This is a genomic window from Enterobacter sp. ODB01, from assembly GCF_001623605.1.
Taxonomy (GTDB): domain Bacteria; phylum Pseudomonadota; class Gammaproteobacteria; order Enterobacterales; family Enterobacteriaceae; genus Enterobacter; species Enterobacter kobei.
The window spans coordinates 1,605,689-1,836,374 of sequence record NZ_CP015227.1; the positions used below are offsets into that span (position 1 = coordinate 1,605,689).

The following is a 230,686-nucleotide window of genomic DNA, read 5'->3' on the forward strand; positions in this document are numbered from 1 at the left end:
CTTCGCGACGATTCCTTTTCGCGGTTTGTTTTTCTGCCATGTTACAAAATACCCCTGAAAATAAGCACTTGCCAGGCTGGCATCCACACAGCGACCGCAAACGGACGTTTGCGGTTTGTTATTGCATTATGGCGCTGTGAGATACGTGTTTGTTGGGCGTTTATTTGCGCCCGGAATGGCCGAAGCCGCCTTCGCCACGGTCGGTGGCGTCAAAATCTGCCACCAGGTTAAATTCTGCCTGAACCACCGGCACAAAGACCATCTGCGCGATACGCTCGCCCGGTTCAATGGTGAAGCTGTCCTGACCACGGTTCCAGACGGAAACCATCAGTTGACCCTGATAGTCGGAGTCGATCAGGCCAACCAGGTTGCCCAGCACAACGCCATGCTTATGGCCAAGGCCAGAGCGTGGCAGGATGACTGCCGCCAGAGACGGGTCAGCAATGTGAATGGCCAGGCCCGTCGGGATCAGGGTGGTGGCACCCGGAGCCAGTTCTACGGCGTCGTCGAGACAGGCGCGCAGGTCAAGTCCGGCAGAGCCGGAGGTGGCATAGGTTGGCAGCGGGAATTGCTCGCCAACACGCGGGTCCAGAATCTTAACGTCGATTTTTTTCATCATAACGGGTAACGATCTCGTCCAGTAATTGTTGGCCCAGGAGTTCCTTGCGCTCAAGCGGTAAGATTTTATCTCCATCCTGCCAGAAAAGGTGCAGTGCGTTGCTGTCGCTGTTAAATCCTTGCGTGGCCAGCGATACATCGTTCGCGCAGATTAAATCGAGGTTTTTGCGCGTACGTTTTTGCCGAGCATATTCTTCCACATTATTCGTTTCTGCGGCAAACCCAACAACGTAGGGACGATGGTTTTTTAGTGCGGCGACGCCGGCAACAATGTCCGGGTTTTTCACCATTTTTAGCGTTAATTCATCGCCTTGCTTTTTGATTTTCGCATCAGAGATGGTCTCAGCGCGGTAGTCTGCCACGGCCGCACAACCGATGAAAATCTGCTGGCGTTGCGCATGAGCCTGCACGGCGGCTTCCATCTCCAGGGCGGTGGTGACGTTAATGCGCTGCACAAAAGGCGGCGTAGGCAACGAGACCGGACCGCTTACCAGCGTGACGTTGGCGCCGCGTTTTGCGGCAGCGGCGGCAATGGCAAAACCCATTTTGCCGGAACTGTGGTTAGTGATGTAACGCACCGGGTCCAGCGGCTCGCGCGTAGGGCCCGCGGTAATCATGATGTTGAGATGTTGCAGATCGTTGACAGGCGAGAAATGGGCGGCGGCCATGTCGACAATCGTCAGTGGGTCAAGCATGCGGCCCGGGCCCACATCGCCGCAGGCCTGGCTGCCGCTGTCCGGACCCCAGATAAGCAGGCCGCGTGACGCCAGCATCTCCAGATTATGCTGGGTGGCCGCGTTACGGTACATCTGCTGGTTCATCGCAGGCACAACGGCGACCGGGGCAGGTGTAGCGAGGCATATGGTTGAAACCAAATCGTTCGCCATACCGGCCGCCACTCGGGCAATCAAATCAGCCGTGGCAGGGGCAAGAATCACAAGATCTGCCCACTTCCCAAGCTCAATGTGGCCCATTGCGGCTTCGGCGGCCGGGTCGAGCAGGCTGTCAGATACCGGGTACCCTGACACGGCCTGCAGGCTCAGGGGAGTGATAAAGGCTTTGCCGCCTTCGGTTATCGCGACCCGCACATCCGCCCCGCGCTCGCGCAGACGACGCACCAGCTCCGGCGCTTTATAGGCAGCAATACCGCCGCTTACGCCAAGAACGATTTTTTTACCGGCCAGGCTCATCATGATTCTTTCCTGTTGGGTTTCACCAGAGAGCGGGCATTTTATCACAATCCCCTGAGCGCGGTGATTTTGTCCTTAGCTCACTTTGCGAGGCGCTACGCAAGAACGATACGAGGCCGTCGAGTGCCTGACTGGCCTGTGGCAGCATGTGGGTAAAAAGGGAGAAAGAGCATGGAAGAAGAGGATGAACTGCTGCTGCCGCGCGAAAAGTTGCTGCGCAACGGCGTCACCCCATTAACAGACGATGAGCTGCTGGCGCTCTTTTTGCGTACCGGGACCCCGGGGAAAACGGTCTTTACGCTGGCAAAAGAGCTGATCGCTCATTTCGGTTCACTGTATGGCTTGCTGACCGCCGACCTGGCGCAGTTTAAGCACATTGGCGGGATCGGCGTGGCGAAATATGCTCAGCTGAGGGCGATTGCCGAGCTGGCCCGCCGTTTTAACAATGTCCGCCTGGAGAAGGAGGCACCGATCCTGACGCCAGCGATGACGCGAGAATTCCTGCAAAGTCAGTTAACCGATGTTGAACGCGAGATCTTTATGGTGATCTTTCTCGACAACAGGAACCGGGTGCTGAAACACAGCCATCTTTTTTCGGGTACCCTGAACCATGTTGAGGTACATCCGCGTGAAATTGTGCGCGAAGCGATAAAAGTGAATGCAGCGGGCGTGATCCTCGCGCATAATCACCCCTCTGGCTGTGCAGAACCGAGCAGAGCTGACAAAGAAATGACCGAGCGCATTATCAAATGCTGTCAATTCATGGACATTCGTGTGCTGGATCATCTGATAATTGGCCGCGGAGAGTACCTTTCTTTTGCCGAACATGGCTGGATTTAGGCTATTTCTGGCGATCCATCGGGATCTTTGTCTGTTCGGGACTTGAGCACACCGCCGAGTCAGCGTATACTACGCCACCTTTGAGAATCTCGGGTTTGGCATTTGGGCCTGGCAATCGAGAGTTCACTTAGAACTATGCGATGACCGGGCTGTAAAGCCTGACGAGGCGCCGATACCCCATACGAAGCTCGAGCTAATTTGATTTTTGGAGAATAGACATGTCCCGAGTCTGCCAAGTTACTGGCAAGCGTCCGGTGACCGGTAACAACCGTTCCCACGCACTGAACGCGACTAAACGCCGTTTCCTGCCGAACCTGCACTCTCACCGTTTCTGGGTTGAGAGCGAGAAGCGTTTTGTCACCCTGCGTGTATCTGCTAAAGGTATGCGTGTAATTGATAAGAAAGGCATCGATACAGTTCTGTCTGAACTGCGTGCCCGTGGCGAAAAGTACTAAGTACTTAAAGAGGAAATAAATCATGGCTAAAGGTATTCGCGAGAAAATCAAGCTGGTTTCTTCTGCTGGTACAGGTCACTTCTACACCACCACGAAGAACAAACGTACTAAGCCGGAAAAACTGGAACTGAAAAAATTCGATCCAGTTGTACGCCAGCACGTACTGTACAAAGAAGCTAAAATCAAATAATTTTAGCCTCCTTGTATTGAAAAACCCCGCAACTGCGGGGTTTTTTGCATTCTGCATCTCAACGGAGGAACCATGCCTGAATTACCTGAGGTAGAGACCAGCCGCCGCGGCATTGAGCCCCATCTGGTCGGCGCGACGATTCTTCATGCTGTCGTTCGCAATGGACGTCTGCGCTGGCCGGTGTCCGATGAGATCCACGCGTTAAGCGATAAACCCGTGCTTAGCGTGCAGCGCCGCGCGAAATACCTGCTGCTGGAGCTGCCTGACGGCTGGATTATCATCCATCTGGGGATGTCCGGGAGCCTGCGCATCCTTACTGAAGAACTGCCCGCGGAAAAGCACGACCACGTCGATCTGGTGATGAGCAACGGCAAAGTGCTGCGTTACACCGACCCACGGCGCTTTGGCGCGTGGCTGTGGACTAAAGAGCTGGACGGGCACAACGTGCTGGCGCATCTGGGCCCGGAGCCGCTCTCAGACGCGTTTAATGCGGAATACCTGAAAGCGAAGTGCGCGAAGAAGAAGAGCCCGATTAAGCCCTGGCTGATGGATAACAAGCTGGTGGTCGGCGTGGGGAATATCTATGCCAGCGAATCGCTGTTTGCCGCCGGGATCCATCCCGATCGGCTGGCCTCTTCACTGTCGGCTCAGGAGTGCGAGCTGCTGGTCAGAGTGATTAAAGCGGTATTGCTGCGCTCGATTGAGCAGGGCGGAACCACGCTGAAGGATTTCCTGCAAAGCGACGGCAAGCCGGGCTATTTTGCTCAGGAGCTGCAGGTGTATGGCCGTAAAGGCGAGCCATGCAGAGTCTGCGGAACGCCAGTTATTGCCACGAAGCACGCACAGCGCGCCACGTTCTACTGCCGTCAGTGTCAGAAATAGCGCTACTTTAGCTTTTCTTGCAACGCCTGGTGGACGTTTACCGGCAGGAAGTGGGTAACGTCCCCGTGATGGCGCGCCACCTCTTTCACCAGCGAAGAAGAGATAAACGACCACTCTTTGGACGGCATCAGGAATACGCTTTCCAGCTCCGGCATCAGGTGGCGGTTCATGTGCGCCAGCTGCATCTCATACTCGAAGTCTGCCACCGCGCGTAACCCGCGAATCAGGATGTTTGCCTGCTGGGCACGGGCGAAGTTTGCCATCAGGTCGCTGAAGCCCACCACCTCTACGTTCGGCAGGTGTGCAATCGCATCGCGGGCAAGCGCAACACGCTCGTCGAGGTCAAACATGGGTTTCTTGCTGGGACTGGCGGCAATCGCCAGAATCACCGTGTCGAACATGCACGCCGCACGGGTGATGATATCAAGATGACCGTTGGTGATCGGATCGAAGGTACCCGGATAAATCGCTTTTGTGCTCATGGCTCACGTTTTCTCTGAGTAGCCGCGGCAGAGCGCCCACAGCTCGGTGTATTTGTTAAAAGTATACTGAGCATTCACGACTGCCAGTAACCAGCCCTGTTTACCGTCCAGCACGCCGCCGCGCAGCAGCAGCGTTTTCAGAAACGCACCCAGCGTATGGGTAAAAATCCCGGTCAGCGTCGCCTTCTTGCCGCGCTGGTGGCGCTCCTGCGCCCATGCGGTCGCATAGTTGAGCTGTTTACGCTGGAAGCTGGCGAAATCCCGGCAGGTCAGATGCAGCAGGTCGCCGGATAAGGCAATCACCTGAGCGTTGTCGCAGGCCAGGGATTCATGCACCAGATTATCGTTGTACTGATAGCGCTCGCGCTCATAGAGGCGCATTACGCGGTCTGGATACCAGCCGCTGTGGCGCATAAAACGGCCCAGGAAGTAGTTACGACGGGCAATGCTGTAGACCGCTCCAGGCTGTGGCGCGGCAAGCACGGTCTGAATGGCTTGCTGGAGTTCCGGGGTGACACGCTCGTCGGTGTCGATCATCAACACGTAATCACCGGTAGCATACTTTTGCGCGCGCTGGCGCTGGATGCCATAGCCTTGCCAGTCCGTATTGATAAAGACCTTTGCACCCGCTGCGCGGGCAACGTCCACCGTGTTGTCCGTGCTGCCGGAGTCAAGGACGACGATTTCGTCAGCCCAGGCGATCGAAGCCAGGCAGTCCGGAAGCAGGTCGGCGGCGTTTTTGGCGATCATCACGACCGACAGACGCGTTGACATTAGTGGCTCCGCTGAGGCAGATAAGGTTGCAGAAGCTGCAGAAGACGGGTGAGTGCGCCCTGGTTCTGATGCAGCACTTCGACGGCATGGCGACCGTACCACAGACGATAATCTTCGTCCGTCAGAAGGGTCGACACCTCTTTGACGACGGAGTCCGCGTCGGTCACGGTAATTAAACCATCGGCCTGCTGCAATTTGGCGCAGATATCTTTGAAGTTAAACGTGTGCGGACCCATCAGCACCGGAATGGCGTGCGCAGCTGGCTCGAGCGGGTTATGGCCGCCGCGTTCCACCAGGCTGCCGCCGACAAAGGCGAGGTCGGCAATGCCGTACAGCAACATCAGCTCGCCCATGGTATCGCCAATCACCACCTGGGTGCTGCCGGAAGGGATCTCACCGCTGCTGCGCAAGGTGAAGCTGAAGCCGCCTTTCTGCACCATTTCACGGGCATCTTTAAAACGCTCCGGATGGCGGGGAACGAGGATCAGCAGTAAATCAGGGAATTTTTCCAGCAGCTTGCGGTGCGCCTGCAGGATGATCTCTTCTTCGCCATCATGGGTACTGGTTGCAATCCAGACCTGACGACGCGGGGCCCACTGGCGACGCAGCGTGATCGCGCGGGCGGCGAGTTCAGGGGTAACAGAAATATCAAATTTCAGGCTGCCCGTTACCGCAAGCTGGTTGCGTTTCAGGCCCAGCGCGATAAAGCGTGCGGCATCTTCTTCATTCTGCGCGGCAATCAGGGTGATTTTGCTCAGGAGACGGCGCATAAATTTACCCAGCTTGCCGTAGCCTTTCGCTGAGCGCTCTGACAGGCGCGCGTTGGCAATCACCAGTGGAATTTTACGGGCATGCAGGGCGGAAATCATGTTCGGCCACAGTTCAGTTTCCATCACGATCACCAGTTTCGGGCGAACGGTATTCAGGAAACGATTCATGGCGCAGGGCAGATCGTAAGGGAGGTAGACGTGATGAACGTCTTTGCCAAAGGCGGATAACGCGCGCTCTGAGCCGGTTGGCGTCATCGTCGTGACGGTGATGGGCAGCGACGGGTAGCGGTGACGCAGGGCGCGAACCAACGGGATCGCTGCCAGCGTTTCACCAACAGAAACGGAATGCAGGAGAATACCGTCCGGGGCGACTTTATTGCGGCAAAAGCCATAGCGCTCAGCCCAGCGTTTACGGTACGCAGGCGCTTTACGGCTACGAAGCAACAGTCTCAGCCACACCAGTGGCTGAATGATGTAGAGCAGGGCGGTATACAACAATTCCAAGCGATTATCCGTTTTTTAGTTTCGGCCGGGAAATTCTAAGCATTTAAGCGTGCTAAAGCTATCTCTTATGCCAGATACCGTTTTAAACGGAAGTAGCGTCGACCCAGACGCCAGCGCAAACGCGGACTTTTAGCACTTTTCCAGATAAGCTTCCAGATCCCGGTATCAAAGAACTCTTTGATAATCATGGTCTTCTTCGCCTCATCCTTCATGTTGTCGAAGGTGTGAATGATCCCCAGCCCCTCTTTGGCGATTTGCCAGTGGCAAGCCGGGATATTTTTCACTTTATCCGGGTAACGCTGGTTAATGGCGTCAAGCATCTGCAGGATTTTCATGTAATGACGGGCGGAGCGAATCAGCGTGTCGTCATTATCCGGAGTATGCGATACCGAAGCAGAGTGAATGTAGTAGTCATAAAAGCGTTCGCTGGTGTACTGAACGCGTTCCGCGGCAAGCAGCACTTCGGTCGTCCACGGAATATCCTGATGGCGAAGGCCGGGTTCAAAATGGAAACTGTGTTTACGAATAAAGTCGTGGCGATAGATGTTTAACCAGGTGACGTGCAGGAACTTTCGTGAATCCAGCGCCTTCTTTAACCACGCCGGGCCAGTCATGACATCCGTCGAGGCGAGTTTATCTTCAGGGAAAATAGGGCGAGAGGGTTTCTTGTTGTTTTCCCAGACGTAGTTCCCATTGCAGGTCGCGACATCCAAATCCTGCGTGACGGCCATATCCAGAAGACGCTGGTACATGCCCGGCTTGAAGACATCATCAATATCCGGGAAAGAGAGATACTGACCCGTTGCTACGGCCAGGCCGGTATTACGCGCGATGGATACGCCCTGATTTTGCTGTTCAATCACCTGCAACTGCGGCAGTTTTTCACGCCAGCTTTCGACGATCTGCATCGAACGGTCAGTAGAGCCGTCATTGACAATAATGACTTCCATGCTGTCGATGCGTTGATTCAGAAGGCAGGTAAAGAACTGATCCAGAAAAGCTTCACCGTTATATACGGCAACCACCACGCTTAATAATGGCGCTGAATTTTGCATAAGAAACCTGATTATTTTTGATTGTCTACCAAAGCAATATATTGCCGGCAAATGGCATTGATGCCGAACGACGCAATGGTTGCACCGCCAACGACCGGCGGGGAGGTATAAATATCGACCAGCGTTTTTGCCAGTGATTCGTCGTTTAACTCTGACAGCCCGCGCGCCAGGTCTCCCGTGAGGATTTCAGCGGGGCCTCCTGGACAATTTGTACTGACCGGCGGGGTCTGGCAGATAATGGATTCGACCAGCACATTACCAAAACCTTCGCAGTCAGAACTTAACACTAAGAGCCGCGCCCCTTTTATCCAGGGGTAGGGGTTGGCGTCGAATGGGCGGAAAACCGTTTTGTTTTCAATACCCAAATCTCTGGCAAGCTGCTGTAATTTTTGGATTTTGGCGTCGGATCCATTGCCCATCATGACCAGTGTAGTGTCAAGTTGACTCAGTGCGAACGCACGTAAAAGCCGATCGTGACGTTTGTGCTCATGGAAGCGGCCAACATGAATGATGTAATCCTTCCCTTGCATTTCAAAGGGAGCATCAGCCAGACGCTGAATTTCAGGGATATCAAACGGGTTATGGATTACCGCTTTGCGTCGAAGCGTGAGCGCCAGCGTCTCTGAAAGATCTTTCAACACGGCGCCTGAAACAGCGACAACATTACGATTTTCGTAGGTATGACGAATTTTAAGATGCTTAAACCAGCGAGAAAGCCCGCGGCGATGGCGCAAATAGGAGAACGAGAACATGCCATGCACGCAAAACCAGACTTTATCGCGTTCCAGCGCACGGCAGTGTGCAACAATGCGGTCGGTTTTGTGCAAATGAGAGAACACAACGTCAAATTTTCCGCTGCGTTCAGCCCGCTCAATAGCCCGATCCAGCAGATGGGCGCGGCGTGGGATCTCCGTCAGCTTTCGCCACGGTTTTTTGCAGGTATCCTGAACAACCTGATAATCAATGCCTTCCGGGATGGCGTAATCGCACACTTTCCGCAGGGAGAAGAGAGAGACCTGATGTCCCATTTCTATCAATCCACTGGAAAGTGTAAGAACCGTTTTTTCAGCTCCCCCACCGGGTAAACCATCAATAATCATTAGGATGCGCATTTTTAATCCAGTAATTTTTGATAAAGCGAAATAAGCTGACTTGACAGTTTTTCGGGGGTGGCGTCTTTCACACGTTCCCGTGCCGCGCGTCCCATATTGTTATTTTTTTCCAGAGAAGGAATGGCGGATATCGCTTCCTTCAATGTCTTGATATCAAGGGCGTCGCAATAAAATCCGTTCTGGCCTTGCTGAATAAATTCAGCGCCTCCGCAACTCTCTGAAGTTATGACGGGTAAACCGCAGGCCATTGCTTCAAGAATGACGTTAGGAAAGGGATCATACAGCGTTGGCAACAGTAAACCATCGGATAGCTGATAAAAAGGAAGCGTTTCTTTTTGCATCCCCAGGAAACGGATTTGCCCTTCGCAGCCGAGTGAACGGGCAAGATCGCGATAACGACGTTCTGCTTTATCCTGTCCAACCACAATCAGCCATGCCGCTGTTCCAGCGATAGCCCGTATGGCGCTGGCCAGGCCTTTTCGTTCGAACCCGGAGCCGACAAAACAGAACACCACGGCATCGGCTGGCAAACCAAATTGCTGACGCAACGCGGCACGTTGTGCCTCCTGAGCCGGAACGAAGCGGCTGGAATCAATAGAATTATAAATTACATGTATTTTTTTTGCGTCAATATCAAAATCTTCGACAATTTCGCGTTTGATCATCTCCGCATTACAGATAACCGCTTTGAGTTCCGGTGCCTGGTACATCTCTCGTTCGGCATGCATCACATAGCGGTGATAGCGATCGACCATCAGCATCTTTGCACGCCAGGCGGGTAGAATGCGTGCACGCTGCAGTAGCCAGCGGCGGTGGACGCCATCGCCTGCGCGGTAGATGTCACAGCCCGGGATTCGCTCGTGGCTTTGCACAATATCAAACTGTTGTTGTTGCCACAGTTCACGTGCGGCATGAGCAAAACCACGCTCGCGGCTGATGCGGCCCCACTTTCGCGGATCGCAAATGTGGATATGCCAGTCGTCCTGCTTTTCTCCCTGCCATTCACGGGTGATGACATTCAGCTCAAGATTTTGGTTGCTTAACGCGGTGAGCGCGCGGGAGACGAACCGTTCCGCTCCGCCATCAGGACGATATTTTTGGCGCACAATAGCCAGACGATGGTGTTTCATGACAGATATCTCTTTGCAGCAGAGACGACAGCATCCACGGGAATGGCGTCGAGATAGCGCTCTTTAGTGTTGGTATCAATGGCGTCCGGATCGGGGAGCGGGCCGAAGTCGCCAGCCCAGATAACGTCGCCGTTGACCTGCCACGGAGACCAAAACGTCAGTTTGGAAGGGCCAAAGAGTGCCACGCAGGGCGTCTGCAGCGCGGCGGCCATATGCATCGGAACCGAATCAACCCCAATGAACAGGCAGGCATGATCGATCAGCGCTGCAAGCTGGCGCAGCGTTAATTGACCGGCCAGCGAGACGACGCCGGTCTTCGGGGACGCGGCGAGAATGCGATCGATCATCGCCATCTCTTTTTTATCCGGCCCGGCCGTGAGTACGACGGTATGCCCATCTTGCTGCAGCGCTGTAATCGTTTGCGCCATTTTGTCTTCATCCCAGCATTTGAAGAACCAGCGGGATGTTGGCTGAATCACGATATAGTTATCACTTACACCCTTTTTCTCCAGCTGTTGGCGGGCGAAGTGCCAGTCATCTGCGCTGTAGGCCATGGTGACGGCGGGCTGCGCTGCGACCTGTAATGGAGACAGAATGGAGAGGTTTTGCTCGACGGTGTGCAGAGACTGGTGATTTGCAACGGAGACTAAATCGCTGAGACAAAAACGCCAGAATGCATTGTTGCGTTTGTTAAAGGCAAATCCGAGACGAACCGGCGCGCCGGTGAAGCGAGTGACAATAGCGCTACGCCACTGATCGGCAAGGTTAATCACCAGATGATAATGTTGCTTCCTTAACGCACACAGCAACTGCCACTCTTTCTGTAGATGCTTGAGTGTGCCCAGGTGCTTCCATTTACGATCGATTCCATAAATGGTGCCAATTGCCGGATGCGCGGCGAGCATGTCGCGCGTTTCTTCATACAAGAGCACATCAATTTGCGCGTGTGGCCATTGTTGACGTAATGAATCAATGACGGGGGTGGTCAATAACATATCGCCATGATGGCGGAGTTTGATCAGTAAAATGCGCAAATCAGGCGTGTCAGGTAAGTTATTCATCATCATCTTATCGGCGTTGTACTGTTGGCAATTCTAATAGACCTGATAGCGACTTGCACTCTTTCTCCATAATCTCAGGAATTTCCCTGCAAGGGTTTACTGATGGTTTGGAGAGTGCGTAACATAGCGCTAACTTCCCTGTCTTGCGGACTCATTATGAAAAAACCCGCGTTTATCATCACTATTGATACTGAGGGCGATAATCTCTGGCAGAATCACCGCGTCATTAAAACGGAAAACGCGCGCTATCTGGCCCGGTTCCAGACGCTGTGTGAACGTTTCGGCTTTAAGCCCGTGTGGCTGACAAACTATGAGATGGCGATCGAGCCCGTTTTCATCGACTTCGCCAGGGACGTGATCGCTCGCGGCCAGGGGGAGGTGGGCATGCACCTCCACGCATGGAATAGCCCGCCTGAGCACGATCTCACGGGCGATGACTGGCGCTGGCAGCCTTATTTGATTGAATTTTCAGACGAGGTGATGCGCGAGAAAGTGCTGTTCATGACCCGCCTGCTGGAAGAGACGTTCCAGACCAAAATGTTAAGCCACCGCGCCGGGCGCTGGGCGTTTGATAGCCGTTATGCCAGGCTACTGATTGAACTGGGGTATCAGGTTGATTGCTCGGTGACGCCGCGAGTGAACTGGCGCAATGCGAAGGGGCTCCGCAAGGCCATGGTGGGACGGATTACCAACATTTTCCGGACCGTGCCTACTTTATTGACGTTAACGACATTTCCCGGGCGGGCACGAGCCCTTTACTCGAAGTGCCGATGAGCATTCAGTATAAACATCCTGCCTGGCTGAACACGATCAAACAGGGTTACGATCGTCTTCGTGGTAAATACCGCTCACCTTCTGTGAACTGGTTACGTCCGACGGGTGGTAATGCGTCGCAGATGATTGAGGTTGCGCAGCAATGCCTTTCTCAGGGAAATGATTACGTCGAGTTTATGCTCCATTCGTCGGAATTTATGCCCGGGGGCAGTCCTACGTTTAAGGACGAGGCGGCGATCGAGGGGTTATACCAGGATCTGGAAGCGCTGTTTAGCTGGTTATCCGACAAGACGGTGGGGATGACGCTGGCGGAGTTTTATCAACACAAGAAAAAATAATGCCCGCATGGCGGGCATTATCACTTACTGGCGTTGTCTGGTTTGTGAAAAGAGTGTACTCAGCGCAAACACGGTGACAAAGAAGATGAGCGCCTCTGAGCTCAACAAAATGACGTCCGTCAGACCATAGAGCAATAAAAGAAGCATGGTCGTCAGCAGCAGACCATTTTTATTTTTAAGTGCGTACACGATCATCGAGATATAGAAAAAGAATAATATTACCAGCCCAGGGATCCCCTGAAGAGAGTATTTTTCAATGAACTCGTTGTGCAGATGAATCCGGGTAAATTCAAGCGCTGCCGCGAGATGTGGATGTCCATTTTTCACATATTGCTGTGACCAGACTTCGCGGTCTTCGACTGACTGCCCCATGGGGTGGGCAAGTCCGTTTTGAGCACCAATAATCCACATAGAAAAACGTGCACCGAGTGAGGTGGCGTCATATCCTTTTTGATAACGTTCTATTTCAGATTGTGTTTGTTGTATCTTAGGCAGAATTAACGGCTTGTAACTCACAACCACTATACCTGCCACAATACATAAGAAAATCAGCGTTGATTTCAGATGGATTCTTCTGAAGTGGTAGAGTGTGAGTACAATCGCCAGAAGCAAATATAATCCCATTGCGGCGCGCGTAGCCGTCAAAAGGATGACGAAATAAGAGATCAAGATGGTGAGCCCTGCGGCCACATACAGCTTTCTGTTTTTCTGAAGATAAAGGCTGTATACAAACGCCAGTGACAGTACGGAGTAAACATAGGCCGACACGGTTGGACGATTGATGGCCATCTCAACACGTTCCATACCCTGTGACGCTTGCCATAAGCCATAACCAGTAGCAAGGACAAATCCTGCACCAGAGGCATACAAGAAATATTTCAGGAAGGCTGTTTTATCAATATAAGATTTGAACCGGTCAAGATAGAAAACGAGAATACTCGCCAAAATCAATTTCTTGCTGGCGCCAAGGTAATCGCTATAAGCGTTCAAGCCTTCGTTATGATATTCATAGGCCATATACCAGATAAGATTGAGCAACCCAATCAGCAAAATGGGTAGCGCAATCGAAAAGGGACGAAGGGTGATTTTTTTATATTCGCACGCCAGGCCGATAATGCTGGCATAAACCGCAATATAGAAGAATTCACGCTGTTTCCCTGAGCTCAGTAACGCCAGCGCAAGCGAAATGAGGCTCAAAATAAGCGTCAGTTGATAGAGCCGCAGTTTTACTTTTTCCATAATGCCTCAATAACCCTTTTTTTGTAGCTGAAACGAACATCGCTGGAGAAGAAAAAAAAGAACGAATAGAGTCTTTTTACCCGCTGTTCAACCAATTTGAGTTGCACGTCGGTCAGATGTTGCCGGTGGTTGCTGTAAATATCAAACCAGTGGCAATTGATGAGATGCCTGAATGATTGCGGGAATATCTTTTCCATCTGTAATGTGCATTCTACAAGCGTAGCGATTTTACTGGTGTCAAGACGGCTCGATAAACTATCGTTACGTTTGATGTAATAATAGTGCCCCTTCCGCTGGAAGACTATTTTACTCGATTGCATCAACATGCCGGGAAACACGGCGAAATCTTCATAACAGACCATTGAAGGGATCGGGTTGTTTTCGTACAGCTTCCGATGAACGAATTGCCCGATGAGGTGCGCCTGAAAGTCTTTATGCTGAAGGAAACGCGTTATTGCCTGGTGTTGTGATAAAGCAACGGGAGAGAACCCCTGCCAGTCAGCGGTGATTTTATGCGTATCGCGTATTTCCAGCAGGCGCGTCAGGAGCATATCAGGCCGCTGTGCTTGCAGAAATGCCACGGCGTCACGGATGCTGCCCGGTTTCAATCGGTCATCGCTATCCAGCATGGTAATGTACTCACCTGACGCCAGAGAGAGTGCGCTGTTTCGAACATGACCGACGTTACGGTACTCAACGTATCGGGATTGCGCATTCGGAAGCTTTGGCAACCACGTCTCAATAATATCCTGTGTGGAATCATTGGAACTGTCATTAAAGATAATGATTTCTACATCATCGCCCGCATTATCAATCGCGTTTTGCAGGCTTTGTAGCGTTGCGTCAAGCGTGTCCTGGGCGTTATGTGCGGCAATAATGATGCTTAGAAAAGCCATAACAATTAGTTTCCCTGGGCATCAACGGTATATGCGGCCGCGTTAGCCGTTGGTAACGCGCAAATGAAATGTCTAATGTTGTCCAGCGATTTATCTGTTACAGAGAAGAGTTCTTCCCGGCTTTGTGAGAAGTAATAGCGAGTCTCAAAAACATACGAGCAAATATTGTCATCATTCCCAACCAGCAGTACGTTGCCAAGCGGACGCTGTTCATAGTGGCAACAGGGTCCAAACAGTAAGATTACCGGCACGTCCACCGCGTCGGCAACGTAGACATTTCCTGAGTCGGACGCGATATAACAATCCATTTTTGAAATGGCCCACGGGAGTTCTTCAAGCGAAATTTTGCCAATCAGATTGATGAAGTTGGGCAATTCGCCATACGCGCGGGTGATATCATCCATCCACGATTGTTCGTTCGGGGCGCCAAACACATAAAACTCGCAGGGCAGGTCGGCGAGATGATCGGCAATCCGCTTCCAGATGCCCGGCGGGACGGTTTTCGCTTTATTTCCTGCGGCAATACTGATGCCAATGCGGATCACGCCGGGTTTATCAAGGATTGCCGGATATGTCGCGGGTTTAAAAAGTGGTCTGGTGGCGTGCTTTGGTGAGTCTTTCCAGGTCAGCGTGCGGTCGGCAAGCTTGAGATAGTTCGTCACCGACAATGTCTTTTTGCCGTGTTCAACGGTACCGTCTGCCGTTGCATAGAAAATTCCGTGATACCACCTGCGTGTGTATGTGCTTAAGAACTGTTTGTTTTTGGCGTTACAAACGGAGGCAAAAAAAAGATTTACGCTGTTAGGCTGCAGAAGATACACATTGTCATAGCGGTTCATGATCCGGCAGGCAAAGCAGAGCTTTCGCCACAGGTTACGCTTATGCTGTTCGATGAAAAAAATCTCGTCGATCGTCTCATCATGCTTCGCCAGTGCACCTACGCTGCGACTAATAAGTACGTCGCTTTTTTGCAGGTATGCCAGAAGAGGCGTTGCATTAACAAAATCGCCGATTTTTGCTGTCTGAATAACCAGGTTTTTACCTGTGTCTTTGCGAAACAGCTTTCGGATGAGTTTCACCGGAAAGAGTAAAATCAGCAGAAATACATAACTCATGGGTTAAATATCCCTGTCAGAAAGCCGATGGCTGCCCTGTAAAAATGAAAAAATAGCATCTGCGCTAATATCCTTCGTGTGTTGCGTTGGGCTGACCATCTGGTGCTGGTTTTTACCGTAGCCCCCAATCAGACCCGGATCGGTCGGGCCGAATATCGTAATATTCGGGCGATCCAGCGCTGCGGTTAAATGGCTTAATCCTGTATCCACGGAAACGACGGCATTCGCCCCCGCCAGTTCTGCGGCCACCTGCGCCAGCGTGAGTCTTGGCAATACCTCAACGTGCGAAAAACCGGAGGCCAGACGTTCTGCACGCTGTCGCTCATGTTCAGCGCCCCAGGGCAGTTTAATATGGATCCCGGTAGGTTGCATTAGTTCAATCAGTCTTCGCCAGTGCGTTTCCGGCCAGTGTTTATCGTCGCGCGTTGTGGCATGGAGGAAGACAAGATAAGGCTGAGTACAGGGGTCTGTATTGCGCAAAAAGTGCTGCGCAATGGCGTAGTCGCCCTGGGATTCCGGTTTTACATAGCCAAGACTCTTGGCAAACAGTTCACGGGTACGCTCCACCGCGTGCTGTTGTTTTGCAATACGGTGGCGACGGTTATAGAACAGGCTCGCCAGCGGCTCGCGGGCGGAGTGCCAGTCCATGCCATGCTTTACGCCGTGTGCCAGACGCGTCACCAGCGCGGCGCTTTTCACCAGCCCCTGCGCGTCGATGATCGCGTCGTAACGCTGCGCCTGAACCGCTTCGCGGAAGGCGGTGCGCTCGGTTTTAATCGGTGTGGAGAACCATGCTTTGCGCCAGCGGCGAATGGCCACCGGGATCACGCGGTCTACTGCTTCATGCCAGGTAGGGATCTGCGCGAAGCCTTCTTCCACCACCCAGTCAAAACGGATGCCCGGAATGGCCTGCATCGCGTCCGTCAGCGCAGGCAGCGTATGCAGAACATCACCCATAGAGGAGGTTTTAACGATCAATACCCGCATCCGTTACCCTTCTTCGCTCAACAGCAGTTCGTTGAGTTCTTCGAGAACACGCTGCGGCGTGATGTCGATCAGGCTCTGGTGATAGCCTTCTGCGGCATCGCCTTTGCGCACCTTGTGGTAGCCGGTAATCAGGCGAATGACGCGCGCTTTGTGCGACAGCGGCGGCGTGAAGTCCGGGCTGCTTGGACCATACAGCGCGACCAGCGGGCGGTCCAGCGCGGCAGCGACGTGCATCAGGCCGGAATCATTGGTCACCACGGCTTTACAGGCGGCGATCAGAATAACAGCTTGTTCGAGCTGCGTTTCCCCGGCCAGGTTTCGGCACCAGGCCTGCTGCTCTGTGCTGAGCGTGGCGAGAATTTCATTGCCTGCTTCGTGGTCTTTTGCCGAGCCAAACAGCACAATCTGATAGCCTTCGTCGATCAGCTGTTTTGCCAGCTCCGCATAGTGATAGTGCGGCCAGCGTTTTGCCGGACCGAACTCCGCACCAGGGCAGAAGCCAATCATCGGGCGTTCAGACGAAAGACCAAACGCGTTGCAGGTCTGGGATTTCTCGCCGTCATTAACCTGAAGCTGCGGCCAGAGCAGCGGCTGCGGCAGATCTTTCGCACTGCGCATCACGCCTTTGTCGTAGGCCAGAGCCACGTAGCGCTCCACCATTAGCGGCCAGGCCTCTTTGTCCAGCACCCGCGCGTCGTTCAGCAGGCCGTAGCGCATTTCACCGCGCCAGCCGGTACGGTGCGGAATACCCGCAAAGAAGGGCACTAAGGCAGATTTGAAAGAGTTCGGCAGGACATACGCGCGATCGTAGCGCTTCTCGCGCAGGCTATGGCCGAGCTTGCGGCGTTCGCCGATTTCCAGCGCACCGTGGCCGAGCGGCATCGGGATCGCCTCGTTCACTTCCGGCATACGCGATAACAGCGGACGGCACCACGCGGGTGCCATCACGTCGATCATCGCCTGGGGATAGCGCGCCTTGAGCGTGCGATAGAGACTTTGCGACATCATCATGTCGCCCACCCATGACGGGCCGATCACCAGAATTCTCATACTTACGCGTCGCGGTTCAGCCAGGCCATATATTCCGTTACGCCTTCGGCAACGGTCTTGAACGGCTTGTCGTAGCCAGCTTTACGCAGGTTAGTCAGGTCTGCCTGGGTGAACGCCTGGTAGCGGCCTTTCAGCTTATCCGGGAACGGAATGTACTCAATGCTGCCTTTTTTGTGGTACGCCAGCGTCGCGTCTGCCACTGCCTGGAAGGATTCCGCGCGGCCAGTCCCCAGGTTGAAGATGCCGGACACACCGTTTTCCCAGAACCACAGGTTGACTGCAGCCACATCGCCCACGTAGACGAAGTCGCGCTTAAAGCCGTCGCTGCCTTCGAACAGTTTCGGGCTTTCGCCATTATTCAGCTGGGTATTCAGGTGGAATGCCACGCTCGCCATGCTGCCTTTGTGCCCTTCGCGCGGCCCGTAGACGTTGAAGTAACGGAAGCCGACAATCTGGGAGTTCGCTTCTGGCAGAATCTGACGCACGTATTCGTCGAACAGGAATTTGGAGTAACCGTAGACGTTCAGCGGTTGCTCGTATTCGCGGGATTCGATGAAGTCTGAGGTACGCCCGCCGTAGGTGGCAGCAGAAGAGGCGTACAGGAACGGAATTTCACGCTCCAGGCAGTAGTGAAGGATCTCTTTGGAGTACTGATAGTTGTTGTCCATCATGTACTTGCCGTCCCACTCGGTGGTGGATGAGCACGCACCTTCGTGGAAAATGGCTTCAATCTCGCCAAACTCTTCACCTGCCATAATCTGGATAAGGAAGTCTTCTTTATCCATGTAGTCAGCGATGTTCAGATCCACCAGGTTAACGAACTTGGTGCCATCTTTCAGGTTGTCCACCACCAGGATGTCGGTGATGCCTTTGTCATTGAGAGCCTTAACAATATTGCTGCCGATAAAGCCTGCGCCGCCGGTAACGATGATCATAACGGTAACCTTTGAAGTGTGGAGTCCGGGGACAATCCCGAACGCTAATGTTTCTATCATATCATCACAATGCCCTGTCTTCAGCCATTCACCGATATGCGGTAGGGGTACACGTGATTTATGCTGCAAAAACGACAAGAGATACTGCGTCATCTCGTCATGAACTATAGGTTTGGGTAATATGTCCCGAAATTTGCCGAGTCTGGAGAATTGCAATGCGTGGTGATTTTTACAAACAGTTAAACAGCGACCTCGACACCGCACGTGCGGAAGGGTTGTTCAAGGAAGAGCGTATTATCACGTCTGCTCAGCAGGCGGACATCACCGTTGCCGACGGCAGCCATGTGATCAACTTTTGTGCGAACAACTACTTAGGTCTTGCGAATCACCCTGAGCTGATTGCCGCAGCGAAAAACGGCATGGATACTCACGGTTTCGGTATGGCCTCCGTACGCTTTATTTGCGGTACCCAGGATAGCCACAAGCAGCTTGAGCAAAAGCTGGCGAGCTTCCTTGGAATGGAAGACGCGATTCTCTACTCCTCCTGCTTCGACGCCAACGGCGGTCTGTTTGAGACCCTGCTTGGCGCAGAAGATGCGATTATCTCCGACGCCCTGAACCACGCCTCCATCATCGACGGCGTACGCCTGTGTAAAGCGAAGCGTTTCCGCTACGCCAACAACGACATGGTTGAACTGGAAGCGCGCCTGAAAGAGGCCCGTGAAGCGGGTGCTCGCCACGTGCTGATCGCCACCGACGGCGTGTTCTCCATGGACGGTGTGATCGCTAACCTGAAAGGTGTCTGTGACCTGGCGGATAAATACGACGCGCTGGTCATGGTCGATGACTCTCACGCGGTCGGTTTTGTCGGCGAAAATGGCCGCGGTTCCCACGAATACTGTGACGTGATGGGCCGCGTGGATATCATCACCGGTACGTTGGGCAAAGCGCTCGGCGGCGCGTCCGGTGGTTATACCGCTGCGCGTAAAGAGGTGGTTGAATGGCTGCGTCAGCGCTCCCGCCCGTATCTGTTCTCCAACTCCCTGGCGCCGGCCATTGTTGCCGCCTCCATCAAGGTACTGGAGATGGTGGAGTCCGGCGCGGGGCTGCGCGATCGCCTGTGGTCGAACGCCCGTCTGTTCCGTGAAAAAATGAGCGCCGCAGGTTTCACCCTGGCCGGTGCCGATCACGCCATCATCCCGGTGATGCTGGGTGATGCGGTCGTGGCGCAGCAATTTGCTCGTGAACTGCAGAAAGAAGGGATTTATGTCACCGGGTTCTTCTTCCCGGTGGTACCAAAAGGCCAGGCGCGTATCCGCACCCAGATGTCTGCGGCGCATTCGCCTGAACAAATTGAACGTGCGGTGGAAGCCTTTACCCGCATCGGCAAACAGCTGGGCGTAATTGCCTGAGGACGTGTGATGAAAGCGTTATCCAAACTGAAAGCGGAAGAAGGGATTTGGATGACCGACGTGCCGGAGCCGGAAGTCGGTCATAACGATCTGCTGATCAAAATTCGTAAAACCGCCATCTGCGGTACTGACGTTCACATCTACAACTGGGATCAGTGGTCACAGAAAACCATTCCGGTCCCGATGGTTGTCGGTCACGAATATGTGGGTGAAGTGGTTGGCATTGGTCAGGAAGTCAAAGGCTTCCAGATTGGCGACCGCGTCTCCGGTGAAGGCCATATCACCTGCGGCCACTGCCGCAACTGCCGCGGCGGGCGTACGCACCTGTGCCGTAATACCATTGGCGTGGGCGTAAACCGCCCGGGCTGCTTCGCGGAATACCTGGTGATCCCGGCGTTTAACGCGTTCAAAATCCCGGACAATATCTCTGACGATCTGGCCTCCATCTTTGACCCGTTCGGTAACGCGGTACACACGGCACTCTCCTTCGACCTGGTGGGTGAGGATGTGCTGGTGTCTGGCGCGGGCCCCATTGGCATTATGGCGGCAGCCGTGGCGAAGCATGTGGGCGCGCGTAACGTGGTGATCACCGACGTGAACGAATACCGTCTGTCGCTGGCGCGTAAAATGGGCGTCACCCGCGCGGTGGATGTTTCCAAAGAGAGTCTGACCGACGTGATGGAAGAGCTGGGCATGACCGAAGGCTTTGACGTAGGTCTGGAGATGTCCGGTGCGCCACCGGCGTTCCGCACCATGCTCGACACCATGAATCACGGTGGCCGTATCGCGATGTTGGGTATTCCGCCGTCAGATATGTCTATCGACTGGAACAAGGTCATCTTCAAGGGGCTGTTCATCAAAGGCATTTATGGCCGTGAAATGTTCGAAACCTGGTACAAGATGGCGGCATTAATTCAGTCAGGTCTGGATCTGTCCCCGATTATTACTCACCGCTTCTCAGTTGATGAGTTCCAGAAAGGCTTTGACGCGATGCGTTCAGGCCAGTCTGGGAAAGTGATCCTGAGCTGGGATAAGTAATCAAAAAGGGGCCAGCGGCCCCTTTTTTTACTGATTTTTTTTCTCTTCGTCCGTCAGGTAACGCACCTTGCGGGTATAGTCCTGACCTTTGAACAACAGTTTGTTTTCAGGTGATTCAAGATACTTTTGCCATTCTGAGAGCGGAAAACCACCGTGCGCACCAATCACCTCTTTCGGCACAACGGCTTCCTGTCCGCCAATCTTCTTGGACACCGGCCAGTTCATCCAGTCGCCCAGGTTAACCGTTTTTAAATCCAGCATGTCCAGTAGCGCGGCGAGCGGCAGCTGATCCGTCGGCGGTTGCGTGTCTTCCATCAGTTCCCAGGTATCCTGGAACAGCGTGAGCCACAGCGGGCAGATACGGCGCCAGGTCTTTTTAGTGGCCGCAAGAAACGCACCGTTAACATGATCAACCAGATACGGGCGCACCGTCTCTTTGTAATACGCCGGGACTTTCTCCGCTGGCGCGCCGTCCAGCTTGGCAATCATTTTGCCCTGGCGGAAGCTGGAGTAGATGTGCATCTCGGCCATGTTGATTTCTGGCATCTTCAGCAGGTTGAGATCGGAATCGATCATCAATACGCCTTCACCTCGCGCCTGCAGCGGGGCATTAAGCTTCACCAGGCGGCTAAGGTAGATCTGCTTGTAGCGATAACCTTCTTCACGTTTTGGCAGGTCGAGGGTCACTATGCGGGTTTTCGGCGGCAGATTGCCAAACGCGGATTCTGGTTGATCGCTGACAATCACAATCTCGCTGACGTCGGTGGCATATCGCTCTGCAAAGGTCGCGGACAATAACGCCTCTTCGACGAAATCCGCACCGGTGCAAGGGATCACGATAGAGTCAACCGCCACGAGATCGCGCGTGACCGGAAGGGAAGCGTAGGGAATGTTATGTCGCCCGGTGATGTGGCGGTAGCGAGCATTCAGGAATTTAAACATGTTCTTCTCGTTTGGTTATTGCGCGCCAAGAACGGCCTCGACACCGTTAACATAGCTTTCAATGGCATACACGTTGCAGACATTCTGATGCGCAGCGGCGGCGAGCCGGGTGCGCAGATCGGGATCCTGCCAGATATTATCCAGGTGTTGAGCAAGTTGCGACACATCGCTCCACGGGAAAAGCAGCCCGGTCGATGCATGATCGATCAATTCTGCCGTGCCGGTCACCTTGGAGCCAATGACGGGGATATTCAGCAGCATCGCTTCCAGCACGACGCGGGGCAAGCCTTCGCTCTGCGAGGCCAGAATAAACGCGTCAAAGGTCGCGAGGTAGTCAAAAGGCGTGTTCTGGAAACCGGTGAAAATCACATGCTCAGCAATACCCAGCGCATCAGCTTGTGCCGCCAACGCACCGCGTTCAGCCCCCTCACCGACCAGCACCATCTTCCACCTCGCCTCGGGATGTTTCTGGTTGAACTGTGCCAGCGCTTCCAGCGTGTGGTGGTTTGCTTTGCGAGGGATTAATGAGCCAATGCTGCCGAACACGAACGTGTCGTCATCAATGTTCAGGCGATTACGCATCGCGCGTCGGTCGGGTAAAGGCTGATGGATGTCGATGGCATTGTTGACCGTCGTACACAGCTCGGGTCGGACCCCATGCTGAACTAACACGCGTTCTACGCCATGTGAGACGGCGATGATTTTTGTGGCATGGGTATTCACCAGCTTCACCAGCGGCGGGGTCAAAACAGGTTCAATTCGACAGTGCTGGATTATCCGCGCATGCACGTTTGCACCTGCCAGATAACCCTCTTCGTTAGAGCCCGGCTGGTTGTTCATATAAAGTGTATCGAAACCGCCATCCCTGAAAATCGTCTCGATTTTGCTAACGTTGGGTCGAATACGCCAGAGCGTATCAACATGACGTGTAAATGCCTTCCGGGCGCTGCGGGAGAAAAACAGCAGGCTACGTCCCAATTCTTTGGCAATCTTCGCCCATGCGGGCTGCTTATGTTGAGGGATGACAATTAAGGGAATGCCAATACTGTTCAGCACCTGGCCGATGGTTTGCCCTTCGGCCCGGCTGTAGTCACTGTAAAAACAACAGGTAATATCGAACTTTTCGCGGTTAATGCGCTTCAGAAGTTCGAGCATACTGTTGGTGCCTCCTCCCCATTCTTTACCGGTATCGAGGAGCAGAATTTTGTGTCGCTGCGGCATTTTTCTACCTTAATCGCCTGTCACTGAGAATGGCTCACTGATACTTTCTTACCCCATCCCTGCCACTGGTGCTGGAAGTATTGCACCAGCGTACTCTGGCTCACGCTTTCGCTGATGACCGCGAAGAAGCGGGTTGCATGCACCGGTTCAGGCGGTTGTTTCAGCTTGCAATTCTTCACGCCACGGAACGGGTTACGCGGCTGCGTTGCGGGTGGTTGTGCACTACCCGGGCGAGACGTATCGACCTGCGGCTCATTGAGCAGATCGCTCGGACGTACCAGTGTGATATCTGGAGGCAAGGTCGGCAACATCTGTTGTAAAACGCGCACCGTAGAAGGATGCGGGTGGCCGATGGCAATGGCTGAACCATTGCGTCGGGCGAGCTGCACGGCGCGATTGAACTGCGCGCGAATGTCGGCCTCGTTCTGAGTATCATCCAGGAACACCTTGCGCTTGATCACCTTCACCCCCGTTCCCTGAGCGGCACGCATCGCCTGGCTGTTGCCGATGGTCATGCTGTCGAGGAAGTAGAGGTTGTAGCGTTCCAGCGCCCGCATCACTTTTAGCATGCCGTACAGGCTGGAGGTCATCGCGCTACCCATATGGTTGTTCAGGCCAACGGCATACGGCACGTTGTTGTAAGCGTCACGGATGATGCGCTCGATCTCATCGCTGCTCATATCCGGACGAAGCGTATCTTTTTCCAGCGGCTGTTTACTGAGCGGTGCCATCGGCAGATGGATGAGGACCTGATGTCCGCTGTTGTGGGCTTTAGTCGCCATCTCACGGGCGTGAGGCGCATTCGGAAGGACGGCGACAGAGATGGCTGGCGGCATCGCCAGCACCTGATTTTCATAGTGCGGACGATAACCGAAGTCATCAATCACAATCGCGAGTTTACCTGCGTATACCGGTGCAGCCAGCGCCAGCGCGCTGACGACGGAGAGAACCATTCGACGAAATTGAAGCAAAACTTATCTTCCCAACCACGGCTGTGGATTGACCGCCTGACCCTGACGACGAATTTCGAAATAGAGTGACGGGCGGCCCTGACCGCCACTGCTGCCCACAAGGGCGATGGGTTGGCCTGCGCGCACCTGTGTGCCAACGCTGACCAGTGCGCTCTGATTGTAGCCGTAAAGACTCATGTCGCCTTTACCGTGCTCAACCACTACCACAAGACCGTAACCCTGCAGCCAGTCGGCCAGAATCACTCGTCCATCGGCAATGGCTTTCACTTCACTACCTTCAGACGCACCGATAACGATCCCTTTCCAACGTAGCTCACCCTGCAGCTGTTCGCCATAACGATGCAGAAGTGTACCGCGAACGGGCCAGTAGGCCTGACCGCGTGGGGAACCCAGACCGCCGGTACGCGACATCAGGGAACGTTCGCTTTCGCTTGGCTTGTAGGTGGTACCTTTGCGGGAGGCTTCCTGCTGCTTGTCGCGGACAGCCTGTGCCTCGCGGGCCTCTTTTTCGGCACGCGCTTTCGCCGCGGCTTCGGCACGGGCGATACTGTTACGCAGTTTTGATTCGTTGGCACGCATTTCACTCAGCTGGCTCTGACCTTGCTGAATGGAGGACTCAAGACCGGAAAGGGTTTTCTTGCGCTCGTTACGGGCCTGCTCAAGTTTCGCCTGCTGCGCTTTTTGTTCGTAGAGCAACGTCTGCTGCTGACTCTGCTTCTCTTCAAGCTCAGCTTTTTGGGTGGAGACCTCTTCACGCGTCTGTTTCAACTGCGCAATGGTCTCCTGACGCGCCTGGTTCAGATAACCGAAGTAGGCCTGCAGACGCTGACCGCGCTGGCTCTCTTCACCGCTGAGGATTAACTGAAGGCCGGTGTGTTCACCCTGTCGGAAAGCGGCATCAAGCTGTGCGGCAAGATTGCGCTCCTGTGCATCACGCTGGCGCTCCAGTTTGGCAATCGACGCGTTCATCTCGTCGATCTGTTTATTCAACTGAGCGAGGGTATCTTGCGTTTCACGGAGCTTACGGGCTGCGGCCGAAATAGCTTCTTCCTGCTGCTTAAGCTGGGCGAGCAGGGCGGAACGTTGCTGTTGTTGCTGGCGTACCGCACGCTCTTTAGCGGCGATATCCGCCTGAATGGATTTCAACTGGTCGCGATCGTCCGCGTGGGCGGATGCGGCGCACAGCAATACGCCAGCGCTGAGTGCGCTGGCGCAAAGCAGGGGTCTGACTGATAACCTAAGCGGCTTCACGACCCATGTGATTGAAAAAATCGCCTTTCCCCTCATGGGGAGGGATTATTCCACGATGAACAGCGGCTTACCAGTCATCTCTTCAGGGATCGGCATACCCATCAGCGACAACATGGTTGGCGCGATGTCAGAAAGCTTGCCGCCTTCCACTGCTTTCAGTGATTTATCACCGACATAAATCAGCGGAACAGGCAGGTTGGTGTGAGCGGTATGCGCCTGGCCCGTTGCCGGGTCGCGCATCTGTTCCGCGTTACCGTGGTCAGCGGTGATTAGCAACTGACCGCCTACGGACTCAACCGCTTTTGCAACCTGCTCAACGCAGTGATCCAGTGCTTCAACCGCTTTCACGGCGGCTTCCATCACGCCGGTATGACCGACCATGTCGCCATTCGGGTAGTTACAGATGATGGTGTCGTACTTGCCGCTCTTGATGGCCGCGACCAGTTTTTCAGTCAGCTCAGCAGAGCTCATCTCTGGCTGCAGATCGTAAGTCGCGACTTTCGGTGAGTTGATCAGAATGCGCTCTTCACCTTTGAACGGCTCTTCCACGCCGCCGTTAAAGAAGAAGGTCACGTGCGCATATTTTTCGGTTTCGGAAATACGCAGCTGCGTTTTGTCATTCTTCGCCATCCACTCGCCGAAGGTATTAGCCAGCGAGGCTGGTGGATACGCGCATGGGGCTTTGATGTCTGCCGCGTATTCGGTCAGCTGGATGAAGTCGAGGTTTACCACTTTCTTACGGGCAAAACCGTCGAAGTCGCTGTTGACGAAAGCACGGGTGATTTCACGCGCGCGGTCAGCGCGGAAGTTCATGAAGATCAGCGCATCGCCATCTTCCATGGCGGCATCGGGCTGGCCTTCAGCACGAATCACGGTCGCTTTCACGAATTCATCGTTTTCATCACGTGCGTATGCGGCTTCCAGGGCTTCAACGGCCGTCGGGAACTGGAACTCACCTTTTGCCAGGGTCATCAGGTCATAGGCCTGTTCAACGCGATCCCAGCGGTTGTCGCGGTCCATGGCGTAGTAACGACCAATGATGGAGGCGACGCGGCCTTTGCCCAGTGTGGCAAATTTCTCTTCGAAGGCTTGCAGAGAGCCTTTTGCGCTGCGCGGTGGCGTATCGCGACCATCCAGGAAGGCGTGCAGATAGATTTTTTCTGCACCGCGCTCGGCGGCCAGTTCAACCATCGCCATGATGTGATCTTCGTGGCTGTGAACACCGCCCGCGGAAAGCAAGCCCATGATGTGAACGGCTTTACCTGCCGCAACGGCTTTATCTACCGCGCCGCAAAGAACCGGGTTCGCGAAGAAGGTGCGTTCTTTGATTTCGACATCCAGACGGGTCAGGTCCTGATAGACGATACGGCCCGCGCCCAGGTTAACGTGACCGACTTCGGAGTTGCCCATCTGGCGGTCAGGCAGACCGACTTCCAGACCGGATGCGTCGATCAGGGTATGGGGACGTTTCGCCCACAGCGCATCCATCACCGGGGTTTTTGCGCTGAAAATAGCGTTATCCTGGCTGTCTTCACGGTAGCCATAGCCATCCAGAATCACCAGTACCATAGGTTTTTTAGAAACCGACATTGCAACAACCTCATGCTCAAGAGTCAAAATTTGCGTAATTTTACTACAGCTGAATCGATCAAATAGCCGCAGAAGATCAAAGAAAGCGCAGGGGCAAGGCGCTGACCGGACCATTTTGAGGCATTTTTTTAGGTGGCATGCCGCAGAAAATGGATTAGGTTAGGGTCGCTGGCTGTATTTGCCAGAACGCACAGGTATACTCCTGTCCTGGTTTTTTTATCACTTAGTCGGGAGTAGTTACCCTCCATGCAAGAAATTATGCAATTCGTTAGCCGCCATCCGGTTCTGAGCATCGCGTGGATTGGCCTGCTGGCTGCTGTGCTGTTCACCACATTTAAGAGCCTGACGTCTAAGATTAAGGTTATCACCCGTGGTGAAGCGACGCGTCTTATCAACAAAGAAGATGCCGTCGTTGTCGATCTGCGTCAGCGTGACGATTTCCGTAAAGGTCACATTGCAGGCGCAATCAACCTGTTGCCAGCTGAAATCAAAGCGAACAACGTGGGTGAGCTTGAAAAACACAAAGCCCAGCCAATTATCGTTGTTGATGCAACCGGTATGCAGGCGCAAGAATCTGCCAGCGCGCTTTATAAAGCGGGCTTCGAAAATGTAACGGTACTGAAAGAAGGGATCTCCGGCTGGAGCGGGGAAAATCTTCCTTTGGTTCGCGGTAAATAAGGAGTTCAGTCATGGCCAATATTGAGATCTACACCAAAGCGACGTGCCCGTTCTGCCACCGTGCGAAAGCGCTGCTGAACAGCAAAGGCGTCACGTTCAAGGAACTGCCGATCGACGGTGACGCGGTTAAACGCGAAGAGATGATCCAACGTAGTGGTCGTACGACGGTTCCGCAGATTTTTATTGATGCGCAGCACATTGGCGGCTGTGATGACTTGTATGCGCTCGACGCCCGTGGTGGACTCGATCCGCTGCTGAGCTAAGAGACTTTAGGACAATTAAAAAGGGTTTTTCCATGTCAGAACAAAGCAATAATGAAATGATTTTCCAGATCCAGCGCATCTACACGAAAGATGTCTCTTTTGAAGCGCCAAATGCGCCGCACGTTTTCCAGAAAGACTGGCAGCCAGAGGTTAAACTTGATCTGGATACCGCATCTACCCAACTGGCAGATGACGTGTATGAAGTTGTACTGCGTGTGACCGTGACCGCCTCTCTGGGCGAAGAAACCGCGTTCCTGTGTGAAGTACAGCAGGGCGGCATCTTCTCCATCGGCGGCATCGAAGGCAACCAGATGGCGCATTGCCTGGGTGCATACTGCCCGAACATCCTGTTCCCGTATGCGCGCGAATGCATCACCAGCCTGGTTTCTCGCGGTACATTCCCGCAACTGAACCTTGCGCCAGTTAACTTTGATGCGCTGTTCATGAACTATCTGCAGCAGCAAGCTGGCGAAGGTGCTGAACAACATCAGGATGCCTGATGAGCACTGTTAATGCTTCAATGACTGTGATCGGTGCCGGCTCATACGGCACCGCTCTTGCCATCACGCTGGCAAGAAATGGTCACGACGTGGTCCTGTGGGGCCACGATCCAAAACATATCGCCACGCTGCAGCACGACCGTTGCAATGTGGCGTTTCTCCCGGACGTTCCGTTCCCTGACTCTCTGCACCTGGAAAGCGATCTTGCGACCGCGCTGGCGGCCAGCCGCAACATTCTGATTGTCGTCCCGAGCCATGTGTTTGGCGAAGTGCTGCGTCAGATTAAGCCGCTGATGCGCCCGGATGCCCGTATTGTCTGGGCAACCAAAGGTCTTGAAGCGGAAACCGGACGCCTGCTGCAGGACGTTGCCCGCGAAGCGCTGGGTGATGCGATCCCGCTGGCGGTCATCTCCGGTCCAACCTTTGCCAAAGAGCTGGCTGCTGGCCTGCCGACGGCGATCTCGCTGGCATCGACTGACCAGGCTTTCGCCGACGATCTCCAGCATCTGCTGCACTGTGGCAAGAGCTTCCGCGTCTACAGCAACCCTGATTTTATCGGTGTCCAGCTGGGCGGTGCGGTGAAGAACGTGATTGCTATCGGTGCCGGGATGTCTGACGGTATTGGCTTTGGCGCCAACGCCCGTACGGCGTTGATTACCCGCGGCTTAACCGAGATGTCCCGTCTTGGCGAGGCGCTGGGCGCCGATCCGGCCACCTTTATGGGGATGGCGGGTCTGGGCGATCTGGTGCTGACCTGTACCGACAACCAGTCTCGTAACCGCCGCTTTGGCATGATGCTCGGACAGGGCAGCGATGTAAAAAGCGCGCAGGAGAAGATTGGACAGGTGGTGGAAGGCTACCGCAATACCAAAGAAGTCCGCGAATTGGCGCACCGGTTTGGTGTCGAAATGCCAATAACCGAGGAAATTTATCAGGTATTGTATTGCGGAAAAAATGCGCGCGAGGCAGCATTGACCTTATTAGGTCGTGCGCGCAAGGACGAGCGCAGCAGTAAGTAGTCGGAACCATTGTCACCTGAATGACCCAGCCAGCGCAGAACTGGCTGGTCATTAATTTATCGTCTGGAGTAAGCAATGCCGTGTGAAGAACTGGATATCGTCTGGAACAATATTAAAGCCGAAGCCCGGGCGCTGGCCGACTGTGAGCCTATGCTGGCCAGTTTTTACCACGCTACGCTACTCAAACACGAAAACCTTGGCAGTGCTCTCAGCTACATGCTCGCCAACAAGCTGGCCTCCTCGATTATGCCTGCTATCGCCATCCGCGAAGTGGTGGAGGAGGCATACGCCGCTGACCCGGAAATGATCGCCTCTGCCGCCTGTGATATTCAGGCCGTGCGTACGCGTGACCCGGCGGTAGATAAATACTCTACGCCTCTGCTATACCTGAAAGGCTTCCACGCCCTGCAGGCGTATCGCATCGGCCACTGGCTATGGAATGAAGGCCGCCGCGCGCTGGCAATCTTCCTGCAAAATCAGGTCTCCGTGACCTTCCAGGTCGATATTCACCCGGCAGCGAAAATTGGCCGTGGAATTATGCTCGACCACGCCACCGGCATTGTTGTGGGTGAGACGGCGGTGATTGAAGACGACGTTTCGATCCTGCAGTCGGTTACCCTTGGCGGTACCGGTAAAACCAGCGGCGATCGCCATCCGAAAATTCGTGAAGGGGTGATGATTGGCGCGGGTGCCAAAATCCTCGGCAATATCGAAGTCGGACGCGGCGCGAAGATTGGTGCAGGGTCGGTTGTGCTCCAGCCGGTTCCGCCGCACACCACCGCGGCTGGCGTACCGGCGCGTATCGTCGGCAAACCAGACAGCGATAAGCCGTCCATGGATATGGATCAGCACTTCAACGGTATCCACCATACGTTTGAGTATGGTGACGGCATTTAACTTCTGAGAATGGCGCCCGGGTACCCCAGCTGGCGCCATGCTTCATACACCACCACCGACACTGCGTTCGACAGGTTCATGCTGCGGCTGTCCGGCATCATCGGAATTCGGATTTTCTGCTCCGCGGGCAGGGCATCCAGAATCGTGGCTGGCAGGCCGCGGGTTTCCGGGCCAAACATCAGATAGTCACCGTCCTGATAGCTCACGGCGCTGTGCGCTGGCGTGCCTTTGGTGGTCAGGGCGAACATGCGCTGCGGCTTTTCGCTTTCCAGAAACGCGGCGTAATCATGATGGCGCACGACGGCAGTAAATTCATGGTAATCCAGCCCCGCGCGACGCAGACGCTTGTCGTCCCACGTAAAGCCCATCGGCTCAATGATGTGCAGACGAAAGCCGGTGTTGGCACACAGGCGGATGATATTGCCGGTATTCGGCGGAATTTCTGGTTCGAATAAAACGATGTTAAGCATGCTGCCCCCTTAATTGCGGGGGCAGAATAGCAGAAAAGTGAGGAATTACGCGACGCCAGGTTCCTGCGCACGGCAACGCAGCATTTTGTAGCACGTTGCCGCTGCGGCGACCAGGGCAGGCACGCTGAGGATCATCAAAATACTGTCCGCCTGCCACTGCAGGGAAAGCAGCTGAGCGCTGGTCATGGTTCCCGCCACGCCGCCAAAGCGGCCGATCCCCTGCATCCAGGCAATACCCGTTGCGCGGCACTCTGTTGGGTAAAAAGTCGCTGCCAGGGTTTGCATGCCCGATTGCGCCCCGTTCATCGCGATCCCCATCAGGAAAATCAACCCGCCAAACAGGGCGATATGATTATGCTCAATGCCCAGTAACAGAATGAGACCCATTGTCAGCACAAAGCCACCCGCGACCACTTTGTGTGCCTCCCAGCGATCCATCATCCAGCCCGCGAGCAGAATGCCTGCGGTACCGCCGAAGGTGAACAGCGAGGTGAGCCAGGCGGATTCCGCCAGCGCATAGCCCATCCCCTGCATCAGGGTCGGCATCCAGCTCAGCAGGACGTAGTAAATCACCAGCCCCATAAAGTAGGTGACCCACAGCATCAGTGTGCCGGGCAGCCAGGGCATGGAGAAGAGCTGCGCCACGCTCCCTTTCTCAGAAGCGACTTTTTCCTCGGCCAGGAAAAAGCCGGTAACGCTCTCCAGGGTATTGCGGCTGAACCGGCTGGCGATACGGCGGATCTGCATGACGTCCTTCCCGCGCTGCACCAGAAACTTCACCGACTCCGGCAAGAACAGCGCCAGCAGCAGCGTCAAAATCAGCGGCGCAATTGCACCCGTCAGCAGCACGCTTCGCCAGCCATGGTGGGGAATAAGCCACGAAGAGATCGCACCACCCCCTGCGGCACCCAGAGGGAAGCCGCAGTACATGGTATTAATCGCCATGGCGCGGCAGCGCTGGGGGGCGAACTCGGAAATCAGCGTGATGGCGTTTGGCATTGCGGCACCGAGGCCAAGGCCCGTCAGAAAGCGCCACAGCGTCAGCGTATTCAGAGTTTGCGCCCAGGCCGTGCCCAGGCTTGCAAGGCCGAAGAACAGGCAGGAGAAGACCAGCACGCGCTTGCGCCCCATCTTGTCCGATACCGGGCCTGCAATGAGGGCACCCAGCGACAAGCCCAGCAGGGCTGCGCTCAGCACCGGCCCCAGATCCTGTTTATGTATCCCCCATTCTGCCGACAGCGTAGGGGCGATGTAACCCATTGCTGCGGTATCAAATCCATCGATCGCCAGAACCAGAAAGCCCAGTACGATAAGAAGCCAGTGAAACCCTGAAAAGGGACTCTCATCGATCACCTGCTGAATATCCACCTTGCCTGAATACGTCATATGCTCCTCTCCGATGTGATGTTGTTTTTGTATTCTTGTATTTGCTTGTCTATACAATTGCGGAGGGAGCAAATATGTCAAATTTTCTTATCCAATTTGTTATCCAAGTGTTATTTCCGGCAAAAAAAAGCGCCCGAAGGGGGAACCGGGCGCGTGAACAGCGGTGTTAACAGGAGGGGTATTCAGGCAGCGTTTCCCTGCGCAAGGGGAGCCAGCGCCGCCGGTAATCGACTTAACTCCTGCACCAGAGAGTCTTTGCTGATTTCGCTAATGGTTTTCGCACCGGTCAGCGTCATCGCGACTTTCATCTCTTTTTCGATCAGGTCAAGCAGGTTCGCCACGCCAGCCTGACCCGCCGTCGCCAGCGCGTACAGATACGCACGGCCCAGCAGCACGCTGTCGGCGCCGAGCGCGATCATGCGTACCACATCCAGCCCGTTGCGAATGCCGCTGTCGGCCAGAATCGCGATATCGCCTTTCACCGCATCGGCAATGGCGGGCAGCGCGCGTGCGGAGGAGAGCACACCGTCGAGCTGACGCCCGCCGTGGTTTGAGACCACAATGCCGTCTGCGCCAAAACGTACCGCGTCGCGGGCATCTTCCGGGTCGAGGATCCCTTTGATCACCATCGGGCCGTCCCAGAATTCGCGGATCCACTCCAGGTCTTTCCAGGAGATGGACGGATCGAAGTTGTTCGCCAGCCAGCCGATGTAATCTTCCAGCCCGGTCGGTTTACCGAGGTAAGCCGAGATATTGCCCAGATCGTGCGGACGTCCGTTCAGACCCACATCCCACGCCCACTGCGGGTGCGTCACCGCCTGCCAGTAGCGGCGCAGAGCGGCATTCGGGCCGCTCATGCCGGAGTGGGCGTCGCGGTAGCGCGCGCCCGGCGTTGGCATATCGACGGTAAAGACCAGCGTGGAACAGCCCGCCGCTTTGGCGCGCTCCAGCGCGTTGCGCATAAAACCGCGATCGCGCAGGACGTACAGCTGGAACCACATCGGACGCTTGATGGTCGGCGCGACCTCTTCAATCGGGCAGACGGAGACGGTAGAGAGGGTAAACGGAATACCCCTGGCATCCGCGGCCGCCGCCGCCTGCACTTCGCCACGACGGGCGTACATACCGCACAGGCCGACGGGGGCGAGGGCGACCGGCATGGAGAGCGTTTCGTTGAACAGCGTCGTCTCAAGGCGCAGGTCAGACATATTCTTCAGCACGCGCTGACGCAGGGCCACCTCTGACAAGTCTTCCACATTGCGGCGCAGGGTGTATTCGGCATACGCCCCGCCGTCGATGTAGTGGAACAGGAACGGGGGCAAAATGCGCTGCGCCGCGGCGCGATAGTCACTGGCTGCTGAAATGATCATGCTTTGTTCTCCCTGGAAATATCACTGTCGCCAGGCAGACGGGTAATACGCGCCTGTCGGGCCTGGTCTTCATCGAATCGTTTGATGGTGGTGTGAACGAAGCCGAGATGCGCCATCATCGCCTTGCGTGCGGCCTCGGCATCACCGGCCAGAATGGCGTTAAGCACCGCCTCGTGTTGTTCAGTCAGCTGGGCAAACACCGGCGGAACCAGGTACATGCGCTGGCGGCTTTGTTTGACAGAGGATTGCAACAGGTCGAAGAACCCGCGCATGGTCTGGAGCAGAACCACATTGTGCGACGCTTCGGCAATGGCCAGGTGAAAACGCACGTCAGCCTGGGAGGCGATATCCGGGTCGCTGCTTTGCGTGGCCTCAAAGCAGGCTTTGAGCTTCTCTTTGTCGGCCTCGGTTGCCCGCATGGCCGCATGCCAGGCGGTGCTGGTCTCGATGGCGTGACGCGCTTCGAGGATGTCAAAGCTGTAGTCCGGGTCATTTTCCATCAGCGTCTTCAGCGGCTGAACGATGTTTTGCTCGGACCAGTCGTCATGCTGCCAGCGCACAAAGGTGCCGCCGCCGCGACGGCTCACCAGTACCCCTTCGCTGACCAGCGTGGCCAGCGCTTCACGCAGGGAATTACGCGATACACCAAGCTGGGCGGCGAGCTGGCGTTCAGCGGGCAACTTCATGCCCGCTTCCAGCTGTTGTTCTTCAATCAGCGCCCGTACGCGAGAGGCTATCTCGTCGGACAGGCGTCTGGGCATCACTATCATGGGATCATCCAGGTTAAGACATAAGCCTGCAGGGTGGTGATCACCCCGACCATGCAGGTGAATATCAGGCTGTGTTTCACGGTAAAGCGGAACAGATCCGACTCTTTACCGACCAGTCCCACCGCCGCACAGGCAATGGCGATGGATTGCGGGGAGATCATTTTCCCGGTCACGCCGCCGGTGGTGTTCGCAGCGACCAGCAGGACATCCGACACGCCAATCTGCTGGGCCGCCGTAGCCTGCAGTGCAGCAAACAGGGCGTTCGACGAGGTATCTGACCCGGTCAGGAACACACCCAGCCAGCCGAGGAACGGTGAGAAGAAGGTGAAGGCGTGGCTGGTATGGGCCAGCGCCAGTGCCAGCGTCGATGACAGGCCGGAGTAGTTTGAGATAAACGCGAACGCCAGCACCATGCCGATGGAGTAAATCGGCAGCATCAGCTCTTTAATCGTCGCTGCGAAGGTCTGCACCGCGGCGGCAGGCTTCATGCGCAGCCACACCACGGAAAGGATCGCGGCAAACAGGATGGCGGTCCCGGTGGCGGAGAACCAGTCGAACTTATAGACCGCGGCATACGGTGTGGCGGCATGCACGACTGGCGGCATGCGGGCGACCATTTTGTCGAGGAACGGCACGGAGATGTTAATCACCATGTCGTACAGCGCGCCGCCCGGGGCGAACAGGGCTTTAAACGGCGGGATGCTCCACAGCGTTACCGTTGCGGTCAGGAACAGGAACGGTGACCAGGCACGGATCACCTGCCCTGCGGTATAGCCCGTGCGTGCCAGGGTTTGATCGACCTGCGAGGCACCCATGTCGGCGAAGCGGAAAATACGTACCGGCTGCCAGCGTTTCAGGAACAGGGTCAGGCAGACCAGCGAGACCAGCGACGAGATAATGTCCGGCAGCTCCGGACCGAGGAAGTTTGAGCTGAGGTATTGCGCGATGGCGAACGAACCGCCCGCCACCATTACAGCAGGCCACGTCTCTTTCACGCCGCGCCAGCCGTCCATAATCGCCATGATCCAGAACAGCACGATGATGGTCAGGAACGGCAGCTGGCGACCCACCATCTGGCCGATCTCAAAGCTATCCAGCCCGGTCACCTGTCCGGCGACCAGAATCGGAATCCCCATTGCGCCAAACGCCACCGGGGCGGTATTCACAATCAGGCACAGGCCCGCGGCATAAAGCGGGTTAAAGCCGAGGCCCACCAGCAGGGCGGCCGTAATGGCGACCGGTGCGCCAAATCCGGCGGCACCTTCCAAAAACGCCCCGAAGGAGAAGCCGACAATCAGCATCTGCAGGCGCTGGTCCGGCGTGATGGAGAGAATCGACGAGCGAATGATGTCGAACTGCCCGGTTTTCACCGAAATTTTATAGACAAAGACAGCGGCGATGATGATCCACGCAATTGGCCACAGACCGTAGAAGAAACCGTAGACAACGGAGGCCAGCGCGCGATCGACCGGCATTTTGTAGAAGAACAGCGCCACCAGCAGAGCGATGGCAACGGTGTACGTCGCGGCAAGGTAGCCCTTCAGCTTGAGCTTAATCAGCGCAAAGAAGAAGAACAGGATTGGAAGCGATGCGATCAGGCTCGACAGCCAGATATTTCCGGCCGGGTCGTAGTTTTGTTGCCAGAGGCTCATGCAGGTCTCCTGGGGACCAGATAACCTGCGCGGCGGGTGAGTCTCCGCTCATCTCTGCATCACAGGTTATGTAAAAGTGGTCCTGCCAATGATGTGTTGTAGGGTTAATGACAATGAATGGTTAATCAGATGTTATGGGGTGGCAATGGTTTTGTGAGCGGAAATAATGGAATTGTGAACCAGGGGAGGATTGATTGCGCAATTGGTTGGACCAATTCACGCGAAGGGGAAAAGAGTAGGCCGGGTAAGCGCAGCGCCACCCGGCATGAAATCAGAATGCGGTCTTACAAAAACCCGTCATCTCTTTCAGGCCCATTTCACGGCCAAGCTCGGTCATCGGGTGCACGACCACCAGGCCACGGACGCTTTTCTTCAGCTTGCCCATGTCAGCCTGTTCTTTTTTGGTGATTGCGCGGCGGTGTGGCATGTTCATCAGCTTCTGCGCTTCGTTGCTCAGCTTCTGACCTTTTACTTCGCGCAGGCGCTCGATCTCTGCCTCCAGCTTCGCGGTCTCTTTCTCCAGCTCGGCGTACTTCTCGGCGGAATCGACCAGTGACAGACCCGCCATCTGGTGACGGATCAGATCCAGGCGGTCGCTCAGGCGTTTAATTTCGTTCTTTTCGACTTCTTTCATGACAAATAACTCTGAAAACGGGGAATTTACAGGGAAGGATACACCAATGTGAGCAGGCTTACTTCTGAAACGCTTTTTTTAAGCTGATCCGGGAAATCAGCTCAGTCAGGGAAAGGACCATCGTGGAGCGGACAACCTGCTGATAACGCAGCTTTTGCATTGCATATAGCTCAGGGTCGCTGCTGTCGAAATGAGGGGCAGGGGGCAGCGCGGCCACGCAGTGCAGCTCGCCGAAGGGCCCCAGGATCTCATCATCGGTAAAGGCGTATTCGTTACCGTCATGATTGAGCTCCTCACGTAGCGCCATTAACAGCTCTGCATCTTCGTACTCTTGCCGGTTCAGCACGCCAAGACCGTAAATCAGCTTCAGACGCACCGATAAATCGCCCAGCGGTCCATCGCCGTCCAGTAACGGTTCTACAGCATATTTTACCGCGTAGTCGTCTTTGCGAAACACCTGAAGCACCAGGATATTTACCGCCTCGGTTAACAGCTCGACGGCGGCAATCAGGAAGCTTCGTACGGTTTTGCCAGCATTCAGACGCTCAAGCACACGATTTTCAAAGGCCTGGGTTTGTTCCATTATTGCCTGCATATCTGACAATCTGTTATCTGGGCGCAGGCTAACCTGCGCCACACTGTGCATCATTTGGTTGCGTTGTATGCGTTAACCGCCTCCACAACCACGTCGCTATTGGCGTCCAGACCGGAAATCTGCGCCAGCGCAGCCTGCGCGCCTTTGTCATCAATCAGCTGAGCCAGCTCGATCGCCTGCGGGTCCTGATCGCTGCGGTAGTGCATTGCAGCGGCAATCCCTTTCACCAGGTTGGCATGCGGCAGACCGTATTCCAGCGTGCCGAGCAGCGGCTTAATCAGACGGTCGCCTGCACTCAGCTTACGCAGCGGTTGACGTCCCACGCGCTCAACATCATCTTTCAGATACGGGTTTTCAAAGCGACCGAGGATTTTCTGGATGTAGGCTGCGTGTTTATCAGCATCAAAACCGTAGCGTTTGATCAGCACCGCGCCGCTCTCTTCCATGGCCCCTTTTACCACCGCGCGGATTTTCTCATCGAGGATCGCATCGCGAATGGTCTGATGACCGGCCAATTTTCCGAGGTACGCGGTTATAGCATGCCCGGTGTTCAGCGTGAAGAGTTTGCGTTCGACAAATGCCATCAGGTTATCGGTTAATTCCATTCCCGGAATAGTTGGCAGCGCACCTTTAAACTGAGTTTTATCGACGATCCACTCGCTGAAGGTTTCCACGGTCACTTCCAGCGGGTCGTGGGTGGCGGATGCTGACGGCGGAACGATGCGGTCCACGGCGGAATCCACAAACCCAACGTGCGCGTCGACCCAGGCTTTATCTTCGTCAGCCACGGCCGCCATGACATGGCCTTTCAGCTGTGTGGTGCCGCGTACCATGTTTTCACAGGCGATGATGTTCAGCGGGGTGTCGATGCCCTGCGCTTTACGTTTTGCCAGGCCTTTAGCCACCGCCGGGGCGATACGCTCCAGAACCACCGGGCCTACCGCCGTGGTGATAAGGTCAACGCTGGCAATCAGGTCGATTACGTCGTCGCCAATGCTGCTGACCGCGTTCACGCCTGAGACGGTATCGACCTGCTCGTTTTCGCCCACCACATGGACCTGATAGCTATGACGGGCATTCAGGGCATCCAGGACCACCTGATTCACATCGGCGAACGTCAGCGTAATGCCCGCGTCTGCCAGCAGTTTGCCGATAAAACCACGACCGATGTTACCTGCGCCAAAATGTAATGCTTTCATAGTGTTAACCTTCATCAATGTTTTTACCCGAGAGGGCTGGGGTGAGGAGCTTTCTCCCCCTCACCCTAGCCCTCTCCCCGGGGGAGAGGGAAGAGGCGCTGTTATTTGTTCAGCAGTGCCAGAACTTCTTCAACGCTGGTGGTTTTGGCCAGACGCTCGATAACGGACTCATCGTCCAGGGCGTTGGTCAGGCTGGTGATCACCTGGATATGCTCGTTGTTGCGAGCGGCGATACCAATCACCAGACGGGCGATGTCATCTTCTTCTTCACCGAAGCGTACGCCATCAGGATACTGACAGAACACCACACCGGTTTTCAGCACGCGGTCTTTCGCCTCAACGGTACCGTGTGGAACCGCGATAGATTCACCGAGATAGGTTGGGGTCAGTTTTTCGCGCTCCAGCATCGCATCGACATATTCAGGCTGAACGTAACCGCCTTTTACCAGCTGTTCACCGGCAAAGCGAATCGCTTCTTCTTTAGTAGCCGCGGTACGGCCGAGGAAGATGTTCTCCGCACCCAGTTTAAACAGGTGGGCATTACTCTCGTCAAAGCTATCCTGCAGGCTGGTGCGCACTTTCACTTCGTTATCTTCATGACGCTGCGCGGCAACCAGACGTTCGGTCAGGCTGGTGTACAGGCCGCTGTCGAGGAAGTTAGTCAGCGAAATGTGCTGTGCCTGCGGTACCTGACGCATGGCGCGTTCGGTCAGATCGCGGTGGGTGATCACCAGGTCAACGTCCGGCGGCAGACTGTTAATTGCGCTGTTGGTCACGGAGATGTTGGTCAGGCCCGCATCCTGTACTTTCTTACGCAGCACGCCGGCACCCATTGCGCTGGAGCCCATACCAGCATCACAAGCAACGATGATTTTACGCACGTGGCTCAGGTCGTTAGAGACATCGCCAGCCGCCAGCGGGGTCGCGCCTTTGGATTCCGCTTTCATGTCGTGCATACGGCGGGTTGCCGCTTCGATATCGTCATCTTCTTTCACTTTGCTGGTTTTCAGCAGGATAGAAGAAACCACGAAGGAGACCGCCATGGCCGCACAGATAGCCGCGATGTTAGCGAAGTAGGCACCTTTCGGGGTCATCGCCAGCACGGCCAGGATAGAGCCCGGAGAAGCAGGAGAGACCAGACCGCCGCCCAGCACGCTCAGGGTGAACACGCCGGTCATACCGCCGAGGATAACGGCCAGGATCAGGCGTGGGTTCATCAGCACGTACGGGAAGTAAATTTCGTGGATACCGCCCAGGAAGTGGATGATAGCCGCACCGCCAGCAGACTGCTTAGCGCTGCCGCGACCAAAGAACATGTATGCCAGCAGAACGCCCATACCCGGACCTGGGTTCGCTTCAATCAGGAAGAAGATGGACTTGCCGAGATCGTGAGACTGCTGAATACCCAGCGGCGAGAAGATACCGTGGTTGATGGCGTTATTAAGGAACAGAATTTTCGCCGGTTCAACGAAGATAGACGCCAGCGGCAGCATGTCGTGCGCCACCATAAAGTTAACGCCTGCCGCCAGAATTTTGGACAGCACTTCAACCGCAGGACCAATGCCGAGGAACGCCAGAATCGCGAGGATCATCCCGATGATGCCCGCAGAGAAGTTGTTCACCAGCATTTCGAAGCCGGATTTGATCTTACCATCTACCCAGACGTCGAATTTCTTAATCGCCCAGCCGCCCAGAGGACCGGCAATCATGGCACCGAGGAACATCGGCATATCCGCACCGACGATAACACCCATTGTGGTGATGGCACCCACAACGCCACCACGGTCACCGCCTACCAGACGACCACCGGTGAAACCGATCAGCAGCGGCAGGAGGTAAGTAATCATAGGGCCAACAAGTTTCGCCAGCGTTTCGTTAGGCAACCACCCTGTCGGAATGAACAATGCGGTGATAATACCCCACGCGATAAACGCGCCGATATTTGGCATCACCATGTTGCTGAGGAAACGACCAAAGCTTTGAACTTTGATCTTGAAATCGGATGACATAAAACACCCCTTCTTATGTTTACGCTTAGGCTTGCGGCCCGAGGTTTATCGTTAATGTGCGGCGGCAGAGGTAGCCGGGCCCTGTTCTGATGCTGTGAAATCTGGCACTGAATCGTTCAACTGTCCAGACAGTGAAAATTTGTGTGACATATGTCACGTAAATGTAGGGGGTGTGGCATTTAATGACGTGATACGAATCACAAAATTAGTGGGTAAAAAAAATACGATGGCGAAAAACAAAGCAAAAACCACGCGTTTTTGTGATTGCGATCGCATTTTTGTTTTGTGGGTTTGTTTCTGGATTGTGACTGATTTCACAAAATATTTTTATGCAGATTTCTCTGGCTGTGATCGGCGGCAAACTCTGCTTTGCGAATTGGCGTCAGGATAGTCTTGAGTGACACGTAAAGCTAAAAAACCACTTTTCATGTGTGGTATGGCGAAAAGTTAAAAGGTGGATTACGCTCTTAATGTAAGGTTAAGTATATTATTATTCAGGTTATATTTTGACACGTTTATAAACTTGCATGGAGATATTATAAAAACCGATACTCCCCGGCTCTGAAATAACCAGTGTGCCTTTTAAATTTAAAAATAAATTAATTAGGCTGCGTGCTGTTTTATTCGTTTAATGAGTTGACGTTGTTTAAGTGAGGAAAATATGTTTCTCAACTATTTTGCGTTGGGCGTATTGATTTTTGTATTTCTGGTGCTTTTTTACGGGATTATCGCTATTCATGATATCCCTTATAATATGGCTAAAAAACGTAATCATCCCCATGCCGATGCGATTCATACGGCAGGCTGGATTAGCCTGTTCACCCTCCATGCCATCTGGCCGTTTCTGTGGATTTGGGCCACGCTCTACCGTGAAGATCGCGGTTGGGGCATGCAGAATCACATTACAAAGCCAGATGAGGTCCCGGGCATGGATGCGCTGTCCAAACGCGTGGCCGAATTAGAACAAAAGCTGGCGGCGGTACAGCCCACTGCTGATCAGAACACGCTGGAGCGCTAATCATGGATCTGTTGATTATTTTGACCTATGTGGCATTTGCCTGGGCGATCTTTAAAATATTCCGCATTCCGGTAAATAAGTGGACGCTCGCCACCGCAACGTTGGGTGGGGTATTTATTGTTGCCGGACTGATTCTGTTAATGAACTATAACCATCCGTATACCTTTACGGCGCAAAAAGCGGTTATTTCCATTCCGATTACACCGCAGGTGACGGGCGTGGTCACCGAAGTGACTGATAAAAACAACCAGCTCATTAAAAAAGGCGAAGTGTTATTTAAACTTGATCCGGGCCGCTACCAGGCGCGGGTCGATAGACTCAAGGCCGATCTGGTCACCGCAACCCACAATATCGATAGCCTGAAAGCGCAGCTTGCAGAAGCCGTCGCTAATACCACGCGCGTCTCGGCAGAGCGTGACCGCCTGTATAAAGATTATCAGCGTTACCTGAAAGGCAGCCGGGCGAAGGTGAACCCGTTTTCTGAAAGCGATATCGACAACGCGCGGCAGAACTATCTGGCGCAGGATGCGCTGGTGAAAGGTTCTGTGGCTGAACAGACGCAGATTCAAAGTCAGTTAGACAGCATGGTGAACGGTGAACAGTCGCAGATTGCCTCATTACGCGCCCAGCTTGCCGAAGCGAAATACAATCTCGATCAGACCGTGGTGCGCGCGCCGAGCAACGGCTATATCACCCAGGTGCTGATCCGTCCGGGGACCTATGCCGCCGCGTTACCTCTGCGTCCGGTCATGGTCTTTATTCCTGAACAGAAACGTCAGATTGTGGCGCAGTTCCGCCAGAACTCGCTGCTGCGTCTTAAGCCGGGTGATGAAGCAGAAGTGGTGTTTAATGCGCTGCCGGGCCAGGTATTTACCGGGAAACTCACCAGCGTCCTGCCGGTGGTGCCGGGAGGGTCGTACCAGGCGCAGGGGGCGTTGCAGGCATTGACCGTCACACCGGGCACGGATGGCGTACAGGCGCTGATTGAACTGGAGCCTAACGCCGACGTCGATGCGCTACCAGACGGTATCTATGCCCAGGTGGCGGTCTATTCAGACCATTTCGCCCACGTCTCGGTGATGCGTAAAGTGTTGCTGCGCATGACCAGCTGGATGCACTACCTCTACCTCGATCATTAATCCCGCCAGGGCAGGAATGCGACATCCATACCTGCCCTTTTTTCATCCCGTGATCCATACTGACCTTTTCCCAGCATCAAGGATCAGGCAATGAAACTCATCGGTAGCTACACCAGTCCCTTCGTGCGAAAAATCTCGATTCTCCTGCTGGAGAAAGGGATGACATTCGAATTCGTCAATGAACAGCCCTACAACGCTGAAAACGGCGTCGCGCAGTACAACCCGCTGGGAAAAGTTCCGGCGCTGGTGACGGACGAGGGTGAATACTGGTTCGACTCCCCGATTATTGCGGAGTATATCGAGCTGTTGGGCGTGGCCCCGGCAATGCTGCCGGCTGACCCAAAAGCGACGCTGGCGGTGAAGCAGATTGAAGCCCTGGCCGATGGCATTATGGATGCGGCGCTGACTTCCGTGCGTGAGCAGGCAAGGCCCGCCGCACAGCAGTCAGAAAACGAACTGCTGCGCCAGCGGGAAAAAATCAACCGCAGTCTGGATATGTGCGAACAGCTCATCCGGGAGGGAAAAATTCACACCGACAGCCTGAACCTGGCCACCATCGCCATTGCCTGCGCCATCGGGTATCTCAATTTCCGCCGCGTGTCCCCCGGCTGGTGCGTTGACCGACCGTTGCTGGTGAAGCTGGCTGAAACGCTCTTTAGCCGCGAGAGCTTTGCCCGTACCGAACCGCCAAAGGCTTGACGCGGGTTATAACACTTCGCAGCAGGAGGCGGTACAATCTCTCCACATGTTAACTCCCTCTCCCGTCGGGAGGGGGGAAGATATTTACTCGCCAGGCGCTTTCATGACTACTCATCATTCGCTCTACAGCCAGATCCCCGCTACCGATCGTCTTCTTCGCGAACCTCGCATTCATGCTGTTGTGGAGCGTTTCGGCCATACCGCGACGGTTGAGATGTTACGCCTGCTTCAGGACGAAGCCCGATGCGCCATTCAGGCAGAAAATAGCTTGCCCGACTGGTGTAGCGCGTGGGAGCTGGAAGTGGAACATCGGCTGGACAAGAACGCGCAAAGCGCATTACGCCCGGTGATCAACCTTACCGGTACCGTGCTGCACACCAACCTGGGCCGCGCGCAGCAGGCGGAAGAGGCCGTGGCTGCGGTCGGGCAGGCCATGCGAACGCCGGTGACGCTGGAGTACGATCTGGACGGCGCAGGACGCGGGCATCGCGATCGTGCCCTGGCGGATCTGCTGTGCCAGCTGACCGGTGCAGAAGATGCCTGCATTGTGAATAACAACGCCGCAGCGGTGCTGCTAATGCTGGCGGCCACCGCCAGTGGCAAAGAGGTGGTGGTATCCCGCGGCGAGCTGGTGGAAATTGGCGGGGCGTTTCGCATTCCGGACGTGATGCGCCAGGCGGGCTGCACGCTGCATGAGGTCGGTACCACCAACCGTACCCATGCGAAAGATTATCGCGCAGCGGTGAATGAAAACACCGCCCTGCTGATGAAGGTTCACACCAGCAATTATCAGATTGAAGGCTTCACCAAAACGGTTGATGAGGCCGAGCTGGCGGAAATTGGGCGCGAACTGAATATCCCGGTGATTGCCGATCTCGGCAGCGGTTCGCTGGTGGACCTGAGCCAGTACGGCTTGCCAAAAGAACCGATGCCGCAAGAGATGATTGCGGCGGGCGTCAGCCTGGTGAGTTTTTCCGGCGACAAACTGCTGGGCGGGCCGCAGGCCGGGATTATCGTCGGCAAACGCGAGCTGATTGCCCGGCTGCAGCAGCATCCGCTCAAGCGCGCCCTGCGAGCCGATAAAATGACCCTTGCCGCGCTGGATGCGACGCTTCGGCTCTATCTCCATCCGGAGAAGCTGGCCGACCGCCTGCCTGTGCTGCGTCTCTTAACCCGTGATGCCGCCTCGATTCGTGCGCAGGCCGAGTTATTGCTGCCGCGCATCGCCCCGCACTACCCTGATTTTGACGTTCGGATTGAGCCCTGCCAGTCGCAGATTGGCAGCGGTTCGCTGCCGGTGGACAGGCTGCCGAGCGAAGCGCTCACGTTTACCCCGCGTGACGGGCGCGGCAGCCACCTGGAGGCCCTGTCGTTACGCTGGCGCGCCATGCCTGTGCCGGTTATCGGGCGGATTTACGATGGACGAATGTGGCTGGATCTGCGCTGCCTTGATGATGAAGAGCAATTTCTGGAGATGTTGATGAAATGATTATTGCCACCGCCGGTCATGTCGACCACGGAAAAACTACGTTGCTGCAGGCGATTACTGGCATAAACGCCGATCGTCTGCCGGAAGAGAAAAAGCGCGGCATGACTATCGACCTGGGCTATGCCTACTGGCCCCAGCCAGACGGCCGCGTGCTGGGTTTTATTGATGTACCAGGGCACGAGAAGTTTCTGTCTAACATGCTGGCGGGGGTGGGGGGTATCGATCATGCCCTGCTGGTCGTGGCCTGCGATGACGGCGTGATGGCGCAAACCCGCGAGCATCTGGCAATCCTCCAGCTGACCGGCAACCCGCAGCTGACCGTAGCGCTGACGAAAGCTGACCGCGTGGATGACGCGCGCGTCGGCGAGGTGCGCGAAGGGGTGCAGGCCACCTTACGGGAGTATGGCTTTGCCGATGCGCCGATTTTTGTCACCGTGGCCACCGAAGGCCGCGGCATCGACGAACTTCGTCACCATTTGCAGCAACTGACGTCACGTGACCACGCAAGTCATCATCGCTTCCGTCTGGCGATTGATCGGGCATTTACCGTAAAAGGGGCGGGCCTGGTGGTCACCGGTTCCGCGTTGAGTGGTGAAGTGAAGGTGGGCGATAGCCTGTGGCTGACGGGCGTTAACAAACCGATGCGCGTGCGCGGCTTACATGCACAGAACCAGCCCGCAGAGCAGGCGCATGCCGGGCAGCGGATCGCGCTGAATATTGCCGGAGATGCGGAAAAAGAGCAGCTTAACCGCGGCGACTGGCTGCTGGCCGATGCTCCGCCAGAGCCGTCTGAACGCGTGATTGTCTCTCTGCAGACGAATGTGCCGCTGACTCAGTGGCAGCCGCTGCATATTCACCACGCGGCCAGCCATATCACCGGACGCGTGTCGCTGCTGGAAAACGATCTTGCTGAACTGGTTTTCGATTCACCGCTCTGGCTTGCAGACAACGACCGTCTGGTTCTGCGGGATATCTCCGCGCGGGAAACGCTGGCCGGGGCACGGGTGGTGGCGCTTAACTCGCCGCGACGCGGCAAGCGTAAACCGGAATATCTGCAATGGCTGGCCGCGCTGGCACAGGCCCCTGATGATAACGCCGCGCTGCGGGTGCATCTCGATCGCGGTGCGGTGAACCTGGGTGATTTTGCCTGGGCACGCCAGCTGAGCAGGGAAGGATTAGACCCGCTGACCCGGCAGCCGGGCTTTATTCAGGCCGGTAATAGCCTGTTGAATGCCCCGGTTGCCGCACGCTGGCAGCGCAAAATACTCACCACTCTCGCGACGTATCATGAACAGCATCAGGATGAGCCTGGTCCGGGGCGTGAGCGTCTGCGCCGCATGGCGCTGCCGATGGAAGACGATGCGCTGGTGCTGCTGCTGATTGAAAACATGCGCGAAAGCGGGGTGATTAAAAGCCACCACGGCTGGCTGCACCTGCCGGATCACAAAGCCGGATTCACCGCAGAGCAGGAGGTTATCTGGCAGAAAGTGGCTTCGCTGTTTGGTGATGAGCCGTGGTGGGTTCGCGATCTGGCGCGCGAAACGAACACCGACGAGCAGGCGATGCGTCAGGTATTACGCCACGCGGCGCAGCAGGGGCTGATAGTTGCGATCGTGAAAGATCGTTATTACCGTAACGATCGCATTGTGGCGTTTGCTAACCTGATCCGCGAGCTGGATCAGGCGCGCGGCTCTACCTGTGCAGCCGATTTTCGCGATCGGCTGAACGTAGGGCGCAAGCTGGCGATTCAGATCCTGGAATATTTCAATCGTATTGGGTTTACGCGTCGCCGCGGTAACGACCATGTTCTGCGAGATTCGTTATTATTTCCTGAAACTCCGTGACCCCCGTCGTAAACACCGTTACCGGTTGGCGAGAAAATCGCCAGCCGGGACTACCCTTGTTGTACACCAACAGCAAGGAGACGGTCATGACAAACAATCCTCCCTCTTCGCGTATCCAGCCTGGCGAGTATGGTTTTCCCCTCAAGCTAAAGCCTCGTTATGACAACTTTATTGGCGGCGACTGGGTGGCCCCCGTCGACGGCGAATACTATTCCAACCTGACCCCCGTTACCGGCCAGCCGCTGTGTGAAATAGCCAGCTCCGGCAAGCGCGATATCGATCTGGCGCTGGATGCGGCGCACAACGCGAAAGACAAATGGGGGCATACCTCCGTTCAGGATCGGGCAGCCATTCTGTTCAAAATCGCTGACCGGATGGAGCAGAATCTGGAACTGCTGGCGACGGCAGAAACCTGGGATAACGGCAAGCCGATCCGGGAAACGATGGCGGCAGACGTGCCGCTGGCCATTGACCACTTCCGCTATTTTGCCTCCTGTATTCGCGCTCAGGAGGGCGGAATCAGCGAGGTCGACAGCGACACCGTGGCGTATCACTTCCACGAACCGCTGGGCGTGGTAGGGCAAATTATTCCGTGGAACTTCCCGCTGCTGATGGCGAGCTGGAAAATGGCGCCCGCGCTGGCAGCAGGCAACTGCATTGTGCTCAAACCGGCGCGTCTGACCCCGCTTTCGGTTCTGCTGCTGATGGAAATCGTTGGCGATCTCCTGCCGCCGGGCGTGATTAACGTGGTGAACGGTGCGGGTGGCGAGATAGGGGAGTATCTGGCTACGTCTAAACGTATCGCCAAAGTGGCATTTACCGGGTCGACGGAAGTGGGCCAGCAGATCATGCAGTACGCCACCCAGAACATCATTCCGGTGACGCTTGAGCTCGGGGGAAAATCCCCGAACATCTTCTTTGCAGACGTGATGGAAGAAGAGGATGCCTTCTTTGATAAAGCCCTGGAAGGGTTTGCGCTGTTTGCGTTTAACCAGGGTGAAGTCTGTACCTGCCCGAGTCGCGCGCTGGTGCAGGAGTCTATCTATGAACGCTTCATGGAGCGCGCCATTCGCCGCGTCGAATCTATCCGCAGCGGGAACCCGCTCGATAACGTTACGCAGATGGGGGCGCAGGTCTCACATGGACAGCTGGAGACCATCCTCAACTACATTGATATCGGCAAGAAAGAGGGCGCAGATATCCTGACCGGCGGACGCCGTAAGGTACTTGGTGGCGATCTGCAGGACGGGTATTACCTTGAGCCGACGATCCTGTTTGGCAAGAACAATATGCGCGTCTTCCAGGAGGAGATTTTCGGACCGGTGCTGGCGGTGACCACCTTCAAAACGATGGAGGAGGCACTGGAGATTGCCAACGACACGCCGTATGGCCTGGGGGCGGGCGTCTGGAGCCGCAACGGAAATCTGGCCTATAAAATGGGCCGGGGCATTCAGGCCGGGCGCGTCTGGACCAACTGCTATCACGCCTATCCGGCACACGCCGCATTTGGGGGTTATAAGCAATCCGGCATCGGGCGTGAAACCCACAAGATGATGCTGGAGCATTACCAGCAGACGAAATGTTTGCTGGTCAGCTACTCCGATAAGCCGCTGGGCCTGTTCTAGTCGCCCTGCTCAGGCCGTCCCTGGGCGGCCTGAGCAATTTGCTGGCGCAGGCAATTGAGGACGCCATCAAGGACGTACTGCACACGCCAGGGCTGGTATTCACGTTTGCGGAATATTGCGGTCAGATCGAGCCACCACTCTTCCTGATGCGGGAAGCAGGGAACCAGCATGCCTTGCGCTAATTCTTTTTTCAGGCTCTCTTTAGGTGCGAATACGATGCCAAGGTTATTTCTTGCCAGCTCCAGCGCCGTCTGCGTGTTGTCGCAAATATAATTTCCGGTCACCCTGTAATCTTGCACGTTATCACTACCATGGGTACGAAAACGCCAGATATTTGCATCGTCGACCAGCATGGAATCGATCAGAATACATGAGTGATTAATTAAATCGTCAGGTCCGGCTAACGGATGATTATTTAAATATTCCTGAGTGGCGAATGCCGTAACGGAATATTTTGTTAATACGCTGGCGACCAGATTTCCATCTTTTGGCTGTGCATAGGTAATTAAAATATCGCAGTCATCCGGGAAGGAAACGCCTTCTGAAAATTCATTGCGGTCCAGGTTGTACGTTTTCAGGGAGATACGAATGTCGCCGATGTCTTTTATCTGATGGATGACATGGCGCGCGAGGTAGGTGACAATTCCCGTGGGCGCGTAAAGGGTCACTTTGCCCCGCTTTTCATGCTTATAATCGGCAATGAAATTCACGAGCTGATCGTTTTTGTCCAGCGAAGCGTCAATATAGGGAAGTAACGCTTCACCAAACTGAGTAAGCGCAAGCTGACGGGTCGTGCGCTCAAAAACCTTTAGTCCAACCCGCGCTTCAAAATCAGAGAGATATTTACTGACGTTAGCCTGCGCCATACCCAACAGGGCAGCAGCATCACCAATGCTGTGAGTGGCGGCGATGACGGAGATTATTTTTAATTCGCGTGGCTTAAGCTGTAATTTACTCATCATGCGCACCCATCTATATCATTATATATATAATATTATATAAACCGCAGCGTTGCATTGGCAAATTTGTAACCATTATTATTCGCCCCGCTTGTTTGGCGTTTAAATGGATTACTTTGATGACTATTAAATACAATTTACTTATCGCTGCCACGTTATTTGCAGCCACGTCTGCGATGGCCGGTGACTTTTCAATAGGGGCGGGGGCTGTATTTAATGAGTCGCCTTATAAGGGATATAACGAAAATACCACTGCGGTGCCGTTAATCAGTTACGAAAGCGATCGTTTTTATGTGCGCCAGACCACGGGCGGCTGGATCCTGTGGAAAGACGCAAAAAATGAACTCAGCCTGACCGCATCGTGGATGCCGCTGCATTTTGATCCCGATGACAATGACGACCATCAGATGAAACAGCTTGATGAGCGTAAGGCGTCCGCTTTCCTCGGTGGCGCGTACTATCACCATGAAAGCTGGGGTTCTTTGAAAGTGGCGGTCTCTGGCGATGCCACGGATGAAAGCGGCGGCATGATTGGAGAAGTCTCCTACTTTCGCCCCATCAGGATGGAACGCCTGACCCTGACGCCATCTGTGGGTGTTTTTTATACCGACGAAAGCTATAACGACTACTACTACGGCGTATCCGGCAACGAGTCTCGCCGCTCAGGTCTGAAGCAATACACCGCCGGTGACAGCTGGACGCCATACGTTGGCCTGGCGGCTAAATATCAGTTAACCCAGAAGCTGTACCTTAACGCCAGCGCGGTCTACACCGTGTTGCCTGACGACGTGAAGAACAGCCCGATGATCGACCGCGACGACAGCTTCGTGCTGATGACCGGGCTGACCTGGCGCTTCTGATACCTTAAAGCCGGTTTACTCCCTCTCCCCGTGGGTGTGTACAGTCCGGGGGGAGGGCAACAGACCGCAAATATTCAGCCTTCATCCACCCATATCCGCATCTCCCCTTCTCCCCGGTTTGCCCAACTGAACCAGGGAATAAAGGTCAGCGTCTGGAGCTGACGCTGTACCGGCGAGCGATCGTACTGCCAGAGCGCATCCGTATCCTTCGCGTGATAACCGCGCCCCTCCGCCTGTATCAACATTTTGTGCGCGAAAATGCCTTTGCCTTCAAATACCCGGAACGCACTGTTTTCAGGCAAAGAGAGGTTATGCAGATTTGCGCCGTTATCAGCTTCTTCCAGACAGTAAACCAGGGGCCCGCGCTGAAGCGCGACTTTACCTGCCTGCTGGCGCACCTGCGGGTTACCGTACACGCGGCGAACCGGCATAGGGAGTGTCAGAGTCAGCGTGTCGCCCTCATGCCAGCAACGGTTGAGGTAAAGATATCCACGAACGACCTCACCGGTGACGCGTTCACCATTCAGCGAAACAGCCGGTTCGGCGCACCAGTCCGGCAGCCGCAGGGCCAGCGTGTGAGTCACCGGAACAGGCGAGGTTATTTCGATGGTCACCTGATCCTGCCACGGATAGTTACCGCTAATACGTAGCCGGAGTGTGTTTTCATCAATCTGTATGGCGACATCGTTCCCCACATACAGGTTGATCAACAGGGCATCCGGGCGAACGGTATAAATGTAATGTCCCAGTGAGGTCAGCACGCGGGCGATATTCGGCGGACAGCAGGCGCAGCCGAACCATCGCTGGCGGACGGGCTTCACGTGATCGTAGATATGGTTGAACGCCAGCGTTTTCGGATGTACCTCCAGCGGGTTCACATAGAAGAAGTGTTTTCCGTCCAGCGCCATGCCGCCGAGTACCGTGTTGTATAACGCGCGCTCCATCACGTCGGCGTAGTGGCTGTCTGCCTCCATCTCGAGCATCCGGCGGGCAAACATCATCAGGCCAATGGAGGCGCAGCTTTCCGCGTACACCGTATCGTTGGGCAGATCGTAATCGCTGCTGAATGCCTCGCCGCTACTTTGCGAGCCAATCCCGCCGGTAATGTACAGCTGGCGCTGCGCCATGTTATTCCACAGCCGCAGGCAGTCCTGGCGTTTACCTTCGTCGCCGCTCAGGCGCGCCAGATGCGCCATGCCCGCCATCAGGTAGACAAAGCGTACCGCATGGCCGATGGCCGTTTGTTGTTCAGCAAGAGGTTGATGTGCCTGGCTGTAGGCTTTGTCCTTGACCATCCACGCAGGTCCATAGGTATTCCAGTATGACGTTTTGCCACGCTTCTCGTACTCGATATCGTAGAAGTGAGGCTGGGTGCCGCGTTCCTCAATAAAGTATTTCACCAGATTGAGGTAGCGTGGTTCCTCCGTGACGTCGTACAGCCGCATCAGCGCCAGCTCGATTTCCGGATGGCCAGGATAACCGTGCAGCTGCGTTTCGCCAGGGCCAAACACGCTGTCGATATGGTCTGCCAGCCTGCACACCACATCCAGCAGGTTGCGTTTACCGGTTCCCTGAAACCAGGCCACGCCAGCCTCAATCATATGCCCGGCGCAGTACAGCTCGTGGCATTCAGCCAGATTGGTCCAGCGCGCCTCGGGGGCCTTAACCGTAAAGTACGTATTGAGATAGCCATCTTCACACTGTGCTGCGGCAATCAGTTCAATGACCTCGTCGGCGGTTTTTTCCAGTTCAGCATCCGGTTTCTGACATAGCGACCACGCCACGGCCTCCAGCCATTTCGCCACGTCGCTGTCCTGAAACACCATCCCGTAGAATTCACCCTCTTCAAGACCCGCGGCAATGCGGAAGTTGGTGATGGCGTGGCTGGGTTCAGCCTCTGCCACGCGATCGTTCAGCGCATCCCACTGGTAGGGGATCACCACATCACGGACCAGTCGTTGATACTGCCCGAGAAACGGGTCATTGATTTTCAGTTGGTGCAGATCGGGTTCCATTACGGACATCGTATTCTCCTCAGGAAGGGACATGACGCTGGCGCAGATCGGTGGCAATGCGCGACATCAGTGGATTGTTAAGCCTGCACCAGCGGATAGTGACCGCCAGCAGCAGATGGAAAAGGGCAGGCAGCAGTGTCTCCATGGCGGTGATGCCCTGTAACGAGGCTGGCGTCTGGTTACCCATGCCCGGCTGATAGGCTACGGTGATAAACACCAGGCTGATGATCCCGGCGCTGGATGCCCATGCGAGCTTGATGAAAAACAGGTTGAAGGCGAAGTTCATGCCCGATGAGCGCACGCCGTTTTTCCATTCACCGTAGTCATCGGCAAAAGCCATCAGCGAGAAGTGTAGTGGCAGGGTAAAACCGAGGATCACGCCGTTGCTTAAAATAATCACCAGCCAGAGCGTCTGGTGCGCCGGGCCTCCCGGCAGAAACCACATGCCCACCGCAAGCGCAGCGAGCACCAGGTTGGTGTAGTAGTAGAGTTTGACGGTATCAATACGGCGCGACAGCGGATTGACGATCACCGCGCCCAGAATGGCCGCAAAAGTCACCATCGTGAAAAATAGCGAGGTATAGGCCGTGCTGCCCTGCAGGACGTAGGTGATGAAGTACATGTATCCGCCGCCGCGAATGTTGAAAACGTTGATCAGCAGAAACGACATCACCAGCATCAGGAGCAATTGATCGTTTTTACGCAGGCCCGCAAGGTGCTCGCGTAAGGTGAATTTACCCATCAGCGCCAGCGGAACGCGCTCGCGAACCCAGAAGAAGCAGCAGAGAAACATCACCACGGCGACAGCACACAGGACGCCGACGCCAAGCTGATAACCCTTTGCGGCATCGCCCTGACCGAGCTCCGCGACCAGCCATGGCAATCCCACAGAGACCAGAAATCCCGCCACGCCGCACAGCACAAAGCGCCATGACTGGCAGGCGATCACCTCGTTGTGTCGGGTAGTCATGGTGTTAATCAGCGCGCAGTAGGGCACGTTAATGGCGGTATAACCAACGGACAACAGCAAATAGGTACCAAACGCCCAGGCGATTTTCACCCCCATGCTGGCTTCCGGTACGGTGAACGTCAGCACGCCAATAACCCCGATGGGGAGCGCCACCCATAGCTGCCAGGGACGAAAACGTCCCCAGCGGCTCTGCGTGCGGTCAGCAATCACGCCCATCACCGGATCGGAGATGGCATCAAACACACGAAGAGCAATAAATAGCGTGCCCACGAGCGCGGGAGTGAGGCCAAAGACATCGGTATAGAAAAAGGTCAGGAAATTCATGATCAGGCAGGTAATTACCGTCCCGCCCGCATCACCCAGGCCGTAGCCAATTTTTTCGCGGACGGACAGCCGGTCATCTGCCGCCCCTTGTGTCACGTCTGATTCAGTAATCGGTGTGGAAGTCATGAAGTAACTCCTCAATGAACGAATTTATTATCGTATTTATGCAAGGTACCCATTTATTCTGCATTGAACGGCAAGGCCAACAAGGGAAGGGAAAAGTATAAAAAGGTGACGATTCCGACCTGATGAAGAAAATGTGATTTCGATCGGACAGTTATTCAGATATTAGTTAATAATCAATGCGTAAATTGAATATTGATGGCAATAAAAGCGGAATGGTGAATATCCATGCTCGAATTATCCATAGCGCTTCCGATTAAGGTCCAAAATGGCGGGCTATTTATTTCCCGGGGCGTGGGTCGCCATCCTGCGCGGAAATTAACATCGTGGGAGATTATTTTTGTCGAAAAAGGGACATTAACGATCCAGGAAGAAAATACGGTGTTTGAGGTGCGTGCGGGGGAGACGTTACTGCTTTGGCCTGACAGGCGACACGTGGGTGTGGGCGAATTCCCTGTCGATCTTAAATTTTACTGGCTGCATTTTGAGATTGAACATTATCCCTCTTCACAACCCAATCTGGCGATAGAACAGCATTGTCGCGTGAGGGACGCCCAGTCTGTCATTTCTCTTTTCCGCCAGTTCTTAAGCGAGCAGGAGAAATTACAGCGAACCATGGCGCTTGAAATCATTTTACTGCTGATCTTACAGCAAATTTCCCGTCCTTCCGGATATGAAGACAGCGCCAATGAAGCCGGTGCGGCCATGGCGTGGAAGGCGAAACAGCTTATTCGCACACAGTTTCATTTACCGCTTTCAACGTCGCTACTGGCAAAAGAGCTGCACTGCAATGCGGATTATCTTGGGCGAGTATTTCGCCGGACATTTCATTTAACCCTGACGGAGGCCATTCATCGCCAGCGTGTCCGGGCGGCAGAAAAATTACTGCTCAACGAGGCCGCATCATTAACCGAAGTAGCGACACGCTGCGGTTTTAATGATGTGGGCTATTTTCGACAGATTTTTTCTAAGCACACCGGTCTAACGCCCGCCGTCTGGAAACGGCGGTACTGTAAAGAGCATATTAATTCTGGTTGACCTGCCTCGGGGTCGCCAGATTATGCCCGCTGTGCAGCATCATCTGGCGTAACGCGTCACTGACCGTCTTCGAGCCAGGCTTTTTCGATTTCTTCGGCGAGAATTTTGACGCCTGCTTCAATTTTTTCCGGATCGGGCACGTAGTTCATACGCATGCACTGGTGCGTGTGCGGCCACGGCTTATCCAGACCCGGGAAGAAGTAATCACCCGGCACCATCAACACACCGCGTTTTTTCAGACGCTGGTAGAGCAGTTCGGTGGTGATCGGCAGGTCCTTAAACCACAGCCAGAGGAAAATCGCCCCTTCAGGTTTGTGGATCAGGCAGCGCTCTTCCGGCAGGTAGCGGCGAATCGTCGCGATGGTTTCCTGAACGCGCTGATAATAAAACGGCTTGATAACCTCGTTAGACAGACGCAGCAGGTCGTTGCGCTTAATCATTTCACACATCATTGCCGGACCGATGCCGCCCGGTGAAAGGCTGATAATGCCGTTCATATTGGTAATGGCGGTGATGATTTTCTCGTTGGCGATGATGATGCCGCAGCGGCTACCCGGCAGGCCCAGCTTAGAGAGGCTCATACACAGCACGATATTCGGGTTCCATAGCGGACGCGCTTCGCTGAAGATAATGCCCGGGAACGGCACGCCGTAGGCGTTATCGATCACCAGCGGAATGCCGTGCTGATTTGCCAGCGCATCCAGCTTCATCAGCTCGTCGTCGGTAATGACGTTGCCCGTCGGGTTAGTCGGACGGGAGACGCAGATCATGCCCGTCTCTTCACCGATATGCAGATGTTCAAAATCGACGTGATATTTGAACTGGCCTTCCGGCAGCAGCTCAATGTTAGGTCGTGCGGAGACGAACAGATCCTCTTCCAGACCGGAATCGGCATAGCCGATATACTCCGGGGCCAGCGGGAACAGCACTTTTTTGGTCGTGCCGTCGGCGCGACGTCCAGCGAACAGGTTAAACAAGTAGAAAAACGCGCTCTGGCTGCCGTTTGTTAGTGCAATATTCTGTGGTTCGATATCCCAGCCCAGCTCGTCACGCAGCATTCCAGCGAGGAGCGCCAGCAGTTCAGTTTTGCCCTGAGGACCGTCGTAATTGCAGAGCGCATCGGTCGCTTTGCCGTTTTCCAGCATCTGAGCGAGCAGCGTCTGGAAATAGGTATTCATCTCCGGAATTTGAGCCGGGTTTCCGCCGCCGAGCATGATTGCGCCCGGTGTGCGCAGCCCGTCGTTGAGGTCCTCCATCAGGCGAGTAATGCCTGAATGGCGGGTGAATTTGTCGCCGAAAAGTGAAAACGTCATAGCAGGTGATCTGTCGAGCTTATTTTGAAAGTGGGTAACCATAACGCTAGCACCGTGTTGGTGCAAATCGGGTGGTGTGGTCGGATTTGTTGTTTTATGTGGCGGGTAAGGATTTATTCAGTGAATTGTTCTGGCGATTTTTTCTCCTCTCACCCGGCCCTCTCCCCTGTGGAGAGAGGGTTAGGGTGAGGGGGGGATTATTGATTACCAGCCCATACCACCATGACTTTATCGCCCTTGTGCTCGCGGACAAAGCCATACCCTTCTTTCAGCGACAGCGTGGTTTGCTTGCCTTCGCCGATCGCCGGGTGACGGGCGCGGAACTGACCCAGCATTTGCCAGTGGGCGACGGTTGACGCCTGCGTGCCCGTGACATCCTGCCAGTTCATATCCGAACGGGTGCCCTGAAGCGGGTCGGAGCCCGTCGGGCCGAACGGACGTTCGGATTCATCCCCGTAATAGATTTGTACGCTGCCCGGTGCCAGCAGGAGCAGCTCAGCCGCGCGCTGACCACCTTCGCGGAACAGGCGTGTGTCATGGGAGGAGAGGTAGCTCAGAACGTTGAAGCTTTGCAGCTTTTCTGTCATCTGCTGCCACGTCAGGTCGATATCGGCCAGGCAGTTCACCGCCTTTGCCGCCTGCTCCTGATAATCAAAGTTGATCATCGCATCGAAACCGTGGCGGTAATAATCACTCAGCATCACCCCGTGACCCCAGGATTCCCCGGTCATCCAGAACGGTGCGTTGTCGAGCTTTTTGTCCGGGTTCGCCCCTTTCCAGGCCGCCAGTGCCTGACTTGTCTGATCTTTTAGCTGCTGCCAGGCCGCAAGCTCGACGTGCTTCGCGGTATCGACCCGAAAACCGTCGATTCCGTAGTCTCGTACCCACTGGCTGAGCCAGTGAGTCAGATAGTCGCGCGGGGTATATCCCGGGATGGCCTTTGCGTGGGTATCGGGTTTGTGTTGATAAAAATTGGGTAACCCGGAAGGGACGGTGGATTCCGTTTTCAGGTCGGGCAGGAACGCCAGCGACATCGTCAAATCATCAAAGCCAGGGTTGTCGTAATCACCGATGTCGGTACGGATCCATTTCTTGCCCCACCATTTTTCCCATGCGGCTTTGTCGCTGAAGTTAATGTAGTCATTGAAGCTGTGCCAGGTTTGGCCTGCACCTGGCTTCCAGTCGGTCCAGTGTTCACCCAGCGTTTTTTTCAGCTCATCACCCTGTAAATACAGCGCGCCAAACTGATACGCCTGCATGTCTGCTAGCGTCGCGTAGCCCGTGTGGTTCATGACGATATCGAACAGGATGCGGATACCACGCTTGTGTGCTTCATCGACAAGATGGCGCAAATCTTCTTCGGTACCCATGTTGGCATCAAGCTTTGTCCAGTCCTGGGTGTAATAGCCATGATACGCATAGTGAGGGAAATCCCCTTTGGTCCCCCCGCCTACCCAGCCGTGGATCTGCTCAAGCGGAGAGCTTATCCAGAGCGCATTCACCCCCAGTTGCTGTAAATAATCGAGCTTGCTGGCAAGTCCCTTGAGGTCGCCACCGTGGAAGGTGCCAATCTCCTGCATGCCGTCTTTATGGCGGCCATAGCTGTTGTCGTTGCTCGGGTCACCGTTCACATAGCGGTCGGTCAGGACAAAATAGACGGTGGCGTTCTGCCAGCTAAACGGTGCGGGTTTATCCGTTTCGGCGCGCTCAAGCAGCAGCAGGCCATTACTGCCAGCGGCGGGCTGCAGGGTAATGTTTCCGTTCTGTACCGTCGCGGTCTGTTTGCTGTAGAAATCACGCACTACTGTCCCTTCCGGGAAAGTATCGCTAACGTTCAGCGTCAGCGGTTTACCATCCCACTTCGGACACTGGCGGATAGCGGTTGCCACCGGTTGTTCTGCTGCACTCTGAATTGTCAGCAGCATTGTGGGCGTGCCGGAGCGAGTATCAATCCGCATCTGATATTCACCGTCGCGGAAAAGGCGCCACTGCGGCGGCGTGCTATCGCAGGGTTTGAGCGACAGCATCTCATTGAGTTTTATCGCCTCTGATGGCTGCCAGCACGTCTTGTCAAAACTCAGCGTAAGAAGACGCGTACCCTTCGCAAGCTTTGCCTGGCTGGTGAAAATCCCGGTGCCTTCGGCGCTAAAATTATTAAACCCCTGTGATGACCAGTCAGCGTGTGCCAGTGCGGGTAGCATCAGAAAAGCCAGAGCGGTGCGTTTCATTCCATTTTCCTGTCGCGGCATTTTTAACCAGTTTGCCATCAGGCGGAGGGTAAAAACTCATCCTCCAGCGCTTTCTGCCAGGAGGATGGGTGAGGATGAGTGATCCCGCGCAAAATTAGGCAGTTATCTGCGATATCGCGCACAAATTTTCAGGAGTGCTGTTTTTATAAGCAAGTTTCAGGTGACATAGTTTCGGATTTGGACTATTTCTATACGTGCTCTTGAAGTCTATTTTTGATATGATTTGAGATTCCGCTCTCAAATTTGTGAAAAAAATAAGGTGTTAGGATGATGACATCCGACCAGGAGACCTAATGATATCGACTCCCATTCGACGATATGGGGCTGCGATACTCATGTTACTCACCATGGCATTTTCAGGTGAGGTGCTTGCGAAGACGCACACGGATACAACGAGTAAGAAAGCCCACGTAATAAAGACGACAAGTAGTAAGGTTAGCAGTAAACAAGAGTATTCTCGCAATAGTGCAAAGAGTAGTTCACTTCCTGATTTGCGAAAATACCCTTCCGGAACACCAAGGAAAAAAGCGTTTCTCCGGACGGTAATGCCTTACATCACGAGTCAAAATGCCGCGATTACTGCGGATCGTAACTGGCTGATTTCCAAACAGTACGATAGCCGCTGGTCGCCTTCAGAACGCGCGCGTCTGAAAGATATCACGAAGCGCTACAAGCTGAGCTGGAACGGTAACACCCGTCGTGTGCCGTGGAATGCTCTCCTTGAACGTGTCGATATCATCCCGAATAGCATGGTTGCGACCATGGCGGCAGCCGAAAGCGGCTGGGGAACGTCAAAGCTGGCGCGTAATAACAACAATCTTTTCGGTATGAAGTGTGTGAAAGGTCGTTGTAATAATGCGCCTGGCAAGGTGAAAGGCTATTCTCAGTTTGAATCAGTCAAAGATTCCGTGGGTGCCTATGTGGTCAATCTGAACACGCACCCGGCCTACTCATCTTTCCGTAAATCACGTGCTCAGTTGCGTAAAGCGGATCAGGAAGTGACGGCCAGTACGATGATCCACAAGCTGAAGGGTTATTCGACGAAGGGGCAGAGCTATAACAACTATCTGTTCGCGATGTACCAGGATAACCAGCGCTTAATCGCCGCCCATATGTAATCACTAAAAACGCCTTCTAAATGAAGGCGTTTTCTTTTCTATATCAGCACCTCGCTGTGGCGATCCCGATACTCTTTTGGCGTGGTGTCATACTCTTTGCGAAACACCGAATAGAAATATTGCAGCGACGGGTAACCGCACATCTGCGAGATTTCGTTGATCGACAGTGATGTTGAGATGAGCAGGCTGCGGGCTTTCTCCAGTTTCTCCGCATGGATGACGGCATGAATGGTTTCGCCCACTTCTTCTTTGAAACGCTTCTCCAGATTCGAACGAGAAATGCCCACCGAATCCAGAACCTGATCGACCTTAATTCCTTTACAGGCGTGGTTGCGAATATAGTGCATCGCCTGAATGACGGCCGGGTCACTCAGGGAACGATAGTCGGTTGAGCGACGCTCCACGACGCGGACAGGGGGTACCAGCAAACGCTGAAGCGGCAGAGACTCTTTATCCAGCAGACGATGCAGCAGCTTCGCTGCCTGATAGCCCATCTGACGGGTGCCCTGTGCCACAGAGGAGAGCGCCACGCGGGAGAGATAGCGGGTGAGTTCTTCGTTATCAATGCCAATCACGCACAGCTTCTCGGGCACCGGGATATGTAAATGCTCGCAGACCTGCAGCACGTGGCGGGCGCGGGCGTCGGTGACGGCAATAATGCCGGTTTGCGGGGGCAGCGTTTGCAGCCAGTCCGCCAGCCGGTTTTGCGCGTGCTGCCAGTTTTCCGGAGCCGTCTCCAGCCCCTGATACACTACGCCGCGATACTTCTCCTGCGCGACCAGCTGGCAAAACGCATGCTCGCGCTCGACTGCCCAGCGCTTGCCGCTGGTAGCGGGTAAACCATAGAACGCGAAACGATGGACGCCTTTCTCTTTTAAATGAAGAAAAGCGGCTTCGACCAGTGCATGATTATCGGTGGCGATATAGTGAACCGGCGGGTAATTTTCGGGGGAATGGTAGGAGCCGCCGACGCCCACGATCGGGACGTCGACGTCGGTCAGCAGCTGTTCAATGACGGGATCGTCATAGTCAGCGATGACGCCATCCCCCAGCCAGTCTTTGATGTTCTCCAGACGGGTGCGGAAGTCTTCCTCAATGAAGATATCCCACTCGGATTGCGACGCCTGCAAATATTCACCCACGCCTTCCACGACCTGACGGTCGTAGGCTTTATTGGCATTGAATAACAACGTAATGCGGTGACGCTTTTCAAACATGGCTCACTTCCCAATTAAGTCACAATACGGTTATCAGGCTCGTCGCTTGGTGGCAGAGTCCATCCAGACTGCCAGTAAAAGAATGGCCCCCTTGACGATATACTGCCAAAACGTCGGGACGTCCATCATACTCATCCCGTTATCCAACGACGCCATGATAAATGCCCCCATGACCGCACCCGCCACGCTACCGATACCGCCGGCGAGACTGGTGCCGCCAATGACGCAGGCGGCAATCGCATCCAGCTCGGCGATGTTACCCGCGGAGGGCGAACCGGCACCCAGACGCGAACTGAGGATCAACCCGGCGATGGCGACCATCAGGCCGTTAATGGCGAACACCGCGAGCTTAGTGCGCTCGACGTTGATCCCCGAGAGACGGGCAGCTTCAAGGTTGCCACCGATGGCATAAATGCGGCGGCCAAACGCGGTGCGCGTCGCCATAAACATCCCGCCCAGCAGTAACAGCGCCAGCAGCAGGACCGGTGTCGGAACACCGCGATAGTCGTTAAGAAGCCAGATGGCGCCCAGCACAATGACCGCAGTCAGCGCATGGCGTCCTACCACGGAGGTTGATGCCGGTGACGCCAGCCCCAGCGCCTGACGACGCATGCGCCCCCGCCACTGCCAGGCGACAAACGCCAGCAAACCTAACACGCCAATCGTAAAGCCCACGCTATCGGAGAGGTAGCTCTGACCAATTTGCGACATGGCGGCGCTGGTGGGGGAGACGGTAGTGCCGTTGGTAATCCCGATTAAGATCCCACGGAAGGCCAGCATACCCGCCAGGGTAACAATAAACGACGGGACTTTGCGGTAGGCAACCCACCAGCCGTTCCAGGCCCCCAGGACCAGACCCAGTACCAGCGTCACCGCCACGGTCAGCGGCAGCGGCCAGCCAAGCCAGACGTCGAAAATAGCCGCCACGCCGCCGAGCAGGCCCATCATCGAGCCTACAGACAGGTCAATTTCTGCCGAGATAATGACGAACACCATGCCTACGGCCAGGATCCCGGTAATGGCGGTCTGGCGGAGCAGGTTAGAGACGTTACGCGCGCTTAAATATGAGCCATCGGTCATCCAGGTAAAAAACAGCATGATGACGATAATTGCTGCGATCATCACGAAGACCTGCAGGTTCAGCGCTTTTAGCCCTGCGAACGCACCGGGCGTCGGAACGGCGACTTTGATATCAGACGGATTGCTTTTCGACATGACGTTCGCTCCTTAAAGCGGCTTCCATCACCTGCTCCTGCGTCAGGTTCTGGTTAATCAGGTTGGCTTTCAGTTTCCCCTCGTGCATCACCAGCACGCGGTCGCTCAGGCCGAGCACTTCGGGTAACTCAGACGAAATGACAATGACGGCAATCCCTTGCTGAACAAGCTGATTAATCAGTTTGTAGATTTCATATTTGGCACCGATATCAATCCCGCGCGTTGGCTCATCGAGGATTAATATGCGTGGGTTGAGAAGCAGGCAGCGCGCCAGAATCGCTTTCTGCTGGTTACCGCCACTCAGGCGGCCAATCGCCAGTTCCGGGGAGGACGTTTTGACCTTCAGCCTGGCAAGCGACTGAAGAATGCACTGCTGCTCTGCGGCATCGTCCAGGCTGCTCAGCGCGCCGGAGAACCGATCGAGTGCCGCAAGCGTGATGTTTTTCCCCACCGCCATGACCGGTACGATGCCGTCTTTTTTACGATCTTCCGGCACCATAGCAATGCCGCGGGCAATCGCCTGCTGGCAGTTGTCGATTTTCACTGGCTGGCCGTCGATATAAATCGTCCCCTCCCAGCGCCCGGGCCACACGCCAAAGAGACACTGTACGGCCTCCGTGCGTCCGGCGCCGACGAGGCCCGCAATCCCGAGAATTTCGCCGCTGTGAAGAGAAAACGAGACGTTATTCACGCGTTTAATGTGGCGGTTAACGGGGTGCCACGCGGTCAGGTTTTCCACACGCAGCACTTCCTCGCCTCTGGCGTGTGGCTCATTCGGGTAGAGCGCCGTCAGCTCGCGGCCTACCATCATGGTGATGATGTCATCTTCACTCATGCCTGCCGCTTCGCGCGTGCCGATGTGTTGCCCGTCGCGAATGACACAGATGGTGTCCGAAATGGCTTTAACCTCGTTTAGCTTGTGCGAAATGTAGATACAGGCGATGCCGTGGTTTTGCAGATCGCGGATGATATTGAGCAGAACTGCGGTTTCCTGTTCGGTGAGCGAAGCCGTGGGCTCATCGAGGATCAGCAGCCGTACCTGTTTGTTCAGCGCCTTAGCAATTTCTACCAGCTGCTGTTGCCCCAGACCCAGATCGCCCACGCGGGTATCCGGTGAAATATTGAGGCTCACCTGCGCCAGCAGCTTTTCACAGCGGAGCGTCATGGTGTCGTAATCCAGTACGCCGTGGCGGGAAATCTCGGCTCCAAGGAAGATGTTTTCCAGCACGGTGAGATGCTTCACCAGCGCCAGCTCCTGGTGGATAATGGCGATCCCTTTACGTTCGGTATCGCGAATGTGTGTCGCCTGGATCACTTCACCGGCAAAGACAATTTCGCCTTCGTAACTGCCGTGTGGGTAGATCCCACACAGAACTTTCATCAACGTTGATTTGCCCGAACCGTTCTCGCCGCACAGCGAAACCACTTCGCCGGGGTTCAACCGGAGGCTGACGTTGTCGACGGCCTTCACTGCGCCGAAGCGCTTGGTGATGCTTTTCATTTCAAGTAAATAAGGCATACCTGCTCCACATAACCCGAGGGAAGAACAGTACAACGTGATGCGCCCCCGCAGAGCGGGGGCCGCGCTGGATTACAGTTCGCTCTTCTTGTGGAAACCGTCTTTAATCACGGTGGCGTCAATGTTCTCTTTATTGACTTCAATTGGCGTGAGCAGGCGAGCCGGAACATCTTTCAGCCCGTTATTCAGCGTCGCGTCTGCTTTAGGCTGCTTGCCATTGCCCAACTCCACGGCGATTTCCGCCGCGGTATTGGCAAGCTCGGTAATCGGTTTGTAGACCGTCATGGTTTGTGTGCCAGCGATAATGCGTTTTACCCCTGCCAGGTCGGCATCCTGCCCGGAGATAGCGACTTTCCCGGCCAGCCCCTGGGCGCTCAGCGCCTGGATAGCACCGCCTGCGGTGGCATCGTTGGAGGCCACGACCGCATCAATTTTGTTGTTGTTGGCCGTCAGCGCGTTTTCCATAATTTTCAGCGCGTTTTCTGGCAGCCATCCGTCGGCCCACTGATCGCCAACCACCTTAATTTTCCCATTGTCGATGTAGGGTTTAAGGACTTTCATTTGTCCTTCACGGAACAGTTTGGCGTTGTTATCTACCGGAGAGCCACCCATCAGGAAATAATTGCCCTGAGGCACTTTGTCGATCAGGCTTTGCGCCTGTAATTCACCCACTTTTTCATTGTCGAACGAAATATAATAATCAATATCCGCATTATTAATCATGCGGTCATAAGCGAGAACTTTTATGCCCTCTTGCTTCGCTTCTTTCACTACGTTACTTAATACCTGGCCGTTATAAGGGATAATGACCAGGACATCGACACCACGGTTAATCATATTCTCGATCTGTGACATTTGCGTTTCTTCATTGCCATTCGCTGACTGAACAAAGACATTCGCACCGAGTGATTCCGCTTTTTTCACAAAGATATCGCGATCTTTTTGCCAGCGCTCCAGGCGCAGGTCGTCAATCGCCATGCCAATTTTGACCTCTTTGGCATGTCCTGCAAAGCTTACAAGGAGGAGAGTAGTGCAGATCGTTAGGGTCAGGTTCTTTATCTTCATAATTATTAGGCCTTTTGTAGGGGTATGTGTTGCTGAGATAAAAGAAACATTCACTGCTGGGACGCAGCAAATTTTTAACGCGGAAAGGCAGGCTGGCAATTACAGATTTTTATCTTCTCATTACGATATTTGGTTTATTTCTGAATTTATGACCGCGATCGGATTTTAAAATGCGTAACGTCTTAATTACATTTGATTCTGGAATTTACGCCGAAAAATAGTTTGCCTGCGCATTATTTTGCGAGCCAGCGCACAGTTGTGCATTCTCTCAATAGCAGTGTGAAATAACGTAATTGAGCAACCCAAAATGTCTATTCACTATTACTCCTGTATCAACGACTCGCCGCATACCCTGATTATGGAGCTCAATATGCAAGCTTATTTCGACCAACTCGATCGTGTTCGTTACGAAGGCCCAAAAACGACCAATCCTTTAGCATTTCGTCACTACAACCCGGATGAGCTGGTACTGGGTAAGCGCATGGAAGACCATCTGCGCTTTGCCGCCTGTTACTGGCATACCTTCTGCTGGAACGGCGCCGATATGTTCGGTGTGGGTTCCTTTGACCGCCCATGGCAGCAGCCGGGTGAAGCCATCGAGCTGGCGAAACGCAAAGCCGATGTGGCATTTGAGTTCTTCCACAAGCTGAACGTGCCGTACTACTGCTTCCACGATGTGGACGTCTCGCCGGAAGGTGCGTCTCTGAAAGAGTACCTGAACAATTTCGCGCAGATGGTGGATGTGCTGGCGGCAAAACAGCAGCAAAGCGGCGTGAAGCTGCTGTGGGGCACCGCAAACTGCTTCACTAACCCACGCTACGGCGCGGGCGCGGCAACCAATCCGGATCCGGAAGTGTTTAGCTGGGCGGCCACGCAGGTGGTGACGGCCATGAACGCCACGCATCAGTTGGGCGGCGAAAACTATGTCCTGTGGGGCGGTCGTGAAGGCTACGAAACCCTGCTCAACACCGATCTGCGCCAGGAGCGCGAGCAGATTGGCCGCTTTATGCAGATGGTTGTCGATCATAAGCACAAAATCGGCTTCCGTGGCACGCTGCTGATTGAGCCGAAACCGCAGGAACCGACCAAGCACCAGTATGACTACGACGTGGCGACGGTGTATGGCTTCCTGAAACAGTTCGGTCTGGAAAAAGAGATTAAAGTTAACATTGAAGCCAACCACGCCACGCTGGCGGGCCACTCTTTCCATCACGAGATTGCGTCTGCGATTGCACTGGGCATCTTTGGCTCTGTCGATGCTAACCGCGGCGATGCACAGCTGGGCTGGGATACAGACCAGTTCCCGAACAGCGTGGAAGAGAATGCGCTGGTGATGTACGAAATCATTAAAGCGGGTGGTTTCACTACCGGCGGCCTGAACTTTGACGCCAAAGTACGTCGTCAGAGCACCGACAAATACGATCTGTTCTACGGCCACATTGGCGCGATGGACACCATGGCGCTGGCGCTGAAAGTCGCCGCTCGCATGATTGAAGACGGTGAGCTGGATAAGCGTGTTGCGAAGCGCTACAGCGGCTGGAACAGTGAGCTGGGTCAGCAAATTTTAAAAGGCCAGTTATCACTTGCGGAGATCGCGAAGTACGCTGAACAGCAGCAGCTGGCGCCGCAGCACCAGAGCGGGCACCAGGAGTTGCTGGAAAACCTGGTCAACCACTACCTGTTCGATAAATAACAGCACGTAGGCCCGGTAAGCGTTAGCGCCACCGGGCATTTCTGTTAAAGGAGTCACCGTAATGTATATCGGGATCGATCTTGGCACGTCGGGTGTGAAAGCCATCCTGTTAAGCGAGCAGGGCGATGTGTTAGCTACGCAGACGGAAACGCTGCAGGTTTCACGTCCGCATCCGCTGTGGTCGGAACAGGACCCGGAGCAGTGGTGGCAGGCAACGGACCGTGCCATCAAGGCGCTAGGCGAGAAACACCCTCTGCGTGACGTCAAAGCGCTGGGGATTGCCGGGCAAATGCACGGTGCAACGCTGCTGGATAGCCAGCATCGCGTGTTGCGTCCTGCGATCCTCTGGAACGATGGCCGCTGTGCAGAAGAGTGTGCGCTTCTTGAGGAACGTGTACCCACCTCCCGCCAGATCACCGGCAACCTGATGATGCCCGGTTTTACCGCACCGAAACTTCTGTGGGTACAGCGTCATGAACCTGAGATTTTCCGGCAGGTGGCGAAAGTCCTGCTGCCGAAAGATTATTTGCGTTTTCGCATGACGGGTGATTTCGCCAGCGACATGTCTGACGCGGCGGGCACGATGTGGCTCGACGTGGCGAAACGTGACTGGAGCGAGGCGATGCTGGATGCCTGCCATCTGACCCGCGCCCATATGCCCGCGCTGTTCGAAGGTAGCGAGGTGACAGGCACGCTGCAGCCAGCCGTTGCTGAACGCTGGAATATGCCAGCCGTACCGGTGGTGGCCGGAGGCGGTGACAATGCGGCGGGGGCCGTCGGTGTCGGCATGGTGGAGGCAGGGCAGGCGATGCTGTCGCTGGGAACGTCCGGTGTCTATTTTGCCGTTAGCGACGGGTATCGCAGCAACCCTGAAAGCGCTGTGCACAGTTTCTGCCATGCCCTTCCGGGGAAATGGCATTTGATGTCAGTGATGCTCAGTGCCGCATCTTGCCTGGACTGGGCGGCAAGACTCACCGGCATGGCCGATGTTCCGGCGCTCATCTCCGCCGCGCAGCAGGCGGATGACACCGCGGGTACGATCTGGTTTTTACCGTATCTTTCCGGCGAGCGAACGCCGCACAACAACCCGGAAGCGAAAGGGATGTTCTTTGGTTTAACCCATCAACATGGTCCGGCAGAGCTGGCGCGTGCGGTTCTGGAAGGTGTGGGCTATGCGCTGGCCGACGGCATGGACGTGGTGCATGATTGCGGCCTGAAACCGTCGAGCGTCACCCTGATTGGCGGCGGCGCGCGGAGCCCTTACTGGCGACAGATGCTGGCTGACATCAGCGGATTGCAGCTGGATTTCCGCACTGGTGGCGATGTCGGGCCCGCGCTCGGCGCCGCACGGCTGGCACAGATAGCCATGAACCCCGAAAAACCGCTTTCACAATTGTTACCGCAGCTTCCGCTTGAACAGGCGCACTTGCCTGATGCAGCACGCCATGCCCGCTATGCGCAGAGGCGCGACGTGTTCCGCAAAATCTATCAGCAGCTGCTGCCGCTGATGTCGTAAACATCCGCCGGGTGGCGCTGCGCTGACCCGGCCTACCACTCCCAGTCCATCTGGCTAACTTACAAACCTGCGCGTATCGATTCTTTGCAGCAGCATCGACAGCAGCAGGCTGATGACCAGCGTGGCGGCAAAAATCCAGATGATATCCAGCACCGGCCAGCTCTTTAGCTCCACGCCTCTTGTTCGCAGGGCGTGGATCACCAGCGCGTGAAAACCATAAATTCCGAGCGAGTGCCGCGAAATCACGCTCAGTACCGGGAGTGGCCGCGCGTTGAGCGTGTTTTTAACGAGCGTAAGCAGCGAGACGGCACAGAGAAACACCATCGGTCCGCAATACAGGTACCAGGTATCGGCAAAATTACCGCGCCATTGCAATTCGTGCAGCGTCCCGCGCGATATCACCGCCACGCCTGCGATAAACAGCAACGCAGAAAGCCAGTTCAGACTACGTTTTTGCGTCTCCATCATCCCGATGGCGCGCCCCAGCATGCCGTAAAGCACGTAATAGAAGGTATCGCCGTTGATATAGAGATTGACCGGCAACCATTCAAATCCGTCGATTTTCTGCGAGACCGTATTCGGGTTGGCGATGAGGCCAATCACCACCATCAGGGCCAGCAGCATTTTCCCGCTGACGTTTTTCACCTGAATAAGAGGAGAGACGAGATAGATAACGATAATGGCGAAGAAAAACCACAGGTGATAGAACACTGGTTTTTGCAGCAAATATTTGAGTGATAGCCCGGCGTTAATTGAGGTGAACAGGGTGATATAGAGCAAGGCAACGGCGCTGTAAAACCCCAGACAGGCCGCGATGCGGGTGAAGTGCCTCGGTTGCGCGCTACGTTCGCCAAAAAAGAGAAAGCCGGAAATCATAAAAAACAGCGGGACGCTGACGCGAGACGCAGAGTTGAGAATGTTGGCAATGTCCCAGTTAACAGAGCTGATGCTGTGCGCATTCGTGACATACCAGGTCGTCGTGTGGATCATGACCACCATCAGACACGCTATTCCTCGCAGGTTATCAATCCAGTTAATTTTTGACGCCATCAGTTCCTCGTGTTCCCTGTAAATGGAGTGTGACTGCCATTGTCCAAAAGTCTTCGTTTGGAAAATTCTGAGTTTTATCAGCAGGCTTGCCGGAAGACCGCGAGATTCGCAGAATGGCGGACCTTAATCTATAAAAGCTTTGATACTAAAAATAACAGCCACTGACCAGGACGGTAATAAAAATGATGATGAAGCGAGTGGCGTCACTCTTTCTGCTGCTCATGCTGGCAGGTTGCAGTACGCCACAAGAAGCACCTGTGCAAAAAGCACAGCAGGGCAAAATGAGCCCGGAACGTTCACTGAACATGGAGGCAATCTGTAAAGATCAGGCTGCACGCCGCTATAACTCGGCCGTTCAGAAGATTGATGTCACCGGATTTGAGCGCTTTCAGGGAAGCTATGAGCTGCGGGGCCATACGTCGCGTAAAGAGGGCTTTGTCTGTTCGTTTGATGCAGACGGCCAGTTTTTACACCTCTCCATGCGCTAGCCTGCTCGCATAATCAACAGCCAGACGTCGCCCACGTTCTGGCCTGAAGGCTTATTTCCCAATTTTCCCTAAACAACCCCGTTTCGTACTGTATATCTTGCAGCCAGCGGGTATACTGGTCCCTTCCATTTAAAACCACACGTATCCAGCACGAAATACTATGCAAAAGTTTGATACCAAGACCTTCCAGGGCCTGATCCTGACCTTACAGGATTACTGGGCTCGTCAGGGCTGCACCATTGTTCAACCTTTGGACATGGAAGTCGGCGCCGGCACTTCACACCCGATGACCAGCCTGCGCGCGTTGGGACCAGAGCCAATGGCGACCGCGTATGTGCAGCCTTCCCGTCGTCCGACCGATGGTCGTTACGGTGAGAACCCGAACCGTCTGCAGCATTACTATCAGTTCCAGGTGGTGATTAAGCCATCACCCGACAATATTCAGGAACTGTACCTCGGGTCGCTGAAAGAGCTGGGTATGGATCCAACCATTCACGATATCCGTTTCGTGGAAGATAACTGGGAAAACCCAACGCTGGGTGCCTGGGGTCTGGGTTGGGAAGTGTGGCTGAACGGCATGGAAGTGACCCAGTTCACTTACTTCCAGCAGGTTGGCGGTCTGGAATGTAAGCCGATCACGGGTGAAATCACCTACGGTCTGGAACGTCTGGCGATGTACATTCAGGGCGTAGACAGCGTTTACGACCTGGTCTGGAGCGACGGCCCGCTGGGTAAAACCACCTACGGCGACGTGTTCCATCAGAACGAAGTGGAGCAATCCACCTATAACTTCGAATACGCGGACGTGGACTTCCTGTTCACCTGCTTCGAGCAGTACGAGAAAGAAGCGCAGCAGCTGCTGGCGCTGGAGACTCCGCTGCCGCTGCCTGCTTACGAGCGTATTCTGAAGGCCGCCCACAGCTTCAACCTGCTGGACGCCCGCAAAGCCATCTCCGTGACTGAACGTCAGCGCTACATTCTGCGTATTCGAACCCTGACCAAAGCCGTTGCTGAAGCTTACTACGCGTCCCGTGAAGCCCTTGGCTTCCCGATGTGCAACCGAAACAAATAAGAGGCGGCCATGTCTGAGAAAACTTTCCTGGTGGAAATCGGCACCGAAGAGCTGCCACCAAAAGCCCTGCGCAGCCTGGCTGAATCTTTTGCTGCGAACGTGACCGCCGAGCTGGATAACGCTGGCCTGGCGCACGGTAAAATTGAGTGGTTTGCTGCGCCGCGTCGTCTGGCGCTGAAAGTGGCAAATCTGGCGGCGTCTCAGCCGGATCGTGAAGTCGAAAAACGTGGCCCGGCTATTGCCCAGGCGTTCGACGCGGAAGGCAAGCCGAGCAAAGCGGCTGAAGGCTGGGCGCGCGGTTGCGGCATCACCGTTGACCAGGCCGAGCGTCTGACCACCGACAAAGGCGAGTGGCTGCTGTATCGTGCGCATGTGAAAGGCGAGAGTGCAGAAGCGCTGCTGCCGGACATGATTGCCACGTCGCTGGCGAAATTGCCGATTCCTAAGCTGATGCGCTGGGGCGCGTCTGACGTCCACTTCGTGCGTCCGGTGCATACCGTGACCCTGCTACTGGGCGACACCGTTATTCCTGCCACCATTCTGGGCGTGGCGTCCGATCGCGTGATCCGCGGCCACCGCTTTATGGGTGAGCCGGAGTTCACCATCGACAATGCCGACCAGTATCCGCAAATCCTGTTGGAGCGCGGCAAGGTCATTGCTGACTACGAACAGCGTAAAGCCAAAATCAAAGCGGACGCGGAAGAGGCGGCGCGCAAGATTGGCGGTAATGCCGATCTGAGCGACAGCCTGCTGGAAGAAGTGACCTCTCTGGTTGAATGGCCGGTGGTGCTGACTGCGAAGTTCGAAGAGAAATTCCTGGCCGTTCCGGCAGAAGCGCTGGTGTACACCATGAAGGGTGACCAGAAGTACTTCCCGGTCTACGCCAACGACGGCAAGCTGCTGCCAAACTTCATCTTCGTCGCCAACATCGAATCGAAAGATCCGATCCAGATTATCTCCGGTAACGAGAAGGTCGTTCGTCCGCGTCTGGCGGATGCCGAGTTCTTCTTCAATACCGACCGTAAAAAGCGTCTGGAAGATAACCTGCCGCGTCTGCAGACCGTGCTGTTCCAGCAGCAGCTGGGTACGCTGCGCGACAAGACCGACCGCATTGCGGAGCTGTCCGGCTGGATCGCCCGCGAAATTGGTGCCGACGTCAACCATGCGACCCGTGCGGGCCTGCTCTCCAAGTGCGACCTGATGACCAACATGGTGTTCGAATTTACCGACACCCAGGGCGTGATGGGCATGCACTACGCGCGTCACGATGGCGAAGCGGAAGACGTGGCTGTGGCACTGAACGAGCAGTATCAGCCGCGCTTTGCGGGTGACGAACTGCCGTCTAACCCGGTCGCGTGCGCCGTGGCGATTGCCGACAAGATGGACACCCTGGCGGGTATCTTCGGTATCGGCCAGCATCCAAAAGGGGACAAAGACCCGTTTGCGCTGCGTCGTGCTGCGCTGGGCGTGCTGCGCATCATCGTTGAGAAGAACCTGAACCTGGATCTGCAGACACTGACCGAAGAAGCGGTGCGTCTGTACGGCGACAAGCTGACCAACGCGAACGTGGTGGACGACGTTATCGACTTTATGCTCGGTCGTTTCCGCGCCTGGTATCAGGACGAAGGTTACACCGTTGACACCATTCAGGCGGTGCTGGCGCGTCGTCCGACCCGTCCGGCTGATTTCGATGCGCGTATGAAGGCGGTTTCCCACTTCCGTACGCTGGAAGCGTCATCTGCGCTGGCTGCGGCTAACAAGCGTGTCTCCAACATTCTGGCGAAATCCGACGAAACGCTGAACGAACGCGTGAACGCCGCAACCCTGAAAGAGCCGGAAGAGATTGCTCTGGCGATGCAGGTTGTGGTGCTGCGCGACAAGCTCGAACCGTACTTCGCGGAAGGCCGCTACCAGGAAGCGCTGGTGGAACTGGCGGAACTGCGTGACGTGATCGACGCCTTCTTCGAGAAAGTGATGGTGAACGTAGAAGATAAAGACCTGCGTATCAACCGTCTCTCTATGCTCGAAAAACTGCGCGAGTTGTTCCTGCGCGTGGCGGATATTTCGCTGCTGCAGTAATGTGCCCACTGTCATAAACATGTGAGCCGTCTTTCTTGCCGGGTGGCGCTACGCTTACCCGGCCTACATTGTGTAACGGGTTGCACGTTTCATTGTAGGCCCGTGCAAGCGTAGCGCCGCCGGGCGAAACTGACAAAATGCACTTTGCCAGCAGTTTGAAAACCCGCTTCGGCGGGTTTTTTTATGGGGCTTTTGTAGGCCGGATAAGCGCGGCGCCTTCAGGGTATCGGCAAAGTAGTCCTTCCCAAAGGGCTGAGGGAGTATAAGTCGCCCAAAATTTAACCTTGAAACCTTCAACACATTACCGTTATCCTTAACCTCGTTAAATTTCTCGCGCTGGAGTGCCCCCCAAAAATGAACAAACACGACTGATGAATTTCGATCCTTGCTAAACGCCACCGCGTCGGCAGGGGATGTTTTGATTTCATTCAGGAGTGCTTATGGCTCATTTAGCGCAGTCCCCTTCTTTTATTTTGCATCAGGTCACCTGTCAGTTTGCGACGGGGGATATCCTTTTTGGTCCGCTGAATCTTTCTCTGGAACCGTCTCTGTGCGCGCTGGTGGGCCGCAACGGCAGTGGGAAAACACGTCTGCTGCGCCTGCTGGCGGGGCTTGATGAACCCGCAAACGGGCATATCGAACGAACCGGAACACAGGTTTATGTGGCGCAGCAGCAGGATATTTTGCCACACACGACGCTGGCTGAATTGCTCGGATACGAGGCAATCTTCGCGGCGCGAGCACGTGTCGACAGCGGAGAGTATCAGCCTGACGATCTGGAAACGCTTGATGGCTTCTGGGATTTAGCAGAACGCCTGAGCGAGGCGTTTGCCCGGGCGACACTGTCGCCGTTTGATCCGGATAAGCCAGCCGCTGAACTCAGCGGTGGCGAGCGTGTCCGCGCGTTGCTGTGCGGGGCGTTTACGGCGCAAGCGGATTATCTGCTGCTGGACGAACCCACTAACCACCTGGACCGGCAAGGCCGGACATGGTTCTACGACCAGCTTGCCCGTTATCAGGGCGGTGTACTGGTGGCCTCCCATGACCGTGAGCTGCTGGCGCAGGTGCCGCGTATTCTTGAACTGAGTGGCGCGGGTCTTCGCAGCTATGGCGGGAATTATGCGGATTATCAAACCCAGCGCGATGCTGAGCAACAGGCTGCCCGCGCGGCGCTGGAGCACGCGGCGACGGCGCGCAAACGTACCCGCGCGCGCATGCAGAAAGAGCATGACGACAGCCAGCGGCGGTCGGCAAAAACATTACGCACCGTCGATACCCTTAATATCGCATCGTTCGAACGCGTTAAATATAAAGGCGCGGCAAAGGAACGTATTGGCAGCTGGAAAAAGCAGCATAACGAGCAAAATGATGCCCTGAACGCTGCCGTAAACAAGGCGCGTGAGCGGGTAGAAGACGATAACCCGGTGATGTTTACCCTGCCGGGGAGTCAGATTCCGGAAGGAAAACAGGTGCTGGTGATGGAAAATCTGGTGCTGCCGCATGTGCCCGTTCCCCCACTCAACTGGCGGATGGATGGTCCGATGCGCGTGGCGTTAAAAGGACCAAACGGCTGCGGGAAGTCGACGCTGTTAAAAGCGATTCTCGGCGAAATCAGCCCGCGTTCAGGGACCTGCAACGTTTCCGTCAGCTGCGCTTATCTCGATCAACATCTGTCCCGGCTCGATCTCTCGCAGTCGGTCATGACCCACCTCAACCTGGGCAATACGCCCCTTGAAGAGGGGGTATTACGAACCCGTTTAGCACAGCTTCAGTTGGGGGCCGATAAAGTCGCGCTCCCGCTGGCGGAACTGAGCGGCGGTGAGCGTCTTAAGGCGGCACTGGCCTGCGTATTATGGCGTGCTGAGGCCACGCAGCTCCTGTTGCTGGATGAACCGACCAACCATCTTGATCTGGCCTCGGTTCAGGCCATTGAAGCGGCATTGGCCGGTTTTCCGGGAGCACTGCTGGTAGTGTCACACGATGACGCTTTTTTAAAAGGGTTAACGTTGTCGCACGAGATGATCTGGGAAGAGGCGGGCTGGCGTTGCGAAAGTCTTTAAACACAAGCCCCCGCGAAGGCGGGGGCGTTCAAACGTCACTACGCTATCTGTTTGCTGAGTGCAGGGTTGGCCTGAATCAGGCGCATCAGCTTTAACTCGGTTGGCGTGGGTCTCTCACGTTTTGACTCCCACTCCAGCACCATCGCTACGCTGACACCCATCGCTCTGGCGAATTCTTCTGTCTTCAGACCTGTCCCTTTGCGCAATTGCTCATATTCTGTAAAGGGATTGGCTTTTTGTTGCAGGGTAATCGTCTGCGGTACATCTTTAAAAATGATCTGTTCCAGACTGCTCAGCAGCTCAAACTCAGGATCTTTATATTCCATTGAGAACTCCTCTTAAATCTCACATCGTGATCAAGAACATCAGAGAGCCAATTAAGAATAGTCCCTAATACAAACCCAGGATCGTCACGGGTGTGATTAATCGTGCGGTAACGATCGCTTTATCCGATTCAGCTATATGGATAGTTATGCTAATTACCTGATTAACCATAAGGAGGGCCCGTCAGGTATTTTTTTGTAAATGATAAGAAATAAATCGGCAATAGGCGTTTTACATGAAAAGAGTATCTTGCAAGGCTGACCTGGACTATCCTTGTAAGCCGTCGGGCACGCGTGTGCCGGTGTGCGCTTTTTTGGGTGAAAGGAGTAATAAAATGGCGACAGGAAAGTCCTGCTCTCGCTGGTTTGCGCCTATTGCGGCGTTGTTGATGGTTGTTAGCCTGAGTGGGTGTTTTGATAAAGAAGGCGATCAGCGCAAAGCGTTTATCGATTTTCTGCAGAATACAGTGATGCGCAGCGGCGAGCGGTTACCGACGCTGACTGCGGATCAGAAAAAACAGTTTGGTCCCTTTGTGTCCGATTACGCCATTCTTTATGGGTATTCACAGCAGGTGAGCCAGGCGATGGATTCCGGTATCCGCCCGGTCGTGGATAGCGTAAACGCCATCCGCGTTCCACAGGATTATGTGACTCAGCGTGAACCGCTGCGCCAGTCCAACGGTGCGCTCGGCGTGCTGAGCCAGCAGCTACAGAATGCGAAAATGCAGGCTGATGCGTCACGTTCTGCGCTGAAGCAGGGTGACGATCTCAAACCGGTCTTTGACAAAGTGTATGAGAAAGTGGTGACCAAACCGTCTGAAGCACTGCAACCGCTGATTCCGGCCGCGCAAATTTTCACGCAGCAGCTGGTTCAGGTGGGTGACTTTATCGCCCAGCAGGACACTCAGGTGAGCTTTGTTGCCAACGGCATCCAGTTCCCGACTTCGCAGCAGGCAAGTCAGTACAATACGCTGATTGGGCCACTGGCCTCCCAGCATCAGGCCTTTAGCCAGGCCTGGAGTGCCGCCGTCACGGCCACAGAATAAACCGAAAAAACCCCGCGTCAGGCGGGGTTTTTTTATGCATTGCGAAAATAACGCTTGTCATTCCTCTACCACATCGGTATAACTATTCCCGTCGGTTTGTTACACAGACCTAAAGCAGTTTAGTAAAGCAGTCCAGATTGTTATCCATAGATACCCTTCGTTGTGACCCTTCCTTCATCGCTTAAAAATCTGTAACGCAATCCATCAAGCCGGAAGGCACAATATATTTGTTAATTAAGGTAATTCTATGTCTGCTAAAATGACTGGTCTGGTAAAATGGTTCAACGCTGATAAAGGTTTCGGCTTCATCACTCCTGACGATGGCTCAAAAGACGTGTTCGTACACTTCTCTGCTATCCAGAACGATGGCTACAAATCTCTGGACGAAGGTCAGAAAGTGTCCTTCACCATCGAAAGCGGCGCTAAAGGCCCAGCAGCTGGTAACGTTGTAAGCCTGTAAGCTTCCAACCCAGTAGCACAAAATTTAAAAACCCGCCTTCTGGCGGGTTTTTTCGTTTCTACTGTTGGATCTGCGGGTTAACGCAGTTTTTATCCACTTTTCCACTCAGCGCGGCAATCAGGTTGTCCACTGCGGTAGCCGCCATGTTGTAGCGTGTCTCGTGCGTGGCAGAGCCGATGTGGGGCAGGGCGACGACGTTTGGCATTTTCAGCAGTGGAGAATCCACCGGCAGTGGCTCCTGCTCAAACACGTCCAGACCGGCGGCGTGGATCTCGCCATTTTGCAGGGCTTCAATGAGCGCCTGCTCATCCACAACCGGGCCACGACCCGCGTTGATAAAAATGGCGGATTTCTTCATTTTTTCAAATGCGGATTTGCCAATCAGGTGACGTGTTTCATCCGTCAACGGCAGGATCAGGCAGACAAAATCGGCTTCCTGCAACAGCGTATCCAGCTCACAGTAACGCGCGTTAAAACGTTCTTCCGCTTCACCGTGGTGACGGCGCGCGTTGTACAGTATCGGCATGTTGAAACCAAAATGCGCGCGCTGTGCCAGCGCCAGCCCGATACGTCCCATACCCACGATGCCCAGCGTTTTTCCGTGAACATCCACGCCGAACCAGTCCGGGCCAATGCTTTTTGTCCATTCGCCTGCTTTAACGCGCTCGGCCACTTCAACCACGCGACGGGCGGTGCTGAGCACCAGCGCCATCAGCGTGTCGGCCACGGTTTCCGTCAGGGCATGCGGCGTGTGCATCAGCAGGATTTTGCGGGCGCTCAGGGCATCCACGTCGAAGTTGTCATAACCTACTGAAACAGTTGAAGTAGCACGAAGCTTCGGCATTTTCTCCAGCAGGGCGATGTCCACTTTCTCGCTTGAACCCAGCAGGCCTTCGGCGCTGGCGAACGCATCGGCATGCTGTACCACGGTCTCCGGACTCAGGTTTTTCACCTGCGTGACGGTGAAGTGCTCTTCCAGGCGTTTCTGCAGATCTTCCGGCAGTGCTTTATACAAAATGACGGACGGCTTCATGCTAATCTCCGTTGATTTTTAAGGATTCAGGCGTGGCGTGCGCCGACGGGGTGCTGTTGATTATTAGCAGGCTTAACAATCAGAGTAAGCCACACGGAGGCAAAAAGCGCCACCCCCATAAAGATGTACGATGCGGATGGGCTGCCGGTGGCTCCGTTCAGGTAACCAACAAACCAGGAGCCGCAGAACGAACCCAGCGCGCCCATGCTGTTAATTAATGCCATGGCACCGCCCGCCACGTTACGCGGCAGCATCTCCGGGATGATGGCAAAGAATGGACCGTACGGGGCGTACATGGCGGCACCGGCAATGACCAACAGGGTATAAGAAGCCCAGAAGTGATTCGCGCCCACGGCCCAGGAGCCGATGAAGGCAAAAGCAGCAATCAGCAGCAGCGGCCAGACGAACACCTTACGGTTTTGCAGCTTATCCGACGCCCAGGAGGCGACGATCATGGCGATGGTCGCAGCCAGATACGGTACGGACGAGAGCCAGCCCACTTCAACCATGCCGAGGTTTTCGCCGCCGCTGCGGATGATCGACGGCAGCCACAGCACGAAACCGTACACGCCGATACTCCAGGTAAAATACTGCGCGCAGAGCAGGATCACGTTACGGGAGCGGAAGGCTTCACCGTAGTTACGTACCGCCTTCAGACCTTGCTGCTCTTTATCCAGCTGCGCCTGGAGCGCCGCTTTTTCATCTTCGGAAAGCCATTTCGCTTGGGCAGGTTTATCTTTCACCAGCACCCACCAGCAGAATGCCCAAATCACTGCCGGAACCCCTTCGATGATGAACATCTCGCGCCAGCCGAAGGACTGGATCAGGTAGCCGGAGACCACCGACATCCACAGTACGGTGACCGGGTTACCGAGGATCAGGAAAGTATTCGCGCGTGAGCGTTCAGATTTGGTAAACCAGTTGCTGATGTAAATCAGCATCGCGGGCATGACCGCCGCCTCAACGACGCCAAGGATAAAGCGAATGGCGGCCAGGGCAGGAATATTGTTCACCACGCCGGTAAGTGACGCACAGGCGCCCCACAGGATCAGACAAATGAAGATCAGCTTACGCACGCTGCGGCGTTCGGCGTAAATAGCACCGGGGATCTGGAAGAAGAAATACCCCAGGAAGAAGAGGGCGCCCAACAGGGATGAGACGCCCTTAGTGATCCCGAGGTCTTCGGTGATCCCAGCCGCGGATGCGAAACTGAAGTTGGCACGATCAAGGTACGCCAGGCTGTACGTGATAAACACGATTGGCATGATGTACCACCAGCGTTTTACTGCATTGGTCGAACTGTTCATAGGCTTGCCTCTGTTGTTGAGGTTGTTACCGCCGTTGTCTGTAGGGTACACGGTGGTTTAATTATTGGGTGCGGCCTGTTGCCCTCACCCTGGCCCTCTCCCACGGGGAGAGGGAATTTACATGCCGAGCTGTGCTCGTGTCGGTAATCCTTCGCTGTCGCCCTGCACCTGAATGGCCAGTGAGCCAATCTTGTTGCCTCGTGCAACCGCCTGCTGCAGCGGTTTGCCTTCCAGCAGCGCGCTAATGACGCCCACGGCAAAGCCATCGCCCGCGCCGACGGTGTCGACGACGTTCTCGACCTTCACCGCCGCGACCGCGCCTTGCTCGCCTTCGGCTGTTTTAAACCATGCGCCATCGGCGCCGGTTTTCAGCACCACCGCTTTTACCCCTTTATTCAGGTAGAAGTCAGCAATGCCTTCCAGTGTATTTTCGCCGGTCAGGATCATCCCTTCTTTCAGGCCCGGCAGAACCCAGTCCGCCCTGAATGCCAGCCGGTTAAGCTTCTCGATCATTTCCGCTTCGCTTTTCCACAGCACCGGGCGCAAATTTGGATCGAAAGAGATCGTTTTGCCCAGCGACTTCATGGTCGTTGCCGCATGATCCAGCAGCGAATACGAGCTGGCAGAGAGTGCCGCCGCCACGCCGCTCAGGTGCAAATGGCGCGCGGAGGCAAAATAATCGGCGTGGTAATCTTCTACGGAGAGATGGCTGGCGGCCGACCCTTTACGGAAATACTCCACGATGGGATCGGTTCCATTTTCAACTTTAGACTTAAGCTGAAAGCCGGTGGGGAAGCGTCCGTCGAGCGTGACGCCTGCGGCATCAATCCCCTCTTTTTTCAGCGAATCGATAACGAAGTGGCCAAAGCTGTCATCGCCCACGCGGCTGACCCAGCCGACGTTCAGGCCCAGACGCGCCAGGCCGGTTGCGACGTTCAGCTCTGCGCCCGCCACGCGTTTGACAAAGTGCTCTACCGCGCTCAGCTCGCCCGTTTCGGTGGCCACAAACATCGCCATGGCTTCGCCAATCGTGATGACATCCAGCGTCTTGTGCATGATTTACTCCTCGCGCAGCAGGTTGACGTAATGGCGGGTAACGGCGGTTAAATCCGCCCCTTCCAGCGGGAACTCGATACCGCGCGGGGCATCGGCAGGCAACTGGCCAAGCAGATCCAGCCAGCGGGAATCGGCACTATCCGGCGCGACGGCGCGAAAGTTATCTTTATGCGGAACGGCGGCTTTAACGTGGATATAGCTCACGGCAGGCGCCAGATGACGCGCGGCCTCTTCCGGGGAGTCACCGACCCACAGCCAGTTGCCCATGTCAAAAGTCAGCGTGACGGGAAGCGCCCTTTCACGACAGGCGGCCTGAAAGCGTTGCATCGGTGCAAGCTGGCCGCAGTCGGTCTGATCGTTTTCCACAACCAGCGCTATACCGCTGGTATTGAGCAGAGTACGTAAGGCATCGAGAGGCTGCGTGTCGCTAAAATGGCCCAGGGAAACCTTCAGCCACAGCGCGTTCAGGGTGCTGGCTTCTGAGAGATACCGCGGCAGGTTCGGGTTGAGGGTGCCATCGGGCATAAACAGGGCGGCAGGTGCTGAGTAACACGCCAGCAGCCCCAGAAGCTCAATGGACTCACCGAGCGCAGGCAGCGCCAGTAACTCTTCGCTATTGAACAGCTCGCGGCGGATCTCCACGCCGTCGGCGCCTGCACCCGCAATAACGGGAAGCATCGCCCGCTGACCGCCCGCCTGTCGCACCTGCTCCGCGCCATACGCGGCGGTGACCACCATGATTTTCCTGCCCATCTTCGGACTCCATCGCAACATATCAATACTATTACGCTAGATGGAACCGGTTCCAAAGAAAAGCTCAGGATGTCGAATTTATGATCGCTATCACAAGGGGAAATTAACGTGCGGTGGAGCCGCGGACGATCAGCTCGCCGGAGAAGACCTGCTCGCGTACGGCCTCACTGGTGCCTTCAATACGACGAACCACTTGTTCTACAGCAGCATAGCCAATCTGCCAGGTGGGCTGTTTGAGGGTGGTAATGCCGACGCCAGCCAGCTCCGCCCACTCCAGTTCATCAAACCCCAGCAGACCGATATCGCTGCCCCAGTGCAGGCCAATACGCTTGAGCGAGCGGGCAACCTGCAGGGTTAGTGCCCCGTTGGCGGAGATAACGGCTTTGCGCATCCCGCGATGGCGCGTGTGGAACTGGCGTAGGGTATTGTCGAGCTGATCGGCTTCGTGAAGCGGCGTTTCGGCATTTTCGGCGATCACGCCAGGATAACGCGCCAGCGTGGCACGAAATGCAGCCAGCCGATCGCGTCGGGTATTTACCATGCCCAGCGGTTCGCTCAGAAAGAGAATCGCCTCGAAACCTTGTTCAATCAGATGCTCGGTCGCGGTCGTGGCAGCCTGGGTGTTATCCAGCCCGACCACATCGCAGGCAAATTCCGGGATTTTACGGTCGATGAGGACCATGGGCAGGGAGGATTGCTGCAGACGGTTCAGCCCCTCTTCACGCATGCCCACCGCGTTGACCACAATCCCTTCCACCTGATAGCTGCGCAGCAGATCGAGATAGTGCAACTCCTGGTCGACCTCGTTGTTGGTATTACAGACCAGAGGCGTAAAACCTTTTTCGCGGCAGGCGGCTTCGATACCGCTGAGCACGTTTACAGAGTAGGGGTTAGTGATATCCGCGATGATAAGTCCGATAAGGCGGGTGCGGCCACGTTTGAGCCCGCGGGCCATCAGGCTGGGGCGGTAGTCGAGATCGGCAATAGCCTGTTCAATACGCGCCAGCAATGCATCGGACAATAGATGTTTCTCGCCGTTAAGGTAGCGCGAAATGCTGGTTTTACCGGTTCTGGCGGCTTTCGCCACGTCGCTGATGGTGGCCCGGGCTGGTTTGCTCATCGCTGATTTCCCTGAATTTAGTGAGAATACCTTAACGGGAAAATCGGACGAATCAAGTAATTTGCCCGGTGGCGCAGCGCTTACCTGGGGTGCGGTCTGGTGCCCTTGTATGTTTAAAGTCACTTCAGTTACCCGTCAACAGACGGGTAAACTGTCACTGAGTTTGACCTGATGCCACAGCCCGTTAGCCCTCTAGGTTTCCAAGCCCGCGGGTGAGCTCCTGGCGTGGCTTCAGTTTTCCTGTTAACCCGAACAGCTGCCCGGGCGGCCTGTGCCAGCCCGTATATTACAAGGCCGGGAGACTCGAACATGACTGAACATACCACCGTTGGCATCGATATCGCCAAAGAGACCTTTGATGTATTTATCAGTCCTGACGGGATTTTCCTTCATCTGGACAATACCCCTCAGGGCCATCAGCTACTCCTCGACGCCCTTTCATCCCGTGCCGTTGCACGCATCGTGATGGAAGCCACCGGGCGCTACCACAACCTTCTTGCTGCCACACTTGAACTTGCCGGGCTGCCTGTCGCCGTCGTTAACCCTGCTCAGGTCAAACACTTCGCACGGGCTCTCGGGACGCTGTTCAAGACAGACCCGAACGATGCCCGCATCATCTGCGAGTTTGGCCGCAGAATGACACCGGATGTCAGACCCGCTCCGGACGAACAGACACAGCGTCTGGCCATGATGGTATCCCGCCGCCGTCAGCTGGTGGACAACAGAACCATGGAGCAGAACCGCTACGGCTCCTGCACTGATGAGCTTATCCGGACGGGCATCAAACGGCATATTGACTGGCTTAATGCAGAGATAAAGGACACGGATGACGACATCGACCAGCAGATAAAAGTGATGCCGCTATGGCAGGAGAAAGTGAAGCTGCTGGAAGAAGTCAAGGGTATAGGACGGACAACGCTGGCGGTTCTGCTGTCGATGCTGCCGGAGCTGGGACAACTTAACAGATGTAAAATCAGCGCACTGGTAGGCGTGTGTCCTTATGCCCATGACAGCGGAAAGATGAAAGGAAAACGATGTATCTGGGGAGGACGAAGTGCGGTGCGTGCAGCGCTGTACATGGCGGCAATGTCAGCGGTGCGTTATAACCCAACCATACAGGCTTTTTTTGAGAAACTGAGAAGCAAGGGAAAAGCCTTTAAAGTGGCGATGACAGCCTGCGTCAGAAAGCTGGTAACAATCCTGAATGCGATGGTGCGGGACAATAAAAAATGGGCGGCAGCTTAGTCGTCAGATGTTGACTTTAAACACAGCTGCTCACCCCAACCCTCTCCCACGGGAGAGGGAGAAATGCGATTACTGAATTGGACTCAACGTAATCTCTACGCGACGGTTCTGCGCTTTACCTTCCGCCGTGCTGTTGCTGGCGATAGGGTTGGCAGGGCCCATGCCGCTGGTGCGGATGCGGTTCGCTTCCACACCCTGGGCGATCAGCGAGCTGGCAACGGAATCCGCGCGCTGCTGTGACAGACGCATGTTCAGATCCTGGCTGCCGGTGCTGTCGGTGTAGCCAATCACGTTCACGGCGGTCTTGTTGTACTCTTTCAGCACCATCGCCACGCCGGTCAGCGTGTTCGCACCCGCTGGTTTCAGCGTTGCGCTGCTGCTGTCAAAGGTCACGTTGTTCGGCATGTTCAGAATGATGTTATCGCCGCTGCGCGTCACGCTTACGCCGGTTCCCTTCATTTTGTCACGCAGTTTTGCTTCCTGCACATCCATGTAATAACCGACGCCGCCGCCCAGTGCTGCCCCCGCCGCTGCGCCAATCAGCGCGCCTTTACCGCGGTCTTTCTTGGAGGAGGAGAGTGCCCCAACGCCTGCACCTACCAGTGAGCCGATACCTGCGCCGATGCCGGATTTACCCGCTTCGCGCTCACCGGTGTAAGGGTTGGTTGTGCAGCCAGAAACAGCCAGTGCACCGCTCACCAGAGCGGCAATAACGAGTACGCGTTTTTTCATCTTCTTTCCTTAATCCTTTTTATTCTTTGCCACGGCGTGCGTGGCAGTTGATTATGACGTCCAGATACGGAGAAAATTCCGGGTATAACTCTGAAATTTGTGACAAACCATAAACGGCCTCAGCAAGAAGGCCGTAAAACCTGCACGTAACCAGGAGCGCACGCTTGAGCACCTCAACGAAAACCATTCTGACCGCCGCCCACTGGGGGCCGATGCTGGTCGAAACCGATGGCGAAAATGTTTTGTCGTCCCGCGGGGCACTGCCAACACAACATCCCAACTCTTTACAGACCGTCGTTCGCGATCAGGTGCATAGCAAAACGCGCGTGCGCTGGCCGATGGTGCGTAAGGGTTTTCTGGCTTCGCCGGACAAACCGCAGGGTATTCGCGGCCAGGATGAGTTTGTTCGCGTGAGCTGGGATGACGCGCTGGCGTTGATCCACGCCCAGCATAAGCGCATCCGCGAACGTTACGGCCCATCGTCCATTTTTGCCGGATCTTACGGCTGGCGTTCAAACGGCGTGCTGCATAAGGCGTCGACGCTGCTGCAGCGTTACATGAGTCTGGCGGGCGGTTATACAGGACATCTGGGAGATTATTCCACTGGCGCTGCGCAGGCGATCATGCCGTACGTGGTCGGCGGCAACGAAGTTTACCAGCAGCAGACCAGTTGGCCGCTGGTGCTGGCGCATACCGATGTGGTGGTGCTCTGGAGTGCCAACCCGCTTAACACGTTGAAAATTGCCTGGAATGCCAGTGACGAGCAGGGCATTGGCTATTTCGACGCGCTGCGCAAAAGCGGCAAGCGTATCATCTGCATTGACCCGATGCGCTCTGAAACCATGGATTTCTTCGGCGACAGAGCCGAGTGGATTGCGCCGCATATGGGCACCGACGTGGCAATGATGCTGGGTATCGCCCATACGCTGCTGGAGAACGACTGGCACGACAGTGACTTCCTCACCCGCTGCACCTCCGGCTTTGACCAATTTGCCGACTATCTCACGGGGCAATCCGACGGGGTGGCTAAAACCGCAGAATGGGCGGCAGGAATTTGTGGTGTTTCTGCTGACAAAATTCGCGAACTGGCCGCGTTATTCCATGACAACACCACGATGTTAATGTCCGGCTGGGGGATGCAGCGCCAGCAGTTTGGCGAGCAGAAGCACTGGATGCTGGTCACGCTTGCCGCCATGCTCGGGCAGATCGGTACGCCGGGCGGCGGTTTTGGTCTCTCCTATCATTTTGCCAACGGCGGAAACCCAACGCGCAAAGCGGCGGTGCTGGCTTCTCTGCAAGGTTCGGTGGCAGGCGGCGTGGATGCCGTGGATAAAATCCCGGTGGCGCGAATCATTGAAGCCCTGGAAAACCCGGGCGGTTTTTATCAGCACAACGGTCTGGACCGCCATTTCCCGGATATTAAATTTATCTGGTGGGCGGGCGGGGCGAACTTCACGCACCATCAGGATACCAATCGCCTGATCCGCGCCTGGCAAAAGCCGGAGTTGGTGGTGATTTCCGAGTGCTTCTGGACCGCTTCGGCCAAACATGCGGATATTGTGCTGCCGGCGACCACGTCGTTTGAGCGTAACGATCTCACCATGACCGGCGATTACAGCAACCAGCATATGGTACCGATGAAGCGCGTTGTGGCGCCGCGCGATGAAGCACGTGATGATTTTGACGTGTTTGCTGAACTGAGCGAGCGGTGGGAAGCGGGCGGTCGTGAACGTTTTACCGAAGGGAAAACGGATCTGCAATGGCTGGAGACGTTTTACCAGATCGCCGGGCAGCGCGGTGCGGCGCAGGGCGTAACGCTGCCGCCATTTTCTGCGTTCTGGGAAGCGAACCAGTTGATCGAAATGCCGGAAAGCGAACAGAACGCGCAGTTCGTCCGTTTCGCTGATTTCCGCCGCGACCCGGAGAACCATCCGCTGAAAACCGAGAGCGGCAAGATTGTGATCTACAGCGAGCGCATCGCCAGCTTTGGCTATGCCGATTGCCCGCCACACCCTTCCTGGCTGGAGCCGGACGAGTGGCACGGCAACGCCCAGCCGGAGCAGCTGCAGGTGTTATCTGCTCATCCCGCACATCGTCTGCACAGCCAGCTTAACTACTCCTCACTGCGTGAGCAGTATGCGGTCGCCGGGCGAGAGCCGATCACGCTGAATACCCATGACGCAAAAGCCCGCGGGATTGCGGACGGCGATGTGGTGCGCGTCTGGAATCATCGTGGTCAGGTGCTGGCAGGGGCGGTGGTCAGCGACGGGATTAAACCGGGCGTGATCTGTATTCACCAGGGCGCATGGCCCGATCTTGAGCCTGCCGAGGGGGGGATCTGTAAAAACGGGGCGGTTAACGTGCTGACCAAAGATCTCCCCAGCTCGAAGCTGGGGAACGGTTGTGCAGGGAATACGGCGCTGGCCTGGGTCGAGAAATACCAGGGGCCTGAGCTTACCTTAACGGCGTTTGATCCGCCTGCCAGCTCATAATCCAGGTCGGGTGCTGGGTATCGTCCTGCCAGGCGCTGTCTTCGATGCGAAAGCCCTGTGCATGATAGAAATTCACCGCCCGGACGTTTTTCTGATAGACCTCCAGGCTTAAATGCGGGAAGCGCTGTTGAACATGGTTCAGCAGCGCGCCTCCAATACCTTGCCCGATATACGTTGGCCTGACGAACAGCGCCCCCACAAACTGCGACTGTATAATGCTAATAAAACCACGCAGCGTACCGTCCTCTTCCCACACCCAGGTTTCCGCTGCAGGGAGGTAGACCTCCCGCACCATGGCTTCGTTCTCCTTCCAGTAGCTTGCGCTGATGAACGGGTGCGCTTCGGTGGTGCTTTCAAGCCACAGGCTCAGGAGCGGATCGGCATTGTCACTTTGCCACTTGCGGATCATGTTGCCTCCCCGGATGACAGAAGCAGCCGGTAACATGGTCATTGACCAGGCCACAGGCCTGCATAAAGGCGTAGCAGATGGTGGAGCCGACAAACTTAAAGCCGCGCTTTTTGAGGGCCTTAGAGAGCGCGTCCGACTCCGGCGTGGAGGCCGGGATCTCCGCCAGCGAGGTGGCCTGAGTGAGCTGCGGCGTGTTATTCACAAACGACCAGACAAACGCAGAGAAGGGCTCGCCGTTTTGCTCCATCGCCAGGTAAGCGCGGGCATTGCCGATGATGGCCTGGATCTTACCGCGATGGCGGATGATGCCAGCATCCTGCACCAGGCGTTCTACGTCTTCATCGGTCATGGCGGCGACGGCGGCGGGGTCGAACTGGTGGAAGGCGTTGCGGTAGTTTTCACGTTTCTTCAGTACCGTTATCCATGACAATCCCGCCTGCTGTCCCTCAAGGCAGATCATCTCAAAGAGTTTTCTGCCCTCCGTCTCCGGCACGCCCCATTCCCGATCGTGATAGTCGATATAAAGCTGATCCTGGCTTACCCAACCGCAACGTTCCATCCGTTATCTCCCTTACTGATGCTGATTTCGCAAAATTTTCATTCCGTCTGTCTTGACGTGCCTGGTATAAAGACAATAGTTAATACAGGGCTATATGCCCGCTAAACGCTTCCTGAATAACGACAAATATCGCCGAACTCGGCTCTCTCTGGGGTCGCTTTGATGATGATAAAAAAAATCAGTGGTCGCCATGCTGTTTCTGGCCTGGTGGGGATTTCAGCCTGCCTGTTGTTTTGTCATACAGCGTCTGCCTGGCAACAGGAATATATCGTTTCAGACGCCCAAAATAATACGGCGGAACGCTATACATGGGACGCGGATCACCAACCGCGTTATGAAGATATTCTTGCTGAGCGTATTCAGTCTTCGCAAAATTTGCCTGGGCTTGCCCTGGCTGTACCTTCAGGCGCCACCACGGACGCGGCGATGAGCCTGGGCTGGAATTTTCCGGTTTCAGCGCGGATAACCACCGGTCCGGTGATGTCCTGGCGGTATGACGGCTCGACGCCGATGATGATCAATGAGTTTGGCGATAGCGCGACGACGCAGACGCTCGCCGATCCGCTCTGGCATGCCAGCGTGAGCACGCTAGGCTGGCGCGTAAATACTCAGTACGGCGATCTTCGTCCCTGGGCGCAGGTGAGCTATAACCAGCAGTTTGGTGAAAACCAGTGGAAATCGCAGTTTGGCATGCCGCAAACGCCGGCCCCTGCTCAAAACGGTAGCTGGATGGATGTCACTGTTGGAACGGATATGCCTTTTAATACGCACATGGCGGCGTATGCGTCGCTGGCTCAGGGGGAACGCACCACGACGGGTGAAGAGTTTCTCTATACCCTGGGGGTGAGTGCGAATTTTTAATGTTGTTACTTTTTTAAACGTAGCGATAACATCTCGGAAACAATAAACACGGGCTTTACAGCGATAGCAGGTACTAACCTGCTGTCGCTTTGTTCCCCGGCAAGGTCATTCATTCCCGATTCCAGGCATTTCATTCCGTTCCTCCTGCATTTCATGCCGTTTTACCCCATCACCGCTAGGGTTTTGTTTATCGTTGTCCTCAGCGAATTCTTCTAATTTCTGTTGCAGGACAACGGCCATGAACACATCAACTTATAACCGTACGCGCTGGCTCACGCTCTTTGGCACCATCGTCACCCAGTTCGCGCTGGGATCGGTCTATACCTGGAGTCTGTTTAACAGTGCGCTTTCCGACAAACTTGGCGCACCGGTCAGCCAGGTGGCGTTTTCTTTTGGTCTGCTGAGTCTTGGGCTGGCGATCTCGTCTTCCGTCGCGGGCAAGCTGCAGGAGCGTTTTGGCGTGAAGCGCGTGACCATGGCGTCCGGCATTTTGCTCGGTCTGGGCTTCTTCCTGACGGCGCATTCCAGCAACCTGATGATGCTGTGGCTGAGTGCTGGCGTCCTGGTGGGCCTGGCAGACGGTGCGGGCTATCTGCTGACGCTGTCGAACTGCGTGAAGTGGTTCCCGGAGCGTAAGGGGTTAATCTCCGCCTTTGCCATTGGTTCTTATGGCCTGGGCAGCCTCGGCTTTAAGTTTATTGATGCCCATCTTCTGGCGTCCGTTGGCCTCGAAAAGACCTTCATGATCTGGGGTGCCATCGTGCTGGTGATGATTCTGTTCGGTGCCACGCTGATGAAAGATGCCCCGCAGCAGGAAGTGAAATCCGTTAACGGCGTGGTGGAGAACGACTTTACGCTGGCGCAGTCCATGCGCAAACCGCAGTACTGGATGCTGGCGGTGATGTTCCTGACGGCCTGCATGAGCGGTCTGTACGTCATTGGCGTGGCGAAAGATATCGCCCAGGGAATGGTGAAACTGGATGCGGCAACCGCGGCGAATGCGGTGACGGTTATTTCCATCGCCAACCTGTCTGGTCGCCTGGTGCTGGGGATCTTGTCCGACAAGATTGCCCGTATCCGCGTCATTACGATAGGGCAGGTGGTCTCTCTGGTGGGGATGGCGGCGTTACTGTTCGCCCCGCTGAATGAAGCGACATTCTTTGCAGCAATTGCCTGCGTGGCCTTTAACTTTGGCGGCACCATTACCGTCTTCCCGTCGCTGGTAAGCGAGTTCTTTGGGCTGAATAACCTGGCGAAAAACTACGGGGTTATCTATCTCGGCTTTGGGATCGGCAGTATCTGCGGCTCGCTGATTGCCTCGCTGTTCGGCGGGTTCTACGTGACCTTCTGCGTGATATTTGCTTTGCTGATTATTTCGCTGGCACTGTCCACGACGATTCGTCAGCCGCAGCGTGAAGTCTATAAAGAAGCGCATGCCTGATTTAATGAAGAGAGGCCGCAGGGCCTCTTTTTTATCTCTGCATTGCTTTCGGACTTGTTATTTTGTAAAAATCTTCATCGATCACATTCTCTGCTGCCACTTTTCTTTCCCGCTGTGGTCTACTTATCGCGCTTGTGGACCTTTCTGATAACGGTTTCTCTCGCACCAACTTACTCTGTCTGCTTTCTCGATGAGATTCGGCGGGTCTTTATACCCCTTCCCCCAGGGTTGTTTGCATGAAATATATTAGGTCTCTTACCCAGCAACGATTGTGTCTGATGCTGGCTGTCTATATCGGTTTGTTTCTGAATGGCGCGGTGCTGTTCAGAAGAGTGGAAGGTTATTTTGAACACCTCACCGTAAGAAATGGAATTTTTGCCGCGATTGAAGTGTTTGGTTCCGTTCTGGCAACCTTCTTCCTGTTACGCCTGCTCTCACTTTTTGGCCGACGTACCTGGCAAATTCTGGCCTCGCTGGTGGTGATTATCTCTGCCGCCGCAAGCTATTACATGACGTTCATGAACGTCGTCATCGGGTACGGTATCGTGGCGTCGGTGATGACCACGGATATCGATCTTTCAAAAGAGGTGGTCGGTAAAGGCTTTATCGTCTGGACGGTGTTAACCTGCCTGATCCCGCTCTTCTTTATCTGGAGTAATACCTGCCGCTATACCTTATTACGCCAGTTGCGTACGCGCGGACAGCGGGTACGCAATATCGTTGTCGTTTTGCTGGCCGGACTGCTGGTATGGGCGCCTATTCGCTTAATGGAAAAACAGCAAAAACGAATTGAAAAAGCGACGGGCGTTGATATGCCAAGCTACGGTGGTGTAGTGGCTAACTCTTATCTGCCGTCTAACTGGCTCTCGGCATTAGGTCTTTATGCCTGGGCACAGGCGGACGAATCGAGTGATGTGAAATCGCTGATTAACCCGACAAAAAAATTCACCTATCAGGCACCTGCTGACGGACTGGATGATACTTACGTCGTGTTTGTTATCGGTGAAACAACACGCTGGGATCATATGGGTATTCTCGGTTACGACCGTGATACCACACCAAAACTGGCTCAGGAAAAGAACCTGGTGGCCTATCGCGGCTACTCTTGCGATACCGCGACGAAGCTCTCATTGCGCTGTATGTTTGTGCGTGAAGGCGGTGCGAGTGATAACCCACAACGCACGCTGAAAGAGCAAAACGTGTTTGCTGTGCTGAAGCAGCTTGGTTTTAGCTCCGATCTCTTCGCTATGCAAAGTGAGATGTGGTTCTACACCAATACGCTGGCGGATAACATCGCGTACCGTGAGCAGATTGGCGCCGAGCCCCGCAACCGCGGTAAAAACGTCGACGATATGCTGCTGCTTGAGGAGATGTCTGAGTCTCTGAAGAATCATCCGCAGGGCAAACATCTCGTCATTCTGCATACAAAAGGGTCACATTACAGCTATTACCAACGTTACACGCGCGACTTTGCAAAGTGGCAACCTGAGTGCGTCGGTATTAATAAAGACTGCAGCAAGCAGGAACTGATCAATGCCTACGATAACTCGGTACTGTATGTTGATACCTTCCTGAGCCGCGTGATTGACCAGCTGCGCGACAAGAAAGCGATTGTTATCTATGCGGCAGATCACGGTGAATCCATCAATGAGAAAGAGCATTTGCACGGTACACCGCGCAAGCTGGCACCGCCGGAGCAGTTCCGCGTGCCGATGATTATGTGGATGTCGGATAAGTATCTGGAAAACCCTGACAAAGCTGCAATGTTTGCTCATCTGAAAAAAGAGGCGGAGATGAAGGTGCCACGTCGCCACGTTGAACTGTACGACACCATTATGGGTTGTCTCGGCTATACCTCACCAAATGGTGGAATTAACGAAAACAACAACTGGTGTAAACTCCCTGATAGCACCGCAAAAGCCGCGCAGTAGCTGCTCTGGCGAGAATATCGCCAGTTGAATGGCTTTTTGAAAATAAGGGATTGACGGGGGCGCACCTCAGCAGTAAGATGCGCTCCGCATTCGGCGAGTAGCGCAGCTTGGTAGCGCAACTGGTTTGGGACCAGTGGGTCGGAGGTTCGAATCCTCTCTCGCCGACCACATTCTGAAAAGGGCTAACCGCAAGGTTAGCCCTTTTTGCATTATGACCTTAGCCCGCCAGAGTCACCAAAACGCCCCTTATCCTGGCTTCTCCCTGCCTGTTAACGATTTTGTGACATAATCCATTGTATTTTTTTATATATAGATTGATCTTTTTTCGCGTTGCTTATGGATAACCTCAGCATTTTTCGCTGTGCGTTTTAACGTTCGCGGTATTTAGTGCTCAGATAATCACCATTCTGCAAGAAAATTTACCCATTCTGAATAAAAGTTAATCACTGATTGTTGCGAAATATGAAGATATTTGTGCTGCAAGATGGCGAGTAGCATAAATTTCCCTGCTGAAAACTGGCATACATAGTTTTTTTAATCTTTGTTTGCGGTTTCTCACACTCCACGTAAATCCCCGTCACCTGTATTGACGTTTTCACATTCTGTTGACAGATTGTAGGGCATGAGGGGCATTTCAGGGACGATCTGCGCTGCAACTCAAACGCTCTTCTGAAAGGATTCTCCATCCCTTTACTGCCTTCGGGCACCACCGACCGGACCGGGTAAAAAATAAATAAAGGTCTGGCGGCGTAACACAACAAAGCAAAACATCACATTGGAGCAGAATAATGAGTATTTCCTTGAAGAAGTCAGGGATGCTGAAGCTTGGTCTGAGCCTGGTGGCTATGACCGTGGCAGCAAGCGTACAGGCAAAAACCCTGGTTTACTGTTCTGAAGGCTCGCCGGAAGGCTTTAACCCACAGCTCTTTACCTCTGGCACGACGTACGACGCAAGCTCTGTACCGATCTATAACCGTCTGGTTGAATTCAAAACCGGCACCACCGAAGTGATTCCGGGACTGGCTGAGAAGTGGGACGTCAGCGAAGACGGTAAGACCTATACCTTCCACCTGCGTCAGGGCGTGAAGTGGCAGGACAGCAAAGAATTTAAACCAACGCGTGACTTTAACGCCGACGACGTTGTGTTCTCCTTCGACCGTCAGAAAAATGCCCAGAACCCGTACCACAAAGTGTCGGGCGGCAGCTATGAGTACTTCGAAGGGATGGGTCTGCCTGACCTGATCTCAGAAGTGAAAAAAGTGGACGATAAAACCGTGCAGTTCGTGCTGACGCGTCCGGAAGCGCCATTCCTGGCTGACCTGGCCATGGACTTCGCCTCTATTCTCTCTAAAGAGTATGCGGACAACATGCTGAAAGCCGGCACGCCTGAGAAAGTGGACCTGAACCCAATCGGTACCGGCCCGTTCCAGCTGCTGCAGTACCAGAAAGACTCCCGTATTCTGTATAAAGCCTTCCCGGGCTACTGGGGCACCAAGCCGCAGATCGACCGTCTGGTCTTCTCCATCACGCCTGATGCGTCCGTGCGTTATGCAAAACTGCAGAAAAACGAATGCCAGGTGATGCCATACCCGAACCCGGCTGACATCGCGCGCATGAAGCAGGATAAGAACATTAACCTGCTGGAACAGGCGGGCCTGAACGTGGGCTACCTCTCCTTCAACACCGAGAAGAAACCGTTTGATGACGTGAAAGTGCGTCAGGCGCTGACCTACGCGGTGAACAAAGAAGCGATCATCAAAGCCGTTTACCAGGGCGCAGGCGTTGCAGCCAAGAACCTGATCCCACCAACTATGTGGGGCTATAACGATGACGTTAAAGACTACAGCTACGATCCTGAGAAAGCGAAAGCGCTGCTGAAAGAAGCGGGCCAGGATAAAGGCTTCACCGTTGAGCTGTGGGCGATGCCGGTACAGCGTCCGTACAACCCGAACGCACGCCGTATGGCGGAAATGGTTCAGGCTGACTGGGCGAAAGTTGGTGTACAGGCCAAGATCGTGACCTACGAGTGGGGCGAGTACCTGAAGCGCGCCAAAGCGGGTGAGCACCAGGCGGTGATGATGGGCTGGACCGGTGACAACGGGGATCCGGACAACTTCTTCGCTACCCTGTTCAGCTGCGCGGCGGCGAAAGACGGTTCTAACTACTCTCGCTGGTGCTACAAGCCGTTTGAAGACCTGATCCAGCCGGCGCGTGCGACCGACGATCACAACAAACGTATTGAGCTGTACAAGCAAGCGCAGGTTGTTATGCACGATCAGGCTCCGGCGCTGATTGTTGCTCACTCCACCGTGTATGAGCCAGTGCGTAAAGAAGTGAAGGGCTATGTGGTTGATCCACTGGGCAAACACCACTTCGAAAACGTATCGGTTGAATAATTAAAAGCAACGCCAGGCGGCGTTGCGCTTGCACTGGCCTACGGTATGTAGGCCGGGTAAGCGTAGCGCCACCCGGCAGCAGTGCTTTATTTCCTCTCTGAAAGGAGAGGGGATAAGATTTGTGAGCAATACAGACGTCACGCCACTGGTCGTGCGTCATCAGAGAGAATCCGGGTTATGTTGCAGTTCATCCTCCGACGTCTGGGACTTGTTATCCCGACGTTTATCGGTATCACCCTTCTCACTTTTGCCTTCGTCCATATGATCCCCGGCGACCCGGTAATGATTATGGCGGGCGAGCGTGGTATCTCCCCTGAACGTCATGCGCAGCTTCTGGCTGAACTCGGCCTCGATAAGCCGATGTGGCAGCAGTACCTCCATTATATCTGGGGCGTGTTGCACGGTGACTTAGGGATTTCGCTAAAAAGCCGTCTTCCGGTGTGGGACGAGTTCGTGCCGCGTTTTAAAGCGACACTGGAGCTTGGCGTCTGCGCCATGATTTTCGCCACTGCGGTGGGTATTCCAGTTGGGGTACTGGCTGCCGTTAAACGTGGCTCAATTTTCGACCACACCGCTGTTGGCCTGGCGCTGACCGGCTACTCCATGCCTATCTTCTGGTGGGGCATGATGCTGATTATGCTGGTTTCGGTGCAGCTTAACCTGACGCCCGTCTCCGGGCGCGTCAGCGATATGGTTTTCCTCGACGACACCAATCCGTTGACCGGCTTTATGCTGATTGATACGGCTATCTGGGGTGAAGAGGGTAACTTCATCGATGCCGTCGCGCATATGATCCTGCCAGCCATGGTGCTGGGCACCATCCCTCTGGCGGTGATTGTGCGTATGACCCGTTCCTCCATGCTGGAAGTGCTGGGCGAAGATTACATCCGTACCGCACGCGCCAAAGGGTTAACCCGTATGCGCGTCATCATCGTACATGCGCTGCGTAACGCCATGCTGCCGGTGGTGACCGTTATTGGTCTTCAGGTGGGTACGCTGCTGGCAGGGGCGATCCTGACCGAAACCATCTTCTCCTGGCCCGGCCTCGGACGCTGGCTGATTGATGCGCTGCAACGCCGTGACTATCCGGTCGTGCAGGGCGGGGTGCTGCTGGTCGCGACGATGATTATCCTCGTCAACCTGCTGGTCGATTTGCTGTACGGCGTGGTGAACCCGCGTATTCGTCATAAGAAGTAAGGGGCCATCATGTCACACGTTTCTGAAAACAAAGTGGTTGCTGCACCGGTTCCAATGACACCGCTGCAGGAGTTCTGGCACTACTTCAAGCGCAATAAAGGTGCGGTAGTAGGGCTGGTGTATGTCGCAATCATGATCCTGATTGCGGTGTTTGCGAACTTCCTCGCACCTTATAACCCTGCGGATCAGTTCCGCGATGCGCTGCTTGCACCTCCTGCGTGGCAGGATGGCGGTAGCCTGGCGCACCTGCTGGGTACCGATGATGTAGGCCGCGATGTGCTTTCGCGTCTGATGTACGGCGCGCGTCTGTCGCTGCTGGTTGGCTGCCTGGTGGTGGTGCTGTCCCTGATTATGGGGATTGTGCTTGGTCTGGTGGCGGGTTACTTCGGCGGCATCGTCGATAACATCATTATGCGTGTTGTCGACATCATGCTGGCGCTGCCAAGCCTGCTGCTGGCGCTGGTGCTGGTGGCGATCTTCGGTCCGTCTATCGGTAACGCCGCGCTGGCGTTGACCTTCGTGGCGCTTCCTCACTACGTGCGTTTAACCCGTGCGGCGGTGCTGGTGGAAGTGAACCGCGACTACGTCACCGCGTCTCGCGTGGCGGGGGCGGGGGCGATGCGCCAGATGTTCGTCAATATCTTCCCGAACTGCCTTGCGCCGTTGATTGTTCAGGCGTCGCTCGGTTTCTCAAACGCCATTCTTGATATGGCCGCTCTTGGCTTCCTGGGCATGGGTGCGCAGCCGCCAACACCGGAGTGGGGCACGATGCTCTCCGACGTGTTGCAGTTCGCACAAAGCGCCTGGTGGGTTGTCACCTTCCCGGGTCTGGCAATCCTGCTGACGGTGCTGGCATTTAACCTGATGGGTGACGGCCTGCGTGATGCGCTTGATCCCAAACTGAAGCAGTAAGAGGCACGAGATGGCGTTATTAAATGTAGATCAATTATCGGTGCACTTCGGAGACGTTGGCACTGAGTTTCGCGCCGTGGACCGCATCAGCTACAGCGTAAATCAGGGCGAAGTGGTGGGTATTGTCGGGGAATCCGGTTCCGGTAAGTCGGTGAGCTCACTGGCGATTATGGGGCTTATCGATTATCCCGGCCGCGTGATGGCGGAAAACCTGCAGTTCAATGGTCAGGATCTGAAGCGCATTTCCGAAAAACAGCGCCGCCAGCTGGTGGGCGCGGAAGTGGCGATGATTTTCCAGGACCCGATGACCAGCCTGAACCCGTGTTACACCGTCGGCTTCCAGATTATGGAAGCGATAAAGGTGCACCAGGGCGGTAATAAGAAAACCCGTCGCCAGCGCGCGATCGATCTGCTGAATCAGGTGGGTATTCCTGACCCGGCATCGCGTCTGGACGTCTACCCGCACCAGCTCTCTGGCGGGATGAGCCAGCGCGTGATGATCGCGATGGCGATTGCCTGTCGGCCAAAACTGCTGATTGCGGATGAACCGACGACGGCGCTGGACGTGACCATTCAGGCGCAAATCATCGAACTGCTGCTGGAGTTGCAGCAGCAGGAAAATATGGCGCTGGTCCTGATTACGCATGACCTGGCGCTGGTGGCCGAAGCGGCGCACAAAATCATCGTGATGTATGCAGGCCAGGTCGTCGAGACCGGAAGTTCGCACGATATCTTCCGCGCACCGCGTCACCCTTATACGCAGGCTCTGCTGCGTGCGCTGCCGGAGTTTGCCCAGGATAAAGCGCGCCTGGCGTCACTGCCGGGTGTGGTGCCGGGTAAATATGACCGTCCGCAGGGCTGTCTGCTTAACCCGCGCTGTCCGTATGCGACGGACAAATGCCGGGCGGAGGAGCCAGAGCTGAACCAGCTTGCTGACGGCCGTCAGTCGAAATGCCACTACCCACTCGATGATGCCGGGAGGCCAACACTATGAGTACGCAACAGGCCACCACGCAACAACCGCTGTTGCAGGCCATCGACCTGAAAAAACACTACCCGGTGAAGAAGGGGATTTTTGCCCCTGAGCGCCTGGTGAAAGCGCTGGACGGCGTCTCCTTTACCCTCGAACGCGGCAAAACGCTGGCGGTGGTTGGGGAGTCGGGCTGTGGTAAATCTACGCTGGGCCGTCTGTTGACGATGATTGAAGTCCCGACCGGCGGTGAACTTTATTATCAGGGGCAGGATCTGCTCAAACACGATCCTCAGGCGCAGAAGTTGCGTCGCCAGAAAATCCAGATTGTGTTCCAGAACCCGTACGGTTCTCTGAACCCGCGTAAAAAAGTGGGACAGATTCTGGAAGAGCCGCTGCTCATTAACAGTAATCTGAGCAAAGAGCAGCGCCGCGAAAAAGCGCTGGCGATGATGGCGAAGGTCGGCCTGAAAACCGAGCATTATGACCGCTACCCGCATATGTTCTCCGGTGGCCAGCGTCAGCGTATTGCCATCGCCCGCGGCCTGATGCTCGACCCGGACGTGGTGATTGCCGATGAGCCCGTCTCCGCGCTCGACGTTTCCGTGCGTGCGCAGGTGCTGAACCTGATGATGGATCTCCAGCAGGAACTGGGGCTCTCTTACGTGTTCATCTCCCACGATCTGTCGGTTGTCGAACACATTGCGGATGAAGTGATGGTGATGTATCTGGGTCGCTGCGTGGAGAAGGGGAGCAAAGACCAGATCTTTACTAACCCGCGTCACCCGTATACCCAGGCCCTGCTGTCTGCGACGCCGCGCCTCAACCCGGACGATCGCCGTGAGCGTATTAAGCTGACGGGTGAGTTGCCAAGCCCGCTGAATCCGCCTCCTGGGTGTGCATTTAACGCCCGCTGCAGTCGCCGTTTTGGTCCCTGCACGCAGCTGCAGCCGCAGCTGAAGGATTATGGTGGTCAACTGGTCGCCTGTTTCGCGGTCGATCAGGATGAAAATGGCGAGAAGCCACATGCATAAAGAAAAAAACCGGCGTTAAGCCGGTTTTTTTATGTCTGCGCAATTATTTCCGCAAGCGAATCTGGTCGACTGCGTGCTTCTCGCTCTTGGTGAGGATCAGACTTGCGCGTTCACGCGTCGGCAGGATGTTCTCTTTCAGGTTCACGTAGTTAATCTCATTCCACAGCCCCGTCGCCACCTTAATGGCCTCTTCTTTTGACAGCTGCGCATAGTTATGGAAGTAAGAGTCAGGATCGGTGAACGCGCCTTCCCGGAACTTCAGGAAGCGGTTGATGTACCAGCTCTGGAGAAGATCTTCCGGCGCATCAACATATATAGAGAAATCGACGAAGTCTGAAACGAACACATGATGTGGGTCATGAGGATAATCCATCCCGCTCTGCAGGACGTTTAACCCTTCCAGGATCAGGATATCCGGCTGGACCACCGTTTTATCCCCATCCGGGATACGATCGTAGATCAGGTGTGAATAGACCGGTGCCGTGACGTGAGGCACCCCGGATTTCAGGTCAGAGACAAATTTCACCAGACGGTGCATATCATAAGAGAGCGGGAAGCCCTTCTTCTTCATTAGCCCGCGTTCTTTTAATACTTCGTTCGGGTGCAGGAAGCCGTCGGTGGTAATTAACTCAACGCTGCGGTGTTCAGGCCAGCGGCTCAACAGCGCCTGCAATACGCGCGCGGTGGTGCTTTTACCCACGGCCACGCTGCCCGCAATGCTGATGATATAAGGAATGCGCTGACCGTTCGTTCCGAGGAACTGCTCCAGTACCGCCTGACGGCGCAGGTTGGAGCTGATATAGAAGTTAAGCAAGCGAGAAAGGGGGAGATAAATTTCTGCCACCTCTTCCAGGGACAGATCTTCGTTTATCCCTTTTAACCGTGCGATTTCACCTTCCGTCAGCGTCATAGGGACGGAATCACGCAGGGCAGCCCACTGGCTGCGGTTAAAGTGAAGATAAGGCGTCATTAACGTTTGCTCTTTTTTGCTCATAAGCATGCTTCAGTGAGCCAGCTCAATACTGCCGGATCGTGGCTCATCACACAGTTAATTTTGGACAATGGGCAGGAGGTTAACACCAGATGGCAGGAATAATAAGAAAAAAGATGGAAAGCGCTACGTTACGCGGAAGCCGTCACGCTACGGTGTATCCCGTGCAAACGACCCTTGCATGTTGATTATTTGACCGCGAATGACTACTTTTACAGCGCTTAGTATGCTGTTCGCATAAAATGTGAGCGAAAGAACGTTTTATGCAAATTTTTAGTTGCATGACCGCGCAGGTATCCATAGAATGCGCGCTACTTGATGCCGACTTAGCTCAGTAGGTAGAGCAACTGACTTGTAATCAGTAGGTCACCAGTTCGATTCCGGTAGTCGGCACCATCAAGTCCGGTGGGGTTCCCGAGCGGCCAAAGGGAGCAGACTGTAAATCTGCCGTCACAGACTTCGAAGGTTCGAATCCTTCCCCCACCACCACTTTCTGGCAGCGTAAATGCCGCCGGAGCTGGTTGGAAAAATTAGCCAGCTCAAACTGAAAAAGAGAGAAATCTCTTTTTTTGTTACAGAAAGAACTGGGTAGCCGAGTTTCAGGATGCGGGCATCGTATAATGGCTATTACCTCAGCCTTCCAAGCTGATGATGCGGGTTCGATTCCCGCTGCCCGCTCCAATACGTGCTGATATGGCTCAGTTGGTAGAGCGCACCCTTGGTAAGGGTGAGGTCCCCAGTTCGACTCTGGGTATCAGCACCACTTCACTTCTCCTTCCCGTTTCTCTCTGTTTCAATTTTACTGTATTCAACAATTCAGGCATTTCGCCTGGTTGATGTGGTGATATCACCGATTTATCCGTGTCTTAGAGGGACAATCGATGTCTAAAGAAAAGTTTGAACGTACAAAACCGCACGTTAACGTCGGTACTATCGGCCACGTTGACCATGGTAAAACAACGCTGACCGCTGCAATCACTACCGTTCTGGCTAAAACCTACGGTGGTTCTGCTCGTGCATTCGACCAGATCGATAACGCACCAGAAGAAAAAGCTCGTGGTATCACCATCAACACTTCTCACGTTGAATACGACACCCCGACTCGCCACTACGCACACGTAGACTGCCCAGGCCACGCCGACTATGTTAAAAACATGATCACCGGTGCTGCGCAGATGGACGGCGCGATCCTGGTTGTTGCTGCGACTGACGGCCCAATGCCTCAGACTCGTGAGCACATCCTGCTGGGTCGTCAGGTAGGCGTTCCTTACATCATCGTGTTCCTGAACAAGTGTGACATGGTTGATGACGAAGAGCTGCTGGAACTGGTAGAGATGGAAGTTCGTGAACTGCTGTCTCAGTACGATTTCCCAGGCGACGACACCCCAATCGTTCGTGGTTCCGCGCTGAAAGCGCTGGAAGGCGACGCTGAGTGGGAAGCGAAAATCATCGAACTGGCTGGCTACCTGGATTCTTACATCCCAGAACCAGAGCGTGCGATTGACAAGCCATTCCTGCTGCCAATCGAAGACGTATTCTCCATCTCCGGTCGTGGTACCGTTGTTACCGGTCGTGTAGAGCGCGGTATCATCAAAGTTGGTGAAGAAGTTGAAATCGTTGGTATCAAAGAGACTGCGAAGTCTACCTGTACTGGCGTTGAAATGTTCCGCAAACTGCTGGACGAAGGCCGTGCTGGTGAGAACGTTGGTGTTCTGCTGCGTGGTATCAAACGTGAAGAAATCGAACGTGGTCAGGTTCTGGCGAAGCCAGGCTCAATCAAGCCACACACCAAGTTCGAATCTGAAGTGTACATCCTGTCCAAAGACGAAGGCGGCCGTCATACTCCGTTCTTCAAAGGCTACCGTCCACAGTTCTACTTCCGTACAACTGACGTGACCGGTACCATCGAACTGCCAGAAGGCGTTGAGATGGTAATGCCAGGCGACAACATCAAGATGGTTGTGACTCTGATCCACCCAATCGCGATGGATGACGGTCTGCGTTTCGCAATCCGTGAAGGTGGCCGTACCGTTGGCGCGGGCGTGGTTGCTAAAGTTCTCGGCTAATTGCTGATAACATTTGACGCAATGCGCAATAAAAGGGCATCATTTGATGCCCTTTTTGCACGCTTTCAGATCAGAACCTGGCTCATCAGTGATTATTTTTGTCATAATCATTGCTGAGACAGGCTCTGCAGAGAGCGTATAATCCGAAAAGCGAATGAGCATTTCGATTTGGTTTGCCTCGCAATCGCGGGGTGAAAATGTTTGTAGAATACTTCTGACAGGTTGGTTTATGAGTGCGAATACCGAAGCTCAAGGGAGCGGGCGCGGCCTGGAAGCGATGAAATGGGTAGTGGTAGCCGTTCTGCTGATCGTAGCGATTGTCGGCAACTACCTTTATCGTGACATTATGCTGCCGCTACGCGCGCTTGCAGTGGTAATTCTGATTGCTGCAGCGGGTGGTGTCGCGCTGTTGACGACGAAAGGCAAAGCGACTGTCGCTTTTGCACGCGAAGCGCGTACCGAAGTCCGCAAGGTGATTTGGCCGACTCGCCAGGAAACATTGCACACCACGCTGATTGTAGCGGCGGTTACCGCTGTAATGTCACTGATCCTGTGGGGACTGGATGGTATTCTGGTTCGCCTGGTATCCTTTATCACTGGCCTGAGGTTCTGAGATGTCTGAAGCCCCTAAAAAGCGCTGGTACGTCGTTCAGGCGTTTTCCGGTTTTGAAGGCCGCGTAGCAACGTCGCTGCGTGAGCATATCAAATTACACAACATGGAAGAGTTATTTGGCGAAGTTATGGTTCCGACCGAAGAAGTGGTTGAGATCCGTGGCGGCCAGCGTCGCAAAAGCGAGCGCAAATTCTTCCCGGGTTACGTGCTGGTTCAGATGGTTATGAACGACGCGAGCTGGCACCTGGTGCGCAGCGTACCGCGCGTGATGGGCTTTATCGGCGGCACGTCTGACCGTCCGGCGCCAATCAGCGACAAAGAAGTTGATGCGATTATGAACCGCCTGCAGCAGGTGGGTGATAAGCCGCGTCCGAAAACGCTGTTTGAGCCGGGTGAAATGGTTCGTGTTAATGACGGTCCGTTTGCTGACTTTAATGGTGTGGTTGAAGAAGTGGACTACGAGAAGTCCCGCCTGAAAGTCTCCGTCTCTATCTTCGGTCGTGCGACCCCGGTAGAACTGGACTTTGCTCAGGTAGAGAAAGCCTAAGCAGCGATCAAAAAAGCGACGATTTAATCGTTGCACAAGGCGCGAGATTGGAATACAATTTCGCGCCTTTTGTTTTTATGGGTCTCGGCCCGTAAAACGAATTTTATTCACGGGGAGCCTCCCTGAGGCGCTATTACCCAATCAGAGGATTTTAGAATGGCTAAGAAAGTACAAGCCTACGTCAAGCTGCAGGTTGCAGCTGGTATGGCGAACCCAAGTCCACCAGTTGGTCCAGCTCTGGGTCAGCAGGGTGTGAACATCATGGAATTCTGTAAAGCGTTCAACGCCAAAACCGAATCCCTGGAAAAAGGTCTGCCAATCCCAGTTGTAATCACTGTTTACGCTGACCGTTCTTTCACTTTCGTTACCAAAACCCCTCCAGCAGCAGTTCTGCTGAAGAAAGCGGCGGGTATCAAGTCTGGTTCCGGTAAACCGAACAAAGACAAAGTGGGTAAAATTTCCCGCGCTCAGCTGCAGGAAATCGCGCAGACCAAAGCTGCCGACATGACTGGTGCCGACATTGAAGCGATGACTCGCTCCATCGAAGGTACTGCACGTTCCATGGGCCTGGTAGTGGAGGACTAAGAAATGGCTAAACTGACCAAGCGCATGTCCGTGATCCGTGACAAAGTTGATGCGACCAAACAGTACGACATCAACGAAGCTATCGCTCTGCTGAAAGAACTGGCTACTGCTAAGTTCGTTGAAAGCGTTGACGTTGCTGTTAACCTGGGCATCGATGCTCGTAAATCTGATCAGAACGTTCGTGGTGCAACTGTACTGCCACACGGTACTGGCCGTTCCGTTCGCGTAGCTGTATTTACTCAGGGTGCTAACGCAGAAGCTGCTAAAGCTGCTGGCGCTGAACTGGTAGGTATGGAAGATCTGGCTGACCAGATCAAGAAAGGCGAAATGAACTTCGACGTTGTTATCGCATCTCCAGATGCAATGCGCGTTGTTGGCCAGCTGGGCCAGGTTCTGGGTCCACGTGGCCTGATGCCAAACCCGAAAGTGGGTACTGTAACGCCTAACGTTGCTGAAGCGGTTAAGAACGCTAAAGCAGGTCAGGTTCGTTATCGTAACGACAAAAACGGCATCATCCACACCACCATCGGTAAAGTGGACTTTGACGCTGACAAACTGAAAGAAAACCTGGAAGCTCTGCTGGTTGCGCTGAAAAAAGCAAAACCAACTCAGGCGAAAGGCGTGTACATCAAGAAAGTTAGCATCTCCACCACCATGGGTGCAGGTGTTGCAGTTGACCAGGCTGGCCTGAGCGCTGCTGCAAACTAATGCCTTTACGTGGGCGGTGATTTTGTCTACAATCTTACCCCCACGTTTGCTAACAAAAGTTAGCGGCTAAAAGAATTGTTCGTTGGAGCCTGGCCTAATCCAGGCCTCCGTCGAAGACCGCAGGTGTTTCGCAAGAGACTTAATCCCCTGCGTAGACGGTGACAGAACGCTAAGATTATTTTTGGATATTCTGGCTTGTTTCTGCTCACCGTATTAAGACGCTCTTTCCGTTTGGGAGAGTGAAGTGAGTTCCGGAACATGAGTTCCGGCAAACATCCAGGAGCAAAGCTAATGGCTTTAAATCTTCAAGACAAACAAGCGATTGTTGCTGAAGTCAGCGAAGTAGCCAAAGGCGCGCTGTCTGCAGTAGTTGCGGATTCCCGTGGCGTTACTGTAGACAAAATGACTGAACTGCGTAAAGCAGGTCGTGAAGCTGGCGTATACATGCGTGTTGTTCGTAACACCCTGCTGCGTCGCGTAGTTGAAGGTACTCCTTTCGAGTGCCTGAAAGACACGTTTGTTGGTCCGACCCTGATTGCATACTCTATGGAACACCCGGGCGCTGCTGCTCGTCTGTTCAAAGAGTTCGCGAAAGCGAATGCAAAATTTGAGGTCAAAGCTGCAGCCTTTGAAGGTGAGTTGATCCCGGCATCGCAAATCGATCGCCTGGCAACCCTGCCGACCTACGAAGAAGCAATTGCACGCCTGATGGCAACCATGAAAGAAGCTTCGGCTGGCAAACTGGTTCGCACTCTGGCTGCTGTTCGCGATGCAAAAGAAGCTGCTTAATCGCAGTTATCTTTATAAAGCATTTGCTTACGTATAAACTTATTCTGATTTTCAGGAACAATTTAAATGTCTATCACTAAAGATCAAATCATTGAAGCAGTTGCCGCTATGTCCGTAATGGACGTTGTAGAACTGATTTCTGCAATGGAAGAAAAATTCGGTGTTTCTGCTGCTGCCGCTGTAGCTGTTGCTGCTGGCCCAGCTGCTGACGCTGCTGAAGAAAAAACTGAATTCGACGTAATTCTGAAAGCTGCAGGCGCTAACAAAGTTGCTGTTATCAAAGCAGTACGTGGCGCAACTGGCCTGGGTCTGAAAGAAGCTAAAGACCTGGTAGAATCTGCTCCAGCTGCGCTGAAAGAAGGCGTGAGCAAAGACGACGCAGAAGCACTGAAAAAATCTCTGGAAGAAGCTGGCGCTGAAGTTGAAGTTAAATAAGCCAACCCTTCTGGTTGCAGCCTAAGCAATTAGGCTGATGGCTGGTGACTTTTTAGTCACCAGCCTTTTTGCGCTGTAAGGCATCAGTAGCATTTCACACTGTTTGACTGCTGATTGTCCTGACAATGCATGTTTCTATCGACGACTTAATATATTGCGACAGGGTGCTCGCTCTGTGTAAATCGCGACGAAATGATTTAAGCGTGATAGCAACAGGTATTGCGGAAAGTATTCAATTTTCCGGTCCACAAAATGGTGTTGCACAAACTGTCCCTTCGTCGGACAGATGGGTCGACTTGTCAGCGAGCTGAGGAACCCTATGGTTTACTCCTATACCGAGAAAAAACGTATTCGTAAGGATTTTGGTAAACGTCCACAAGTTCTGGACATTCCATATCTCCTTTCTATCCAGCTTGACTCGTTCCAGAAGTTTATCGAGCAAGATCCTGAAGGGCAGTACGGTCTGGAAGCCGCCTTCCGTTCCGTGTTCCCGATTCAGAGCTACAGCGGTAACTCCGAGCTGCAGTACGTCAGCTACCGCCTTGGCGAACCGGTGTTTGACGTTCAGGAATGTCAGATCCGTGGCGTGACCTATTCCGCACCGCTGCGCGTAAAACTGCGTCTGGTGATCTACGAGCGCGAAGCGCCGGAAGGCACCGTAAAAGACATTAAAGAACAAGAAGTCTACATGGGTGAAATTCCGCTCATGACAGACAACGGTACTTTCGTTATCAACGGTACTGAGCGTGTTATCGTTTCCCAGCTGCATCGTAGCCCGGGCGTCTTCTTCGACAGCGATAAAGGTAAAACACACTCTTCCGGTAAAGTACTGTATAACGCACGTATCATTCCTTACCGTGGTTCATGGCTGGACTTCGAGTTCGATCCAAAAGACAACCTGTTTGTCCGTATCGACCGTCGTCGTAAGCTGCCTGCAACCATCATTCTGCGTGCGCTGCAATATACCACTGAGCAGATCCTGGACCTGTTCTTTGAGAAAGTGATCTTTGAAATCCGCGACAACAAGCTGCAGATGGAGCTGGTGCCGGAACGTCTGCGTGGTGAGACCGCGTCGTTCGACATCGAAGCCGACGGCAAAGTGTATGTGGAAAAAGGTCGCCGTATCACCGCGCGCCACATCCGCCAGCTGGAAAAAGATGATATCAAACACATCGAAGTTCCGGTTGAGTACATTGCAGGAAAAGTAGCCGCGAAAGATTACGTTGATGAATCAACTGGCGAGCTGATCTGCCCGGCTAACATGGAGCTGAGCCTGGATCTGCTGGCTAAGCTGAGCCAGTCTGGCCACAAACGTATCGAAACGCTGTTCACCAACGATCTGGACCACGGTCCTTATATCTCTGAGACTATCCGCGTCGACCCAACGACCGATCGTCTGAGCGCGCTGGTTGAAATCTACCGCATGATGCGTCCTGGTGAGCCACCAACTCGCGAAGCGGCTGAAAGCCTGTTCGAGAACCTGTTCTTCTCCGAAGACCGCTACGATTTGTCCGCGGTAGGTCGTATGAAGTTCAACCGTTCTCTGCTGCGTGATGAGATCGAAGGTTCCGGTATCCTGAGCAAAGACGACATCATCGAAGTGATGAAGAAGCTCATCGATATCCGTAACGGTAAAGGCGAAGTGGACGATATCGACCACCTCGGCAACCGTCGTATCCGTTCCGTAGGCGAAATGGCGGAAAACCAGTTCCGCGTTGGCCTGGTACGTGTTGAGCGTGCGGTTAAAGAGCGTCTGTCTCTGGGCGATCTGGATACCCTGATGCCTCAGGATATGATCAACGCCAAGCCGATTTCTGCGGCAGTGAAAGAGTTCTTCGGTTCCAGCCAGCTGTCTCAGTTCATGGACCAGAACAACCCGCTGTCTGAGATTACGCACAAACGTCGTATCTCTGCACTCGGCCCAGGCGGTCTGACCCGTGAACGTGCAGGCTTCGAAGTTCGAGACGTACACCCGACGCACTATGGTCGCGTATGTCCAATCGAAACGCCTGAAGGTCCAAACATCGGTCTGATCAACTCCCTGTCCGTGTACGCACAGACAAACGAATACGGTTTCCTCGAAACCCCGTATCGTAAAGTGACCGACGGTGTTGTAACCGACGAAATTCATTACCTGTCTGCTATCGAAGAAGGCAACTACGTTATCGCTCAGGCGAACTCCAACCTGGATGACGAAGGCCACTTTGTAGAAGATCTGGTTACCTGCCGTAGCAAAGGCGAATCCAGCTTGTTCAGCCGCGACCAGGTTGACTACATGGACGTATCCACCCAGCAGGTGGTATCCGTCGGTGCGTCCCTGATCCCGTTCCTGGAACACGATGACGCCAACCGTGCATTGATGGGTGCGAACATGCAACGTCAGGCCGTTCCAACTCTGCGTGCTGATAAGCCGCTGGTTGGTACCGGTATGGAACGTGCTGTTGCCGTTGACTCCGGTGTTACTGCAGTTGCTAAGCGTGGCGGTACCGTTCAGTACGTTGACGCATCCCGTATCGTTATCAAAGTTAACGAAGACGAGATGTATCCGGGCGAAGCGGGTATCGACATCTACAACCTGACCAAATACACCCGTTCTAACCAGAACACCTGTATCAACCAGATGCCTTGTGTATCTCTGGGTGAGCCAGTTGAGCGCGGCGACGTGCTAGCAGACGGTCCGTCCACCGACCTCGGTGAACTGGCGCTCGGTCAGAACATGCGCGTAGCGTTCATGCCGTGGAACGGTTACAACTTCGAAGACTCCATCCTCGTCTCCGAGCGTGTGGTTCAGGAAGATCGTTTCACCACCATCCACATTCAGGAACTGGCATGTGTGTCCCGTGACACCAAGCTGGGGCCAGAAGAGATCACGGCCGATATCCCTAACGTGGGTGAAGCAGCGCTCTCCAAACTGGATGAATCCGGTATTGTTTACATCGGTGCGGAAGTGACCGGCGGTGACATTCTGGTTGGTAAGGTAACGCCGAAAGGTGAAACCCAGCTGACGCCAGAAGAGAAACTGCTGCGTGCCATCTTCGGTGAGAAAGCGTCTGACGTTAAAGACTCTTCTCTGCGCGTACCAAACGGTGTTTCCGGTACGGTTATCGACGTTCAGGTCTTCACCCGTGATGGCGTTGAGAAAGATAAACGTGCGCTGGAAATCGAAGAGATGCAGCTCAAGCAGGCCAAGAAAGACCTGTCTGAAGAACTGCAGATCCTCGAAGCAGGTTTGTTCAGCCGTATTTATGCGGTGCTGGTTGCCGGTGGCGTTGAAGCTGAGAAGCTCGACAAACTGCCACGCGATCGCTGGCTGGAACTGGGCCTGACCGACGAAGAGAAACAGAATCAGCTGGAACAGCTGGCTGAGCAGTATGACGAACTGAAACACGAGTTCGAGAAAAAACTCGAAGCGAAACGCCGCAAAATCACTCAGGGCGACGATCTGGCACCAGGCGTGCTGAAGATTGTTAAGGTGTATCTGGCCGTTAAACGTCAGATTCAGCCTGGTGATAAGATGGCAGGTCGTCACGGTAACAAGGGTGTTATCTCTAAGATCAACCCGATCGAAGATATGCCGCACGATGCTAACGGTACGCCGGTAGATATCGTACTGAACCCACTGGGCGTACCGTCTCGTATGAACATCGGTCAGATTCTGGAAACCCACCTGGGTATGGCTGCGAAAGGTATCGGCGACAAGATCAACGCCATGCTGAAACAGCAGCAGGAAGTCGCGAAACTGCGCGAATTCATCCAGCGTGCCTACGATCTGGGTACCGACGTTCGTCAGAAAGTCGACCTGAACACCTTCAGCGATGAAGAAGTGCTGCGTCTGGCAGAGAACCTGCGCAAAGGTATGCCAATTGCAACGCCGGTCTTCGACGGTGCAAAAGAAGCTGAAATTAAAGAGCTGCTGCAACTGGGTGGTCTGCCAACGTCTGGTCAGATTACGCTGTTTGACGGCCGTACCGGTGAACAGTTTGAGCGTCCGGTAACCGTAGGTTACATGTACATGCTGAAACTGAACCACCTGGTCGACGACAAAATGCACGCTCGTTCTACCGGTTCTTACAGCCTGGTTACTCAGCAGCCGCTGGGTGGTAAGGCACAGTTCGGTGGTCAGCGCTTCGGGGAGATGGAAGTGTGGGCGCTGGAAGCATACGGCGCGGCATACACCCTGCAGGAAATGCTCACCGTTAAGTCTGATGACGTGAACGGTCGTACCAAGATGTATAAAAACATCGTGGACGGCAACCATCAGATGGAACCGGGCATGCCAGAGTCCTTCAACGTACTGTTGAAAGAGATTCGTTCGCTGGGTATCAACATCGAACTGGAAGACGAGTAATTCTCGCTCAAACAGGTCACTGGTGCCGGGTTAACCCCCGGCACCGGATTGTGCTAACTCCGACGGGAGCAAATCCGTGAAAGATTTATTAAAGTTTCTGAAAGCGCAGACTAAAACCGAAGAGTTTGATGCGATCAAAATTGCTCTGGCTTCGCCAGACATGATCCGTTCATGGTCTTTCGGTGAAGTTAAAAAGCCGGAAACCATCAACTACCGTACGTTCAAGCCTGAGCGTGACGGCCTTTTCTGTGCGCGTATTTTCGGGCCAGTAAAAGACTACGAGTGCCTGTGCGGTAAGTACAAGCGCCTGAAACACCGTGGTGTGATCTGTGAGAAGTGTGGCGTTGAAGTGACCCAGACCAAAGTGCGTCGTGAGCGCATGGGCCACATCGAGCTGGCGTCTCCGACTGCGCACATCTGGTTCCTGAAATCTCTGCCGTCCCGTATCGGTCTGCTGCTGGATATGCCGCTGCGTGATATCGAACGCGTACTGTACTTCGAATCTTATGTGGTTATCGAAGGCGGTATGACGAATCTGGAACGTCACCAGATCCTGACTGAAGAGCAGTATCTGGACGCGCTGGAAGAGTTCGGTGACGAATTCGACGCGAAAATGGGTGCGGAAGCTATCCAGGCCCTGCTGAAGAGCATGGATCTGGAGCAAGAGTGCGAGCAGCTGCGTGAAGAGCTGAACGAAACCAACTCCGAAACCAAGCGTAAAAAGCTGACCAAGCGTATCAAACTGCTGGAAGCGTTCGTTCAGTCTGGTAACAAACCAGAGTGGATGATCCTGACCGTTCTGCCGGTTCTGCCGCCAGATCTGCGTCCGCTGGTTCCACTGGATGGTGGTCGTTTCGCGACGTCTGACCTGAACGATCTGTATCGTCGCGTCATTAACCGTAACAACCGTCTGAAACGTCTGCTGGATCTGGCTGCGCCGGACATCATCGTACGCAACGAAAAACGTATGCTGCAGGAAGCGGTAGATGCCCTGCTGGATAACGGTCGTCGCGGTCGTGCGATCACCGGTTCTAACAAGCGTCCTCTGAAATCTTTGGCCGATATGATCAAAGGTAAACAGGGTCGTTTCCGTCAGAACCTGCTCGGTAAGCGTGTTGACTACTCCGGTCGTTCTGTTATCACCGTAGGTCCATACCTGCGTCTGCATCAGTGCGGTCTGCCGAAGAAAATGGCACTGGAGCTGTTCAAACCATTCATCTACGGCAAACTGGAGCTGCGTGGCCTGGCCACCACCATCAAAGCCGCGAAGAAAATGGTTGAGCGTGAAGAAGCTGTCGTTTGGGATATCCTGGACGAAGTGATCCGCGAACACCCGGTACTGCTGAACCGTGCACCAACCCTGCACCGTCTGGGTATCCAGGCATTTGAGCCAGTACTGATCGAAGGTAAAGCTATCCAGCTGCACCCGCTGGTTTGTGCGGCGTATAACGCCGACTTCGATGGTGACCAGATGGCTGTTCACGTACCGCTGACGCTGGAAGCCCAGCTGGAAGCGCGTGCGCTGATGATGTCTACCAACAACATTCTGTCCCCAGCGAACGGTGAGCCAATCATTGTTCCTTCTCAGGACGTTGTACTGGGTCTGTACTACATGACCCGTGACTGTGTTAACGCCAAAGGCGAAGGCATGGTGCTGACTGGCCCTAAAGAAGCTGAGCGTATTTATCGCGCTGGCCTGGCCTCTCTGCATGCGCGCGTTAAAGTGCGTATCACTGAATACGAAAAAGATGCAAACGGCGAATTCGTTGCGCACACCAGCCTGAAAGACACGACCGTTGGCCGTGCCATTCTGTGGATGATCGTACCGAAAGGTCTGCCTTTCTCCATCGTCAACCAGGCGCTGGGTAAGAAAGCGATCTCCAAAATGCTGAACACCTGTTACCGCATTCTGGGTCTGAAGCCGACCGTTATCTTCGCTGACCAGACAATGTACACCGGCTTTGCTTATGCAGCGCGTTCAGGTGCATCTGTTGGTATCGATGACATGGTCATCCCAGAGAAGAAACACGAGATCATCTCTGAAGCGGAAGCTGAAGTTGCTGAGATCCAGGAGCAGTTCCAGTCTGGTCTGGTAACCGCGGGCGAACGCTATAACAAAGTTATCGATATCTGGGCTGCGGCGAACGATCGTGTATCCAAGGCGATGATGGATAACCTGCAGACCGAAACCGTGATTAACCGTGACGGCGTAGAAGAGCAGCAGGTTTCCTTCAACAGCATCTACATGATGGCCGACTCCGGTGCGCGTGGTTCTGCAGCACAGATTCGTCAGCTGGCAGGTATGCGTGGTCTGATGGCGAAGCCAGATGGTTCCATCATCGAAACGCCAATCACCGCGAACTTCCGTGAAGGTCTGAACGTACTCCAGTACTTCATCTCCACGCACGGTGCGCGTAAAGGTCTGGCGGATACCGCACTGAAAACAGCGAACTCCGGTTATCTGACGCGTCGTCTGGTTGACGTTGCACAGGATCTGGTCGTAACTGAAGACGATTGTGGCACCCTCGAAGGTATCACCATGACCCCGGTTATCGAGGGTGGTGATGTTAAAGAGCCACTGCGCGATCGCGTACTGGGTCGTGTAACCGCGGAAGACATTCTGAAGCCGGGTACCGCAGACATTCTGGTTCCACGCAACACGCTGCTGCACGAACAGTGGTGTGACCTGCTGGAAGCGAACTCTGTTGACTCCGTGAAAGTGCGTTCCGTTGTATCCTGTGACACCGACTTTGGTGTTTGTGCGCACTGCTATGGTCGTGACCTGGCGCGTGGCCACATCATCAACAAAGGTGAAGCTATCGGCGTTATCGCGGCACAGTCCATCGGTGAGCCAGGTACACAGCTGACGATGCGCACGTTCCATATCGGTGGTGCGGCATCTCGTGCGGCTGCTGAATCCAGCATTCAGGTGAAAAACAAAGGTAGCATCAAGCTCAGCAATGCGAAGTCGGTTGTTAACTCCGCAGGCAAGCTGGTTGTGACCTCTCGTAACACCGAGCTGAAGCTGATCGACGAATTCGGTCGTACCAAAGAGAGCTATAAAGTACCTTACGGTGCGGTTATGGCGAAAGGTGATGGCGAGCAGGTTGCCGGCGGTGAAACCGTTGCAAACTGGGATCCACACACCATGCCGGTTATCACCGAAGTAAGTGGTTTCATCCGCTTTACTGACATGATCGACGGCCAGACCATTACTCGTCAGACCGACGAGCTGACCGGCCTGTCTTCTCTGGTGGTTCTGGATTCTGCTGAACGTACTACCGGTGGTAAAGATCTGCGTCCTGCACTGAAAATCGTTGATGCTCAGGGTAATGACGTTCTGATCCCGGGTACCGATATGCCTGCGCAGTACTTCCTGCCGGGTAAAGCGATTGTACAGCTGGAAGATGGCGTACAGATCAGCTCTGGTGACACCCTGGCGCGTATTCCTCAGGAATCCGGCGGTACCAAGGACATCACCGGTGGTCTGCCACGCGTTGCGGACCTGTTCGAAGCACGTCGTCCGAAAGAGCCGGCAATCCTGGCTGAAATCAGCGGTATCATTTCCTTCGGTAAAGAGACCAAAGGTAAGCGCCGTCTGGTTATCACTCCAGTAGATGGCAGCGAGCCGTACGAAGAGATGATTCCTAAGTGGCGTCAGCTCAACGTGTTCGAAGGTGAACGTGTAGAACGTGGTGACGTTGTTTCCGACGGTCCAGAAGCGCCGCACGACATCCTGCGTCTGCGTGGTGTACATGCTGTTACCCGTTACATTGTTAACGAAGTACAGGACGTATACCGTCTGCAGGGCGTTAAGATTAACGATAAACACATCGAAGTTATCGTTCGTCAGATGCTGCGTAAAGCAACCATCGAAAACGCAGGCAGCTCTGAGTTCCTCGAAGGCGAGCAGGTTGAATACTCACGCGTCAAGATCGCTAACCGCGACCTGGAAGCGAATGGCAAAATCGGTGCGACTTACGCGCGCGATCTGCTGGGTATCACCAAAGCGTCTCTGGCAACCGAGTCCTTCATCTCTGCAGCATCGTTCCAGGAAACGACTCGTGTCCTGACCGAAGCGGCTGTTGCAGGTAAACGTGATGAACTGCGCGGTCTGAAAGAGAACGTTATCGTGGGTCGTCTGATCCCAGCGGGTACCGGTTATGCATACCATCAGGATCGTATGCGTCGTCGTGCTGCGGGCGAACTGCCAGCTGCACCGCAGGTGACTGCTGAAGATGCATCCGCGAGCCTGGCAGAACTGCTGAACGCAGGTCTGGGCGGTTCCGACAACGAGTAATCGTTGATGCAGTAAATAAAAAACCCGCCTCGGCGGGTTTTTTTACATCTGCATTTTTTCAATTCACTAACGGGATCCGTCGATAAAGCTCAATCATGTCGCCTGCCAGATCCTGAATCACCATGGCGTTCATCAGGTGGTCCTGAGAGTGAACGGTTATCAGGTTGACCGGGAGCTTGCCGGTTCCTTCGTCAAGACCGATAAGCTGTGTCTGGATCGTATGCGCATGCTTCACATATTCGCGAGACTCTTCCATTGCTTTTTCGGCTTCGTCGAACTCACCTTTGCGGGCCATTTGTAATGCCGTAAGCGCGGCACTTCGCGCCGCCCCGGCGTTGACCAGCAGTTCCATGATCGTTGTCTCTAAATCTTCCATGAGGTCACTCCAGCAGTTTGAGGGCTTTTTCCAGTACGGCATCGCCTTTCATCATGCCGTAGTCCATCATGTCGATCACCGCGACTTTTTTGCCCAGTGGGTCAGCCTGTGCCTGCAGTTTTGCCTGCTCGTATTTAACCTGTGGCCCCAGCAATACGATGTCGGCCGTCGCGATGTTGTCTTTAAACTCCGCAACCGGAACGGCTTTAATGGTGACTTCAACCCCTTTTTTCTGCGCGGCGTCTTTCATACGTTGAACCAGCATGCTGGTTGACATTCCCGCTGCACAGCATAAAACGATGTTCTTCATAATCAGCCTCGATCTACATGTGTTTATTGATAATTATCCCGTGCAGACCGCTTCAACAACCGCTTTACCGCGATTGTGTGTCAGGCATCACAAAGAAAACGGCATTTTCCTGAAACCGGTTACAATTCTGACGGGAGGAGAGAAAATTAGGCGACGGTTGTTCGAACAATGCGGTTTTTTCCCTGCTGTTTAGCGCTATAAAGCGCGTTATCGACACTTCCCACCAGTTGTTCCAGCGATTCGAAGTGCCATTCCCCCAGACCCGCACTGAACGTAACGTGCAGGTTTTCTTCCCGCCAGACGCGCCTTTCAACGGCGGTGCGCCAGGCGTCAAGCAATGAGAATGCGGCAGCGATCTGCTCGGCCTGGAAGATCACCGCGAACTCTTCTCCACCGTAGCGATAGACCGAGATGTTGTGTGGCTGCATTATCTGGATCCCTTCGCGCGCCACATTACGCAGGACAATGTCACCACTCAGATGTCCCCATGTGTCGTTGATCGATTTGAAGTTATCGATATCAATCAGCGCCAGTGCGAAAGGCTGGTGGGCGGTCAGCAGTTCATCCACATCATTGTCAAACGCGCGGCGGTTTTTGCAGCCGGTCAACGCATCGTGAGTCGCCTGGCGAACATACGCCATCTCCCGCTCTTTATTGGACTGAATCGTGTGGCTCAGCATCGCTTCCAGACGCGGTGCCTGGCTGACATCGCCCGTTTTGATCGCATTGATAATGGTCATTAATACGGTACGCGAGGCATGACGCAGATAAAGACCGAAGAGAATGATGATGATGGCTGCCAGCGCAAAGCCCCAGCCAACGATAGTGGTTTCGTGGCGGGTGATATCGGTAAGCGTTGCGCCAGATACCCGATAGATAACAAACCAGTCCGGGTTCGTGAAAGAGTAGTAGTAATACCAGGCATTGGTTTTCCGGTCGTAAAGATGGCCTTCGCCGCTGGTCATTTTGTCCATCAGCGCTTCGCTCACGTACTTTTTGAACAGGGCGCCGGTATCTGGGTGCAGCACGACGGTCCCGTCGCGTTCGACGACGAAGAATTCCCCTTGTACGGGGGCCACCATTTGTCGAAGGGTATACCCCATCGACGTCAAATCAAGATGAAAAGCGAGGGTTCCCTTGAGTCTGCCTTCTGTTGAAATCAATGGCTTATAAAGCGTAACTGTCGGATGCCCGGTAAAGTAGTCCGTATAATGATGGGTATAATGGCTGAAAATACTGGCTTCTGCGTGCGCGACAAACCACGGGCGCGTCCGCGGATCGACGTTTTTACTCTTTTCCGTGGGAGGCGCTTCTGGTGCGTGTAAATAATGCCCCTCTGTGTCGGCCAGCGAGATGGATGACACGGTCGGCATCAGGTTTTGCAAATGCATCAACATCTGCAGCCCTTGCGTCGGGTTGACGTTGAGCGTCTCATTCAGTATCTCGCTGCGGGCAAAGTACATCGCAGAGCGACCAAGGATATAGTCGTTTTCACGCAGGATTGATTCGGTATAGTTAACCGCCAGGTTATGCGTGAAGTTACTGTTAATCTTGTGATAATCCTCAAGGAAATCCTTTCTTTGCGAAAGAGAGACCACGACCGCGATCAGCGCAAAACTGCACAGGATCCCCGCGAAGCTGAGCATGATTGGCCGGGTAAAAGAGAGCTTTTTGCTGTGAAGTGCCATGAGTTGTACATCGATCCTGATGGTGAATATTTTTTGTCTGCCGATATCCTCTCAGCATAGTCGCTGTCCTGCGGTTCGCGGTGAATTATACGGAACACGATTTTCGGCAAGATGATTTATCTTAAGAATCACTAAGAAATTCCTTATCCATGTTTTTGCCGCCCCATTTATGCAAGAAATCGGAGGCAGGGCGAAACGAGGAAGAAGCTTTTCGCCCTGGCCAGCATCCCTTGCTGACCGGGTGACAATAAAAAACCGGACAATCGCTGACAATCGTCCGGTTTTAGCTTTCCGTAGCGTCTCGACACTTTTTTACCGTATTGCAGCGTGTTTCAACGTTATTGCGAGGCTCTTCCCAGCCAGCTGTCCCAGTCTTTCCAGACCGGCTGTAGACCCTGTGCCGTCAGGGCGGCGGCGACTGCCTCCGGACGTCGCCCGTCATGCGGTGCAAACTGTTCCAGCTCCGGGTGATCGTCGGCGTAACCGCCCGGCTGTGTTTTGGAAAACGCGCTAACGTTGTTAATTGCCAGCGGGATCACGCGATCGCGAAACGCCGGGGACTCACGCGTTGAAAGCGATAATTCAACCTCCGGGGCGAGCAGGCGAAACGCGCAGATAGTCTGCACCAGCTGACGCTCATCCATCAGCGATGCCGGTTCTATTCCGCCTGCGCAGGGTCGCAGGCGGGGGAAAGAGATAGAATACCGGCTCTGCCAGTAGTGCTGCTGGAGCCACAGCAAATGTTCTGCCACCATGTAGCAATCGACCCGCCAGCTGTCGGAGAGCCCAATCAGCGCCCCGAGACCGATTTTATCGATCCCGGCGCGGCCCAGCCTGTCCGGTGTCTCCAGCCGGAAGAAGAAATCCTGTTTCTTCCCCTTCAGGTGGTGCCGGGCGTACGTTGCCTCGTGGTAGGTTTCCTGGTAAACCATGACCCCATCCAGCCCGAGCGATTTTAACTCCGCGTACTCATCCTGCGACAGGGGCTGTACCTCCATCTGCAACGACGCAAACTCGCGACGTATCGCCGGAAGGTGCTGACGGAAATAGTCCATTCCCACTTTTCCCTGATGCTCACCCGTGACCAGCAGAAGATGTTCGAACCCCATTTCACGAATGGCGGCGCACTCACGTGCGATCTCATCTTCATCAAGGGTTTTCCGCTTGATGCGGTTGCTCATGGAGAAACCGCAATAGGTGCAGTCATTGGCGCACAGGTTCGAGAGATAAAGTGGGACGTAGAAGCTTACCGTGTTGCCAAAACGCTGGCGGGTAAGGCGCTGAGCGCGCTGCGCCATCGGTTCAAGGTACGCGCTGGCCGCCGGAGAGAGCAGGGCCATCAGGTCCTCACGGGTCAGATGACGGGCATTCAGGGCACGCTCCACGTCAGCCGCCGTTTTGCTGTTGATACGCAGGGCGATATCGTCCCAGTTGAGCTGACGCCAGCGTTCGGTAAACGTACTCATGAGAGAGCCTCCAGAAAACCGGTCAGCGGGCTGGTGGCCTGCGCCTGAAAACTGCGCGAGCCAGGGCCGGATCCTCTTGCCAGCAAGCCGGCCTCTACGGCCATGCGGAACGCGCGCGCCATCATGACCGGATCGTCAGCCACCGCAATCGCCGTATTGACCAGTACCGCGTCGGCCCCCATCTCCAGCGCCTGCGCGGCATGGCTTGGTACGCCAATCCCCGCATCTACCACCACCGGCACGGTGGCTTGTTCAATGATGATCTCCAGCATCGCGCGAGTTTCGAGACCCTGATTAGAGCCAATTGGCGCACCCAGCGGCATCACGGCGGCACAGCCGACCTCTTCCAGACGCTTACATAGCACAGGGTCCGCCCCGCAGTAAGGCAGGACGGTAAACCCTTGCTGCACAAGCTTTTCTGCTGCTTTCAGCGTTTCAATCGGGTCCGGCAGCAGCCAGCGGGCATCCGGATGAATTTCCAGCTTCAGCCAGCGGGTACCGAGCGCTTCACGTGCCAGCTGTGCGGCGAAAATTGCTTCTTCCGCCGTTTTTGCACCGGAGGTGTTGGGCAAGAGCGTAACGCCTGCCTCCAGCAAAGGCGCAAGAATGGCATCGTTGTGCTGGCGCAGATCCACGCGTTTCATCGCCAGCGTCACCAGCTGGCTGCCACTTTCACGGATGGCCTCTACCATCAGCTGTGGAGAGGCGAACTTTCCGGTTCCGGTAAACAGATGTGAATCAAAGATTTTATCGGCAATATGTAGCATCTCAGCCCCCTGCGATAACCTGAAACAGCAGGATCTGGTCGCCGTCATTGACCTGCTGATGTTCCCACTGCTCGCGCGGCAGGATCTGTTGATTGAGTGCCAGCGCCGTTCCCGGCTTGAGCTGACGTAACTTATCGAGCAGGGCGGCAATGGTCAGCCCGTCGTCGCAGCTTATCGGCTCATCGTTAAACAGAATGCGCATCGCGGCCTCCGCATACCGGGCAGTGGCTGGCGCGGTTTAAGGCCAGATGGCGCCAGCCGCCTGAACGAGCGTCGAACAGCCGCAGCGTATTACGTTCCGTCTCCATGCCGCTGAGCAGCTTGATGGCCTCAAGCGCCTGAAGGGTGCCCATCACTCCGACTACCGGGCCAAGAATGCCTGCCGTGCGGCAGTTGCGTGCGGGCTCGGCATCGTCCGGCCACAGGCAGCGATAGCAGCCCTGCGCCCAGGGGGGCGTCAGGACCATCATCTGTCCGCCGAACCCCACCGCGCTGGCGGTGATCAGCGGCGTGTTATTGATCACGCAGGCGGCGTTGATCGCCTGACGCGTCGCCATATTGTCAGTGCAGTCCAGCACCACGTCGGCCAGGGCGACCTCACGGTGCAGATTGTCATCGCTCAGCCGCGTCTGGAGTGCAATCAGTTCGATGTCCGGGTTGAGCTGATTCAGCCTCTGGCGGGTAATCTGCGCTTTGGGTTGATTAATGTCCTTTGTCGTGAAGAGGATTTGTCGCTGCAGGTTGCTGAGGTGCACCTCGTCGTCGTCGGCCAGCACCAGCGTACCGATACCTGCGCCTGCCAGATAAAGCGCGGCGGGGGCGCCTAATCCACCCAGACCAACAATCAACACCCTGCTGGCGAGCAGCTTTTGCTGCCCGTCGATGGCGATATCCTCCAGCAGAATTTGACGGCTGTAGCGCATAAAATCGCGGTCATTCATCGCCCGCTCCTGCCAGCTGTAAAAGCCGTGCCGTGGCCGCCTGCCAGTCCGTCGCCTGGGTAATCGCGCTGACGACGGCGATACTGCCGACGCCGGTTTCCAGTACCGCAGGGGCGCGTTCAAGGCTTATCCCGCCAATGGCAACGGTGGGGTAATCGGTCAGGCGCTTAACGTGTAACGCCAGCTGCGTTAAACCCTGTGGTGCGGAGGGCATCTGCTTGGTTTGCGTCGGAAAAACGTGGCCGAGGGCAATGTAGGAGGGGCGCGCCGCCAGTGCCACGTCAATTTCCATATCGTCGTGTGTCGACACCCCCAGCCGCAGCCCGGCTTTGCGAATAGCGTTAAGATCGGTAGTTTCCAGATCTTCCTGACCCAGATGGACGCCGTACGCCTGGTGCTTAATAGCCAGCCGCCAGTAGTCGTTGATAAACAGACGAGCGTGGTAGCGTCGTCCCAGCGCGATGGCGGCGATAACGTCGGCCTCAACTTCTTCATCGCGCTTATCCTTGATGCGCAGCTGGAGGGTGCGAACGCCTGCCTCCAGCAGGCGTTGGATCCACTCCACGCTGTCCACCACCGGATAGAGCCCTAAACGGAAGGGCACGGAGGGGAAATCAGGCTGGTACATTAGGCCTCCTCTTTTTTGAGGTAGATCTCGCCGCCTTTCGCGCGGAAGGTTTCTGACATGTCTGCCATACCCACTTCGATGGTCTGTGCGGCGGCGTAGTCGCGTACCTCCTGGCTGATTTTCATCGAGCAGAATTTTGGACCGCACATGGAGCAGAAGTGTGCCACCTTGCCCGATTCCTGTGGCAGGGTTTCGTCGTGGTAGGCGCGGGCGGTGAAGGGGTCCAGCGCCAGGTTGAACTGATCTTCCCAGCGGAATTCAAAGCGCGCCTTCGACATGGCGTTATCGCGGATTTGCGCCCCCGGGTGGCCTTTCGCCAGATCCGCCGCATGAGCGGCAATTTTGTAGGTAATCAGTCCTTGCTTCACGTCCTCTTTATTTGGCAGGCCCAGGTGCTCTTTCGGCGTGACGTAGCAGAGCATGGCGCAGCCGAACCAGCCGATCATCGCTGCGCCAATCCCGGAGGTGAAGTGGTCGTAGCCCGGTGCAATATCGGTGGTCAGGGGCCCCAGAGTATAGAACGGCGCTTCGTGGCAGTGCTCCAGCTCCTCGGTCATATTGCGGCGGATCATCTGCATCGGCACATGTCCAGGGCCTTCAATCATTACCTGTACGTCATACTCCCATGCAATTTTTGTCAGTTCGCCCAGCGTGTGCAGCTCGGCAAACTGCGCTTCGTCGTTGGCATCGCGAATGGAGCCCGGACGCAGGCCGTCGCCCAGCGACAGGGATACGTCATAGGCAGCGCAGATTTCGCAGATCTCGCGGAAGTGTTCGTAGAGGAAGTTTTCCTGATGATGTGACAGACACCATTTTGCCATGATGGATCCGCCGCGGGAGACGATGCCGGTCAGACGTTTTGCGGTCATCGGCACGTAGCGCAGCAGCACGCCAGCGTGAATCGTGAAGTAGTCCACGCCCTGTTCCGCCTGCTCCAGCAGCGTGTCGCGGAAGGTTTCCCAGGTGAGGTTTTCGGCGATGCCGTTCACTTTCTCCAGCGCCTGATAAATCGGGACGGTACCAATCGGGACCGGGCTGTTACGCAGGATCCACTCGCGGGTTTCGTGAATATAACGGCCAGTTGAGAGGTCCATTACCGTGTCCGCGCCCCAGCGCGTTGACCAGACCAGCTTTTCTACCTCCTCTTCGATGGAGGAAGTGACGGCAGAGTTACCGATATTGGCATTGACCTTCACCAGGAAATTGCGGCCGATAATCATCGGTTCGGATTCCGGGTGGTTGATGTTGGCAGGGATAATCGCGCGGCCAGCGGCCACTTCGTCACGCACAAACTCCGGCGTGATGTTTTCCGGCAGGCGAGCGCCAAACCCTTCACCTGGATGCTGGTGGCGCAGCACTTCGCTACGGATACGCTCGCGGCCCATGTTTTCACGAATGGCGATGAACTCCATCTCCGGCGTGACGATTCCCTGGCGCGCATAGTGCAGCTGGGTCACGCGTTTGCCCGCTCTGGCGCGTTTTGGCGTCAGCAGACCGGTGAAACGCAATTCGTCCAGACCGTCGTCGGCCAGGCGCGCTTTGGTGTACGACGAGCTTTGTTCGTTGAGTTCTTCACAGTCGTTACGTGCGTCAATCCACGGCTGGCGCAGCTTTGCCAGACCCCGCTGAACATTGATGGCAACAGAGGGATCGCCATACGGGCCGGAGGTGTCATACACCGGGACGGCTTCGTTATCTTCATATTGCGGGTTATCTTTGCTGCCGCCGATAAGCGTCGGGCTAAGCTGGATTTCGCGCATCGGCACGCGAATGTCGGCCTGTGAACCGGTGATGTATATGCGCTTCGAGTTCGGGAAAGCGGTACCTTCCAGGGTATCGATGAAGTGTTGGGCGTGTTCGCGCTGTTCGCGACGGGTCAGTTTAGTGGTAGACATAGCTCATTCCAGAAGTGAAGGACATGGCTTGTCAGACGACGGATGAAGCAAGAGAAGATCGCCTCAGGGGCGATACAACAGCAGTGTGACTCTTGTTCCCTTCGCAGGTATTAACCTGATCAGGTTCCGCGGATCCCGAATTAACGGTCTCAGCCCGCGCGTTTAAGCGCTGGGCACTCCGACAAGAAAAATCCCCCTCCGCAGAGGGGCGAATGGTTGTAAATTACTCGTTAACGATTAAGAACTCAAGCAGGGCGCGCGATGTTGTCTTCGTTACTCACATCCAGGCCGTTATCCAGGACGAGGGCGATCAGCCTGTCTTCCAGCGTGAATCGCTCTTCCAGCGCTTCGCCAAGATCGGAAAGCGCCTGCTGGAACTCAAGATAATTGTCGTGATCGATGGCATTTTCGAGCGTGGAATCGTAGTAATCCATGATCTGCTGGGTGTTGGCTTCCAGCAGCGGATAGAGTTTACTGGCCGCTAAATACGGCGTTGTCCCTTCCATTTCGCGGATAATACGTTCATAAATATTGAAATGTCCGTCGGACAGGTAGTCGACCAGGCTCTGACAAAAATCATCCAGCGCTTTTTCATTCAGCCGCATAAACGATTCTTTGCCAGGCTTAATACCGACCAGATTGTAATAAGCCACGAGTAGATGCTTGCGTACATGTAGCCAGCGATCCACCAGTTTGTTACTTCCTCTAACGCGCTCAGTCAGGCTTTCTAGCTGGTTTAACATGGTTGACTCCGCAAGGTTGAGAATTGAATCTGCTTATCCAAAATGTAACCACAATGCTAACAACATGTCAGTGAAGCGAAGGTAGTGCAATAGATATGGATCGTATTATTGAAAAATCAGATCTGGGTTGGTGGATCGTCAGTCACGAACAAAAACTATGGCTTCCTGCCGGGGAGATCCCTTATGGCGCAGCAGAGGCGTTCAATCTTGTTGGCCAGCCAGCACTGAAGATTGGTGAATGGCAGGGGGATGCAGTGTGGTTGATCCAACAGCCTCGCCGTCAGGAGATGGGATCGGTTCGTCAGGTGCTGGATCAGGATGTTGGCTTGTTCCAGCTGGCGGGGCGCGGCGTCCAGCTGGCGGAGTTTTACCGCTCGCATAAATACTGCGGCTACTGCGGCCATACCATGCACCCGAGCAAAACCGAGTGGGCAATGCTCTGCGGCCACTGCCGTGAACGTTACTATCCGCAGATTGCACCCTGCATTATCGTCGCCATTCGCCGTGAGGATACTATCCTGCTGGCGCAGCATACCCGCCATCGCAACGGCATTTATACCGTTCTTGCCGGTTTCGTCGAAGTGGGTGAAACGCTGGAGCAGGCGGTAGCGCGTGAAGTGATGGAAGAGAGCGGGATCAAGGTGAAAAACCTGCGCTACGTAACGTCTCAGCCGTGGCCATTCCCGATGTCCCTGATGACGGCGTTTATGGCGGAATACGACAGCGGTGAGATCGTTATCGATCAGAAAGAGCTGCTGGACGCGAACTGGTATCGTTATGACGATTTGCCTCTGTTACCGCCACCCGGCACCGTGGCGCGTCGGCTGATAGAAGATACCGTGGCGATGTGTCGGGCCGAGTATGAGTAGTGTTACACTGAGGCCATGACGCTTAAGGAACTGCAAAAATGACCGAACTGAAGAACGATCGTTATCTGCGTGCGCTGCTGCGCCAGCCCGTTGATGTCACCCCGGTGTGGATGATGCGCCAGGCAGGACGTTATCTGCCAGAGTACAAAGCCACGCGTGCGCAGGCAGGTGATTTTATGTCGCTGTGCAAAAACGCTGAGCTGGCGTGTGAAGTGACGCTCCAGCCGCTGCGCCGCTTCCCGCTGGATGCCGCCATTCTCTTTTCGGACATTCTGACCATTCCGGATGCAATGGGCCTTGGCCTGTACTTTGAAACCGGCGAAGGCCCGCGTTTTACCTCCCCGATCAAAAGCAAAGCCGACGTGGATAAGCTGCCGATCCCCGATCCGGAAGGCGAACTGGGCTATGTGATGAACGCCGTGCGCACCATTCGCCGTGAGCTGAAAGGCGAAGTGCCGCTGATTGGCTTCTCCGGTAGCCCGTGGACGCTGGCAACTTACATGGTTGAAGGTGGCAGCAGCAAAGCTTTTACCGTGATCAAAAAAATGATGTACGCCGAGCCGATGGCTCTGCATGCGCTGCTGGACAAGCTGGCGAAGAGCGTCACGCTCTATCTCAACGCGCAGATTAAAGCGGGCGCGCAGTCAGTGATGATTTTCGATACTTGGGGTGGCGTACTGACCGGGCGCGATTATCAGCAGTTCTCCCTGTATTACATGCACAAAATCGTTGATGGCCTGCTGCGTGAAAACGAAGGCCGCCGCGTGCCGGTGACGCTGTTCACCAAAGGTGGCGGTCAGTGGCTGGAAGCGATGGCGGCGACCGGCTGCGATGCATTGGGTCTCGACTGGACGACCGATATCGCTGATGCTCGCCGTCGCGTGGGCGACAAAGTGGCGCTGCAGGGCAATATGGACCCGTCCATGCTCTATGCACCGCCAGCCCGCATTGAAGAAGAAGTGTCGACTATACTCTCTGGTTTCGGCCAGGGGGAAGGCCACGTCTTTAACCTCGGCCACGGCATTCATCAGGATGTTCCGCCAGAGCATGCAGGCGTATTTGTGGAGGCGGTGCATCGGCTTTCTGCCCAGTATCACCAGTAAGGAGTGGTTATGGATCTCGCGTCGCTACGCGCTCAGCAAATTGAACTGGCTTCATCGGTGATCCGCGAGGATCGCCTGGATAAGGATCCCCCGCAGTACATTGGCGGAGCGGACGTCGGATTCGAGCAGGGTGGTGAAGTGACGCGAGCGGCGATGGTGGTTCTGAAATACCCTTCGCTGGAGCTGGTTGAGTACAAGGTGGCGCGTATCGCCACCACTATGCCGTACATTCCGGGTTTCCTCTCCTTTCGCGAGTATCCCGCGCTGCTGGCAGCATGGGAGCAGCTCTCGCAAAAACCTGACCTGCTGTTTGTGGATGGACACGGTATCTCACATCCGCGCCGTTTAGGCGTGGCCAGCCATTTTGGGCTGCTGGTGGATGTGCCGACCATTGGCGTTGCCAAAAAACGCCTGTGTGGCGCGTTTGAACCACTTTCCCCCGAGCCGGGTGCGCTGGCGCCGCTTATCCATAAAGGCGAGCAGCTGGCGTGGGTCTGGCGCAGCAAAGCGCGCTGTAATCCGCTGTTTATCGCGACCGGTCACCGGGTGAGTATGGACAGCGCACTGGCGTGGGTTCAGCGCTGCATGAAGGGCTACCGTTTACCGGAGCCAACCCGCTGGGCGGACGCCGTCGCTTCCTCGCGTCCGGCTTTTGTTCGTTGGCAGGAAATTCAGCCGTGATTCAGGTAAACTGCGGCTAATTTTCGATTCGAGACATCATCATGTTACAAAACCCGATCCATCTGCGCCTTGAGAAGCTGGAAAGCTGGCAGCACGTCACCTTTATGGCTTGCCTGTGCGAGCGCATGTATCCCAACTATGCCGCGTTCTGTAAGCAGACGGGCTTTGGTGATGGTCATATCTACCGCCGCATTCTGGATTTGATCTGGGAAACGCTGACGGTCAAAGACGCAAAGGTGAATTTCGACTCCCAACTGGAAAAGCTGGAAGAGGCGATCCCGGCCGCGGATGATTTTGATCTGTACGGTGTCTATCCGGCCATTGATGCCTGCGTGGCATTAAGTGAGCTGATCCACTCCCGTCTGAGTGGCGAAACCCTGGAGCATGCTATCGAAGTCAGTAAGGCATCCATTACGACCGTTGCGATGCTCGAAATGACCCAGGAAGGCCGTGAAATGACCGACGAAGAGCTGCGAGCTAACCCGGCGGTTGAGCAGGAATGGGATATCCAGTGGGAAATTTTCCGCCTGCTGGCAGAGTGTGAAGAACGTGACATTGAGCTGATCAAAGGGCTGCGTGCGGACTTACGTGAGTCGGGCGAGAGCAATATTGGTATAATTTTTAACCAATGAGACAACAAAACGTGATTTAACGCCTGTTTTGTCGCACCTCGACTCTTCCCTTCTGCCCCCCGTCTGGTCTACATTTGGGGGGCGAAAAAAAGTGGCTATCGGTGCGTGTATGCAGGAGAGTGCTTTTTTGGCATTTTCGTCGCACTCGATGCTTAGCAAGCGATAAACACATTGAAAGGATAACTTATGAACAAGACTCAACTGATTGATGTAATTGCGGACAAGGCTGATCTGTCTAAAGTGCAGGCTAAAGCTGCTCTGGAATCTACCCTGGCTGCTATTACTGAGTCTCTGAAAGAAGGCGATGCTGTACAACTGGTTGGTTTCGGTACCTTCAAAGTGAACCACCGCGCTGAGCGTACTGGCCGCAACCCGCAGACCGGTAAAGAAATCAAAATCGCCGCAGCTAACGTGCCGGCATTTGTTTCTGGTAAAGCACTGAAAGACGCTGTTAAGTAAGACGCGTGGCAGTGAACAGTTTTAGCGAAGGGGCGGCAACGCCCCTTTTGTCATTCCGGCGTGGAACGCTCGCGCTGGCAGGCGTGCTTCTGCTGTCTGCCTGCAGCCACGACACCTCTCTGCCACCGTTTACCGCCAGCGGCTACGCTGACAATCAGGGTGCGGTGAGGATATGGCGCAAAGATTCCGGCGGCGAAGTGCATCTGCTCTCCGCTTTCAGTCCGTGGCATAACGGCAATACGTCGACCGCGGAGTATCGCTGGCAGGGTGATTACCTGTCGCTGATTGAACTGAACGTCTACAGTAAAACCCCCGAACATGTGAAAGTGCGTTTTGACGACCATGGTGAGCTGAGCTTTATGCAGCGTGAAGTGAGTGGTCAAAAACAGCAGCTTTCCAGCGATCAGATTGCCCTCTACCGCTATCGTGCTGAACAAATCCGCCAGACCAGCGATGCGCTTCGTCTTGGACGTGTGGTGCTGCGTCAGGGGCGCTGGCATAACGATGGCACGGTAACCACCTGCGAAGGGCAGACGGTGAAGCCTGAGCTTGAATCCTGGGCGACCGAACATATTCAACGCCGTCAGCGTCATTCATCAATGGAAGTGAGTGTGGCGTGGCTTGAGGCGCCGGAAGGCTCTCAGCTGTTGCTGGTGGCGAACGAAGATTTCTGCACGTGGCAGCCGACAGAGAAGAGTTTTTGACGTAAATCCCCTCTCCCTTGAGGGAGAGGGTTAGGGTGAGGGGGAAAATTACTCGCCCTGCTCGCGCGCAATCGCACGATAACCAATATCCTGACGGCTAAAGCTACCGTTCCAGTGAATATCCGCCATCAGCGCATAGGCACGCTTCTGCGCTTCTGCAACGGTATGACCCAGTGCGGTAGCACACAGGACGCGGCCGCCGTTGGTCAGGACGCGCTCGTCGTCAGACAGTTTCGTACCCGCGTGGAATACCTTCGCACCGTCAATCTCTTCCAGCGGCAGGCCGTGGATTTCATCACCGGTGTTGTAGTTACCCGGATAACCGCCCGCGGCAATCACCACGCCCAGAGACGCACGTTCATCCCACTCTGAGGTTTTCTCGTCCAGCTTGCCTTCGCAAGCCGCCAGACACAGATCGACCAGGTCCGATTTCATGCGCAGCATTATCGGTTGAGTTTCCGGATCGCCAAAGCGGCAGTTGAACTCGATAACCTTAGGGTTGCCCTGCTTGTCGATCATCAGACCTGCATAGAGGAAACCGGTGTAGGTATTCCCTTCCGCCGCCATGCCTTTCACGGTAGGCCAGATAATGCGGTCCATGGTGCGCTGATGTACTTCATCCGTCACCACCGGGGCAGGGGAGTAGGCGCCCATCCCGCCGGTATTAGGACCGGTATCGCCATTACCCACGCGTTTATGATCCTGGCTGGTGGCCATCGGCAGAACGTGCTCGCCGTCGACCATGACAATGAAGCTCGCTTCTTCGCCGTCGAGGAACTCTTCAATCACGATACGGTGGCCTGCATCGCCAAAGGCATTGCCAGCCAGCATATCCTGAACCGCGGCTTCCGCTTCTTCGAGGGTCATCGCAACGATAACCCCTTTACCGGCGGCCAGACCGTCGGCTTTAATAACGATCGGCGCGCCTTTTTCACGCAGGTAAGCCAGAGCTGGCTCCACTTCGGTGAAGTTCTGATATTCCGCCGTCGGGATGTTGTGACGTGCCAGGAAATCTTTGGTGAAGGCCTTAGACCCTTCCAGCTGGGCAGCACCTTCCGTTGGTCCGAAGATTTTCAGGCCAGCAGCGCGGAACGCGTCAACTACGCCAATCACCAGGGGCGCTTCCGGGCCGACAATGGTCAGATCGATTTTCTCATTCTGGGCAAAGTTCAGCAGGGCCGGGATATCGGTCACACCGATGGCGACGTTCTGCAAAGCGGGTTCCAGGGCAGTACCGGCGTTACCCGGTGCCACGAAGACCGTTTTCACCCGCGGAGACTGCGCCGCTTTCCACGCCAGAGCGTGCTCGCGTCCGCCGTTACCAATCACTAATACTTTCATTTTTCTGCTCCGGGAATTAATGGCGGAAGTGGCGCATGTCGGTGAAGATCATCGCGATACCGTGCTCGTCGGCGGCGGCAATCACTTCGTCGTCGCGGATAGAACCACCAGGCTGGATCACGCAGGTAATGCCTACAGCGGCTGCCGCATCGATACCGTCACGGAACGGGAAGAAGGCATCAGAGGCCATGGCGGAACCTTTCACTTCCAGCCCTTCATCACCTGCTTTGATCCCGGCAATTTTCGCAGAGTAGACACGGCTCATCTGGCCTGCGCCTATTCCGATGGTCATGTTCTCTTTGGCGTAGACGATGGCGTTGGACTTGACGAACTTCGCCACTTTCCAGCAGAACAGCGCGTCACGCAGCTCCTGCTCGCTCGGCTGGCGTTTGGTCACTACGCGCAGGTCAGCTTCTGTCACCATACCCAGATCGCGATCCTGAACCAGAAGGCCGCCGTTCACGCGTTTGAAGTCCAGACCCGGCACGCGATTTGCCCACTGACCGCAAATCAGTACGCGCACATTCTGTTTTGCCGCGGTGATTTTGAGCGCTTCTTCGGATGCCGATGGTGCAATGATCACTTCAACAAACTGTCGGGAGATGATGGCCTGCGCGGTTTGGGCATCCAGCTCGCGGTTGAAGGCGATAATGCCGCCAAACGCGGAGGTCGGGTCGGTTTTGTAAGCACGGTCGTAAGCGTCCAGAAGAGAGGTGCTCACCGCCACGCCGCATGGGTTAGCGTGCTTGACGATAACGCAGGCTGGCTCGCTGAACTCTTTCACGCATTCCAGCGCAGCGTCGGTGTCAGCAATATTGTTGTAGGAGAGCGCCTTGCCCTGAACCTGCTGAGCGGTGGCAACCGAGGCTTCTTTGATCTCTTCTTCTATATAGAAGGCAGCCTGCTGGTGGCTGTTCTCGCCGTAACGCATATCCTGCTTCTTGATGAAGTTCAGGTTCAGCGTGCGCGGGAAGCGGCCAGAAGGATCGTTGCTTTCACCGTGGTAAGCCGGCACCAGGCTACCGAAGTAGTTGGCGATCATGCTGTCGTATGCAGCGGTGTGTTCGAAGGCTTTGATAGCGAGGTCGAAACGCGTGTCGAGCGTCAGTGACCCTTCGTTGGCATCCATCTCGCTAATAATGGTGTTGTAATCGCTGCTCTTCACCACGATGGCCACATCTTTATGGTTCTTGGCTGCAGAGCGCACCATGGTCGGGCCGCCGATATCAATATTTTCTACCGCATCTTCCAGAGAGCAGCCTTCGCGGGCAACGGTCTGGGCAAACGGGTAGAGGTTAACGACAACCATGTCGATTGGCGCAATATCATGCTTTTCCATAATGGCATCGTCCTGGTCGCGACGGCCAAGAATACCGCCGTGCACTTTCGGATGCAGAGTTTTGACGCGTCCATCCATCATCTCCGGGAAACCGGTGTAATCGGACACTTCGGTTACCGGCAGACCTTTATCTGCTAACAGGCGTGCGGTGCCGCCTGTAGAAAGCAGCTCCACACCGCGTGCAGAAAGTGCCTGAGCGAATTCGACGATACCGGCTTTATCAGAAACACTGAGCAGAGCGCGGCGGACTGGACGACGTTGTTGCATGGTAAATCCCCTGGATTTCACGATTACAGAGAGCGTTAGATGAATTTTCCTGCGAAAAACTCATCTAACACACCTGACGAGGCATCCTTGTGAAGCGCGAGCATTTTAACGAAAACGTTTGCGCAACGCTCGCACATTTTTACTTTTTCGTATCATTGTGGATAAGTCTGTGTGTAAAAGGGTATAAGACGGGGTTTTGCTGTGGAATGCAGCAGTCAGTCATTTTTCTGTCATTTAGCGGTTGCGGCCTGCGGAGAACTCCCTATAATGCGCCTCCATCGACACGGCAGATGTGAATCACTTCACAGACAACCCGGTCGGTTGAAGAGAAAAAATCCTGAAATAACGGGTTGACTCTGAAAGAGGAAAGCGTAATATACGCCACCTCGCAACGGTGAGCGAAAGCCGCGTTGCACTGCTCTTTAACAATTTATCAGACAATCTGTGTGGGCACTCAAAGTGACATGGATTCTTAACGTCGCAAGACGAAAAATGAATACCAAGTCTCTGAGTGAACATACGTAATTCATTACGAAGTTTAATTCACGAGCATCAAACTTAAATTGAAGAGTTTGATCATGGCTCAGATTGAACGCTGGCGGCAGGCCTAACACATGCAAGTCGAACGGTAGCACAGAGAGCTTGCTCTCGGGTGACGAGTGGCGGACGGGTGAGTAATGTCTGGGAAACTGCCTGATGGAGGGGGATAACTACTGGAAACGGTAGCTAATACCGCATAACGTCGCAAGACCAAAGAGGGGGACCTTCGGGCCTCTTGCCATCAGATGTGCCCAGATGGGATTAGCTAGTAGGTGGGGTAACGGCTCACCTAGGCGACGATCCCTAGCTGGTCTGAGAGGATGACCAGCCACACTGGAACTGAGACACGGTCCAGACTCCTACGGGAGGCAGCAGTGGGGAATATTGCACAATGGGCGCAAGCCTGATGCAGCCATGCCGCGTGTATGAAGAAGGCCTTCGGGTTGTAAAGTACTTTCAGCGGGGAGGAAGGTGTTGTGGTTAATAACCGCAGCAATTGACGTTACCCGCAGAAGAAGCACCGGCTAACTCCGTGCCAGCAGCCGCGGTAATACGGAGGGTGCAAGCGTTAATCGGAATTACTGGGCGTAAAGCGCACGCAGGCGGTCTGTCAAGTCGGATGTGAAATCCCCGGGCTCAACCTGGGAACTGCATTCGAAACTGGCAGGCTAGAGTCTTGTAGAGGGGGGTAGAATTCCAGGTGTAGCGGTGAAATGCGTAGAGATCTGGAGGAATACCGGTGGCGAAGGCGGCCCCCTGGACAAAGACTGACGCTCAGGTGCGAAAGCGTGGGGAGCAAACAGGATTAGATACCCTGGTAGTCCACGCCGTAAACGATGTCGACTTGGAGGTTGTGCCCTTGAGGCGTGGCTTCCGGAGCTAACGCGTTAAGTCGACCGCCTGGGGAGTACGGCCGCAAGGTTAAAACTCAAATGAATTGACGGGGGCCCGCACAAGCGGTGGAGCATGTGGTTTAATTCGATGCAACGCGAAGAACCTTACCTACTCTTGACATCCAGAGAACTTTCCAGAGATGGATTGGTGCCTTCGGGAACTCTGAGACAGGTGCTGCATGGCTGTCGTCAGCTCGTGTTGTGAAATGTTGGGTTAAGTCCCGCAACGAGCGCAACCCTTATCCTTTGTTGCCAGCGGTTAGGCCGGGAACTCAAAGGAGACTGCCAGTGATAAACTGGAGGAAGGTGGGGATGACGTCAAGTCATCATGGCCCTTACGAGTAGGGCTACACACGTGCTACAATGGCGCATACAAAGAGAAGCGACCTCGCGAGAGCAAGCGGACCTCATAAAGTGCGTCGTAGTCCGGATTGGAGTCTGCAACTCGACTCCATGAAGTCGGAATCGCTAGTAATCGTAGATCAGAATGCTACGGTGAATACGTTCCCGGGCCTTGTACACACCGCCCGTCACACCATGGGAGTGGGTTGCAAAAGAAGTAGGTAGCTTAACCTTCGGGAGGGCGCTTACCACTTTGTGATTCATGACTGGGGTGAAGTCGTAACAAGGTAACCGTAGGGGAACCTGCGGTTGGATCACCTCCTTACCTTAAAGAACCTGCCTTTGTAGTGCTCACACAGATTGTCTGATGAAAAGTAAATAGCAAGGCGTCTTGCGATTGAGACTTCAGTGTCCCCTTCGTCTAGAGGCCCAGGACACCGCCCTTTCACGGCGGTAACAGGGGTTCGAATCCCCTAGGGGACGCCACTTGCTGGTTCGTGAGTGAAAGTCACCTGCCGTCATATCTCAAAACTGACTTGCGAGTCATGTTTGAGATATTTGCTCTTTAAAAATCTGGATCAAGCTGAAAATTGAAACGACACACATGTTATGTGTGTTCGAGTCTCTCAAATTTTCGCAAACCGATGATGAATCGAAAGAAACATCTTCGGGTTGTGAGGTTAAGCGACTAAGCGTACACGGTGGATGCCCTGGCAGTCAGAGGCGATGAAGGACGTGCTAATCTGCGAAAAGCGCCGGCGAGGTGATATGAACCTTTGACCCGGCGATGTCCGAATGGGGAAACCCAGTGTGATTCGTCACACTATCGTTAACTGAATACATAGGTTAACGAGGCGAACCGGGGGAACTGAAACATCTAAGTACCCCGAGGAAAAGAAATCAACCGAGATTCCCCCAGTAGCGGCGAGCGAACGGGGAGCAGCCCGGAGTCTGAATCAGCTTGTGTGTTAGTGGAACGGTCTGGAAAGTCCGACGGTACAGGGTGATAGTCCCGTACACGAAAATGCACAGGTTGTGAACTCGAAGAGTAGGGCGGGACACGTGGTATCCTGTCTGAATATGGGGGGACCATCCTCCAAGGCTAAATACTCCTGACTGACCGATAGTGAACCAGTACCGTGAGGGAAAGGCGAAAAGAACCCCGGCGAGGGGAGTGAAAAAGAACCTGAAACCGTGTACGTACAAGCAGTGGGAGCCTACTTGTTAGGTGACTGCGTACCTTTTGTATAATGGGTCAGCGACTTATATTCTGTAGCAAGGTTAACCGTATAGGGGAGCCGAAGGGAAACCGAGTCTTAACTGGGCGTTAAGTTGCAGGGTATAGACCCGAAACCCGGTGATCTAGCCATGGGCAGGTTGAAGGTTGGGTAACACTAACTGGAGGACCGAACCGACTAATGTTGAAAAATTAGCGGATGACCTGTGGCTGGGGGTGAAAGGCCAATCAAACCGGGAGATAGCTGGTTCTCCCCGAAAGCTATTTAGGTAGCGCCTCGTGAATTCATCTTCGGGGGTAGAGCACTGTTTCGGCTAGGGGGCCATCCCGGCTTACCAACCCGATGCAAACTACGAATACCGAAGAATGTTATCACGGGAGACACACGGCGGGTGCTAACGTCCGTCGTGAAGAGGGAAACAACCCAGACCGCCAGCTAAGGTCCCAAAGTCATGGTTAAGTGGGAAACGATGTGGGAAGGCACAGACAGCCAGGATGTTGGCTTAGAAGCAGCCATCATTTAAAGAAAGCGTAATAGCTCACTGGTCGAGTCGGCCTGCGCGGAAGATGTAACGGGGCTAAACCATGCACCGAAGCTGCGGCAGCGACGCTTATGCGTTGTTGGGTAGGGGAGCGTTCTGTAAGCCGTTGAAGGTGGCCTGTGAGGGTTGCTGGAGGTATCAGAAGTGCGAATGCTGACATAAGTAACGATAAAGCGGGTGAAAAGCCCGCTCGCCGGAAGACCAAGGGTTCCTGTCCAACGTTAATCGGGGCAGGGTGAGTCGACCCCTAAGGCGAGGCCGAAAGGCGTAGTCGATGGGAAACAGGTTAATATTCCTGTACTTGGTGTTACTGCGAAGGGGGGACGGAGAAGGCTATGTTAGCCGGGCGACGGTTGTCCCGGTTTAAGCATGTAGGCGGAGGTTCCAGGTAAATCCGGTACCTTTTAACGCTGAGGTGTGATGACGAGGCACTACGGTGCTGAAGTAACAAATGCCCTGCTTCCAGGAAAAGCCTCTAAGCATCAGGTAACACAAATCGTACCCCAAACCGACACAGGTGGTCAGGTAGAGAATACCAAGGCGCTTGAGAGAACTCGGGTGAAGGAACTAGGCAAAATGGTGCCGTAACTTCGGGAGAAGGCACGCTGATATGTAGGTGAAGCCCCTGCGGGTGGAGCTGAAATCAGTCGAAGATACCAGCTGGCTGCAACTGTTTATTAAAAACACAGCACTGTGCAAACACGAAAGTGGACGTATACGGTGTGACGCCTGCCCGGTGCCGGAAGGTTAATTGATGGGGTTAGCGGTAACGCGAAGCTCTTGATCGAAGCCCCGGTAAACGGCGGCCGTAACTATAACGGTCCTAAGGTAGCGAAATTCCTTGTCGGGTAAGTTCCGACCTGCACGAATGGCGTAATGATGGCCAGGCTGTCTCCACCCGAGACTCAGTGAAATTGAACTCGCTGTGAAGATGCAGTGTACCCGCGGCAAGACGGAAAGACCCCGTGAACCTTTACTATAGCTTGACACTGAACACTGGTCCTTGATGTGTAGGATAGGTGGGAGGCTTTGAAGCGTGGACGCCAGTCTGCGTGGAGCCGCCTTGAAATACCACCCTTTAATGGCTGGTGTTCTAACGTAGACCCGTAATCCGGGTTGCGGACAGTGTCTGGTGGGTAGTTTGACTGGGGCGGTCTCCTCCCAAAGAGTAACGGAGGAGCACGAAGGTTAGCTAATCCTGGTCGGACATCAGGAGGTTAGTGCAATGGCATAAGCTAGCTTGACTGCGAGAGTGACGGCTCGAGCAGGTGCGAAAGCAGGTCATAGTGATCCGGTGGTTCTGAATGGAAGGGCCATCGCTCAACGGATAAAAGGTACTCCGGGGATAACAGGCTGATACCGCCCAAGAGTTCATATCGACGGCGGTGTTTGGCACCTCGATGTCGGCTCATCACATCCTGGGGCTGAAGTAGGTCCCAAGGGTATGGCTGTTCGCCATTTAAAGTGGTACGCGAGCTGGGTTTAGAACGTCGTGAGACAGTTCGGTCCCTATCTGCCGTGGGCGCTGGAGAATTGAGGGGGGCTGCTCCTAGTACGAGAGGACCGGAGTGGACGCATCACTGGTGTTCGGGTTGTCATGCCAATGGCACTGCCCGGTAGCTAAATGCGGAAGAGATAAGTGCTGAAAGCATCTAAGCACGAAACTTGCCCCGAGATGAGTTCTCCCTGAGACTTTAAGTCTCCTGAAGGAACGTTGAAGACGACGACGTTGATAGGTCGGGTGTGTAAGCGCAGCGATGCGTTGAGCTAACCGATACTAATGAACCGTGAGGCTTAACCTTACAACGCCGAAGATGTTTTGGCGAAGAGAGACGATTTTCAGTCTGATACAGATAACAGAATTTGCCTGGCGGCTTTAGCGCGGTGGTCCCACCTGACCCCATGCCGAACTCAGAAGTGAAACGCCGTAGCGCCGATGGTAGTGTGGGGTCTCCCCATGTGAGAGTAGGGAACTGCCAGGCATCAAATTTAGTAGTAAGCCGGTGCATAAATACGGTGGTTACAAGCAGTCTTCGGTGGAGCGGTAGTTCAGTCGGTTAGAATACCTGCCTGTCACGCAGGGGGTCGCGGGTTCGAGTCCCGTCCGTTCCGCCACTTATTGAAAGCCCTGAGTTAACGCTCAGGGCTTTTTTCTTATCTGCTGTTTAATTATTGCGAAATGAGCAAAAATCCTCTGCGTTTTACGATCTTTTTCAATATAACGACGCCAGCGATAATCCTCCTCAGTTTACGAACATAATGATTGAGGAATACTATGACTCTCCCTGCATTTGGTCTGGGCACTTTCCGCCTGAAAGACGACGTTGTTATCGCATCTGTTAAAACGGCACTCGAGTTAGGCTATCGCGCAATTGATACGGCACAGATCTATGAAAATGAAGCTGCCGTTGGACAGGCCATTGAAGAGAGTGGCGTACCGCGTAACGAGATATTTATCACCACCAAAATCTGGATTGAAAACCTCAGCAAAGACAAACTGATCCCGAGCCTGAAAGAGAGTCTGAAAAAGCTGCGTACTGACTACGTGGACCTGACGCTGATCCACTGGCCATCACCAAACGATGCCGTTTCTGTAGAAGAGTTCATGCAGGCGCTGATGGAAGCGAAAAAGCAGGGATTAACGCGTGAAATCGGTATTTCAAACTTCACCATTCCGCTGATGGAAAAAGCCATTGCCGCAGTAGGTGCAGAAAATATCGCGACCAACCAGATTGAACTTTCACCTTATCTGCAAAACCATAAAGTCGTGGACTGGGCAAGGCAGCACGGTATCCACATCACGTCATACATGACGCTGGCTTATGGTAAGGCGCTGAAAGATGAGGCGATTATACGTATTGCAGAAAAACATAACGCGACTCCGGCACAGGTCATTCTGGCATGGGCAATGGGCGAAGGTTATGCCGTGATCCCATCGTCAACCAAACGTGTAAACCTGGCCAGCAACCTGTCAGCGGTCGACCTTCATCTGGATGATGACGATAAAAAAGCGATCGCAGCACTGGAGTGCAACGATCGCCTGGTCAGCCCGGAAGGTTTAGCGCCTGACTGGGATTAAGTTTCACTAACCCTCTGTCGCCTTAACCCTCATACAGCTCCTCCGGGAGCTGTCTTTATATGTTCACTCAGGAAGTCAATAAAAGCACGAATCCGCGTACTCACCGCTCTGTCACTGTAATACACTGCGCTAAAAGGCATCTCGACCGGCAAACGTTTATCCGCCATCAGTTCCACCAGTTCACCTCGTTCAATCTCCTTATCTATCATATAGTCAGACAGGCACGCGATGCCGTTCCCTTCAAGACACAGTTGCTTTAGCGTTTCTCCACTGTTTGACGATAACCCACTGGTAATTTCATGAAGCTGACCATCACGACAGGCGACAGGCCAGGTGTTCAGTGATACCGGTTCCGTAAAGCCCAGACAAAGATGCTGCTTCAACTCTTCAACGGTCTCCGGTTTACCGTGCTCAGCAATGTACTGCGGCGACGCGATAATTTTTCGGTAGCTGGCAAAAAGCGGGCGGGCGCGCAAGCTTGAATCGGTCAGTGTACCGGCCCGGATAGCCACATCCACTTTACGCTCGATGAGGTTGATAAATGTCTCTGATGAGACCAAAGAAAGCGTCATCTCCGGATAGCGTTCACGAAAAGGTTTGATCAGCGGCATCAGAAAGTGCAGTACTACCGGCGTGGCCGCATCAATGCGCAGCAATCCCCGCGGCGTGCTGCGGCTTTCCATAATTTCTGTCTCTGCTGCAGCCATCTCCTGCAGCACCGACTGCACGCGGCGGAAATAACGCTCTCCTTCTTCCGTCAGGCTCAGTTGCCGCGTCGTCCGGTTGAGCAGGCTCACCCCAAGCTTCATCTCCAGCTTTTTCACTGAGCGGCTGATGGCCGAGTTAGCCTGTCCCAGCTGTTCGGCTGCCCGGCTAAAGCTACCGCTTTCAACAACGGCGACAAAGATTGTCAGCTCTTCTGACGTTGCTTTCATTGTTGCACCACCCGCAAAATTCTATTGATATTTTGACCATTTTTGTTATTTAAGCACTGGCGCATACTGCCTGTCATCTTAATCCTGATGATACGGAGTATTTTATGCCACTGGCGCTACTTGCCCTGACGATCAGTGCCTTTGCAATTGGCACGACCGAATTTGTTATCGTGGGACTGGTTCCCACCATTGCTAACCAGCTTGCGATCTCGCTGCCTTCCGCCGGATTGCTGGTGTCAATCTACGCCCTGGGCGTCGCCGTCGGTGCGCCTGTGCTGACGGCTCTGACCGGACGTTTTCCACGTAAGCAGCTGTTAGTTGCGTTGATGGTGTTGTTCACCGCCGGTAACATTCTGGCCTGGCAGGCACCGGACTACACCACCCTGGTGATTGCCCGTCTGTTGACCGGCCTTGCACACGGCGTGTTCTTCTCAATTGGTTCCACCATTGCAACCAGCCTGGTCCCCAAAGAGAAAGCAGCCTCAGCTATTGCGATCATGTTTGGTGGACTGACCGTCGCACTCGTTACGGGTGTGCCGCTAGGCACGTTTATCGGACAGCACTTCGGCTGGCGTGAGACGTTTCTGGCCGTCTCCTTATTGGGGGTTATTGCCCTTGTTGCTAGCCTGCTGCTGGTACCGTCGACTATTCCAGGCCGGGCCAGCGCCAGCCTGAGCGATCAGCTAAAGGTGCTTACCCATCCGCGTTTGCTGATCATCTACGCGGTCACGGCTCTGGGCTATGGAGGCGTATTTACCGCCTTCACCTTCCTGGCACCGATGATGCAGGACCTGGCAGGCTTCTCCCCGAGTGCCGTGAGCTGGATTTTGCTGGGATACGGTATTTCCGTGGCGATTGGCAATATCTGGGGCGGCAAGCTTGCAGATAAACATGGTGCGGTTCCGGCGCTGAAATTTATCTTCGCCGCCCTGGTGGTTCTGCTGTTGATATTCCAGTTCACGGCGTCCATGCAATACGCCGCACTGATCACGGTACTGGTAATGGGTGTCTTCGCTTTTGGCAACGTGCCCGGGCTTCAGGTTTATGTTGTTCAGAAAGCGGAGCTCTATACGCCAAACGCCGTGGATGTGGCATCCGGACTGAACATTGCCGCGTTCAATATTGGGATCGCGCTGGGCTCCATTATTGGCGGACAAACCGTCGAACACTTTGGATTAACCCAGACTCCCTGGATTGGTGCGGTGATCGTCCTTGTCGCTTTCCTGCTGATAGGGCTGAGTGGCCGCCTCGATAAACCTACTCGCGTAGCACTGGGATAACATCAGTAAGTGCTTGCTTACAAAACTGGAAAGCGGTTTCTCAGAAATTGCGTTGAAAGTGTGACCTAAAGTCCCTATAACATTAGAACCAGTCCGTTTTCGGGCTGGTTCATGTTACAGAGGCCGTTTCCAAAAGTGCGAAAAAATACCTATGCCATGCGTTATGTTGCCGGAATGCCCGCGGAGAGGATCTTGCCTCCGGGGTCGTTTGCGAGCATAAGCCAGGCATTACCCGCAGGGACACCGTTAAGCAGCGATGACAAAATTCGGGTACTGGTCTGGAATATCTTTAAGCAGCAGCGTGCGGAGTGGTTATCGGTACTCAAGAATTTTGGTAAAGATGCTCATCTGGTTCTGCTTCAGGAGGCGCAAACCACACCTGAACTGGTTCGGTTTGCCACAACGAACTATCTTGCTGCCGACCAGGTGCCGGCGTTTGTCCTGCCGCAACATCCTTCAGGCGTGATGACCCTCTCTTCAGCACACCCGGTTTACTGCTGCCCGCTGCGTGAGCGCGAGCCTATACTGCGTCTGGCGAAATCGGCGCTGGTGACCGTCTATCCGCTGCCGGATACCCGGATGCTGATGGTGGTGAACATCCACGCGGTAAATTTCAGCCTGGGCGTGGATGTGTACAGTAAGCAGTTACTTCCCATTGGCGATCAAATTGCCCACCACAGCGGGCCTATCATTATGGCCGGTGATTTCAATGCCTGGAGTCGTCCGCGCATGAATGCGCTGTATCGCTTTGCGCGTGAAATGTCTCTGCGTGAAGTCCGTTTTAGTGACGATCAGCGTAAAAAAGCCTTTGGTCGACCTCTCGATTTTGTCTTCTATCGTGGTCTGAGCGTGCATGATGCCTCTGTTCTGGTCACGCGCGCCTCCGATCACAACCCTCTACTAGTCGAATTCAGTCCCGGCAAACCTGATAAATAATGGTGTGTCAGGTCTGCCGTGGGGCAGGCCTGCGCGGGTGCTGCCCTTTTATTTTTAACCAACAAAGGACAGTACGATGACAACAACACACTCCCATCATGACAACGTAGAAAAACAGTTTGGCTCCCAGGCAAATGCCTATCTGACCAGCGCCGTGCATGCTTCAGGTCGTGACCTGCTGCGTCTCGGCGAACGTCTGGCAGCATTCCCGCAGGCGCACGTGCTGGATTTAGGCTGTGGGGCAGGGCATGCCAGCTTTACGGCTGCGCAGCAGGTGGCGAAGGTCACCGCGTATGATTTATCCAGTCAGATGCTGGATGTTGTTGCTGAGGCGACGAAGGCGAAAGGGCTGAGCAACGTGGATACGCGCCAGGGGTACGCCGAGTCCTTACCGTTTGATGATGCCTCGTTTGAGGTGGTGATTAGCCGTTATTCCGCGCACCACTGGCATGATGTCGGCCAGGCATTACGTGAAGTCAAACGAGTCCTGAAGCCGGGCGGGATCTTCATTATTATGGATGTGATGTCTCCCGGGCATCCGGTGCGCGATATCTGGCTGCAGACAGTAGAAGCGCTGCGTGATACTTCCCACGTAAAAAACTACTCCAGCGGAGAGTGGTTATCGCTTATCACTGAAGCGGGGTTGATTACCCGAACGTTAACAACAGACCGTTTGCCGCTGGAATACCCTTCGTGGATTGCCCGTATGCGTACCCCGGAAGCATTAAGCCAGGCGATTCGCCTCTATCAGGAGAGTGCCTCTGCTGAGGTAAAAGCGTACTTTGAATTGCGGGAGGATGGATCGTTTACCAGCGATACCATCATGGCTGAAGCGCAAAAAGCGGGATAAACAAAAAAGGCACCGAGGGGAATCGGTGCCTTTTTATCTTTCGATCGTGTAATCAGGAGTCTGGTGTAGCGCTGTTCTTCACAAACAACGTCAACTGGTCGCCTGGTTTCAGATTGTCAGTATCATTGTTCCAGCGCATTACATCTTTGATGTTCACGCCATGTCGTTTTGCGATACTGGACAGTGAATCGCCTTTACGTACGCGATAAGTGATGCTATCGCTGTTGCTGGCGAGACGCTGTGCGCTGCTACCTGCGCCTACCGTCAGAGTTTGACCCACTTTCAGACCTGAGCTGCGCAGATTATTCCACTGCTGCAGATCTTTCGCCGTCACGCCAAGACGTGATGCAATGCCAGAAAGCGTATCACCTGAACGCACCTTATAGCTGCGGCTGTTAACGGATGAAGCATCGGCGATCAGCGTTGACTGAACGGCGGCAATCTCACCCGATGCTAAAGACTCACGCAATTGCTCAGCATGTTTCTGCGGAACCATCACATACTGCGGGCCGCTAGCCCCCAGCGTTGAGCCTTTAACGCCTGCATTAAAGGTTTTAAGTTTACTTACCGACATACCCGTCATATCAGCAACCTGTTGAATATCCACAGGGTTGCTGAGGCGAACGCGCGCCAGTGCACGACTTTCGTCTGGTGTTGGCAGTTGTACACCGTAACGCTTGCTGTTCTTGAGAATATCGCTCAAGGCCAGCATCTTCGGTACGTAAATCTTCGTTTCCTGTGGCAGTGAGAGCGACCAAAAATCGGTGGATTTACCCCGTGCTTTATTCGCTTTCATTGCCTTCAGTACACGACCCTCGCCACTATTATACGCTGCGACCGTTAACAGCCAGTCGCCGTCAAACATCTTATTCAGACGTTGCATCATGTCGAGAGCGGCTGTCGTTGAAGCGACAACATCCCGACGCGCATCATAGTTGCGGGTCTGTTTCAGACCATAGTTTCGCCCGGTGCTCGGAATGATCTGCCAAATGCCTGCGGCATTGGCGCCAGACGTCGCGTGTGGGTCAAAAGCGCTCTCCACTATGGGTAGGAGTACCAGCTCCATAGGCATGTTACGTTTCTTAACTTGCCCGGCTATCCAGTACATATACGGCTCTGCCCGTAACGTTACATCGTGGAGATAGCTCTTATTTCTTAAATACTTCTGCTTCTGTTCGCGAATCCGGCTGTTTTCCGGAATTCCCATCTTTAGCTCGTCGCCAATAGAGGTCCACAAGTCTTGCTCCTGCGCGAAAGATGTCCCATCGTCCATCCAGCGCGCCGAACTTGTAAACTTCCCTGCTTCCCCTTGACCAGCTGCAGAAAGGCTCTGTGCGTGCTGTTGTACGTTGCTGCCGTTCTGCGACTGGCAACCTACAAGCAGGACAGAGGCGAGTAATATCGCTTTTGCCTTCATGTGTGTGTCAATAGTTGCTTAAAAGACGAGCGATGATAACGGCGAAATTTTGAAAAGGCAACCCGCATTTATCTGAAGTTATCTTTCTTTGACCTTAACCATGCAAATCGCTGTTCTGGTTGTTGCAAATTTGTTTCTTGGTTAATTTTATTAATTAAATCAATGTCATCTGTTCGCAGAAATAAATTAATTCGGCGCTCATTTTTCAGAATTGCGGGTAGTGTATTTTGGTTTTTTGCACGTAACTCCTTCACTTTGTGATAATAATCCTGAATCGCCCGATCCTCGGGTAAGAGGCTCACCGCAAACTTCATATTCCCTAATGTATACTCATGGGCACAACAAATAAGTGTGTCATCGGGTAAAGCACTAATCTTTTGTAAAGACTGATACATCTGTTCTGGTGTGCCTTCAAAAAGTCTTCCGCAACCGCCTGAGAAGAGGGTGTCGCCACAAAAAAGATAAGGTTTACTGTAGAAACACAGATGTCCCAAAGTGTGACCTGGCGTAGCAAATACGGAAAACTCCCACTCACGGATGTGGATATTTTCGCCCTCATTGACTACTTGCGTCGTTCCCTTATCTTGTGTCTCAGCCGGTCCGTAAACCACAAGATGCGGAAAATGAGCGCGCAGTTCCGGCACGCCGCCAGTGTGATCGTTATGATGGTGCGTCAACAGTATGGCTTCTGGCTGCCAGCCGTTCTCCTTTATTGCATCAAGCACAGGGGCGGATTCGCCGGGATCGACAATGACGCATCGACGATCGTTATCGACCAAAACCCAGATGTAATTGTCCTGAAAAGCAGGAATACTGATAAGATTCATACATTACCTCTTATAGCGTGGCGGGTGTTTTGATGAAACCGGCAAGGATACCTCAGACTGTCGCAGCACCGGAACGTTGGGCGGAATTGCCCTGGGGTGAATACTATCGCGAGGCGCTTGAGCAACAGCTGAAGCCCTGGCTCGCGAAAATGTATGGCTTTCACCTGCTTAAGATTGGCAATCTCAGCGCAGAAATCAATACCGAAAGCTGCGCCATCTCACATCAGGTCAATGTCTCTCTCGGCGGATCGCCGGTTCAGGTGAAGGCTGACCCATTGCATCTGCCGTTTGCGGAAAAATCCGTAGATGCGTGTCTTCTTGCCCACGCGCTGCCCTGGTGCAGCGATCCTCATCGTATGCTGCGTGAAGCCGATCGCGTGCTGATTGATGACGGCTGGCTGATACTCAGCGGTTTTAATCCGCTGAGTCTGATGGGGTTACGTAAGCTGGTGCCTGTATTGCGCCGAACGCCACCCTATAACAGCCGGATGTTCACCATGATGCGCCAGCTCGACTGGCTGTCACTGCTCAACTTTGAAGTGCTCAACTATGGCGGTTTTCAGGTACTGCCGTGGGCACGTCAGGGGGGAGTTTTATTGAGTACGCATTTGCCCGCATTAGGCTGCATGCAGTTTATCGTCGCGCGTAAGCGAACCATCCCTCTGACGCTTAACCCCATGAAGCAGAGCAAATCGAAAACGCCCATCCGCCAGACCGTTGGCGCAACGCGGCAGTACAGAAAACCCTGATCAGGATTCAGGCTGGTAGCCAGTATCCTCATGGGCCGGATTTGAGGCCGCCGCGCGCGCCAGTTCATCGCAGCGCTCGTTTTCCGGGTGGCCGGCGTGGCCTTTAACCCACTCCCACTTAATCTCGTGCTGACCCAGTGCCGCATCAAGGCGCTTCCAGAGATCGACGTTCTTCACGGGCTTCTTATCTGCAGTTTTCCAGCCGCGTTTTTTCCAGTTGTGGATCCACTGGGTGATACCCTGTCGCACGTACTGGCTATCCGTACTCAACACCACGTCGCAGTGTTCTTTTAAGGCTTCCAGCGCCACAATGGCCGCCATCAACTCCATACGGTTGTTGGTGGTCAGGAAATACCCTTCGCTAAAAGTTTTCTCATGCTGACGATAGCGCATAATCGCGCCGTAGCCGCCGGGGCCTGGGTTCCCGAGACAAGATCCATCGGTGAAAATTTCTACCTGTTTACGCATCTCTGGTAGACTTCCTGTATTGAAACGTTCAGTTAAACGATAAGTCTGACATAAATGACCGCTATGAGCACTGCAATTACTCGCCAGATTGTCCTCGATACCGAAACCACCGGTATGAACCAGATCGGCGCGCACTACGAAGGGCACAAGATCATTGAGATCGGTGCCGTTGAAGTGGTGAACCGTCGTCTCACGGGGAACAACTTCCACGTCTACCTCAAACCCGATCGGCTGGTGGATCCAGAAGCGTTTGGCGTTCACGGTATTGCCGATGAGTTCTTGCTGGATAAACCGACCTTCGCCGAGGTGGCTGACGAGTTTCTCGACTACATCAAAGGCGCTGAGTTAATCATCCATAACGCGTCGTTCGATATCGGCTTTATGGACTATGAGTTTAGTAAGCTCCATCGCGATATTCCGAAAACCAATACCTTCTGCAAAGTGACCGATAGCCTGGCGCTGGCGAGGAAGATGTTTCCCGGCAAGCGTAACAGCCTCGATGCACTCTGTTCACGTTATGAAATAGACAACACCAAGCGAACGCTGCACGGGGCACTTCTCGATGCCCAGATTCTGGCTGATGTCTATCTGGCGATGACCGGCGGTCAGACGTCGATGAAATTCAGCATGGAAAATGAGTCGCAGCAGGCGCAGGGCGAAGCGGGCATCCAGCGCGTGGTTCGTCAGGCAAGTCGTTTACGGGTTGTTTTAGCCAGTGATGAAGAGTTGCTTAACCATGAATCCCGTCTCGATCTGGTACAGAAGAAGGGCGGCAGCTGTATGTGGCGCGCCTGAAAAAACGCCATAATGTCTGTAAAATCATCGGTTGGGCGATTTTTGCAGCAAACGATTCAAAACGTGAGAAAAAGCGTTGACGAGATCGGAGGCACACCGTAATATGCGCCTCGTTCCCCAAGCGGGAACAGTGGAGCGGTAGTTCAGTCGGTTAGAATACCTGCCTGTCACGCAGGGGGTCGCGGGTTCGAGTCCCGTCCGTTCCGCCACTATTCAGAAGGCCTGAATCAGAAATGATTCAGGCTCTTCGTCGTTTCAAGAGCCTTTGTCTTTTATCCCCCTTTCTTTTCATTAACAAAATGTTAATTTATGTGGTGCAATTAATTAACATTTGCACAGCATTAGTGCGTTATTTGCACTGTGTTTGTGCATTCTTTCGCCCAACCACTTTTTGGCCTTCATCAGACTGTGTCGCTTTGTAAAAATAATTTTCATGAAATCATTCGCTTACAGTGGATATCGTGAAAGTTTTTGAACCAATAAATAATTGGTTCGGTTATTGCTTAATCATTAGCACGATAAGGTTCATTCCATATCAATAACTTATCGTTAATAAAAAGAAAATAATGATGATAGCGAGCGAACCAATATGGAAAAACCGTCACGGTTTCTGGCCAATTCCAGTACCGCGCTTGAGCAGTTGCGCGGGCTTATCAACCAGCATGAGTCAACACCAGGCACTCCGCTGCCCACGGAACGTGAGCTGTCGGAAACTCTCGGCGTAGGACGACGCGAAGTGCGTCGCGCGCTGGATGTGCTGGAAGAGGAAGGACGGATCTGGCGTAAACAGGGTAAAGGCACCTTTATTGGTCCCGCTGCCCCTGTTGAACCGCTGGCGCTTCAGGGATTGGTTCAGCAAACCAATCTGCTGGAAGTTATGGAAGCTCGTCTACAGCTCGAACCCGGCTTAGCCCGGCTTGCGGCACTGCGTGCCACCAGGGAAAACCTCGCGCTCATGCAGCGCATGCTGGAACGCATCGACAAGGTCAGCCCGGATGACCGCGATCTCAACGAACTATGGGATAGCGCCTTTCACCGCGCTATTGCCGAGGCTGCGGGCAACCGCCTGATGCTCGGCCTGTTTGACGCGATTGATGCCGTGCGGCGCGAACCGGGCTGGCAGCATCTGCGTGAATTAGCCCGCACGCCCGAACGTGTCGACAGCTATAACGACCACCATCACAAGATCATGTCTGCGATTATCCATCGCCAGCCTAATGAAGCAGCTGCCGCCATGCGCGAACACCTGCTTAGCCTGCAAACCGCCCTGATTCAGGCGATCCACCTTGAGGACGACTTCACGCTATGACGACGATCCCGTTTAAGGACACCACGCCTGTACTTCGGCTGAATAATCTCAACGTTAAATTTTCCGGCTCGCCGGTTAGCGTACTGGACGGTATTTCCCTCACGGTCAAAGCAGGCGAGACGCTGGCGCTGGTGGGAGAGTCCGGCTGCGGGAAAAGTATCACCTCGCTGGCGCTGATGGGATTACTGCCCGCCAGCGCACAGATTGTCAGCGGAGAAATGCAGTTTCGCCGTCACGATCTGCGAAAGCTCTCGCCGCGGGACTATGCCGATTTGCGTGGCAGCGAGCTGGCGATGATTTTCCAGGAGCCGATGACCTCGCTCAATCCCGCTTTCACATTAGGCGATCAGCTCAGTGAAGCGGTCATGCGTCACCAGAGCGTTTCCCGCACAGAGGCGATGAAGGTCGCGCTGCAGATCCTGGAGAAGGTGCAGATCCCCGCGGCGGAGATGCGCCTCAAGGCTTACCCGCATCAGCTTTCCGGCGGTATGCGCCAGCGTGTGATGATTGCCATGGCGCTGATCAACCATCCTAAATTACTGATTGCCGATGAACCGACTACCGCGCTCGACGTCACCATCCAGGCGCAAATCCTCACCTTGCTCAACACCCTCAAAGAAGAAACCGGCACGGCGGTCCTGATGATCACCCACGATTTAGGCGTGGTGGCCGAAGTCGCCCAGCAGGTGGCGGTAATGTATGCCGGGCAGGTGGTGGAGCAGGGGAGCGTCGAGGCCATCTTTGCCGACCCGCAGCACCCGTACACCATCGGCCTGATGGGCTCAATCCCTTCGCTGGGCGCACGTAAAGGCCAGCTCTCCACCATTCCCGGGTCGGTCCCGCTCCCGGAATCCATGCCGAAAGGCTGTCGTTTTGCGACGCGCTGCCCGTTTGCGCAGTCTCGCTGCCATGATGAAAAACCGCCGCTCAACACGCTCGGCGCGGGTCATCAGGTCGCCTGCTTCCGCGTGCCGCTCGAACACCACATTGCCCTGGGAGAGACCGCATGACTACGCCAATTCTTGAAGCCCGCGACCTCAGCAAGCGCTTCCCTGGTCCGAAAAAACTCTTTTCACCGGCCCGGTTTGTTACGGCGGTCGATCGCGTTTCGCTTGCCGTGATGCCGGGTGAAACGCTGGCAATTGTCGGCGAGTCTGGCTCCGGCAAATCCACCCTTGGGCGTCTGCTGCTGCGCCTGCTCGCCGCCAGTGAAGGGCGCGTGTTTTACCAGGGTGAGGAGATTACCGACGCCTCGGGCGCCCGTCTGAACCAGCTCCGGCGTGAGCTGCAAATTATTTTCCAGGATCCGTTTGCCTCGCTGAACCCGCGCATGACGGTGGAGCAGATCGTCGGTGAGCCGCTGTGGCTGCACCAGAATATGAAGAAAGCCGACCGACAGTATCGCGTCGCCGAACTCCTCAAAACCGTTGGCCTGCCTGCCGCCTGGTCCGGGCGCTATCCGCACGAGTTTTCCGGCGGCCAGCGCCAGCGTATCGGCATTGCGCGCGCGCTGGCCTCGGGACCAAAACTGTTGCTTGGCGATGAACCCGTCTCTGCGCTGGATGTTTCCGTCCAGGCGCAGGTCGTCAATTTGCTGGAAAGCCTGAAGCACCAGCTCGGGCTGACGATGGTGATCGTTGCCCACGGCCTGGCGGTGATTCGCCATATGAGCGACCGCGTGGCGGTCATGTATCTCGGGCAAATCGTTGAACTTGCGAGCGTCGACGAGATCTTTGACGCCCCGCTGCACCCTTATACCCAGGCACTGATCGCCTCGGCACCACAGATGCAGCCGGGCATTGAACGCGACGCACCGCTGCTGCAGGGGGATCTGCCGAACCCGGCGAGCCCTCCATCCGGCTGCCGTTTCCATACCCGCTGCCCGTATGTTACCGATGAATGCCGTCAGGTTGAGCCGATTAATCAGGTGCTGGACGGTGGACGTCAGGTTGCCTGTCACCGCTGGCAGGACATCAATCGCGATCGCAGTGTTATTCAGATAGCACCGCCATCCGCAGCTTTTCTGCGCCGCCGCGCGCTGTTTGAACACGCGGCCACTCACTCCTCCCTTCCTTCAAGGAACTCATGATAATGACAATGCGTAATTCTCTTTTGACCGTACTGGGAAGTGTTATGTTGCTTGGCGCGGCGCTGCCCGCCCATTCTGAAAGCGTGCTGCGAATTGGTCTGGGAGCTGACCCGGACATGCTCGACCCGCATCTGGCGCGCACCTACTATGGCCGCTTTGTCTTTGCTTCCCTGTGCGACAGGCTGGTGGATGTCGACGAACATCTGAAAGTGGTGCCAGGTCTGGCGAAGTCGTGGGCCTGGAGCGATGACGGCAAAACGCTGACCATGGATCTCCGTGAGGGGGTGACCTTCCATGACGGCGAGAAATTCGACGCCGCTGCTGCGAAATACAACCTCGACCGTGCGTTGACCCTAAAAGGCTCCCTGCGCAAAAGCGAGATCTCCTCGGTGGAATCGGTAGAGGTCACCGGTCCGATGCAGATTGCGCTGCACCTGAAAACCCCTGACGCCGCGCTGCTGATGCAGCTGACTGACCGCGCGGGCGCGATGATGGCACCCGACGCGGCGAAAAAGCCTGACTTTGCCGCCCATCCGGTCTGTTCCGGTCCTTATAAGTTTGACAGCCGCGTGTCCCAGGACCGCATTGTTCTGACTCGCTTCGACAATTACTGGAATAAAGACGCCTACCACTTCGACAAAATTATCTATCTGCCGATCCCGGACGCCTCCGTGCGCCTCGCGAACCTGCGGGCAGGCGATCTCGACCTGACCGAAGGCATTGCGGCCAGCGACGTTAAAACCGTTGAAGCCGACAGCAAGCTGGCGCTGGCGAAGGTAACTGGTCTGGGTTACCAGGGCATTACCTTCAACATCAATAACGGCAAGGTCCCGGCGAACGATCCGTTCAGAGATGCCCGCGTACGCGAGGCATTTTCTCAGGCCATCGACCGTGATGCGCTAAATCAGGTGGTCTTTGAAGGGCTATACACGCCGGCAAACCAGGCGTTTTCCACGGTGAGCCCGTATCACGTCAATCTGCCGGTTCCGCCCCGTGACGTCGATAAAGCCAAAGCGCTGCTCAAAGCGGCAGGCGTCACCACGCCGCTGACCGTCAACCTGCTGGTGCCGAACAACCCGACCTCGCAGCAGGTGGGTCAGGTTCTGCAGGCAATGGTTGCCGAGGCCGGCTTCACGCTCAACCTGCAGATGACCGAATTCGCGACGCTGCTGGATCGTCAGCAGAGTGGTGATTATCAGCTCAGTTTCTCCGGCTGGTCGGGCCGCCCGGACCCGGACGGCAGCATCTACGGCTTTGTCCATAGCAAAGGCACTCTGAATGACGGACGCTACAGCAACGCGCAGGTCGACGAATGGCTGACTCAGGCGCGCCAGAGCACCGACCAGGCCGCACGCCAGCCGCTGTATGACAAGGTGGTGAAACAGCTGCAAACCGACATGCCGATTGCCTACCTCTACTTCGAGCCGCGCATTTTTGGTCTGAACAAGCGCGTGCAGGGCTTTAAGCCTTACCCGGACGGCATCGTGCGTCTGGCGGGTTTGACGCTGGCGAAATAAACGTCCTGAGGAGAACCCATGCTGGAACTGATTTGCAAACGTCTGCTGCTGGCCATCCCGACCCTGCTGCTGGTGAGCATGATGGTGTTTGGCCTGCAAAAACTGCTGCCCGGCGACCCGCTGATCGCCATGGCCGGGGAGGAGCGCGATCCGGCGGTTATCGCCCAGCTGCGTGCTGAGCTCAATCTGGATGCGCCCATTCCCGTGCAGTATTTCAACTGGCTAACGCGCGCATTGCAGGGCGACCTGGGGGTCTCCTTACGCACGCACGAACCGGTGACGCAGCTGATTGCCAGTAAGCTGCCGGTGACGCTGGAGCTGTCGCTGCTGGCGATGATTATCGCGCTGGTATTTGGCATTAGCATGGGGATCCTCGCGGCAGTGAACAAAAACAGCTGGGTCGATCACGGGGCGAACTTCGTGGCGATCTCGGGGATCTCGATCCCCCATTTCTGGCTGGGGATCCTGCTGATTCTGGTCTTCTCGGTGAACCTGCAGTGGCTTCCCGCGTCCGGCTATGTACCGTTCAGTGAGGATCCGGTGCAAAACCTGCGCACGCTGCTGCTGCCCGCAGCCGTTCTCGGAACAGGGCTGGCGGCGACGCTGATGCGCCATACCCGAGCATCGATGATTGCGGTCCTGAAAGCGGATTACATCCGCACCGCGCGCGCGAAAGGATTACTGCCGAAAGCGGTGATCTTAAAGCACGCGTTTCGCAATGCGCTGGTGCCGGTGATCACCCTTACGACGCTGCTGTTTGGTGAGCTTCTGGGCGGTGCGGTGCTGACCGAGCAGGTCTTCACCATTCCCGGCTTCGGCAAGATGATCGTCGATTCGGTATTTAACCGAGACTACGCGGTGGTGCAGGGCGTGGTGCTGATCGTGGCGATCGGCTTCCTGCTGCTCAACCTGCTGGCTGACGTGCTCTACGTTCTTATCAACCCGAAAATGCGAGGTTAACCATGGCGGAACTGACGACGCAAACCGCTGTGCCCGCGCTGCCGCGCGCGCAAAACCGGGTGTTAAAGAAATTCCTCGCCAATAAAAGTGCGGTGATTGGCGCGGTGGTGGTGGGCTTCTTTGTGCTGGTGGCGCTACTGGCGCCGTGGATTGCCCCGTTCGACCCGGTCAAAGCCAACTTCCTCGCGGTGCGTAAAGCGCCGTCGGCAATGTACTGGTTCGGCACCGACGAGCTGGGGCGTGACATTTTATCCCGCATTATCTGGGGGGCGCGAACTTCGCTGATGGCGGGCTGTATGTCGGTCGTTATCGCGGTAGCGATCGGCGTGCCGCTGGGGCTGGTAGCGGGGTATTTCCAGAAGATGTGGGATGGGGTGATCTCGCGCTTCATTGAAGCGCTGCTGGCCTGCCCGTTTCTGATCATGGCGATCGCGCTGGGGGCATTTTTAGGCCCAAGCCTGACCAACGCGATGATCGCCATTGGCCTTTCCGCGATGCCGATCTTCGCCCGTCTGACGCGTGGGCAGGTGATCGCCATCCGCAACGAAGAGTACATCGACGGCGCGCGGGCGATTGGCCTGCCGGATCGCTGGATCATCATCAAATACGTGCTGCCCAACGTGATGTCACCGATCCTGGTACAGGCCACGCTGGCGATTGCCTCGGCGATTATCGCCGAAGCCAGCCTGTCGTTTTTAGGGTTGGGGCAGCAGCCGCCCAATCCGTCCTGGGGGTCAATGCTCAACACCGCGAAAGGTTTTCTTGAGCAGGCGCCGTGGATGTCCGTTTTCCCCGGCGTGGCAATTTTCCTTGCCGTGCAGGGCTTTAATTTACTTGGCGACGGGCTGCGCGATGCGCTCGATCCGCGCCACGACTAAGGAGTCATGATGACTAAAGCGCTTGATTTTACGTCCGGTTACGAATCACGACGCCCGCCGATGATGGGCCATAACGCCGTTGCCACTTCGCAACCGCTGGCGGCGCAGGCAGGAATGAAAATGCTGCAGCTGGGTGGTAATGCTGTTGATGCGGCGATTGCCACCGCGATGGCGCTGACGGTAGTCGAGCCGACCGGTAACGGGATCGGCAGTGATGCCTTTGCCATCGTCTGGGACGGTGAAAAACTTCACGGTCTGAACGCGTCGGGGCGCTCACCGGCCAGCTGGCATGCAGATCTGTTTGCCGGAAAAACGGCGGTACCCGAAATCGGCTGGGATGCCGTGACCGTGCCCGGTGCGGTATCCGGCTGGGTCGCACTGGCAGAGCGTTTCGGCACGCTGCCGCTGACCACGCTGGCGCAGCCCGCCATTGACTATGCGCGAAACGGTTTCCCGGTTTCGCCGCTGATTGGCCATCTCTGGCAGCGCGGCTACAACAAGCTGAAAGATCAGCCTGGCTTCAGCGCCTGCTTCGCGCCGGAAGGCCGCGCGCCGCGAGTGGGGGAGATCTTCCGTAATCCGGCGCAGGCGAATTCGCTGGAACTGATAGCGAAAACCAACGGCGATGCGTTTTACCGCGGCGAGCTGGCGCAGAAAATTGCCGCCTTCGCCAAAGAACACGGCGCGCATTTGACGGCTGAAGATCTCGCCAGCCACCGCGTGGACTGGGTAGACCTGCTGTCACGCGACTTCGCGGGTGGTTCGGTGCAGGAGCTGCCGCCAAACGGCCAGGGGATCGCCACGCTGATTGCGCTGGGTATTCTGGAGCAGTGCGGCATCGAGCAGCATCATCCGGACTCCGTGCAGTCTCTGCATTTGTCCATTGAAGCGATGAAGCTGGCGCTGGCGGATCTCGACCGCTACGTGGCGGATGAAGATCATATGGTGTTCGCGGCCAAAGAGCTGCTGAGCGATCATTACCTGAAATCGCGTGCGGCGCTTATCAACCACGAAAGCGCCTCTGATTTTGTCTACGGTTCACCCACCCAGAGCGGTACGGTCTACATCAGCACTGCGGATGCCAGCGGGATGATGGTCTCCTTTATTCAGTCCAACTATATGGGGTTTGGTTCAGGGATCGTGGTGCCAGACACCGGGATTAGCCTGCAAAACCGGGGCTGTGGTTTTTCGCTGGATCCTAATCATCCGAACGCGCTGGCGGGCAGCAAGCGTCCGTTCCACACCATCATTCCGGGCTTTGCGATGGACGGCAGCGGCAAGCCGTTGATGTCCTTCGGCGTGATGGGCGGCCCGATGCAGGCGCAAGGACACATGCAGATGGCGCTGCGCATTATGCTGCACGGGCAAAACCCGCAGGCGGCGATTGACGCTCCGCGCTGGCGCGTGGTGCAGGGCAGGGAAGTGATCGTCGAATCAACGTTCGATCGCAATACTATCGCCGCGCTGCGCGAACGCGGACACCAGATCGTGGTGGAAGATCCGCTGCAGGATTATAACTTCGGCGGTGCGCAGGTGATTTATCGCCTTCCGGAAGGGCATTACGTGGCGGCAACGGAGAGCCGTAAAGACGGACAGGCGTTGGTGAGTTAAACGCTCGAGCAACATTTGTAGGCCGGGTAAAGCGTAGCCGCCACCCGGCTTTTTTTACCCGATGCTAAACGGATCCGCATCCTGCCAGGCCGGAAACTTCTCCCGATACTCCTTCAGCGCGGTCAACGATAGCTCCGCATCAATTCGCGTTGCCTGATGCGGCTCGGCAGTCGCAATAATCTCGCCCTGCGGATTTACCACCCGGCTGTCGCCGCGGTAGTGATGCCCGTTGCCATCCGTCCCCACACGGTTACAGCCCACCACATACGCCTGGTTCTCAATGGCGCGCGCCACCAGCAGCGACTGCCAGTGCAGCGAACGCGGTGCTGGCCAGTTGGCGACATACAGCGCCAGGTCATAATCGTTGCGGTTGCGCGACCACACCGGGAAGCGCAGGTCGTAGCAGACCAGCGGCAGAATGCGCCAGCCGCGCCACTCGAATACCACGCGCTCATTACCCGCTTCATAGTGATGATGCTCATCCGCCATGCGGAACAGGTGGCGTTTATCGTAAAAATGCACTTTCCCTTCCGGCTCAACCAGCAGAAAACGGTTCACTGGCCCGCGCTCGGTTTGCAGGGCGGCACTACCCGCGATCAGCGCGTTTGTTTGCTGCGCTTTGGTATGCATCCAGGCGACCACGTCATCCTGAGGCATTGATTGCTTCGCTGCTTCCATGGCGAAGCCGGTGGTGAACATCTCCGGCAGGACAATCACATCTCGTCCGGTAATCTCTTCCAGTTGACGATCAAAGTGGCGCAGGTTGGCAGGGCCATCCATCCACACTAAAGGTTGCTGCAAAATCGAAATCTTCAAACCCGGCACGATACAGACTCCTCAAACGACCCCTTTTTGACACTGTAGCACGTCATTACGAGAAAATGTGGCAATAAAAAACCCCGCGCGCGGCGGGGTTTGTCAGAACGAAACGGGTTATGCCGCTTCAGGTTTGCGGTGCTTCTCTGGCAGCTTTACCGGCTGTGTTGCCAGCTCGTCCGGTTCGAAATCATCGACGTTAATACTGCGCAGACGGCTCTCTTCGGCTTTCACCAGAATTGCTGCTTCAGCATTATCGATAATGCCACCTGACAGCGCCTGTTTCGCCAGTTCATCCAGACGGGTGAACGGCAGGTTTTTGCCCAGTTGTTTGCAGATCTTCTGATGAATTGGGTCGGCGGCCATTACATCAAGCAGCGCCTCTTCCAGCAGACCCACCGGATTATGAGGCGTAGGGGCCAGGTACTGACCACGGCCGATACGGGAGCGTGTCGCGCTCGGTACCTGCAGGATTTTCGCCACTTTGTGGTCCAGCTTGTCGGACGGTGCCAGGTGGTGACGACCGGTCGGGAAGATCACCACGCGCAGGGCGCCCGCAACAAAGCGGTTCGGGAAGTTCGCCAGCAGATCGTCAATCGCCTGTTCTGCCTGATACATCGCATCCTGAACGCCCCAGTGTACCAGCGGCAGATCCGCTTCCTGACGCCCTTCGTCGTCGTAACGCTTCAGGACCGCAGACGCCAGGAAGATCTGGCTCAGCACATCCCCCAGACGGGCAGATATACGCTCGCGACGCTTCAGGCTACCGCCGAGAACGGCCATGGAAACATCCGACAGCAGAGCCAGGTTGGCGCTCAGACGGTTCAGATGCTGATAATAGCGTTTGGTCGCATCACCGGTTGGCGTCGCGCTGGTAAGACCGCGCGTCAGGCCGAGCCAGAAGCTGCGCACCTTGTTGCTACCCACATGACCGATATGTTTGAACAGCAGCTTATCGAAGGCATCCACGTCGTTATTCTGCGCAGCGGCCATCTCTTCCAGCACGTACGGATGGCAGCGAATCGCCCCCTGACCGAAGATCATCATGCTGCGGGTCAGGATGTTGGCACCTTCAACGGTGATGGCAATCGGTGCGCCCTGATAGCCGCGCGCCAGGAAGTTGCCTTCGCCGAGCATAATGCCCTTACCGCCTGCGATATCCATCGCGTCAATGATCGACTGCTGTGCGCGGTGGGTACAGTGGTATTTCACAATCGCGGACAGCACGGCCGGTTTTTCGCCCAGCATAATGCCGTAGGTAATCAAAGATGCGGCGGCATCCATCACGTAGGCATTACCCGCAATACGCGCCAGCGGCTCTTCGATACCTTCCATCTTGCCGATGGATATTTTGAACTGACGGCGGATGTGGGCGTATGCACCAATCCCCATCGCCACAGATTTCAGGCCACCGGTAGAGTTCGACGGCAGGGTAATGCCGCGGCCAACCGACAGACATTCCACCAGCATACGCCAGCCCTGACCGGCCATTTTCGGACCACCGATGATGTAATCAATCGGCACAAAGATGTCCTGACCGCGGGTTGGACCGTTCTGGAACGGCACGTTCAGCGGGAAGTGACGGCGACCAATTTCAACGCCTGGGGTAGAGGTTGGGATCAGCGCACAGGTAATGCCCAGATCTTCTTCGCCGCCCAGTAGTTTTTCCGGGTCAGAGAGCTTAAAGGCCAGACCCAGCACGGTGGCGATTGGCGCCAGGGTGATATAACGCTTGTTCCAGGTCAGGCGCATGCCCAGCACCTGCTCGCCCTGCCACTCGCCCATGCAGACTACGCCGGTATCCGGGATCGCGCCTGCATCGGAACCCGCTTCCGGGCTGGTCAGCGCGAAGCAAGGGATTTCCTGACCACGTGCAAGACGCGGCAGGTAGTGATCTTTCTGCTCTTCGGTACCGTAATGCTGCAGCAGTTCACCCGGGCCTAAGGAGTTAGGCACGCCAACGGTAATCGCCAGGATCCCGGAGACGCCCGCCAGCTTTTGCAGGACGCGAGCCTGAGCGTAAGCGGAGAATTCCAGACCGCCATACTCTTTCTTGATGATCATCGCGAAGAAGCGATGTTCTTTCAGATACGCCCACAGCTCAGGCGGCAGATCGGCCATTTCATGGGTGATGGCAAAGTCGTTTGCCATGCGGCACGCCTCTTCCACCGGGCCGTCAATAAAGGCCTGCTCTTCAGCGGTCAGACGCGGCTGCGGATAGTTATGCAGCTTTTTCCAGTCCGGGTTGCCCTGGAACAGGTCGCCTTCCCACCAGGTGGTACCGGCATCAATCGCTTCTTTCTCAGTCCGCGACATTGGCGGCATCACTTTGCGGAAGCCTTTGAACACCGGCGCGGAGATCATCGACTTACGCATCGGGGTAAAGTTAAACGGCAGAAGAATGATGGCCAGCGGAACTAAAAGCCAGATATTCCACAGACCAGCGACGCCAAGTGCAGCCGTCCAGGCCAGCAGAATCACACTACTCAGGAATAAACTGACGCGGTGATAGAACAACACACCGAGCAGTACAACAGTTGCGAGAATGCTCAAAATCATCATAAAGAAAAGCTCCCTTGCTTGTAGGAGGTCTGACCACTTGTGATGATATGGTTGTAGTTGATGTTATTTCCTTTAGCAATGTGTTTACAAAATAATTACAACCGGGCTCACATTGTTCGTGTTTTCGCCGGCACGAAAAAGCAAAACGCCGGAGGATTCGCATGGCTTTAGCTTCTCGCTTTTCCCGCTATCCGGTACACTCCACTGTGTTATTTCATCAATACTGAAGGATTATCCTCATGTACCAGGATCTTATTCGTAACGAACTGAACGAAGCGGCGGAAACGCTGGCTAACTTTCTGAAAGATGATGCCAACATTCACGCTATTCAGCGCGCGGCGGTCCTGCTGGCCGACAGCTTTAAAGCGGGCGGCAAAGTGCTCTCCTGCGGTAACGGTGGTTCCCACTGTGATGCCATGCACTTTGCAGAAGAGCTGACCGGACGCTATCGCGAAAACCGTCCGGGCTACCCGGCGATTGCGATTTCCGACGTCAGCCACATCTCCTGCGTAGGCAATGACTTCGGTTACGACCACATCTTTTCCCGCTACGTTGAAGCGGTAGGTCGTGAAGGCGACGTGCTGCTGGGCATTTCGACCTCCGGTAACTCCGCTAACGTGATCAAAGCGATCGCTGCCGCGCGTGAAAAAGGGATGAAAGTCATCACCCTGACCGGTAAAGATGGCGGTAAGATGGACGGTACCGCGGATATCGAAATTCGCGTTCCACACTTTGGTTATGCTGACCGCGTTCAGGAAATTCACATCAAAGTGATCCATATCCTGATCCAGCTGATCGAAAAAGAGATGGCTAAGTAAGACTTCGCGGGGGGCATAGCCATTGGGGCGTTGCCCCCGCTGTTGTGGAGGTGATGTATGTGCGAACTGCTCGGGATGAGCGCCAATGTGCCAACCGATATCTGCTTTAGTTTCACCGGGCTGGTGCAGCGCGGTGGAGGAACCGGGCCGCATAAAGACGGCTGGGGCATTACCTTCTACGAAGGCAAAGGGTGTCGCACGTTCAAAGATCCACAGCCCAGCTATAACTCACCGATTGCCAAACTGGTGCAGGACTATCCCATCAAGTCCCGCTCGGTGATTGCGCACATCCGTCAGGCTAACCGCGGCGAAGTGGCGCTGGAAAATACCCATCCGTTTACCCGTGAACTGTGGGGGCGAAACTGGACCTACGCGCACAACGGGCAACTGACGGGCTATAAGTCGCTGGAGACGGGGAATTTCCGCCCGGTCGGCGAAACGGATAGCGAAAAAGCCTTCTGCTGGCTACTGCACAAGCTGACGGAACGTTATCCTCGTACGCCCGGCAACATGACCGCCGTGTTTAAATACATCGCGACGCTGGCATCCGAGCTACGTGAAAAAGGCGTGTTTAACATGCTGCTGTCAGACGGACGCTATGTCATGGCGTTCTGTTCGACGAACCTGTTCTGGATCACGCGCCGTGCGCCGTTTGGCGTTGCAAAGCTGCTCGATCAGGATGTGGAGATAGACTTTCAGAAAGAGACCACACCGAACGATGTGGTCACAGTCATTGCGACGCAGCCGCTGACGGGCAACGAAGCCTGGCAAAAGATCATGCCAGGCGAGTGGGTGCTATTTTGTCTCGGGGACCGTGTAATTTGACGCCAGCTGTGGATGGACGACTTCGTGGCTCAGCGGTTTGCTGACCACGTAACGGCCATCTACGATAGAAACCACAGGCGGCTTGTGGGTCTGCTCAAAGTAGTCGTAACCCGGCTTCAGCTGTTTCCAGAAATCGGCGTAATAGGAGTACTTATGGCGGGCCATGTTGGCATCCGTCATACGGAACGGATAAATGCTGACCTGAACGTTAGGCTGCCCGAACACCAGCGCGCCTGTTACGAACTGGAAAATTTCATCAATGCCGGCATCGGTCATCGCATAACAGCCGATAGACACGCAGGCACCGTGGATCATCAGGTATTTCCCTTCATAACCGTGAGCACGGTCATAGGCATTGGGGAAACCGATGTTAATGGCTTTATAGAAGCGGCTGTCCGGTTTGAGCTGGCTACGCTGAACGTTATAAAACCCTTCCGGACTTTTAAAATCACCCTGGCGCTGTTTTGGCCCCAGCCCGCCGGAGTAATTACAAATTTTGTAGCTATCAAGCAGCTGATATGTCTCGCCCATTTTCACAAATAGATCGAGCGTGCGTTCTTCCTTGAAGATTTGAATATAAACCGGCGATCCCATTAACTGCTGTTTATATTCTTTGCTGATCGGCGTCGTGGAGCTGTTGCTGCTGAGCAGCCCGGCAAACGACATGCACGGAATCAGAAGCATCGCAATGAACAATGCGATTTTACGCATACTACAAGTTCCTTGATAAAACGTAGACCAACTTGCCAGGGCGGCAAAAGAGACCCGAAATCAGATTATTCTGTTAGGAGCGCTCACATTAGCACCGCTATAGATTTTCGCAAGAGTCGGGCGATGAGTTTACAAATTAGTTTTACTTTATAAACCATCAAAATCACGCTGGCTCCAGGAACTTTGCGTATTAGCTCGCAATTTGGCGCACCCGCAGGCGGATCCCCTGCCCGTGAGAAGGGGAAAATGGTACACTTCGCGCCCACTGGATTGTTGTTTATGGAAACCTGCTAACCACATGTTTAAAATAAAAAAAGGACTTAATCTGCCGATTGCAGGCGTGCCCGAGCAGCACGTTTCGCCCGGTGCAAGTGTCCGTCATGTCGCCATCGTAGGCGACGATTATCTGGGAATGCGTCCCTCGATGCTGGTTCAGGAAGGCGATCGCGTTATCAAAGGGCAGGCGCTCTTTGAGGATAAAAAAAATCCCGGCGTGCTGTTCACTGCTCCCGCCAGCGGCACCGTTGTGGCGATCAATCGTGGCGAGCGCCGTGTCCTTCAGTCGGTGGTGATCCGCATTGAAGGCGATGAACAGCGTGAGTTTGCCCATTACGACGCCGCAGAACTCGCGTCGCTTAGCCGGGAAACTGTGCAGGCTCAACTGCTGGCATCCGGTTTGTGGACGGCACTTCGCACGCGTCCTTTCAGCAAATCCCCCGCTCCTGATACGGCCCCGGCTGCCATATTCGTGACGGCCATCGACACCAACCCGCTCAGCGCAGACCCGCAGCCCGTTATTCTGGCGCAGCGTAAAGCCTTCGATGCCGGGCTGACGGTTTTAACGCGCCTGACGCCCGGAAAAGTTCACGTCTGCCAGGCCGGCGGTGGCAAGCTTGGCGGCCATCCGCAGGGGCAGGTCACGTTTAATGAATTTTCGGGTCCACATCCGGCTGGGCTGGTCGGCACCCATATTCACTTCCTTGAGCCGGTGAGTCTGAAAAAACAGGTCTGGCATCTTAATTATCAGGACGTCATTGCCATTGGTAAGCTCTTTACCACTGGCGTTCTCTGCGCTGAACGGGTCATCGCTATCGGCGGTCCGCAGGCTGCAAACCCGCGCCTGGTAAAAACGCTTCTGGGAGCCGATCTTAATGACCTGCTTTCCGGGGAAACGAAAGAGGGTGAAAACCGCCTGATTTCCGGTTCAGTACTCAGTGGGCGCCGTGCAGTTGATGCGCATGCGTATCTGGGCCGTTTCCATCTTCAGGTGAGCGTTGTGCAGGAAGGGCGTGAGAAAGAGCTGTTCGGCTGGGTGCTGCCGGGTGCAGAGAAATACTCCGTGACCCGCACTACGCTGGGTCACTTCCTGCGTCATAAGCTCTTTAATTTCTCCACCAGCACGAACGGCGGGGAGCGCGCAATGGTCCCGATTGGCAACTACGAACGCGTGATGCCGCTGGACATTCTGCCCACCGTGCTGCTGCGCGATCTCCTTGCCGGTGATACCGACGGCGCGCAGGCGCTGGGCTGTCTCGAGCTGGATGAAGAAGATTTGGCGCTGTGTACCTATGTGTGTCCAGGTAAATACGAATATGGACCCGTATTGCGCGAGGTGTTAACCCGCATTGAGCAGGAAGGATAACGATGGGCTTAAAACACCTCTTTGAAAAAATAGAGCCGCATTTTACCGAGGGTAAACTGAAGAAGTACTACCCGCTGTACGAAGCGACGACGACCATTTTCTACACGCCGGGTCTGGTGACGAAAGGGGCGGCGCACGTTCGCGATGCCATCGACCTGAAACGCATGATGATCCTGGTGTGGTTTGCGGTCTTCCCGGCTATGTTCTGGGGCATGTACAACGTGGGGCTGCAAACCATTCCGGCGCTGCATCATCTCTATGATGCGCAGCAGCTGGCGCAGGTCATTCAGTCTGACTGGCACTACCGCCTGGCACAGTCGTTAGGCGTGAGCTTCGCGGCGGACGCGGGCTGGCTCAGCATGATGACGCTGGGGGCGGTATTCTTCCTGCCGATTTATATGACTGTCTTTATCGTGGGCGGTTTCTGGGAAGTGCTGTTCGCCATCATCCGCAAACACGAGATTAACGAGGGCTTCTTTGTTACCTCTATCCTGTTTGCGCTGATTGTGCCACCTACGCTGCCACTCTGGCAGGCGGCGTTGGGGATAAGCTTTGGCGTCGTGATTGCCAAAGAGATCTTCGGCGGGACCGGGCGTAACTTCCTGAACCCGGCGCTGGCGGGGCGTGCGTTCCTGTTCTTTGCCTACCCGGGGCAGATCTCAGGTGACCTGGTGTGGACGGCTGCGGACGGTTTCTCCGGCGCGACACCCCTTTCCCAGTGGGCGGCAGGCGGCGGTGAAACGCTGGTCAATAATGCGACCGGCCAGCCGGTGACCTGGTTTGATGCGTTTATTGGCAACATCCCGGGCTCCATCGGGGAAGTGTCTACCCTGATGATTTTGCTCGGTGGGGCGATCATTCTCTTTGGTCGCGTGGCCTCCTGGCGCATCGTCGCAGGCGTGATGCTCGGGATGGTGCTTACTGCCACCCTGTTCAATCTCATTGGTTCAAACACGAACCCGATGTTCTCTATGCCGTGGTACTGGCACCTTGTGCTGGGCGGTTTTGCGTTTGGCATGATGTTCATGGCCACCGATCCCGTCTCGGCCTCGTTTACCGACAGAGGTAAATGGTGTTACGGCGCGCTCATTGGGGTGATGTGTGTATTGATTCGCGTGGTCAACCCGGCCTATCCGGAAGGGATGATGTTGGCCATTCTGTTTGCCAATCTGTTTGCGCCGCTGTTCGACTATCTGGTCGTGCGCGCCAACATTAAGCGGAGGAAGGCGCGTGGCTGAAGTCAAAAATAACGACAGCATCAGCAAAACATTGCTGGTGGTTCTGGTGCTTTGCCTGGTCTGTTCCATTGTCGTCGCCGGTTCTGCCGTCGGGTTAAAACCGCTGCAGCAAGAGCAACGGGCGCTGGATAAACAGCGTAACATCCTGGCCGTGGCCGGGCTGATGCAGGAAGGCATGACGAAGGACGACGTCTCAGCCGTGTTTGCTGAACGCATTACCGCACGGCTGGTGAATTTAAAAACCGGTGAACTGATGGATAAAGACCCGGCGAAATATAACCAGGCGCTGGCGCTGAAAGATCCGCAGATGAGCACTTCGCTTGATGCCTCTCAGGATCCGGCAGGGATTAAGCGCCGCAGCAATATTGCGGAGATTTATCTCGTTCGTGACGAGCAAAAACGCGTGCAGGAAGTGGTTTTACCCATCTATGGTAACGGCTTGTGGTCAATGATGTACGCCTTTGTGGCGCTGGACACCGATGGCCACACGGTCAAAGGCATTACTTATTATGATCAGGGCGAAACGCCGGGGCTGGGTGGCGAAGTTGAGAACCCTAACTGGCGTGCGCAGTTTGTCGGTAAAAAAGTACTCGACGATAACGGTCAGCCTGCGCTTAAGGTGGTGAAAGGGGGCGCGCGTCCCGGTGATGACTTCGCCGTTGACGGCCTTTCCGGGGCCACGCTCACCTCTAACGGGGTGCAGCACAGTTTTGATTTCTGGATGGGTGAACTGGGCTTTGGTCCCTTCCTGAAAAACGTACGTGAAGGAGCGCTAAACAATGGCTGATACGGGTGAACTGAAAGAAGTTAAAAAGGTGCTGATTGGCCCACTTTTAGCCAATAACCCGATAACGCTGCAGGTGTTGGGCGTCTGCTCTGCCCTGGCGGTGACGACCAAACTGGAAACGGCGGTAGTGATGACGCTGGCAGTTACGCTGGTGACAGCGTTCTCCAGCATGTTTATCTCAATGATCCGCCACCACATACCCAACAGCGTAAGGATCATCGTCCAGATGGCGATCATCGCTTCGCTGGTGATCGTCGTTGATCAGCTGCTGCGCGCGTTTGCTTATGAAACCTCGAAGCAGCTTTCGGTGTTTGTCGGCCTGATTATCACCAACTGTATCGTGATGGGACGCGCTGAAGCCTACGCCATGAAAATGCCGCCGCTGGCAAGCTTTATGGATGGGATCGGCAACGGTCTGGGCTACGGCGTGATCCTGCTGACGGTCGGTTTCCTGCGCGAGCTTATTGGCAGCGGCAAGCTGTTTGGCATCACGGTGCTGGACACGGTTCAGAACGGCGGCTGGTATCTGCCAAACGGACTGTTCCTGCTGGCCCCAAGCGCATTTTTCATTATCGGTTTGCTGATCTGGCTGATTCGTACGTTGAAGCCCGAACAGCAGGAAAAGGAGTAACCGACAATGGCTCATTACCTGAGTTTATTTGTGCGCGCGGTGTTTGTTGAAAACATGGCGCTCGCCTTCTTCCTGGGCATGTGTACGTTCCTTGCCGTTTCCAAAAAGGTCTCGACGGCATTTGGTCTGGGCGTGGCGGTCACCGTGGTGTTGGGGCTTTCCGTTCCGATTAACAACCTGGTGTTCAACTTTGTGCTGCGGGACAGTGCGCTGGTGGAGGGGATTGATCTCAGCTTCCTGAACTTCATCACCTTTATCGGGGTAATTGCGGCGCTGGTGCAAATCCTGGAGATGATCCTCGATAAGTATTTCCCGTCGCTGTACAACGCGCTGGGGATCTTCCTGCCGCTCATCGCCGTAAACTGTGCCATCTTTGGTGGCGTCTCATTCATGGTTCAGCGTGATTACAACTTCAGTGAATCCGTGGTGTATGGCTTTGGATCCGGTATCGGCTGGATGCTGGCGATTGTTACCATGGCGGGGATCCGCGAAAAAATGAAATATGCCAACGTCCCTGCCGGGCTGCGTGGCTTAGGGATCACCTTTATCACCACCGGCCTGATGGCGTTGGGCTTTATGTCCTTCTCCGGTGTGCAGCTATAAGGGCTAAAAGATGGAAATTATTCTTGGCGTGGTGATGTTCACGCTGATAGTACTGGTGCTCTCAGGGCTGATTCTGGCGGCGCGCGCGAAGCTGGTCAATTCCGGTGATGTGGTCATTGATATCAATGACGATCCCCAGAATCAGATCCGTACCCCGGCAGGGGATAAACTGCTTAATACGCTCTCCGGCAACGGGATCTTTGTCTCGTCAGCCTGCGGTGGCGGCGGCTCATGCGGGCAGTGCCGTGTGACGGTGAAAGAGGGTGGCGGTGATATTCTGCCCACAGAACTGTCGCATATTACGAAACGTGAAGCGAAAGAGGGTTGTCGTCTGGCATGCCAGGTCGCGGTGCGTCAGGACATGAAGATTGAGCTGCCGGAAGAGATCTTTGGCGTGAAAAAATGGGAGTGCGAGGTTATCTCTAACGATAACAAAGCCACCTTCATTAAAGAGCTTAAGCTGCGTGTGCCTGAAGGGGAGAGCGTCCCGTTCCGTGCGGGTGGCTATATCCAGATTGATTGTCCGGCACACACCGTGGCGTATGCCGACTTCGACGTGCCTGAAGAGTACCGTGCCGACTGGGATAAATTTAATCTCTTCCGCTTTGTTTCCGAGGTCAAAGAGCCCGCGCTTCGCGCCTATTCCATGGCTAACTACCCGGAAGAGAAGGGCATCATTATGCTCAACGTGCGTATCGCCACCCCGCCGCCAAACGTGCCACATGCCCCGCCGGGCGTGATGTCGTCGTACATCTGGTCCCTCAAGCCTGGCGACAAAGTCACCATCTCCGGTCCGTTCGGGGAGTTCTTTGCCAAAGATACCGACGCAGAAATGGTCTTTATCGGCGGGGGCGCGGGTATGGCGCCGATGCGCTCACACATCTTTGACCAGCTCAAGCGTCTTGGGAGCACGCGTAAGATCAGCTTCTGGTATGGGGCACGTTCCCTGCGCGAAATGTTCTATGACGATGAGTTCGAACAGCTGGCGCGTGAGAACCCTAACTTTACCTTCCACGTGGCGCTTTCCGACCCGCAGCCGGAAGATAACTGGACAGGCTATACGGGCTTCATCCACAACGTGCTCTATGAAAATTACCTCAAACAGCACCCGGCACCAGAAGACTGCGAGTTCTACATGTGTGGTCCGCCAATGATGAACGCCGCTGTGATCAAGATGCTGAAAGATCTCGGCGTGGAAGATGAGAACATCCTCCTTGATGATTTTGGAGGCTGATCATGTTGACCTTTCTGGCGACCTTTGCGGTGTTTGTGCTGGTGGTATTTGGCATGTCATTAGGCTGGATCATCAAGCGTAAAAGCATTCAGGGCAGTTGCGGCGGGATCTCTTCTCTCGGAATGGAAAAGGTCTGCGACTGCCCGGAACCGTGCGATGCGCGGAAAAAAAGAATGGCCCGCGAACAGCAGCGCATTATTTAGTCTTGTTAGTCGGGTAAGGCGAAGCCGCCACCCGACAATTCCCACGTACACTTCTCAACCCTCATTTGTTTACTGTATACTTATCCAGTGATGAGTGAGGGCTTACTATGCGCAAAATAATCCATGTCGATATGGACTGCTTTTTTGCCGCAGTGGAGATGCGTGACAACCCGGCGCTGCGGGATATCCCCATCGCCATTGGCGGCAGCCGCGTACAGCGTGGGGTGATCAGCACCGCCAACTACCCTGCGCGCAAATTTGGCGTGCGCAGCGCCATGCCGACGGCGATGGCGTTAAAACTCTGCCCGCACCTCACCCTTTTGCCTGGGCGCTTTGAAGCCTATAAAGAAGCGTCGAACCATATACGGGAAATCTTCTCACGCTATACCTCACTGATTGAGCCGCTATCCCTGGACGAAGCCTATCTTGATGTCACCGACAGCCTTCACTGTCACGGCTCCGCCACCCTGATGGCGCAGGAGATCCGCCAGACTATTTCCAGCGAGCTGAATCTCACCGCATCGGCAGGGGTCGCGCCGGTAAAATTTCTCGCTAAAATCGCCTCCGATTTAAATAAACCCAACGGTCAGTATGTCATTACCCCCGAAGAGGTGCCTGCGTTTTTGAAAACGCTTCCGCTTGGCAAAATCCCCGGCGTAGGCAAAGTCTCCGCCGCGAAGCTGGAAAGTATGGGATTACGCACCTGCGAAGATGTGCAGCGAAGCGATCTGGCTATGCTACTCAAGCGTTTCGGAAAGTTTGGTCGCGTGCTGTGGGAACGCAGTCAGGGCATTGATGAACGCAGCGTAAGCAGCGAGCGGTTGCGTAAATCGGTTGGTGTTGAACGCACGCTGATGGAAGATATTCACGACTGGTCCGAATGTGAATTCATCATCACTGAACAGCTTTATCCTGAGCTGGAAAGGCGCTTAGCGAAGGTTAAGCCCGATCTGCTCATCGCCCGGCAGGGCGTGAAGCTCAAGTTTAACGACTTCCAGCAGACTACGCAGGAGCACGTCTGGCCGCGTCTGAACAGAGACGATCTTATCGCGACGGCAAAAAAAGCATGGGAAGAACGGCGGGCAGGGCGCGGAGTACGGCTGGTGGGGCTGCACGTCACACTGCTGGATCCGCAGTTAGAGCGTCAGTTGGTTTTGGGATTGTAGATTACGCCAATCGTAGGCCCGGTAAGCGTAGCGCCACCGGGCAACAGACGACGAATTACTTAGCAGGAATCGCCTTCAGCAACTCGGTCAGCAGGGTCCAGTAATGGCCCACGCTTTCGATATGAACTTGCTCATCCGGCGAGTGCGGCCCGGTAATGGTTGGCCCGATAGAGACCATGTCCATGTTCGGATACGGTTTCTTGAACAGACCACACTCCAGACCCGCGTGGATCACCTGAATGTTCGGCGTGCTGTTGAACAGACGCTGATAGGTTTCGCGCACCAGCGCCATCACCGGAGAACTGGCATCCGGCTGCCAGCCCGGGTAGCTGCCTTTAGCGGAGGTTTTGGCACCCGCCAGCGTCCCCAGAGATTCCAGCATGCTCACCACGTACTCTTTACCGCTGTCGATCAGGGAACGGATCAGGCAGATAATTTCTGCACTGTCGTCGCTCATGGTGACCACGCCCACGTTCAGTGAGGTTTCTACCACGCCTTTCGCCACGTCAGAGTTGCGGATCACGCCGTTTGGCGTCGCGTTCAGCAACTGAACAAAGGTGTCACGAGACTGCACGGTCAGCGCGGCTTTGTCGGTAGTAACAGATTCCAGCACCACGGTCAGGTTTTTCTCTTTCGCTGACAGTTCGTTTTTCAGGATATCCAGGTAGACGCTGGAGAGTTTTTTCAGCTCGTCCGCTTTTGCTGCAGGTACTGCAACGGTGGCGAAGGCTTCGCGTGGGATCGCGTTGCGCAGGGTACCGCCGTTGAAGTCTACCAGGCGCAGATCCAGCTCAGCCGCGTGGCCCGCCAGGAAGCGTGCCAGCAGTTTGTTGGCGTTGCCCAGGCCCAGGTGGATATCGCCGCCGGAGTGGCCGCCTTTCAGCCCTTTCAGCGTCAGCTTGAAGGTCTGGTAACCCGCAGGCACCGCTTCGCGTGACAGTGGTAGGGTAGAGATGAAATCAATCCCGCCCGCGCAGCCCATGTAGATCTCACCTTCTTCTTCGGAGTCAGTGTTGATCAGGATATCAGCCTGCAGCCAGTTCGCCTGCAGACCGAATGCGCCGTCCATGCCCGCTTCTTCGGTCATGGTCAGCAGCACTTCCAGCGGACCGTGCTCAACGCTGTCATCCGCCAGCACGGCCAGCGCAGAAGCCATGCCGATGCCGTTATCTGCACCCAGGGTGGTGCCGCGCGCTTTCACCCAGTCGCCGTCGATGTAGGGCTGGATCGGGTCTTTAGTGAAATCGTGAACGGTGTCGTTGTTTTTCTGTGGCACCATGTCCAGGTGCGCCTGCAGGACAACCGGTTTGCGGTTTTCCATGCCTGCGGTGGCCGGTTTACGGATAAGAATGTTACCAACCTGGTCGCGTTCAGCGTGCAGACCTTTTTCCTTCGCCCAACCCATAATATGTTCGGCAAGCTGTTCTTCATGGTAGGAAGGGTGTGGAATGGAACAGATTTTGGCAAAAATATCCCACAGCGGCTGCGGAGATAATTGAGACAGTTCAGACACGATAAGTCTCCTTGTCGATGCTCTGCAAACAAGGTTGCAGGTCACAGGGTTAGCAGGTTAATAGTTACCACAAGACAGGCTTGCGAGATGCAACTGAGAATACCACTTTCTCTGCGGGCTGGTAGCATAAAGCATGTAAAAACTCAGGCAGAGGGCGCTAAACACTGGTTTTTAGTGCGTCAGATCTCTATAATCTCGCGCAACCTATTTCCCCCTCGAACACTTTTTAAGCCGTATAAAAACAGGCTGGGACACTTCACATGAGCGAAAAATACGTCGTCACCTGGGACATGTTGCAGATTCACGCCCGCAAACTGGCTGCGCGTCTGATGCCTTCCGAACAGTGGAAAGGCATTATTGCCGTCAGCCGTGGCGGTCTGGTACCGGGGGCGCTGCTGGCACGTGAGCTGGGTATTCGTCATGTCGATACCGTTTGCATCTCCAGCTATGACCACGACAACCAGCGTGAGCTGAAAGTGCTGAAACGCGCTGAAGGCGACGGTGAAGGCTTTATCGTCATCGACGATCTGGTGGACACCGGTGGTACCGCGGTGGCTATCCGCGAAATGTATCCAAAAGCGCATTTCGTCACTATCTTCGCGAAACCGGCGGGTCGCCCACTGGTTGACGATTACGTGATTGATATCCCTCAGGATACCTGGATTGAACAGCCATGGGATATGGGCGTGGTCTTTGTACCGCCTATTTCAGGCCGTTAATTTCCGCACGTAACTTTACACGCCCGGCTATGTCGGGCGTTGTTCTTTTTATCCTGCCACGCGTTACAATGGACGTTATATGACGTATCCATGGAGGCAACGCAATGACGCAGGCGAATCTCACCGAGACACTCTTCAAACCCCGTTTCAAACACCCTGAAACGTCGACGCTGGTTCGTCGGTTTAATCCGGGTATCCAGCCTGCCGTCCAGTCAGCCTTAGACGGCAAAAACGTCCCCCACTGGTATCGCATGATTAACCGCCTGATGTGGATCTGGCGCGGTATTGATCCGCGTGAAATCCTGGATGTGCAGGCGCGTATCGTCATGAGCGAGTCGGAGCGCACAGACAGCGAACTCTACGACACGGTGGTCGGCTATCGCGGCGGCAACTGGATCTATGAATGGTCTAAACAGGCGATGCTCTGGCAGCAAAAAGCCAGCCAGGAGGAAGATGCTACGCGGAGCGGCAAGCACTGGCTCCATGCGGCCAATCTCTACGCCATTGCCGCCTACCCGCATTTAAAAGGTGATGAGCTGGCTGAGCAGGCTCAGGCGCTGGCGAACCGAGCCTATGAAGAAGCGGCTCAGCGCCTTCCGGGCCAGATGCGCGAACTGGAGTTCACCATTCCCGGCGGTGCGCCCGTCACCGGGTTCCTTCATATGCCTGAAGGAGACGGCCCGTTCCCGACCGTCCTGATGTGCGGCGGGCTGGATTCGCTGCAAATCGACTATTACAGCCTGTATGAGCGTTACTTCGCACCAAAAGGGATCGCGATGTTGACGCTTGATATGCCCTCAATTGGTTTCTCATCCAAATGGAAGCTGACTCAGGATTCCAGTCTGCTGCACCAGCATGCGCTAAAAGCGCTGGAAAACATTCCTTGGGTTGACCACACCCGCGTGGCGGCATTCGGCTTCCGATTTGGGGCGAACGTCGCAGTGCGTCTGGCTTACCTTGAATCATCGCGCCTGAAGGCCGTCGCGTGCCTGGGCCCGGTAGTCCACGCCCTGCTTAGCGATCCTGCCCGTCAGGGGAGCGTGCCGGAAATGTACCTTGACGTGCTGGCCAGCCGCCTTGGCATGCATGATGCATCAGATGAAGCGCTGCGCGTTGAGCTCAATCGTTACTCGTTAAAAACGCAAGGTTTGCTGGGACGCCGTTGCCCGACGCCGATGTTGTCCGGTTTCTGGAAAAACGATCCGTTCAGCCCGGAGGAAGAGTCACGCTTAATCACTTCGTCATCTGCGGATGGCAAATTGCTTGAGGTGCCGTTCAGCCCGGTATATCAGAATTTCGACAAAGCACTGAAAGAGATTACGCGCTGGATCGCTCAGAGATTGTGTTAATAGATTGCTAAATTTTGCTGGTTTGGTAAAACAGTGGCTTCACAAAAGGAGATCGCAATGACGTTACCGAGTGGACACCCGAAAAGTAGGCTGATTAAGAAATTTATGGCTCTCGGCCCGTATATTCGAGAAGAGCAGTGTGAAGAGAATCGCTTTTTTTTCGACTGCCTGGCTGTTTGCGTCAACGTGAAGCCTGCACCCGAAAAACGTGAATTCTGGGGCTGGTGGATGGAAATGGAAGCTGAGGAGAAACGTTTTACCTATAGCTACCAGTTTGGCCTGTTTAATAAAGACGGCAACTGGCAGGCCACCACCATCAACGATCAGGAAGTGATTGATCGCCTGGAATATACCCTCAAAGAGTTCCACGACAAAGCGAGCGCACTGCTGGCCTCCCTGGATCTGAAGTTCGAACCCGCGGATAACTTTTCCAGCGAAGCGGTGAAGCTGACCGCGTAATGCTTTTCTCCCTCTCCCTGTGGGAGAGGGCCGGGGTGAGGGCATCAGACCGCATTCATTTCGGGCAAAAAAAATCCCGGCACATCTGCCGGGATTTTCTTATTCGGATTATCTTAGAACTGGTACGTCATACCCAGCGCAACAATATCATCGCTGCTTACGCCCAGTTTATTATCGTCGTCAATCTGGTTGATTTTATAATCAACAAATGCGGACATATTTTTGTTGAAGTAATAGGTCGCGCCGACATCGATATATTTCACCAGATCTTCGTCACCAATCCCTTCGATATCCTTGCCTTTAGACTGGACATAGCCCAGAGACGGGCGCAGGCCGAAATCGAACTGATATTGTGCAACAACTTCAAAGTTCTGCGCTTTATTAGCAAAGCCGCCGGAAATTGGTGTCATATTGCGGGTTTCGGAATACATGGCTGCCAGATAAATATCGTTCGCGTCGTATTTCAGACCGGTGGCCCAGGCTTCCGCTTTCTGGCCCTGACCACGCGCAAGCAGGTTCTGCGCGTTGGTGCGGTCAGAGTTGGTGTACGCGCCGCTGACGGCGAAATCGCTACCGCCGAAGTCATAGGTCAGAGAGGTACCGAAACCGTCACCGTTCTGTTTTTTGGCGTCACGGTTTTCGTTTTTGCCCTGGTACTGCAGCGTCATGTCCAGGCCATCAATCGCACCGAAGAAATCGGTGTTACGGTAGGTCGCCAGGCCGGTAGCACGCTTGGTCATAAAGTTGTCGGTCTGTGCGGAAGAGTCGCCGCCGAACTCAGGGAACATATCGGTCCACGCTTCGACGTCGTACAGGGCACCCAGGTTACGACCATAATCCAGGGAACCAAAGTCTTTCAGTTTCAGACCCGCAAATGCCAGACGTGTTTTCTGAGAAGAGTCGCTTTCGGCTTTGTTACCGGCAAATTCGGCTTCCCAACGGCCATAGCCTGTCAGCTGATCGTTAATCTGGGTTTCACCTTTAAAACCGAAGCGAACGTACGTCTGGTCACCATCTTTGGTGTCATCATCGCTGATATAGTGCATCGCTTTAACTTTGCCGTACACGTCCAGTTTATTACCGTTTTTATTATAAACTTCAGCTGCGTGAACGGATGCAGAAGCCACCACGCCCATAACCACTAATGCCAGAGTGCTCTTTTTCATTTTCGATCCTGTCTTATAAACGCGCTAAAAATATTCGCTGGACGATAAGCTCATGCTTAAGTCCCGTGAAAAAACAGGAAGGGTTTTATCGTTCTGGAATGAAACTTTTATGACAAACTAAGAATAATTTTAAAAAACTGTGATTTATTATTTCGGTAATAAATCCGTCAAATTTTGCCGCTACGCTTCCTGATCCCGCGCAACAAAGTGCTTTGTGATGTACTAAGGCAGTTGGCAACCGGGCTGACTCCTGTTAAAACGTTCGTTCGACATTACTTTCCCTTATCGTTGAACGGCAGAGAATCATGAGTGACAGCCAGACGCTGGTGGTAAAACTCGGTACCAGTGTGTTAACAGGCGGATCGCGCCGCCTAAATCGCGCCCACATTGTTGAGCTTGTACGTCAGTGCGCTCAACTGCATGCCGCAGGGCATCGTATTGTGATTGTGACTTCCGGGGCGATTGCCGCCGGGCGTGAACATCTGGGTTACCCCGAACTCCCCGCGACGATCGCCTCTAAACAGCTGCTGGCCGCCGTGGGACAAAGCCGACTCATTCAACTCTGGGAACAGCTGTTCTCCATCTACGGTATTCACGTCGGGCAGATGCTGCTGACGCGCGCGGATATGGAAGACAGAGAGCGCTTCCTGAACGCGCGCGATACCCTGCGCGCGCTGCTGGACAACAACATTGTTCCCGTCATCAACGAAAACGATGCCGTTGCCACCGCTGAAATCAAAGTGGGGGATAACGATAATCTCTCTGCTCTGGCCGCCATTCTGGCCGGAGCTGATAAACTCCTGCTTCTGACCGATCAGCAAGGGCTGTTTACCGCAGATCCGCGTTCCAACCCGGAAGCCGAACTGATCACCGACGTTCATGGCATCGACGATGCGCTGCGTGCCATCGCCGGTGACAGCGTTTCAGGGCTGGGAACCGGTGGCATGGGAACCAAGCTGCAGGCTGCTGACGTGGCGTGCCGTGCCGGTATCGACACCATTATTGCGGCGGGCAGCCGCCCGGGCGTGATTGGTGACGTGATGGAAGGCATCTCTGTCGGCACACGCTTCCACGCGCAGGAATCCCCGCTGGAAAACCGCAAGCGCTGGATATTTGGCGCGCCTCCTGCCGGTGAGCTCACCGTTGATGAAGGCGCGACGGCGGCGATTCTGGAACGAGGGAGTTCATTGCTTCCTAAAGGAATTAAAAGCGTGACAGGCAACTTCTCCCGTGGTGAAGTGATCCGCATCCGTAACCTTGAAGGTCGCGATATCGCCCATGGCGTAAGCCGCTATAACAGCGACGCGCTGCGCCGCATTGCGGGCCACCATTCGCAGCAGATCGACGCCATTCTGGGCTATGAATATGGCCCGGTTGCCGTTCACCGCGATGACATGATTATTCGTTAAGGAGCCAGAACATGCTGGAACAAATGGGCGCAGCCGCGAAGGCCGCCTCTTACAAACTGGCGCTCCTTTCCAGCCGTGAGAAAAACCGCGTGCTGGAAAAAATCGCTGATTATCTGGAATCGCAATCCGCTGAGATCCTGCGAGCCAACGAACAAGATTTAGCTGAGGCGCGTGAAAACGGCCTGAGCGAAGCGATGCTCGACCGCCTGGCGCTGACGCCGGCGCGCCTGAAAGGCATCGCTGATGATGTCCGTCAGGTTTGTAATCTGGCTGACCCGGTAGGGCAGGTGATTGACGGTGGGCTGCTTGACAGCGGTTTGCGTCTGGAGCGTCGCCGCGTGCCGCTCGGCGTCATCGGTGTGATTTATGAAGCCCGTCCAAACGTGACGGTTGACGTCGCCTCCCTGTGCCTGAAAACCGGTAACGCTGCCATTCTGCGCGGCGGAAAAGAGACCTGGCGCACCAACGCCGCGACGGTAAACGTCATTCAGCAGGCGCTGGAGGAGTGTGGTTTACCGGCGGGAGCCGTGCAGGCGATCGAGAGCCCAGACCGTGCGCTGGTCAACGAAATGCTGCGCATGGATAAATATATCGACATGTTAATCCCACGCGGTGGCGCAGGTCTGCACAAGCTGTGCCGTGAACAGTCCACTATTCCGGTCATTACAGGCGGTATCGGCGTATGCCATATCGTTGTCGATGACAGCGCAGAGATTGCCCCGGCGCTGAAGATTATCGTTAACGCCAAAACTCAGCGTCCAAGTACCTGTAACACTGTGGAAACGCTGCTGGTGCATCAGGGTATTGCAAATACCTTCCTCCCGGCGCTGAGCAAACAGATGGCGGAGAGCGGCGTAACGCTGCACGCGGATGCCAATGCGCTCACACTGCTCCAGGATGGCCCGGCTAAGGTAGTGCCAGTCAAAGCGGAGCAGTACGATGACGAGTTCCTGTCGCTGGATCTGAACGTGAAGATTGTTAGCGATCTCGATGACGCGATTGCCCACATCCGTGAGCATGGTACCCAGCATTCTGACGCGATCCTGACGCGTACGCTGCGCAATGCCGATCGCTTCGTGAACGAAGTGGACTCCTCTGCGGTGTATGTCAACGCCTCAACGCGCTTCACCGACGGTGGCCAGTTTGGACTTGGCGCAGAAGTGGCGGTCAGCACGCAGAAACTGCACGCGCGCGGTCCGATGGGCCTCGAAGCTCTGACCACGTACAAGTGGATCGGCTTCGGTGACGATACAATTCGTGCGTAAATAATCACGGGTGATGCAAAAATAGCCGTTTGATTCAAAAGGGCATTGACGCATCACCCGGTTAGATCTAACCTTTTGCCCCGTGGTTACACTCGTAACCGGCCTCTCAGGGCCGATATAGCTCAGTTGGTAGAGCAGCGCATTCGTAATGCGAAGGTCGTAGGTTCGACTCCTATTATCGGCACCATCTAATAAAATCATTCAGTTAGCGTCAAAAATATACAGGGTTCTATCTTTCATTGTCATCCTTGATAAACGCCTTTGTGTTGTATTGGCTCAAGTCGAGTACAATGTTTTGACCTGGCAGCTACCAGTCCCAGAAGCTGAAAGAGTTGCTGAACTCTCTAAACACATCACTTGAACCCTTGGGTATACGTTCCGCGCTTCGCGCGGTGCTCAATAATGCTACACGTCGAGATGATGTGGGGGAGGATAAAACAGCGTAATGTTGGGCAGACTAACCGGATCGGAAAAGAAACTGGCTCTGCCATGGTTTAGATAGCCGGAGCATAACGCTCACCTGATAAGAGTTAGTGCAAAGGGGTTATCCTCTCTTCGGAAGCGCTACGCACCGTCTTTTCTTATGTGCCTAACAATAATGATCTACACCATTATGACTTTCATTGTAATTTCTCTCAACTTTACGTTGAGCCCTGGCATATTCAGCGTAGGGGGTAGCATGTAAAAGGCTAACCAAAAAATCAGTTACAAAGCGCAACAACCGCAAAATTCACACCCGTAAATTTCTGACAACGCCGGAGGGAAAACCATGGTTAGGGCTCATGAAAGTCAAAGAAGCTGAAATTAAGCTGGCTACAGAGAAGCGAGGAAATTTACCTAAGGGGTGAAGGGTCTGTTGCTTTTAGCATATGCCCCCCGTCCTCAACTTTTTTGTGCGTCAGCCGCGATTCTTACACCACAGATGAAATCACCAAGACCAGCCCCAACACTGGTCCCATCAGCCACGTAATCACCTTTAAAAGCCAAACTTCCATCCATATAGAAAAATTTTATTTCACCATATCCATTATCACAATCTGTGTTTTTCATACTAATTTTGTAATATTCAACTTTTTTATCTGTTTTTTCATACATGAACAAAGCAGATGAATCACCTTTTATATTTCTGAATGTGCCTTTTTTGATTAAAAAAGCGCCATCTTTATTCGTTGTAACTTCAATCCAATTGCTTGAAGTCTCAGCGAAGGCAACTTGTGTAGCAAAAAGAGCCGACAAGCTCAGTAAAGTGATTTTCTTAACCATATGCGCCATTCCATTTATTTAAGAATTATCTTGATTTTATCCTTGTTTTGGAGAGTGTACAACGATAAGTCAGTATGACATTTAGCTACTGCTGAATTTTTCGTATCCCAAAAAATAAGGGGACATGACCCCCGGAGCTTACTTCTTCAATTCACCAGTACATTGATACCTCATAGTGACTATTGTTTCCATATATCACCTTGAGGATGGCTGAGAACAAAAAGAAGTTAAACCGCCGAAAGGCTCGGCACAAGAAGATCCCCATGCAGCGCAACTCCGTGCTGCCACTTGAGCACCTTGCCAAACGTTAACTTTAGGTGGTTCAGAAAGCCTTACTATATTCATAGAGTATCCGTGGCGATTCAATGGAAGATACTCACCAAACTTAAGACCAGCTACACATGGTCTTTTTAATTCTGTAGCGATCAACTAATCTCAACCCTGTTTTTCCCCACCCGTATAAATATCAGGCCGCGTAATCGTCCAGGCATAGTTTTCCCTGTTAACGGGCTCGTAGCCAAATTTCTCATAAAGCCAGGGCGCGGTGGTAGTAAATAACATGATCCTGCGAAGCGGCTCAAACACGGGGTGACTGTGAATGCATTCCATAACCCATCTTCCAAGCCCCTCACCCTGATAGTCTTCAAGTATATAAACATCGCAAAGGTAGGCGAAGGTTGCATAATCCGTTATCAGACGCGCGAAACCAATCTGGTTTCCATTATGGTAAACGCCAAAGTTAAGACTGTTTTCTATTGAGGAAGAGACTATGTCCAGGTGAATACCTTTTGCCCAGGTTGATCTCGTCAGATATTGATGGATGGCCTGCACATCCAGCTTGTCTCTGTCTGTACTCACCAGGTAGTCATTCTTATACCATTCATAGTTGTCTGAAATACTCACGTTGGCTTCATCCCGGTAGAGAGAGGGAAATCTACCTTATCATTCGACTACCAACTTGTAATGCCTCATTCGTTCAGAACTGGGAACCAGGAGTTGACCAGTCAGGGCGTTTCACAAGGCAAAAAAGCCTTACCGCCCCGGAGGGGGCGGTAAGGGCAGGCGAAAGTGAGGCAATATCCTGGACAACGAAAATTGGTCATCCACTGTTTCTTCAGGCTTCTGCATAAACACGCCATCAGACTATTACCCCACGGGTTTCGACAACGATTTATACTCTGTGTGATCCGGTTTCCCCTTTAGGCGGTACCGCAAACGTCCTCCTGTCGTGCCATTAACGCAAACACGCCCCAGCCGAGGTATTCCCGCGTGTAGGTCACATGGCGTTCAGGCGCGCTTTTCAGCTCCGCTCGCACCTCCTGCGCAAAGTCATCGTCAGGGTGTTGCTCCAGCCAGCGACGCAGTGTCATCCATTTCGCGGCTTCGTATCGGTCCCAGCCTTCCTGGTCGGCCAGCACCATTTCCACCAGGTCATAGCCTTGCCGATCGAAAGAGGCGACGAGGTCGGGCAGGGTGAGAAAGTCTGCGATGGACGAGGCGCCACAGGCCCGAGCCACCTCATCCGTTGCGGGAAGCCGCCGCCAGTAAGGTTCGCCGATGAGCATGATTCCCCCGCGCTTAAGGCTTTGTGCCAGCAGGCTCATCGTTCCGGCGACGCCACCTGCAATCCATGTGGCGCCAATACACGCCGCCACGTCACATTTTTCATCCGCAACGTAACCTGCCGCGTCGTTATGAAAAAATTGAACGTGTTCGGCAACGCCCAGTTCCTCTGCGCGCAGTTTGGCCTGCGTAGTAAAGAGCGGGCTCATGTCGATGCCGGTGCCGGTAATCCCGTGGTCACGTGCCCAGGTGCAAAGCATCTCTCCCGAGCCGCTGCCGAGATCGAGAATGCGCGTGTCTGGCTTCATGCGTAACACGCGGCCCAGCGTGGCGTACTTTTCTGGCGTAAAGGGGTTATGAATGCGGTGTTCGCTTTCGCTGACGGTAAAAATACGTGGGATATCCATATTCCTCTCCTTAACGATTGTCAGGCTGAGCACGAACGTTGTTCAGCCCGGTGGTATTGATGCGGTAGGGCTGACCCTTAACGGATTTGATCAGCTTTTTAGTTTTGAGTTTTTTAAAGACGGCGAGCGTGCAATCAGACAGCAGTAGCCCTTCGCGGCTGTAGCATTCCACGGCGGTGACGCGGCCGGACGTATCGCGGACGTGCACAATACGGCCACCTTTGGCGAGAACGTGTAAGGTACGTTGTTCCTGACGGGATAAATTCATACTGGAAAACCTGTTTAATCATCATGTGCAAAACGTGCAAACACACAGCGGTGCCCGCATTCGATTTCGGCGCATTGATAATCAGTCCGGCCTGAAAGGTCGGGGAGCTGATTATCGGATGATGACATTCTCCAGCATCAAAGCCTCGGGTTGAGTTGAAAGGTATTTACGGGGTGAATGGTAACAGCTGGTGAGGGGATGTGAATACCCACGGCTGAAAAGTGTGATCCCGGTGGGATCACGCTGCACCGCTTTTTATTTTTTTGTCGACTTCAGCCTGCGGTTTCCCGAACAGATAGCCCTGCACGAGGTCGCAGCCAAGCGCCTGAAGACGTTCAAGCTGAGCTTCGGTTTCGACGCCTTCTGCAATGACCCTCATATTAAGACTCTTCGCCATACCGGCGATCAGCTTAACGATATTCAGCGCATCATCTTGCGTGGAGATGGGATTCACAAAGGATTTATCTATTTTGATTTTATCAAAGTTGAGTTCACTGAGCCGTGAGAGCGATGAATACCCGGTACCGAAATCATCGATCGAAATTCTTACCCCCAGCGATCTGAGCTTTTTGAGAATAGTGACTGGCGTGTTGCTGTCACTGAAGAGTGAAGACTCGGTGACTTCTAACTCAAGGCGATTGGCCGGTAGCCCAGTCTCTTTCAGAATAGACTGCACCATCGCCGTAAAGGATTTCGTGCCTAACTGAACAGGCGAGACGTTCACCGAGATCCGTGCCGGAACCGCCCAGGAAACGGCCTCCCGGCAGGCAAGCTCAAGCACATTTTTACCGATCTCATTGATCATCCCTGTTTTTTCAGCAACAGAGATAAAGTAATCCGGCGACAGTATTCCTTTCTGCGGATGTATCCAGCGAATAAGCGCTTCATAGCCGTAAATATCATTGCTGAATGCATCGACAATAGGCTGGTAATACACAACAAATTCATGGTGATCGAGCGCCAGCGCCATATCATGTTCAAGGGTTCTGCTTTCCTGCAGTTTTTGCAGCATCCACTGACGGAAGACTTTTATCTGCTGCGAGCCCTCTTTTTTGGCTTCGTAGAGGGCGAGATCGGCAAACTTGTAAAGATAATCAGAGCGTCGTTCGTTATCCGATAAAACAATACCCACGCAGGTGGCAATTTTTATCAGCTGGTTATTAATCGTATAGGGCTGGCTGATATGATCGCTGATCTCTTTGGCGCGCGAAACCGCAGCGCTTTCCGTCAGGCCGCTGGAGAGAAGGGCAAACTCGTCGCCACCCAAACGGTAAAACGTATCCGTCGCACTGCTCATTGAGGTAAGGCGGCGGGAGACCTGGTTCAGCAGTAAATCTCCGGCATCATGACCATAGGTATCGTTGACCTCTTTAAACCGGTCTAAATCAAATAACATCACCGTGACGGGGATATGGTTTTTATCCGCCTGAAGATTAATTTTGTTGAGATCGTCCCAGAAGAAAAGGCGGTTTTTCATACCGGTCAGGGAATCATGATAAACATCATACTCCAGCTTCGCGTTCTGAATCTGCAGCGTTTCTTTTGATATCTGTAGTTCGTCAGCCAGGCTTTTAACCTGCATATGGGCTTTGAGAATGTTTTTATTCTGGTAGATCATTAAAAAGCCCAGAATAAAGCTTAATATCACCAGAAGTAATGAAAGCGCGGAGTAAATATAATACAGGATTTGGATTTTTCTGTTTGATTCATTAACTGTATTAATATCTTTTGTTAATGCCGTGGCCGAAAGTTGGCTGAGCGGCGCATCAAGCATATGCATATTTTTCAGGTATGCCTGTAACTCCGGATGGCTCATTTTTTCGAGATTGCCATCCAGATACGCCAGTATTTTCTCTAAACGCGAAGCGAGTTCCTGGTGCATTTTATCGCTGTCAATATAGCGACCTAAATCCCCGCCGTTCATTAAATCGCTCTGGCTTAGCATAATTTCAAGACGCATGCGGACCTGGTCTATCGTAACGTCATCGGTATCGGTTGCGTATAGACCAAGCCATGATTCAAATCGGTAATACTCTGATACCAGTTGAGCCACGGACCAGGACTCGGTGTATTGAGTCAGTTTTTGCAACTCCTGCTGTCGATCGTAAACAAGGAATGCAATATATCCTGTCGTGATAAAAAGAGAAAAAATGATACCAACCAGTATCCTGTTCATTATGTTCTCCTGAACTGCTACTCAATCTTCATTTTGCTAACCTGCCATGCTGAACGCGAATAATAAATTTGATTATTCAACTCAGGAAGACTGTCATAAGGGTAAACAATGAACGACGGGCCTTTGTCGCGGATGCGCATATATTCGCCATTGACCTTTAAGGCAAGTATGGCGTTGTATTTTTTGAAGTCGCTAAGAGGGATGACGGTAGAGTAATCATTGAGCGCAATGACGTTAACGTTAGTACCCTTTGCCCCCACATAATCCATGAGTTTTCTCATAGGGACACCCTCAAACTTTGTACGTCCGTTATACCAGGGCGATGTCGTCTCGAAACTCACCATCCCTAGTTTTTCAAGGCTGGCGAGATCAAACACTGCTTTTCCCTCTTCGTTGGTATTTTCTATATTACCGTAAATCGTCAAAATAGGTTTTCCAACAGGTTTTGGCAGTTCACCTGCCCAGGCTAAAGTTGGCACCAGACAGCACAACAGCATTAAGGTTAATCTCATTTTGACCCCCCACTTTTTTAACGAAGTATATGAATTATAATTTAGTTATCACAGTAGTTTACATATTTTGTTGAGTAGCGGTTGTTACTGCACGTTTAGTTTAGTAAAAACCATTAAAAACAATGGGTTGGGTGGTTTTAGGGTAGGGTGTTTGATTTGTGGATGGTGCTACTGAAATTTTGAGACAAACTAACGTTACTTGAATAAGCTCTTTTGCGTTTAAAAAATAATCGTTTTAAATGAGCGTTATTTTCTCACGACACAGATTTTGCCTGTCCGTCACAGCTAAAAAAGCGCCACCCATTGGGTGGCGCAGCCATATTAGCGAGTGTTCATCGGCGGGTTCGTGTCCTGTCGCAAGCGCCACAGATCGTACCGTTCATGGCCTGGTTTGACCATTCCAGCGAAGTGGTCATTAAGGCTACTTGATGTGAAGATCAGGTCACCGTCCGGGCGAATAGCCGGTGTGTCTGGCCACTTTATGGCTTCATTTGCAGCAATAAGTAACATTTTACGGGTCTTCGGATCATATCTGACAATGCCGTTACGGGTGACATCTGTAATATAGAGGTAGCCTTTTGCATCGGTCACCAAACCGTCAGTATTACCTCCCACCGTGCCCAGATTCTGAATTTGAGCGGCAATCTGCGCATCAGTTGAATCATGTTGCTTCAGCACGGCAGTGGGCACCGCGTATGCATGTGTTCCCGTCGTCACCGTCCAGTACAATGTTTCTGCATCGGGAGACAGCGCAATACCGTTGATACCAATCAATAGCGGTTTACCTGGCCATACCTCCGCGCCATGGGAAATGACGTTTACCCCCGGTTCAATCTGCAGGGCAGGGTGACTATTCAGCACGCGTCGGGCTGTGCCGGTGGCGAAATCCACGACGATCAGGCCGACACGGTTTTCAGGCGCACTGCGCGACCCGCTGTCGGAAATGTATGCGATACGATGATTCTCATCGACAACGACATCGTTAAGGAAACTTGCCTTACGGTCGGCCACGCCGTCCAGGGGGATACGTTTAACCGTTCGGCCCGAGTCGAGATCCAGTACGACCAATTTCTGCGAGCCTGAAGGGGATTCCGTTTCTCCCGCGATGAACCCCATATCCAGCGCCCATAACCAGCCGTTTTTACGATCAACATAAAAGCCGAGCACGTTGCGCAGGTTCTGATCGGGAGCGGAATCAACCGCATTACGCTCGCGGGACGGAAATGCTGTCAGGCGCGCGGGTCCGGACTGAGGATCGGTGTCGAGAATATTCAACGTGGCGGGGGCGCTGGCTGAAATCAGTCGGGGCGTGCTGACAAAGGCCCGACCCTTTGCATCAAAGTGAATGCCTGCTAAGGGGGCATTCACCGACCCGGAAAACACGGCTGGCATTTGCACGTTTTCAGGTTTATCCCAGCTTACGCCTGAGTAGCTGCGCCAGTGCTCAAGAGGCATCTGATCCGCCGCGCTGGCACAGCTTGCGAAAGAGAACAATGCCGCCATTGCAATGGCGGGGAAAGTACCGATACGGTAGGACATACATGCTCCGGTGATGTGAGTAAGACGCGGTTTCTTAATGCGGTATCAAAGAATGGAGCGGAACGTTCCGCCTTCGACGCGTACCGCAGCCCCGTTTGATGCCGCGCCGAGTGGGCTTGCCAGTAGCGCGACCATAGCGGCTATCTCGTCAGCCTCGATCATTCGCGCGATCAGCGAACTGGGGCGGTAGGTCTGGAAGAAATGCGCTTCAATCTGCTGGTCTGTCATGCCAGGTTCAGGCGCTGTCTGGCGCAGGTAATCAATGATTCCGTCAGAGCGGGTTGCCGATGGCAGTACGCTGTTGACCGTTACGCCGGTACCCTTCGTCAGCTCTGCCATTCCTCGCGATACGGCGAGTTGAGCTGATTTGCTGACGCCGTAATGCACCATGTCTGGCGGCGTGAAAGCGCCAACTTCGCTGGACATAAAAATCACCCGGCCCCAGTTGCGTGCTAGCATGCGTGGGAAGTAATGCCGTGAAAGACGAACGCCTGACATCACGTTAATGTTGAACATGCGTAGCCATTCCTCGTCGGTGATATCAGCGAAAGGGGTGGCTTCATAAAAACCCAGGTTATTGATAAGAATATCGGTATCCGTACAGGCCTTAATCAGCGCTTCTGCACCTTCAGCGTTCGCCAGATCGGCGACAATGGCTGATACCCGGGCCTGGGGAGCTGCCTGAGCAATTTTCGCTACCGCATTGTGCAGTTTTTCCCGATCGCGTCCGGTAATCGTGACGGCAACACCTTCGCGCGCAAGAGTACTGGCGATAGCCAGCCCAATGCCTGCGGTGGCCCCTGTAACAAGTGCTGTCTTACCGTTGAGTTGAAGATCCATCGTTTTTGCCTTTTGGTAACAAGTGCGGCTACTTTACTCATCGCTCAAACGGAGATAAATTAGCGAAAATGAAAAACATTTGTTCCTGAAAGAGCAAGATGAGCAGAAAATTCGATTATCTCGGCGATGTTGAGGTCTTCATTACTGTTGTTGAACATGGCTCATTTACCGCTGCAGCGGTCGCCCTTTCAACCACGCCCTCAGTGTTGAGTCGTGCGGTCTCCCGCCTTGAAGTGCGTCTTGGACGACAGCTATTGCAACGCACCACACGTCGTGTGGGGCTAACGGAAGCCGGACGGATTTATCTTGAGCAGGCGCGTTCTGCTTTTTCCCTGCTTGATGACGCCGAACGCGATGGCCGGGGGCAGGAGGGGGATCTGACTGGCCGGGTACGGATCAGCGTCCCGACCACCTATGGGCATTATTGTCTGCCGCCCTTGCTGGCCCGCTTTTCCCAACAGTTTCCGCGCGTTCAGGTGGAGCTGAACATTACCAATCGCAATGTCGACCTGATCGCTGAGGGATTCGACCTGGCTATTCGCCTGGGTCAAATGCCTGACAGTGGATTCGTCGCGCGTAAATTGCAGGATGCGGCACTGCTGTTGGTTGCTTCACCCGCTTACCTTCATCGCATGGGAATGCCGCAGACGCTCGATGAACTGCGGCAGCATATGTGCCTGCCTTTTATTATGCCGCGTACCGGCCGTATTGCGCCCTGGGTATTTCGCGTGGATGAGCGGGATGTTGACTGGCAGACAGATTCAACCATCGAGATTTCAGATGATGTCCTTGGCGTGGTTTCGCTGGCTGAACATGGAATAGGGGTCTGTCAGAGCTACGAATTCATTGTCCGCGAGAAGATACAGCGCGGCCAGTTAGTTGAGATACTTCCGCAACTTCGTGGACGATCGCGACCTTTCTCGCTCATCTATGCGCCCCATCGACGCCAGTCAGCAGCCACACGGGCCATGATTGATCTTCTGGCGTCAGAACAATGACATGAACATCATGCGTCATGAATAAGAGTCTAACCTTAACCCGCTTCCAGCATCCCAAAACTCACAATCCGCGCCCGGCCCAGCTCTTTCGCCCGGTATAAGGCGACATCCGCGGCGCGCAGCAGGTTGTCGCTCTGGGCATGCTCTGGATAGCTGGCAATACCAATCGAGACATCCACCGGCCCAATCTCTGAGAGGCCGTAACGAAGCGACAGCTCACGCACACCGTCATAAATTTTCTGCGCACAGGCATGCGCTTCTGCTTCTCCGGCGCCGGGAAGCAGTACCAGAAATTCCTCCCCCCCGAAGCGAAAGGCCAGCCCGCTGTCATGCCCGGCCCGCTGAACAATCAGCGCCACGCTTTTAATGACCAGGTCTCCGGCCTCATGGCCGAAACGGTCATTAATGCTCTTGAAGTGATCGATGTCGATCATCAGGCAGCTAACCGGTTCATCGTTACGCATGGCTTGTGCCATCTGGGTGTGCAGGGTGTCTTCCAGATGATGGCGATTACGCAGGCCGGTGAGCGGGTCAAACAGGGCTTTTTCCAGTAACGCGTCGCGCAGACGTTGGTTCGCCAGCGCCAGTCCTAGCGCCTCAGCCATCAGTTCAAGATACGGGCGGGAAGGGGCATTGTCCGCGTTGGTGTTCTGGAAAGAGAGCAAGCCAATGGCCTCCCCCTGGGCGATAAGCGGCACGCACAGCGCGCTGTTCGTCGTCTCTTCCTGCAGGTGATAGCAGGCGATATCCGGCTCACCGTTGACCGGCGGATGGCTCTGACCACGACGCACGGCCCAGCACTCGTCAGGGTGGAACGTCGTCTCGTCACCCACCGGCGCAAGCCATTGCGCGACGCAGCGCATCTGCCACGGATCCCGGTCGAGAACGTAGAGTCGGCCAGGGATCCCCGGTGCAATATTGGGCGCAAACAACTCCGCCACGTTAATCACATCGTTTACGTTCTCACATCCCTGCAGCCTCTGGGTCATGCGCGCCAGCAGCTCGCGGATGGCCCAGTCGGCATCGCGCTCTTTTTCCAGACGCTGGCGCGCAAGGCCGTTTTCACGGAAGATGCGGATGGCCTGCGCCATATCGCCGATCTCATCAATCTGGTTGAAGTTGGGCGTTTCCACCGCGTAGTCCTGTGATGCCAGGCGGTGCACCACGTCGCTCAGGCGCACGACCGGACGCAGCACGCGGCGTTTTAATATAAAGCCAAGCACAAACAGGAACAGCAGGGCGGTGAGGCCAACCATCAACTCAGAGGCCGTTCGCAGCGCTTTCGATTTTTTTGTCGCCTCCCGTACGGACGTGATTACACGTTTGTCGAGTATCTGGCGAAAGTGATCGATCTGGTTCTGGGCGCGCTCAAGCTCTTGCTCATAAGAGGCACCATAGAGCAGGGCGATGGCCTGAGCGTCTTCACCCCGCGCCGTGTTCGCCAGGGCCATTTGCTGTTCGTCCTGCAGCTCATCAACAATCTTTAAGCCTTCATGCAGCAGGGCAAGCTCGTCATCCGATGCGCCAGCGTCCTGCAGTTTTTCCAGCTTCAGCTCGATGTGCTTCAGGCTATTCTCTGACTGGTTATACTCTTTGAGGATTTGAGGATCTTTTTTGACGACGTACAGGCGTGCTAAATCGGACTGTACCCAGGCATCAGTTTCAATATTTTCCGTCAGCTCATCAAAACGTTGACGCTGTTCAATGGCCTGACGTTCCGCGGTGTCGGCGCCGGAAGCCAGCAGCATGATAATGCCGGACGCAATGGTCAGGCAGACCGTGGCACCATAGGCCCAGTTAGTAATTGTCGCGATTCGCACCTGGTGATCCTTTTACAACATGAAGAGGATGGCGTTCTTCAGATTATAGAAAACGGCTGATTTATGGCGAAAAAAAGGCGGCACAGTGCCGCCTGGTGGGGTCTATATCGTCACATCCTTACAAATCTGGAGGGTTTTTTCCCTCTTCAATGAAATCGGCATCCAGCTCTTCAGCATTTCCTTCGTGGTCGCGGCCGGAGAAGAGGTTCCAGCAGGCGATAAACAGCGCGGCAATCAGCGGCCCAATGACAAAGCCATTAATGCCGTACAGCTCCATGCCGCCGAGGGTGGAGATCAGTATCAGATAGTCCGGCATTTTGGTGTCTTTACCCACCAGCAGCGGTCGCAGGATGTTGTCCACCAGTCCGACGACAATCACAAAGAAGCCGACAATGAACAGCCCCTGCCAGATCTGGTGCGTGGCGAACAGGAAGATGGCGGCAGGGACCCAGACAATCGCCGAACCGATGGCGGGTACCAGCGAGAGGAAAGCCATCAGCGCGCCCCAGAGGACGCTCCCGTCGAGGCCCACAATGGCAAACGCAATCCCGCCGAGTATGCCCTGGACCACCGCCACCGCCGCCGTGCCTTTTACCGTGGCACGCGATACGCCGACAAATTTAGCGAACAGGTGTTGTTTGGCGAAATCAGACAGGGGCAGGGAGTCGAGGATCTGGCGCACCAGATACGGTCCGTCTTTCAGCAGGAAGAACAGCAGATAAAGCATGATGCCGAAGCTAATCGCAAAGCCAAACGTACCTTTGCCGATCAGAAACGCGCTACCCGCCAGATACTGCCCGCCCTGCAGCGCAACATCGGAGAGTTTTTTCTGGATCTGCGCCGCGTTGTTCAGGTTGTGATCCGCGAGGAAGCCGCTGGCCCAGTCCGGCAGGTGGTTAAAGATGCTCGCCACCACTTCCGGGAACTGCGTGTTGTTCTCCTGAAGCTTGGTGTACACCACGTTCAGCTCAATGGCGAGTGAGGAGAGGATCACCATCAGCGGAATAAAGACGATCAGGCAGATAATGCCGATGGTCAGCAGCGAGGCCAGCCCGTTGCGATCCCCCAGCGCGGTGCGCAGCTTGTTTTTTACCGGGTTAAAAATCACGGTCAGAATAGCGGCCCACAGTATTGCGGAGAAGTAGGGCGACAGCACGTCGAAGAAGGCCCAGGTCACAAGGGCGAGGATGAAAATAAAGAAACCTTTGGTCAGTCCGTTAAAGCGCATCAGTCATTCCTGGTTACTAAGAAACTGTTCGACTATAGAACTGATTGTGAGAATTACCAACCTTTGCGCCTTACCTGTTCTGTGGACAGTGTTGCGGTATGAATCCACTCTTCACGGATCCCACTTTCGACTGACCGAAGATCGTCTCTTCCCGCACCATGATATACATATCAGCTTGCGGAGGTGCTTATGGCCTGGCGTCCTTTTCTCTATGTCATCCTGACATCCCACCCCAGACTCAGTGCGCGGCGCGCTCGTTTGCGTCTGGTCATCTAGCTTTTTATTAACAATCGCGGTATAACACCTTCTTTGGATGTTTAGATGTCCATACGTATAGAAGGTAATATGCAAACACAACAAGAAAATGGGCAGCTGAAGCGCACCATGAAAACACGCCACCTGATTATGCTCTCGCTGGGCGGCGTGATTGGGACTGGGTTATTTTTTAATACGGGCTATATCATTTCCACGACCGGGGCGGCGGGCACGCTGCTGGCATACCTGATTGGCGCGCTGGTGGTCTGGCTGGTGATGCAGTGTCTTGGTGAGCTTTCCGTGGCGATGCCGGAAACCGGCGCGTTCCACGTCTATGCCGCCCGTTATCTTGGCCCGGCGACGGGCTACACCGTGGCGTGGCTCTACTGGCTCACCTGGACGGTGGCGCTCGGGTCGAGCTTTACCGCCGCCGGGTTCTGCATGCAGTACTGGTTCCCGCAGGTGCCCGTCTGGACGTGGTGCGTGGTCTTCTGCGTGGTGATTTTTGGCCTTAACGTCATCTCCACGCGCTTCTTTGCTGAAGGCGAATTCTGGTTCTCGCTGGTGAAAGTTATCACCATCATCGCCTTTATTATCCTCGGCGGGGCGGCGGTCTTTGGCTTTATCCCGATGCAGGACGGTTCTCCTGCGCCGGGGTTAAGCAACATTACCGCTGAGGGCTGGTTCCCGCACGGCGGCCTGCCGATCCTGATGACCATGGTGGCGGTGAACTTTGCCTTCTCCGGCACCGAACTTATTGGTATCGCGGCGGGCGAAACCCAAAATCCGCACAAGGTCATTCCGGTCGCAATCCGCACCACCATCGCGCGGCTGATTATCTTCTTTATCGGCACCGTGTTTGTACTGGCGGCGCTGATCCCGATGCAGCAGGCGGGCGTGGAAAAGAGTCCGTTCGTGCTGGTGTTTGAGAAGGTCGGTATTCCTTACGCGGCAGATATCTTTAACTTCGTGATCCTGACGGCGATCCTCTCGGCGGCCAACTCCGGGCTGTACGCCTCCGGGCGCATGCTGTGGTCGCTCTCTAACGAAAAAACGTTGCCGCGCTGCTTTGCCCGGGTGAACAAAAATGGTGTGCCGTTGACGGCGCTTTCGGTTTCCATGCTCGGTGGCGTGCTGGCGCTGTTCTCAAGCGTTATCGCCCCGGACACGGTGTTTGTCGCGCTCTCGGCCATTTCCGGCTTTGCGGTGGTGGCGGTCTGGATCAGCATCTGCGCGTCGCACTTCGTTTTCCGTCGCCGACATCTGCAGTCCGGCCAGCCGCTCTCTGCGTTGCAGTATCGTGCGCCGTGGTATCCGCTGGTGCCGGTACTCGGTTTTATTCTCTGCGTGGTTGCCTGTGTCGGCCTGTGGTTTGACCCGAGCCAGCGTATTGCCCTTTATTGCGGGCTTCCGTTTGTCGCCCTGTGTTATGGTGCGTACTACCTGACCCGAAATATGACATCGCAGGAGCCTGAACATGTCGCAGAATAATCCGCTTACCGCCCTTCTCGAAAAACAGCCGTTTGTGGTGCTGGATGGGGCGATGGCAACGGAGCTGGAAGCGCGCGGGTGTAACCTTGCAGACAGCCTCTGGTCTGCCAAAGTGTTGGTAGAAAACCCGGAACTTATCCGCGAAGTGCATCTTGATTATTACCGCGCAGGGGCGCAGGTGGCGATCACTGCCAGCTACCAGGCCACGCCCGCGGGCTTCGCGGCACGCGGGCTGGACGAGGCACAGTCCCGGGCGTTGATTGGCAAAAGCGTGGAACTGGCGCGTAAGGCGCGCGAAGCGTATCTGGCTGAAAACCCGCACGCAGGTACGCTGCTGGTGGCAGGCTCCGTGGGGCCGTACGGCGCGTATCTGGCGGATGGTTCGGAATATCGCGGCGACTACGTGCGCAGCGCCGAGGCGTTTACCGCCTTCCACCGCCCGCGTGTGGAAGCGCTGCTGGATGCGGGGGCTGACCTGCTGGCCTGCGAAACGCTGCCTTCGTTTGGGGAAATTAAGGCGCTGGCGGCGCTTCTGGCCGAGTATCCTCGCGCCCGGGCGTGGTTCTCGTTTACCCTGCGTGATAGCGAGCACCTGAGCGACGGCACGCCGCTGCGTGAGGTGGTCGACGTGCTGGCAAACTCCCCGCACATTGTCGCGCTGGGCATCAACTGCATCGCCCTGGAAAACACCACCGCGGCGTTGAAACATCTGCAAAGCCTGACGGCGCTGCCGCTGGTGGTCTACCCGAACTCGGGCGAGCACTATGATGCGGTGACTAAAACCTGGCACCACCACGGCGAAGCGTGCGAGACGCTGGCGGGCTATTTGCCACAGTGGCTGGCGGCTGGAGCGAAATTAATCGGTGGATGCTGTCGCACCACACCGAAGGATATTGCTGAGCTAAACGCAAAGCGCTGACTTCTCTGCCGGGTGGCGGCTACGCCTTACCCGGCCTATATATGAGGGTTTCCGTGTAAATTTTTTAACCAGAAGCCATTCAATTTTATAATGTGAAATGAATAACTTACAGCGATGCTCTGGTCCGGCTGTAAATCGCCGAAGCGTTTCCGTAAGGCCGGGGCGAGGCGCACGGATGTGCCGAGAGGGCGTGGCCTGCAGGGATGCAGGCTCATGCCCGACCCGATAGCCTGAAGGAATAAGCTGAGGGCACCGCGAAGCGGCGATTTACCGCCGGGAGCCCGGGTCGCCAGGGTGGTGGCGATTGAGCCACCCTGGCACGTTCACCGGTCATGCCGTCACAGAGTGGCAAGGAACATTAAGTGAACGGAATGACCACTACAGCCGTATGTTCCCCTCACCCTAACCCTCTCCCCGAAGGGGCGAGGGAATTGTTCACTGCTCGCATTTAATTGCGGGGATACATCAGCCCACAGGGAGAGGGGAAAAAACGAATCGCACAAAACCAACTATCCTTTCCCACTTTTTATCTAAAAACGAATCGTTATGAGCGATGCGTTTTAATTCCTTTATCAAAATTCCCGCGCCGGAAATACTGCCCTCATAACAACAAGGGGAGCAGATACTATGGCAATTTCATCGCGAATCACACTTCTCGGCGCGCTGGCGCTGTGGGCCTTTCAGGCGCAGGCGGTAGACGTCACCGTCGCGTATCAAACCTCTGCGGAACCGGCGAAAGTTGCGCAGGCGGATAACACCTTTGCCAAAGCGAGCGGCGCGAACGTCGACTGGCGCAAGTTCGACAGTGGGGCGTCCGTCGTGCGTGCGTTAGCCTCCGGCGACGTGCAGATCGGCAATATCGGATCCAGCCCGCTGGCGGTCGCGGCCAGCCAGCAGGTGCCGATTGAGGTGTTCCTGCTCGCCTCGCAGCTCGGTAACTCTGAAGCGCTGGTGGTGAAGAAAAACATCACCAAACCGGAAGACCTGATCGGCAAGCGCATCGCCGTGCCGTTTATCTCTACCACCCACTACAGCCTGCTGGCGGCGCTCAAACACTGGGGCATCAAGCCGGGGCAGGTTCAGATTCTTAATCTCCAGCCACCCGCGATAATCGCGGCCTGGCAGCGTGGGGATATTGACGGAGCCTATGTCTGGGCCCCAGCCGTGAACGAGCTGGAAAAAGATGGCACCGTGCTGACCGACTCCGAAAAGGTGGGCCAGTGGGGCGCGCCGACGCTCGACGTGTGGGTCGTGCGCAAAGACTTTGCTGAGAAACATCCCGAGGTGGTGAAAGCCTTTGCCAAAAGCGCCCTCGACGCCCAACAGCCCTATATCAGTAACCCCGATGAATGGCTGAAGCAGCCCGCCAATCTGGAAAAACTCGCCCGACTGAGCGGCGTGCCGGAAGCGGACGTGCCGGGGCTTGTGAAAGGCAATACCTACCTGACCCCTGCGCAGCAGGTGCAGCAGCTGACCGGGCCGGTGAACAAAGCGATTGTCGATACCGCCACCTTCCTGAAAGCGCAGGGCAAAGTGCCCGCGGTAGCGGCGGATTACAGCCAGTACGTCACCGACCGCTTTGTGAAATAAGGAGTCCGCCATGCTGAGCATAACGAACCTGTATGCCGATTACGGCGGCAAACCCGCGCTGGAGGAGATCAACCTGACGCTGGCCAGCGGTGAACTGCTGGTGGTGCTGGGCCCCTCCGGGTGTGGGAAAACCACGCTACTGAATCTGATTGCCGGTTTTGTCCCTTATCAGCGTGGCACCATCCAACTGGAAGGCAAAAAGGTGGAAGGCCCCGGCGCCGAGCGCGGCGTGGTTTTCCAGAATGAAGGTTTGCTCCCCTGGCGCAACGTGCAGGAAAACGTGGCGTTTGGGCTACAGCTTGCGGGGGTGAACCGCGAACAGCGGCTGGAAACGGCACGGCAGATGCTGAAAAAAGTGGGTCTCGAAGGGGCGGAAAAACGCTTTATCTGGCAGCTTTCCGGCGGTCAGCGCCAGCGTGTCGGCATTGCCCGTGCGCTGGCGGCAAACCCGCAGCTGTTGCTGCTGGACGAGCCGTTCGGCGCGCTGGACGCTTTTACCCGCGAGCAGATGCAAACCCTGCTGTTGCGTCTCTGGCATGAGACGGGCAAGCAGGTCCTGTTGATCACCCACGACATCGAAGAAGCGGTGTTTATGGCGACCGAGCTGGTGCTGTTATCGCCGGGGCCGGGGCGCGTGGTGGAACGCTTGCCGCTCGAGTTCGCGCGCCGTTATGTCGCCGGAGAACCCGTGCGCAGCATCAAATCCGATCCGCAGTTTATCGACCAGCGTGAGTACATCCTAAGCCGCGTGTTTGACCAACGGGAGGCTTTCTCATGAGCATCGTCTTCAGTGAAAAAACGCGCCGCACGCGTCAGGCGCTGCGCTGGCCGTTCTCCCGCCAGCTCACGTTGAGCGTCGGGACGCTGCTGGTGTTACTGGCGGTGTGGTGGCTGGTGGCGGCACTGCAGTGGATCAGCCCGCTGTTTCTGCCGCCGCCGGGACAGGTGCTGGCCAAACTTATTGCCATCGCCGGGCCGCAGGGGTTTATGGATGCCACGCTCTGGCAGCATCTGGGCGCAAGCCTGACGCGCATTCTGGTGGCGCTGCTGGCTGCGGTGATGATCGGCATTCCGGTTGGCATCGCGATGGGCTTAAGCCCGACGGTGCGCGGCATCCTCGATCCGCTGATTGAGCTTTACCGCCCGGTGCCGCCGCTGGCCTATCTGCCGCTGATGGTAATTTGGTTTGGCATCGGTGAAACGTCAAAAATCCTGCTGATCTATCTGGCGATTTTCGCCCCGGTTGCGATGTCGGCGCTGGCGGGCGTCAAAAGTGCCCAGCAGGTGCGGATCCGCGCGGCGCAGTCGCTGGGCGCCAGCCGGACACAGGTGCTGCTGTTCGTGATTTTACCGGGCGCGCTGCCGGAGATCTTAACCGGGCTGCGCATCGGCCTCGGCGTGGGGTGGTCCACGCTGGTGGCGGCAGAGCTGATCGCCGCCACGCGAGGATTAGGGTTTATGGTGCAGTCGGCGGGCGAGTTCCTGGCGACTGACGTGGTGCTGGCAGGGATCGCGGTCATTGCCGCGATCGCCTTCGGATTAGAGCTGGGGCTGCGCGTTCTACAGCGTCGTCTGACGCCCTGGCATGGAGAAATACAATGAGTGAACGTCTGACCATTACCCCGCTGGGGCCGTATATTGGCGCGCAGGTGTCGGGCCTGGATGTAACCCGTCCGCTGAGCGATAACCAGTTCGAGCAGCTGTATCACGCGGTGCTGCGCCATCAGGTGGTGTTCCTGCGCGAGCAGGCGATCACCCCGCAGCAGCAGCGCGCGCTGGCGCTACGCTTTGGCGATCTGCATATCCATCCGGTCTATCCGCATGCGGAAGGGGTGGAGGAGATTATCGTCCTGGATACCCATAACGATAATCCGCCGGATAATGACAACTGGCACACCGATGTGACCTTTATCGAGACGCCGCCCGCAGGGGCGATCCTCGCGGCAAAATTGCTGCCGGAGACCGGAGGCGATACGCTGTGGGCGAGCGGCATTGCGGCTTTCGAGGCGCTGTCCGCACCGTTCCGGACGCTGCTGAGTGGTCTGCGGGCGGAGCACGATTTCAAAAAATCGTTCCAGGAATACAAGTACCGTAAAAGCGAAGAGGAGCATCAGCGCTGGCTGGATGCGGTTGCAAAACATCCTCCGCTGCTGCACCCGGTGGTGCGTACCCATCCGGTCACGGGCAAGCAGGCGTTATTCGTGAACGAAGGGTTTACCACGCGCATTGTGGACGTGACGGAAAAAGAGAGCGAGGCGCTGCTACGCTTCCTGTTTGCGCATATCACCAAACCGGAGTTTCAGGTGCGCTGGCGCTGGCAGGAGAACGATCTGGCGATCTGGGATAACCGCGTGACGCAGCACTATGCCAATGCGGATTATCTGCCGCAGCGTCGGATTATGCAGCGGGCGACGATTTTGGGGGATAAGCCGTTTTACCGCGCTTGATCCTGTAGTACCTGTAGGTCGGGTAAGGCGTAGCCGCCACCCGGCAATTGTGCACCGTTTTTGCCGGGTGGCGCTGCGCTTACCCGGCCTACAAAGAGTGTACCCCTATATACCGCTGATAGCGGTTCGTCTTCAGGTAGCACAAATCCACCAGCACTAGCCCGTCTACACAGTTGTTGAACGCCGGGTCGCTGCCAAAATCAATAAACTGCACGCCGCCCGGTTCGCACAGCTCGGAATACTGCTTGTAGAGTGGCGGAATGCCGCAGCCCAGATTGCCGAGCAGGGATTTCAGCTTCGTCAGATCGTCCACGTAATCCACGCCGCCAAACTGTGCCAGCACGTCCGGTAACGATGCAGGATAAGGCTGGCGCGACGCGGCCAGCGGATGGCTTGCCGGGAACCACAGACGGTAAAATGCCACCAGCAGATCCCGCGCCGCAGGCGGTAAGCCTCCGGAAATCGAGACCGGGCCAAACAGATAACGGTAGTGCGGATAACGTGCCAGATAAGCCCCAATCCCGGACCAGAGATAATCCAGGCCGCGGCGTCCCCAGTAGCGCGGCTGAATAAAGCTGCGACCCAGTTCAATGCCGTGCTCCAGCACGTCCTGCATTTTATCGTCGTAGTGGAACAGGCTGTAGCTGTACAACCCTTCCGGACCCCGATGCGCAACCTGCTTTGCGGTGGGCATAAAGCGATACGCCCCCACGATCTCCAGATCCTCATCATCCCACAGGATCAGGTGCAGATAATCGTCATCGTAACGGTCGGTGTCCCGGCGCTTGCCGCTCCCTTCCTCCACCGCACGAAACGCAATTTCGCGCAGGCGGCCCAGCTCGCGCAGCAGCGGAGCCTCTTCCTGGCCGTTGCGCTGCCACAGATAGATGAGCTTACCGTCGCCGGTTTTGCCCAGACACTCGGCCTGCGCCAGCGCGCGTTTCAGAGTCGCCCGGTCCTCTGGACGAGCAATGGCGCACTGGGTTTTAAAGACGCCAGGCATTCCCTTGCCAAGACGCATCACGTGCTGACGGCACTGCTCGGCCATCTCACGCGACGAAAGGGTGGCGCTGTGCCAGTGATGCCAGGCGATCTGCTGGCCGATTTTAATCGGCAGCTGGCTATGGCGGCGGCGGAACATCTGCTGCATTAACAGCAGCATCGACAATGTCGGCGACACCAGCGTGCTGGCATAAAAGAGGAGACTATTGTGCGCCTGAATATGCACCGGCAGCAGCGGCGCGCGCAGCTTGCTGGCGAGCTTGATAAAGCCCGGGTGCCATTTTTTATCGTGAATGCCTTTGCGCGTCGGACGTGAAACTTCTCCCGCCGGGAAGAAGATCAGTACGCCCGCATTTTGCAGATGTTGTTCCATCTGCACCAGGGAGGATTTCGCCGTCCTGCCCCCCATATTGTCCACCGGGATAAAGAGTGAACTGAGAGGCTCAAGGTGGGTCAGCATCCGGTTGGTCACGACTTTGACGTCACGGCGTACGCGGGAGACGGCGTACAACAGCGCCAGCCCGTCCAGCGTGCCTGTCGGGTGGTTGGCAATAATGACCAGCGGGCCATGTTCGGGGATTTGTTCGAGATCGCGGGCGGAAACGGTGCAGAGAATATCAAGGTGCTCCAGAACTTGCTCCACCATGTCCAGTCCTTTGAGGTGGCGGTGCGCGGCGGCAAACTGCTGGAATTCATCTTCGTAAAACAGTCTTTTTAACAGACTTTTTTGCCAGGGTGCAGGCCTCGCCTGAGGCCAAAGATCGTCGAGAACGCTATCGAGGCTAAACATGGTTACTCCTCCTGCCGTCTTGCGAAGACAGTAGAAGGAGCAGATGTCGGTTGTATTGCAGTTTGGTGAAGATTAGCGGAGGATTTTTTTCTCAGCCAGATCCAGCGCGAAGTAGCTGAAGATCAGGTCCGCGCCCGCACGTTTGATCGCACCCAGGCTTTCGAGGATCACTTTCTCTTCGTCAATCGCTCCCGCCTGCGCGGCGAATTTGATCATCGCGTACTCGCCGCTCACCTGGTAAGCGCCCAGCGGCAGTTCAGTGCGTTCGCGGATGTCGCGCAGAATATCAAGATACGCGCCAGCCGGTTTGACCATCAGGCAGTCTGCGCCCTGAGCTTCATCCAGCAGGGATTCGCGAATCGCTTCCCGGCGGTTCAGCGGGTTCATCTGATAGGTTTTACGGTCGCCCTTCAGCGCCGTGCCAGCCGCTTCACGGAACGGGCCGTAGAAGGAGGAGGCAAATTTGGTGGAGTAGGACATGATGGCGGTGTCGGTGAAGCCTGCCGCATCCAGCGCCTGACGAATCGCCTGAACCTGTCCATCCATCGCGGCAGAGGGGGCGATGAAATCTGCACCCGCAGCGGCCGCGACCACGGCCTGCTTGCCGAGATTCAGCAGGGTGGCATCGTTATCCACGCCATGATCGCACAGCACGCCGCAGTGGCCGTGAGAGGTGTATTCGCAGAAGCAGGTGTCTGACATGACGACCATTTCCGGCACGGTCTCTTTGCAGATGCGGGACATACGGGCGACAAGGCCATCTTCTTTCCACGCATCGCTGCCGGTGGCGTCGGTATGATGGGAGATGCCAAAGGTCATCACCGAGCGGATCCCCGCGTTGGCGATGCGCTCGATCTCGCGCGCCAGATATTTTTCCGGAATGCGCATCACGCCCGGCATGGCTTCGATGGCTTTGTAGTCATCGATCTCTTCTTCAACAAAAATCGGCAACACCAGATCGTTTAAGGTCAGGGTTGTCTCTTCAAACATAGCGCGCAGTGCAGGTGACTTGCGCAGACGGCGGGGACGTGCAATTAAATCGGTCATGGGATGCCTGATGTTTGTGGAACAAAGAGGCCTAGTGTACCTCAAAGTGAAGGCCGTTGTTTTACGAAAGTAGGCTTTTTTCTTTTCTCAAATTGACGGCTGAAGAACCTTTTTTCACTCTACACTCGCGCGGTCTGTTTTTTCAGGAAAAGGGGAATGATTAGTATGATTTCTATATCAGATGGAATATATAAAAAATAATGATCTATTTATTTTAATAATATTAATGTGAGTTATGAAATTAATTTTCAACTTTCTGTTTTTATAATGTTTATAATGATTGCCTGCTGTGTGGTTGACCTTTTTTCTGTTTTTTTGTCTGTATGCGGACTTAATGGAATCATTCATTGAACCTTTTCTAAATGCAACTGCATAATTCTCTCCGCAATTGAATATTGCACAATGATTTGACGGACAAACTTGCTTACGTCCCTGAGGAGGGATGACCCAATGCAAACATGGAAAAAGAAACTGGTTGTATCTCAACTTGCATTAGCCTGTACCCTGGCTATCGCTTCTCAGGCCAATGCGAAAGATATTTCCGGTACGACGTATAATACATTTGGATATGATAACGCCGCCTCAACCCCGTGGTATTATGGTTATGCTGACTGGGATTACACTGATGCCAGCCATGACGGTGATATTTATCCGGTGATCAATAAATCAACGGTGAATGGCGTTATTTCGACGTATTATCTGGATGACGGCATCAATGGTCATTCTAATGCGCTCAGCATTTCTAACAGCACCATCAACGGTATGATTACCTCTGAGTGTATGACCGCAAACTGTGCCGACGGCGTAGACGCCGACGGTACCGCGCATACTCAGTTCGATCGTTTTAGCCTGACCGTCGACAACAGCACGATCAACGACGCTTACGAGCATTATGCTTATGACGTCGTGAAGGGCGAAACATCGGAAACCCATTACCTGGATACCTACGCTCTCGGTAACGCGATTACGCTGGACGTGGAGTCTGATATTGTTATCCAGAATAATTCCCACGTTGCGGGCATTACGCTAACGCAGGGATATCAGGAGCTCGATAATACTCCGTATGACGGCGTTGAAGGCGTGGCGAACAGCGCAAACGTGTTCACCGATACGCTGGTGGTTAAAGACTCCGTGCTGACGTCAGGTGCCTACAGCGATCTGGGTACCAGCGGATTCTACGGTCAAACGGCTAAGCCGAGCGACTACGGTGAAACCCACGCCACGGGTGCGGATGACGCGGCGCTGATCGTTGCGGCCAGCGCATCTGACAACGCCATGCAGACCACCGCCACGTTCGACCATTCTACCGTCACCGGCGACATCCTGTTCGCCAGCACCTTCGATAACAACTTCTACGAAAATGGCGATCCGGCAACCGATACCACCGATGATGGCGTCTATAACCCAACCACTAATGGCTGGGATGGCACCGACAGGCTGGACGTGACGCTGACCAACGGCAGCAAGTGGGTCGGTGCGGCGCAGTCCAGCGTTGAAGCCATTGGCACTTCGCAGATGTATGGCCAGGGTTACAGCAACGTTGACTGGCATGCGCTGGCGCCTAACAGCATCTGGCCTGACTCCACCTTTGACAGCAACGGCCACGTAGCGGGCGAAGCGGTCTACCAGAGCGGCCTGTTCAACGTAACGCTGGACAACGGTTCCGAGTGGGATACCCGTAAGATCTCTAACATCGACGCGCTGGCGGTGAATAACCGCTCTCAGGTCAACGTTGAAAACGCTGGCCTGCTGGCGGACTCCATTACCCTAACCAATGCTTCATCGCTGAATATTGGCGACAGCGGCGGCGTAGCGACCGACAGCCTCTATCTGGACAGCGATAGCCGTGCAGCTCTGACCGAAGAGACGGCCGCGCTGTATGCGAATACGATCACCGTCGATAACGGTGCCGAGCTGGCGCTGGGTCTGGGTCAGGTCGACACGCACAATATGGTGCTGACCGACGGTGGCGTACTGAACGTAGCCAGCCGTGATTATGTGCTGAACAGCGATCTGAATAACGCGCGTTATATCACTAACGATCGTTACAGCGCGGACTACGACTATGGTGTCGTCGCACTGAACTCAGACGGCCATCTGGCGGTGAACGGTGACGTTGCCGGTAACTATAAAGTGCGCATTGATGATGCGACCGGCGCAGGCTCCGTCGCTGATTACAAAAACAAAGAGATCGTCCGTGTTTATGATAACAATCCGGATACCGCAGCCCACTTTACTGCCGCAAACAAAGCGGATTTAGGGGCTTACACCTATCAGGCACAGCAGCAGGGTGATACCGTTGTCCTTGAGCAGAAAGCGCTGAGCGACTACGCCAACATGGCGCTGAGCATTCCTTCTGCCAATACCAATATCTGGAATCTGCAGCAGGATACCGTCGGTTCGCGTCTGACCAACAGCCGTCATGGCCTGGCGGACAATGGCGGAGCCTGGGTGAGCTACTTCGGTGGCAACTACGACGGTGACAATGGCGTTATCAGCTACGATCAGGACGTGAGCGGCATTATGGTCGGTCTGGACACCCAGATTGACGGTAACAATGCGAAGTGGATCGTCGGCGGTGCAGCAGGCTTCGCGAAGGGGGATATCAGCGATCGTACCGGTCAGGTCGATCAGGACAGCCAGACGGCAATGATCTATGCCTCTGCGAAGTTTGCGAACGATATGTTCCTCGACAGCTCCCTGAGCTACACCCGCTTTAACAACGACCTTTCAGCTACCATGAGCAACGGTCAATACGTTGACGGTGACACGACCACCGATGCGGTTGGCTTTGGCATGAAGCTGGGCTATGACTGGAAACCAAACCTGTCTGGCTACGTAACCCCTTACGCGGCGGTATCCGGTCTGTTCCAGTCCGGGGATGATTATCGCCTGAGTAATGACATGCGCGTTGATGGGCAATCTTACGATAGCCTGCGCTATGAACTCGGCCTGGATGCGGGTTATACCTTCAACTACGGTGGCGAGCAGGCGCTGACGCCTTACTTCAAGCTGGCCTATGTCTATGATGATGCTGATAACACTGCGGATATCAACGACGACAGCATCGACAACGGCGTTAAAGGCTCTGCGGTGCGTGTAGGGCTGGGTACGCAGTTCAGCTTCACGAAGAACTTCAGCGCGTACACGGATGCCACGTATCTTGGCGGCGGTGACGTTGACCAGAACTGGGGCGCCAATTTGGGTGTGAAATATACCTGGTAATACCTGAAAGCGGGGGAGAATATCCCCCGCTTTTTTACGATAAAAACAAAAAACAATATTGAACCGACCAATACGGATGTCTTGAGGTCTGCATGAACGTTAATGCGAAACCGCTTTCTGAATTAAGCCGGCTCGAACAGTGTCTGATAGCAGCCAGTAGTACGTTTCAATGTGCTCCACAACAAATCATTACTTCTCACGAGTGCAATGAGTCACGCACGGTCGTATTACAGACCGGTATAATCGAAATCTATCGTTATCCAGATGAATTGCTGTTGGGGATTGCGAAAGCGCCATTTATTTTTGGGCTATCCACCGTGATGATTAAACACTGTCACGAATACAAAGTTATCGCCAAAACACCCTGTACGGGTTTTTATTTATCCACGGAAACCACCCGTCAGCTCATACAACAGAATGCGCTCTGGAAAGAGGCCTTCACCTGGTTATCATGGATAAATTACATTCTTGCGAAACGCGACATGCAGCTGGTGGGAAATAATTCTTATCACCAGATCCGTGCCATGTTGCTGAATATGGCGGAGTGGGATGAAACGTTGCGCTCGAAAATTGGTGTGATGAATCATATTCAACAAAGCACCCGTATTTCGCGCTCGGTTGTTGCTGAGGTTCTCGCTGCGCTGCGGCAGGGAAACTACATTAATATGAGCCGGGGCAAGCTGGTCAGTATCAACCGCTTGCCCACGGAATATTAAGATCAGTTAGACGCGGTCAGCACCTGGGCTTTATTGGCGCTCAGTTCAGCCACCAGGTTATTAATGCCATCACTCATATTAACGAAACGCGTATGCGGGGAGCGGGTGACCACCACAAATGCGCCCACGTTGGACTGCGGGATCATCGCCATATAGGTAATGAACCCGCCACCGCCGCCGGTTTTCTGAATAATACCCGGACGGCCATTTTTGGGTGCCATATAGACCCAGCCCAGGCCGAGCGCATCGGCTTTACCCGGTACGTCCATTCCGACCACACGGTGCAGCTGAGTTCGCTGATAAATCAGGGTCTGCATACGGTCGGCCTGGCTGCTGCGCGAGTAGAAATCCGATGAGAGGAACTGCTGCATCCAGCGCATCATGTCGCCTGGGGTGGAATAGACCCCGCCGCTCCCCACTGCCGCCAGCGTGTTGTTACACGGGCTTGCACCTTTCTCCGCCACCATCAGGCGACGGCACTGGTCCGGAGAAGGGGTAAAGGTGGTGTCTTTCATCCCCAGCGGACGGGTTATCTGCTCTTCAAACAGCTGCGTGTAGGGTTTGCCCGCAGCCGCTGAGAGGGCATCCGCCAGCAGGTCGAACGCCAGATTGGAGTAAGAGGCCTGCGAACCCGGGGCCGCCTTCAGCGTGGCGGTGCTCAGGTAGTTCCAGCGCTGCTCGCGGGTGGGCCAGACAAACACGTCGCGGTGCGCCGCTCCGCCAGGCTGCTCACGCGGTAGCGCGCTGGTGTGCGTCGCGAGGTTCACAAGGCGAATGGGCGTTCCCTGATACGTTGGCACACGTGCTCCCGGTGGGGCGTATTTGCTGAGCGGATCGTCGAGCTTCACCACGCCCTGGTCGAGCAGTTTCACCAGCATTTCGCTGGTCATTAGCTTGGTTAAGGACGCGATGCGAACGACGGAATCCAGCTGCGGGTGAATGTTATTGCCTGGGCGCGTTTCACCGAAGCTGCGGAATACGCGCTGGTTGCCATCAATAACCACCATTGCCATCCCGGTTGCGCCGCTGCCGTAATAGATCAGGTTCGCGTAGCGATCGGCAATGTCTGAAGCCAAAACGGGAGCCGTCAGCGGTTGGGCCGCCTGGGCGGTGGAGAAGCTCACCGCACACAGCGCGGCAAAAGAGAGCAGACAACGTTTCAACGAAAAGCATCCATGAAGTGAATGAAGAAAGTAATGGGTATTTATACTACTAATCTCTACCGTGCAATGCCCGGAATAGCATAACGATAGCCAGAAAAACGTAACCATGGGTAAATATGAATAATTTACTTGCGAGCGCTCTCCCATTTTCTGGCATCGGGCTTATGATAGGCACCAGTATTACTCAATCTTACGGAGAACGGTATGTCTGAAAAGCGTGTGGTCATGGTGGTTGATATGCAAAACGGGGTATTTGAAACCCCTCGTCATCAGCGCGAAAAGTGTGTCTCTCTGATCAACCAGCTTACGCAGGCGGCCGACACCGTCATTTTTATTCAGCATACCGAGGCCGGGGGGCTGGAAGAAGGAAGTGAAGGGTTTGCGCTGCTGCCTGAACTCCATCAACCGGCTGATGCGCTTTACGTTACCAAGACCGCCTGTGATTCTTTTTACAACACATCGCTTGAAGCGCTGTTACGTGAACACGGAATTCGTGAGTTTGTCATCTGCGGCTGCGCCACGGATTACTGCGTGGACGCGACAATTAAAAACGGCGTCAGTCGGGGCTACCACATTACCGTGGCTGAGGATGCCCATACCACCGCGAATCGCCCGGCGGCTGAAGCACAGATTCTGATTAACCACCATAATGACGTCTGGCGTAACTTCATTGCACCGATGAACCCTCCCGCGGTGAAACGCACCGAAACAATTCTCGAAAACTGGAAAGCGAACTAATAATCAACCCTCGGGTCTGACCTTTTTGCCCGAGCCGGTCTTCCGGCCCGGGCAGGGTATTCGTTTGGTCATGTGTTGAGCACAGCAACAACCATAACAACAAGAAGGAAGCATCATGTTTAAGTCTTTTTTCCCAAAGCCGGGGCCATTTTTCCTGTCGGCATTTATTTGGGCACTGATCGCGGTCGTTTTCTGGCAGGCGGGCGGCGGTGCATGGCTGGCACGCATAGTTGGGGCGACAGGCGACGTGCCGATTAGCGCAGCGCGTTTTTGGTCACTTAGCTATCTGCTGTTTTACGCCTACTACATGCTGTGCGTAGGGCTGTTTGCGCTGTTCTGGTTTGTCTATTCTCCGCACCGCTGGCAGTACTGGTCGATTCTCGGTACCTCGCTGATCATCTTTGTGACGTGGTTCCTGGTGGAAGTGGGGGTGGCGGTAAACGCCTGGTATGCACCGTTCTACGATCTTATTCAGACCGCGCTGAGTTCGCCGCACAAGGTCACCATTAACCAGTTCTACCATGAAGTCGGCGTCTTCCTCGGTATCGCGCTTATTGCGGTGATCATTGGTGTTATGAACAATTTCTTCGTCAGCCACTATGTTTTCCGCTGGCGTACCGCGATGAACGAACATTACATGGCGCACTGGCAGCATCTGCGTCATATCGAAGGTGCCGCGCAGCGTGTGCAGGAAGACACCATGCGTTTTGCCTCCACCCTTGAAGATATGGGCGTCAGTTTCATCAACGCCATCATGACGCTGATTGCTTTCCTGCCGGTACTGGTGACGCTCTCTGCGCATGTGCCGGATCTGCCGATTGTCGGCCATCTGCCGTATGGTCTGGTGATTGCTGCGATTGTCTGGTCGCTGATGGGCACGGGCCTGCTGGCGGTGGTGGGGATCAAGCTGCCGGGTCTGGAGTTTAAAAATCAGCGCGTCGAAGCGGCGTATCGTAAAGAGCTGGTTTACGGGGAAGATGATGCCAGCCGCGCGTCGCCACCGACCGTCCGTGAGCTGTTTGGTGCCGTGCGTCGCAACTACTTCCGCCTTTACTTCCACTATATGTATTTCAACATTGCGCGCATTTTGTATCTGCAGGTGGATAACGTTTTCGGCTTGTTCCTGCTGTTTCCGTCGATCGTTGCGGGTACGATTACGCTCGGTCTGATGACGCAGATCACCAATGTTTTCGGTCAGGTGCGCGGGTCGTTCCAGTATCTGATCAGCTCCTGGACCACGCTGGTGGAGTTGATGTCCATCTACAAACGTCTGCGCAGCTTTGAGCGTGAGCTGGACGATCGTGACCTGCAGGAAGTGACCAATACCTTTAGCTAATACAGGGAGTTGCTATGTCTTTTGCCGTACCGCGCGCGTTATCGCTGTCCTTACTGGCCGCTCTGGTGCTGGCGGGCTGTGCCGAAAAAGGGGCAGCCCCGCTCAAAAAGGGTGAAAAGCCCGTGGATGTGGCAAGCGTTGTGCGGCAAAAAATGCCCGCCAGCGTGAAGGATCGCAATGCGTGGGCAGATGCGCTGGCTAAAACCTTTGAAAGCCAGAAGATTGCCCCGACCGAGGAAAATATCTGCTCGGTGCTGGCGGTGGCGCAGCAGGAGTCCATGTACCAGTCAGACCCGGTGGTGCCGGGTCTGAATAAAATTGCCTGGAAAGAGATCGACCGCCGCGCGGAATCGATGCATATCCCGGTGTTCCTCGTGCATACCGCACTGAAAATCACCTCGCCGAACGGTAAAAGCTACAGCGACCGGCTGGACACGGTGAAAACCGAAAAACAGCTCAGCGCCATTTTTGATGATTTCATCAACATGGTGCCAATGGGGCAGAAACTGTTTGGCTCGCTCAACCCGGTTCACACCGGCGGACCAATGCAGGTGAGCATCGCGTTTGCCGAGAAGCATACTGACGGCTATCCATGGAAAATTGACGGTACGGTGCGCCAGGAGGTCTTCTCACTGCGCGGCGGACTGTGGTTCGGTACTTATCATCTGCTGAACTATCCGGCGAATTACAACGCGCCGCTGTACCGCTTCGCAGACTTTAACGCGGGCTGGTATGCCAGCCGTAACGCTGCGTTTCAAAGTGCGCTTAGCCGCGCAAGCGGCGTCAAGCTGGCGCTGGACGGCGATCTCATCGCCTACGGCAGCAGCGAGGCGGGAGGCACCGAGCGCGCGGTACGGACATTATCGACAGCGCTTGATATGAGCAACAGCGATATCCGCCGTCAGCTTGAAAAAGGCGATAGCCTGGCATTCGAGAAAACGGATCTCTACAAGAAGGTGTTTGCCCTTGCGGAGCAGAAGAGTGGGAAAACGTTACCGAGGGCTATCCTGCCGGGTATTCAGCTGGAAAGCCCGAAGATCACACGTAACCTGACCACCGCCTGGTTTGCGAAGCGCGTGGACGATCGCCGGGCTCGCTGTATGGGGCTTTAATGGCGACGACGAAAGCGCAGGACTAACGCGACTACGCCTAAAATCATACACCCCGCGAGGAAAGGAACGAGACCGAACAGCGTGCTCACGCCAAATCCAATCTCCACTCGCGGACGCCCGTTATCCTGCACCTGCATCAGGTGTTCATAAACACCTGGCGCATGGACCAGCATATTAAGCAGCTGGGAGCCCGCCCAGAAACAGAAAAGGACAAACAAGGCATACGCGATATTACCCGCCGTAGAGGTTTTTGGTTTGCCGCCAAAAATCGGTTTCGACAATGTAAAGTCAGCCATGTTGACCTCCCGAGGTATAACTCTGTTTTAATTCGCGTCTTACGGGGTGAGTTTGACAGGTGATTGCATTTGTCAATATCAGAATCGTGGTAATTTACGCTCAGGATTTCTCCTGGATTATTGATTTCTGCAGCGCGTCACAATTTTTAAACTTAAGTGAAATTGCGTCGCGTTTCAGAATTTCCGCATCTGCCACAGACCTCGTGCTTAAACTGTGAGAGGATGTCTTTTTTTCCTGCCGGAGTTGTTATGAAGCTCACGTCCAAACTTCGCCGTGACTGGCACTACTATGCCTTTGCTATTGGGCTGATTTTTATTCTTAACGGCGTCGTGGGGCTGTTAGGATTTGAAGCAAAAGGGTGGCAAACCTATGCCGTCGGGCTGGTGACCTGGGTGATCAGTTTCTGGCTGGCGGGGTTGATTATCCGCCGTCGCCCGGAAGAGACGACGACGGAAGAGACGGCGAAGGGTGCCGATTAACCGTTAACGGAACTTTTCAGCGCGCTGTCGGCGGCGTGACGCTCCAGCGCCAGTTCGATCAGGCGGGTGATCAGCTCAGAGTAGCCAAGCCCGCTGGCCTGCCACAGTTTTGGATACATGCTGATGTTGGTGAAACCCGGCAGCGTGTTGATCTCATTGATTACCACGTCGTTCTCCGGCGTCAGGAAGACATCCACGCGCGCCATGCCGCTGCAGCCGAGAGTCTGGTAGGCGCTGATGGCGATCGCCCGGATCTTGTCGTTGATCGCCGGATCGATATCCGCAGGTACAACGACCTGTGCGCCTTTATCATCAATGTATTTGGTGTCGTAGGAGTAGAAGTCGCTGTTTAAGACCACTTCACCGCAGGTGCTCGCCTGTGGAAAATCGTTGCCCAGCACGGCGCACTCAATTTCGCGACCTTTGATCCCTTGCTCAATAACCACTTTATGGTCAAATTCAAACGCCAGACGGACGGCTTGCGTGAACTCTGCTTCGCTTGCGACTTTGCTAACGCCCACGGATGACCCCTGGTTGGCAGGCTTCACAAACAGCGGCAGCCCCAGTTGACCGCTAACCTGCGCGAAGCTGTACTTGTCGCGGTTGGCGCGGGTGAGCGTGACGAATGGCGCGATATTCAGTCCGGCATCGCGCAGCAGGCGTTTGGTGACGTCTTTGTCCATGCACGCGGCGGATCCCAGTACGTCTGATCCAACAAACGGCAGGTTGGCCATGCGCAACATCCCCTGCAGGGAACCATCTTCCCCGAGCGTGCCGTGTACGATAGGGAAGACCACGTCGATCTGAGTGAGAGCCTGCGCATTGCCGGCGTCGATGAGCTGTCCCTTCATGACGCCAGGAACGGTCGCGACGCTGATGTCCGAAGGATTTAGGGCGATGTGCGCCGGATCGTGGGCATTCAGCAAATACTGGCTGGCGTCGTTAACATGCCACTGGCCCTGTTTATCAATGCCCAGCAGGACCACGTCAAAACGGCTTTTATCGATCGCATCAACGATATTTTTGGCCGATTGCAATGACACCTCGTGTTCCGCTGATTTTCCCCCAAAGACAATACCTACGCGCTGCTTTGCCATCTCACTCTCTTCCAGTCTGACGAAAAGCCAATAACATACCACGATGCCCTGCGGGTTTCGCGGCCTTCTGCCATAATGTTTTGGGGAAGAGTGAGGGGGGAACGTGAAAGGAAAAACTCTGCTGACCGTTTTCATCCTGGGGGCAGTTGCAACGGCGGGTTATCGCTGGTTGCCGTCTTACTACAATCCATTTAAACCGCTGGCCCTGGACGATCCCCCTGGCCGTATTACCCAGTATAAACTGCGACGTTTAACCCCCGAAGCCTGCGCGAGCCTGTTAACGCAGGCCAATCAACGAAACCTTATCCGCACCCAACCGGTCGCTGACGGCGGCGGGACATGTCCGCTGCGCAACGTCGTGCGCGTGCGTGACTTCGGCCCGGTGAGTCTGAACGGCAGTTTTCTTGCCAGCTGTCCGCTGGCGCTCAGCTCTGCACTATTTGTCAGCCAGCAGGCCCGGCCATTGACGCAGCGCTTCACGGGACATGAGCTGACGCGCATTGAGCACCTTGGCAGCTTTGCCTGTCGCAATATCTACCACCGGCCCGATGCGCGGCGCAGCGAGCATGCCACCGCAGACGCGCTTGATATCGCCGCTTTTCGGCTGGCGAACGGGGAGCGCGTCACGGTGCTGAACGGCTGGAAATCGGCAAAAACGCAGCCATGGCTGAAGGCCCTGCTGGCGGCCAGCTGCGGCTACTACGGTAACGGTCTGGGGCCGGAGTATAACGCGGCGCATGCCAACCATTTTCATCTGGGGATGCGCGGTTTCGGACTCTGTCGCTGAAGCATAATCTTCCGCCAGAAAGTGGATGATTTGTGACTTATTTCACAAATATGATGACTGGGAAGATAAAACACCAAAGTCAGCAAGGCCGCATCTCTGGTGCGACGCCGGCGTGCGTAACTTGCTAATCTGACGGCGAATTCGCCTAAAAATGAAGACTATTTCTTTATGGAATCCTGGAAAGTTAATCTCATCTCGGTCTGGTTCGGCTGCTTCTTTACCGGGCTGGCCATTAGCCAGATCCTGCCGTTCCTGCCGCTGTACGTGTCGCAGTTGGGGGTTACCTCCCACGAAGCGCTCTCCATGTGGTCCGGTCTGACGTTCAGCGTCACGTTTCTGGTCTCCGCCATTGTGTCTCCGATGTGGGGCAGCCTGGCGGATCGGAAAGGCCGTAAGCTGATGCTGCTGCGCGCCTCGCTCGGGATGGCGATTGCGATTCTGCTCCAGGCCTTCGCCACGAACGTCTGGCAGCTGTTTTTCCTGCGGGCGGTGATGGGGCTGACGTCCGGGTACATTCCGAATGCCATGGCGCTGGTGGCCTCTCAGGTGCCACGCGAACGAAGCGGCTGGGCGCTGAGCACCCTCTCAACGGCGCAGATAAGCGGCGTCATCGGTGGCCCGCTGCTGGGCGGCTTTCTGGCAGACCACGTTGGGCTGCGCGCGGTATTTATCATCACTGCGATCCTGCTGGTGGTTAGCTTTCTGGTCACGCTCTTTCTGATCAAAGAGGGAGGGCGCCCCGTTGTCAGCAAGTCTGAACGCCTGAGCGGTAAGGCCGTCTTCGCCTCGCTGCCTTACCCAGGGCTAATGATCAGCCTGTTTGTCACCACCATGGTGATCCAGCTCTGTAACGGCTCGGTGGGGCCCATTCTGGCGCTGTTTATTAAATCAATGGAGCCAGACAGCAATAATATTGCTTTTCTCAGCGGGATGATTGCCGCCGTGCCGGGCGTTTCCGCGCTGATCTCTGCGCCACGTCTGGGGAAGCTGGGGGACAGGATCGGCACGGCGCGTATCCTGATGGCGACGCTGATTTTTGCGGTGGTGCTCTTTTTCGCGATGTCGTTTGTTACCTCTCCGCTTCAGCTGGGCGTGCTGCGATTTTTACTCGGTTTCGCCGATGGGGCTATGTTGCCTGCCGTACAGACCTTGCTGGTCAAATATTCCAGCGACCAGGTCACCGGACGTATTTTTGGTTATAACCAGTCGTTTATGTATTTAGGCAACGTTGCCGGTCCGCTTATTGGCGCATCCGTTTCTGCGATGGCAGGTTTTCGTTGGGTATTTGCTGCTACGGCAATTGTCGTTTTAATCAATATTATCCAGCTGGCGATTGCCCTGCGCCGTCGAACACGAATGGCGGAAGCGAAATCAGCGAAATAGTCCTTTCGCGGGTGTATTATATATTCTTATGGTAGCCGTATTTTTATATAACTAAATGCGGCGTTTTTATATAGAAAAACGTTTCGCTCATAAGGGTGGCACCCTAATTTGGCGGTAATGTCACTTTTACATAAGATAATACTTTTCTCCGCTTTGCATATTTCATTCCTGGTGTTAATTTCAGAGGAAACCCCATAAGGAAATAGCACGATGAAGAATCTCATTGCTGAGTTGCTGGTTAAGCTTGCACAAAAGGAAGAAGAGTCTAAAGAACTGGTTGCCCAGGTCGAAGCGCTGGAAATTGTCGTCACCGCGCTATTGCGGCAGATGGATACATCCGATCAGCAGGCGTTAATCAATAGCATCGAAGGGGCGCTGGATAAGGCGCGACCCGACACTCAGGTTCCCCAGAGGATGCCGAATTGCTGCAGCAATACGTAAAGAAGCTGTTGAGGCATCCGCGCAGTTAAGCCGTCACGAACGGTTCTGACGTTTCACAAAATTGTCATGCAGGATGCCTGGCGCTGCTCTGTATTTATTTTTTATCTGTTTGTACCGCGAGAAAATAAAAGTGAAACAGAGCACACGTGTTATCGCGTTACTTCCCCTATCCTTTATGTCGATACCGCCAATACCGGTACGTTGGGTCTGAAATGAGAAATTCCCGGCAAAATCACCGCTGCCGGGTGGTTTTTTTCCTGTTACGAACCAGACTTACAGGGAATATTCACAAAAGGATGGTGCAATGAAAACAACATTACTGGTTACTCTGCTCTCCGGCCTGTTCCTGATCTCATCGGCGAATGCGGAAGAAAAAACGCTAACGCCTCAGCAGCAACGGATGACGACCTGTAATCAACAGGCGACGTCCCAGAGTCTGAAAGGCGATGCCCGTAAGACCTATATGAGCGACTGCCTTAAAAACGGTGCCGCGAAGCCTGGCGAAAAAAGTCTGACGCCGCAGCAGCAAAAAATGCGCGAGTGTAATGCGAAAGCGACCGAACAGTCCCTGAAGGGAGACGATCGCAGCAAGTTCATGAGTGCCTGTCTGAAGAAACAAGTGTAGTTCTAACGGGTGAATGGCGTCGGCTGCTCACCCGAAATTTCATACTTTCCCCGCAGTCCCCCTCTCTATAATTTGGGAAAATGTTTCAGAATATTCCCAAAAATGATGAATGATGAAACGTATTACAACAAAAAGCGCATTCGGGAAGAGTGGAGTTTAACCCTTTCTCAGGATGACCCTTACCGCGCCGGCATCCAGTTTGCCCGGCGGGTTCGGCTGGCGCGCGCTGTTGGTCTGGCAGCCATGTTTTTCCCCGTGGCGGGAATGCTGGTCATCCATTTTTTACCCGGCGGCTGGTGGTTGATCCTGGTAGGGTGGGCGTTCGTCTGGCCCCATTTTGCCTGGCAGTTATCCTGCCGCGCCGCGTCACCTCACCAGCAGGAGATTTTCAACCTTAAGATGGATGCCATTATCGCCGGGCTCTGGATTGGCGTGATGGGGCTGTATGCATTACCCACGGCAGCGCTGGTAATGATGGTGGGAATGAACATGATGGGATCCGGTGGCTGCCGCCTGTTTCTTGTGGGGATAACGTTAACCCTCCTGACCGCGTTGGTGACGCTGCCCCTCGTCGGGAAAGTAACTGTCTTCCACCCCGATCCCGTGGAGTGGGTCTTAACGCTTCCGGTGCTCATGCTTTATCCCATGCTGTTTGCCTGGCTTAGCCACCGGACGGCCATCAGGCTTGCGGAACATAAGCGGCGGCTGGAAATGATGAGTACCCGCGACGGCATGACCGGGGTCTTTAACCGACGACACTGGGAAATGCTGCTGCGTAATGAGTTTGAGCACTGCCGCCGGAGCCACTGCAACGCCACCATTTTGCTGATTGATATCGACCACTTTAAAAACATCAATGATACCTGGGGACATGACGTGGGCGATAAGGCGATTGTTGCTCTTACCCGTCAGCTTCAGATGTCAGTCAGGTCAGGCGATGCGATAGGCCGTTTTGGCGGAGATGAGTTTGCCGTGATTATGTCGCAGACAGCGGCTGAAAGCGCCATCGCCGTCATGTCTCGGGTGCACGAGCGTCTGGAAACGTTGTCCTTACCGTGCGCACCGAAAGAGCCTCTGCGCATCAGCGTAGGCATTGCCCCCTGGGGGCCACAGTTTGGACATTACCGGGAATGGCTGAAGGCGGCAGATGTGGCGCTGTATAAGGCGAAAAATGCCGGGCGCGGCCGCACCGAAGTGGCCGCCTGACGCCCGGTCAGAAATCAGGATTTACTCAGCTTCTCTGATTTTTCCATGCATTTTGCCATCGCCTCGATGACGGCAGAGCGGAATCCACGTTCTTCCAGCACTCGTACCGCTTCGATGGTCGTGCCGCCAGGCGAGCAGACCATGTCCTTCAGTTCTCCCGGATGTTTACCGGTCTCCAGCACCATTTTGGCGGAACCCATCACCGCCTGCGCGGCGAATTTATACGCCTGCGCACGCGGCATGCCGCCAAGCACGGCGGCGTCGGCCATGGCTTCTAAAAACATGAACACGTATGCAGGTGCAGAGCCGCTGACGCCGACAACAGGATGGATCATGGATTCCGCAATGACTTCCGCCTCACCGAAGCAGCGGAAAATGTTCAGCACATCAGCCACCTCTTCTGAGGTCACCAGCGCGTTAGGGGTGACGGAGGTCATACCGGCATTAACCAGTGAGGGAGTATTGGGCATCGCGCGGACGATTTTACGGTCATGACCGAGCGCGCGGGCCAGTTGATCGAGCGTCACGCCCGCGGCAATCGACACGACCAGCGTCTCTTTATTCAGACTGGAGGTGATGTCGCTCAACACTTTGATCATGATGTTCGGCTTAACGGCGCCAAAGACGATATCGGCGACCTGGGCGACTTCCTGCGCGCTTTCTGCGGCGTTGATCCCGTATTGATCGCGCAATGCGGCGACGTTGTCAGGTGACGGGGTATAGACCCAAATCTGACCGGGCAGAACCTGCCCGCTGGCGATCAGGCCGCCCAGGATGGCTTTGCCCATGTTACCGCAGCCGATAAACCCGATTTTCTTATCCATCACGATTCTCCGTCATTATGCGTTGTTTTCTCTGATTGATAGCTTAACAACGAAATGCAGGCGACAATAGTCGGCAGAGACATTATGGGGAGACAATATGGCGATTTGGGTTGATGCGGACGCGTGTCCGAATGTGATTAAAGAGATTTTATTCCGCGCCGCCGAGCGCGTTCAGATGCCACTGACGCTGGTGGCGAACCAGAATATCCGCGTTCCGCCTTCGCGCTTTATCCGTTCCTTGCGCGTCCCGGCCGGGTTCGACGTGGCGGATAATGAAATTGTTCGTCTGTGCAGCCCGGAGGATCTGGTCATTACCGCTGATATTCCACTGGCGGCGGAAGTGCTGGAGAAAGGCGCAGCGGCGCTCAACCCGCGCGGTGAACGTTATTCGCCTTCAACCATCCGGGAAAAACTCACTATGCGTGATTTTATGGATACCATGCGGGCCAGCGGCGTGCAGACCGGAGGGCCGGACAGCCTGTCCCAGCGCGATCGCCAGCAGTTTGCTGCCGAACTGGATAAATGGCTGCTGGAAGTGAAGCGTCGCACAGCGTAATGATAATTATTGTCACTTTGTGGTACAGTGTGGCTTCCGCAGGGTTGTCATCCCGTACCGCTTTGCAGTAAAGTATTCTACACATCTTCTGCAATGATTTCTTTACACTCTTCAGCCATCCGGCATCAAGGGGAACACCTGGCTATGACCCAACCCATCTTTTTAGTTGGCCCCCGCGGCTGTGGGAAAACCACCGTTGGCCTGGAACTGGCACGCGCATGTCATCGTCAGTTTGTTGATACCGACCACTGGCTGCAAACCGAGGCCGGCAGAACCATCGCGGACATTGTTGAGCAAGAGGGATGGGAGAGCTTTCGCGCACGCGAAACGGCCGCGCTAAAAGCGGTCACCACGCCGTCAGCCGTGATTGCGACAGGAGGGGGGATTGTTCTCGCCGAGTGTAACCGTCATTTTATGCGTGAAAAGGGCATTGTGATCTATCTCTGCGCGCCGGTTTCGGCTCTCGTGGGGCGCCTTGAGGCCTTTCCGGAGGAGGGACAACGTCCGGCGCTGACCTCCAGACCGCTCAGCGAAGAGGTGAGCGAAGTCCTGGCCGAGCGTGATGCCCTGTACCGTGAAGCGGCGCACCACGTCGTGGATGCTTCTGCGGCACCGGAAGAGGTGGTGATTCAGATTATTACCGCCCTGCGTTTGGCTTGTGCCAGCTAACCGCCGTCTATACTGATAGCTCAGACATAAAAAAAGGATGAGCTATGCCAACCAGACCTCCCTATCCGCGCGAAGCACGTATCGTTACCGTTGAAAAAGGCACAGGCGATCAAACCGTGACCTGGTATCAGCTGCGTGCCGATCACCCCAAACCGGACTCGCTGATCAGTGAACATGAGACTGAACAGGAAGCGCTGGACGCCAAACGGCGCTACGAAGATCCCGAAAAGTCATAGATGTTTTCCTAAACGCTCCAATACCGTGCCTGAATCACACTTTTTACTCATCGCCAATGTTAAGCAGGAGTTAATATTTAGTTATTACAGGTGACTCCGTTACCCGCAGGTGATCTTTACATTTCGCGATGCAGATCACCTGCTACGCTTGGTGCTGTTTTGTTGAAAAAACGAACTGTGCAGCGTAGTGAGCCTGTACCTGTGTAATAAGATTTTGTAGTAATGGAAGGCGAAGACGATGAAGGCAACGTTGGCGATCCTCACTATTGGTGTGGTCCCTGTAAGCGAAGTGTTACCGCTTTTAACCGAGCATGTCTCTGAACAGCAGATCACTCATCTCAGCCTGCTGGGTAAGATGAGCCGGGAAGAGGTCATGGAGGACTACGCTGTTGAGGCGGGGGAGGAGCCCCTGGCGACGTTATTAAGCGACGGTAAACTGGCGCATGTTTCACGACAGAAAATTGAGCGTTCGCTGCAGTCAGTGATAGAAGTGCTCGATAATCAAGATTATGACGTTATTTTGCTGATGAGTACCGCCCCCATTAAGGGACTGGTGGCGCGCAATGCGATTTTGCTTGAGCCAATGCGCATCATTCCGCCGCTGGTGGCCTCTATTGTTGACGGGCATCAGGTGGGGGTGATTGTGCCGATGGAAGAGCTCATGAACAACCAGGAAGCAAAATGGCACGTGCTTGAAAAAACGCCTCTGTATGCCCTGGCAAATCCCTTCTGGGACAGCGAGGCCAAACTGATCGCTGCCGGGAAGGCGCTACTGGAGAAAGGGGCGGATGTGTTGATACTGGACTGCCTCGGTTTCCATCAGCATCACCGTGATTTATTGCAAAAGGCGCTGGACGTGCCGGTGCTGTTATCAAATGTTCTGATGGCGCGCCTGGCTTCCGAACTCCTGATGTAATGATTTTGCGTGACAGGCAATGAGCATGGCCCCTATAGTGAATTTTTATCTCTGAATATAAGGGCCAGTTCATGCTTCAAAGTAACGAATACTTTTCCGGTAAAGTGAAATCCATTGGTTTTACCAGCAGCAGCACGGGCCGCGCCAGTGTGGGCGTCATGGCTGAAGGGGAATACACCTTTGGCACGGCCGAAGCGGAAGAGATGACGGTAGTCAGCGGCGCGCTGAACGTCTTACTGCCGGGTGAAACGGAATGGAAAGTTTACGCTGCCGGGGAAGCCTTCAACGTTCCTGGCCACAGCGAATTCCATTTGCAGGTTGCTGAACCGACCTCTTATCTGTGCCGCTATTTGAAATAAAAAAAAGCCGGGTGACGCTAACGCTTACCCGGCCTGTGTTTTGCCTGTTATCTCTGCGCTTCGCCGCCGAGACCTTCCACCAGATTCTGAATTAACGCCGCCAGCTCACCGGTCATCAGGATAAAGTCCGCATCAAAACGCTGGGCGTAATCTTCCCGGTCAATATCTTCATTTTGATCGCGCAGCTCATCGCAGAACTTCAGACGCTTCACGGAGCCGTCATCACACATCACGAACTGAATGCGCTGCTGCCAGTCGAGCGCCAGTTTGGTAACGACTTTCCCGGCTTCGATGTGTACCGCAATTTCGTCACTCACCAGATCCTGCTTTTTGGCGCGGATCACGCCGCCATCTTCCAGCAGGGCTTTCAGCTCGGCTTCATCCAGAATCTGGAAACCTTGCGCCGCAGTACCACTGCGAACCCATTCTGTCAGGGTCAGCTCAATCGGCGTTTCCAGTGCCAGCGGAACGACCGGTAAAGAACCGATACTTTTACGCAGCAGGGCCAGGGTATCTTCTGCTTTTTTGGCGCTGGCGCAGTCGACCATGATCAGCCCGTTAACGGTATCGATCCACATCATCGTCTGGCTAAAGCGGCTAAAAGCGCGCGGCAGCAGAGAGTGCAGGACTTCATCTTTCAGCGAATCTTTTTCGGTTTTTTTCAGCTTGCGGCCCTGCTCGGCTTCCAGCTTGAAGATTTTTGCTTCAAGCGCCTGCTTCACCACCGGCGTGGGCAGAATTTTCTCTTCTTTGCGAGCGCAAACGATGATTTGTCCCGTGCTGCTGGCGTGGGTCAGGGCATCGCTTTGTGAACCCATTGGCGGAACCCAACCGGTTTTTGCCATATCCTGGCTACCGCAAGGGGAAAAGCTATAAGCGGCTAACTGTTTTTCCATCTCTTCTGCACGCAGCGAAACGTCGCGGCTGAGACGGTAAACCATCAAATTTTTGAACCACAGCATGATAATTTCCACGGCCTTGTCGTTAAATCAGCGGGCATGATAACGAATTGTCGCATCGCTTGCATTGCTAATCGGGAAGCGTGCTTCTACTCTGTTGATAATCAAAAGAATGAGGAGAGTCTTGTGCGTATTGGGATTGATTTGGGCGGCACCAAAACAGAAGTCATTGCACTGAGCGAGCAGGGGGAACAGCTGTTCCGCCACCGTCTGCCTACGCCGCGCGATGATTACCACCAGACCATCGAGACGATTGCCCGGCTGGTCGATATGGCCGAGCAGGCGACAGGGCAAAGCGGTACCGTCGGGATGGGTATCCCGGGGTCAATCTCCCCTTATACCGGCGTGGTTAAAAATGCTAACTCCACCTGTCTGAACGGTCAGCCGTTTGATAAAGATTTAAGCGCGCGTCTGAACCGGGAAGTGCGTCTGGCCAATGACGCCAACTGCCTGGCGGTCTCCGAAGCCGTTGATGGCGCCGCCGCAGGGGCGCAGACCGTTTTTGCGGTGATTATCGGGACCGGCTGCGGTGCGGGCGTGGCGTTTGGGGGGCGTTCGCACATCGGTGGCAACGGCACGGCGGGCGAGTGGGGGCACAATCCGCTGCCGTGGATGGATGAAGATGAACTCAAATACCGCGCCGACGTGCCGTGTTACTGCGGCAAGCAGGGCTGTATTGAGACGTTTATCTCCGGCACCGGTTTTGCGACCGATTACCACCGCCTGAGCGGTCGACCGCTCAAGGGTAATGAAATCATGCGTCTGGTTGAAGAACAGGATCCGGTGGCTGAACTGGCCCTGAGCCGTTACGAAATGCGTCTGGCAAAATCGCTGGCGCACGTCGTGAATATTCTCGATCCGGACGTGATTGTGCTGGGGGGCGGGATGAGCAACGTTGACCGATTGTACGCCACGGTGCCAAATCTTGTGAAGCAGTGGGTTTTCGGCGGCGAGTGTGAAACCCCGATCCGTAAAGCTGTCCACGGCGACTCCAGCGGCGTGCGCGGCGCGGCGTGGCTGTGGCCGGAATAAAAGCAAAACAGCAACGCAAGTTGCTGTTTTTGATGTTTGTACCCTCTCCCTGTGGGAGAGGGCCAGGGTGAGGGCACCAGACCGCAGCGACCCTTTATTCACCCCACAGCAAACTCCCTGTCCAGCCTGCTATACCCCAGCCCATTAATCTTCTTCACCTTAATCTGCACCGGTATGCGCTCTTTCATCGCCTCGACGTGGCTAATGACGCCGATGGTTTTCCCGGTAGCGTTCAGCGCGTCGAGCGCATCCAGTGCGGTATCCAGCGTTTCACTGTCGAGGGTGCCGAATCCTTCATCCAGGAACAGCGAATCGATTCGCGTTTTGTGGCTCACCAGATCGGAAAGCGCCAGCGCCAGCGCCAGGCTGACCAGGAAGCTCTCGCCGCCAGAGAGCGTGCGTGTATCGCGTACGGCATCCGCCTGCCAGGTGTCGACTACTTCCAGCTCCAGCGCATCGCTGGCTTTGCGCTGGAGCAGATAACGCCCGTGCAGGCGATTTAGCTGCTGGTTAGCAAGCCAGACGAGATTATCCAGCGTCAGCCCCTGAGCGAACTTACGGAACTTATCGCCGGTACTGGAGCCGATCAGCGCGTTCAGATAGCCCCAGTCGTCGGCCTGACGCGCGGCCTCTTCAATTTGCTGCATCAACGTCAGCTGATGCTGACGGTTGTCGCTGTCCTGCTTGAGCTGCTGGCGGATCTCGCCCTGATGCGTGGTGTTCTCGCGAAGCTGTTGCGCCAGCTGCTGCAGCTGGATTTGCAAAGTGGATGCATCGGCCTCGAGACCTTCCGGGCGCAGCGCAACATGCGCCTGTAGCTGCTGGTTCGCCTGGCCGGATAGCGCCGTGGCCTGCTGTATCTGGTTTTCCAACGACTGCTTCAGCTGTTCGAGGCCACGGAGGGTGTCATCATCCAGCAGGGCGGCAATGAACGCCTCCCTGTCGGCAAAACAGCTGGCAGAAAGTGCCGCGGAGAATTGGGTCTGCGACTGTTGCAGGCGCTCTTGCTCCAGCGCCTCCTGTTGCTGCTGGGCGGTAAGCTGGCTTTGCAGCGATACGCATTCATCGTGAATGGCGCGCCAGCCATCAGGAATGGCCGGTTCGGTCTCTTCGGTGTGGGTTGCCGGAAGTGTGTCGAGCAACGGCTTCAGAGCGTTGCTGCGTTCCACAAGCACGCCGTGCTGCGTTTGTTTTTCCTGCCACTGCGCGAATTCTCCTTCGCGGGCGTGCAGCCAGGCGGCTTCGTTCCCCTCTTCGGGAACGCTAAGCGACAGCGTGAGCAGGGTGTGTTCCAGCGTCTGTCGTGTCGCCGTCAGCTGCTGCTGATACTGGCGAGCCTGCGCTTCCTGTTCGTTCAGCTGGTTTTGCAGGGTAAGACGCTGGCTGAGCTGATAAAGCTGGCGCTCATAGTGTTCCTGCTCGTTTATCCATGGCGCGATATCTTCCTGAATATTCAATGTGATATTCAGGGACGCGCAGATCTCAAGCCACTCTTTAGTGAGTGCTTGCTCTTCCTCAGACAGGGTCTGCACGTCGCCCGTCTCGCGCTGAATCTGCTGAGCCAGAGCATTAACCTGCCCCAGCACCAGCAGGCCTTCTTCTTTTAGCGCGGCCACCTCTTTTTCCAGCGCATCACGGCGGCGCTGGTTATCCGTCAGCTCAAGCGATTGATATTGCTCAACGGCGGGATGCTCGCAGGAACCGCACAGGGGACAAGGTTTGCCTGCCTCAAGCTGTGAACGATAGCTTTCCAGATCTTTAATTGTCGCTTCACGCTCGCACAGGGCCTTCAGATCCAGATAGTGCTGGTGTTTCTCTTTGTACTGCTGGCGGCGCAGCGTCAACGTTTCATTAAGTTTGCTCTGCTCCGCCTGGGCTTTCTGTACGCTTTCATTGCTCTGGCGCAGGCGCTTTTGCAGCGGCTGATAGCGAGCATGTAGCGACGTCAGCCGCTGGCGCTGCGTGCGTGACCGGGACTGCTGCTCCATTGCCACGTTGACCTCATCCGCCGTCAGCGTGAGCGTATTTTCCGGCATGTCAGTCAGCTTGTTACGTAACTCAGTCATCCGCGCAGCGTGCGTGGCCAACTGGTTTTTATCGCGGTTAAGCTGTGAGAAGAGCGCGCGCCATCCGGCAATCTCCTGACCCAGCAGGCGATAACGCTCGTGCTCCGCCAGCCACTGCGCCAGCGCCGTCAGTTCAGTATGAAGCTCGGCGTGGGTACGCAGGGCAGTATTACGGATCCGCGCGCGCAGCGCGGTTTTGGCTTGTAAGCGAGTATTTACTTCAATAATTCGCTGCTGGGTTTGCGTCAGACGCGCGGTTTGCTCCTGCTGGTGCGCCCAGAGCGGACGAAGCTGGGCGGCGGGCTGCGCAAGCTGGAGCTTTGCCAGCTCAGGCGCAGCGTCCGTCAGAGCCTGTTGTGCCTGCTGCTGCAATGCGGTGATGCGTTGTTGCTCGCGCACAAGCTCATCATGACGGGTAAGCCACTGAAAATGTTTCTGCTGGTTTTGCTGCTGTGCCAGCAACGTTTTCTCTTCGTCAGTAAGTGCCTGCAAACTTTGCTGTAATTGCTGCTGCTGTTCTTCACTCAGCAGCACGACGCCCGCTGCCTGCGCCTCGCACTTTTCCAGCAGGCTGCGGGCGGCTTTGTGTTTTTCAAACACCATGGCGGAAATCTGGCCGTAGATTTCGGTGCCGGTCAGCTCTTCCAGCAGCTCTGCGCGATCGCTCGGTTTGGCATTCAGGAAGGCGGCAAATTGCCCCTGTGAGAGCAACATTGAACGGGTAAAGCGGCCATAGTCCAGACCGGTGAGTGCGGCGGTTTGCTCCAGCTTGTCCGTGACTTTATCGGCGAGGATTTTGCCATCTTCGCAGCGGGCCAGCTCCACGCGCGGCGCCTGCAGGTTGCCGTCCGGCTGGTTGCGTGCCCGGTTCTGGCTCCAGAATGCGCGGTAGGCGATGCCTTTTACCTCAAACTCCACTTCCGCCAGACACTCGGCGGTATCTCGCGTCATCAGGTCGTTTTGTGCCTGGGAAACCTTACTCAGGCGCGGCGTTTCGTGATAAAGCGCCAGACAGATGGCGTCGAGCAGGGTGGTTTTACCTGCGCCTGTGGCGCCGGTAATGGCAAACAGCCCGTTGCTGGCAAAGGGTTCAGCGGTAAAGTCAATTTTCCACTCGCCCTTGAGGGAGTTGAGATTTTTCAGACGCAGGCTTAGAATTTTCATGCGTTTTCTTCCTCGTCATTGAGGGCATGCAGGGTATGGGTGAACAGTTCGCTGAGTCTTTCGCGCTTCGCGTCGTCAATATCCTCCTGCAAGAGCCTGCGCTCAAACACCTCTTCTACCCGCAACTCGCTGAGCGTTTCCCGCTGGGCGCTTAACAGAATTTTCTCGCGCTGCTCGCGGCTGCGGCGCACCAGTAAGACCTCTACCGGCAAGTCTTCCGTCAGCGCCTGGATTTTTCGCTGCATATCATGCAGGTAGTCATCCGTAGTGATTTCGATATCCAGCCAGACGGGGGGATTAAGCGCGGTGCCGCGCCACTGTTCAAGCTGAGCGGTGATGGCCTCCAGATCGCCTTTCAGCACCGCCAGCGGCTGGGTGACCGGCACCTCCAGCGTCTCGACGGCACTGAGTTTGCCCTCGCTGAAGCTCACCAGATGCACGGATTTGGCTTTGCCGGTTTCATCGAAACTGAGCGAAATAGGGGATCCGCAGTAGCGAATATGTTCGCAGCCGCCGATAACCTGGGCGCGGTGAATATGCCCGAGCGCAATGTAGTCCGCAGGCGGGAAGTTCTGCGCCGGAAAGGCGTCCAGCGTGCCGATATAGATGTCACGCACGGCGTCACTTTTACTGGCCCCAACGGTGGTGAGATGCCCGGTCGCAATCACCGGTATCGGCTGTTCGCCACGCAGGTTGCAGGCATCCGCGTGCTGCTGGTGATAATAGTCGGTGATGGCCCGTAATAAATGTTGCTGCTTTTCCGTGCCCGACAGTCCCGCCTGACTTTGTACGATATCGCGTGGGCGTAAAAAGGGGATCGGGCACAGCACTGCCCCCGGCGTACCGTCGCGTTTTTTCAGGATCTGCGGGGCATGCCCGGCGCTGGCGACGACGGTAGTATTGAGAAACGCCAGAATGTCACGGGATTCATTGAGTGTTGCCACGGAGTCATGGTTACCGGCGACTATCACCAGATGACAGCCGGTCTGCTGCAAATTCACCACGAAGCGGTTATACAGCTCGCGCGCATAGCTGGGGGGCGACCCCGTATCAAAGATGTCACCCGCGACAATAATCGCATCGACCTCGTGGGCCTGCGCCGTCTCCAGCAGCCAGTTCAGGAACGCTTCATGTTCAGCCGCACGGCTTTTGCTGTAAAAATTTTGACCGAGATGCCAGTCCGAGGTGTGAAGTATGCGCATAGCGGTTCCGTGGCAAAAATGAGAAAGCAGGATTATAAACGTTCAGAGAAGGGAAAATAACCGCTGTAATAAAACAACGGTTTGCCCGCTACCGTGGTAATGTTTTTCATAAATCTGTCATAAATCTGACGCATAATGGCGCCGAATTACAAACGTGTAACTTAATAAGATAAGACAGGGCAAAGTATGGCGAGACGTATTCTGGTCGTAGAAGATGAAGCTCCAATTCGTGAAATGGTGTGCTTCGTGCTCGAGCAAAATGGCTTCCAGCCGGTTGAAGCGGAAGATTATGACAGCGCAGTGAACCAGCTGAATGAACCCTGGCCCGATCTGATTCTGCTGGACTGGATGTTGCCTGGCGGCTCCGGACTGCAGTTTATCAAACACCTGAAGCGTGAAGCGCTGACCCGCGACATCCCGGTTGTCATGCTCACGGCGCGCGGAGAGGAAGAGGATCGCGTGCGCGGACTAGAAACCGGCGCGGACGATTACATCACTAAACCGTTCTCCCCAAAAGAGCTGGTCGCCCGCATTAAAGCCGTGATGCGCCGTATTTCACCGATGGCGGTGGAAGAGGTGATAGAGATGCAGGGACTCAGCCTTGACCCGACCTCGCACCGCGTGATGACCGGCGAAAACCCCCTCGATATGGGCCCTACCGAATTTAAACTCCTGCACTTCTTTATGACTCACCCGGAACGCGTATACAGCCGCGAGCAGTTGCTGAATAACGTCTGGGGAACTAACGTGTATGTCGAAGACCGGACGGTTGACGTACATATTCGCCGCCTGCGAAAAGCGCTGGAACTGAGCGGCCACGATCGCATGGTACAGACGGTCCGCGGCACGGGTTATCGTTTTTCGACCCGTTTCTGAACAATGACAGGAGTGTGACGCGTGCTGGAACGTCTGTCATGGAAAAGGCTCGTCTTTGAACTGATCTTATGCTGTATTCCGGCCTTCCTTCTTGGGGCCTTTCTCGGACATCTGCCGTGGTTTCTGCTGGCGTCGGTCACCGGGCTGCTGATCTGGCATTTCTGGAACCTGCTGCGCCTCTCCTGGTGGCTGTGGGTTGACCGCAGTATGACCCCACCGCCGGGCAGCGGCAGCTGGGAGCCCCTGCTGTACGGCCTGCACCAGATGCAGATGCGTAATAAAAAGCGCCGTCGCGAGCTGGGAAGCCTGATTAAGCGTTTTCGCAGCGGGGCGGAGTCGTTGCCGGATGCGGTCATCCTGACCACTGAAGAAGGCACCATCTTCTGGTGTAACGGCCTGGCGCAACAGCTGCTGGGCCTTCGCTGGCCGGACGATAACGGTCAGAACATCCTTAACCTTTTACGCTATCCCGAATTCACGCTGTATCTGAAAAAGCGTGATTTTACCCGCCCGCACAATCTGAAGCTCAATAATGGTCGCCATCTGGAAATCCGCGTGATGCCTTACAGCGATAAGCAGTGGCTGATGGTGGCGCGCGATGTCACCCAAATGCACCAGCTTGAGGGCGCGCGCCGTAATTTCTTTGCGAACGTCAGCCACGAACTGCGTACTCCGTTGACCGTGCTTCAGGGCTATCTGGAGATGATGCAGGAGCAAACGCTGGAAGGTGCGCCGCGTGAAAAAGCGCTGCATACCATGCGCGAGCAAACGCATCGCATGGAAGGGCTGGTGAAGCAGCTGCTGACGCTCTCGAAGATTGAAGCGGCGCCTACGCTTGCGCTGAATGACACGATAGATGTGCCGATGATGCTGCGGGTCGTGGAGCGTGAAGCGCAGACGTTAAGCCACAAAAAGCATCACCTGACCTTCGAGGTCGACAGCACGCTAAAGGTGCTGGGCAGTGAGGATGAGCTTCGTAGCGCCATATCTAACCTGGTGTACAACGCAGTGAACCATACGCCGGAAGGAACGGATATTATGGTGCGCTGGAACCGTACCCCTACGGGCGCCGAGTTTAGCGTGGAAGATAACGGGCCGGGGATCGCACCGGAGCATATCCCGCGTCTGACCGAACGCTTCTACCGCGTGGATAAAGCGCGGTCGCGGCAAACAGGGGGGAGCGGCCTGGGGCTGGCGATTGTGAAGCACGCGGTAAATCACCACGAAAGCCGACTTGATATTCAGAGTACGCTGGGGAAAGGAACCCGCTTCAGTTTCGTTATTCCGGAACGATTAATTGCCAAAAAGACCGCCTGAGGGCAGGTGTGTCATTTTCCCTTTCCACGGGTCAGCGTCTGCTGGCCCGTTTGCTTTGCAGTCAAGCGAAACGCGGATGAATAATATACGGCTGGGTGTTTTTTGTTCGCATGATTAGCCATGAGTTTTTCCTGTAAATAGCGTATTGTGCTGGCGTGTATTTTCATGCTGGCATATTGTTCTGGTTTTGAGATCCCACCTTGCCTTTAAACGTTATAAGCGTTTAAATTGCCCCCCAGATACTGTCAGACCGACTGTATTTGCGTGGTAAATCGAAAAACTATTCTTCTCCACGCCAGGACGGGAGCATTTCCCGCTGAAATTGAGCAATTTTTCGGCTGTATCGTCCCGTCAGGGAAAACGAAAATCTCAATGTTTTCAACACCACATCCACAGGCAGTAAGGTTTTATGACCCATCACTTAAAATCGCGTGACATCATCGCGCTGGGCTTTATGACATTTGCGCTGTTCGTTGGCGCAGGCAACATTATTTTCCCTCCAATGGTTGGCTTACAGGCGGGTGAACACGTCTGGACCGCTGCGTTTGGTTTCCTGATTACTGCCGTGGGTCTACCGGTACTGACCGTCGTCGCGCTGGCGAAAGTCGGTGGCGGCGTGGACAGCCTCAGCACGCCGATTGGCAAAGTCGCAGGTGTTCTGCTGGCCACCGTCTGCTATCTGGCCGTGGGCCCGCTGTTTGCCACCCCGCGCACGGCGACCGTTTCCTTTGAAGTGGGGATTGCTCCGCTGACCGGCGACGGCCCGATGCCGCTGTTTATCTACAGCCTGGTCTACTTCGCGATTGTCATTCTGGTCTCCCTCTATCCGGGCAAACTGCTGGATACCGTGGGTAACTTCCTGGCGCCGCTGAAAATCATCGCCCTGATCGTTCTCGCCGTGGCCGCTATCATCTGGCCAGCAGGCCCGATCAGCGACGCAATGGACGCCTATAAAAACGCCGCGTTCTCTAACGGTTTTGTGAACGGCTACCTGACGATGGATACGCTGGGCGCAATGGTGTTTGGTATTGTTATCGTTAACGCCGCGCGTTCCCGCGGTGTGACCGAAGCGCGTCTGCTGACCCGCTATACCATCTGGGCTGGCCTGATGGCTGGTGTGGGTCTGACGCTGCTGTATCTGGCGCTGTTCCGCCTGGGCTCTGATAGCGCCATGCTGGTTGATCAGAACGCGAACGGTGCGGCTATTCTGCACGCTTACGTCCAGCACACCTTCGGTGGTGCGGGCAGTATGCTGCTGGCGGCGCTGATTTTCCTGGCGTGTCTGGTGACCGCAGTGGGCCTGACCTGCGCCTGTGCTGAGTTCTTTGCGCAGTATCTGCCGCTCTCTTACCGCACCCTGGTGTTTATCCTCGGTATCTTCTCCATGGCGGTGTCCAACCTCGGTCTGAGCCACCTGATTCAGGTCTCTATTCCGGTGCTGACGGCCATCTATCCGCCGTGCATCGTGCTGGTGGTGCTGAGCTTCACCCGTCCGTGGTGGAATAACTCCTCACGAATTATTGCGCCAGCCATGTTTATCAGCCTGATTTTTGGTATCCTTGACGGGATTAAAGCATCAGCGTTCGCCGCGATTCTGCCCGCCTGGACACAGCGTCTGCCGCTGTCCGAGCAGGGCCTGGCCTGGCTGATGCCTACCGTTGTTGCACTGGTTCTGGCGATTATCTGGGACCGTGCTGCAGGGCGCCAGGTTGCATCTAACGCCCATTAATCAACGGCAACAAACTGTTTAACCACGGGGCTTAAGGCCCCGTGGTTTTTTGTTTTTTCGTGTTGAATGGCAAGATTTTAATGGAAAGCACTAACAAACTTAAACGTGGTCTCAGCACACGCCACATCCGCTTTATGGCGCTGGGCTCTGCGATTGGTACCGGTCTTTTTTATGGCTCGGCAGATGCCATCAAAATGGCCGGTCCAAGCGTTCTGCTGGCCTACATCATCGGCGGCGTGGCGGCGTATATCATCATGCGCGCCCTCGGAGAGATGTCGGTTCACAATCCTTCTGCCAGTTCGTTTTCGCGCTATGCGCAGGAAAACCTCGGACCGCTGGCCGGGTTTATCACTGGCTGGACCTACTGCTTTGAAATTTTGATTGTGGCCATTGCCGATGTGACGGCGTTTGGTATCTATATGGGCGTCTGGTTCCCGACGGTGCCGCACTGGATCTGGGTGCTGAGCGTGGTGCTGCTCATCTGCGCCGTCAACCTGATGAGCGTGAAGGTGTTCGGCGAACTTGAGTTCTGGTTCTCCTTCTTCAAGGTCGCCACCATTATCATCATGATTGTGGCCGGTTTTGGCATCATCCTCTGGGGGATTGGCAACGGCGGTCAGCCGACCGGGATCCATAACCTCTGGAGCAACGGGGGCTTCTTCAGCAACGGCTGGCTCGGGATGGTGATGTCGCTGCAGATGGTGATGTTCGCCTACGGCGGTATTGAAATTATTGGTATCACCGCCGGGGAAGCGAAAGACCCTGAGAAATCCATTCCACGTGCCATCAACTCCGTGCCGATGCGTATTCTGGTGTTCTATGTGGGCACGCTGCTCGTGATTATGTCCATCTACCCGTGGAACCAGGTCGGTACCAACGGTAGCCCGTTTGTGCTGACCTTCCAGCATATGGGCATTGCGTTTGCTGCCAGCATTCTGAACTTCGTGGTGCTGACCGCGTCGCTTTCCGCGATCAACAGTGACGTCTTTGGCGTGGGCCGTATGCTACACGGCATGGCGGAGCAGGGCAGTGCGCCGAAGGTGTTCGCTAAAACCTCCCGCCGCGGCACGCCGTGGGTGACGGTGGTGGTCATGACCGTTGCGCTGCTGTTCTCGGTTTACCTGAACTACATCATGCCGGAGAACGTCTTCCTGGTGATTGCGTCGCTGGCGACCTTCGCGACCGTGTGGGTGTGGATCATGATCCTGCTGTCGCAGATTGCGTTCCGCCGTCGCCTGTCGCCGGAAGAGGCGAAAGCGCTGAAGTTTAAAGTCCCGGGTGGCGTTGCAACAACCGTCGTCGGGCTGATCTTCCTGGTGTTTATCATTGGCCTGATTGGCTACCATCCGGATACCCGAATTTCCCTCTACGTGGGCTGTGCGTGGATCGTCCTGCTGCTGGTTGGCTGGGTGTTTAAATGCCGCCGCGATCGCCAACTGGCAGAAGCGCAGTAATTTTTTTATTCCCTCTCCCTGTGGGAGAGGGTTAGGGTGAGGGCATCAGGCAGCACTGATCCCTCCTCCCCCGTCCTCCTCCCCCAATAAATCACGTCATGGTGAGCTATCCTTAACCACCCTGTGGCAAGGTGACGTCAATTTCATCAAAGGGGATTCGTGATGTTAAATGCCTGGCACCTTCCGGTTGCCCCATTTGTTAAGCAAAACAAAGACAACCTTGTGATTACGCTCTGGCTGGCGGGGGAAAATCAGCCTGAACGCGTGACGCTCCGCGCCGAAATTGATAATGAAGAGACCGGGCTGAAAATGCACAAGCTGCGCAGCCAGCCGCAGCCGGGGATCACCGCCTGGCGGGCGAATATCGATTTGCGTAGCGGACAGCCGCGCCGCCGTTATAGCTTCAAGCTGCTGTGGAACCATCGTCAGCTGTGGTTTACCCCGCAGGGGTTTAGCCGGTTCCCGCCCGCACGGCTGGAACAGTTTGCCGTTGATTATCCGGATAGCGGACCGCAGTGGGTTAACGATCAGGTCTTTTACCAGATTTTCCCGGACCGCTTTGCGCGTAGCGAAAAACGCACTGCCGACCAGGATAAGATCTATCACCACCACGCGGCGGGCCACGACATTATCCTGAAAAAATGGGATGAGCCGGTGACGGCGCAGGCGGGCGGCTCGACGTTTTACGGCGGCGATCTCGACGGCATCAGCGAAAAGCTGCCGTACCTGAAAAAACTGGGCGTGACGGCGCTGTACCTCAACCCGGTGTTTAAAGCCCCGAGCGTACATAAATACGATACACAGGATTATCGCCACGTTGACGCGCAGTTTGGCGGGGACGAGGCACTGCTGCGCCTGCGAGAGAACACCCTTAAGGAAGGCATGCGCCTGATTCTGGACGGCGTGTTTAACCACAGCGGAGATTCGCACGCCTGGTTTGACCGTCATAACCAGTCGATGGGCGGAGCATGTCATAACCCGGACTCGCCGCAGCGTGACTGGTACAGCTTTAATGAGGAGGGGCGTGCCCTGGACTGGCTGGGCTACCCCAGTCTGCCGAAGCTGGATTTCCAGTCATCAACGCTGGTTAATGAGATTTATGGCGGCGAAGACAGCATCGTCCGCCACTGGCTGAACGCCCCGTGGAATATGGACGGCTGGCGTCTGGACGTCGTACATATGCTGGGTGAAGCGGGTGGGGCGCGAAATAACCTGCAGCACGTCGGTGGGATCACGCGCTCGGCAAAAGCGGCCCGGCCTGAAGCGTTCGTGTTTGGCGAACACTTTGGCGACGCGCGCCAGTGGCTGCAAAACGATGCCGAAGATGCGGCGATGAACTATCGCGGTTTTACCTTCCCGCTATGGGGATTCCTGGCGAATACCGATATCTCCTACGATCCGAACCACATTGACGCCGAAACCTGCGCAGCGTGGATGGATAACTACCGCGCCGGGCTGTCTCATCAGCAGCAGCTGAGGATGTTTAACCAGCTTGATAGTCACGATACCGCACGCTTTAAATCCCTGCTCGGCAAGGATGTGGCGCGTCTGCCGCTGGCGGTCACCTGGCTCTTCACCTGGCCGGGCGTACCGTGTATCTACTACGGAGATGAAGTGGGACTGGACGGCAACAACGATCCGTTCTGTCGCAAAACCTTCCCGTGGGCGCCGGAAAAACAGGACAAGGTGCTGTTCAGCCTCTATCAGCGGCTGGCGAAGCTGCGTAAACAGAGCCTCGCCCTGCGCTACGGCGGCTGCCAGGTGGTGTACGCCCACGATAACGTGGTGGTCTTTGTCCGCGTCTATAACCAGCAGCGCGTGCTGGTGGCTATCAACCGGGGCGAGGCTTGTGAAGTGGTGCTGGATGATTCCCCGCTGTTGAAGGTGGCTACGTGGAAGAATAAAGAGGGCAAGGCGACGATTCAGGACGGCGTGCTGGCGCTGCCGGCGATATCCGCGACGATCTGGGTCGGCAGCTAACGCGACGATAAATGTTTCCACCTTTAAGATGGCGCAAATGCAACGATTTGTGTCAATCTTAACGAATAGTTTACGGTGAAGGTGGAAACATGGACGAGCTCTACATCCTTGGCTGTTTGTTACTGGTTTTTGCGCTGGTGGTTGCGCCCGTGCTTGCGGTTATTGGCTTTAATCGGAGCACGGCGGCGCGGCAGGAGATCGCCAGGCTTCGCCAGCGCATTGAAGCGCTTGAGCAGCGTGGTGCCGCTGAGATAGCGCCGGAGACGGCGCAGACCGCCGCGCCGGTGGTTGTGACCGCGCCAGTGGTGGAGCACACTCCCGCACCTGTCGACCCCTGGCGTCCGGACGCCCGCGTGCCCAGGGCTGAACCCGCTCCCGTTTCCGCTCCTGCCCTTGCGGCAAAACAGCCATCCGCCTTTGGCGGCATACTGACGTCGCTGGTGCGCTGGTTTATGCAGGGTAATCCGCTGGCGAAGCTGGGGATCCTGCTGCTTTTCCTCGGTCTCTCTTTCCTGCTGCGCTATACCGTCGAACATTCTCTGTTCCCGCTTGAGCTGCGCCTGGTGGCGACGGCGCTGTTTGCCATCGTTCTGCTGGCGATTGGCTGGCGACTGCGGCATAAGCAGCCGGTTTATGCGCTTATCTTACAGGGTGGGGCGACGGGCATTCTTTACCTGACGGTCTTTGGTGCCTTCCGGCTCTGGCAAATGTTGCCGATGACGCTGGCTTTTGCGCTGCTGGTAGCGATTTGCGCCGCGAGCGTCGGGCTGGCCGTGCTGCAAAAGGCCTTGAGCCTGGCCATGCTGGCGAGCCTCGGCGGGTATCTGGCACCGCTGCTCCTGTCTACCGGAGGCGGCAACTTTGTGGCGCTGTTCTCTTTCTATCTCCTGCTTTCCATCGGTATTCTCGCCATCAGCATCTGGCAGCACTGGCGCGAGCTCAATCTGCTCGGTCTGCTTTTTACGTTTGGCGTGGGCGGCCTCTGGGGGCTGAACGACTATCAACCTGAACACTATTGGGTGTGCCAGCTGTTCCTGATTGCCAATACGCTGATATTCGGCGTGCTGTGCGTGGCGCTGTCGCTGCGGGCGCAGGAAAAAGGGAAACAGATTATTGACGGCGTACTGCTGTTTGCTCCGCCGCTGATTGGCTTCGGGATGCAGTACGGCATGACCCGGCACTGGGAATATGGCCCGGCGCTGAGCGCGCTCGGATATGGGGCATTTTATCTTACCATTGCGTTCCTCGCGCTGCGGCGCTATCCGTCTATCGGACGACCACTGGTCATGGCGGCGCTGGCCATCGGCGGCGGGTTCGCTACGCTCGCCATTCCGCTGGCACTCTCGGCGCGCTGGACGGCGATGGCCTGGGCGCTGGAGGGGCTGGGTATCCTCTGGCTGGGCATGCAGCAGAACCAGCGTCGTATGAGCTATAGCGGGACGGCGCTGCTGGTGCTGGCACTCGGCAGCGCGCTGTGGGCGCAAATGGACGGCGTGACGTCGCTGAGCCTTCTCCTTATCTTCGCCATCCTCAGCCTTTGCTGGCTGGCTGCGGCGTGGCTATGGCGCAAAAGTGTTCTGCCGGTCAGTTGGGCGTTGTCGGCAGGCGGCCTGTTGTTCTGGATCGTGGCGCTATTGGGGGCCTCGCAACGGGTACTGAAACAAGAATTACCTGTTCTGGCAGGCGTGCTGGCGCTCTCGGCCGTCTCGGTCTGGGGCTGGCGCCAGGCTGCCGCTCGTCTGGCGTGGCGGGAGCTGGATGCCAGCAAATGGCTGCTGTGGCCACTGATGCTGGTGATGGTGGTTTACCAGCTTTCGCATCAGCAGATCGTTGCCGCTGGCTGGTCAAATCTGGCCTGGTGCATTGCACTTCCTGCCGCACTGATGCTGCTGCGACGTGACGGTGAACGACTGCTGCCGCGCATCGCGATGGGGCTGCACCTGACGCTTTGCTGGATGATTTTACTGGCGCTGGCGGCTGAACTTTACTGGTTTGCTCGCGCGCTACCGTGGGGCATGGCGGCGTGGGGCAGTGGACTGGCGATGGCGGCTGGGGGCGGCGTGATTCTCGCGCTTTCCGCGGCGGTGCGTCGCCGCGCGTGGCCGTTCGGGGAGTGGCCTGCGCTCTATACCTGCCTGGCGCCGATCCCTGTCGTCGTGGCGCTGCTGGTGCTGCTGGTCGTGACCAATTTCCAGGACGGCGTCGTTTACCGGCAAACCTGGCTGCCGCTGGTGAACCCGCTTGAGGAAGGCGCGGCATTCGCGCTGCTGGGGCTGGTGGTCTTTTATCGGGCAGTGGATCGCTACTATCCCGCGTTGCTTGCTCAGGCTCGCCCGTGGCCTGCCGTTGCTATCATGGCGTTTGGCTTCTGGTGGCTTAACGGGGCGCTGATGCGCGCCCTGGCCTGGTATGGGGATGTGGCCTGGAATATGGCGTCGCTGTGGGATTCGCGGCTTATCCAGACCACGTTTGCCCTGTTCTGGATGCTGATCGCGCTGGTGGTCATGGTCCATGCTACCCGCCGGGCCTCCCGCCAGGAGTGGCTCTGCGGGGCCGCCTTGCTGGGGGTCGTGATGGTTAAACTGATGCTGGTGGACAGCGCAGGCGGAGGCGGCCTGTCCCGTGCCGTGGCGTTTATCGGCGTGGCGATACTGGTCCTGATCGTGGGGTATTTCTCGCCACTACCGCCTAAAACTGGAGATGAAAAATGAAATGGATGAAAGCGGTAGTCTGTACCACGCTGCTGGCGCTATCGGGCATGGCGTTCTGCGACGAGATGCAAACGGAATCGCCGCGGGATTATGCCTTTGGTCGTTCACTGGAAACGTCGGTTCCTTCCCAGTGGTATCGGGTGTTGCTGCCGCTCGCCGTCTATGAACAGAGCACCTCCCCGAATCTGGACGATGTCCGCGTCTTTAATCAGTCGGGTGAGCCGGTTCCCTTCAGCCTGGTCACCGCGACGCGCCCGCAGGTGGTGGCGCAATCCACGGCGCTGCGTCTTTTTCCTCTGGACGCCTCACCGCTTGCCGCGGCGCCAGATGCCGGTGAGAGCAATAAGATCCTGCTCCGTTCCGGAAATGGCGTTGAGATTGTGCTCGAAGGGCAGAAAGCTGCCGTGGCCGGGCAACATTATCTGCTGACCTTGCCAGAGCAGGCGACGGGCGAGATGGCTATATCCCAGCTGCAGCTGCTCTGGAATCCCCCTAAGACGTCGTGGCAGGGAACGGCGTCGGTCTATTACAGCGAGGATTTGAAGCGCTGGTATACCCTACGCGAGGATATGCCCTTGCTGGACGTCGTCAGTGGCCAGGATCGCCTTAAGCTCGAT

General features: G+C 55.0%; 200 protein-coding genes, 9 tRNA genes, 3 rRNA genes, 3 pseudogenes and 1 riboswitch (2 of these 216 cut by a window edge). Of the genes and pseudogenes, 125 read left to right on the forward strand and 90 right to left on the reverse strand.

What is annotated here, in order from left to right; translation table 11 throughout:
• The 3 genes from slmA to coaBC all read right to left on the reverse strand — a co-directional run.
• Window positions 1-40, reverse strand: the 5' portion of a protein-coding gene (gene slmA / locus A4308_RS07665) for a nucleoid occlusion factor SlmA (protein ID WP_014881982.1). 557 nt of this gene lie to the left of the window's left edge; the window shows 40 of its 597 coding nt (coding positions 1-40); its start codon is at window positions 38-40; the stop codon falls past the left edge of the window.
• 120 nt (window positions 41-160) lie between these two features.
• Window positions 161-619: a dUTP diphosphatase gene (gene dut, locus A4308_RS07670; RefSeq protein WP_015570042.1), complete on the reverse strand. Its 459-nt coding sequence runs from the start codon at window positions 617-619 to the stop codon at window positions 161-163.
• On the reverse strand, window positions 597-1,808 hold the full coding sequence (coaBC, locus tag A4308_RS07675) for a bifunctional phosphopantothenoylcysteine decarboxylase/phosphopantothenate--cysteine ligase CoaBC (protein WP_127312421.1): 1,212 nt from the start codon (window positions 1,806-1,808) through the stop codon (window positions 597-599). Before coaBC ends, dut begins: the two co-directional genes overlap by 23 nt.
• Window positions 1,809-1,979: 171 nt before the next feature.
• Between coaBC and radC the strand changes: the two genes are divergently transcribed.
• From radC to mutM, 4 genes are all read left to right on the forward strand, one after another.
• On the forward strand, window positions 1,980-2,648 hold the full coding sequence (gene radC / locus A4308_RS07680; RefSeq protein WP_014881984.1) for a RadC family protein: 669 nt from the start codon (window positions 1,980-1,982) through the stop codon (window positions 2,646-2,648).
• Between the two features lie 218 nt (window positions 2,649-2,866).
• Window positions 2,867-3,103: a 50S ribosomal protein L28 gene (gene rpmB / locus A4308_RS07685; protein ID WP_002436699.1), complete on the forward strand. Its 237-nt coding sequence runs from the start codon at window positions 2,867-2,869 to the stop codon at window positions 3,101-3,103.
• Window positions 3,104-3,125: 22 nt separating this feature from the next.
• Window positions 3,126-3,293, forward strand: a complete 168-nt coding sequence (gene rpmG / locus A4308_RS07690) for a 50S ribosomal protein L33 (protein WP_003024094.1) — start codon at window positions 3,126-3,128, stop codon at window positions 3,291-3,293.
• Between the two features lie 72 nt (window positions 3,294-3,365).
• Entirely contained in the window at window positions 3,366-4,175 is an 810-nt protein-coding gene (mutM, locus tag A4308_RS07695; RefSeq protein ID WP_014881985.1) for a bifunctional DNA-formamidopyrimidine glycosylase/DNA-(apurinic or apyrimidinic site) lyase, read from the forward strand.
• 2 nt (window positions 4,176-4,177) lie between these two features.
• Here mutM and coaD read toward each other — a convergent pair whose 3' ends face one another.
• The 7 genes from coaD to rfaQ form a co-directional block, all read right to left on the reverse strand.
• On the reverse strand, window positions 4,178-4,657 hold the full coding sequence (gene coaD / locus A4308_RS07700) for a pantetheine-phosphate adenylyltransferase (protein WP_045134465.1): 480 nt from the start codon (window positions 4,655-4,657) through the stop codon (window positions 4,178-4,180).
• A 3-nt stretch (window positions 4,658-4,660) separates the two neighbouring features.
• Window positions 4,661-5,431, reverse strand: a complete 771-nt coding sequence (locus A4308_RS07705) for a glycosyltransferase family 2 protein (RefSeq protein WP_045134464.1) — start codon at window positions 5,429-5,431, stop codon at window positions 4,661-4,663.
• The gene (gene waaA / locus A4308_RS07710; RefSeq protein WP_014881988.1) at window positions 5,431-6,705 is read right to left on the reverse strand and encodes a lipid IV(A) 3-deoxy-D-manno-octulosonic acid transferase; all 1,275 of its coding nucleotides are present in this window, start codon (window positions 6,703-6,705) and stop codon (window positions 5,431-5,433) included. The genes A4308_RS07705 and waaA overlap by 1 nt, the downstream gene beginning before the upstream one ends.
• A 65-nt stretch (window positions 6,706-6,770) precedes the next feature.
• Complete coding sequence (locus A4308_RS07715; protein WP_045134463.1) at window positions 6,771-7,760, reverse strand: glycosyltransferase; 990 nt, start codon at window positions 7,758-7,760, stop codon at window positions 6,771-6,773.
• 11 nt (window positions 7,761-7,771) lie between these two features.
• Window positions 7,772-8,872 carry a glycosyltransferase gene (locus tag A4308_RS07720; protein WP_023331722.1) on the reverse strand — a complete coding sequence of 367 codons (1,101 nt, stop codon included), beginning with the start codon at window positions 8,870-8,872 and terminating at the stop codon, window positions 7,772-7,774.
• A 2-nt stretch (window positions 8,873-8,874) separates the two neighbouring features.
• Window positions 8,875-10,002, reverse strand: a complete 1,128-nt coding sequence (locus A4308_RS07725; protein ID WP_014881991.1) for a glycosyltransferase family 4 protein — start codon at window positions 10,000-10,002, stop codon at window positions 8,875-8,877.
• Window positions 9,999-11,069 (reverse strand): putative lipopolysaccharide heptosyltransferase III, encoded by a 1,071-nt coding sequence (rfaQ, locus tag A4308_RS07730; protein WP_072251816.1) that lies wholly within the window; start codon window positions 11,067-11,069, stop codon window positions 9,999-10,001. The genes A4308_RS07725 and rfaQ overlap by 4 nt, the downstream gene beginning before the upstream one ends.
• A 150-nt stretch (window positions 11,070-11,219) precedes the next feature.
• Between rfaQ and A4308_RS07735 the strand changes: the two are divergent.
• Window positions 11,220-12,175: pseudogene (locus tag A4308_RS07735) on the forward strand (polysaccharide deacetylase family protein).
• Window positions 12,176-12,199: 24 nt separating this feature from the next.
• Here the strand turns inward: A4308_RS07735 and A4308_RS07740 are convergent.
• The 6 genes from A4308_RS07740 to rfaD are packed head-to-tail and all read right to left on the reverse strand — an operon-like array spanning window position 12,200 to window position 18,397.
• On the reverse strand, window positions 12,200-13,414 hold the full coding sequence (locus tag A4308_RS07740; protein WP_014881994.1) for an O-antigen ligase family protein: 1,215 nt from the start codon (window positions 13,412-13,414) through the stop codon (window positions 12,200-12,202).
• Entirely contained in the window at window positions 13,402-14,310 is a 909-nt protein-coding gene (locus tag A4308_RS07745) for a glycosyltransferase family 2 protein (protein ID WP_063308489.1), read from the reverse strand. Before A4308_RS07745 ends, A4308_RS07740 begins: the two co-directional genes overlap by 13 nt.
• Window positions 14,311-14,315: 5 nt before the next feature.
• A complete protein-coding gene (locus tag A4308_RS07750; protein ID WP_045281325.1) occupies window positions 14,316-15,425 on the reverse strand; it encodes a glycosyltransferase family 9 protein in 1,110 nt (369 codons plus the stop codon).
• Window positions 15,426-15,428: 3 nt separating this feature from the next.
• Complete coding sequence (gene rfaC, locus A4308_RS07755; RefSeq protein WP_045281324.1) at window positions 15,429-16,412, reverse strand: lipopolysaccharide heptosyltransferase RfaC; 984 nt, start codon at window positions 16,410-16,412, stop codon at window positions 15,429-15,431.
• A 3-nt stretch (window positions 16,413-16,415) separates the two neighbouring features.
• On the reverse strand, window positions 16,416-17,462 hold the full coding sequence (gene rfaF, locus A4308_RS07760; RefSeq protein ID WP_045281323.1) for an ADP-heptose--LPS heptosyltransferase RfaF: 1,047 nt from the start codon (window positions 17,460-17,462) through the stop codon (window positions 16,416-16,418).
• Window positions 17,463-17,464: 2 nt separating this feature from the next.
• Window positions 17,465-18,397, reverse strand: coding sequence for an ADP-glyceromanno-heptose 6-epimerase (rfaD, locus tag A4308_RS07765; protein WP_014881999.1), 933 nt, complete (start codon window positions 18,395-18,397; stop codon window positions 17,465-17,467).
• A gap of 215 nt (window positions 18,398-18,612) precedes the next feature.
• Between rfaD and kbl the strand changes: the two genes are divergently transcribed.
• Window positions 18,613-19,809: a glycine C-acetyltransferase gene (gene kbl / locus A4308_RS07770; RefSeq protein ID WP_014882000.1), complete on the forward strand. Its 1,197-nt coding sequence runs from the start codon at window positions 18,613-18,615 to the stop codon at window positions 19,807-19,809.
• Window positions 19,810-19,818: 9 nt separating this feature from the next.
• Window positions 19,819-20,847 (forward strand): L-threonine 3-dehydrogenase, encoded by a 1,029-nt coding sequence (gene tdh, locus A4308_RS07775; protein WP_014882001.1) that lies wholly within the window; start codon window positions 19,819-19,821, stop codon window positions 20,845-20,847.
• Between the two features lie 27 nt (window positions 20,848-20,874).
• Here tdh and A4308_RS07780 read toward each other — a convergent pair whose 3' ends face one another.
• Genes A4308_RS07780 through gpmM form a run of 5 tightly spaced genes read right to left on the reverse strand, consistent with a single transcriptional unit; the run spans window position 20,875 to window position 26,822 of the window.
• Window positions 20,875-21,789, reverse strand: a complete 915-nt coding sequence (locus A4308_RS07780) for a hypothetical protein (protein ID WP_014882002.1) — start codon at window positions 21,787-21,789, stop codon at window positions 20,875-20,877.
• 15 nt (window positions 21,790-21,804) lie between these two features.
• Window positions 21,805-23,010 carry a glycosyltransferase gene (locus A4308_RS07785; RefSeq protein WP_023331731.1) on the reverse strand — a complete coding sequence of 402 codons (1,206 nt, stop codon included), beginning with the start codon at window positions 23,008-23,010 and terminating at the stop codon, window positions 21,805-21,807.
• 20 nt (window positions 23,011-23,030) lie between these two features.
• Window positions 23,031-23,981 (reverse strand): divergent polysaccharide deacetylase family protein, encoded by a 951-nt coding sequence (locus A4308_RS07790; RefSeq protein WP_045134457.1) that lies wholly within the window; start codon window positions 23,979-23,981, stop codon window positions 23,031-23,033.
• A gap of 3 nt (window positions 23,982-23,984) precedes the next feature.
• Window positions 23,985-25,244: a murein hydrolase activator EnvC gene (gene envC, locus A4308_RS07795; RefSeq protein WP_230278613.1), complete on the reverse strand. Its 1,260-nt coding sequence runs from the start codon at window positions 25,242-25,244 to the stop codon at window positions 23,985-23,987.
• 33 nt (window positions 25,245-25,277) lie between these two features.
• Window positions 25,278-26,822, reverse strand: a complete 1,545-nt coding sequence (gene gpmM / locus A4308_RS07800; RefSeq protein ID WP_045281321.1) for a 2,3-bisphosphoglycerate-independent phosphoglycerate mutase — start codon at window positions 26,820-26,822, stop codon at window positions 25,278-25,280.
• 246 nt (window positions 26,823-27,068) lie between these two features.
• Between gpmM and A4308_RS07805 the strand changes: the two genes are divergently transcribed.
• The 5 genes from A4308_RS07805 to cysE all read left to right on the forward strand — a co-directional run bounded on the left by A4308_RS07805 (window position 27,069) and on the right by cysE (window position 30,179).
• The gene (locus tag A4308_RS07805) at window positions 27,069-27,500 is read left to right on the forward strand and encodes a rhodanese-like domain-containing protein (RefSeq protein WP_014882007.1); all 432 of its coding nucleotides are present in this window, start codon (window positions 27,069-27,071) and stop codon (window positions 27,498-27,500) included.
• 11 nt (window positions 27,501-27,511) lie between these two features.
• On the forward strand, window positions 27,512-27,763 hold the full coding sequence (gene grxC / locus A4308_RS07810; RefSeq protein ID WP_014882008.1) for a glutaredoxin 3: 252 nt from the start codon (window positions 27,512-27,514) through the stop codon (window positions 27,761-27,763).
• 32 nt (window positions 27,764-27,795) lie between these two features.
• Window positions 27,796-28,263, forward strand: a complete 468-nt coding sequence (secB, locus tag A4308_RS07815; protein WP_008502716.1) for a protein-export chaperone SecB — start codon at window positions 27,796-27,798, stop codon at window positions 28,261-28,263.
• Window positions 28,263-29,282: an NAD(P)H-dependent glycerol-3-phosphate dehydrogenase gene (gene gpsA, locus A4308_RS07820; RefSeq protein ID WP_014882009.1), complete on the forward strand. Its 1,020-nt coding sequence runs from the start codon at window positions 28,263-28,265 to the stop codon at window positions 29,280-29,282. Before secB ends, gpsA begins: the two co-directional genes overlap by 1 nt.
• Window positions 29,283-29,357: 75 nt before the next feature.
• Window positions 29,358-30,179: a serine O-acetyltransferase gene (cysE, locus tag A4308_RS07825; RefSeq protein ID WP_008502718.1), complete on the forward strand. Its 822-nt coding sequence runs from the start codon at window positions 29,358-29,360 to the stop codon at window positions 30,177-30,179.
• On the opposite strand, the gene trmL is transcribed toward cysE, so the two are convergent.
• From trmL to A4308_RS07870, 9 genes are all read right to left on the reverse strand, one after another.
• A complete protein-coding gene (trmL, locus tag A4308_RS07830; RefSeq protein ID WP_014882010.1) occupies window positions 30,176-30,649 on the reverse strand; it encodes a tRNA (uridine(34)/cytosine(34)/5-carboxymethylaminomethyluridine(34)-2'-O)-methyltransferase TrmL in 474 nt (157 codons plus the stop codon). The two genes, cysE and trmL, sit on opposite strands and share 4 nt — an antisense overlap.
• 45 nt (window positions 30,650-30,694) lie before the next feature.
• Entirely contained in the window at window positions 30,695-32,035 is a 1,341-nt protein-coding gene (locus A4308_RS07835) for an MFS transporter (RefSeq protein ID WP_023331734.1), read from the reverse strand.
• A gap of 182 nt (window positions 32,036-32,217) precedes the next feature.
• Complete coding sequence (gene lldD / locus A4308_RS07840; RefSeq protein WP_045134456.1) at window positions 32,218-33,405, reverse strand: FMN-dependent L-lactate dehydrogenase LldD; 1,188 nt, start codon at window positions 33,403-33,405, stop codon at window positions 32,218-32,220.
• On the reverse strand, window positions 33,402-34,175 hold the full coding sequence (lldR, locus tag A4308_RS07845; RefSeq protein ID WP_014882013.1) for a transcriptional regulator LldR: 774 nt from the start codon (window positions 34,173-34,175) through the stop codon (window positions 33,402-33,404). Before lldR ends, lldD begins: the two co-directional genes overlap by 4 nt.
• A complete protein-coding gene (gene lldP / locus A4308_RS07850; RefSeq protein ID WP_014882014.1) occupies window positions 34,172-35,827 on the reverse strand; it encodes an L-lactate permease in 1,656 nt (551 codons plus the stop codon). The genes lldR and lldP overlap by 4 nt, the downstream gene beginning before the upstream one ends.
• Window positions 35,828-36,098: 271 nt before the next feature.
• Entirely contained in the window at window positions 36,099-36,461 is a 363-nt protein-coding gene (locus A4308_RS07855) for a YibL family ribosome-associated protein (RefSeq protein WP_014882015.1), read from the reverse strand.
• A gap of 58 nt (window positions 36,462-36,519) precedes the next feature.
• Window positions 36,520-37,110 (reverse strand): mannitol operon repressor MtlR, encoded by a 591-nt coding sequence (gene mtlR, locus A4308_RS07860; RefSeq protein WP_023331737.1) that lies wholly within the window; start codon window positions 37,108-37,110, stop codon window positions 36,520-36,522.
• Window positions 37,107-38,255: a mannitol-1-phosphate 5-dehydrogenase gene (gene mtlD / locus A4308_RS07865; RefSeq protein ID WP_014882017.1), complete on the reverse strand. Its 1,149-nt coding sequence runs from the start codon at window positions 38,253-38,255 to the stop codon at window positions 37,107-37,109. The genes mtlR and mtlD overlap by 4 nt, the downstream gene beginning before the upstream one ends.
• 101 nt (window positions 38,256-38,356) lie before the next feature.
• Window positions 38,357-40,264, reverse strand: coding sequence for a PTS mannitol transporter subunit IICBA (locus tag A4308_RS07870; RefSeq protein ID WP_014882018.1), 1,908 nt, complete (start codon window positions 40,262-40,264; stop codon window positions 38,357-38,359).
• Window positions 40,265-40,925: 661 nt separating this feature from the next.
• On the opposite strand from A4308_RS07870, the gene A4308_RS07875 reads away from it, so the two are divergent.
• From A4308_RS07875 to aldB, 6 genes are all read left to right on the forward strand, one after another.
• Window positions 40,926-41,282: a DUF3302 domain-containing protein gene (locus tag A4308_RS07875; RefSeq protein WP_014882019.1), complete on the forward strand. Its 357-nt coding sequence runs from the start codon at window positions 40,926-40,928 to the stop codon at window positions 41,280-41,282.
• A 2-nt stretch (window positions 41,283-41,284) separates the two neighbouring features.
• Complete coding sequence (locus A4308_RS07880) at window positions 41,285-42,421, forward strand: HlyD family secretion protein (protein WP_063308490.1); 1,137 nt, start codon at window positions 41,285-41,287, stop codon at window positions 42,419-42,421.
• A gap of 90 nt (window positions 42,422-42,511) precedes the next feature.
• The gene (locus tag A4308_RS07885) at window positions 42,512-43,120 is read left to right on the forward strand and encodes a glutathione S-transferase (protein ID WP_045282196.1); all 609 of its coding nucleotides are present in this window, start codon (window positions 42,512-42,514) and stop codon (window positions 43,118-43,120) included.
• A 103-nt stretch (window positions 43,121-43,223) separates the two neighbouring features.
• Window positions 43,224-44,609, forward strand: a complete 1,386-nt coding sequence (gene selA, locus A4308_RS07890; protein WP_045282195.1) for an L-seryl-tRNA(Sec) selenium transferase — start codon at window positions 43,224-43,226, stop codon at window positions 44,607-44,609.
• Window positions 44,606-46,453 (forward strand): selenocysteine-specific translation elongation factor, encoded by a 1,848-nt coding sequence (selB, locus tag A4308_RS07895; RefSeq protein ID WP_045282194.1) that lies wholly within the window; start codon window positions 44,606-44,608, stop codon window positions 46,451-46,453. The genes selA and selB overlap by 4 nt, the downstream gene beginning before the upstream one ends.
• Before the next feature lie 86 nt (window positions 46,454-46,539).
• Complete coding sequence (aldB, locus tag A4308_RS07900) at window positions 46,540-48,078, forward strand: aldehyde dehydrogenase AldB (RefSeq protein WP_014882024.1); 1,539 nt, start codon at window positions 46,540-46,542, stop codon at window positions 48,076-48,078.
• Here aldB and A4308_RS07905 read toward each other — a convergent pair.
• Window positions 48,075-49,040: a LysR family transcriptional regulator gene (locus A4308_RS07905; protein WP_059287899.1), complete on the reverse strand. Its 966-nt coding sequence runs from the start codon at window positions 49,038-49,040 to the stop codon at window positions 48,075-48,077. The two genes, aldB and A4308_RS07905, sit on opposite strands and share 4 nt — an antisense overlap.
• 116 nt (window positions 49,041-49,156) lie before the next feature.
• On the opposite strand from A4308_RS07905, the gene A4308_RS07910 reads away from it, so the two are divergent.
• A complete protein-coding gene (locus A4308_RS07910) occupies window positions 49,157-49,897 on the forward strand; it encodes a MipA/OmpV family protein (RefSeq protein WP_014882026.1) in 741 nt (246 codons plus the stop codon).
• A gap of 74 nt (window positions 49,898-49,971) precedes the next feature.
• Here the strand turns inward: A4308_RS07910 and A4308_RS07915 are convergent, their stop codons facing one another.
• Window positions 49,972-51,921 (reverse strand): glycoside hydrolase family 127 protein, encoded by a 1,950-nt coding sequence (locus A4308_RS07915; protein ID WP_045282193.1) that lies wholly within the window; start codon window positions 51,919-51,921, stop codon window positions 49,972-49,974.
• A gap of 10 nt (window positions 51,922-51,931) precedes the next feature.
• Window positions 51,932-53,332, reverse strand: a complete 1,401-nt coding sequence (locus A4308_RS07920; RefSeq protein ID WP_045282192.1) for an MFS transporter — start codon at window positions 53,330-53,332, stop codon at window positions 51,932-51,934.
• Window positions 53,333-53,557: 225 nt separating this feature from the next.
• Here A4308_RS07920 and A4308_RS07925 point away from each other — a divergent pair, with 225 nt between their 5' ends.
• The gene (locus tag A4308_RS07925) at window positions 53,558-54,367 is read left to right on the forward strand and encodes an AraC family transcriptional regulator (RefSeq protein ID WP_014882029.1); all 810 of its coding nucleotides are present in this window, start codon (window positions 53,558-53,560) and stop codon (window positions 54,365-54,367) included.
• Window positions 54,368-54,423: 56 nt separating this feature from the next.
• Here A4308_RS07925 and avtA read toward each other — a convergent pair whose 3' ends face one another.
• Window positions 54,424-55,680, reverse strand: coding sequence for a valine--pyruvate transaminase (avtA, locus tag A4308_RS07930; RefSeq protein ID WP_023331743.1), 1,257 nt, complete (start codon window positions 55,678-55,680; stop codon window positions 54,424-54,426).
• A 197-nt stretch (window positions 55,681-55,877) separates the two neighbouring features.
• On the reverse strand, window positions 55,878-57,908 hold the full coding sequence (locus A4308_RS07935) for an alpha-amylase (RefSeq protein ID WP_045282191.1): 2,031 nt from the start codon (window positions 57,906-57,908) through the stop codon (window positions 55,878-55,880).
• A gap of 314 nt (window positions 57,909-58,222) precedes the next feature.
• Between A4308_RS07935 and A4308_RS07940 the strand changes: the two genes are divergently transcribed.
• Window positions 58,223-59,047, forward strand: a complete 825-nt coding sequence (locus A4308_RS07940; protein ID WP_014882032.1) for a protein bax — start codon at window positions 58,223-58,225, stop codon at window positions 59,045-59,047.
• Window positions 59,048-59,085: 38 nt separating this feature from the next.
• Here A4308_RS07940 and xylR read toward each other — a convergent pair whose 3' ends face one another.
• The 4 genes from xylR to xylF all read right to left on the reverse strand — a co-directional run bounded on the left by xylR (window position 59,086) and on the right by xylF (window position 64,063).
• Complete coding sequence (xylR, locus tag A4308_RS07945) at window positions 59,086-60,264, reverse strand: D-xylose utilization transcriptional activator XylR (protein WP_014882033.1); 1,179 nt, start codon at window positions 60,262-60,264, stop codon at window positions 59,086-59,088.
• A 33-nt stretch (window positions 60,265-60,297) separates the two neighbouring features.
• Window positions 60,298-61,479, reverse strand: coding sequence for a xylose ABC transporter permease XylH (gene xylH, locus A4308_RS07950; RefSeq protein ID WP_032635351.1), 1,182 nt, complete (start codon window positions 61,477-61,479; stop codon window positions 60,298-60,300).
• On the reverse strand, window positions 61,457-62,998 hold the full coding sequence (locus A4308_RS07955; RefSeq protein WP_014882035.1) for a xylose ABC transporter ATP-binding protein: 1,542 nt from the start codon (window positions 62,996-62,998) through the stop codon (window positions 61,457-61,459). Before A4308_RS07955 ends, xylH begins: the two co-directional genes overlap by 23 nt.
• Before the next feature lie 72 nt (window positions 62,999-63,070).
• On the reverse strand, window positions 63,071-64,063 hold the full coding sequence (gene xylF / locus A4308_RS07960) for a D-xylose ABC transporter substrate-binding protein (protein WP_014882036.1): 993 nt from the start codon (window positions 64,061-64,063) through the stop codon (window positions 63,071-63,073).
• Between the two features lie 370 nt (window positions 64,064-64,433).
• Here xylF and xylA point away from each other — a divergent pair, with 370 nt between their 5' ends.
• Together xylA and xylB are read left to right on the forward strand one after the other, a co-directional pair.
• A complete protein-coding gene (xylA, locus tag A4308_RS07970; protein ID WP_086527836.1) occupies window positions 64,434-65,756 on the forward strand; it encodes a xylose isomerase in 1,323 nt (440 codons plus the stop codon).
• Window positions 65,757-65,817: 61 nt separating this feature from the next.
• Window positions 65,818-67,272, forward strand: coding sequence for a xylulokinase (gene xylB, locus A4308_RS07975; RefSeq protein ID WP_045282189.1), 1,455 nt, complete (start codon window positions 65,818-65,820; stop codon window positions 67,270-67,272).
• Window positions 67,273-67,326: 54 nt separating this feature from the next.
• On the opposite strand, the gene A4308_RS07980 is transcribed toward xylB, so the two are convergent.
• Window positions 67,327-68,322 carry an acyltransferase gene (locus A4308_RS07980; protein WP_045282188.1) on the reverse strand — a complete coding sequence of 332 codons (996 nt, stop codon included), beginning with the start codon at window positions 68,320-68,322 and terminating at the stop codon, window positions 67,327-67,329.
• Between the two features lie 182 nt (window positions 68,323-68,504).
• Between A4308_RS07980 and A4308_RS07985 the strand changes: the two genes are divergently transcribed.
• From A4308_RS07985 to A4308_RS08000, 4 genes are all read left to right on the forward strand, one after another.
• Window positions 68,505-68,810, forward strand: coding sequence for a YsaB family lipoprotein (locus A4308_RS07985; protein WP_014882040.1), 306 nt, complete (start codon window positions 68,505-68,507; stop codon window positions 68,808-68,810).
• Window positions 68,811-68,970: 160 nt separating this feature from the next.
• Window positions 68,971-69,882, forward strand: a complete 912-nt coding sequence (gene glyQ, locus A4308_RS07990; RefSeq protein WP_003860141.1) for a glycine--tRNA ligase subunit alpha — start codon at window positions 68,971-68,973, stop codon at window positions 69,880-69,882.
• Between the two features lie 9 nt (window positions 69,883-69,891).
• A complete protein-coding gene (gene glyS, locus A4308_RS07995; protein WP_014882041.1) occupies window positions 69,892-71,961 on the forward strand; it encodes a glycine--tRNA ligase subunit beta in 2,070 nt (689 codons plus the stop codon).
• Window positions 71,962-72,401: 440 nt separating this feature from the next.
• Window positions 72,402-74,021 (forward strand): ABC-F family ATP-binding cassette domain-containing protein, encoded by a 1,620-nt coding sequence (locus tag A4308_RS08000; protein ID WP_045282187.1) that lies wholly within the window; start codon window positions 72,402-72,404, stop codon window positions 74,019-74,021.
• A gap of 38 nt (window positions 74,022-74,059) precedes the next feature.
• Here the strand turns inward: A4308_RS08000 and A4308_RS08005 are convergent, their stop codons facing one another.
• Window positions 74,060-74,347 carry an HTH-type transcriptional regulator gene (locus A4308_RS08005; RefSeq protein ID WP_014882043.1) on the reverse strand — a complete coding sequence of 96 codons (288 nt, stop codon included), beginning with the start codon at window positions 74,345-74,347 and terminating at the stop codon, window positions 74,060-74,062.
• Window positions 74,348-74,679: 332 nt separating this feature from the next.
• On the opposite strand from A4308_RS08005, the gene A4308_RS08010 reads away from it, so the two are divergent.
• On the forward strand, window positions 74,680-75,390 hold the full coding sequence (locus A4308_RS08010) for a DUF3053 domain-containing protein (protein WP_014882044.1): 711 nt from the start codon (window positions 74,680-74,682) through the stop codon (window positions 75,388-75,390).
• A gap of 247 nt (window positions 75,391-75,637) precedes the next feature.
• Window positions 75,638-75,850 (forward strand): transcription antiterminator/RNA stability regulator CspE, encoded by a 213-nt coding sequence (gene cspE / locus A4308_RS08015; RefSeq protein WP_003860775.1) that lies wholly within the window; start codon window positions 75,638-75,640, stop codon window positions 75,848-75,850.
• Between the two features lie 58 nt (window positions 75,851-75,908).
• Here cspE and ghrB read toward each other — a convergent pair whose 3' ends face one another.
• The 5 genes from ghrB to A4308_RS08040 all read right to left on the reverse strand — a co-directional run bounded on the left by ghrB (window position 75,909) and on the right by A4308_RS08040 (window position 81,119).
• Window positions 75,909-76,883 carry a glyoxylate/hydroxypyruvate reductase GhrB gene (ghrB, locus tag A4308_RS08020; protein ID WP_045282186.1) on the reverse strand — a complete coding sequence of 325 codons (975 nt, stop codon included), beginning with the start codon at window positions 76,881-76,883 and terminating at the stop codon, window positions 75,909-75,911.
• A gap of 26 nt (window positions 76,884-76,909) precedes the next feature.
• Window positions 76,910-78,190 (reverse strand): MFS transporter, encoded by a 1,281-nt coding sequence (locus A4308_RS08025; protein WP_023331751.1) that lies wholly within the window; start codon window positions 78,188-78,190, stop codon window positions 76,910-76,912.
• 117 nt (window positions 78,191-78,307) lie between these two features.
• Window positions 78,308-79,246, reverse strand: a complete 939-nt coding sequence (locus tag A4308_RS08030) for a sugar kinase (protein ID WP_045134443.1) — start codon at window positions 79,244-79,246, stop codon at window positions 78,308-78,310.
• Between the two features lie 3 nt (window positions 79,247-79,249).
• Window positions 79,250-79,999: a sugar phosphate isomerase/epimerase family protein gene (locus tag A4308_RS08035; RefSeq protein ID WP_045134442.1), complete on the reverse strand. Its 750-nt coding sequence runs from the start codon at window positions 79,997-79,999 to the stop codon at window positions 79,250-79,252.
• 103 nt (window positions 80,000-80,102) lie between these two features.
• On the reverse strand, window positions 80,103-81,119 hold the full coding sequence (locus A4308_RS08040) for a LacI family DNA-binding transcriptional regulator (RefSeq protein ID WP_014882049.1): 1,017 nt from the start codon (window positions 81,117-81,119) through the stop codon (window positions 80,103-80,105).
• A 309-nt stretch (window positions 81,120-81,428) separates the two neighbouring features.
• Here A4308_RS08040 and A4308_RS08045 point away from each other — a divergent pair, with 309 nt between their 5' ends.
• Window positions 81,429-82,364 carry an IS110 family transposase gene (locus tag A4308_RS08045; protein WP_045282185.1) on the forward strand — a complete coding sequence of 312 codons (936 nt, stop codon included), beginning with the start codon at window positions 81,429-81,431 and terminating at the stop codon, window positions 82,362-82,364.
• Window positions 82,365-82,433: 69 nt separating this feature from the next.
• Here A4308_RS08045 and A4308_RS08050 read toward each other — a convergent pair whose 3' ends face one another.
• The gene (locus A4308_RS08050) at window positions 82,434-83,096 is read right to left on the reverse strand and encodes an OmpA family lipoprotein (protein WP_010426241.1); all 663 of its coding nucleotides are present in this window, start codon (window positions 83,094-83,096) and stop codon (window positions 82,434-82,436) included.
• Window positions 83,097-83,308: 212 nt separating this feature from the next.
• Here A4308_RS08050 and A4308_RS08055 point away from each other — a divergent pair, with 212 nt between their 5' ends.
• Window positions 83,309-85,588 carry a molybdopterin guanine dinucleotide-containing S/N-oxide reductase gene (locus A4308_RS08055; protein WP_045282198.1) on the forward strand — a complete coding sequence of 760 codons (2,280 nt, stop codon included), beginning with the start codon at window positions 83,309-83,311 and terminating at the stop codon, window positions 85,586-85,588.
• On the opposite strand, the gene A4308_RS08060 is transcribed toward A4308_RS08055, so the two are convergent.
• Entirely contained in the window at window positions 85,551-85,997 is a 447-nt protein-coding gene (locus tag A4308_RS08060; RefSeq protein WP_014882051.1) for an N-acetyltransferase, read from the reverse strand. The two genes, A4308_RS08055 and A4308_RS08060, sit on opposite strands and share 38 nt — an antisense overlap.
• Window positions 85,975-86,556 (reverse strand): DNA-3-methyladenine glycosylase I, encoded by a 582-nt coding sequence (gene tag / locus A4308_RS08065; RefSeq protein ID WP_023331755.1) that lies wholly within the window; start codon window positions 86,554-86,556, stop codon window positions 85,975-85,977. Before tag ends, A4308_RS08060 begins: the two co-directional genes overlap by 23 nt.
• A 162-nt stretch (window positions 86,557-86,718) precedes the next feature.
• On the opposite strand from tag, the gene A4308_RS08070 reads away from it, so the two are divergent.
• From A4308_RS08070 to dppF, 9 genes are all read left to right on the forward strand, one after another.
• The gene (locus A4308_RS08070; protein WP_023331756.1) at window positions 86,719-87,417 is read left to right on the forward strand and encodes an autotransporter domain-containing protein; all 699 of its coding nucleotides are present in this window, start codon (window positions 86,719-86,721) and stop codon (window positions 87,415-87,417) included.
• Between the two features lie 238 nt (window positions 87,418-87,655).
• On the forward strand, window positions 87,656-88,858 hold the full coding sequence (locus A4308_RS08075; protein ID WP_014882054.1) for an L-lactate MFS transporter: 1,203 nt from the start codon (window positions 87,656-87,658) through the stop codon (window positions 88,856-88,858).
• Window positions 88,859-89,094: 236 nt separating this feature from the next.
• Entirely contained in the window at window positions 89,095-90,789 is a 1,695-nt protein-coding gene (gene eptB / locus A4308_RS08080) for a kdo(2)-lipid A phosphoethanolamine 7''-transferase (protein ID WP_014882055.1), read from the forward strand.
• A 91-nt stretch (window positions 90,790-90,880) separates the two neighbouring features.
• A tRNA-Pro gene (locus A4308_RS08085) sits at window positions 90,881-90,957 on the forward strand.
• A gap of 620 nt (window positions 90,958-91,577) precedes the next feature.
• Window positions 91,578-93,185, forward strand: coding sequence for a dipeptide ABC transporter periplasmic-binding protein DppA (gene dppA / locus A4308_RS08090; protein WP_014882056.1), 1,608 nt, complete (start codon window positions 91,578-91,580; stop codon window positions 93,183-93,185).
• Between the two features lie 177 nt (window positions 93,186-93,362).
• Window positions 93,363-94,382 (forward strand): dipeptide ABC transporter permease DppB, encoded by a 1,020-nt coding sequence (dppB, locus tag A4308_RS08095; RefSeq protein ID WP_014882057.1) that lies wholly within the window; start codon window positions 93,363-93,365, stop codon window positions 94,380-94,382.
• Window positions 94,383-94,391: 9 nt separating this feature from the next.
• Complete coding sequence (gene dppC, locus A4308_RS08100) at window positions 94,392-95,294, forward strand: dipeptide ABC transporter permease DppC (protein WP_014882058.1); 903 nt, start codon at window positions 94,392-94,394, stop codon at window positions 95,292-95,294.
• A gap of 10 nt (window positions 95,295-95,304) precedes the next feature.
• Window positions 95,305-96,288, forward strand: coding sequence for a dipeptide ABC transporter ATP-binding protein (dppD, locus tag A4308_RS08105; protein WP_032635363.1), 984 nt, complete (start codon window positions 95,305-95,307; stop codon window positions 96,286-96,288).
• A complete protein-coding gene (gene dppF / locus A4308_RS08110; protein ID WP_023331759.1) occupies window positions 96,285-97,298 on the forward strand; it encodes a dipeptide ABC transporter ATP-binding subunit DppF in 1,014 nt (337 codons plus the stop codon). Before dppD ends, dppF begins: the two co-directional genes overlap by 4 nt.
• 43 nt (window positions 97,299-97,341) lie before the next feature.
• On the opposite strand, the gene coaA is transcribed toward dppF, so the two are convergent.
• Window positions 97,342-98,292, reverse strand: a complete 951-nt coding sequence (gene coaA, locus A4308_RS08115) for a type I pantothenate kinase (RefSeq protein WP_014882061.1) — start codon at window positions 98,290-98,292, stop codon at window positions 97,342-97,344.
• A 317-nt stretch (window positions 98,293-98,609) separates the two neighbouring features.
• Here coaA and A4308_RS08120 point away from each other — a divergent pair.
• The 13 genes from A4308_RS08120 to rpoC all read left to right on the forward strand — a co-directional run bounded on the left by A4308_RS08120 (window position 98,610) and on the right by rpoC (window position 112,680).
• A tRNA-Thr gene (locus A4308_RS08120) sits at window positions 98,610-98,685 on the forward strand.
• 8 nt (window positions 98,686-98,693) lie between these two features.
• Window positions 98,694-98,778, forward strand: a tRNA-Tyr gene (locus tag A4308_RS08125).
• 117 nt (window positions 98,779-98,895) lie between these two features.
• Window positions 98,896-98,970, forward strand: a tRNA-Gly gene (locus tag A4308_RS08130).
• A 6-nt stretch (window positions 98,971-98,976) separates the two neighbouring features.
• Window positions 98,977-99,052, forward strand: a tRNA-Thr gene (locus A4308_RS08135).
• A 118-nt stretch (window positions 99,053-99,170) separates the two neighbouring features.
• A complete protein-coding gene (tuf, locus tag A4308_RS08140) occupies window positions 99,171-100,355 on the forward strand; it encodes an elongation factor Tu (protein ID WP_013094997.1) in 1,185 nt (394 codons plus the stop codon).
• Between the two features lie 229 nt (window positions 100,356-100,584).
• Window positions 100,585-100,968 (forward strand): preprotein translocase subunit SecE, encoded by a 384-nt coding sequence (gene secE, locus A4308_RS08150; protein ID WP_013094999.1) that lies wholly within the window; start codon window positions 100,585-100,587, stop codon window positions 100,966-100,968.
• Between the two features lies 1 nt (window position 100,969).
• On the forward strand, window positions 100,970-101,515 hold the full coding sequence (nusG, locus tag A4308_RS08155) for a transcription termination/antitermination protein NusG (RefSeq protein ID WP_003862341.1): 546 nt from the start codon (window positions 100,970-100,972) through the stop codon (window positions 101,513-101,515).
• A gap of 156 nt (window positions 101,516-101,671) precedes the next feature.
• Window positions 101,672-102,100 carry a 50S ribosomal protein L11 gene (gene rplK / locus A4308_RS08160; protein ID WP_008503452.1) on the forward strand — a complete coding sequence of 143 codons (429 nt, stop codon included), beginning with the start codon at window positions 101,672-101,674 and terminating at the stop codon, window positions 102,098-102,100.
• Between the two features lie 3 nt (window positions 102,101-102,103).
• The gene (gene rplA / locus A4308_RS08165) at window positions 102,104-102,808 is read left to right on the forward strand and encodes a 50S ribosomal protein L1 (protein ID WP_013095000.1); all 705 of its coding nucleotides are present in this window, start codon (window positions 102,104-102,106) and stop codon (window positions 102,806-102,808) included.
• A 291-nt stretch (window positions 102,809-103,099) separates the two neighbouring features.
• The gene (rplJ, locus tag A4308_RS08170) at window positions 103,100-103,597 is read left to right on the forward strand and encodes a 50S ribosomal protein L10 (RefSeq protein ID WP_004097644.1); all 498 of its coding nucleotides are present in this window, start codon (window positions 103,100-103,102) and stop codon (window positions 103,595-103,597) included.
• A 66-nt stretch (window positions 103,598-103,663) separates the two neighbouring features.
• A complete protein-coding gene (rplL, locus tag A4308_RS08175) occupies window positions 103,664-104,032 on the forward strand; it encodes a 50S ribosomal protein L7/L12 (protein WP_014882064.1) in 369 nt (122 codons plus the stop codon).
• Window positions 104,033-104,351: 319 nt separating this feature from the next.
• Window positions 104,352-108,380, forward strand: a complete 4,029-nt coding sequence (rpoB, locus tag A4308_RS08180) for a DNA-directed RNA polymerase subunit beta (protein WP_014882065.1) — start codon at window positions 104,352-104,354, stop codon at window positions 108,378-108,380.
• 76 nt (window positions 108,381-108,456) lie between these two features.
• Window positions 108,457-112,680 (forward strand): DNA-directed RNA polymerase subunit beta', encoded by a 4,224-nt coding sequence (gene rpoC, locus A4308_RS08185; RefSeq protein WP_014882066.1) that lies wholly within the window; start codon window positions 108,457-108,459, stop codon window positions 112,678-112,680.
• 58 nt (window positions 112,681-112,738) lie between these two features.
• Here the strand turns inward: rpoC and A4308_RS08190 are convergent, their stop codons facing one another.
• The 10 genes from A4308_RS08190 to A4308_RS08235 all read right to left on the reverse strand — a co-directional run bounded on the left by A4308_RS08190 (window position 112,739) and on the right by A4308_RS08235 (window position 121,494).
• Window positions 112,739-113,056, reverse strand: coding sequence for a PTS lactose/cellobiose transporter subunit IIA (locus A4308_RS08190; RefSeq protein ID WP_008503455.1), 318 nt, complete (start codon window positions 113,054-113,056; stop codon window positions 112,739-112,741).
• A gap of 4 nt (window positions 113,057-113,060) precedes the next feature.
• Window positions 113,061-113,366 carry a PTS sugar transporter subunit IIB gene (locus A4308_RS08195; RefSeq protein ID WP_014882067.1) on the reverse strand — a complete coding sequence of 102 codons (306 nt, stop codon included), beginning with the start codon at window positions 113,364-113,366 and terminating at the stop codon, window positions 113,061-113,063.
• Between the two features lie 146 nt (window positions 113,367-113,512).
• The gene (locus A4308_RS08200) at window positions 113,513-115,054 is read right to left on the reverse strand and encodes a sensor domain-containing diguanylate cyclase (RefSeq protein ID WP_045282300.1); all 1,542 of its coding nucleotides are present in this window, start codon (window positions 115,052-115,054) and stop codon (window positions 113,513-113,515) included.
• Between the two features lie 338 nt (window positions 115,055-115,392).
• A complete protein-coding gene (gene thiH / locus A4308_RS08205; RefSeq protein ID WP_014882069.1) occupies window positions 115,393-116,520 on the reverse strand; it encodes a 2-iminoacetate synthase ThiH in 1,128 nt (375 codons plus the stop codon).
• Window positions 116,517-117,287: a thiazole synthase gene (thiG, locus tag A4308_RS08210; RefSeq protein ID WP_045282299.1), complete on the reverse strand. Its 771-nt coding sequence runs from the start codon at window positions 117,285-117,287 to the stop codon at window positions 116,517-116,519. The genes thiH and thiG overlap by 4 nt, the downstream gene beginning before the upstream one ends.
• 1 nt (window position 117,288) lies before the next feature.
• Window positions 117,289-117,489, reverse strand: a complete 201-nt coding sequence (gene thiS / locus A4308_RS08215) for a sulfur carrier protein ThiS (protein ID WP_014882071.1) — start codon at window positions 117,487-117,489, stop codon at window positions 117,289-117,291.
• Window positions 117,473-118,228: a HesA/MoeB/ThiF family protein gene (locus tag A4308_RS08220; protein ID WP_045282298.1), complete on the reverse strand. Its 756-nt coding sequence runs from the start codon at window positions 118,226-118,228 to the stop codon at window positions 117,473-117,475. The genes thiS and A4308_RS08220 overlap by 17 nt, the downstream gene beginning before the upstream one ends.
• A complete protein-coding gene (gene thiE, locus A4308_RS08225; protein ID WP_023336585.1) occupies window positions 118,221-118,856 on the reverse strand; it encodes a thiamine phosphate synthase in 636 nt (211 codons plus the stop codon). Before thiE ends, A4308_RS08220 begins: the two co-directional genes overlap by 8 nt.
• On the reverse strand, window positions 118,856-120,751 hold the full coding sequence (gene thiC, locus A4308_RS08230) for a phosphomethylpyrimidine synthase ThiC (RefSeq protein WP_023331766.1): 1,896 nt from the start codon (window positions 120,749-120,751) through the stop codon (window positions 118,856-118,858). The genes thiE and thiC overlap by 1 nt, the downstream gene beginning before the upstream one ends.
• A 79-nt stretch (window positions 120,752-120,830) precedes the next feature.
• Window positions 120,831-120,942, reverse strand: a riboswitch (TPP riboswitch).
• Window positions 120,943-120,996: 54 nt separating this feature from the next.
• On the reverse strand, window positions 120,997-121,494 hold the full coding sequence (locus A4308_RS08235; RefSeq protein WP_014882075.1) for an Rsd/AlgQ family anti-sigma factor: 498 nt from the start codon (window positions 121,492-121,494) through the stop codon (window positions 120,997-120,999).
• Between the two features lie 95 nt (window positions 121,495-121,589).
• Here A4308_RS08235 and nudC point away from each other — a divergent pair, with 95 nt between their 5' ends.
• From nudC to A4308_RS08265, 6 genes are all read left to right on the forward strand, one after another.
• The gene (nudC, locus tag A4308_RS08240; protein WP_023336587.1) at window positions 121,590-122,363 is read left to right on the forward strand and encodes an NAD(+) diphosphatase; all 774 of its coding nucleotides are present in this window, start codon (window positions 121,590-121,592) and stop codon (window positions 122,361-122,363) included.
• Between the two features lie 38 nt (window positions 122,364-122,401).
• A complete protein-coding gene (hemE, locus tag A4308_RS08245; RefSeq protein ID WP_023336588.1) occupies window positions 122,402-123,466 on the forward strand; it encodes a uroporphyrinogen decarboxylase in 1,065 nt (354 codons plus the stop codon).
• 9 nt (window positions 123,467-123,475) lie between these two features.
• Window positions 123,476-124,147: a deoxyribonuclease V gene (gene nfi, locus A4308_RS08250; protein ID WP_023331768.1), complete on the forward strand. Its 672-nt coding sequence runs from the start codon at window positions 123,476-123,478 to the stop codon at window positions 124,145-124,147.
• A gap of 41 nt (window positions 124,148-124,188) precedes the next feature.
• Window positions 124,189-124,779 carry a YjaG family protein gene (locus tag A4308_RS08255; RefSeq protein ID WP_014882079.1) on the forward strand — a complete coding sequence of 197 codons (591 nt, stop codon included), beginning with the start codon at window positions 124,189-124,191 and terminating at the stop codon, window positions 124,777-124,779.
• A 186-nt stretch (window positions 124,780-124,965) separates the two neighbouring features.
• Window positions 124,966-125,238 carry a nucleoid-associated protein HU-alpha gene (hupA, locus tag A4308_RS08260; protein WP_002445246.1) on the forward strand — a complete coding sequence of 91 codons (273 nt, stop codon included), beginning with the start codon at window positions 124,966-124,968 and terminating at the stop codon, window positions 125,236-125,238.
• A gap of 11 nt (window positions 125,239-125,249) precedes the next feature.
• Window positions 125,250-125,942: a DUF1481 domain-containing protein gene (locus A4308_RS08265; protein WP_045282296.1), complete on the forward strand. Its 693-nt coding sequence runs from the start codon at window positions 125,250-125,252 to the stop codon at window positions 125,940-125,942.
• A 48-nt stretch (window positions 125,943-125,990) separates the two neighbouring features.
• Here A4308_RS08265 and purD read toward each other — a convergent pair whose 3' ends face one another.
• Both purD and purH read right to left on the reverse strand, forming a co-directional pair.
• A complete protein-coding gene (purD, locus tag A4308_RS08270) occupies window positions 125,991-127,283 on the reverse strand; it encodes a phosphoribosylamine--glycine ligase (RefSeq protein ID WP_023331769.1) in 1,293 nt (430 codons plus the stop codon).
• A 16-nt stretch (window positions 127,284-127,299) separates the two neighbouring features.
• On the reverse strand, window positions 127,300-128,889 hold the full coding sequence (gene purH / locus A4308_RS08275) for a bifunctional phosphoribosylaminoimidazolecarboxamide formyltransferase/IMP cyclohydrolase (RefSeq protein ID WP_045282295.1): 1,590 nt from the start codon (window positions 128,887-128,889) through the stop codon (window positions 127,300-127,302).
• A gap of 560 nt (window positions 128,890-129,449) precedes the next feature.
• Between purH and A4308_RS08285 the strand changes: the two genes are divergently transcribed.
• From A4308_RS08285 to dkgB, 6 genes are all read left to right on the forward strand, one after another.
• Window positions 129,450-130,989, forward strand: a 16S ribosomal RNA gene (locus tag A4308_RS08285).
• 85 nt (window positions 130,990-131,074) lie between these two features.
• A tRNA-Glu gene (locus A4308_RS08290) sits at window positions 131,075-131,150 on the forward strand.
• Between the two features lie 192 nt (window positions 131,151-131,342).
• A 23S ribosomal RNA gene (locus tag A4308_RS08295) occupies window positions 131,343-134,245 on the forward strand.
• Between the two features lie 64 nt (window positions 134,246-134,309).
• Window positions 134,310-134,425: ribosomal RNA gene (gene rrf, locus A4308_RS08300) — 5S ribosomal RNA — on the forward strand.
• The 16S, 23S and 5S rRNA genes sit together here with 2 tRNA genes alongside, the layout of an rRNA operon.
• A 56-nt stretch (window positions 134,426-134,481) precedes the next feature.
• Window positions 134,482-134,558 (forward strand) — tRNA-Asp (locus tag A4308_RS08305).
• Between the two features lie 160 nt (window positions 134,559-134,718).
• On the forward strand, window positions 134,719-135,522 hold the full coding sequence (dkgB, locus tag A4308_RS08310) for a 2,5-didehydrogluconate reductase DkgB (RefSeq protein ID WP_045281942.1): 804 nt from the start codon (window positions 134,719-134,721) through the stop codon (window positions 135,520-135,522).
• 29 nt (window positions 135,523-135,551) lie between these two features.
• On the opposite strand, the gene yafC is transcribed toward dkgB, so the two are convergent.
• The gene (yafC, locus tag A4308_RS08315; protein WP_045281943.1) at window positions 135,552-136,457 is read right to left on the reverse strand and encodes a DNA-binding transcriptional regulator YafC; all 906 of its coding nucleotides are present in this window, start codon (window positions 136,455-136,457) and stop codon (window positions 135,552-135,554) included.
• A gap of 104 nt (window positions 136,458-136,561) precedes the next feature.
• Here yafC and A4308_RS08320 point away from each other — a divergent pair, with 104 nt between their 5' ends.
• The 3 genes from A4308_RS08320 to A4308_RS08330 all read left to right on the forward strand — a co-directional run bounded on the left by A4308_RS08320 (window position 136,562) and on the right by A4308_RS08330 (window position 139,523).
• A complete protein-coding gene (locus A4308_RS08320; RefSeq protein WP_023332149.1) occupies window positions 136,562-137,737 on the forward strand; it encodes an MFS transporter in 1,176 nt (391 codons plus the stop codon).
• A 135-nt stretch (window positions 137,738-137,872) separates the two neighbouring features.
• Window positions 137,873-138,673: an endonuclease/exonuclease/phosphatase family protein gene (locus A4308_RS08325; RefSeq protein ID WP_014882655.1), complete on the forward strand. Its 801-nt coding sequence runs from the start codon at window positions 137,873-137,875 to the stop codon at window positions 138,671-138,673.
• A 76-nt stretch (window positions 138,674-138,749) separates the two neighbouring features.
• Entirely contained in the window at window positions 138,750-139,523 is a 774-nt protein-coding gene (locus tag A4308_RS08330) for a class I SAM-dependent methyltransferase (RefSeq protein WP_045281944.1), read from the forward strand.
• 52 nt (window positions 139,524-139,575) lie between these two features.
• Here A4308_RS08330 and mltD read toward each other — a convergent pair whose 3' ends face one another.
• Together mltD and gloB are read right to left on the reverse strand one after the other, a co-directional pair.
• The gene (mltD, locus tag A4308_RS08335) at window positions 139,576-140,940 is read right to left on the reverse strand and encodes a murein transglycosylase D (RefSeq protein ID WP_023336785.1); all 1,365 of its coding nucleotides are present in this window, start codon (window positions 140,938-140,940) and stop codon (window positions 139,576-139,578) included.
• Between the two features lie 68 nt (window positions 140,941-141,008).
• A complete protein-coding gene (gene gloB / locus A4308_RS08340) occupies window positions 141,009-141,767 on the reverse strand; it encodes a hydroxyacylglutathione hydrolase (protein ID WP_045281945.1) in 759 nt (252 codons plus the stop codon).
• 32 nt (window positions 141,768-141,799) lie between these two features.
• Here gloB and A4308_RS08345 point away from each other — a divergent pair, with 32 nt between their 5' ends.
• Window positions 141,800-142,516: a class I SAM-dependent methyltransferase gene (locus A4308_RS08345; RefSeq protein ID WP_014882659.1), complete on the forward strand. Its 717-nt coding sequence runs from the start codon at window positions 141,800-141,802 to the stop codon at window positions 142,514-142,516.
• Here A4308_RS08345 and rnhA read toward each other — a convergent pair.
• Window positions 142,517-143,094: pseudogene (gene rnhA / locus A4308_RS08350) on the reverse strand (ribonuclease HI).
• Between rnhA and dnaQ the strand changes: the two are divergent.
• The 9 genes from dnaQ (at window position 143,048) to A4308_RS08395 (ending at window position 152,143) form a co-directional block, all read left to right on the forward strand.
• Entirely contained in the window at window positions 143,048-143,779 is a 732-nt protein-coding gene (dnaQ, locus tag A4308_RS08355; protein WP_032629739.1) for a DNA polymerase III subunit epsilon, read from the forward strand. The pseudogene rnhA and the gene dnaQ sit on opposite strands and share 47 nt — an antisense overlap.
• Window positions 143,780-143,911: 132 nt before the next feature.
• Window positions 143,912-143,988: transfer RNA gene (locus tag A4308_RS08360), tRNA-Asp, on the forward strand.
• Between the two features lie 380 nt (window positions 143,989-144,368).
• Complete coding sequence (locus A4308_RS08365) at window positions 144,369-145,088, forward strand: FadR/GntR family transcriptional regulator (protein WP_014882662.1); 720 nt, start codon at window positions 144,369-144,371, stop codon at window positions 145,086-145,088.
• Window positions 145,085-146,098 carry an ABC transporter ATP-binding protein gene (locus tag A4308_RS08370; RefSeq protein ID WP_014882663.1) on the forward strand — a complete coding sequence of 338 codons (1,014 nt, stop codon included), beginning with the start codon at window positions 145,085-145,087 and terminating at the stop codon, window positions 146,096-146,098. The genes A4308_RS08365 and A4308_RS08370 overlap by 4 nt, the downstream gene beginning before the upstream one ends.
• Window positions 146,095-147,177 carry an ABC transporter ATP-binding protein gene (locus A4308_RS08375; protein ID WP_045281946.1) on the forward strand — a complete coding sequence of 361 codons (1,083 nt, stop codon included), beginning with the start codon at window positions 146,095-146,097 and terminating at the stop codon, window positions 147,175-147,177. Before A4308_RS08370 ends, A4308_RS08375 begins: the two co-directional genes overlap by 4 nt.
• 2 nt (window positions 147,178-147,179) lie before the next feature.
• On the forward strand, window positions 147,180-148,694 hold the full coding sequence (locus A4308_RS08380; RefSeq protein ID WP_014882665.1) for an ABC transporter substrate-binding protein: 1,515 nt from the start codon (window positions 147,180-147,182) through the stop codon (window positions 148,692-148,694).
• An 18-nt stretch (window positions 148,695-148,712) separates the two neighbouring features.
• Window positions 148,713-149,654, forward strand: a complete 942-nt coding sequence (locus tag A4308_RS08385) for an ABC transporter permease (RefSeq protein WP_014882666.1) — start codon at window positions 148,713-148,715, stop codon at window positions 149,652-149,654.
• A 2-nt stretch (window positions 149,655-149,656) separates the two neighbouring features.
• Window positions 149,657-150,532: an ABC transporter permease gene (locus A4308_RS08390; RefSeq protein ID WP_032637422.1), complete on the forward strand. Its 876-nt coding sequence runs from the start codon at window positions 149,657-149,659 to the stop codon at window positions 150,530-150,532.
• Between the two features lie 9 nt (window positions 150,533-150,541).
• Window positions 150,542-152,143: a gamma-glutamyltransferase family protein gene (locus A4308_RS08395; RefSeq protein WP_023338093.1), complete on the forward strand. Its 1,602-nt coding sequence runs from the start codon at window positions 150,542-150,544 to the stop codon at window positions 152,141-152,143.
• Window positions 152,144-152,197: 54 nt separating this feature from the next.
• Here the strand turns inward: A4308_RS08395 and A4308_RS08400 are convergent, their stop codons facing one another.
• Window positions 152,198-152,968, reverse strand: a complete 771-nt coding sequence (locus tag A4308_RS08400; RefSeq protein WP_014882669.1) for an amidohydrolase — start codon at window positions 152,966-152,968, stop codon at window positions 152,198-152,200.
• A 108-nt stretch (window positions 152,969-153,076) separates the two neighbouring features.
• Window positions 153,077-155,521 carry an acyl-CoA dehydrogenase FadE gene (gene fadE, locus A4308_RS08405; RefSeq protein WP_014882670.1) on the reverse strand — a complete coding sequence of 815 codons (2,445 nt, stop codon included), beginning with the start codon at window positions 155,519-155,521 and terminating at the stop codon, window positions 153,077-153,079.
• A gap of 239 nt (window positions 155,522-155,760) precedes the next feature.
• Here fadE and lpcA point away from each other — a divergent pair, with 239 nt between their 5' ends.
• The gene (lpcA, locus tag A4308_RS08410) at window positions 155,761-156,339 is read left to right on the forward strand and encodes a D-sedoheptulose 7-phosphate isomerase (RefSeq protein ID WP_032637420.1); all 579 of its coding nucleotides are present in this window, start codon (window positions 155,761-155,763) and stop codon (window positions 156,337-156,339) included.
• A gap of 57 nt (window positions 156,340-156,396) precedes the next feature.
• Complete coding sequence (locus A4308_RS08415) at window positions 156,397-157,164, forward strand: class II glutamine amidotransferase (protein WP_014882671.1); 768 nt, start codon at window positions 156,397-156,399, stop codon at window positions 157,162-157,164.
• Here A4308_RS08415 and dpaA read toward each other — a convergent pair.
• Window positions 157,135-157,875, reverse strand: a complete 741-nt coding sequence (gene dpaA / locus A4308_RS08420; protein ID WP_014882672.1) for a peptidoglycan meso-diaminopimelic acid protein amidase — start codon at window positions 157,873-157,875, stop codon at window positions 157,135-157,137. The genes A4308_RS08415 and dpaA overlap by 30 nt on opposite strands.
• Window positions 157,876-158,173: 298 nt before the next feature.
• On the opposite strand from dpaA, the gene A4308_RS08425 reads away from it, so the two are divergent.
• The 8 genes from A4308_RS08425 to dinB all read left to right on the forward strand — a co-directional run bounded on the left by A4308_RS08425 (window position 158,174) and on the right by dinB (window position 165,379).
• Window positions 158,174-159,517 carry a Na(+)-translocating NADH-quinone reductase subunit A gene (locus A4308_RS08425; RefSeq protein ID WP_023332159.1) on the forward strand — a complete coding sequence of 448 codons (1,344 nt, stop codon included), beginning with the start codon at window positions 158,174-158,176 and terminating at the stop codon, window positions 159,515-159,517.
• Between the two features lie 2 nt (window positions 159,518-159,519).
• Window positions 159,520-160,755 carry an NADH:ubiquinone reductase (Na(+)-transporting) subunit B gene (locus tag A4308_RS08430; RefSeq protein WP_045281947.1) on the forward strand — a complete coding sequence of 412 codons (1,236 nt, stop codon included), beginning with the start codon at window positions 159,520-159,522 and terminating at the stop codon, window positions 160,753-160,755.
• Window positions 160,748-161,542, forward strand: coding sequence for a Na(+)-translocating NADH-quinone reductase subunit C (locus tag A4308_RS08435; protein ID WP_045281948.1), 795 nt, complete (start codon window positions 160,748-160,750; stop codon window positions 161,540-161,542). The genes A4308_RS08430 and A4308_RS08435 overlap by 8 nt, the downstream gene beginning before the upstream one ends.
• Window positions 161,535-162,173: an NADH:ubiquinone reductase (Na(+)-transporting) subunit D gene (locus A4308_RS08440; RefSeq protein WP_014882676.1), complete on the forward strand. Its 639-nt coding sequence runs from the start codon at window positions 161,535-161,537 to the stop codon at window positions 162,171-162,173. Before A4308_RS08435 ends, A4308_RS08440 begins: the two co-directional genes overlap by 8 nt.
• Window positions 162,174-162,179: 6 nt before the next feature.
• Window positions 162,180-162,776 (forward strand): NADH:ubiquinone reductase (Na(+)-transporting) subunit E, encoded by a 597-nt coding sequence (gene nqrE / locus A4308_RS08445; protein ID WP_006810004.1) that lies wholly within the window; start codon window positions 162,180-162,182, stop codon window positions 162,774-162,776.
• Between the two features lie 10 nt (window positions 162,777-162,786).
• On the forward strand, window positions 162,787-164,010 hold the full coding sequence (gene nqrF, locus A4308_RS08450; RefSeq protein WP_032637417.1) for an NADH:ubiquinone reductase (Na(+)-transporting) subunit F: 1,224 nt from the start codon (window positions 162,787-162,789) through the stop codon (window positions 164,008-164,010).
• A gap of 2 nt (window positions 164,011-164,012) precedes the next feature.
• Entirely contained in the window at window positions 164,013-164,213 is a 201-nt protein-coding gene (gene nqrM / locus A4308_RS08455; protein ID WP_014882678.1) for a (Na+)-NQR maturation NqrM, read from the forward strand.
• 107 nt (window positions 164,214-164,320) lie between these two features.
• Window positions 164,321-165,379, forward strand: coding sequence for a DNA polymerase IV (dinB, locus tag A4308_RS08460; RefSeq protein ID WP_023332160.1), 1,059 nt, complete (start codon window positions 164,321-164,323; stop codon window positions 165,377-165,379).
• A gap of 55 nt (window positions 165,380-165,434) precedes the next feature.
• Here dinB and pepD read toward each other — a convergent pair whose 3' ends face one another.
• The gene (pepD, locus tag A4308_RS08465) at window positions 165,435-166,892 is read right to left on the reverse strand and encodes a cytosol nonspecific dipeptidase (protein ID WP_014882680.1); all 1,458 of its coding nucleotides are present in this window, start codon (window positions 166,890-166,892) and stop codon (window positions 165,435-165,437) included.
• A 260-nt stretch (window positions 166,893-167,152) separates the two neighbouring features.
• On the opposite strand from pepD, the gene gpt reads away from it, so the two are divergent.
• From gpt to crl, 3 genes are all read left to right on the forward strand, one after another.
• Complete coding sequence (gpt, locus tag A4308_RS08470; protein WP_003863205.1) at window positions 167,153-167,611, forward strand: xanthine phosphoribosyltransferase; 459 nt, start codon at window positions 167,153-167,155, stop codon at window positions 167,609-167,611.
• A gap of 104 nt (window positions 167,612-167,715) precedes the next feature.
• Window positions 167,716-168,960: an esterase FrsA gene (gene frsA / locus A4308_RS08475; protein ID WP_014882681.1), complete on the forward strand. Its 1,245-nt coding sequence runs from the start codon at window positions 167,716-167,718 to the stop codon at window positions 168,958-168,960.
• A 57-nt stretch (window positions 168,961-169,017) separates the two neighbouring features.
• Window positions 169,018-169,419 (forward strand): sigma factor-binding protein Crl, encoded by a 402-nt coding sequence (gene crl / locus A4308_RS08480; protein ID WP_045281949.1) that lies wholly within the window; start codon window positions 169,018-169,020, stop codon window positions 169,417-169,419.
• A 113-nt stretch (window positions 169,420-169,532) separates the two neighbouring features.
• On the opposite strand, the gene phoE is transcribed toward crl, so the two are convergent.
• Complete coding sequence (gene phoE, locus A4308_RS08485; protein ID WP_045281950.1) at window positions 169,533-170,585, reverse strand: phosphoporin PhoE; 1,053 nt, start codon at window positions 170,583-170,585, stop codon at window positions 169,533-169,535.
• 305 nt (window positions 170,586-170,890) lie between these two features.
• Here phoE and proB point away from each other — a divergent pair, with 305 nt between their 5' ends.
• The 3 genes from proB (at window position 170,891) to A4308_RS08500 (ending at window position 173,446) form a co-directional block, all read left to right on the forward strand.
• Window positions 170,891-171,994 carry a glutamate 5-kinase gene (gene proB / locus A4308_RS08490; protein ID WP_014882684.1) on the forward strand — a complete coding sequence of 368 codons (1,104 nt, stop codon included), beginning with the start codon at window positions 170,891-170,893 and terminating at the stop codon, window positions 171,992-171,994.
• 11 nt (window positions 171,995-172,005) lie between these two features.
• On the forward strand, window positions 172,006-173,259 hold the full coding sequence (proA, locus tag A4308_RS08495; protein ID WP_045281951.1) for a glutamate-5-semialdehyde dehydrogenase: 1,254 nt from the start codon (window positions 172,006-172,008) through the stop codon (window positions 173,257-173,259).
• A 111-nt stretch (window positions 173,260-173,370) separates the two neighbouring features.
• Window positions 173,371-173,446 (forward strand) — tRNA-Thr (locus A4308_RS08500).
• Window positions 173,447-174,141: 695 nt separating this feature from the next.
• Here the strand turns inward: A4308_RS08500 and A4308_RS08505 are convergent.
• The 8 genes from A4308_RS08505 to A4308_RS08540 form a co-directional block, all read right to left on the reverse strand.
• Window positions 174,142-174,522: a hypothetical protein gene (locus A4308_RS08505; RefSeq protein ID WP_045281706.1), complete on the reverse strand. Its 381-nt coding sequence runs from the start codon at window positions 174,520-174,522 to the stop codon at window positions 174,142-174,144.
• 435 nt (window positions 174,523-174,957) lie between these two features.
• The gene (locus tag A4308_RS08510; RefSeq protein ID WP_045281705.1) at window positions 174,958-175,425 is read right to left on the reverse strand and encodes a GNAT family N-acetyltransferase; all 468 of its coding nucleotides are present in this window, start codon (window positions 175,423-175,425) and stop codon (window positions 174,958-174,960) included.
• Window positions 175,426-175,721: 296 nt separating this feature from the next.
• On the reverse strand, window positions 175,722-176,492 hold the full coding sequence (locus tag A4308_RS08515; protein ID WP_032637381.1) for an SAM-dependent methyltransferase: 771 nt from the start codon (window positions 176,490-176,492) through the stop codon (window positions 175,722-175,724).
• A gap of 10 nt (window positions 176,493-176,502) precedes the next feature.
• The gene (locus A4308_RS08520) at window positions 176,503-176,760 is read right to left on the reverse strand and encodes a YjhX family toxin (protein WP_014882706.1); all 258 of its coding nucleotides are present in this window, start codon (window positions 176,758-176,760) and stop codon (window positions 176,503-176,505) included.
• Between the two features lie 238 nt (window positions 176,761-176,998).
• Window positions 176,999-178,936 carry a putative bifunctional diguanylate cyclase/phosphodiesterase gene (locus tag A4308_RS08525; RefSeq protein ID WP_049011039.1) on the reverse strand — a complete coding sequence of 646 codons (1,938 nt, stop codon included), beginning with the start codon at window positions 178,934-178,936 and terminating at the stop codon, window positions 176,999-177,001.
• Window positions 178,937-178,953: 17 nt separating this feature from the next.
• Complete coding sequence (locus tag A4308_RS08530; protein WP_032628721.1) at window positions 178,954-179,448, reverse strand: molybdopterin-dependent oxidoreductase; 495 nt, start codon at window positions 179,446-179,448, stop codon at window positions 178,954-178,956.
• Window positions 179,449-179,769: 321 nt separating this feature from the next.
• On the reverse strand, window positions 179,770-180,987 hold the full coding sequence (locus A4308_RS08535) for an L-dopachrome tautomerase-related protein (RefSeq protein ID WP_045281704.1): 1,218 nt from the start codon (window positions 180,985-180,987) through the stop codon (window positions 179,770-179,772).
• A gap of 45 nt (window positions 180,988-181,032) precedes the next feature.
• Entirely contained in the window at window positions 181,033-181,827 is a 795-nt protein-coding gene (locus tag A4308_RS08540; protein ID WP_023332201.1) for an SDR family NAD(P)-dependent oxidoreductase, read from the reverse strand.
• A gap of 98 nt (window positions 181,828-181,925) precedes the next feature.
• Between A4308_RS08540 and A4308_RS08545 the strand changes: the two genes are divergently transcribed.
• The gene (locus A4308_RS08545) at window positions 181,926-182,825 is read left to right on the forward strand and encodes a LysR family transcriptional regulator (protein WP_045281703.1); all 900 of its coding nucleotides are present in this window, start codon (window positions 181,926-181,928) and stop codon (window positions 182,823-182,825) included.
• 35 nt (window positions 182,826-182,860) lie between these two features.
• Here A4308_RS08545 and A4308_RS08550 read toward each other — a convergent pair whose 3' ends face one another.
• Window positions 182,861-184,645, reverse strand: a complete 1,785-nt coding sequence (locus A4308_RS08550; protein WP_049011046.1) for a diguanylate cyclase — start codon at window positions 184,643-184,645, stop codon at window positions 182,861-182,863.
• Between the two features lie 118 nt (window positions 184,646-184,763).
• Window positions 184,764-185,873, reverse strand: coding sequence for an AI-2E family transporter (locus tag A4308_RS08555; protein WP_014882713.1), 1,110 nt, complete (start codon window positions 185,871-185,873; stop codon window positions 184,764-184,766).
• A 345-nt stretch (window positions 185,874-186,218) separates the two neighbouring features.
• Between A4308_RS08555 and mmuP the strand changes: the two genes are divergently transcribed.
• From mmuP to tauD, 6 genes are all read left to right on the forward strand, one after another.
• Entirely contained in the window at window positions 186,219-187,619 is a 1,401-nt protein-coding gene (mmuP, locus tag A4308_RS08560) for an S-methylmethionine permease (protein ID WP_014882714.1), read from the forward strand.
• Window positions 187,606-188,538, forward strand: coding sequence for a homocysteine S-methyltransferase (gene mmuM, locus A4308_RS08565; protein WP_032637374.1), 933 nt, complete (start codon window positions 187,606-187,608; stop codon window positions 188,536-188,538). The genes mmuP and mmuM overlap by 14 nt, the downstream gene beginning before the upstream one ends.
• A 627-nt stretch (window positions 188,539-189,165) precedes the next feature.
• Window positions 189,166-190,128, forward strand: coding sequence for a taurine ABC transporter substrate-binding protein (gene tauA, locus A4308_RS08570; protein WP_032637373.1), 963 nt, complete (start codon window positions 189,166-189,168; stop codon window positions 190,126-190,128).
• A 10-nt stretch (window positions 190,129-190,138) separates the two neighbouring features.
• Window positions 190,139-190,906, forward strand: coding sequence for a taurine ABC transporter ATP-binding subunit (gene tauB, locus A4308_RS08575; protein WP_014882717.1), 768 nt, complete (start codon window positions 190,139-190,141; stop codon window positions 190,904-190,906).
• Window positions 190,903-191,730, forward strand: a complete 828-nt coding sequence (gene tauC, locus A4308_RS08580) for a taurine ABC transporter permease TauC (RefSeq protein WP_045281701.1) — start codon at window positions 190,903-190,905, stop codon at window positions 191,728-191,730. Before tauB ends, tauC begins: the two co-directional genes overlap by 4 nt.
• Window positions 191,727-192,575, forward strand: a complete 849-nt coding sequence (gene tauD, locus A4308_RS08585) for a taurine dioxygenase (RefSeq protein WP_045281700.1) — start codon at window positions 191,727-191,729, stop codon at window positions 192,573-192,575. Before tauC ends, tauD begins: the two co-directional genes overlap by 4 nt.
• A gap of 88 nt (window positions 192,576-192,663) precedes the next feature.
• Here tauD and A4308_RS08590 read toward each other — a convergent pair whose 3' ends face one another.
• Together A4308_RS08590 and hemB are read right to left on the reverse strand one after the other, a co-directional pair.
• Window positions 192,664-194,367, reverse strand: coding sequence for a lysophospholipid acyltransferase family protein (locus A4308_RS08590; protein ID WP_045281699.1), 1,704 nt, complete (start codon window positions 194,365-194,367; stop codon window positions 192,664-192,666).
• 72 nt (window positions 194,368-194,439) lie between these two features.
• Window positions 194,440-195,414 (reverse strand): porphobilinogen synthase, encoded by a 975-nt coding sequence (gene hemB / locus A4308_RS08595; protein WP_008503294.1) that lies wholly within the window; start codon window positions 195,412-195,414, stop codon window positions 194,440-194,442.
• 450 nt (window positions 195,415-195,864) lie between these two features.
• Here hemB and A4308_RS08600 point away from each other — a divergent pair, with 450 nt between their 5' ends.
• On the forward strand, window positions 195,865-198,639 hold the full coding sequence (locus A4308_RS08600) for an autotransporter outer membrane beta-barrel domain-containing protein (RefSeq protein WP_045281698.1): 2,775 nt from the start codon (window positions 195,865-195,867) through the stop codon (window positions 198,637-198,639).
• 92 nt (window positions 198,640-198,731) lie between these two features.
• The gene (locus A4308_RS08605) at window positions 198,732-199,355 is read left to right on the forward strand and encodes a helix-turn-helix domain-containing protein (RefSeq protein WP_023332210.1); all 624 of its coding nucleotides are present in this window, start codon (window positions 198,732-198,734) and stop codon (window positions 199,353-199,355) included.
• 2 nt (window positions 199,356-199,357) lie between these two features.
• Here A4308_RS08605 and ampH read toward each other — a convergent pair whose 3' ends face one another.
• Entirely contained in the window at window positions 199,358-200,518 is a 1,161-nt protein-coding gene (gene ampH / locus A4308_RS08610) for a D-alanyl-D-alanine-carboxypeptidase/endopeptidase AmpH (RefSeq protein WP_023332211.1), read from the reverse strand.
• A 204-nt stretch (window positions 200,519-200,722) separates the two neighbouring features.
• Between ampH and A4308_RS08615 the strand changes: the two genes are divergently transcribed.
• From A4308_RS08615 to A4308_RS08625, 3 genes are all read left to right on the forward strand, one after another.
• Complete coding sequence (locus A4308_RS08615; protein WP_014882722.1) at window positions 200,723-201,256, forward strand: isochorismatase family protein; 534 nt, start codon at window positions 200,723-200,725, stop codon at window positions 201,254-201,256.
• Between the two features lie 115 nt (window positions 201,257-201,371).
• Window positions 201,372-202,592 (forward strand): peptide antibiotic transporter SbmA, encoded by a 1,221-nt coding sequence (gene sbmA / locus A4308_RS08620; protein WP_014882723.1) that lies wholly within the window; start codon window positions 201,372-201,374, stop codon window positions 202,590-202,592.
• A gap of 14 nt (window positions 202,593-202,606) precedes the next feature.
• Window positions 202,607-203,704 carry a DUF1615 domain-containing protein gene (locus A4308_RS08625; RefSeq protein WP_014882724.1) on the forward strand — a complete coding sequence of 366 codons (1,098 nt, stop codon included), beginning with the start codon at window positions 202,607-202,609 and terminating at the stop codon, window positions 203,702-203,704.
• On the opposite strand, the gene A4308_RS08630 is transcribed toward A4308_RS08625, so the two are convergent.
• A complete protein-coding gene (locus A4308_RS08630) occupies window positions 203,701-204,000 on the reverse strand; it encodes a DUF2755 family protein (RefSeq protein ID WP_014882725.1) in 300 nt (99 codons plus the stop codon). The two genes, A4308_RS08625 and A4308_RS08630, sit on opposite strands and share 4 nt — an antisense overlap.
• 249 nt (window positions 204,001-204,249) lie before the next feature.
• Here A4308_RS08630 and A4308_RS08635 point away from each other — a divergent pair, with 249 nt between their 5' ends.
• Window positions 204,250-204,480, forward strand: a complete 231-nt coding sequence (locus A4308_RS08635) for a DUF2754 family protein (protein WP_014882726.1) — start codon at window positions 204,250-204,252, stop codon at window positions 204,478-204,480.
• Here A4308_RS08635 and ddlA read toward each other — a convergent pair.
• Window positions 204,477-205,577 (reverse strand): D-alanine--D-alanine ligase, encoded by a 1,101-nt coding sequence (gene ddlA, locus A4308_RS08640; RefSeq protein WP_014882727.1) that lies wholly within the window; start codon window positions 205,575-205,577, stop codon window positions 204,477-204,479. The genes A4308_RS08635 and ddlA overlap by 4 nt on opposite strands.
• A gap of 103 nt (window positions 205,578-205,680) precedes the next feature.
• On the opposite strand from ddlA, the gene A4308_RS08645 reads away from it, so the two are divergent.
• The 5 genes and pseudogenes from A4308_RS08645 (at window position 205,681) to adrA (ending at window position 210,019) form a co-directional block, all read left to right on the forward strand.
• Window positions 205,681-206,364 (forward strand): extensin-like domain-containing protein, encoded by a 684-nt coding sequence (locus A4308_RS08645; RefSeq protein WP_014882728.1) that lies wholly within the window; start codon window positions 205,681-205,683, stop codon window positions 206,362-206,364.
• Between the two features lie 168 nt (window positions 206,365-206,532).
• Complete coding sequence (locus A4308_RS08650) at window positions 206,533-207,747, forward strand: multidrug efflux MFS transporter (RefSeq protein ID WP_023332216.1); 1,215 nt, start codon at window positions 206,533-206,535, stop codon at window positions 207,745-207,747.
• 210 nt (window positions 207,748-207,957) lie between these two features.
• A pseudogene (iraP, locus tag A4308_RS08655) lies at window positions 207,958-208,217 on the forward strand (anti-adapter protein IraP).
• Between the two features lie 275 nt (window positions 208,218-208,492).
• A complete protein-coding gene (gene psiF / locus A4308_RS08660; RefSeq protein WP_014882731.1) occupies window positions 208,493-208,813 on the forward strand; it encodes a phosphate starvation-inducible protein PsiF in 321 nt (106 codons plus the stop codon).
• Window positions 208,814-208,915: 102 nt separating this feature from the next.
• Window positions 208,916-210,019: a diguanylate cyclase AdrA gene (adrA, locus tag A4308_RS08665; RefSeq protein ID WP_045269302.1), complete on the forward strand. Its 1,104-nt coding sequence runs from the start codon at window positions 208,916-208,918 to the stop codon at window positions 210,017-210,019.
• A gap of 14 nt (window positions 210,020-210,033) precedes the next feature.
• Here adrA and proC read toward each other — a convergent pair whose 3' ends face one another.
• Window positions 210,034-210,843 carry a pyrroline-5-carboxylate reductase gene (gene proC / locus A4308_RS08670; protein ID WP_014882733.1) on the reverse strand — a complete coding sequence of 270 codons (810 nt, stop codon included), beginning with the start codon at window positions 210,841-210,843 and terminating at the stop codon, window positions 210,034-210,036.
• A 97-nt stretch (window positions 210,844-210,940) separates the two neighbouring features.
• Here proC and A4308_RS08675 point away from each other — a divergent pair, with 97 nt between their 5' ends.
• From A4308_RS08675 to ppnP, 5 genes are all read left to right on the forward strand, one after another.
• Complete coding sequence (locus A4308_RS08675) at window positions 210,941-211,399, forward strand: YaiI/YqxD family protein (protein WP_014882734.1); 459 nt, start codon at window positions 210,941-210,943, stop codon at window positions 211,397-211,399.
• Between the two features lie 144 nt (window positions 211,400-211,543).
• On the forward strand, window positions 211,544-212,068 hold the full coding sequence (gene aroL, locus A4308_RS08680; protein WP_014882735.1) for a shikimate kinase AroL: 525 nt from the start codon (window positions 211,544-211,546) through the stop codon (window positions 212,066-212,068).
• 44 nt (window positions 212,069-212,112) lie between these two features.
• Window positions 212,113-212,304 carry a protein YaiA gene (gene yaiA, locus A4308_RS08685; RefSeq protein WP_014882736.1) on the forward strand — a complete coding sequence of 64 codons (192 nt, stop codon included), beginning with the start codon at window positions 212,113-212,115 and terminating at the stop codon, window positions 212,302-212,304.
• A 238-nt stretch (window positions 212,305-212,542) separates the two neighbouring features.
• Window positions 212,543-213,220 (forward strand): AroM family protein, encoded by a 678-nt coding sequence (locus tag A4308_RS08690; RefSeq protein ID WP_032637368.1) that lies wholly within the window; start codon window positions 212,543-212,545, stop codon window positions 213,218-213,220.
• Window positions 213,221-213,291: 71 nt separating this feature from the next.
• Window positions 213,292-213,579, forward strand: coding sequence for a pyrimidine/purine nucleoside phosphorylase (ppnP, locus tag A4308_RS08695; RefSeq protein ID WP_014882738.1), 288 nt, complete (start codon window positions 213,292-213,294; stop codon window positions 213,577-213,579).
• Between the two features lie 47 nt (window positions 213,580-213,626).
• Here ppnP and rdgC read toward each other — a convergent pair whose 3' ends face one another.
• On the reverse strand, window positions 213,627-214,541 hold the full coding sequence (rdgC, locus tag A4308_RS08700) for a recombination-associated protein RdgC (protein WP_014882739.1): 915 nt from the start codon (window positions 214,539-214,541) through the stop codon (window positions 213,627-213,629).
• Window positions 214,542-214,664: 123 nt separating this feature from the next.
• On the opposite strand from rdgC, the gene mak reads away from it, so the two are divergent.
• Complete coding sequence (mak, locus tag A4308_RS08705; RefSeq protein WP_063308493.1) at window positions 214,665-215,570, forward strand: fructokinase; 906 nt, start codon at window positions 214,665-214,667, stop codon at window positions 215,568-215,570.
• A gap of 98 nt (window positions 215,571-215,668) precedes the next feature.
• Here the strand turns inward: mak and sbcC are convergent, their stop codons facing one another.
• Complete coding sequence (gene sbcC, locus A4308_RS08710; protein ID WP_045281696.1) at window positions 215,669-218,800, reverse strand: exonuclease subunit SbcC; 3,132 nt, start codon at window positions 218,798-218,800, stop codon at window positions 215,669-215,671.
• The gene (gene sbcD, locus A4308_RS08715; protein WP_045281695.1) at window positions 218,797-220,002 is read right to left on the reverse strand and encodes an exonuclease subunit SbcD; all 1,206 of its coding nucleotides are present in this window, start codon (window positions 220,000-220,002) and stop codon (window positions 218,797-218,799) included. The genes sbcC and sbcD overlap by 4 nt, the downstream gene beginning before the upstream one ends.
• A 186-nt stretch (window positions 220,003-220,188) precedes the next feature.
• Between sbcD and phoB the strand changes: the two genes are divergently transcribed.
• From phoB to A4308_RS08750, 7 genes are all read left to right on the forward strand, one after another.
• Window positions 220,189-220,878 (forward strand): phosphate response regulator transcription factor PhoB, encoded by a 690-nt coding sequence (gene phoB / locus A4308_RS08720; protein ID WP_008503265.1) that lies wholly within the window; start codon window positions 220,189-220,191, stop codon window positions 220,876-220,878.
• A 21-nt stretch (window positions 220,879-220,899) separates the two neighbouring features.
• The gene (gene phoR / locus A4308_RS08725) at window positions 220,900-222,195 is read left to right on the forward strand and encodes a phosphate regulon sensor histidine kinase PhoR (RefSeq protein ID WP_014882743.1); all 1,296 of its coding nucleotides are present in this window, start codon (window positions 220,900-220,902) and stop codon (window positions 222,193-222,195) included.
• A gap of 409 nt (window positions 222,196-222,604) precedes the next feature.
• Entirely contained in the window at window positions 222,605-223,924 is a 1,320-nt protein-coding gene (brnQ, locus tag A4308_RS08730; RefSeq protein ID WP_014882744.1) for a branched-chain amino acid transporter carrier protein BrnQ, read from the forward strand.
• 80 nt (window positions 223,925-224,004) lie between these two features.
• The gene (gene proY / locus A4308_RS08735; protein WP_045281694.1) at window positions 224,005-225,378 is read left to right on the forward strand and encodes a proline-specific permease ProY; all 1,374 of its coding nucleotides are present in this window, start codon (window positions 224,005-224,007) and stop codon (window positions 225,376-225,378) included.
• A gap of 162 nt (window positions 225,379-225,540) precedes the next feature.
• Window positions 225,541-227,358: a maltodextrin glucosidase gene (gene malZ, locus A4308_RS08740; RefSeq protein WP_045281693.1), complete on the forward strand. Its 1,818-nt coding sequence runs from the start codon at window positions 225,541-225,543 to the stop codon at window positions 227,356-227,358.
• 89 nt (window positions 227,359-227,447) lie between these two features.
• Window positions 227,448-230,069, forward strand: a complete 2,622-nt coding sequence (locus tag A4308_RS08745) for a DUF2339 domain-containing protein (protein WP_045281692.1) — start codon at window positions 227,448-227,450, stop codon at window positions 230,067-230,069.
• Window positions 230,066-230,686 carry the start of a DUF3999 family protein gene (locus A4308_RS08750; RefSeq protein WP_045134712.1) on the forward strand. It continues 765 nt past the right edge of the window, so the window shows 621 of its 1,386 coding nt (coding positions 1-621); it begins with the start codon at window positions 230,066-230,068; the stop codon falls past the right edge of the window. The genes A4308_RS08745 and A4308_RS08750 overlap by 4 nt, the downstream gene beginning before the upstream one ends.

Coding starts and splice junctions, on each gene's coding strand:
- dut (WP_015570042.1), bottom strand. CDS start 619: ATGATGAAAAAAATCGACGTTAAGATTCTGGACCCGCGTGTTGGCGAG.
- coaBC (WP_127312421.1), bottom strand. CDS start 1,808: ATGAGCCTGGCCGGTAAAAAAATCGTTCTTGGCGTAAGCGGCGGTATT.
- radC (WP_014881984.1), top strand. CDS start 1,980: ATGGAAGAAGAGGATGAACTGCTGCTGCCGCGCGAAAAGTTGCTGCGC.
- rpmB (WP_002436699.1), top strand. CDS start 2,867: ATGTCCCGAGTCTGCCAAGTTACTGGCAAGCGTCCGGTGACCGGTAAC.
- rpmG (WP_003024094.1), top strand. CDS start 3,126: ATGGCTAAAGGTATTCGCGAGAAAATCAAGCTGGTTTCTTCTGCTGGT.
- mutM (WP_014881985.1), top strand. CDS start 3,366: ATGCCTGAATTACCTGAGGTAGAGACCAGCCGCCGCGGCATTGAGCCC.
- coaD (WP_045134465.1), bottom strand. CDS start 4,657: ATGAGCACAAAAGCGATTTATCCGGGTACCTTCGATCCGATCACCAAC.
- A4308_RS07705 (WP_045134464.1), bottom strand. CDS start 5,431: ATGTCAACGCGTCTGTCGGTCGTGATGATCGCCAAAAACGCCGCCGAC.
- A4308_RS07715 (WP_045134463.1), bottom strand. CDS start 7,760: ATGCAAAATTCAGCGCCATTATTAAGCGTGGTGGTTGCCGTATATAAC.
- A4308_RS07720 (WP_023331722.1), bottom strand. CDS start 8,872: ATGCGCATCCTAATGATTATTGATGGTTTACCCGGTGGGGGAGCTGAA.
- A4308_RS07725 (WP_014881991.1), bottom strand. CDS start 10,002: ATGAAACACCATCGTCTGGCTATTGTGCGCCAAAAATATCGTCCTGAT.
- rfaQ (WP_072251816.1), bottom strand. CDS start 11,069: ATGATGATGAATAACTTACCTGACACGCCTGATTTGCGCATTTTACTG.
- A4308_RS07740 (WP_014881994.1), bottom strand. CDS start 13,414: ATGGAAAAAGTAAAACTGCGGCTCTATCAACTGACGCTTATTTTGAGC.
- A4308_RS07745 (WP_063308489.1), bottom strand. CDS start 14,310: ATGGCTTTTCTAAGCATCATTATTGCCGCACATAACGCCCAGGACACG.
- A4308_RS07750 (WP_045281325.1), bottom strand. CDS start 15,425: ATGAGTTATGTATTTCTGCTGATTTTACTCTTTCCGGTGAAACTCATC.
- rfaC (WP_045281324.1), bottom strand. CDS start 16,412: ATGCGGGTATTGATCGTTAAAACCTCCTCTATGGGTGATGTTCTGCAT.
- rfaF (WP_045281323.1), bottom strand. CDS start 17,462: ATGAGAATTCTGGTGATCGGCCCGTCATGGGTGGGCGACATGATGATG.
- rfaD (WP_014881999.1), bottom strand. CDS start 18,397: ATGATCATCGTTACCGGCGGCGCAGGCTTTATCGGCAGCAATATTGTT.
- kbl (WP_014882000.1), top strand. CDS start 18,613: ATGCGTGGTGATTTTTACAAACAGTTAAACAGCGACCTCGACACCGCA.
- tdh (WP_014882001.1), top strand. CDS start 19,819: ATGAAAGCGTTATCCAAACTGAAAGCGGAAGAAGGGATTTGGATGACC.
- A4308_RS07780 (WP_014882002.1), bottom strand. CDS start 21,789: ATGTTTAAATTCCTGAATGCTCGCTACCGCCACATCACCGGGCGACAT.
- A4308_RS07785 (WP_023331731.1), bottom strand. CDS start 23,010: ATGCCGCAGCGACACAAAATTCTGCTCCTCGATACCGGTAAAGAATGG.
- gpmM (WP_045281321.1), bottom strand. CDS start 26,822: ATGTCGGTTTCTAAAAAACCTATGGTACTGGTGATTCTGGATGGCTAT.
- A4308_RS07805 (WP_014882007.1), top strand. CDS start 27,069: ATGCAAGAAATTATGCAATTCGTTAGCCGCCATCCGGTTCTGAGCATC.
- grxC (WP_014882008.1), top strand. CDS start 27,512: ATGGCCAATATTGAGATCTACACCAAAGCGACGTGCCCGTTCTGCCAC.
- secB (WP_008502716.1), top strand. CDS start 27,796: ATGTCAGAACAAAGCAATAATGAAATGATTTTCCAGATCCAGCGCATC.
- gpsA (WP_014882009.1), top strand. CDS start 28,263: ATGAGCACTGTTAATGCTTCAATGACTGTGATCGGTGCCGGCTCATAC.
- cysE (WP_008502718.1), top strand. CDS start 29,358: ATGCCGTGTGAAGAACTGGATATCGTCTGGAACAATATTAAAGCCGAA.
- trmL (WP_014882010.1), bottom strand. CDS start 30,649: ATGCTTAACATCGTTTTATTCGAACCAGAAATTCCGCCGAATACCGGC.
- A4308_RS07835 (WP_023331734.1), bottom strand. CDS start 32,035: ATGACGTATTCAGGCAAGGTGGATATTCAGCAGGTGATCGATGAGAGT.
- lldD (WP_045134456.1), bottom strand. CDS start 33,405: ATGATCATTTCAGCAGCCAGTGACTATCGCGCCGCGGCGCAGCGCATT.
- lldR (WP_014882013.1), bottom strand. CDS start 34,175: ATGATAGTGATGCCCAGACGCCTGTCCGACGAGATAGCCTCTCGCGTA.
- lldP (WP_014882014.1), bottom strand. CDS start 35,827: ATGAGCCTCTGGCAACAAAACTACGACCCGGCCGGAAATATCTGGCTG.
- A4308_RS07855 (WP_014882015.1), bottom strand. CDS start 36,461: ATGAAAGAAGTCGAAAAGAACGAAATTAAACGCCTGAGCGACCGCCTG.
- mtlR (WP_023331737.1), bottom strand. CDS start 37,110: ATGATGCACAGTGTGGCGCAGGTTAGCCTGCGCCCAGATAACAGATTG.
- mtlD (WP_014882017.1), bottom strand. CDS start 38,255: ATGAAAGCATTACATTTTGGCGCAGGTAACATCGGTCGTGGTTTTATC.
- A4308_RS07870 (WP_014882018.1), bottom strand. CDS start 40,264: ATGTCATCCGATTTCAAGATCAAAGTTCAAAGCTTTGGTCGTTTCCTC.
- A4308_RS07875 (WP_014882019.1), top strand. CDS start 40,926: ATGTTTCTCAACTATTTTGCGTTGGGCGTATTGATTTTTGTATTTCTG.
- A4308_RS07880 (WP_063308490.1), top strand. CDS start 41,285: ATGGATCTGTTGATTATTTTGACCTATGTGGCATTTGCCTGGGCGATC.
- A4308_RS07885 (WP_045282196.1), top strand. CDS start 42,512: ATGAAACTCATCGGTAGCTACACCAGTCCCTTCGTGCGAAAAATCTCG.
- selA (WP_045282195.1), top strand. CDS start 43,224: ATGACTACTCATCATTCGCTCTACAGCCAGATCCCCGCTACCGATCGT.
- selB (WP_045282194.1), top strand. CDS start 44,606: ATGATTATTGCCACCGCCGGTCATGTCGACCACGGAAAAACTACGTTG.
- aldB (WP_014882024.1), top strand. CDS start 46,540: ATGACAAACAATCCTCCCTCTTCGCGTATCCAGCCTGGCGAGTATGGT.
- A4308_RS07905 (WP_059287899.1), bottom strand. CDS start 49,040: ATGATGAGTAAATTACAGCTTAAGCCACGCGAATTAAAAATAATCTCC.
- A4308_RS07910 (WP_014882026.1), top strand. CDS start 49,157: ATGACTATTAAATACAATTTACTTATCGCTGCCACGTTATTTGCAGCC.
- A4308_RS07915 (WP_045282193.1), bottom strand. CDS start 51,921: ATGTCCGTAATGGAACCCGATCTGCACCAACTGAAAATCAATGACCCG.
- A4308_RS07920 (WP_045282192.1), bottom strand. CDS start 53,332: ATGACTTCCACACCGATTACTGAATCAGACGTGACACAAGGGGCGGCA.
- A4308_RS07925 (WP_014882029.1), top strand. CDS start 53,558: ATGCTCGAATTATCCATAGCGCTTCCGATTAAGGTCCAAAATGGCGGG.
- avtA (WP_023331743.1), bottom strand. CDS start 55,680: ATGACGTTTTCACTTTTCGGCGACAAATTCACCCGCCATTCAGGCATT.
- A4308_RS07935 (WP_045282191.1), bottom strand. CDS start 57,908: ATGAAACGCACCGCTCTGGCTTTTCTGATGCTACCCGCACTGGCACAC.
- A4308_RS07940 (WP_014882032.1), top strand. CDS start 58,223: ATGATATCGACTCCCATTCGACGATATGGGGCTGCGATACTCATGTTA.
- xylR (WP_014882033.1), bottom strand. CDS start 60,264: ATGTTTGAAAAGCGTCACCGCATTACGTTGTTATTCAATGCCAATAAA.
- xylH (WP_032635351.1), bottom strand. CDS start 61,479: ATGTCGAAAAGCAATCCGTCTGATATCAAAGTCGCCGTTCCGACGCCC.
- A4308_RS07955 (WP_014882035.1), bottom strand. CDS start 62,998: ATGCCTTATTTACTTGAAATGAAAAGCATCACCAAGCGCTTCGGCGCA.
- xylF (WP_014882036.1), bottom strand. CDS start 64,063: ATGAAGATAAAGAACCTGACCCTAACGATCTGCACTACTCTCCTCCTT.
- xylA (WP_086527836.1), top strand. CDS start 64,434: ATGCAAGCTTATTTCGACCAACTCGATCGTGTTCGTTACGAAGGCCCA.
- xylB (WP_045282189.1), top strand. CDS start 65,818: ATGTATATCGGGATCGATCTTGGCACGTCGGGTGTGAAAGCCATCCTG.
- A4308_RS07980 (WP_045282188.1), bottom strand. CDS start 68,322: ATGGCGTCAAAAATTAACTGGATTGATAACCTGCGAGGAATAGCGTGT.
- A4308_RS07985 (WP_014882040.1), top strand. CDS start 68,505: ATGATGATGAAGCGAGTGGCGTCACTCTTTCTGCTGCTCATGCTGGCA.
- glyQ (WP_003860141.1), top strand. CDS start 68,971: ATGCAAAAGTTTGATACCAAGACCTTCCAGGGCCTGATCCTGACCTTA.
- glyS (WP_014882041.1), top strand. CDS start 69,892: ATGTCTGAGAAAACTTTCCTGGTGGAAATCGGCACCGAAGAGCTGCCA.
- A4308_RS08000 (WP_045282187.1), top strand. CDS start 72,402: ATGGCTCATTTAGCGCAGTCCCCTTCTTTTATTTTGCATCAGGTCACC.
- A4308_RS08005 (WP_014882043.1), bottom strand. CDS start 74,347: ATGGAATATAAAGATCCTGAGTTTGAGCTGCTGAGCAGTCTGGAACAG.
- A4308_RS08010 (WP_014882044.1), top strand. CDS start 74,680: ATGGCGACAGGAAAGTCCTGCTCTCGCTGGTTTGCGCCTATTGCGGCG.
- cspE (WP_003860775.1), top strand. CDS start 75,638: ATGTCTGCTAAAATGACTGGTCTGGTAAAATGGTTCAACGCTGATAAA.
- ghrB (WP_045282186.1), bottom strand. CDS start 76,883: ATGAAGCCGTCCGTCATTTTGTATAAAGCACTGCCGGAAGATCTGCAG.
- A4308_RS08025 (WP_023331751.1), bottom strand. CDS start 78,190: ATGAACAGTTCGACCAATGCAGTAAAACGCTGGTGGTACATCATGCCA.
- A4308_RS08030 (WP_045134443.1), bottom strand. CDS start 79,246: ATGCACAAGACGCTGGATGTCATCACGATTGGCGAAGCCATGGCGATG.
- A4308_RS08035 (WP_045134442.1), bottom strand. CDS start 79,999: ATGGGCAGGAAAATCATGGTGGTCACCGCCGCGTATGGCGCGGAGCAG.
- A4308_RS08040 (WP_014882049.1), bottom strand. CDS start 81,119: ATGAGCAAACCAGCCCGGGCCACCATCAGCGACGTGGCGAAAGCCGCC.
- A4308_RS08045 (WP_045282185.1), top strand. CDS start 81,429: ATGACTGAACATACCACCGTTGGCATCGATATCGCCAAAGAGACCTTT.
- A4308_RS08050 (WP_010426241.1), bottom strand. CDS start 83,096: ATGAAAAAACGCGTACTCGTTATTGCCGCTCTGGTGAGCGGTGCACTG.
- A4308_RS08055 (WP_045282198.1), top strand. CDS start 83,309: ATGCTGGTCGAAACCGATGGCGAAAATGTTTTGTCGTCCCGCGGGGCA.
- A4308_RS08060 (WP_014882051.1), bottom strand. CDS start 85,997: ATGATCCGCAAGTGGCAAAGTGACAATGCCGATCCGCTCCTGAGCCTG.
- tag (WP_023331755.1), bottom strand. CDS start 86,556: ATGGAACGTTGCGGTTGGGTAAGCCAGGATCAGCTTTATATCGACTAT.
- A4308_RS08070 (WP_023331756.1), top strand. CDS start 86,719: ATGATGATAAAAAAAATCAGTGGTCGCCATGCTGTTTCTGGCCTGGTG.
- A4308_RS08075 (WP_014882054.1), top strand. CDS start 87,656: ATGAACACATCAACTTATAACCGTACGCGCTGGCTCACGCTCTTTGGC.
- eptB (WP_014882055.1), top strand. CDS start 89,095: ATGAAATATATTAGGTCTCTTACCCAGCAACGATTGTGTCTGATGCTG.
- dppA (WP_014882056.1), top strand. CDS start 91,578: ATGAGTATTTCCTTGAAGAAGTCAGGGATGCTGAAGCTTGGTCTGAGC.
- dppB (WP_014882057.1), top strand. CDS start 93,363: ATGTTGCAGTTCATCCTCCGACGTCTGGGACTTGTTATCCCGACGTTT.
- dppC (WP_014882058.1), top strand. CDS start 94,392: ATGTCACACGTTTCTGAAAACAAAGTGGTTGCTGCACCGGTTCCAATG.
- dppD (WP_032635363.1), top strand. CDS start 95,305: ATGGCGTTATTAAATGTAGATCAATTATCGGTGCACTTCGGAGACGTT.
- dppF (WP_023331759.1), top strand. CDS start 96,285: ATGAGTACGCAACAGGCCACCACGCAACAACCGCTGTTGCAGGCCATC.
- coaA (WP_014882061.1), bottom strand. CDS start 98,292: ATGAGCAAAAAAGAGCAAACGTTAATGACGCCTTATCTTCACTTTAAC.
- tuf (WP_013094997.1), top strand. CDS start 99,171: ATGTCTAAAGAAAAGTTTGAACGTACAAAACCGCACGTTAACGTCGGT.
- secE (WP_013094999.1), top strand. CDS start 100,585: ATGAGTGCGAATACCGAAGCTCAAGGGAGCGGGCGCGGCCTGGAAGCG.
- nusG (WP_003862341.1), top strand. CDS start 100,970: ATGTCTGAAGCCCCTAAAAAGCGCTGGTACGTCGTTCAGGCGTTTTCC.
- rplK (WP_008503452.1), top strand. CDS start 101,672: ATGGCTAAGAAAGTACAAGCCTACGTCAAGCTGCAGGTTGCAGCTGGT.
- rplA (WP_013095000.1), top strand. CDS start 102,104: ATGGCTAAACTGACCAAGCGCATGTCCGTGATCCGTGACAAAGTTGAT.
- rplJ (WP_004097644.1), top strand. CDS start 103,100: ATGGCTTTAAATCTTCAAGACAAACAAGCGATTGTTGCTGAAGTCAGC.
- rplL (WP_014882064.1), top strand. CDS start 103,664: ATGTCTATCACTAAAGATCAAATCATTGAAGCAGTTGCCGCTATGTCC.
- rpoB (WP_014882065.1), top strand. CDS start 104,352: ATGGTTTACTCCTATACCGAGAAAAAACGTATTCGTAAGGATTTTGGT.
- A4308_RS08190 (WP_008503455.1), bottom strand. CDS start 113,056: ATGGAAGATTTAGAGACAACGATCATGGAACTGCTGGTCAACGCCGGG.
- A4308_RS08195 (WP_014882067.1), bottom strand. CDS start 113,366: ATGAAGAACATCGTTTTATGCTGTGCAGCGGGAATGTCAACCAGCATG.
- A4308_RS08200 (WP_045282300.1), bottom strand. CDS start 115,054: ATGGCACTTCACAGCAAAAAGCTCTCTTTTACCCGGCCAATCATGCTC.
- thiH (WP_014882069.1), bottom strand. CDS start 116,520: ATGAGTACGTTTACCGAACGCTGGCGTCAGCTCAACTGGGACGATATC.
- thiG (WP_045282299.1), bottom strand. CDS start 117,287: ATGCTACATATTGCCGATAAAATCTTTGATTCACATCTGTTTACCGGA.
- thiS (WP_014882071.1), bottom strand. CDS start 117,489: ATGCGCATTCTGTTTAACGATGAGCCGATAAGCTGCGACGACGGGCTG.
- A4308_RS08220 (WP_045282298.1), bottom strand. CDS start 118,228: ATGAATGACCGCGATTTTATGCGCTACAGCCGTCAAATTCTGCTGGAG.
- thiE (WP_023336585.1), bottom strand. CDS start 118,856: ATGTACCAGCCTGATTTCCCCTCCGTGCCCTTCCGTTTAGGGCTCTAT.
- thiC (WP_023331766.1), bottom strand. CDS start 120,751: ATGTCTACCACTAAACTGACCCGTCGCGAACAGCGCGAACACGCCCAA.
- A4308_RS08235 (WP_014882075.1), bottom strand. CDS start 121,494: ATGTTAAACCAGCTAGAAAGCCTGACTGAGCGCGTTAGAGGAAGTAAC.
- nudC (WP_023336587.1), top strand. CDS start 121,590: ATGGATCGTATTATTGAAAAATCAGATCTGGGTTGGTGGATCGTCAGT.
- hemE (WP_023336588.1), top strand. CDS start 122,402: ATGACCGAACTGAAGAACGATCGTTATCTGCGTGCGCTGCTGCGCCAG.
- nfi (WP_023331768.1), top strand. CDS start 123,476: ATGGATCTCGCGTCGCTACGCGCTCAGCAAATTGAACTGGCTTCATCG.
- A4308_RS08255 (WP_014882079.1), top strand. CDS start 124,189: ATGTTACAAAACCCGATCCATCTGCGCCTTGAGAAGCTGGAAAGCTGG.
- hupA (WP_002445246.1), top strand. CDS start 124,966: ATGAACAAGACTCAACTGATTGATGTAATTGCGGACAAGGCTGATCTG.
- purD (WP_023331769.1), bottom strand. CDS start 127,283: ATGAAAGTATTAGTGATTGGTAACGGCGGACGCGAGCACGCTCTGGCG.
- purH (WP_045282295.1), bottom strand. CDS start 128,889: ATGCAACAACGTCGTCCAGTCCGCCGCGCTCTGCTCAGTGTTTCTGAT.
- dkgB (WP_045281942.1), top strand. CDS start 134,719: ATGACTCTCCCTGCATTTGGTCTGGGCACTTTCCGCCTGAAAGACGAC.
- yafC (WP_045281943.1), bottom strand. CDS start 136,457: ATGAAAGCAACGTCAGAAGAGCTGACAATCTTTGTCGCCGTTGTTGAA.
- A4308_RS08320 (WP_023332149.1), top strand. CDS start 136,562: ATGCCACTGGCGCTACTTGCCCTGACGATCAGTGCCTTTGCAATTGGC.
- A4308_RS08330 (WP_045281944.1), top strand. CDS start 138,750: ATGACAACAACACACTCCCATCATGACAACGTAGAAAAACAGTTTGGC.
- mltD (WP_023336785.1), bottom strand. CDS start 140,940: ATGAAGGCAAAAGCGATATTACTCGCCTCTGTCCTGCTTGTAGGTTGC.
- gloB (WP_045281945.1), bottom strand. CDS start 141,767: ATGAATCTTATCAGTATTCCTGCTTTTCAGGACAATTACATCTGGGTT.
- A4308_RS08345 (WP_014882659.1), top strand. CDS start 141,800: ATGAAACCGGCAAGGATACCTCAGACTGTCGCAGCACCGGAACGTTGG.
- dnaQ (WP_032629739.1), top strand. CDS start 143,048: ATGAGCACTGCAATTACTCGCCAGATTGTCCTCGATACCGAAACCACC.
- A4308_RS08365 (WP_014882662.1), top strand. CDS start 144,369: ATGGAAAAACCGTCACGGTTTCTGGCCAATTCCAGTACCGCGCTTGAG.
- A4308_RS08370 (WP_014882663.1), top strand. CDS start 145,085: ATGACGACGATCCCGTTTAAGGACACCACGCCTGTACTTCGGCTGAAT.
- A4308_RS08375 (WP_045281946.1), top strand. CDS start 146,095: ATGACTACGCCAATTCTTGAAGCCCGCGACCTCAGCAAGCGCTTCCCT.
- A4308_RS08380 (WP_014882665.1), top strand. CDS start 147,180: ATGACAATGCGTAATTCTCTTTTGACCGTACTGGGAAGTGTTATGTTG.
- A4308_RS08385 (WP_014882666.1), top strand. CDS start 148,713: ATGCTGGAACTGATTTGCAAACGTCTGCTGCTGGCCATCCCGACCCTG.
- A4308_RS08390 (WP_032637422.1), top strand. CDS start 149,657: ATGGCGGAACTGACGACGCAAACCGCTGTGCCCGCGCTGCCGCGCGCG.
- A4308_RS08395 (WP_023338093.1), top strand. CDS start 150,542: ATGACTAAAGCGCTTGATTTTACGTCCGGTTACGAATCACGACGCCCG.
- fadE (WP_014882670.1), bottom strand. CDS start 155,521: ATGATGATTTTGAGCATTCTCGCAACTGTTGTACTGCTCGGTGTGTTG.
- lpcA (WP_032637420.1), top strand. CDS start 155,761: ATGTACCAGGATCTTATTCGTAACGAACTGAACGAAGCGGCGGAAACG.
- A4308_RS08415 (WP_014882671.1), top strand. CDS start 156,397: ATGTGCGAACTGCTCGGGATGAGCGCCAATGTGCCAACCGATATCTGC.
- dpaA (WP_014882672.1), bottom strand. CDS start 157,875: ATGCGTAAAATCGCATTGTTCATTGCGATGCTTCTGATTCCGTGCATG.
- A4308_RS08425 (WP_023332159.1), top strand. CDS start 158,174: ATGTTTAAAATAAAAAAAGGACTTAATCTGCCGATTGCAGGCGTGCCC.
- A4308_RS08430 (WP_045281947.1), top strand. CDS start 159,520: ATGGGCTTAAAACACCTCTTTGAAAAAATAGAGCCGCATTTTACCGAG.
- A4308_RS08440 (WP_014882676.1), top strand. CDS start 161,535: ATGGCTGATACGGGTGAACTGAAAGAAGTTAAAAAGGTGCTGATTGGC.
- nqrE (WP_006810004.1), top strand. CDS start 162,180: ATGGCTCATTACCTGAGTTTATTTGTGCGCGCGGTGTTTGTTGAAAAC.
- nqrF (WP_032637417.1), top strand. CDS start 162,787: ATGGAAATTATTCTTGGCGTGGTGATGTTCACGCTGATAGTACTGGTG.
- nqrM (WP_014882678.1), top strand. CDS start 164,013: ATGTTGACCTTTCTGGCGACCTTTGCGGTGTTTGTGCTGGTGGTATTT.
- dinB (WP_023332160.1), top strand. CDS start 164,321: ATGCGCAAAATAATCCATGTCGATATGGACTGCTTTTTTGCCGCAGTG.
- gpt (WP_003863205.1), top strand. CDS start 167,153: ATGAGCGAAAAATACGTCGTCACCTGGGACATGTTGCAGATTCACGCC.
- frsA (WP_014882681.1), top strand. CDS start 167,716: ATGACGCAGGCGAATCTCACCGAGACACTCTTCAAACCCCGTTTCAAA.
- crl (WP_045281949.1), top strand. CDS start 169,018: ATGACGTTACCGAGTGGACACCCGAAAAGTAGGCTGATTAAGAAATTT.
- phoE (WP_045281950.1), bottom strand. CDS start 170,585: ATGAAAAAGAGCACTCTGGCATTAGTGGTTATGGGCGTGGTGGCTTCT.
- proB (WP_014882684.1), top strand. CDS start 170,891: ATGAGTGACAGCCAGACGCTGGTGGTAAAACTCGGTACCAGTGTGTTA.
- proA (WP_045281951.1), top strand. CDS start 172,006: ATGCTGGAACAAATGGGCGCAGCCGCGAAGGCCGCCTCTTACAAACTG.
- A4308_RS08505 (WP_045281706.1), bottom strand. CDS start 174,522: ATGGTTAAGAAAATCACTTTACTGAGCTTGTCGGCTCTTTTTGCTACA.
- A4308_RS08515 (WP_032637381.1), bottom strand. CDS start 176,492: ATGGATATCCCACGTATTTTTACCGTCAGCGAAAGCGAACACCGCATT.
- A4308_RS08520 (WP_014882706.1), bottom strand. CDS start 176,760: ATGAATTTATCCCGTCAGGAACAACGTACCTTACACGTTCTCGCCAAA.
- A4308_RS08525 (WP_049011039.1), bottom strand. CDS start 178,936: ATGAACAGGATACTGGTTGGTATCATTTTTTCTCTTTTTATCACGACA.
- A4308_RS08530 (WP_032628721.1), bottom strand. CDS start 179,448: ATGAGATTAACCTTAATGCTGTTGTGCTGTCTGGTGCCAACTTTAGCC.
- A4308_RS08535 (WP_045281704.1), bottom strand. CDS start 180,987: ATGTCCTACCGTATCGGTACTTTCCCCGCCATTGCAATGGCGGCATTG.
- A4308_RS08540 (WP_023332201.1), bottom strand. CDS start 181,827: ATGGATCTTCAACTCAACGGTAAGACAGCACTTGTTACAGGGGCCACC.
- A4308_RS08545 (WP_045281703.1), top strand. CDS start 181,926: ATGAGCAGAAAATTCGATTATCTCGGCGATGTTGAGGTCTTCATTACT.
- A4308_RS08555 (WP_014882713.1), bottom strand. CDS start 185,873: ATGCGCTTTAACGGACTGACCAAAGGTTTCTTTATTTTCATCCTCGCC.
- mmuP (WP_014882714.1), top strand. CDS start 186,219: ATGCAAACACAACAAGAAAATGGGCAGCTGAAGCGCACCATGAAAACA.
- mmuM (WP_032637374.1), top strand. CDS start 187,606: ATGTCGCAGAATAATCCGCTTACCGCCCTTCTCGAAAAACAGCCGTTT.
- tauA (WP_032637373.1), top strand. CDS start 189,166: ATGGCAATTTCATCGCGAATCACACTTCTCGGCGCGCTGGCGCTGTGG.
- tauB (WP_014882717.1), top strand. CDS start 190,139: ATGCTGAGCATAACGAACCTGTATGCCGATTACGGCGGCAAACCCGCG.
- tauC (WP_045281701.1), top strand. CDS start 190,903: ATGAGCATCGTCTTCAGTGAAAAAACGCGCCGCACGCGTCAGGCGCTG.
- tauD (WP_045281700.1), top strand. CDS start 191,727: ATGAGTGAACGTCTGACCATTACCCCGCTGGGGCCGTATATTGGCGCG.
- A4308_RS08590 (WP_045281699.1), bottom strand. CDS start 194,367: ATGTTTAGCCTCGATAGCGTTCTCGACGATCTTTGGCCTCAGGCGAGG.
- hemB (WP_008503294.1), bottom strand. CDS start 195,414: ATGACCGATTTAATTGCACGTCCCCGCCGTCTGCGCAAGTCACCTGCA.
- A4308_RS08600 (WP_045281698.1), top strand. CDS start 195,865: ATGCAAACATGGAAAAAGAAACTGGTTGTATCTCAACTTGCATTAGCC.
- A4308_RS08605 (WP_023332210.1), top strand. CDS start 198,732: ATGAACGTTAATGCGAAACCGCTTTCTGAATTAAGCCGGCTCGAACAG.
- A4308_RS08615 (WP_014882722.1), top strand. CDS start 200,723: ATGTCTGAAAAGCGTGTGGTCATGGTGGTTGATATGCAAAACGGGGTA.
- sbmA (WP_014882723.1), top strand. CDS start 201,372: ATGTTTAAGTCTTTTTTCCCAAAGCCGGGGCCATTTTTCCTGTCGGCA.
- A4308_RS08625 (WP_014882724.1), top strand. CDS start 202,607: ATGTCTTTTGCCGTACCGCGCGCGTTATCGCTGTCCTTACTGGCCGCT.
- A4308_RS08630 (WP_014882725.1), bottom strand. CDS start 204,000: ATGGCTGACTTTACATTGTCGAAACCGATTTTTGGCGGCAAACCAAAA.
- A4308_RS08635 (WP_014882726.1), top strand. CDS start 204,250: ATGAAGCTCACGTCCAAACTTCGCCGTGACTGGCACTACTATGCCTTT.
- ddlA (WP_014882727.1), bottom strand. CDS start 205,577: ATGGCAAAGCAGCGCGTAGGTATTGTCTTTGGGGGAAAATCAGCGGAA.
- A4308_RS08650 (WP_023332216.1), top strand. CDS start 206,533: ATGGAATCCTGGAAAGTTAATCTCATCTCGGTCTGGTTCGGCTGCTTC.
- psiF (WP_014882731.1), top strand. CDS start 208,493: ATGAAAACAACATTACTGGTTACTCTGCTCTCCGGCCTGTTCCTGATC.
- adrA (WP_045269302.1), top strand. CDS start 208,916: ATGATGAATGATGAAACGTATTACAACAAAAAGCGCATTCGGGAAGAG.
- proC (WP_014882733.1), bottom strand. CDS start 210,843: ATGGATAAGAAAATCGGGTTTATCGGCTGCGGTAACATGGGCAAAGCC.
- A4308_RS08675 (WP_014882734.1), top strand. CDS start 210,941: ATGGCGATTTGGGTTGATGCGGACGCGTGTCCGAATGTGATTAAAGAG.
- aroL (WP_014882735.1), top strand. CDS start 211,544: ATGACCCAACCCATCTTTTTAGTTGGCCCCCGCGGCTGTGGGAAAACC.
- yaiA (WP_014882736.1), top strand. CDS start 212,113: ATGCCAACCAGACCTCCCTATCCGCGCGAAGCACGTATCGTTACCGTT.
- A4308_RS08690 (WP_032637368.1), top strand. CDS start 212,543: ATGAAGGCAACGTTGGCGATCCTCACTATTGGTGTGGTCCCTGTAAGC.
- ppnP (WP_014882738.1), top strand. CDS start 213,292: ATGCTTCAAAGTAACGAATACTTTTCCGGTAAAGTGAAATCCATTGGT.
- rdgC (WP_014882739.1), bottom strand. CDS start 214,541: ATGCTGTGGTTCAAAAATTTGATGGTTTACCGTCTCAGCCGCGACGTT.
- sbcC (WP_045281696.1), bottom strand. CDS start 218,800: ATGAAAATTCTAAGCCTGCGTCTGAAAAATCTCAACTCCCTCAAGGGC.
- sbcD (WP_045281695.1), bottom strand. CDS start 220,002: ATGCGCATACTTCACACCTCGGACTGGCATCTCGGTCAAAATTTTTAC.
- phoB (WP_008503265.1), top strand. CDS start 220,189: ATGGCGAGACGTATTCTGGTCGTAGAAGATGAAGCTCCAATTCGTGAA.
- brnQ (WP_014882744.1), top strand. CDS start 222,605: ATGACCCATCACTTAAAATCGCGTGACATCATCGCGCTGGGCTTTATG.
- proY (WP_045281694.1), top strand. CDS start 224,005: ATGGAAAGCACTAACAAACTTAAACGTGGTCTCAGCACACGCCACATC.
- malZ (WP_045281693.1), top strand. CDS start 225,541: ATGTTAAATGCCTGGCACCTTCCGGTTGCCCCATTTGTTAAGCAAAAC.
- A4308_RS08745 (WP_045281692.1), top strand. CDS start 227,448: ATGGACGAGCTCTACATCCTTGGCTGTTTGTTACTGGTTTTTGCGCTG.